The sequence below is a fragment of the Bacillus inaquosorum genome, assembly GCF_023238325.1.
GTDB classification, from domain to species: domain Bacteria; phylum Bacillota; class Bacilli; order Bacillales; family Bacillaceae; genus Bacillus; species Bacillus inaquosorum.
Window position 1 is genome coordinate 1,843,123 of sequence record NZ_CP096592.1, and the last position, 230,686, is coordinate 2,073,808.

A 230,686-nucleotide genomic window follows, 5' to 3' on the forward strand; every position below is an offset into this window, starting at 1 on the left:
TAGGTGAATAAACACAAGAAGATCCCGTTACGCAAATGTGTAGTGACTGGGGAAATGAAGCCTAAAAAGGAACTGATCCGAGTTGTACGTTCGAAAGAAGGCGAAATCTCAGTAGACCCGACCGGAAAAAAGAACGGGCGGGGTGCTTATTTAACGCTGGATAAAGAGTGCATCTTAGCAGCAAAAAAGAAAAACACTTTACAAAATCAATTTCAATCACAAATCGATGACCAGATTTTCGAAGAATTGCTGGAGCTGGCGGAAAAGGTGAAAAAATAAAATGTCTGGAATGGAATGGTTTCCCTTGCTGGGTCTGGCCAATCGAGCTCGTAAGGTCGTGTCAGGCGAGGACTTGGTAATTAAAGAAATCAGGAATGCGCGTGCAAAGCTTGTCCTGCTTACAGAGGATGCATCATCTAATACAGCAAAAAAAGTAACCGACAAGTGCAATTATTATAAAGTCCCTTATAAAAAAGTCGAGAGTCGCGCGGTTCTTGGACGCTCTATCGGTAAAGAAGCCCGTGTCGTTGTCGCCGTCACTGACCAAGGTTTTGCGAATAAGCTGATCAGCTTGCTCGATTAATATTTTTGGGGGTGAACGAATGGCTAAAATGAGAGTATACGAATATGCAAAAGCGTTAAATGTTTCAAGTAAGGAAATTTTGACCGCACTGAAAAACATGGATTTAGAAGTGAATAATCATATGGCCATGCTTGAAGAAAAGGCCATTAAACAGCTTGATGCCAAATATAAAAAAGGCGGCGCAAGCGCAGCCGCTAAATCTCAAAAGCCTGCAGAAACGAACAAAAACAAACAGCCGCAAGGGGTTAATCAGCAATCAGCTGGAAATCAACCAAATAAAATTCGAGACGGAAAGAAGAATGACGTGCAGAATAATCAATTTAACAAAAACAAGAAGAATAACAACAACAAAAAAAATAAACGTAACAACAACAATAAAAATCAATATCAGCAAAAGCCTGTAAAGCCGAAAAAAGAGCTTCCTGAGAAAATTACGTTCTCCGGTACTTTAACAGTCGGCGCACTGGCTGAAGAGCTTGGCAAAGAGCCTTCAGAAATCATTAAAAAGCTGATGCTTCTTGGTGTAATGGCAACCATCAACCAAGAGCTTGATAAAGATACAATTGAACTCATTGCATCAGAATATGGTGTTGAAACAGAAGAAGTCATTGTGCTTGAAGAAACAGAGCTGGAAAAATACGAAGAGCCTGATAATGAAGAGGATCTCGAAATTCGTCCTCCTGTCGTTACGATCATGGGTCACGTTGACCATGGGAAAACGACGCTTCTTGACAGCATCCGTAAAACGAAGGTTGTTGAAGGAGAAGCAGGCGGAATCACTCAGCATATCGGTGCTTACCAAATTGAAGAGAACGGCAAGAAAATTACGTTCTTGGATACTCCGGGTCACGCCGCATTTACAACAATGCGTGCACGCGGTGCAGAAGTAACTGATATTACAATTCTCGTTGTTGCTGCTGATGACGGTGTAATGCCGCAAACAGTAGAAGCGATTAACCATGCAAAAGCAGCTGAGGTTCCCATTATCGTTGCTGTGAATAAAATTGATAAAGAATCCGCAAATCCTGACCGTGTGATGCAAGAACTGACGGAATACGGGCTTGTCCCTGAAGCTTGGGGCGGAGAAACAATTTTTGTTCCGCTTTCCGCTTTAACTGGAAAAGGCATTGATGAACTCGTTGAAATGATTTTGCTTGTCAGTGAAGTAGAGGAACTGAAAGCGAACCCGAACCGCAAGGCAAAAGGAACGGTTATTGAAGCGGAACTTGATAAAGGCAGAGGATCAGTTGCGACATTGCTCGTACAGACTGGAACACTGCATGTCGGTGATCCGATCGTAGTCGGCAACACATTCGGCCGTGTCCGTGCAATGGTTAACGACATTGGACGCCGTGTGAAAACTGCCGGCCCGTCAACTCCGGTTGAAATTACCGGTTTGAATGATGTCCCTCAAGCGGGAGACCAATTCCTTGTCTTTAAAGATGAAAAAACAGCTCGTTCTGTCGGGGAAGCCCGTGCTTCGAAACAGCTTGAAGAGCAGCGCAGCGATAAAGCGAAGCTCAGTCTTGATGACTTATTCGAGCAAATTAAACAAGGTGATGTAAAAGACATCAACATCATCGTAAAAGCTGACGTTCAAGGATCTGCTGAAGCTTTAACGGCCGCACTTCAAAAAATTGAAGTAGAAGGCGTTAAAGTGAAAATCATCCATACAGGCGTTGGTGCGATTACTGAATCTGACATTATCTTGGCATCTGCTTCCAATGCAATTGTTATCGGGTTTAATGTGAGACCGGACGGAAATGCTAAGAGTACGGCTGAAGCTGAAAATGTAGATATTCGACTTCACCGTATCATTTACAAAGTAATCGACGAGATTGAAGCTGCCATGAAAGGTATGCTTGATCCTGAATATGAAGAAAAAGTAATTGGTCAAGTAGAAGTGCGCCAAACATTCAAAGTATCTAAAATCGGTACAATTGCAGGCGGATATGTTACTGAAGGAACCATTACGCGCGACAGCGGCCTCCGTTTAATTCGTGACGGCGTCGTCATCTTCGAAGGCGAAGTAGACGTTCTGAAACGCTTTAAAGACGATGTGAAAGAAGTTTCACAAGGCTATGAATGTGGTATTACAATTAAGAAATACAATGACATTCGTGAAGGTGACATCCTTGAAGCGTTTGTCATGCAAGAAATTGAAAGAACGTGATCGGATTTGCGGAGTGTGAATGCATCATTTATGACGCAGGATCGCTAAAAGAAAAGCGTGCCGTTCTGAAGCGGATCGTAACCAGGGTTCAAAATAAGTTCAATGTTTCGATTGCGGAGATTGGCTTTCAGGACACTTGGCAAAGAACCAGCTTTGGAATCGCCGCTGTTTCTTCCTCTCGCGTTCAAACAGAAAAAGAGCTGCAGCGCGTTTTGGCGTTTATCGATTCTTTTCCTGAAATTGAACGGACGATCACTAGAACAGAGTGGTTTTAACTTAGAGGTGATTGAATTGAGTATGAGAGCAAACCGTGTCGGCGAGCAAATGAAAAAAGAACTCGGTGATATTATCAGCCGGAAGCTGAAAGACCCGAGAATTGGTTTTCTGACAGTAACGGATGTACGTGTATCAGGTGATTTGCAAATTGCAAAGGTGTATATCTCGGTTCTCGGTGACCAGAAAAAACGGGAGGAAGCGCTGAAAGGGCTGGCTAAAGCGAAAGGATTTATCCGATCCGAAATTGGCAGCCGTATCAGACTTCGAAAAACGCCTGAAATTGAATTTGAGTTCGATGAATCAATCGATTACGGAAATCGTATCGAAACATTGATTCACGAAATACATTCAGAGAAACCATCTGAATAAAAATGGAGAGGATAGGCGTATATCGTCTGTCCTCTTTTCTGCGTTTTAAAGAGAAAAGCTCAAAAGAAGGAGTGAAAGGACAAATGGTTAACGGAGTTCTCCTTTTACATAAACCAGTTGGCATGACATCGCATGACTGTGTCATGAAGATCCGAAAACTGTTAAAAACAAAAAAAGTAGGGCATACGGGAACGCTCGATCCAGAAGTGTCAGGCGTGCTTCCGATTTGTGTGGGAAGGGCGACAAAAATTGTCGAATATTTAACTGAAAAGTCTAAAACGTATGATGCGGAAATAACACTTGGCTTTTCAACGACAACAGAGGATCAAACCGGAGAAACAGTTGAAACAAAGCCTGTCAGTCAAGATATTGATAAAGCCGATGTAGAAAAGGTGTTAAACAGTTTAAAGGGTAAACAGGAACAAATTCCTCCCATGTATTCCGCTGTAAAAGTAAACGGCAAAAAATTATACGAGTACGCAAGAGCAGGGATTGAAGTAGAACGTCCGAAACGCATGATTACCATTGAAGACATTGCCCTGACTACAGAGATTAAACATAACGGAGAAACCGCAAGCTTCCGATTTACAGTGACATGCTCCAAAGGGACCTATGTAAGGACGCTGGCGGTCATGATCGGAGAAAAGCTCGGATTTCCGGCTCATATGTCTCATTTAATCCGTACGGCATCCGGAGACTTTTCACTTGACGAATGCTTTACCTTTGAAGAACTGGAAGCACAGGTTCAGTCCGGAACCGTGGGAGAGCATACAGTTCCTATTGAACGTGCGCTCAATCATTTGCCGAAATGGATCATAAGTGATACATTAGCTAAGAAAGTAGAAAATGGGGCTTTGCTTGAGACGCCCGAGCAGTTTTCTGAAATGACAAGCGAAGACCGCATTGCCGTCTTTACTGAATCCGGAAGCTGTTTGGCGATCTATTTCCCCCATCCTGCAAAAAATGGGCTGTTAAAGCCGGCAAAAGTATTGCTGCAAAAAAGCGAACAATAGAAAAAAGGTGACCGTTCTGTGAAGACGATACATATTACACATCCTCATCATTTAATCAAAGAGGAGCAGGCAAAGTCTGTGATGGCGTTAGGGTATTTTGACGGCGTTCATCTTGGACACCAAAAGGTAATCGGCACAGCGAAGCAAATAGCTGAAGAAAAGGGCTTAGCATTAGCTGTGATGACCTTTCATCCTCATCCCTCTCATGTATTGGGCAGGGATCAGGAGCCAAAGGATCTGATTACGCCTCTGGAAGATAAAATAAACCAAATTGAACAATTAGGCACAGAGATTCTGTATGTCGTTAAATTTAATGAAGTATTTGCTTCTCTTTCTCCTAAGCAGTTTGCAGACCAGTATATTATCGGCCTTAATGTGCAGCACGCAGTGGCGGGCTTTGACTTTACGTACGGGAAATACGGCAAGGGAACAATGGAGACCATGCCGCATGATTTAGAAGGAAAAGCTGATTGCACAATGGTAGAAAAATTAACGGAGCAGGATAAAAAAATCAGTTCCTCGTATATCCGTACCGCGCTTCAAAACGGAGACGTTGAATTGGCGAATGTCTTGCTCGGACAGCCTTATTTTATTAAAGGAGTTGTCATTCACGGTGATAAAAGAGGGCGGACCATCGGGTTTCCGACAGCAAATGTCGGTTTAAATAACAGCTATATCGTTCCGCCGACGGGTGTATATGCCGTAAAAGCTGAAGTGAACGGCGAAGTCTACAATGGCGTTTGCAATATCGGCTATAAGCCGACGTTTTATGAAAAACGTCCGGAGCAGCCTTCAATTGAAGTCAATCTGTTTGATTTCGATCAGGAGGTATACGGAGCCGCTATAAAGATCGAATGGTATAAACGGATTCGGAGCGAGCGAAAATTCAATGGCATCAAAGAATTAACAGAGCAAATTGAGAAAGATAAGCAGGAAGCCATCCGTTATTTCAGCAATCTGCGGAAATAACATGCAATGCACACAAATTTTATTCTAAAATATTTGCATATAGGCCCGATTTTTAGTATGATAGTTTTCGTAGTCTTAAAACCATTGCTTGGCAATCCGAAGTCACCGACGGTTGCTAGGTAACTGGGGCTAAATATGATTTGGAGGTGAAACAGGATGGCAATTACTCAAGAGCGTAAAAACCAACTCATCAGCGAGTTCAAAACACACGAATCTGATACTGGATCTCCAGAAGTTCAGATCGCTATCCTAACTGACTCAATTAACAACTTGAACGAGCATTTACGTACTCACAAGAAAGACCACCACTCACGTCGCGGTCTTCTTAAAATGGTAGGTAAGCGTCGTAATCTTCTTACGTATCTACGTAATAAAGACGTAACTCGTTACCGTGAGTTAATTAACAAACTAGGCTTACGTCGATAATCGTAAAAAGCGGGAGGATTCCCGCTTTTTTATCGTATTAAAGCGAAATTTCTTATAACAAATCATTGAAATCCTTTTACATACTACTTTGACATTGATATGTTCAATTCATTTCGTTCATAATAGGAGTAATTGATTATTTCACACAACGAAGAGAGGAGTTCGTAATCGTATGGGACAAGAAAAACATGTCTTTACCATAGATTGGGCCGGAAGAACGCTTACAGTTGAAACCGGCCAGCTTGCCAAACAGGCAAACGGTGCTGTGATGATCCGCTACGGTGATACAGCAGTGCTTAGTACAGCAACCGCTTCAAAAGAACCAAAACCGCTTGATTTCTTCCCGCTTACTGTAAACTATGAGGAAAGATTATATGCGGTAGGAAAAATTCCGGGCGGATTTATTAAAAGAGAAGGACGCCCAAGTGAAAAAGCGGTTCTTGCCAGCCGTTTAATCGACCGTCCGATCCGTCCTTTGTTTGCAGATGGATTCCGTAATGAAGTTCAAGTCATCAGCATTGTCATGAGTGTTGACCAAGACTGCTCTTCTGAAATGGCTGCCATGTTCGGTTCATCTCTTGCTCTTTCTGTATCGGATATTCCGTTTGAAGGACCGATTGCAGGGGTAACTGTCGGACGCATTGATGATCAATTTATCATTAACCCGACAGTCGATCAGCTTGAGAAAAGCGACATCAATCTTGTCGTTGCCGGCACAAAAGATGCCATTAACATGGTAGAAGCGGGAGCGGACGAGGTTCCTGAGGAAACCATGCTTGAAGCCATTATGTTCGGCCATGAAGAGATTAAACGCCTGATTGCATTCCAAGAAGAAATTGTTGCAGAAGTCGGCAAAGAGAAATCAGAAATTACGCTCTATGAAGTTGATGAAGAGCTTAGTGAAAAAGTAAAAGCTTTAGCAGAAGACGATCTGCTGAAAGCCATCCAAGTTCATGAAAAGCATGCCCGCGAAGATGCCATTAATGAAGTGAAAAATGCAGTTGTGGCAAAATTCGAGGATGAAGAGCATGATGAAGACACAATCAAGCAAGTGAAGCAGATTTTATCCAAGATGGTGAAAAATGAAGTGCGCCGCCTGATTACTGAAGAAAAAGTAAGACCGGACGGCCGCGGTGTCGATCAAATCCGCCCGCTTTCTTCAGAGGTTGGCCTCTTGCCAAGAACGCACGGATCAGGTCTGTTTACAAGGGGACAAACTCAGGCTCTCAGCGTATGTACGTTAGGTGCTCTGGGAGATGTGCAAATCCTTGACGGCTTAGGTGTAGAAGAGTCGAAACGGTTTATGCATCACTACAACTTCCCGCAATTCAGCGTTGGGGAAACAGGACCGATGCGTGGACCGGGACGCCGTGAAATCGGACACGGAGCACTGGGTGAGCGTGCGCTTGAGCCAGTTATTCCGTCTGAAAAAGATTTCCCTTACACTGTCCGTCTTGTATCAGAAGTGCTTGAATCAAACGGCTCTACGTCTCAAGCAAGTATTTGCGCAAGCACACTTGCAATGATGGATGCCGGTGTACCGATTAAAGCTCCAGTTGCTGGTATCGCGATGGGTCTCGTCAAATCAGGCGAACATTACACTGTTCTGACTGACATTCAAGGCATGGAAGATGCGCTTGGAGACATGGACTTTAAAGTAGCTGGGACTGAAAAAGGCGTAACGGCGCTGCAAATGGACATTAAAATCGAAGGCCTTTCCAGAGAGATTCTTGAAGAAGCGCTACAGCAGGCGAAAAAAGGAAGAATGGAAATCCTTAACAGCATGCTTGCGACATTAAGCGAATCAAGAAAAGAGCTTTCTCGATATGCGCCTAAGATTTTAACAATGGCCATTAATCCTGATAAAATCCGCGATGTCATCGGGCCAAGCGGAAAACAAATCAATAAGATCATCGAAGAAACCGGTGTTAAAATTGATATTGAGCAGGACGGCACAATCTTTATTTCTTCAACAGATGAAAGCAGCAACCAAAAAGCGAAAAAAATCATCGAAGACCTTGTCAGAGAAGTTGAAGTTGGCCAGCTTTACTTAGGTAAAGTAAAACGAATCGAAAAATTCGGGGCTTTCGTTGAAATTTTCAGCGGAAAAGACGGTTTGGTGCACATTTCAGAGCTTGCGCTTGAACGCGTAGGAAAAGTTGAAGATGTTGTAAAAATCGGAGACGAAATTCTTGTCAAGGTCACTGAAATTGATAAACAAGGACGAGTCAACTTGTCTCGTAAAGCGGTGCTCCGTGAAGAGAAAGAAAAAGAAGAACAACAATCTTAAATGAAAACATAAAAGGAGCCTGGGAGACCCGGCTTCTTTATTTTGAAGCTTTTAAAGCGCAGGCGGGTTCTACCTTGTCCTTCTCCTTCATAATGTGAGGTGAGGGGGGACAGAACATGTACAAAAAATTTGTACCGTTTGCCGTTTTTCTATTTCTTTTTTTTGTCTCATTTGAGATGATGAAAAATCCGTACGCACTTGATTATATAGGGGCAATGAAAAAAGATACGGTAACTGTCACGGCGTCCAAAGACCCGTTATATGAAGAATTGCTTCAAAAAGCGCCAGAGTACGAAGTCAAGCCCCAGGATGCCAGAATAGATAAAGTGTGGAAAAGCATTCCCGGCTATAATGGATTGAAGGTCAATATTGAAAAATCATATAAAAAAATGAAAAAGCACGGCGAGTTTCGCGAAAACGATCTGGTATACAGCCAAGTAAAACCAAGCGTTCATCTTGAGTCTCTTCAGCCTGAGCCTATTTATAAAGGAAATCCTGATAAACCGATGGTGGCTTTTTTAATTAATGTGGCATGGGGAAATGAGTATTTGGAAAAAATGCTCCCTATTCTGCAAAAGCACCAAGTCAAGGCTACGTTCTTTTTAGAAGGCAATTGGGTGAGAAACAATGAACAGCTCGCTAAGAAGATTGCAGAAGACGGACATGAAATCGGAAATCATTCATACAATCATCCGGATATGAGCAAACTGACTACAGGAAGAATTTCCGAGCAGCTCGACAAGACAAATGAGCAAATAGAACAAACAATCGGCCATAAGGCGAAGTGGTTCGCTCCGCCGAGCGGAAGTTTCAGAAAAGCGGTTGTCGACATTGCAGCTGAGAAACAGATGGGAACAGTAATGTGGACAGTTGATACGATTGATTGGCAAAAACCGGCTCCTTCTGTACTCCAAACGAGAGTGTTAAGCAAGATACATAATGGTGCCATGATTTTAATGCATCCGACTGAACCCACGGCGGAAAGTCTTGAAGCGCTGATTACAAAGATAAAAGATAAAGGATATGCGCTTGGAACAGTCACTGAACTAATGGATGAAACCAGACTGTTGAAGTAACAGATGCAGGCAGCTTGTCTTTGAATAGGAGGAACAAATTTGATAAAACGATATACGTGTCAAAATGGTGTAAGAGTTGTGCTGGAAAATAACCCGACAGTCCGTTCTGTTGCGATCGGCGTGTGGATCGGCACAGGTTCACGGCACGAAACGCCGGAGATAAACGGGATTTCTCACTTTTTAGAGCACATGTTCTTTAAAGGGACGAGCACAAGATCTGCACGCGAGATAGCAGAATCTTTTGATCGTATTGGCGGTCAGGTCAATGCGTTTACCTCAAAGGAATATACCTGCTACTATGCAAAGGTGCTTGACGAGCATGCGAATTACGCGCTGGACGTATTAGCAGATATGTTCTTTCATTCAACATTTGATGAAAACGAGCTGAAAAAAGAAAAAAATGTAGTATATGAAGAAATTAAAATGTACGAAGATGCGCCGGACGACATTGTGCATGATTTACTGAGCAAAGCCACTTACGGCAATCATTCTTTAGGCTACCCAATTCTTGGCACGGAAGAAACGCTTGCTTCTTTCAATGGTGACTCTCTCAGACAATACATGCATGATTATTATACACCGGACAGAGTGGTGATTTCGGTAGCGGGCAATATATCTGACAGTTTTATCAAAGATGTAGAAAAATGGTTCGGGTCATACGAGGCGAAGGGCAAAGCGACAGGTCTTGAGAAACCCGAGTTCTACACGGAAAAACTGACAAGAAAAAAAGAAACAGAGCAGGCTCATTTGTGCCTTGGATTTAAAGGCCTTGAGGTTGGCCATGAACGCATTTATGATTTAATCGTCCTGAATAATGTGCTCGGAGGCAGTATGAGCAGCCGGCTGTTCCAAGATGTCCGCGAAGATAAAGGCCTCGCTTACTCTGTTTACAGCTATCACAGCTCTTATGAGGACAGCGGAATGCTTACCATTTATGGCGGAACCGGTGCAAATCAGCTTCAGCAGCTGTCAGAAACAATTCAAGAAACCCTTGCGACATTAAAACGTGACGGCATTACCTCGAAAGAGCTGGAAAACAGCAAAGAGCAAATGAAGGGAAGCTTGATGCTGAGCTTAGAGAGCACAAACAGCAAAATGAGCCGAAACGGGAAAAATGAACTGCTGCTCGGCAAACATAAAACATTAGATGAGATCATCAATGAATTAAACGCCGTGAACTTAGAGCGTGTCAACGGTCTTGCCAGACAATTGTTTACTGATGAATATGCATTGGCACTCATCAGCCCTTCCGGCAATATGCCGTCTTAAAAGGAAATGCCTGCCCTATAACGGAGCAGGCATTTTTTTATCCTTTTGAACATACATAGTACAAGGGGGTGACAGACATGCGGCTCAGTGAATTATCAGGAAAGGAAATTGTAGACATCAAAAGAGCTGAACGGCTGGGAGTGCTTGGCCAGACCGATTTAGAAATCAATGAACAGGATGGCCAGATTACAGCACTCCTCATTCCGACAGTTAAGTGGTTTGGTTTGAGAAAACACGGTCAAGACATTCGTGTCCCCTGGCATCATATTCAAAAGATCGGATCAGATATGATCATATTAGACGTACCTGAGGAAATGTCTCCTCGACAAGAGTAAATGAAAAAAGCCCAAAGTGACTGTGATGCGGGCTCTAAAGTAAACATGAAACATCGGCTCCGGCAGCCGATGTTTTTTTATATGAAAAAAGCGCATGTTTTAATTCACCGGTATTTCCTTTTGATCATAAGATGAAGGGGAGCTTAACAACTAGAGATCCAGTATATACAAAGAAGGTGAACGTTTAGAATGTTAACCGGATTGAAAATTGCAGTTATCGGCGGTGACGCAAGACAGCTCGAAATTATAAGAAAGCTCACTGAACAGCAGGCTGATATCTATCTTGTCGGTTTTGACCAATTGGATCATGGTTTTACCGGAGCAGTAAAATGCAATATTGATGAAATTCCTTTTCAGCAAATAGACAGCATCATTCTTCCAGTGTCTGCGACAACAGGAGAAGGTGTCGTATCGACTGTATTTTCGAATGAAGAGGTTGTGTTAAAACAAGAGCATCTCGACAAAACGCCTGCACACTGTGTCATTTTCTCAGGAATTTCTAACGCCTATTTAGAAAACATTGCAGCTCAAGCAAACAGAAAACTTGTTAAGCTGTTTGAGCGGGATGACATTGCGATATACAATTCTATTCCGACAGTAGAAGGAACGATCATGCTGGCTATTCAGCACACGGATTATACGATACACGGATCTAAGGTGGCCGTTCTAGGTCTGGGGCGCACCGGGATGACGATTGCCCGTACATTTGCCGCGCTCGGGGCGAATGTAAAAGTGGGGGCAAGAAGTTCAGCGCATCTGGCACGTATCACTGAAATGGGGCTCATTCCTTTTCACACCGATGAGCTGAAAGAGCATGTAAAAGATATAGATATTTGTATTAATACCATACCAAGTATGATTTTAAATCAAACGGTACTTTCTAGCATGACACCAAAAACCTTAATATTGGATCTGGCCTCACGTCCCGGGGGAACGGATTTTAAATATGCCGAAAAACAGGGGATTAAAGCACTTCTTGCCCCAGGTCTTCCAGGGATTGTCGCTCCTAAAACAGCCGGACAAATCCTCGCAAACGTCTTGAGCAAGCTTTTGGCTGAAATACAAGCTGAGGAGGGAAAATAAGCATGTCGTCATTAAAAGGAAAAAGAATCGGGTTTGGGCTGACCGGCTCGCATTGCACATATGAAGCGGTTTTTCCGCAAATTGAGGCGCTGGTCAACGAAGGTGCTGAAGTCCGTCCGGTTGTCACATTTAACGTGAAGTCCACAAATACCCGATTTGGAGAGGGAGCAGAATGGGTTAAAAAAATTGAAGACCTGACCGGATATGAGGCCATTGATTCGATTGTAAAGGCAGAGCCCCTTGGGCCGAAGCTGCCCCTTGACTGCATGGTCATTGCTCCTTTAACAGGCAATTCAATGAGCAAGTTGGCAAATGCCATGACGGACAGTCCGGTGCTGATGGCGGCAAAAGCGACAATCCGAAACAATCGGCCGGTCGTTCTTGGCATTTCCACAAATGATGCTCTCGGATTAAACGGAACAAATTTAATGAGGCTCATGTCAACAAAAAATATCTTTTTTATTCCATTCGGGCAAGACGATCCATTTAAAAAACCGAATTCAATGGTAGCCAAAATGGATCTGTTACCGCAAACCATTGAAAAGGCATTGGTGTATCAGCAGCTTCAGCCGGTTCTAGTTGAGAATTATCAGGGAAATGACTAAATTTACAGAAAATCTTTCCCAAACTAAAAAATTCGGTCATCACCCGCATATTCTATGGTAAAATAAAACGTAAAATCATAGTCAAATCAATTCAATGATGCTGATTGGCGGAAGGAGTTTTACAGATGGGAAGAGGTTTACACGTAGCTGTTGTCGGAGCGACAGGAGCTGTAGGACAACAAATGCTTAAAACACTTGAAGACAGAAACTTTGAAATGGACACACTTACATTGCTATCTTCAAAACGCTCTGCGGGGACAAAAGTCACGTTTAAAGGCCAAGAGCTGACTGTTCAGGAAGCTTCTCCTGAGAGCTTTGAAGGGGTAAATATTGCTTTGTTCAGCGCCGGCGGAAGCGTATCACAAGCATTGGCACCAGAAGCTGTAAAACGCGGCGCTATTGTTATAGATAATACGAGTGCATTCCGTATGGACGAAAATACACCGCTAGTTGTGCCTGAAGTGAATGAGGCAGACTTGCATGAACACAACGGCATTATTGCCAATCCTAACTGCTCTACAATCCAAATGGTGGCGGCTCTTGAACCGATCCGCAAAGCATACGGCTTAAATAAAGTCATCGTATCAACTTACCAGGCGGTATCAGGAGCGGGAAATGAAGCTGTAAAAGAGCTTTACAGCCAAACACAGGCGATTTTAAATCAAGAAGAAATTGAGCCTGCGATCATGCCTGTCAAAGGTGACAAAAAACATTATCAAATCGCCTTCAACGCGATTCCGCAAATTGATAAATTCCAAGATAACGGCTATACGTTTGAGGAAATGAAAATGATAAATGAAACGAAAAAAATCATGCACATGCCTGACCTTCAGGTAGCGGCTACATGTGTGAGACTCCCAATTCAAACTGGGCACTCAGAGTCCGTCTACATCGAGGTAGACCGTGATAACGCTACAGTTGAAGATATTAAAAGTCTATTAAAAGAAGCTCCGGGCGTGACACTTCAGGATGACCCAAGCCAGCAGCTTTATCCGATGCCTGCTGATGCCGTCGGCAAAAACGATGTGTTTGTAGGCCGCATCCGCAAAGACTTGGACAGAGCAAACGGTTTTCATTTATGGGTTGTTTCTGATAACCTATTAAAAGGCGCGGCATGGAACTCTGTTCAAATTGCAGAAAGCCTGAAAAAACTAAACCTCGTATAAAAGAGAGAATTTCCTAAAGACGAATAGAAGAGAGTAAGGCGCTATCAGCCTGCTCTCTTCTGTTACGTCCGAATAATTTGGAGTGAAAACAGTGAAGATAATTGTTCAAAAGTTCGGCGGAACATCTGTAAAAGATGATAAAGGCCGTAAACTGGCTTTAGGGCATATTAAAGAAGCAATCAGTGAAGGATATAAGGTTGTCGTTGTCGTTTCAGCGATGGGCCGGAAAGGAGACCCGTACGCAACAGATTCTTTGCTGGGGCTGCTTTACGGCGATCAATCAGCGATTTCTCCAAGAGAGCAGGATTTGCTTTTATCTTGCGGAGAGACCATTTCCTCTGTCGTCTTTACAAGCATGCTGCTTGATAACGGTGTGAAAGCAGCTGCGCTGACAGGGGCCCAGGCTGGCTTTTTAACAAATGATCAGCATACCAATGCGAAAATCGTTGAAATGAGACCGGAGCGTTTATTCAGTGTGCTTGCGAATCATGACGCTGTAGTCGTCGCAGGGTTCCAGGGTGCAACTGAAAAGGGTGATACAACAACGATCGGCAGAGGGGGCAGCGATACGTCAGCAGCCGCACTCGGAGCAGCGGTTGACGCGGAATACATCGATATTTTCACAGATGTTGAAGGTGTGATGACTGCTGACCCGAGAGTGGTGGAAAATGCGAAACCGCTCCCTGTCGTGACGTATACGGAAATTTGCAACCTGGCGTATCAAGGGGCGAAGGTCATTCATCCTCGGGCTGTGGAAATTGCGATGCAGGCCAAGGTTCCGATCCGCGTCCGTTCGACTTATTCGAAAGATAAAGGCACATTGGTGACATCACATCACTCTTCTAAAGTCGGAAGCGATGTTTTTGAAAGGCTGATTACGGGAATTGCCCATGTCAAAGATGTCACGCAGTTTAAAGTTCCTTCGAAAATTGGCCAGTATAACGTTCAGACTGAAGTGTTCAAGGCGATGGCGAATGCGGGAATCAGCGTCGATTTCTTTAACATTACACCTAGTGAAATCGTATATACGGTAGCCGGGAATAAAACAGAAACAGCTCAGCGTATTTTAATGGATATGGGCTATGATCCGATGGTAACGAGAAATTGCGCGAAGGTATCGGCGGTCGGAGCGGGTATTATGGGTGTTCCTGGTGTCACGTCCAAAATTGTTTCGGCTCTTTCAGAAAAAGAAATACCGATCCTTCAGTCGGCTGACAGCCATACGACGATATGGGTGCTTGTCCATGAAGCAGATATGGTACCTGCTGTAAACGCTTTGCATGAAGTGTTTGAACTTTCCAAGTAAATGTGATTGAATCATGATGAGGTGAAAAAAATGAATTTCGGAAATGTGTCTACAGCGATGATTACACCCTTTGACAATAAAGGGAACGTAGACTTTCAAAAACTGTCTACACTGATTGATTACTTGTTGAAAAACGGAACGGATTCTTTAGTAGTAGCGGGAACAACTGGAGAATCTCCAACCCTTTCAACTGAAGAAAAAATTGCGCTTTTTGAATATACGGTAAAAGAAGTGAACGGAAGGGTGCCGGTTATTGCGGGTACTGGAAGCAACAACACAAAAGATTCAATTAAGCTGACAAAAAAAGCTGAGGAAGCGGGCGTAGACGCGGTTATGCTCGTTACGCCGTATTACAATAAACCTTCTCAAGAAGGAATGTACCAGCATTTTAAAGCAATTGCGGCAGAAACGTCTCTTCCTGTTATGCTGTATAATGTGCCGGGCCGCACGGTAGCTTCTCTCGCTCCTGAAACGACGATCCGTTTGGCGGCAGACATCCCGAATGTGGTTGCGATTAAAGAAGCGAGCGGAGACCTAGAAGCGATTACAAAAATTGTTGCAGAAACGCCGGAAGACTTCTCTGTCTATTCAGGGGATGACGCCCTGACGCTTCCTATTCTCTCAGTCGGAGGAAGAGGAGTTGTGTCAGTTGCGAGCCATATTGTAGGCTCTGATATGCAGCAAATGATCAAAAATTATACGAATGGGCAAACAGCTAATGCGGCACTAATTCATCAGAAACTGCTGCCGATTATGAAGGAACTGTTTAAAGCGCCTAACCCGGCTCCTGTCAAAACAGCTCTTCAGCTGAAAGGCCTTGATGTCGGATCAGTGCGACTTCCTCTTATCCCGCTAAGCGAAGATGAACGGCTGAGCTTAAGCAGCACGATCAGCGAACTGTAAGAAAAATTTCATACAGTGAAACAAACGCGGTCATTCTCACATTCAGCTGAGTTTGACCGTTTCTTATACATATTGGTTTTCCCTAAACCTTCTGCTTTATCTTGTTTTCTAAATTTACTTTCAGTTATAATAGGAACAAGTGATGATGGACGGGTATGAGACTAGGAGGATATAGATTTTGAAAAAGAAAAATACAGAAAACGTTAGAATTATCGCCCTTGGCGGTGTCGGAGAAATTGGGAAGAACCTTTATGTCATCGAAATTGACTCAGACATATTTGTTGTTGATGCCGGCCTTATGCATCCAGAAAACGAAATGCTCGGTATTGATGTTGTGATTCCTGACATATCATATTTGATTGAACGGGCTGACCGCGTCAAGGCAATCTTTTTAACGCACGGGCACGATGAAAATATCGGCGGCGTTTTTTACTTATTAAACAAGCTGTCCGTTCCAGTATACGGAACAAAGCTGACGCTTGCACTGTTAAGAGAAAAATTAAAACAATACGGACATAACCGAAAAACTGATTTAAGAGAAATTCACTCCAAATCTGTCATTACATTTGAATCGACAAAAGTATCGTTCTTTAGAACGATTCACAGCATCCCTGATTCTGTAGGTGTAAGTTTTAAAACATCACTTGGATCTATTGTATGCACGGGAGACTTCAAATTTGACCAAACACCTGCACTTAATCAAACGTGCGACATTGGCGAGATCGCCAAGATCGGCAATAGCGGCGTGCTCGCACTGCTTTCTGACAGTGCAAATGCGGAACGTCCGGGTTATACCCCTTCGGAAGCAGCTGTCAGCGGCGAAATTTCGGACGCGCTGTATAATTCAGATAACCGGGTGATTATTGCTGTTTTTGCATCCAATATTAACCGGATTCAGCAAGTCATTCATGCTGCGGCTCAAAATGGCAGAAAGATTGCCGTAGCCGGAAAAAATCTTCAATCTGTCCTGCAACTGGCAAGAAAGCTCGGATATATTGAGGCCGATGATGAACTGTTTATTTCTGTGCAGGATGTCAAGAAATATCCGAAGCGCGAAGTGGCCATAATTACAGCCGGCAGCCAAGGTGAGCCGTTAGCTGCCCTGACAAGAATGGCAAACAAAGCTCACAAACAGCTGAACATTGAAGAAGGGGATACAGTTGTGATTGCGTCCACACCAATCCCTGGGCAGGAACTCATTTATTCTAAAACAGTAGATCTTCTCGCGAGAGCCGGTGCACAAGTCATCTTTGCCCAAAAGCGTGTCCATGTATCTGGCCATGGCTCACAAGAAGAGTTAAAGCTGATGATCAATCTGCTTAAACCAAAATATTTAATTCCTGTAAACGGCGAATACAGAATGCAAAAAGCTCATTCAAAAATCGCTGAAGAAATCGGCATGAAGCGCAGTGACATCTTCTTAATTGAAAAAGGAGACGTCGTTGAATTCCGCGGCCAAAACGTAAAAATTGGGGATAAAGTTCCGTACGGCAATATTTTGATTGATGGTTTAGGTGTCGGTGATATCGGCAATATCGTATTGCGAGACCGCCGCTTACTTTCACAGGACGGGATTTTAATCGTTGTCATTACACTTGATAAACAAAAGAAACATCTTGTATCAGGACCAGAAATTATCACGCGCGGTTTTGTTTATGTAAGAGAGTCTGAAGGCCTTATCGTACAGGCTACTGAGCTTGTCCGCTCTATCGTGACAGAAGCGACAGAAACATCAAATGTTGAATGGTCAACGCTGAAGCAGGCAATGCGGGATGCTTTGAACCAATTCCTATATGAAAAAACGAAACGTAAACCGATGATCATCCCAATTATTATGGAAGTATAATATCTGAATAAAGGCCGGAGCTGCTCCGGTCTTTATTTTTTTGCCTTTCAAGCCGGGATTGAATTGTGTATCTTTGTTCATAATACAAAGAGAAACTCGGAAAGGGTGAAAGTGAGATGGATCATCGTATGGAAAACACAGAAGAAGAGCGTTCTGAAAAAAATGATGCGAAAGACAGCATTATGAATAAAATACAGCAGCTTGGTGAAACGACGCTCCCGCAGCTGTCCCAAGATACAAATATTCATTGTCTGACCATTATTGGACAGATAGAAGGCCATGTTCAGCTTCCTCCGCAAAACAAAACAACAAAATATGAGCATGTCATCCCGCAAATTGTCGCAATTGAACAGAATCCCAAAATTGAAGGCCTGCTGATTATATTAAATACTGTCGGAGGAGATGTTGAAGCGGGTCTTGCGATAGCAGAAATGCTCGCATCTTTATCAAAACCGACCGTTTCTATCGTGCTTGGCGGCGGGCATTCTATCGGCGTTCCGATTGCAGTATCCTGTGATTACAGCTATATCGCTGAAACAGCAACAATGACGATTCATCCCGTTCGGCTGACCGGACTGGTCATCGGTGTGCCGCAAACGTTTGAATACCTGGATAAGATGCAAGAAAGAGTTGTGAAATTTGTGACAAGCCATTCCAATATAACCGAAGAGAAGTTTAAAGAGCTGATGTTTTCAAAAGGAAACTTAACACGAGACATCGGAACAAATGTAGTCGGGAAGGATGCAGTTGAATACGGGCTGATCGATCACACAGGCGGTGTTGGACAGGCGATCAATAAGCTGAATGAGCTCATTGAGGAAGCAAGGGCAGAAGAAGGACGGATGATTCAATGATTCTGTATACCGTGATGCCGCAGGAAATTGTGTTTGCGGAACAGAACCAGGAGACAAGCGTTCATGAGCAAATTGAGTATAAAGGTGTGCCGCTTCTTGTCGAGATGAAAGGCAATGAAGCGGAAGTCATTCAAATCATGAGCACAAATCCAATGCATTTTCTGCACCCAGACATTTCTCCGGGACAAAGGCTTAAATTAAACGTATAAGATCCACCCCTTTTTTAAGGGCAAAATATGCTATAATAGGGGAATCCTACAGAAAAAACGCAGCCTGTAAACGGCTGCTTTCTTCATTATGTAAGAACTTACATTTTTTAACGCAGTAAGGTGATGAGTGTGGCAAAGAAAAAACGAAAATCAAGAAAAAAACAGGCGAAACAGCTCAATATAAAATACGAACTCAACGGATTGCTGTGTATAGCCATTTCAATTATCGCGATTCTGCAGCTGGGGGTAGTCGGCCAAACCTTTATTTACTTGTTCCGCTTTTTTGCTGGAGAGTGGTTTATTTTATGTTTGTTAGGTTTATTGGTGTTAGGCGTCTCGCTGTTTTGGAAGAAAAAAACGCCAAGCCTATTAACGAGACGAAAGGCTGGGTTGTACTGCATCATCGCAAGCATATTGCTGCTTTCCCATGTGCAGCTGTTTAAAAATTTGACGCACAAAGGGTCTATTGAGTCCGCAAGCGTGGTGCGCAACACGTGGGAATTGTTTTTGATGGACATGAATGGCAGCTCCGCTTCACCTGATTTGGGCGGAGGGATGATCGGTGCGCTGCTGTTTGCGGCTTCACACTTTTTGTTTGCGTCGACTGGTTCTCAGATTATGGCGATTGTCATGATTTTGATCGGAATGATTCTAGTTACAGGTCGCTCTCTTCAAGAAACGCTGAAAAAGTGGATGAGCCCGATTGGCCGCTTTATAAAAGAACAATGGCTTGCATTTATTGATGATATGAAATCCGTCAAAACAAATATGAAGTCATCGAAAAAAACGAAGGCGCCTAGCAAAAAACAAAAGCCGGCCCGCAAAAAACAGCAAATGGAACCAGAGCCTTCTAATGAAGAGGAGGACCAGGAAACGGCATCGCCTCTTATTCATTCAGAGCCGATTATCTCAAGCTTTTCAGATCGTAATGAAGATGAAGAATCTCCAGTCTTAGAAAAGCGAGCTGAACCTGTATCAGAGCCGCTTCAGGACATCCAGACTGAGACAGGTGATCAGGAAACTGTTTCTGCTCCTCCTATGACCTTTACGGAGCTTGAAAATAAGGATTACGAGATGCCGTCACTGGATTTACTGGCTGATCCAAAGCATACCGGCCAGCAGGCTGATAAAAAGAATATTTATGAAAATGCAAGAAAGCTCGAACGCACCTTCCAAAGCTTTGGCGTAAAGGCGAAAGTTACACAGGTTCATCTCGGGCCGGCCGTAACCAAATATGAAGTGTATCCCGATGTCGGAGTGAAGGTTAGCAAAATTGTCAATTTAAGCGATGACTTAGCGCTTGCACTTGCTGCGAAGGATATCAGGATTGAGGCGCCTATACCAGGCAAATCAGCAATCGGAATTGAGGTTCCGAACGCAGAAGTGGCAATGGTATCACTGAAGGAAGTGCTCGAGTCTAAATTAAATGACAGACCGGATGCGAAACTGCTAATTGGACTCGGCCGTAATATTTCAGGTGAAGCTGTATTGGCTGAGTTAAACAAGATGCCCCATCTTTTGGTCGCAGGCGCAACCGGAAGCGGGAAAAGCGTTTGTGTCAACGGCATCATTACAAGCATTTTGATGCGTGCGAAACCGCATGAAGTGAAAATGATGATGATCGATCCTAAAATGGTAGAGCTGAATGTCTACAACGGGATTCCGCATTTGCTTGCTCCGGTCGTAACCGATCCGAAAAAAGCGTCACAGGCTTTGAAAAAAGTTGTCAATGAAATGGAGCGGCGGTACGAATTATTTTCTCATACAGGTACAAGAAATATTGAGGGATACAATGATTATATAAAACGCGCCAACAATGAAGAAGGAGCGAAACAGCCGGAGCTGCCGTATATCGTTGTGATTGTGGACGAGCTTGCCGATCTCATGATGGTCGCTTCATCTGATGTGGAAGATTCGATTACGAGATTGTCCCAAATGGCGCGGGCTGCCGGCATCCATCTCATTATTGCGACACAGCGGCCGTCGGTTGACGTTATCACAGGGGTCATCAAAGCGAATATTCCGTCACGAATCGCGTTCAGTGTTTCTTCACAGACGGATTCAAGGACGATTCTTGACATGGGTGGCGCTGAGAAGCTGCTCGGACGAGGCGATATGCTGTTTTTGCCTGTCGGGGCTAATAAACCCGTCCGGGTGCAGGGAGCATTTATGTCGGATGACGAAGTGGAGAAGGTCGTCGACCATGTGATTACGCAGCAGAAAGCGCAATACCAGGAAGAAATGATTCCTGAGGAGACAACGGAAACTCATTCCGAGGTTACCGATGAGCTTTATGATGAAGCTGTTGAATTAATCGTCGGCATGCAGACGGCATCTGTTTCAATGCTGCAAAGAAGATTCAGAATCGGTTATACGCGAGCGGCGCGCCTGATTGATGCAATGGAGGAAAGAGGCGTTGTTGGGCCGTATGAAGGCAGCAAACCTAGGGAAGTCTTATTATCAAAAGAGAAATATGATGAGCTCTCTTCTTAATGAAGGGAGTTCAGTTTTCTACAGTTGCCAATAATAACATTATGTAAACTAACAACCTTTCTATTTATTTTTTCGACAAAACATGATATAGTTGTCCCAATTGTTCAATAATTTTTATCGAAAGTGGTTTACGGAGGGGAAACATGTCTACAAAAGCTGATAATCGGCACTTGTATTTAAAAGTGATTGAACGAATTAAAGAGGATATCAAAAATGGCATCTACACTGAGAAGGAAAAGCTGCCTTCTGAATTTGAGCTTTCCAAAAAGCTGGGTGTCAGCAGAGCGACGCTAAGAGAAGCCTTGCGGATACTGGAAGAAGAGCATGTGATTATCAGAAGGCATGGTGTAGGCACTTTTGTCCATTCTAAGCCGTTATTTCTTTCGGGCATTGAACAGCTGAACAGTGTAACCAAGATGATAGAACAGGCAAATTTGACACCTGGCACGATTTTTCTATCATCGCAAGTGCTTATGCCGTCTGAAGATGATATCAAGAGATTTCATTTGGCAGAAGGGCAAGAACTTTTTTACCTCGAACGAGTCAGAACAGCTAACGGACAGCCGATTGTGTATTGTATAGACAAAATTCCGATGGATATTTTGCCGAATTCTTTTTCTCATCAGCAAGAATCTATGTTTGATTTGCTTGAGAAAAATTCAGGCTCCGTGATCAGCTATGCAGTGACTGATATTGAACCGATCGGCTATCATGATACGATTTCTCCAGTGCTGGAATGCGATCCGGAAACAGCTCTCCTGCTGTTAAAACAAACCCATTACGATCAGCACGATCAACCGGTGCTTTACTCATTAAATTATTTTAGAGCGGATAAATTCAGATTTCATGTTTTGCGTAAACGATTCTAAAACGGACGCCTGTGATGTGTCTGTTTTTTTATTTGTCTTTTTACATACTTTCACTCGGGTTAACGCAACATATAAGGGATGACAAGAAAGTGAATGGGTGAAAATGTTGAGAGAGAAAAATGGAATGAAAAATATTATTGCATTGTCCTCCGTACCGCTTGTGATGACACTCGGGAACTCCATGCTGATTCCCGTTCTGCCGATGATGGAGAAAAAGCTGTCGGTGACTTCATTTCAAGTGTCTTTAATCATTACTGTATATTCGGTCGTGGCAATTATTTGCATTCCGATTGCGGGGTATCTGTCAGATCGATTCGGGAGAAAAAAAATATTGCTGCCATGCCTCCTCATTGCAGGATTAGGAGGGGTGGTCGCTGCTTTTGCCTCCACCTATATGAAAAATCCTTACGCTATGATTTTGGCGGGCCGGGTTCTTCAAGGCATCGGTTCTGCAGGTGCAGCTCCTATCGTCATGCCGTTTATCGGCGATTTGTTTGAAGGAGACGATGAAAAGGTCAGCGCCGGTCTTGGCGATATTGAAACCGCCAACACATCTGGGAAGGTACTGAGTCCCATACTTGGCGCTTTACTGGCTTCCTGGTACTGGTTTGTACCGTTTTGGTTTATTCCGTTTTTCTGTTTAATCAGCTTTTTGCTCGTGTTGTTTCTGGTGTCTAAGCCTGAAGAAGATGAAGATGCACCAGCGGTTTCTGAGTTTGTCAAGAGTGTGCGGAAAATCTTTAAACAGGATGGGCGCTGGCTTTATACGGTCTTTATTATCGGGTGTGTGATTATGTTTTTGTTATTCGGCGTATTATTTTATTTGTCAGATACGCTGGAGAACAAGTATGCCATTGACGGAGTGGCTAAAGGCGGATTGCTGGCAATCCCACTTTTATTTCTGTCAACCAGTTCTTTTATAGCTGGCAAAAAGATCGGTAAAGATAAAGGTCGCATGAAATTTTGCGTTGTTACGGGAATGGTTATGTTAACCCTGTCGTTTATTGCTTTGTGGTGGAACCACAGTTTTTATTTTTTATTTGCCTTTTTAAGTTTTGGCGGGATTGGGATCGGAATGGCTCTCCCTGCTTTAGATGCACTGATAACCGAAGGCATTAAAAGTGAGCAATGCGGAACCATTTCCTCCTTTTACAATAGCATGCGCTTTATAGGAGTAGCTCTCGGTCCTCCTGTGTTTGCGGCGTTAATGTCTAATGCAAACTGGCTGATTTTCATTCTATCGGCGTTTTGCAGCATTGTTTCTTTATTTCTAGTGCTCTTTACTGTGGATGCTAAAAAAAGTGAAGAGGAAGAAAAAAACTTAGGGACGGTCTAGCCAACCGTCTTTTTTTGCTGTGAAGGCCGGATGCTGTCATTTAGCGGAAAGTCATTCTCTGTGTAAGGCTCAAACAGCAGCTTTTCAGAATGAAAAAGGATTAACCTATACAGCCTCTGTCTTGTCAGGCGGAGGTTATTGTTTCCTTATAAATCCTACAGTTGCTATAATTACATGAAAGAGTGTTTCTGCGTATGCTGAAAATTGGTCATAATACATACTAATAAGAAATGAACGAAGGAGGTTCCATATGTCATATGTAAATGAAGTCAAAACAAAGCACGGCGGTTTAACCGCACACATTGTAGAAACAGAAAAATTCAAAACCGTCTCGCTTATTTTTAAAATGCTTGCGCCGCTGACAAAGGACCAAGTCACAAAAAGAGCCCTGCTTCCGCATGTGCTTCTTCGCGGAACAAAAAACCATCCGAAAACAGCAGAATTGCGCTCTTATTTAGATGAACTGTACGGCACGTCCGTTTCGGCAGATCTTTCGAAAAAAGGAGAGCGGCACGTCATTACGCTCAGGCTTGAAATCCCGAATGAAAAATATTTAAAAGATCAAACGCCGCTTCTTGAAAAAGGACTGCAGCTTCTCGCAGAAATCGTCTTTTTACCTGCTCTAGAGGGAGGCGTATTTCAATCACAATATGTGGCTCAAGAAAAACGGACGCTCAAGCAAAGAATCCAAGCGGTCTATGATGATAAAATGCGCTACTCGAATTTAAGGCTGATACAGGAAATGTGCAAAAATGAGCCTTACGCGCTCCATGTCAATGGCGAAATCGACGATGTCGATGCCATTACGGCTGATCAATTGTATGAAACATACCAAAGCGCGATCCAAAAAGACCAGCTAGATCTTTATGTTGTTGGCGATGTGGACAGTAACCAAGTGCAAGCGTCAATTGACAAGTATTTTCAAACAGAAGAGCGCACCCTCGCAACGATTGAAAACAATCACGCTGAGCAAAAAGCCCAGCCTAAAGAAGTGATTGATGAAGAAGATGTCAAACAAGGAAAGCTGAACATAGGCTACCGCACCGGTATCACTTATACGGATCAGGATTATCCTGCCTTACAAGTGTTTAACGGACTGTTCGGCGGGTTCTCACATTCCAAGCTTTTCATCAATGTTCGGGAAAAAGCCAGTCTTGCTTACTACGCCGCTTCTCGAATAGAAAGTTTTAAAGGCTTGTTAATGGTGATGTCGGGCATTGAAGTGAAAAATTACGAACAGGCTGTTTCTATTATTGCTGAGCAATTTCAGGCAATGAAAAACGGCGACTTCAGTGAGCAGGACATCGCTCAGACAAAGGCCGTCATTCGAAATCAAGTGCTGGAAACCATTGATACTGCGTACGGTTTATCTGAATTTTTATATCAGCAGGCCGCTGCTCAGGTCGATATTCCAATCGAAGACTTTCTTGCCAATATCGAGCAGGTCACAAAAGAGGATATCATGAAAGCCGGCGAAAAGATTCAGCTTGATACGACTTATTTCTTAAAAGGGACGGAGGGTGCATCTTGATCAAACCAATCGAATATGAACAGCTTCAGGAGACGCTGTACCATGAAAAAATGCCAAACGGCCTTGACGTTTACGTTTTGCCGAAAAAAGGCTTCAACAAGACATATGCGGTCTTTACAACAAAGTACGGCTCTATAGATAACCGGTTTGTCCCTTTAGGTAAAAATGAGATGGTCCACGTGCCGGACGGCATCGCCCATTTTCTTGAGCACAAGCTATTTGAAAAAGCGGACGGAGACGTTTTTCAAGATTTCAGCAAACAGGGCGCTTCTGCTAATGCGTTTACGTCATTTACAAGAACGGCTTACCTTTTTTCAAGCACATCAAATGTTGAACGCAATTTAGAGACACTGATCGATTTTGTGCAGGACCCATATTTTACTGAAAAAACGGTTGAAAAAGAAAAAGGGATTATCGGGCAGGAGATTAACATGTATGACGACAACCCTGATTGGAGGCTTTACTTCGGGGTCATTGAAAACATGTACAAAGAACATCCTGTCAGAATTGACATAGCGGGAACAGTGGAAAGCATTTCACATATTACAAAAGACCTTCTTTATGAATGCTATGAAACGTTTTATCACCCGAGCAACATGCTCCTCTTCATTGTTGGCCCAGTAGATCCTGAAACGATCATTTCTCAGGTAAGAGAAAATCAGGAAAGAAAGCCGTATACTGATCAGCCCGAGATCAAACGGGAGGAAGTACAGGAGCAAGAAGCGGTTTTCCGAAAAGAAAAAGAGATCAAAATGAACGTGCAGGGACCGAAATGCCTTGTCGGGCTGAAATCAAAGAACCCTTTTAAATTAGGCAAAGAGCTGTTAAAGCATGAACTTTCAATGAACTTATTGCTTGAATCTCTTTTCGGCAAAAGCTCTGCCCAGTACGAAACACTTTATGAAAAAGGGTATATTGACGAAACGTTCAGCTTTGATTTTACTGCAGAATATGGGTTTGGTTTTGCGGCGATCGGAGGCGATACGCCGGAACCTGATCAATTGGCTGAAGACATTTCAAGCATGCTTCTGCGCGCCGGTGAACTGATTACTGCTGAAAAGATTGAACTTGCCAGAAAGAAAAAGATCGGTTCATTCTTAAAGGCGCTGAATTCACCTGAATACATTGCCAATCAATTTACCCGTTATGCTTTCTTGGATATGAGCCTGTTTGACGTCGTAACGGTACTCGAGCAAATTACCCTCGAGGATGTCCAGCAAGTAATACAAGAGGAAATTGCTGCAGACAGACTGACCGTCTGCAAGGTTGTTCCTAAATCATAAACAAAACATCCCTCCAGTGTGAGGGGTGTTTTTCTGCGGAAAGAAGGAAAGAGGATGAACAAAACAGCACTAATCACCGGAGCAAGCGGCGGCATTGGCAAAAGCATAAGTGAAACCCTTGCGGCAGATGGATATAATTTGCTGCTGCATTACAATACAAATCTAAACGCGGCAGCGGAGCTTGCTGAAAAACTAAGAGAGACGTTTGGCGTGCATGCTGAAATTTTACAAGCCGATCTGTCCGCGCCAGAAGGAGCAGATAAGCTGACAGGTTCAATTGTTCAGCCGATTGATGCGATTATTTTAAATAGCGGAAGAAGCCATTTTGGGCTGATTACGGATGTGGATAATGCAACGGTCCAGGAAATGGTTCAGCTCCATGTGGCGAGTCCTTATATGCTGACGAGAAACCTTCTTCCAGGCATGATCCGGATGAAATCAGGAGCAATTGTGGCTGTCAGCTCTATTTGGGGAGAGACTGGAGCATCTTGTGAAGTGCTGTACAGCATGGCAAAGGGAGCTCAGCACTCGTTTGTAAAAGGACTGGCTAAGGAGCTGGCGCCAAGCGGAATCAGAGTAAACGCCGTAGCGCCAGGCGCGGTTGATACAAATATGATGAATCAATTCACCCCGTCTGAAAAAGAAGAGATCGCTGATGAGATCCCGATCGGCCGGCTGGCCCGGCCGCAAGAAATTGCGGATGCAACAGCTTTTCTCCTGTCTGAAAAAGCGTCATATATCACTGGCCAAATTTTGTCGGTGAATGGCGGCTGGCACTGCTGATCCGAAAATATTCGGTGTATAGTTTCTTTTGCGAAGGACACAATAATCTTGTAACTTCACATGAAATGGAGGAAACAAGCATGTCAGTATTAGAAAACTGGGATAGCTGGAAAAACTTCCTTGGCGACCGTCTGAACTATGCGCAAGATCAAGGTATGAGCCAGGATACTATTACAGATCTTGCGACAGAAATCGGCAGCTACTTGGCTAATGAAGTGGAATCTAAGAACGAGCAGGAAAAAGTGCTGGCAGATCTTTGGAGCGTAGCATCAAAAGATGAACAGCACGCCATTGCCAATATGATGGTTAAGCTTGTTGAAAATAACAGCACTCACTAGGAAGAGAGGGGATTTTTCCTCTCTTTTTTATGTTTTCCTCATCACAGCAACATTCTTCTTTCTAATTAGAGAAAAATGCTTTATGATAAAGGAAGGTAAAATTTTGCCACAATGAAGGGGGTATATCATTTGGCAAAGCTCGAATGGTATTTTGAATATGAAATTCAAGTGAACCGCCCCGGACTGCTCGGGGATATTTCATCTCTTCTTGGGATGCTTTCTATTAACATCGTAACGATAAACGGCGTCGATCTTTCCAGAAGGGGAATGCTCCTCAGGTGCCGCCATATAGATCAAATTAAACGATTAGAATCAATCTTAAAAACGATGGAAACAATTAAAGTAACGAAGCTGAGAGAACCGAGGCTTCGCGACCGTCTTGCCGTACGCCACGGCCGCTACATTCAAAGGGATGCCGATGACAAGAAAACGTTCCGCTTTGAACGGGACGAGCTAGGCTTATTAGTCGATTTTATGGCCGAACTGTTCAAAAAAGAAGGCCATAAGTTAATCGGAATTCGTGGTATGCCGCGTGTCGGGAAAACTGAATCAATTGTGGCCTCCAGCGTGTGTGCAAGCAAAAGGTGGCTTTTTGTGTCATCAACCTTGCTGAAGCAGACGATAAGAAGTCAGCTGATTGCCGATGAATACAGCACTGAGAATGTCTTTATCGTTGACGGAATTGTGTCAACACGAAGAGGGTCAGAACGCCATCTCCAACTGGTCAGAGAAATTATGAGGCTGCCTGCAACAAAAGTGGTGGAACATCCAGACATATTCGTTCAAAATACAGAGTATACACTAGATGACTTTGATTATATTATTGAACTGAGAAATGACCCTGATGAGGTTATTACATATGAACATGCCGAGGAACCCCAAATGTTTGATCAATCCGGGTTTTCAAGCTTTGATTTTTAAAATTGGAAGGTGTTTGTTGTGACTGAACTAGGAATCCGGCTCAAAGAAGCCAGAGAGGAAAAAGCAATGTCATTGGATGATCTCCAAGCGGCAACAAAGATTCAAAAAAGGTATTTAACCGCCTTGGAGGAAGGAAACTATGACATTATTCCGGGGAAGTTTTATGTTCGGGCATTCATCAAGCAATATGCAGAAGCCGTCGGGCTAGATGCGGATCAGCTGTTTGAGGAACATAAAAAAGATATCCCGAATACGTATCATGACGATGTGTCTGAAAAGATCTCCGGCATGAATCTTCAAAAGGAAATGCCAAAGCCAGCATCTAAGGCGCTGGAGCTGCTGCCAACAATACTTGTGATTCTCGGCGTGATTGTCGTAATTGCGATTGTGTACGCGATCATTCAATTTGCGAATCATAAAAACAGCGATGATAACAATGCGGCATCTGAAAAATCAATTACGCAAAGTGAAAGCAAGTATGAAATCCCTAAAGATTCAACGCTAAAAGAGAATCAAAATAACAGCTCTGAAAAAGAGGCAGACACTAAAAAAGAAACAAAAGAAAATGAAGATAAAAAAGAAGAAAGTGACAGTGATAAACTGGAGATTAAAGCGGCTGGCACTGAAGGATCGTTAACGACTTATGAAGTGTCCGGCGCTGATAAAATCGAGCTTGAACTGAAGGCATCAGACAGCTCTTGGGTTCGAGTGCGCGATGAAAACAGCAGCTCGTTAAAAGAGGGAACGCTGAAAAAAGACGAAACCTATAAAAAAGACATAACTGATCAGAAACAAGTTGAAATCCGCACAGGATATGCACCTAATCTGAAAATAAAAATCAACGGTAAGGTTCTTTCATATGAACTTGATCCGAATGATGTGATGGCACAAACCATTAAGATTGTAAATAAAAAGGAAGAAAAGTCATCTTAATTACCAGATGACTTTTCTTCACGTCCGAGTATGAAACTGGAGGGGCTTTATGTTTAACTTACCAAATAAAATCACACTAGCTAGAATCGCATTAATCCCAATCTTCATGATTATCATGCTGGCGCCGTTTGACTGGGGCAGGCTCGAATTTGGAGACGAATCGATCCCGGTCGCACACTTGGCGGGCGCTATTTTATTTATTATTGCATCCACAACAGACTGGGTGGACGGGTATTATGCCCGAAAACTGAATCTCGTGACAAACTTCGGGAAATTTCTTGATCCGCTTGCGGATAAACTGCTTGTATCCGCAGCGTTAATTATCCTTGTTCAATTTGATCTTGCTCCAGCTTGGATGGTCATTGTGATTATCAGCCGGGAGTTTGCCGTGACAGGTTTAAGGCTTGTCTTAGCCGGAACAGGAGAAGTAGTAGCTGCTAATATGCTTGGTAAAATTAAAACCTGGGCACAAATCATTGCGGTTTCCGCATTGCTTCTTCATAATCTTCCATTTGAACTTGTGTCATTCCCGTTTGCTGACTTAGCGTTGTGGGTAGCTGTCTTCTTTACTGTCGTATCAGGCTGGGAATATTTCTCTAAAAACTGGGAAGCGCTAAAAACATCTAACTAAGAAAGAAGGACTTACGTCATGGAATTTCCAAAAAAAGCAGAAATTATTGCAGTCGGTTCAGAGCTGTTGCTTGGCCAGATCGCAAATACAAATGCTCAATTTATCAGTAAACAGCTCGCTGAGATCGGAGTTAACGTATTTTATCATACAGCAGTCGGAGATAATCCGGAGCGGCTGAAGCAAGTCATCCGCATTGCTGAAGAACGCTCTGACTTCATTATTTTTTCAGGAGGTCTCGGACCGACAAAAGATGATCTGACGAAAGAAACGATTGCAAACGCGCTGGGACGTCCGCTCGTATTAAATGATGAAGCGTTCCAATCCATTGAGGACTATTTCAAACGAACAAAACGCACGATGTCACCTAATAACCGCAAACAGGCGCTTGTGATCGAAGGATCTGACGTACTGGCGAATCACTTTGGAATGGCGCCGGGAATGCTCACAGAACATGAATCGCGCTTTTATATGCTTCTTCCTGGGCCGCCAAGCGAGTTGCGTCCAATGTTTGAAAATGAAGCAAAGCCTCTTCTGCTGAAAAAGATGGGCTCAAATGAAAAAATTGTTTCAACTGTTCTTCGCTTTTTCGGTATCGGCGAATCTCAGCTTGAAGCCGATTTGGAAGACATTATTGATGCACAAACGAACCCGACAATCGCTCCTTTGGCGGCTGACGGTGAGGTGACGCTGCGACTGACAGCCAAACATGCTGACGAAAAGGAAACAGAGCGTCTGTTAAAAGAAACAGAGGCTGTTATCTTAGAACGAGTCGGTGAATTTTTCTATGGCTACGATGATACTTCCCTTGTAAAAGAGCTTTCTAAAGCATGTAAGGAAAAAGGCATTACGATTTCCGCGGCGGAAAGCTTTACCGGCGGGCTGTTTTCTGAATGGCTGACGGATCTTAGCGGTGCTTCAAAATTATTTGCCGGCGGCGTCGTTTGCTATACAAACGACGTGAAGCAGAATGTGCTTGGCGTCAAGAAGGAAACATTAGATCGTTTTGGCGCGGTCAGCAAGGAGTGTGCATCAGAGCTGGCAAAGGGTGTTCAAAAACTCACTGGCAGCGACATCGGCATCAGCTTTACCGGTGTAGCAGGACCTGATACTCAAGAAGGGCATGAGCCTGGACATGTGTTTATTGGCATTTCAGCAAATGGAAAAGAAGAGGTTCACGAGTTTCACTTTGCGGGCTCCAGAACGGGAATCAGAAAACGAGGCGCTAAATACGGCTGCCATTTAATCTTGAAGCTTTTAGAGCAAAAATAATATTTTCAGCACATTATCCTCCTAAGAAAACATGATTTCTCTGATGCATTATGATATTTTGATAGAAATCACGCCAGCAAAAAATCCGAATATGCGTTCGCTTTTTTCTTGGCAAATCCCTTCAAACAGGGTATAGTATATGTAGTGGTAACATAAAGGAGGAAAAAATAGAATGAGTGATCGTCAGGCAGCCTTAGATATGGCTCTTAAACAAATAGAAAAACAGTTCGGTAAAGGTTCCATTATGAAACTGGGAGAAAAGACAGATACAAGAATTTCTACTGTCCCAAGCGGCTCCCTCGCTCTTGATACGGCACTGGGAATTGGCGGATATCCGCGCGGACGGATTATTGAAGTATACGGTCCTGAAAGCTCAGGTAAAACAACTGTTGCGCTCCATGCGATTGCTGAGGTTCAGCAGCAAGGCGGACAAGCCGCGTTTATCGATGCGGAGCATGCGTTAGATCCGGTATACGCGCAGAAGCTCGGAGTCAACATCGAAGAGCTCTTACTGTCTCAGCCTGACACAGGCGAGCAGGCGCTTGAAATTGCGGAAGCGCTGGTTCGAAGCGGTGCAGTTGACATTGTCGTAGTCGACTCTGTGGCAGCTCTCGTTCCGAAAGCGGAAATTGAAGGCGACATGGGAGATTCACATGTCGGTTTACAAGCACGCTTAATGTCTCAAGCGCTTCGTAAGCTTTCAGGAGCCATTAACAAATCGAAGACAATTGCGATTTTCATTAACCAAATTCGTGAAAAAGTCGGCGTTATGTTCGGAAACCCGGAAACAACTCCTGGCGGCCGTGCGCTGAAATTCTACTCTTCCGTGCGTCTCGAAGTGCGCCGTGCTGAACAGCTGAAACAAGGCAACGACGTAATGGGGAATAAAACGAAAATCAAAGTCGTAAAAAACAAGGTAGCTCCGCCGTTCCGTACAGCCGAGGTTGACATTATGTACGGAGAAGGCATCTCAAAAGAAGGCGAAATCATTGATCTTGGAACTGAACTTGATATCGTGCAAAAAAGCGGTTCATGGTACTCTTATGAAGAAGAGCGTCTTGGCCAAGGCCGTGAAAATGCAAAACAATTCCTGAAAGAAAATAAAGATATCATGCTGATGATCCAGGAGCAAATTCGTGAACATTACGGCTTGGATAATCACGGCGTAGTGCAGCAGCAAACTGAAGAGGCACAAGAAGAACTCGAATTTGAAGAATAAAAATATAATAAGTTTGAAATGATACAAAAGGCTGAGTGAAAAACTCAGCCTTTTTGTATTTTGCAAAAAAATGATAAAAATATTGCTTTTTTTGACAACTTTTTCAGTGCTTTATTCGTCTAACAAAACGTGTGCAAAATGGAATTTATTTTGGGAGGAAAAAATGAATGACAAGCCCAACCCGCAGGAGAACTGCAAAACGCAGACGGAGAAAACTAAATAAAAGAGGCAAACTTTTGCTTGGTCTTTTAGCAGTGATGATTTGCTTTACGATTTGGAATGCGCTTCATCGAAATAGTGAAGAAAACGAGCCATCTCAAGAAACTGCAGCAGTTTCAGATACCAGTCAGAAAAAAGAAGTCAAAAAGAAAACCGCCAAAAAAACAAAGGAAGAACAAATCAAAACAGTCGATCGTAATCAAAAAATAAGCAATTATTTAAATGAGATCGGTTTCAGCGGAACAGCCATGATTGTCAGAAATGGAGAAATTGTAACAAGTAAAGGTTTTGGTTATGCAGACCGTAAACATCACATTCAAAATAATCCATTGACATCTTTTTATATCGGTTCGTCACAAAAAGCGCTGATTGCAACCGCAATTTTGCAGCTTGAGGAAAAGGGGAAACTTCAGACAAGTGATCCGGTAAGCGCGTATTTACCTCATTTTCCTAACGGACAAACGATTACTTTGAAGAATCTGCTTACACATACATCGGGAATAAACGGACATATTGAAGGAAACGGCGCAATCACTCCGGAAGATTTAGTAAAAGACATAGAACGTCAGGGAATCAAACGCCAGCCGGGCGTATGGGACTATAAGGATTCCAACTATTCTGTTCTCGCTTATATTGTTGCTGAAGTGAGCGGCGAGTCCTATGAACAATACATAACGAATCATATTTTTAAACCGGCGGGAATGACGCATGCAGGCTTTTATAAAACATATAATAAAGAACCTTATCCTGCTGTCGGGTATAAGCTGAAGGGCGGCAGAGCGTTTACGCCGTATATGCCTGATTTATCCCAGCTGTATGGGGCCGGTGATATATATATGAGTGCTATAGATATGTACAAATTTGACCAAGCGCTGATAGACGGCAAACTGTACTCGCCAAAAAGCTATGAAAAGATGCTGACACCAGGGAGCAGCTCTACATACGGTATGGGATTTTATGTTGCTCCCGGAAGCTATTCAAACCATGGTGTCATGCCGGGCTTCAACATCTTGAACAGCTTTAGCAAATCTGGGCAAACGATTGTAGTTTTGTTCTCAAACATTCAAAATAACGCTAAACTCGGCCAAGTGAACAATAAAATATACCAGCTTTTGAATCAAGAATAATTCATGATCTTCTTTTGGAAGGGTTGCATTCGGCACGCTAAAAGGCATCTGGTCGCAATCGTTAAGATGGCAAGCTTGACAAGTATTTCCGACACATTTACAATGAAGTTGTAACATTTGTTTTTTTAACATGATTGTTAAACCATTTAAACTTGACAAGGGCGATGAAAATACTCATTCCCTGTGAAGGTTCTGTATGTTGAGAAAACTAGACAATGTACATGCCGACACTTATTTAAGCAACAACCAAGTTCATAGCAAGAGGAGGTGAAAGTATGACCCCAATTATGATGGTTCTCATCTCCATTTTGCTGATTCTACTCGGTTTAGTTGTTGGCTACTTTGTTCGTAAAACCATTGCCGAAGCGAAAATTGCGGGCGCACGCGGTGCAGCCGAGCAAATTCTTGAAGATGCAAAGCGTGATGCTGAAGCACTGAAAAAAGAAGCTCTGCTTGAAGCAAAGGATGAAATCCACAAACTTCGAATAGATGCTGAACAGGAAGTTCGTGAAAGACGAAATGAGCTTCAAAAACAAGAAAACCGTTTACTCCAAAAGGAGGAAAACCTTGATCGCAAACATGAGGGAATTGATAAACGGGAAGCGATGTTGGAGAAGAAAGATCATTCTCTGAATGAACGACAACAACATATTGAAGAGATGGAAAGCAAAGTGGATGAGATGATTCGTATGCAGCAGTCAGAGTTGGAACGAATTTCGAGTCTGACTCGTGATGAAGCAAAACAAATCATTCTTGAGCGGGTTGAAAACGAGCTTTCACATGACATCGCCATCATGACAAAAGAAACTGAAAACCGTGCGAAAGAAGAGGCGGATAAGAAAGCGAAAAACATTCTTTCACTCGCCTTACAGCGCTGCGCAGCGGACCACGTTGCCGAAACAACGGTATCAGTTGTCAATCTTCCAAATGATGAGATGAAAGGACGTATCATCGGACGGGAAGGGCGTAACATTCGTACGCTTGAAACGCTGACAGGTATTGACCTGATTATTGATGATACACCTGAAGCTGTCATTCTTTCCGGATTTGATCCGATCAGACGTGAGACAGCAAGGATTGCTCTTGATAAACTCGTTCAGGATGGCCGTATTCATCCGGCACGGATTGAAGAAATGGTTGAAAAATCTCGCCGCGAGGTCGATGACTATATTCGTGAGATGGGTGAGCAAACGACATTTGAGGTTGGCGTTCACGGCCTCCACCCAGATCTCATCAAGATCCTCGGCCGCTTAAAGTTCCGTACAAGCTACGGTCAAAATGTGCTCAAGCATTCCATGGAAGTCGCATTCTTGGCCGGTCTAATGGCATCGGAGCTTGGAGAAGACGCAAAGCTTGCTAAACGTGCGGGCCTTCTTCACGACATCGGAAAAGCAATTGACCATGAAGTAGAAGGAAGCCACGTTGAAATCGGGGTAGAGCTTGCGACCAAATATAAAGAGCACCCAGTCGTGATTAATAGTATTGCATCACACCACGGGGATGAAGAGCCGACTTCCATTATCGCTGTGCTGGTAGCTGCAGCAGATGCACTTTCCGCTGCAAGACCTGGCGCAAGAAGTGAGACGCTCGAGAATTATATTCGAAGACTTGAAAAGCTCGAAGAAATTTCTGAGTCCTACGAAGGTGTAGAAAAATCATTTGCGATTCAGGCTGGACGCGAAGTGCGCATTATGGTGAAGCCGGATTCAATTAATGATCTTGAAGCTCATCGACTGGCGCGAGATATCCGTAAGCGAATTGAGGACGAGCTCGATTATCCAGGTCATATTAAAGTGACGGTAATCAGAGAAACTCGAGCCGTAGAGTATGCAAAATAAAGTGATGCGCTAAGCATCACTTTATTTTTTTGACGGCCAAGGAATTTTCAAGAAGAAAGGATTTACAAAATGAGAATTTTATTTATCGGAGATGTTGTCGGTTCACCGGGCCGTGACATGGTCAAAGAATATGTACCAAAGCTAAAAACAAAATATAAGCCTCACTTTACCATTATTAATGGTGAAAATGCTGCACATGGAAAAGGCCTGACAGAAAAAATTTATCACAGCTTAATCCAAGCCGGTGCAGATGCAATCACAATGGGGAACCACACATGGGATAAAAAAGAAATTTTCGATTTTATAGATGACGTTCCGAACTTGGTTCGTCCCGCAAACTTTCCAGAGGGAACACCGGGAAAAGGGATAACCTATGTGAAAGCAAACGGCAAAGAGCTTGCCGTTATTAATTTACAGGGACGCACGTTTTTACCGCCGCTTGATGATCCGTTTTTAAAAGTGGATGAATTGATTGCCGAAGCTGCGAAAAGAACACCGTACATTTTTATCGACTTCCATGCTGAAGCGACAAGTGAGAAGCTCGCACTTGGCTGGTACACGGATGGACGGGCATCAGCTGTTGTTGGAACTCATACACACGTGCAAACAGCGGATAACCGCATTTTGCCGAAGGGTACAGCATATATTACTGATGTAGGAATGACTGGCCCATATGACGGTATACTGGGGATGGACAGAGAGACAATTATCAAGCGCTTCAAAACAAACCTTCCAGTGCGTTTTACTGTCGCTGAAGGAAAAACAACACTGAGCGGTGTTGTCATCGACATCGACGATCAAACGAAAAAAGCCGTTAAAATCGAACGTATTTTAATCAATGATGATCACATGTTCTTTGAATAATTGAACATATGGTTATTTTATAAAAATATTAAAAAGAAAAGCAGGAATATAGCAACTCCTTAGTGAATATAGTAAAAATGGAAGGTAGCCCGCTATTTTTGAAAAGCATTGTGGGGATGGCTTTTTGGATAGCAACATCTAATAATGATTGTTCTAATGAACACTCACTTATCCATTGTAAAACTAAGGGGGAGCAGAAATGGAAATCTTAAAAGTTTCAGCAAAATCGAGTCCAAATTCAGTGGCAGGTGCGCTTGCAGGTGTGTTAAGAGAGCGAGGGGCCGCCGAGATTCAAGCAATTGGAGCGGGTGCATTAAACCAAGCTGTAAAAGCTGTGGCGATTGCCAGGGGATTTGTGGCGCCTAGCGGCGTAGATTTGATTTGTATTCCGGCTTTTACTGATATTCAAATCGATGGTGAAGAAAGAACGGCGATTAAATTAATCGTGGAGCCTCGCTAAAAACAAATAAAGTATTCTCAACCTGTTTGCCTCATGCAAACAGGTTGTTTTTCATTTATTGTGATATTTTCTTCCGATAGTATTTTCGGCATATAAATGACGGGAATACAAAAGTCAGAAATGAACTAGAACGTTTCAGAAAAAAATTTCGCCCATTTTTCAAGACGGATACTTTTGTCTTTCTCAGAAAGACAGTGCTATTTACGCTTATTCCATATCATGGTACAATCCGAATGTAACAAGAATTTTTCAAGGAGGATTGTACATGCAGAGTGGAAAGATGAAAGCTCTAATGAAAAAGGACGGGGCGTTTGGTGCTGTGCTGACTGAAGTTCCCATTCCTGAGATCGATAAACATGAAGTCCTCATAAAAGTAAAAGCTGCTTCCATATGCGGCACGGATGTGCATATTTATAATTGGGATCAATGGGCACGTCAGAGAATCAAAACACCTTATGTTTTCGGCCATGAGTTCAGCGGCATTGTTGAAGCTGTAGGAGAGAATGTCGGCAGTGTAAAAGTGGGGGAGTATGTGTCTGCTGAAACGCATATTGTCTGCGGTGAATGTGTCCCTTGCGTAACCGGAAAATCTCATGTTTGTACCAATACTGCTATTATCGGGGTGGACACGGCAGGCTGTTTTGCGGAGTATGTAAAAGTCCCCGCTGATAACGTTTGGAAGAATCCCGCCGATATGGACCCAGCGATTGCTTCCATTCAAGAGCCTTTAGGAAATGCGGTGCATACAGTACTCGAGAGCCAGCCGGCAGGAGGGACGACTGCAGTCATTGGATGCGGACCGATTGGTCTTATGGCTGTTGCGGTTGCAAAAGCAGCAGGTGCTTCTCAGGTGATTGCGATTGATAAAAATGAATACAGGCTGGCGCTTGCCAAACAAATGGGAGCTGCACGTACTGTTTCTATTGAAAAAGAAGATCCGCTCAAAATTGTAAGCGCTTTAACGGATGGGGAAGGAGCGGATCTCGTTTGTGAAATGTCGGGCCATCCTTCAGCGATTGCCCAAGGTCTTGCGATGGCTGCGAATGGCGGAAGATTTCATATTCTCAGCTTGCCGGAACATCCAGTGACAATTGATTTGACGAATAAAGTGGTATTTAAAGGACTTACGATCCAAGGAATCACAGGAAGAAAAATGTTTTCGACATGGCGGCAGGTGTCTCAATTGCTCAGATCAAACGTGCTCGATCTTTCACCTGTCATTACCCATCAGTTTCCGTTAGAGGAGTTTGAGAAAGGATTCGAACTGATGAGAAGCGGCCAGTGCGGAAAAGTGATTTTAATTCCATAATAGGGGGATAAACATGACGAAGGAATTTGAGTTTTTAAAAGCAGAGCTTGATAGAATGAAAGAAAACCATACATGGCAAGAGATAAAACAGCTTGAATCAATGCAGGGACCTTCTGTCACAGTAAATCACAAAAACGTCATTCAGCTTTCTTCTAATAACTACCTCGGATTTACTTCACACCCAAGACTCATCAAAGCCGCGCAGGAGGCTGTTCAGCAATTTGGAGCCGGCACCGGATCAGTGAGAACGATTGCCGGTACACTTACAATGCATCAAGAGCTTGAGCAAAAGCTGGCAGCCTTTAAAAAAACGGAGGCGGCACTTGTATTCCAATCAGGCTTTACAACCAACCAAGGCGTACTTTCAAGTATTCTTTCAAAAGAAGATATTGTCATCTCAGATGAATTAAACCATGCCTCTATCATTGACGGAATCAGGCTGACAAAGGCGGATAAAAAGGTGTATCAGCATGTTGATATGAGTGATTTAGAGAGGGTGCTGAGAAAGTCAATGAATTATCGGATGCGTCTGATTGTGACAGACGGCGTATTTTCCATGGATGGCAACATAGCCCCTTTGCCTGATATTGTATCGCTCGCTGAGAAATATGACGCATTTGTGATGGTGGATGACGCCCATGCATCCGGAGTGCTTGGCGAAAACGGGAGGGGAACGGTGAACCACTTCGGTCTGGACGGCAGAGTCCATATTCAGGTCGGAACGCTAAGCAAGGCAATCGGAGTGCTCGGCGGCTACGCTGCCGGTTCAAAGGTGCTGATCGATTATTTGCGCCATAAAGGCCGTCCGTTTTTATTCAGCACGTCCCATCCGCCGGCTGTCACCGCAGCTTGTATGGAAGCGATTGATGTCTTGCTGGAGGAGCCGGAGCATATGGAGCGCTTATGGGAAAATACAGCCTATTTTAAATCAATGCTTATGAAAATGGGTTTGACTCTCACGCAGAGTGAAACGCCGATTCTTCCGATTTTAATAGGTGATGAAGGTGTTGCAAAGCAATTTTCTGATCAGCTCCTTTCGCGCGGCGTTTTTGCCCAAAGCATCGTTTTTCCGACTGTTGCAAAGGGGAAAGCCAGAATTCGCACGATTATTACTGCTGAGCATACCAAAGAAGAACTGAATGAGGCGCTTGACGTCATCAAAAAGACGGCTGAAGAACTCCAGCTATTGTAAGAGGAAGAGTATACTCTTCCTTTTTTTATTCCTTATTGATTATTATTCTCAATGAGTGTACAATGATAGGTTGCCAGTTGTGCAGAGCTTCAATAACCTTTATACTGGAGGGTGGAAGTTTGGTTTGAAAGGAGAAATCATGACATGAATGAAAAACAAAAATTAGAGAGCGGACAAGTTAATCCATCGGACAAAAAATCCGAGAAGGATTACAGCAAGTACTTTGAAGCTGTTTACATTCCGCCTTCCTTAAAAGATGCGAAAAAACGAGGCAAGGAAGCCGTTACTTATCATAATGACTTTAAAATTTCTGAACAATTTAAAGGGCTGGGAGACGGAAGGAAGTTCTATATCCGTACGTACGGCTGCCAAATGAATGAACACGATACAGAGGTTATGGCAGGGATTTTTATGGCGCTCGGTTACGAAGCGACAAACTCTGTTGACGATGCCAATGTCATTTTGTTAAATACATGCGCAATCCGCGAAAATGCCGAGAACAAGGTGTTTGGTGAGCTGGGGCATTTAAAAGCGCTGAAAAAAAATAATCCCGATCTGATTTTAGGCGTGTGCGGCTGTATGTCCCAAGAGGAATCAGTCGTGAACCGGATTTTGAAAAAACATCCGTTTGTCGATATGATTTTCGGAACGCATAACATCCATCGCCTGCCAGAGCTTTTGTCAGAAGCATACCTTTCAAAAGAAATGGTCATAGAAGTTTGGTCCAAGGAAGGGGACGTTATTGAAAACCTTCCGAAAGTCCGGAACGGAAAAATTAAGGGCTGGGTCAATATCATGTACGGCTGTGACAAATTCTGTACGTATTGCATTGTGCCTTACACACGCGGAAAAGAAAGAAGCCGCCGCCCTGAAGAGATCATTCAGGAAGTGAGAAGCCTCGCAAGCGAAGGCTACAAAGAAATTACACTATTAGGCCAAAACGTAAACGCGTACGGAAAAGACTTTGAAGATATGACGTACGGTCTCGGTGATTTGATGGATGAACTGAGAAAAATCGATATCCCGAGAATCCGTTTTACAACGAGTCATCCGCGTGACTTTGACGACCGCCTTATTGAAGTGCTGGCAAAAGGCGGCAACCTGCTTGATCACATTCATCTTCCGGTTCAATCAGGAAGCTCAGAGGTTCTGAAACTGATGGCCCGCAAATATGACAGAGAGCGTTATATGGAGCTCGTTCGAAAAATTAAGGAAGCAATGCCGAATGCATCTTTGACAACGGACATTATCGTCGGATTCCCGAACGAAACGGACGAACAGTTTGAAGAAACGCTTTCTCTTTACCGTGAAGTGGAGTTTGACAGCGCCTATACGTTCATTTACTCTCCGCGTGAGGGCACTCCGGCTGCCAAAATGAAAGATAATGTACCGATGCGCGTGAAAAAAGAACGTCTGCAGCGTCTGAACGCACTGGTGAATGAAATTTCTGCTAAAAAAATGAAGGAATACGAAGGCCAGGTTGTCGAAGTATTAGTTGAGGGTGAAAGCAAAAATAACCCTGATATTCTTGCCGGCTACACTGAAAAAAGCAAGCTTGTCAATTTCAAAGGGCCGAAGGAAGCAATCGGCAAAATCGTCCGCGTGAAAATCCAGCAAGCGAAAACATGGTCGCTTGACGGAGAAATGGTAGGAGAAGCAATCGAGGTGAAATAAGATGACGCTCTACTCAAAAAAAGACATTGTGCAGCAGGCACGAAACCTTGCAAAAATGATCTCTGAAACAGAAGAGGTTGATTTTTTCAAACGGGCTGAAGCGCAAATCAATGAGAATGACAAAGTGTCTGCAATCATTAATCAGATTAAAGCCCTGCAAAAGCAAGCTGTCAATCTGAAGCATTACGAAAAGCATGAAGCGCTCAAACAAGTAGAAGCAAAAATTGACGCGCTGCAAGAAGAGCTTGAAGAGATTCCTGTCATCCAGGAATTCAGAGACTCGCAGATGGAGGTAAATGACCTTCTGCAGCTCGTTGCACACACCATTTCCAACCAAGTCACAAATGAAATCATCACATCAACCGGAGGAAACCTTCTGAAAGGGGAAACCGGTTCAAAGGTGAAGCATTCAAATAACAGCTGTTCTTTCTAAACACGGTGCCTTTACAGGCCCGTGTTTTTTTAGACTTATGCGGCTAAAAATGAACTAAAAAATCTATGTACCAAATGTTCAAATTGTTTTTTGGGGTTCTCACCCGCGAAGAAACTTTATCGCACTTATAAGTAAAGTTTCTGGGCGCGCCTGCATACAATGGAACAGAAACTTTGTATTTTTATATTTTAATTATAAAAATGCACACTAGACAAATGCCCAGCATAAGATAACACGAAGAAGAACAAGGAGGCATGCCGGAATGTCTGAATACAGGGAAATTATTACGAAGGCGGTAGTAGCGAAAGGCAGAAAATTCACCCAATGCACCAATACCATCTCCCCTGAGAAAAAACCGAGCAGCATTTTGGGTGGTTGGATCATTAACCACAAGTATGACGCTGAAAAAATCGGGAAAACAGTAGAAATTGAAGGGTATTATGATATAAACGTATGGTACTCTTACGCGGACAACACAAAAACAGAGGTTGTCACAGAACGGGTGAAATACGTAGATGTCATTAAACTCAGATACAGAGACAACAATTACTTAGATGATGAGCATGAAGTGATTGCAAAAGTCCTTCAGCAGCCTAACTGTCTTGAAGTGACCATTTCACCGAATGGAAATAAAATTGTTGTGCAGGCAGAAAGGGAATTTTTGGCGGAAGTGGTGGGAGAAACAAAAGTTGTTGTTGAGGTTAATCCTGACTGGGAAGAAGAGGACGAAGAAGATTGGGAAGATGAGCTTGATGAAGAGCTGGAAGACATCAATCCTGAATTTTTAGTGGGAGATCCTGAAGAATAAAAAAGGGACTAGGGGAGGCAGTACCCCCAAGTCTCTTTTTTATATTGATATATCATTCTTTTATCACTTTTTGTTTATGTTATAATGAAGGCTGGAAAATAGAAACGTTGATACATAGTGAGGGATTAAACAATGGCCGGTTATACGCCTATGATACAGCAATATTTAAAAATAAAGGCAGAGCACCAGGATGCCTTTTTATTTTTTCGCCTTGGTGATTTTTACGAAATGTTTTTTGAGGACGCCAAAAAAGCGTCACAAGAGCTGGAAATTACATTAACGAGCAGAGATGGCGGTGCGGCTGAAAAAATACCGATGTGCGGTGTGCCGTATCATTCTGCTTCTGCGTATATTGAGCAACTTATTAAAAAAGGGTACAAAGTGGCGATCTGTGAACAGACGGAAGATCCGAAAGCCGCAAAGGGCGTCGTGAAACGGGAAGTGGTTCAGCTTATTACGCCCGGAACAGTAATGGACGGTAAAGGCATCCATGAATCAGAAAACAACTTTATCGCATCTGTTTCCGTCTGCTCGAACGGATACGGACTGGCGCTGTCTGATTTAACAACGGGAGAAAATTTGGCTGTCTTGATTGAACGGCTTGAAGACGTCATATCAGAAATTTATTCAGTCGGTGCACGGGAAATCGTCGTTTCAGGAAGCATGGATCCCGATAAGGTCGTACAGCTGAAAGAGCGGTGCGGTGCAACGATCTCAATTGAAGACGGAGAAACAGACGAACACGTAACGATCATTGAGCACTTAAATAATGAAGATGTAACAAAAACATTTTTGCGCTTATATACGTACCTGAAAAGAACCCAAAAGCGCAGTCTTGATCATCTTCAGCCCGTGCAGGTGTATGAGCTTGAGGAAGCGATGAAAATTGATTTGTACTCAAAGCGAAATCTGGAGCTCACTGAAACGATCCGTTCGAAAAATAAAAAAGGCTCTCTTTTGTGGCTGCTGGATGAAACGAAAACTGCCATGGGAGGCAGGCTGCTTAAACAGTGGATTGACCGGCCGCTCATCAGAGTCAATCAAATCGAAGAGCGCCAAGAAATGGTGGAAACATTGATATCCCATTTCTTTGAACGGGAAGATCTGCGTGAACGTTTAAAAGAAGTATATGACTTAGAACGCCTTGCAGGCCGTGTTGCATTCGGAAATGTCAATGCACGGGATTTAATTCAGCTGAAGGAATCGTTAAAGCAAGTGCCTGGTATCAAACAGCTGGTTGCTTCACTGGCTCATGACAAAGCTAAGGAACGTGCGGAACGGATTGATCCTTGCGGGGATGTGCTTGAATTGCTGGAAGAAGCGCTGTACGCTAACCCTCCTTTATCGTTAAAAGAAGGGAACCTGATTAAAGACGGATACAATCAAAAGCTCGATGAATACCGTGATGCAAGCAGAAACGGAAAGGACTGGATTGCCCGCCTGGAACAGCAGGAGCGTGAATACACAGGCATTCGCTCTTTAAAGGTCGGCTTCAATAAAGTTTTCGGTTATTATATTGAAGTGACAAAAGCGAATTTGCACTTGCTTGAGGAAGGGCGCTATGAGAGGAAGCAGACGTTAACGAATGCAGAGCGCTACATCACACCTGAATTAAAAGAAAAAGAAGCGCTCATTTTAGAAGCGGAAAATAACATCTGCGAACTGGAATACGAGCTGTTCACCGAACTGCGTGAGAAAGTGAAGCGGTATATTCCGCGTCTGCAGCAGCTTGCCAAACAGATGAGCGAGCTTGATGCACTTCAGTGCTTTGCGACAATCAGTGAAAATCGTCACTATACGAAACCGGAGTTCTCTGAAGATGAAGTCGAAGTGATTGAAGGCAGACACCCAGTTGTTGAAAAAGTCATGGATAGCCAGGAATATGTCCCGAACAATTGTATGATGGGCGATAACAGACAAATGCTTCTCATTACCGGTCCAAACATGTCAGGGAAAAGTACGTATATGAGACAAATCGCGCTCATTTCCATCATGGCGCAAATCGGCTGCTTTGTACCCGCGAAGAAAGCGGTGCTTCCGATTTTTGATCAAATCTTCACTCGAATCGGCGCTGCAGATGATTTGATTTCCGGACAAAGTACATTTATGGTGGAAATGCTTGAAGCCAAAAATGCAATTGTCAATGCGACGAAAAACAGCCTTATTCTGTTTGACGAAATCGGCCGGGGAACGTCCACTTATGACGGCATGGCGCTGGCACAAGCGATTATCGAATACGTTCACGATCATATCGGCGCCAAGACGCTGTTCAGCACACACTATCACGAGCTGACCGTTCTTGAGAACAAGCTGCATCAGCTGAAAAACGTTCATGTGCGTGCAGAGGAATATAATGGAACGGTTGTCTTTCTTCATCAAATAAAAGAAGGGGCAGCCGACAAAAGCTACGGTATCCATGTAGCCCAGCTTGCCGAGCTGCCGGAAGATCTCATTTCGCGCGCTCAAGATATTTTAAAAGAGCTTGAGCATTCAGGGAACAAACCGGAAGTGCCAGTGCAGAAGCAGAAGCCCGAGGTGAAAGAAGAGCCGGCACAGCTATCCTTTTTTGATGAAGCGGAAAAGCCTGCTGAAGCGCCGAAGCTTTCAAAAAAAGAAAAGCAAGTGCTTGATGCCTTCAAATCACTTAATATATTAGATATGACACCGCTTGAAGCGATGAATGAAATGTACAAGCTGCAAAAGAAATTACATTAAAACGGGGTGATGAATGTGGCAAAAGTCATCCAGCTGTCAGATGAGCTTTCAAATAAAATAGCGGCGGGCGAGGTTGTGGAACGGCCCGCCTCAGTCGTCAAAGAATTGGTGGAAAATGCGATCGACGCTGACAGCACAGTCATTGAAATCGATATTGAGGAAGCAGGTCTTGCATCCATTCGAGTGTTGGATAACGGCGAAGGAATGGAAAATGAAGATTGCAAGCGTGCTTTTCGACGCCACGCAACGAGTAAAATTAAAGATGAAAATGATTTATTCAGGGTGAGAACGCTTGGTTTTAGGGGAGAAGCACTGCCGAGTATCGCGTCAGTCTCTCATCTGGAGATTACGACAAGCACCGGTGAGGGAGCAGGGACGAAGCTCGTCCTCCAAGGAGGAAATGTCATTTCTGAATCACGTTCCTCAAGCAGAAAGGGAACTGAAATCGTCGTTTCTAACCTGTTTTTTAACACACCGGCCCGCTTGAAATATATGAAAACCGTTCATACAGAGCTTGGAAATATCACTGATGTAGTCAACCGTATTGCACTGGCGCATCCGGAGGTATCAATCCGCCTGCGCCATCATGGGAAAAACCTGCTTCAAACGAACGGAAACGGAGATGTGCGTCATGTCCTGGCAGCGATTTACGGAACGGCTGTCGCCAAAAAAATGCTTCCGCTGCATGTGAGCTCTTTGGATTTTGAAGTAAAGGGATATATCGCTCTCCCAGAGATTACACGGGCGTCGAGAAATTATATGTCGTCTGTGATCAATGGCCGTTACATTAAAAATTTCCCGCTCGTCAAAGCGGTCCATGAAGGATACCATACCCTTCTGCCCATTGGGCGTCATCCGATTACCTTTATAGAAATTACGATGGACCCGATTTTAGTCGATGTCAACGTGCACCCATCGAAGCTTGAGGTTCGTCTCAGCAAGGAAACAGAGCTACATGACTTAATTCGTGACGGAATTAAAGATGTATTTAAACAGCAGCAGCTGATTCCGAGTGCCCAGCTCCCGAAAAAATCGGCACCTGTCATCAAAAATGAGCAACAGTTCATAACCTTTGATGAAAAGCCTGCGGAAAGAAAAGTTCCGGAAAAAGCGCCTGCGCCATCTTATTCCCCAATGAAGCTCAGCTCAGTCGTGAAAGAGCCGGTTGATGCGGAGGAAGAATTGCCTCCTCTCCAATTTAATGCTCCTCCTATCGTTGATGAGGAACAAAGCATTGAGGTGCCTGATGTTTCAGAAGAACAGCCTGAAGCATTTGAGCAAGAATACCATCAAGAAGAACAGCCTGAGCCAACGTCTGAGCGGGTTCCGATTATGTACCCGATCGGCCAAATGCATGGGACTTATATATTGGCACAAAACGAAAACGGCCTGTATATTATCGACCAGCACGCCGCCCAAGAGCGTATTAAGTACGAATACTTCCGTGAAAAGGTGGGAGAGGTTGAACCTGAGGTGCAGGATATGATCGTGCCGCTGACGTTCCACTACTCCACGAACGAGGCATTGATTATTGAACAGCACAAACAAGAACTCGAAAGCGTCGGTGTTTTTTTAGAGTCATTCGGCTCAAACAGCTACATCGTCCGCTGCCACCCGGCCTGGTTTCCAAAGGGGGAAGAAGCTGAGCTGATTGAAGAAATCATTCAGCAGGTGCTCGACTCCAAACATATTGATATTAAAAAACTGCGCGAGGAAGCGGCGATTATGATGAGCTGCAAGGGCTCCATCAAAGCGAACCGCCACCTCAGAAATGACGAAATCAAAGCGCTTCTGGACGACCTCCGAAGCACATCAGATCCATTTACATGCCCGCACGGCCGGCCGATCATCATACACCATTCGACATATGAGATGGAAAAGATGTTCAAACGCGTGATGTAGCGGGGGTTGGCGGAGGGGAATACCCCCTTTGCCCATATTTTGCCCATACATTTTTCAAGCATTGAGATATTCTTCGAATTGATCAATGCTTTTTTTATTGTGTTTTTTCAGTGAAATGAATTTAAACATCTGCAGTTATCTTGACTGTAGTATGACCAAGTCGTTCACTTACATATTTAAGATCTGCACCACTTTCTAACAGCATGATTGCATGAGTATGCCTTAGACCATGTGGGGTTTTATGATGCAAATCTGTTTTATCTAGAACTGCGTCTATTACTTTATTAATTGCGTAAGGCCCAAAATCTTCCCCCTTTGGAGTTGTAATAAAGAAAGGGGAGTCATCATATTTTTCGCCGTACGTTTCCTTGTTATTTCTTGTCAGCCTTTATATTTTGTTAATTCGTTAACTAAAGTGACTAGGGGATGAAATCGTCAGGGCAGTCGTTCTTTGGTGGATACAGTGATGTTGCCAACACTTACGGTCAGGGTTTGTAAGGGGCCAATAGGACCGAATTGGAACCATCAGACATTACCTGTTTCAGTGATTTTCAAACAGGAACCGAATCAGTTGCTGGCTTGCTAGCTGAACCCGGCGTGTATAGAGTGGTCTCATGGGGTTCCCAATCGGGTGGACAGAATTTAAGGATTAGGCAACTGTTGTGCAAGCAGATTTGTCCGATATTTAGATTCATAAAGGGATTTTATGATTAAAAAATATAATTTCACTTTTTTGTGATTTAATATGATTATAAATTATAAAAGGGTGGTTTTCTTGGCTGTTTTAGTAGAAAAACTAGTTGATTTAGAATTGACTTTGCTTTATAGTACGTCGCTTAAGGAACTGAAGCAGTGAGGTATAATACTGACCAACAATGTTGTTGGGGAGCTTTGAGAATACGTGATCCGGAATGTATCTTCTACATCAAGAGGTTTTTAAAAGAGCAAAACATGAAGAATTACATACTATTCGTGACCAGTATCAACTCAGGGCTCCGCATATCGGATATTCTGCAGCTGAGAGAAAGAGACGCTAAACGATCTCATAGAGAAGAAAACGAAAAAGAAAAAAGAGAATCGATATGACGCCAGCCCTTCAAAGGGAATTTAAGGCCTATGTGGGGTTAGATGACATTGGCACGCATACATTGAGGAAAACATTCGGCTATCAATTTTACAAACAAAGGACGTTGCTATGCTGCAGGAGATATTTAATCACTCAGACCAACGGACAACCCTGCGATACATCGGAATCAATTAAGGCGCCATGAACAACGCTATGAAGAAATTTAAAATATAACCAGGCTCATCCAAAACAACAAGGATGAGTCTTTTCTTTAAATCTTAATAAAAAGGTATGGAATTCATTTATGAGATAACTTCAAAAAGAGAGGGTAAGTGATCGGCAAATATATAGTATTTGATTAATTGCTAAATCCTTATATAAAAAATGGTCTTAAGGAAAATGTTTGAAATAGCATAACTTGTACTATTTGTCCAAACAAAATTGTTAAAAGATTATACCTTATATGGAATAAAAATTATTGATATGAAGGAGTGAATAATTCGTGGAAAAGAGAAAGAAAAAGCGGCCGGATCAAGAGCAGGAACCTATTTTAATTAGTATTATCAACTTTAATGACTCTGCAATTTCTATTGATGGCAGTAATGCTGCTGAGTGTAATGATGACAGTGCAGTTGCCCAAGGTCATAGTAGTGCTTCAGATAACCCGATGGATAGTGCAGTTGCTCAAGATTACAGTAATGCATCTAGGGACCCTGAAGACAGTAATTTTGATCAATCTGTAAAAACCAAAAAGGATTAATATAAGGGAGGTTATTATATGTTTTTTGATGATAAATATAAAGATATAGATCATAAGGAAAAAGATAAAGAAAAAGATAAGGAAAAGTCAAAAAAATATCAAAAACAGAATCCGGTACTAATCTCGATTGGAGATTTTGCTGATACTGCAATCGCTATTAGAAATAGTAATGCAGCCGAGGATAACGACGGCAGTGCAATTGCCCAAGATTATAGTCAAGCTTCAGATAACCCAATGAAAAGCGCAGTTGCTCAAGGGCATAGTAATGCATCTCGTGATCCCGAAAATTCAGATTTTGATCAGACTGTTAAGCATAAAAAACGTAAAAAAGACACTGAATATAAGAAAGATGACGGTAAGCATAAAGGGAGTTCTAAAGTCTGGACTCCTAAACATTAGTTGAGTGCTATTTAAGGGGAATAGTGGCACCACCCTATCTACATTCTTAAACAGTAGTAGGGTGGTATCTTTTTATTAGAAAGAGGTGAAAGCACCATGTTTAATAGACCAGAAAGACATGTGGACAGGAATTTTAAAATCAATGATAGAGATTTATTAAATAAAGAAATAAAAAAGAAAATAGAAGAAGTATTAGAAGATACACCACTTCAAATAAACATTAATCTTTATTTAACGCAAGAACAAAATCCTGAACTTACAAGTATTAGCAATGTAAAGAGAGCAGCAATAGCTATGAAGGAAAGTAATGCAGCCGAGGATACGCGAGATAGTGCAATTGCTCAAGAAAAGAGTAACGCAGTTGATAAAACAATTAATTCAGGTGAAAAATACGTGAATAAACCTATTACCAAACAAAAAAGAAATAAAGTGAGTAAAGGATCAACTCCGTTCTATCCTAAATAGAGAAGGTGGTTATTCTTAAAATGGACAGTAACGGCCTATGATAGAAGCTTCATTGAAAACCACTTTATAGTGTTTCCCTAGAAATATTTAAGTAATAAGCAATAAATCAAATCGATACACGCTTTCCTAAAATCGGGAGAGCGTTTTTTATTGGGATTAATCACTTGCTAAACTGTGTACTTAGCATTTAGATTTTTTAACATTGTTTTTAATGACTCATCCAGAACTCTATGGTGAACGTTTTATTTTAATTTTTTTGAGTTCCATAAAAGATAACAGTGTGCAATTAATGTTAGGGTTTTAGCTTGAAAACAGATAGGGCAAGGGGTTGGCACAGTTCGACGAGTTGCACAGTATAAAACATATAGGGAATTGAGAAAAATAGGGTATTAAATGAAAAGGGGGTGTGGAACTTTGGAAATAGAGATAAGAAATGCTATCGAAATAGATAATAAACAATATAGTTTAAGTGATAATAAAATGGATCTATTTAAAAAAGTTATAGAGAATCTAGCCAATACAATTTTAAAGACAGATAAGTTAGAGAAAATAGTGTTTAGTGAATGCTATGAAGAAGATTTATTTGCAGTACTCAAGGTAAAAGGCAAGCCTCTCAGATATACAAATGATAGTATTGGAAAAGGTCGTGCGATGATGGTGAAGTATTTAGGAGCCGAGAAAATACAAAAAGCTACTATTGTTTATCACTCTGAAATTTTAACGGAGATGATATCTAATATTAGATCAATAGATAAAGATAATCCAAAAAACAATAGAGGTCTGAATGTCTTTTTTCATGAATTAGCTCACGTAAATGATCCAGTAAACTTTAGTGTTAATGATTTTAATGCTAAAGGAACAGATTTAGCAATAGTTCCACTAGCTCTTATGGTTTGGAAAGAATATTTTGCAAATCGAATAGCAAATGAAATGTAACTTGATCAAAATAATAAGCAGACTTTTTAATGGCGAAATGGGCAAGATCAAATAAATGACTTTGCCCATGTTTTATAAATAATCATGTTAATTCAATTCAATTATCGTAAATGTTTAGTCTGAGAAAACACTGAAATATCAGATTTTCATCAGGATTGGGTGTTATTTTGAAATCTAAAATAACATGACATATGAGATGGAAAAGATGTTCAAGTGTGATGTAGCGGGAGCATTTAGCATTGAGACATTCTTTTTCAAAGTTTTTTTGTACTCATTTGGAGTCATACATTAAGAATAGCTGTAACGTGTAAAACAATGTTTAGTGTTATACTTCGTAATGGGTTTATGGACATATCCCTTGCCACAATAAAATGTTGCAAATAATTCAAATAAATGTATATTTTAGGTAGGGAGGTGGGAACATGACATTCGGTCCAAATAGAATTATCCTTTTGGATGAGCTTGAGCATGAGATTGAAGGAATTATTTATGAATGCAGAATCTAAATCAAATCAACATTGTTTTGCTTCCTGTTTTTTATGAACAGGGAGTTTTTTGTGATGAGAAAGCAAAAAGATGTGAGCTGTTGTTTGAGTGTATCAGTTATGGAAATGTATTTTTGTTCTCTCATATTTCAATCTGGGTAAAAGTAAAAACCGCTTGAAATATCACAGGCTGTTTTTAACAGTTCCTTCATTAGGCTGTTCATCAAATGCAAGTTCAATGAAAGCCATCAATGCTGATATCACAAAAAGCAAGACATCTGGAATATATATAGACTGCATAAAGTAATCCGCAAAACAGATCGTTATGAAATTGCTGATAAAGTACAGGATAAAAGCAAAAAGTGCAGTCTTTTTCAATGAAAGTGATTTTGCCAGAATCATAGAGACAATCATTGTGAGTGGGTCTATGATCAAGCCTGCAGCAAAACAGACTAAAATAAATAAAACTAATGTTTGATTGGAATCGTATGTGATGCCCAGTATAGAGAATAACCCTTTCATCCCGAAGAAATACCCGCCGAAGATCACTGCTAGTGCAATGGCAATGATAAGAATGATAGATACAATTACGATTAATTTCGAGCTCAGCTTTACCTCTTTAAACTGCTCGTTCTGTTCTTTTTGGCTCAAGCACGACACTCCTTTCACATGCTTACTTACTCATTGTAATATGAATCTCCTAAGCTTATTTTAATGAAAACAGCAAGGGTGGAGATCCCAGTAGATCACCGGAAAACAGTATAACATATTTTGACAAAAACTTAAAAAGCCCTTTTCCAGCGGAAAGGACCTTCTTTTTCATCATGTTAACTTTTGAGATTTGACGAAGCTTTCTTTTTTTTCGGCCAAATAAAATAGCTGGCGGTAAAGAGAAAATCAATGCCTAAAATGACTGTCCATGTTTTAAGAATGCCGCTTAATGCCTCGGTTCGGGCAGAATCATTGATGAAATAGATCATCCCTGCTAATAGTCCCGCGCCAATAAGGAAAGCCAGCACATGTCTTATCCAGCTTTTTGCATAGTGCTTGGCGTAGTCCATTCCATAGCGTTTTAGCGGTTTGGATCCTTGTTTTGTCACATAATATTGAAATCTTTCGTCCGCCCATCGAATCATTTGCTTCCCATAGGCGATCGATATCCCGATGTAAACAGCAGCAATCCCGTGGGCAGCAGTCGCTGAGGCTCCGCGGTAAAGGTCCACACCAGTGGCCGCTAATAAGATCAAATCGATAACTGGAGTTAAGGCTAGGAATATCAGTCCTAATGTATGCTGTTTGAATAGGTAGCGTACAGCAAGCCCTAAAACAATCACAACCCAAAACGCAATTTCACAGAAGACAATCATCCATGCGATACCGTTCAATCCATTCCCCTCTTTTCAATACAGTTGTATTATTTAAACGATATTTTACCATCTTTATTTTTATAACACAACTGTATTATAAAAATTGCTCTCTTAGTTTTTTCTTGTTACAATAAAGCTATGCCAAAACAAATTGACCATGAGAAAAGAAGAAAACAAATTGCAGAAGCGACGTGGCGCGTGATTTTAGAACGGGGGATGGAAGGAGCCTCTGCCAGAAACATTGCAAAGGAAGCAGGATTGTCATTAGGTGCGCTGCGCCATTATTTTTCTACTCAAGATGAACTGCTTGTTTTTGCAATGAAACTTGTTCAGGAAAAGGCGACGGCCCGAATTAAGGACATTGCAATGAAGGATTTGCCCCCTAAGGAAAAAGTGTTGCATATTTTGCTTGAAATTGTCCCAACGAATGAAGAAACGATTAGAGAGATGGAGGTGTGGTTTGCCTTTACGGTTTACGCCAGACATAAAAAGGATATGTTTGATGCGAATCATGACGGGATTTACAGCGGCATGCGGAATCTGGTTGCCTATTTAGATGAATTTGATTTACTGAAGCAGAATGCTGATAAAGACATTGAAGCTGAGAGACTTTACGCGCTAATTGACGGCTTGGCTTTACATGCGATGCTTGACCCTGTGCGAGTGAATAAAGACCGCATCAAACGTGTCATTATGCAGCATGTAGACACAATTTGTGTAAACATGTGAGACAGAAGGGTGGATATTAAGAAAGTTGTAAAAAGAAATGGTTCAAATCAGTATAAAATACTAATTTTAGAATGCCATAAAAATATGTATCCTAAGCGGTATATCGTGAAATAGCTCTAAGCAAGGAGCGCCTTTGAATGAAAGCTCAAAGGCGCTAAGCTATATTATTTTGCTTCGAGTGACTGTCAGCTGTGCTGAACATCAATTGTGTATACTGCACGGTCTGTTACAACCTTCAATCCTTCGTTTTCTTGGTGAATATGAATATCACCTAATAAAGGAATCTCATAGGCATTTTGCGGAAGCGGTACGTCCCCATCCTCAGTATAAGTTGTTCCTTCGCCTTCTAAAACAAGTTCTTCTTTTGCAACATAGTCATCAGGATGATTCGTGCTTCTTATACCCACTTTTTGAAGGTGGAGAACAATCTGATCCAGATCTGAAACCTCTTCATCATGGGTCAATTCGCCTTTTCTAATATCAAGCGTCTGGCCGACTTTGGATTCCAGCCATTGAGATAGCTGTGTATTCGTGTATGCCATCAATATTCCTCCTTTTGATCTACACGATACTATTCCCAATTGCTGCATCTTTTACACGCATAAGAACCGCCTCACCCCTTATGTATGAAACAATTCGCTGTTCAGAGCCTTGATATAACGTACGGCAGAACGCTGGACGGCTTCGCCGGCATTTTCTCTGACAACTTTAGAAAAAGCGTTGTAAAGCCGGTTGAATTGAAGAGGTTTCATTTTGGCTGCTATTTCTTCAACTTTGGAGGCGGGAAGGGGAATGAGATTTGGATAGCTGTACATAAAGCTGACCCAGTTCCGATCCGCCGCAACCGTAATGATATCCCCGGTCAATAGACAGCCTTTCCCTTCATTGCCTTTGCTCCAATGGAGAACAGCACCGCCTTTAAAATGTCCGCCCAGGCGGTAGAGGTCCAGTCCCGGCTTCATCTTGAGAGTTTCACCTGACCAGAAATGAATGTGATTGCTCGGCCTTGCCACCCATTCATTGTCATCCTCATGGATATAGATCGGGGCCTGAAACGCTTCAGCCCACTCAACCTGAGCAGAGTAATAATGCGGATGAGACAAAGCGATGGCTTGGATACCGCCTAATTCGTTAATTTGGTTAATTGTCTTTTGGTCAAGATATGAAATGCAATCCCACAGCACATTGAAGCCCTTATGCTGGATAAGAAATGCTGTCTGTCCGATCGCAAACTCTGGTTCAGTTTTGATGCTGTAGAGATGTTTTTCTTCCTTTTTGAGGATGTTTTGAAGGTTTCCTTTTTCACGCATGTCTTCAAGGGTTGTCCAAGATTGTCCATCAGGATGAATATACTGCCTTTCTTCATCGCAAATCAGACATGAGTTAGGCGGATTTACAGTCTGCGCATGTTGTACACCGCATGTGTTGCAGATATAATATGGCATTTCTCCACTTCCTTCATCCATTTTCTATTATTTTATCCCATTATTATGAAAATTCAAAACATAAAACCGGCAACTCTGCTGAGAGAGATTTGCCGGCTTTATGATGCTGTCTATTGGCCGGGAACGGAATTTTCTGCGTTTACAGCGCCCGCTCCGTAAACATTCGGATCTTCACCTTTCCATTTGTCCGTGCCGTTTTTCAACAGCTCTTTCACTTCATCCGGTGTAAGGTCAGGATTTTGCTGAAGGATTAAAGCTGCAATTCCTGCACAGATGGGCGTTGCCATCGATGTTCCTGACATTGAAAAATACTGAGATCCTACACGGCTTGACTTTTGAAGCTTATCGATATAAGAATTCGGAGAGCGAAGGGAAATAATATTAACACCGGGCGCTAATATATCAGGCTTTTCTTTCCCGTATACTGTCGGCCCGCGGCTTGAGAAGGAAGCGACTGTATCATCATAGCTGCTTGCGGTATTGTTATCGTCAAGCGCACCTACTGTAATCACCTTTTCGCTCACGCCTGGGCTTGCAATCGTTTGTGGATCAGGCCCTGAGTTTCCGGCAGCGACACAGACGACAATCCCTGCGTTCCACGCCTCTTCAACCGCTCTGACTAACGGGTCTTCCAGTTCATTATCATATCGAAGCGCATCGCCCCCGAGCGACATACTGATAATATCAATCGCTTCATTCGGGTTGTCCTCATTGTATTGAATGCACCACTCTACACCTTCAATAATATCCGCTAACGTTCCTGAACCTTGCTTGTTTAACACCTTCACACCGATTAGGTTGGCTTCCGGTGCAGGTCCGCGGTATTGGCCGGAAGAGGACGCGCCGCTGCTTGCGACATCACCTGCACAGTGTGTGCCGTGACCATTATCATCATAAGGCTCGGTTTTTTGATTGACCATGTCCGCGAATCCAACAATCCTGCCTTCTAAATCAGGATGCGGGTAGATTCCTGTATCGACAACAGCGACGGTAACGCCTTTTCCTGTCAGGGTTTGCCCGTTTCTGACGACTTCCTTCGCGTGGCTTGCTTCGGTTGCCGTGTCTAGAAGCGCTTTGACTTCTCGGTTTAAATACACTTTGCGGATATCGCCGCATTCAGAAAGAAGAGAATGTAACGCTGAAGGAGTAACCTCCGCGCTGCAGCAATTGATTTTGTTGAAGCGGCTTTTTAGCTTGCTGCGTTTTTCTTTTTGCAGCAGCTGTCCAGCCGTTTGGAAGCCAGTCTCATGACAGCCTTCCTCAAATTCAATAATGACTGACATTTTTTTTCTGTTTTTCAATTTGGTTTCGAAAAATTGATGCAAGAAGCAAGGAGTCCATTTGAAGGGCTTGTAAAGCTGCAAGACGCTTTCCCGTAACGGCCAATCTAGCTTATGAGCATTTGCTCTCACCATTTGTACCATAGAGTACCCAAACATGTATTTTCCTCCTATTATAAGGTTCTCTGTATACTCTATGAACAGATGATAGGTTTGGTAAGTTTGTTTGTCCTTTATAAGAGGCAGACATGAGTTGGTTTTTATGAACCTTTCGAATCAGATACGAAAGATTCATAAGTCGTGGCAATCATTGGACATTGAAAAAGAACGTTTGTTCGTATTATAATGTTGTCATATTAAACAGGCAGGAAGGGTGCAGCTGGATGAATTTCTTCTTACATCGGTCTTTGGAAAGCCAAATGCCAATCAGCATTATATATATGAAGAAAGACGGAACGATAAGCAAAAGAACGATTATTGTAAGACAGAAAAGCAAAACGCAAATCAAAGCTTTTTGTTTTTCGAAACAACAGATCAGAACGTTTTTGTTAGACTCTATTCTCTCCTGTGACTTTGTGAGAACAAATAAGCAAAATTTCTATTTTGCAGGACGATAACAGGCTGTCCGTTTCTGTATACCGGGCAGCCCGTTAATTGGAAAAACCTTCCTTAAACCTCTATACATTTAATTACCAAGTGAGGTTGTTCCTACCTTTTTTGCCTTTCCTCTCAATCTTTTTTCACTCATATTTGAAATGAACCGCTATTAACTGTGACAATCAATTGATTTTTTGAAACCGGGAACTTTTTCACTGATGATATAGTGTATACAATGGTAAGATAAAACCTATTGGCTAAACCTCATATAATGAACCGTGCCATTCTTATGAAAGGAGTTAAACATGAGAAGATTTATACTAAATGTCATATTAGTCTTAGCCATTGTCTTATTCCTAAGATATGTTCATTACTCATTAGAACCTGAACCATCTGATCAGCCAGATACATATTCAAATTTCAGCAGCTTGGCAGAGAATGAGAGCCCAGCCGATTATGATATTTCTTATAATGAAAAAAAGGGAAGCAAAGTCTTAATTATGTCTCCGCACGGCGGAAGAATTGAAGGCGGAGTAAGCGAGCTTGTGCGGTATTTCAATAATGAATACTCTACATACCTGTTTGAAGGGCTGAAGTCACACGATAACCAAACGCTGCACATTACAAGCACCAACTTTGATGAGCCATTGGCTGCAAAGAAAATCAAGGAGCACCAATATGTTGTGGCTTTTCACGGATATAAAGGGGAGAACAAGAATACACTTGTTGGAGGCACAGACCGAAAGCGGGCGAAAATGATCGTAAGAGCCCTTGAGAGAAGAGGATTTTCAGCTGAGCTAGCGTCGTCTAAAAGCGGTCTCGCTGGATTGAGTGCCGAAAACATTAACAACCAAGGGGAAACAGGGCTGAGTATCCAGCTGGAAATCAGCCGCGAACAGAGAGAAGCATTTTTCGATGATTTTTATTATAAAAATAGGAAATACACAAAGAACAGTGAATTTTATGCTTATGTTCGTGCGATCAAAAGTGTCCTTGAAAAAGAGTATTCGTAACAAGCAGATCTGAAGACAAAATAAGAGAAGATCAGTAGACTGAAATAGGATCATAAAAGGAGGCAAAACATACGATGGCAGATCATCATTTTTATTTAAAAGCGAACTGGCCGGGAAACCGCAATGACGTCGGTACGATCGAAAGCGGAAACCTCATCACATCTATTTCTATTCCTAAAGAAATGGATGGACCGGGAGAGGGGACCAACCCAGATGAAATGCTTCTCGGGGCGGCAGCGACCTGTTACATAATTACACTTGCTGCAATGATGGAAAGAAGCGGACTGGAAAAAGAAGACTTGCAGATGGAGTCAGAAGGTATTGTCGACGTCACAAAAGGAGTCTTTACATACAAAAAGATCATTCACCGTCCCTCCGTCGTGCTCAAACATGATGCTTCACAAGAAGACATTGCATTGGCGCACAAGCTTTGTGAAAAGGCGGAGTCGTCATGCATGATTTCACGCGCAGTTCAAGGAAATGTCGAGCTGCAGCTTGAGGCCACTGTAAAACGGGCTGGTGAATAAAAAAACAGACGGTCACTCACAGGCCGTCTGTTTTTTTTATTTAGCAGGGGCTTTTGACTGATTTAACACGACGACGCCTGCAATGACAAGCGTGAGCCCGAACACTTCCTTTAAACTGATGGTTTCGCCAAAAAACAAAAATCCGACAATGGCTGTAAGCGCCGTTCCAACGCCCGACCATGTCGCATACGCACTTGATAAGTCAATTGTTTTTAAAGAAAAGCTTAGAAAGGTAAAAGCAGAAAGAAACCCGGCAATGATTCCGATAATGGGCCAGGCTTGTGTAAATCCTTCTGAAAGCTTCAGCATCGTGCTTCCGAAAACCTCAGATACAATGGCAAGAGCCAAATAAAGAAATCCTTTCATGATCATCACTCCTTACTGCCAGTTAAGTAACACAACCCCAGAAATTAATAAAAGGATTCCAATTAGTCCTTTCACGTTCAGTTCTTCCTTGAACCATTTCACTCCGATCACTGCCGTCAGCACCGTGCCCACACCGCTCCATGTCGCATATGAGAGACTCAGGGGAATATGGTTTAAGGTGAGCGACAGCATGTAAAAGGCGAGGGAATAGCCAATCACGACCAAGGCGCTTGGCTTCCATTTTTTGAAGCCGTCAGACACTTTCAGCATGGCCGCTCCTATCGATTCCGAGCATATGGCAATCGTGAGGAATATGTATCCTATTAACATTGTAAATTCTCCTCACTTCAAATATGTTTTTAGGTCATAAAAATCTCAGCTAGAAAAATATTAGTGTATGCCTAAGTATGAGTCAAGAGATTCATTTTCACTGACATAAAAAAGACCTCTTTTTTAAGAGGTCTGTTGTGTTTAATAGTAATAAGGATATGGAGGAAACGGATAATAGGGATATCCGCCATAGAAATAAGGATTAAATAAAGCGCTTCCTACAAGCCCGCCTACAAGGCCGCCGAAAAAAGGCCCCCCGTAAAATCCGAATGGACGGCCAAATCCAAACCCGTAGCCAAATCCAGGTCTTCCAAACCCAAAAGGTCTTCCAAATATTCTTGTATCTTCAGCAGTGAAATTCTGTATCTCGTTCATTTTTTCTTTCCTCCTGTAATAAATTGTAGATGATGCAGTGTATTCAGCCTACCCAGATTTGATTGGGCGTTTGATGAAAAAGAAGGGATGTGATCACATTGGGCCTGTATCCGTCTGACTGGTCAAAAGCGCCGCCTCACGCACATGCTTATCATGTCAAAACAACCAAAGAGCAGGGACATTATCATCTCATTGAAGGATTTACTCAGCCGGCTAATGGATCGAATACCGATCAGCATACACACTACTTTACTGGGATTACGTCTTTTGAAAGCGGTCATTTCCACCGGTATTACGGAATCTCGGGCCCTGCGATTCCCTTAGCAGACGGCACTCATTATCACGAAATCGAAGAAACGACGTATCTGGCCTATAATGAACCGATTGAGATCCGGTACGGAGGCGTTGTGTATGATCCGAAAGATGACGGAAGAAAAACGCATCGGCATGCCCTGAAAGGAAGGACGAGAGAAATCGTCGGCAATGAGCCGCTCGGCTGGTAGCAGGATGTTTACCGGTGCAAAAAAAGGGCAAAATGGATAGGTGGTTGTACATGATGAATGCTATAATGGGGGGAGATTTATAAAAGAGAGTGATACATATTGAATAATACGAAGCAGCCCGTTGTCATTTTAGTCGGACCGACGGCAGTGGGGAAAACAAATTTAAGTATTCAGCTAGCTAAATCCTTGAACGCGGAAATTATCAGCGGAGATTCGATGCAGGTTTATAAAGGGATGGATATTGGAACAGCTAAAATCACCGAACAGGAGATGGAGGGAGTGCCCCATCATCTGATTGACATTTTAGATCCCCAAGATTCCTTCTCAACCGCCGATTATCAAGGCTTAGTGAGAAACAAAATCAGCGAGATTGCCAAAAGAGGTAAGCTTCCGATGATTGTCGGCGGTACAGGGCTTTATATACAATCTGTGCTGTACGATTATACATTTACGGAAGAGGCAAACGACCCTGCGTTTCGACAAAGCATGCAAATAGCTGCGGAGCGGGAAGGCGCTGACTTTCTTCATGCCAAACTTGCTGCGGCAGATCCTGAGGCAGCAGCTGCGATTCATCCGAATAATACAAGAAGAGTCATTCGTGCGCTGGAAATTTTACACACGTCTGGAAAAACGATGTCTCAGCATTTGAAGGAGCAAAAACGAGAACTCTTGTACAATGCAGTGTTAATCGGACTGACAATGGACAGAGACACGCTTTACGCTAGAATTAATCAGCGGGTCGATATGATGATGGAGGCAGGTCTTCTTCCGGAAGTGAAACGCCTCTACGACCGGAATGTGAGAGACTGTCAGTCGATACAGGCGATAGGCTATAAGGAGCTATATGCATATTTTGACGGTTTTGTGACACTTTCTGATGCTGTCGATCAGCTAAAGCAGAACTCAAGACGGTATGCGAAACGCCAGCTGACGTGGTTCCGCAACAAAATGCAGGTTGCCTGGTTCGATATGACACCGCCCGTTGATATGGAGCTGAAAAAAAAGGAAATTTTCACACATATAGCAGGAAAACTCGAACTTTAATCGAAACTGTATGATATAGAGAATCAAGGAGGACGAAACATGAAACCGATTAATATTCAGGATCAGTTTTTGAATCAAATCCGGAAAGAAAATACGTATGTCACTGTTTTTTTGCTGAATGGCTTTCAGTTGCGTGGCCAAGTGAAAGGCTTTGATAACTTTACCGTATTGCTGGAATCGGAAGGGAAGCAGCAGCTTATATATAAACATGCGATCTCAACGTTTGCGCCGCAAAAAAACGTCCAGCTTGAACTCGAATAGATTACAAAAATACCATGTCAACGCATGGGGAGGCTGTCGGGGGAATCTCGGCAGCCATTTTTAAAATGAACCAAGTTGTTCTGTAAGCTGACCATGCCAAGGCACGGTCTTTTTTTATGAGATCAACATATGTAAGGCTATAACGAATATCATGTAAAAATCTGAATCTGGGAGTGACGCGATCTTGTTTGAAAGTGAAGCAGAACTGAGGCGAATCAGGATTGTGCTTGTGTGGATAGCTGTATTTTTGCTGTTCGGGGCGTGCGGGAACCAAGAAACCATCATTGAAACAGACAGCGGCAATTCAGATGATGATACGCCTCAGCCAACCTCGTTCCCGCTCGAGCATAATCATTTTGGCGTTTTGGAGGACGGCTATATCAAAATTTATGAGTATAATGAGTCCCGCAATGAGGTAAAGCTGAAGAAAGAATACGCGGATGATGAGCTTGAATAAAATTCACAAGCATCCGATTTTACAAAGAGGATGCTACCCGCTAAACTAAATACAGACACAGATCAAGCAGAGGGTGAAAAAATGAAGCATAAAGTGATCGTGAATCATTGGGAAGAAATTTGCGAAGATGATTCTTGCTATGAATATGGAACAAGCATCATTGTGAACGGAAAAGAATTAATCAGAGAAGCGTCAATTATCAGCGCTTTGAAGGCGGTTTTAGAAGAGATCGGTGCGGATGTTGAAATAGAAGAAACAGTAGAGAGCGAAAAATGCTGTGATAGCTTAAGAAAAAAAAATCTAGACTACTAAGCAGTTTTTTTTCATGTTATGATATACATCGGCTTAAAAACGACACCCCGAGTAGGACGAGAGATCACTCTCGTTCTGCTCTCTTTTTTGGGCCCTAATGAGTCTGCCCATTTGTCTGATTTGATCAAAATATGAATTTTTCATAAAAACAAATCTATATATTGTGTTTTTGCTAGAGGGTAGTATACTATATATAGTGTTAGTGATGAGAGATTCATATTTTTTGATAGGTCGTGATAAAACGTGGTACAAATCATATTTGATTCAAAAACAGGGAATGTTCAGCGGTTTGTGAACAAAATAGGCTTTCAGCAGATACGCAAGGTGGACGAAATTGACCACCTGGACACTCCGTTTGTTTTGGTCACCTACACGACAAACTTCGGTCAGGTACCGGCATCCACACAATCATTTCTCGAAAAATACGCCCATCTCTTATTAGGAGTCGCTGCGAGCGGCAATAAAGTATGGGGCGATAACTTTGCAAAAAGCGCCGATACCATTTCAAGACAATATCAGGTGCCGATCTTGCACAAATTTGAACTCAGCGGCACATCTAAAGACGTTGAATTGTTTACTCAGGAGGTAGAAAGAGTTGTCACAAAATCAAGTGCCAAAATGGATCCAGTTAAATAACGAAATTATGATCCAAAAAGATGGAAAATTCCAGTTTGATAAGGATAAAGAGGCTGTACATAGCTATTTTGTAGATTATATCAATCAAAACACAGTTTTCTTTCACGATTTAAAAGAGAAGCTGGATTATTTGATTGAAAACCAATACTACGAAGAGGAATTCTTAAGCCTTTATTCTTTTGAAGACATTAAAGCAGTGTTTAAGACAGCTTACGCTAAGAAGTTTCGTTTTCCTTCCTTCATGAGTGCGTTTAAATTCTATAATGACTATGCTTTGAAAACGAATGACAAGAAAAAAATCCTCGAGCGTTATGAGGACCGGATCTCAATTGTTGCGCTGTTCTTCGCAAACGGCGACACTGAGAAAGCAAAAGAATATGTGCGCCTGATGATCAATCAGGAATACCAGCCGAGCACACCGACATTTTTGAACGCCGGCAGAAAACGCCGCGGTGAACTGGTGAGCTGCTTCTTACTCGAAGTCAATGATTCATTAAACGATATTTCAAGAGCGATCGATATTTCCATGCAGCTTTCGAAACTGGGCGGCGGGGTTTCTCTTAACCTGTCCAAGCTTCGCGCGAAAGGTGAAGCCATTAAAGATGTTGAAAATGCCACAAAAGGTGTTGTAGGCGTCATGAAGCTTCTTGATAACGCGTTCCGTTACGCTGACCAAATGGGACAAAGACAGGGATCTGGCGCGGCGTACTTAAACATTTTCCACCGCGATATCAATGATTTTCTCGATACGAAAAAGATTTCTGCCGATGAAGATGTGCGCGTCAAAACGCTTTCTATCGGTGTTGTCATTCCGGATAAGTTCGTTGAGCTTGCGCGTGAGGACAAAGCGGCTTACGTATTTTATCCGCACACGATTTATAAAGAATACGGCCAGCACATGGATGAGATGGACATGAACGAAATGTACGACAAATTTGTCGACAACCCTCGGGTGAAAAAGGAAAAAATCAACCCGCGGAAATTGCTTGAAAAACTGGCGATGCTTCGTTCTGAATCAGGCTATCCATATATCATGTTCCAAGATAACGTGAATAAAGTGCATGCGAATAACCATATTTCCAAGGTGAAATTTTCTAACCTTTGCTCTGAAGTGCTGCAGGCATCTCAGGTTTCTTCATACACAGACTATGATGAAGAAGATGAAATCGGTTTGGATATTTCCTGCAACCTGGGTTCGCTTAACATTCTCAACGTCATGGAGCACAAATCAATCGAAAAGACAGTTAAGCTTGCAACAGACTCTTTAACACACGTGTCTGAAACGACTGATATCCGCAATGCGCCTGCTGTAAGACGGGCAAACAAAGCGATGAAATCAATCGGTCTCGGCGCTATGAACCTTCACGGCTACCTTGCGCAAAACGGCATTGCGTATGAAAGTCCGGAAGCGCGTGACTTTGCAAACACGTTCTTTATGATGGTGAACTTCTACTCCATCCAGCGTTCTGCGGAAATCGCGAAAGAGAAGGGTGAAACGTTTGATCAATATGAAGGATCAACCTACGCGACAGGTGAATACTTCGACAAATACGTTTCAACTGATTTCTCACCGAAATACGAAAAAATCGCCAACCTGTTTGAAGGCATGCATATCCCAACGAAAGAGGACTGGGAAAAGCTAAAAGCATTTGTGGCTGAACACGGCATGTATCACAGTTATAGATTATGCATTGCGCCGACAGGCTCTATCTCATACGTTCAATCAAGCACGGCGTCTGTTATGCCAATTATGGAACGGATTGAAGAAAGAACATACGGCAACTCAAAAACGTACTACCCAATGCCTGGGCTTGCATCTAATAACTGGTTCTTCTATAAAGAAGCCTACGATATGGACATGTTCAAGGTTGTAGATATGATCGCGACTATCCAGCAGCACATTGATCAGGGAATCAGCTTCACATTGTTCTTAAAAGACACAATGACGACTCGTGATTTAAACCGAATCGATCTGTATGCACATCACAGAGGAATTAAAACCATTTACTATGCAAGAACGAAAGATACTGGGCAAGACAGCTGCCTTTCTTGTGTTGTTTGATTAAAGGAGAGTTTATAGTGACAAAAATTTATGACGCAGCAAACTGGTCAAAGCATGAAGACGATTTTACCCAAATGTTCTATAACCAAAACGTGAAACAGTTCTGGCTTCCGGAAGAGATTGCTTTAAACGGCGATCTCCTCACTTGGAAGTACCTCGGAAAAAACGAGCAGGACACTTATATGAAGGTACTGGCTGGACTTACTCTTCTTGATACAGAGCAGGGGAATACGGGAATGCCAATCGTGGCTGAACACGTAGACGGTCATCAGCGGAAAGCGGTGCTGAACTTTATGGCAATGATGGAGAACGCTGTCCATGCGAAGTCGTACTCTAATATTTTCATGACCCTGGCACCGACTGAAACGATTAATGAAGTATTCGAATGGGTTAAACAAAATAAATATTTGCAGAAAAAAGCGCAAATCATCGTCGGACTTTACAAAGCCATTCAAAAAGATGACGAGATTTCTCTGTTCAAAGCGATGGTTGCTTCCGTCTATCTGGAAAGCTTCCTCTTCTACAGCGGTTTCTATTATCCGTTATATTTCTACGGACAAGGAAAACTGATGCAAAGCGGTGAAATCATCAACCTGATCCTTCGTGATGAAGCGATTCATGGCGTCTATGTGGGTCTCCTTGCTCAGGAAATCTATAATAAGCAGACAGAAGAGAAAAAAGCAGAGCTTCGCGAATTTGCGATCGACCTTCTGAATGAGTTATATGAAAATGAGCTTGAGTATACAGAAGACTTGTACGATCAAGTCGGACTCTCACACGATGTAAAGAAATTCATCCGCTATAATGCCAATAAAGCACTGATGAACCTTGGATTTGATCCATACTTTGAAGAGGAAGATATTAATCCGATCGTTTTAAACGGATTAAATACAAAAACAAAATCACATGACTTCTTCTCTATGAAGGGGAACGGTTATAAAAAAGCGACAGTTGAGCCGCTCAAAGACGATGACTTTTATTTTGGAGATGAAAAAGAGCAGATATAATATCTGCTCTTTTCGCTTGAAGGTTAAATAAGGAGGACGCAGTAACCATGGGAAAGATGGACGAAATGATTTTGGTCGCCCCGCGCGACGACGTGTTTAAGAAAGAGAGCTTAACCTTTCAGGGCGTGAACAGTGAAGATAGCAGAGTAGCAGAAATCATGGCTCAGATCGAAGCAGCCTATCGTGAAATGAGAAGGGGAGACGCAGAAGAAGATCCTCATTACAAGCAGCCGATTCCCTATGTCGTCATTAAACGCGAAGATGAAGTTTTCCTTTACGAGCGGCTGGCTGGCGGCGGAGAATCACGTTTGCACAATAAGCTTTCTCTCGGCTTTGGAGGCCATATGAACGCCATCGAAGGAGCAGCCTCATTTGCTGAAGTCTTAAAGCTGAACACAGATCGTGAGCTTGACGAAGAACTGCAAATACATGAAGAGGATAAACAGGCGATTGTCACACTTGGACTCATCAATGATGATGAAAACAGTGTCGGCAAAGTGCATATCGGTATTCTTTCTGCGCTTCAGCTGAAGCCTTGCTCAAAAGTGGAAGTAAAGGAGAAAGAACAAATTGCGGGTAAATGGATGAAAGTCTCAGAATTGAGACAGGACGACATCTATAACCGTCTGGAAACATGGTCACAATTTGTTGTTGATATTCTTGAATAAAAAAACCCGGTTTCTCGTGATGAGGAGCCGGGTTTTTTATGACACGCTCGTCCGCGTCTAGACTATGATTCTAGAATGACAATTGCGTCAAAGCCGGCATTCTCCGCTCTGGCAGCAAGAGCGTCTGCATTATCTTTGGACGAAAATGCGCCAATCTGCACTTTGTATAATCCGTCCTTTAAAACGACAATCATGTCAAAGCCTTTAGCTTCGGCACTGCTAGCGAGTGAGTCCGCATTCGCTTTTACTTTAAATGCGCCGATTTGAACCTTATATAACCCTGAGCTGGATGTTTTTTTAAGGTTAAAGGCTTGCTCCAGCCCGTTTGCATGGCCTCTCGCTAAGCTTTGAATAAAGCTGCTTGTTTTAAGCTTATTTGCATCAGCGACGGTATCAATGAATCCGTTCTCGGTCAATAGGGCAGGCATTGCCGACTCCCTTAGGACGTGGAAGTTTGCTGTTTTTTTGCCGCGGTCGGCAAAGTCGACAGCTTGTATCACTGCAGAGTGAACTGCAGATTGGTAAGTTGTTGTCGGAGCTCCTACACCCGGGTAAATATAGCTTTCAAAACCTGTGCCGCCCCCGGAATTAATGTGAATGGACAAAAAGAAATCTGCTCCCCAGTTATTTGCGGCATTTGTCCGGTCACTTAAGCTGACATATTGGTCGCTTGTCCGGCTCAGCAGCAAAGAAACTCCTTCATACTCATTTGTCAATATCGTACGTAAAGCTAAAGCGATTTGCAGGGTTAACGTTTTTTCTTGAAGGCCATTTCCTGTTGCACCTGGATCAGACCCGCCATGGCCAGGATCAATAAAAATCTTAACCATTCTTCATCACCTCATTACAGGATATGAAAAAACACGGCTTCTGCTTGTACGAGTATCATCTGTCTGAAAAATGAGGAAATAACCTTTACGCATGCGGAAATTATTTCTCGGGAAAGCGCACAATTCAACATGAAGCGACAGCAGATTCCATTCGAATAAAAAATATAGACATGTCATTTGTTTGTGGGTATTATGGGTTCGGCTTTATTTACACTGATTCCGTCTCGTTTTAAGTCTTTGCGTTCTAATTTTGGAGCAGGCGTTTGGAACGTAAATTTACAAGTGGGGCACTTTCATATGCTGAGAAAGGGACGAGTCGTTAAAGCATCTCTTTATAAATAGAAGAAAGAGAATGTGTCAGTATCTTAGGTGAATGAGGCCGGCAAATTAACTATGAATATATGCTGACAGGTGTGAGTGTCCCGTATTCTTGGATTGGATATGTTCAAAACCGAAAGCCGCACGCCAAACCTGGGTACGTTATGAAAAAAGAACACGGTATCGTCGGAGCTTCCGCTCGGGCTTCGTTAAGTGAAGTGTCGTAACAAGGTTATAGAAAGAATAAGGGATTTCATATCGATGCTTCCGGCTGATACTTGGGAAAATAATGATAAAGAGGTTGATACATCTAAAGGAATATCACCATATTCATAGCTCAGTGTTCTGACAAAATGATTAAAAACAAAATCTCTTGGTTTGTCCACCCCATGTCCGTGAATACAATAAGAAATAAAGTATTTCTCGGGAAAGCGCAAGATTCCTTATCGTTCCCGAAAAAAGCAATTGTTTCGACACATGATAGGCGTTTGTCACAAACGGCATCCGCTTGAATATCATATAGAGAGAACAGAGAGGTGAAAATGTTGGAGCGCGCTGTGACTTATAAAAACAACGGACAGATCAACATTATTCTGAACGGGCAAAAACAAGTGCTGACAAATGCTGAGGCTGAGGCGGAATATCAAGCCGCTTTGCAAAAAAACGAAGCGAAGCACGGCATTTTGAAGGAAATAGAAAAAGAGATGAGCGCACTGGTTGGGATGGAGGAAATGAAACGCAACATCAAGGAAATATACGCTTGGATTTTTGTGAACCAAAAACGTGCGGAGCAAGGCTTGAAGGTGGGGAAGCAAGCGCTGCATATGATGTTTAAAGGAAACCCGGGAACAGGAAAAACAACTGTTGCACGGCTGATCGGCAGGCTGTTCTTTGAAATGAATGTGCTGTCAAAAGGCCATCTGATAGAAGCAGAGCGGGCTGATCTGGTCGGGGAATATATCGGCCACACCGCCCAAAAGACGAGAGATTTAATCAAAAAGTCATTAGGCGGCATTTTGTTTATAGACGAAGCCTATTCGCTGGCAAGAGGCGGCGAAAAGGACTTTGGGAAAGAAGCGATCGACACACTCGTAAAGCATATGGAAGACAAACAGCATGAGTTTATTTTGATACTCGCCGGATATTCTCGGGAAATGGATCATTTTCTCTCATTAAATCCAGGTCTCCAATCAAGATTCCCCATTTCCATTGATTTTCCTGATTATTCTGTGACCCAGCTCATGGAGATTGCAAAACGCATGATCTCTGACAGGGAATACCAGCTCAGTCAAGAAGCGGAATGGAAATTAAAAGATTACTTAATGACAGTCAAAAGCACGACAAGTCCCATTAAATTCAGCAATGGCCGTTTTGTCAGAAATTTGATCGAAAAATCGATCAGAGCGCAAGCCATGAGGCTTTTAATGGGCGATCAATACTTAAAAAGCGACTTGATGACCATTAAAAGCCAAGATCTTTCCATTAAAGAAGAAGCGTCTGGCTCTGTATAGACCTCTCAGTTTTCGAGAGGTCTGTTTTTTGCTGTATATCTTGCTTTTCAAAGCAATCGATTTGTGGTATACACATGCAGGGTTTGGTATGATAATACTACTGCCCAATATGCAAAAGAAAGGAACATCCATTTGAACGAACAGGAAACAAGACAGGAAAAAGCTATTTTAGTCGGATGTCAGCTGCCGCATATCACGGATGAGCATTTTGAAAATTCTATGGAAGAGCTTGCATCTCTGACAAAAACAGCAGACGGAAAAGTATTGACCAGCGTCACACAAAAACGGAACAGGGCTGACGCCGCTACATATATAGGAAAAGGGAAGGTAGAAGAGCTGAAGGCACTGGTGGAAGAGCTTGAAGCTGATCTCCTTATCTTTAATGATGAGCTGTCTCCAAGTCAGCTGAAGTCGTTGGCAACAGCAATTGAAGTGAAGATGATTGACCGTACGCAATTGATATTAGATATTTTTGCAAAGCGGGCAAGAACGCGAGAAGGCAAACTTCAGATTGAACTGGCTCAGCTGCAATATGCACTTCCGCGTCTGACGGGGCAAGGGATCAATCTCTCCCGGCAAGGCGGAGGAATTGGGGCGAGAGGTCCCGGGGAAACGAAACTGGAAACCGACCGCCGCCATATCAGAAATCGCATTCATGAAATCAACACACAGCTTTCAACTGTCATTCGCCATAGAAGCCGATACCGTGAAAGAAGAAAGAAAAACGGTGTGCTTCAAATTGCGCTTGTCGGATATACAAACGCAGGGAAATCAACATGGTTCAACCGCCTGACAAGTGCTGACAGCTATGAAGAAGACCTCCTGTTTGCCACACTGGACCCGATGACCAGAAAAATGGTCCTGCCAAGCGGCTACAGCGTGCTTCTGTCAGATACAGTAGGATTTATTCAGGATCTTCCGACGACACTGATTGCTGCATTTCGGTCAACGCTTGAGGAAGTAAAGGAAGCGGATTTGATCCTTCATTTGATTGATTCTTCAAATGAGGATTACGTGGGACACGAAAAAACGGTGCTTCGTTTGCTTGAAGAGCTTGAAGCAGATGACATCCCGATGCTGACAGCTTACAATAAACGTGATCAAAAGCTGCCTGATTTTATACCGTCCGCCGGAAGGGATCACATTATGGTCAGTGCGAAATTTGAGGAAGACGCTGAAACGTTTAAAGAAGCGATTCAGCGCTATTTGCGCCAAGAGCTGTTAACATCTTTTGAAGCGCATGTGCCGGCAAGTGAAGGGAAGCTCCTTTCGAGAATCAAATCGGAAACAATGGTTGACCGCTTCTATTTTAATGAAGAAAATGAACGGTACGACATATCAGGCTATGTGCAAGAAGAGCAAAGTATCATCGGTGAATTAAAGAAGTATATGTAGGAAGGAAATTCAAAGACATGTTTGACACATTAACACACGGAGAATTATTGAAAAAAACGGCAATGGAAGTGGAATCAGACATTGCCGGCGTTCATAAACAAATAGAAGAAATCAGCGAGCGCAATGAATGGAGGGTGCTTCAAAGCTATAGAAAACACAAAGTAAGCGACACTCATTTCACGCCGTCTACAGGATACGGCTATGATGATATCGGAAGAGACACGCTTGAGAGCATTTATGCGGATGTGTTTGGCGGAGAAGCGGGGCTTGTAAGGCCGCAAATTATCTCAGGCACCCATGCCATCTCGATTGCTTTGTTCGGTGTGCTCAGACCGGGGGACGAGCTCCTTTATATAACGGGCAAGCCATATGATACGCTAGAAGAAATTGTAGGCGTCAGAGGCGGAGAAAACGCTGGATCATTAAAGGATTTTCAAATCGGCTACAATGCGGTTGATCTGACAGAAGACGGAAAAATAGACTATGATGCAGTCGCCGCAGCGATCAATCCGAAGACGAAAGTAATCGGCATTCAGCGCTCAAAAGGATATGCAAATCGTCCTTCTTTCTTAATTAGTGAAATAAAAGAAATGATCCGTTTTGTAAAAGAAATCAATGAAAACCTGATCGTCTTTGTGGACAACTGTTACGGAGAATTTGTGGAAGAGCTTGAGCCTTGCCATGTCGGAGCCGATCTGATGGCGGGATCTCTCATTAAAAATCCCGGCGGCGGTCTTGCGAAAACAGGAGGCTATCTCGTCGGAAAAGCGAAATGGATTGAAGCTTGCTCATACCGTATGACGTCACCTGGCATCGGCAGAGAAGCAGGAGCATCTCTTTACTCGCTCCAAGAAATGTATCAAGGCTTCTTTTTGGCGCCTCACGTTGTGTCTCAGAGTTTAAAAGGAGCGGTGTTTACAGCGAGATTCCTTGAAAAACTGGGCTTCACTTCAAACCCGAAATGGGATGCGAAAAGAACAGATTTGATACAATCCGTTGAGTTTTCTGACAGAGAAAAGATGATTGCCTTTTGCCAGGCGATTCAATTTGCATCGCCGATCAATGCCCACGTGACGCCTTATCCGGCCTACATGCCGGGATATGAAGATGATGTCATTATGGCAGCAGGCACATTTATTCAGGGAGCAAGCATCGAATTATCAGCAGATGGCCCTATCCGCCCGCCGTATGTAGCGTATGTTCAGGGAGGATTAACCTATTCGCATGTGAAGAATGCCATATGCAGTGCAGTGGATTCACTCATGGAAAAACAATTAATTTAAATTTTTTAAAAATTTCACTGAATTTCATGTTAAGAATCCTTACATCGTATTGACACAAAATATAACATCACCTATAATGAAACTAAGTTAAGAAAAGGAGGAAATTGAGATGAGTGATAATATTCGCCGCTCAATGCCTTTATTTCCAATAGGAATTGTCATGCAGTTAACTGAATTATCAGCAAGACAAATTCGATATTATGAGGAAAATGGACTAATATTTCCAGCTAGAAGCGAAGGAAATAGACGATTATTTTCATTTCATGATGTAGATAAACTGTTAGAAATCAAGCACCTGATAGAACAAGGTGTAAACATGGCAGGAATCAAACAGATTCTGGCGAAAGCAGAAGCCGAGCCGGAGCAAAAACAAAACGAGAAGACGAAAAAACCAATGAAACATGATCTGTCCGATGACGAGCTGAGACAACTCCTGAAAAACGAGCTCATGCAAGCCGGCCGTTTTCAAAGAGGGAATACATTCCGTCAAGGCGACATGTCCCGCTTCTTTCATTAATCCGTTAGCAACTGTTTTGCTATATACATTTACCTTTTAGAGGAGGAGTTTTACGAAATGGCAAAGTACACTAGAGAAGATATCGTAAAATTAGTAAAAGAAGAAAACGTCAAGTATATCCGTCTTCAATTTACTGACATTCTTGGAACGATCAAGAATGTTGAAATTCCTGTAAGCCAGCTTGGAAAAGCGCTTGATAATAAAGTCATGTTTGACGGTTCTTCTATTGAAGGATTCGTTCGCATCGAAGAGTCAGACATGTACCTGTATCCAGATCTAAATACATTTGTTATCTTCCCATGGACAGCTGAAAAAGGTAAAGTAGCACGTTTCATCTGTGATATCTACAATCCGGATGGCACACCTTTCGAAGGTGACCCGCGAAACAACTTAAAACGGATTTTGAAAGAAATGGAAGACCTAGGCTTCAGTGATTTCAACCTCGGGCCTGAGCCTGAATTCTTCTTATTCAAATTAGACGAAAAAGGCGAGCCGACGCTTGAACTAAACGACAAAGGCGGATATTTCGACTTGGCTCCAACTGACTTGGGAGAAAACTGCCGCCGCGATATCGTACTTGAGCTTGAAGAGATGGGCTTTGAAATCGAAGCGTCTCACCACGAAGTAGCGCCTGGCCAGCATGAAATCGACTTTAAATATGCTGGTGCAGTCCGCTCTTGTGACGACATCCAAACGTTTAAACTGGTTGTCAAAACAATTGCCCGCAAACACGGCCTGCATGCGACATTTATGCCAAAACCGTTGTTCGGTGTGAACGGTTCCGGTATGCACTGTAATCTATCACTCTTCAAAGATGGCGTTAACTCATTCTATGACGAAAACGCAGATCTTCAGTTAAGTGAAACAGCGAAACACTTCATTGCAGGTATCGTGAAGCACGCAACAAGCTTTACAGCAGTAACAAACCCGACAGTAAACTCTTACAAACGTCTTGTTCCTGGCTATGAAGCACCTTGCTACGTAGCATGGAGCGCGCAAAACAGAAGCCCGCTTATCCGTATCCCGGCTTCCCGCGGCATCAGCACACGTGTTGAAGTACGTAGCGTAGATCCAGCTGCTAACCCGTACCTTGCACTAAGCGTATTGCTTGCTGCAGGCTTAGACGGAATCAAAAACAAACTGGAAGCGCCAGCTCCAATCGACCGCAACATCTATGTGATGAGCAAAGAAGAGCGCATGGAAAACGGAATCGTTGACCTTCCAGCAACACTTGCGGAAGCGCTAGAAGAGTTCAAATCAAACGAAGTCATGGTCAAAGCGCTGGGCGAGCACCTATTCGAACACTTCATCGAAGCAAAAGAAATCGAATGGGATATGTTCCGCACACAAGTTCACCCTTGGGAACGCGAACAGTATATGTCTCAGTATTAATCTCTCAATCCCTTGGCACTATTGGTGTCAGGGGATTTTTTTATCTGTTTTCTATTTTAATAAATTGGTATAATCTTGTATCACCCACAAAACACCAGAAGTGTCACTCTGAAAAGGCATCATCACCAACGAATACAACTTTAGAAAGTAGGTACGGACATGAGTTAATCAAGAAGATTGCTTCTACAATGGCAAAATGATACTGAAAAGGAGTGAGATTCATGGGAGGATTTTATTTCTTTGGTGGTTTGATTTTAGCACTTCTACTAGGTGTTGGTTTATTATCTTTTGGTGCTTATACTCTTTGGAAACTCATAAAGATGCGCTAGGTTTGATGGAAGCTCCCTTTTGAATTAAATAGCTGTTTGCTGGATCTCACTTTTTGTAAGTTGGAAATTCATATGACTGAGTATCTGTACTGTTGGCTTTAGCTGACGATAGGGATGCTGATACGACTAACACAATACTAAAGTTGTTGCTTGTGCGAACCTACATCCAAAATTCCCAATAAAATAATGGTTTTATCCATAAAACAAAAGTTTGTAAATTAGGGAAAGAACATGATTAATGCAGGTTCTTTTTTATTCAATCATTAAAACATTCGAACAATTGTCGATATTTAACATGTGTAAAGATGGAAAGGGTGCTCTATGATTATAAAAAGCTCTGAAAGGATTGTGGTTATCGATGGTAAATGTAGACTCAAGTGATCTTATTTATGATCCGAAATTCTTAGCATTTTGCAGCTTGGCTACAGAAGGGTATGGAGGGAATAATCCAACTCCTTCATCCATTGGCTTTAGTGAATTCTGTGAGAAACTTGAGAAAAATGAGGTAGTTGAATCCGAGAATAAAAAAAGCTCACTTGACCTAAATAAGTCTTTAGATTATTGGAAATCTAGATTAAATGGTGGAGGTAGTCTTTCTGCAATGGATTCGCAGGTATTAGATATTATTAAAAAAGCTTACAACTTAGGCATGGTTAACAAAGATAACATGTTACTACGTAACGAAGCAATTAGTGCTTACAAGAACTCAATTTGAATATGAAAATAGCGCCCAACTATTAAGTTGGGTGCTTTTACTTATTGAAAGTTATTTTCTTGTAAATGCTTCTCATGTTCTCTGAAATTACTTTTTAAATAACAATTGCTATGACCGCAAGTTGAGTTGGTGCATAAAGAGGAAGGGTTGAATCCTTTCCTTTTTATATTATTGATAATAGCTAAAACAGTTTTTATGCCCTGTATCGTTGCATGTTGCCAGCTTCCCAAAGTTTAATAAAATGATATTCCCGCTTAAACACACCTCATCAAACAGTTGTATTTGTATAAGGAACTTTCCAAATAATCTGTTGATGAGAGTGTTTTTTCCTCTCCTTGAAAAATCCTTTTTTCTTTTCTGTTATTAATTTAATAATTACTATACTATTTTTCCGCTTGACTTTTTTACTGTAGCCTTTTAAAGTATGGAATGTTGCTTAGACTATGTTTAACGACTTTGATACTGAAAATTAGAGGTGGCTACTTAGATGAAACAAAATGGAAATCCTTGGGCGCTATTGCCGCTATTTTTATTTGTAGGCCTTTTTGTCGGCTCCGGTGTATTGACTGGAGATTTCTATAAATTGCCAATATTGATTGCGGCAATTATAGCATCGGCTTTCGCGCTTTCATTTAACCAGAAGCAATCGCTCAATCAGAAAATAGAATGGTTTGCTTCCGGTGCGGGTCATCCTGATATTATTATTATGGTTATCATTTTTATATTAGCAGGTGCTTTTGCTTCTGCAGCTGAGGCGATGGGAGCGGTACACTCAACCGTCAACCTTGCTTTGAGCATTATTCCGCAGCAGTTTATACTGCCAGGGCTTTTTATCATTGCTTGTTTTATTTCTGTTTCGATGGGAACATCAATGGGGACGATTGCGGCAGTTGCTCCAATTAGCGCCGGTTTGAGCGGAGAACTTGGCTTGTCCCCTGCAATCGCTATTGCAGCTGTTGTCGGCGGAGCTATGTTTGGAGATAATCTTTCTTTTATTTCGGACACCACCATCGCGGCAGTACGGTCACAAAAAACACAAATGATGGATAAATTTAAAACGAATTTTTTGATCGTTTTGCCTGCAGCTATCATAACTGTCATTTTATTATTTTTTATACCGACAGGACACGTAGGACATATCGGAGCTGAATCTTACAGCTGGTTTAAAGTGCTTCCTTATGTTGCCGTGTTAGTCTTTGCATTAATTGGTTTTAATGTGGTGGCTGTCATTTTTGGCGGATTGATCTTAACAGGAATTATAGGAGTTGCAAGCGGCAGCTTGACGTTTGAGTCTTATTTTAAAGCAATTACGGATGGAATTGCCGGAATGTCTGATCTTATCATCCTTTCAATGTTAATTGGCGGAATGGTCGGCGTAATGAAACAAAACGGAGGGATTGACTTTTTACTGGGATTCATTTCTAAAAGAATCCATTCGAAAAAAGGTGCTGAAGCTGGTATTGCCGGCTTGGTCAGCGTTACTAACCTAGCTACTGCCAATAATACGATTGCTATTATTACAGCCGGGCCGATTGCCAAAAATATCTCTGATGAATTTAAAATCGACAATAGAAAGTCGGCAAGTATCTTAGATATCTTTTCCTGCGTGATACAAGGATTAATTCCTTATGGCGCGCAGATGTTATCGGCCGGGAAGTTTGGAAATATTTCACCTGTCAGCATCTTGCATTACTCTTTCTATCCTGTTTTAATCGGGATCTGCGGCATCATAGCAATTGTATTTGGACTACCGAAATTCACAAGAAATACGAAATAAAGATAAAAAAGGTACCAAACGGTACCTTTTTCTTTTTTTAACCATAATTCGTAAAAACATATAGAAATGATGAAAAAGGAAGATAGAGAGTGTAATGAAAACAAGCTTTCATAATTTATTATGTTGAGGGCCTAGTGGGTGAATAACCTAAGTCCTCTCGACCGTATGAAAAATAACAAGGGTTTTGATACCCTTGTTATTTTTTGTGTCTTCGAATTTTTAGAGGTTTCTTTATTTGGAGACATGTAGATTGTTTTAAGTAAGGATCACTTGAGATATGGAATAGCATTACCAATATAGCATCGAACGATCGTTCTGATTTGCATTGAATAAAGGAGTGAGCCAAATTGCTTAGAGATCAAGGGACAATCAAATGGACATCAATGATGCTCCCAGAACACTTAACACAGCTTAAACAAGACTTACTTGATGTATCAAAAATTGAAGAGTGAACAACTAGCACAAATTAGTTGAAAATAATTTTTCATTTAGTCAGAGGAATTAAAAGAAATTTAATCTGATAAGTAACTAAAGTTATGATTTATACGGTTGAAGAAGTCTTAAAGTAACCTAGAATTTGTCTAAAAAGTCAAAATGAAAAATTCATATTAAGTTTAAATGGATAAATATGGGGTAATAGCCGAATGTACACAATTTTACATTTGGAGGAGGATAACCTTGAACTCTACAATCTGTAAGGTAGGTATTGTTGGAACATTGGTCATTGGTGGGCTGTTTTCACCTTTTGCGGCTGGGGCGGAAGCTAAAGAAGAAGCCAGAAAGAACCATACAAATACATTAAGTGTTAATCAACCAGTTAATGTACTTAAAACAGCCTCAGTATTTAACAGTCAAAACATTAAAGCAGCTGCTGATGACTGGGAATCAGCAGGAACTGAGTATGGAAGCACAAAGTTTGAAAAATATTCTTTAGCTGCAGTTGTTCAGACTCTAGGATTTGCATTAAACCTTCCTTCAGGTGGATGGTCGTCGTATTTAGCTGGATTAGCAAATATGATTATCTTAGGCGAGTATCCTGTTGTTTATTTTAAAGATCGTAAAGAGTTTAAAATGGCCGGGGCGACACTAATGACACGCCACAATGTTACAATTTATGAAGACAAAGATCGTAAGAAAAAAATTGGATCAGATAGCTTTATCATTACAGATACAGGTGGCCCAAAAGCTGCTGAGAAATAAGTTTAAACAAAAAATCCTCCCACAGTGGAGGATTATTATTACATATTAACTAAAGTGTAAGTCAATGAAACGATGAATAAAAAATACGAAATATAAGAAAGTGCTTTTGATGAACTTGTTCTATGTTTTTGGAATGTATAGATAAGTGCAAAACCCAAGAAGAAAACTGCTACAAACCAAGAAGTGTACTGTGGAAAGATGGCAACCAGCAATACCATGATTGTTGAAAAAATAAATGAAGAGTAATGAGTAACTTTATGATCATTATTCAAAGAAATCACCTCTACAAATTTTTACCCAATATAGTGTGTATTAAAACATTATACAAATAGGAGATTGGAAAAATGCCTAAAGAACAGATGAAGCAATTAATTACTTTAGAAACAAATTAAATTTATCAGACAAAGACATTACATACGGTTGATTAATTTTGAACTGCTTAGATACAATTTTTTGAGTTATATAAAGATGATCCTTATTTGTTTATTAGGGCTTTAAAAGAGGGATACGTGGTTAAACAACCAATCATTGTACGTTTCTTTAATGGAGAAGAACTGGCTATTGTACATAAAACAACCGGCAAGAGGTTCAATGTTAATGTAAATGAAGAAGCTGCCTGACGGCTTTACATTGCAAACAATGGCTATGTGGTTGTGGAGTGAGATTGTTGAATGCACACATTTATCAGTTAGAAGCTTATTTTAAGAAAGGATCAGCACTTCAGAAAATATAGTTTGAAAATCCAAATAACTCTGGAATGTCGTATATGTTCATATATTAAGAAAGAAAGCGTACCGGCAGCTAAAGTTAGGACGCTTTTTTTGTTATGGCATCTAATTAAAAAACAACAATTTCACACAGAATGGAGAGATTAAAGTGTCATCTATAAAAGACGTTACCCATGCTGACTCAGCATAACAAAAAGACTAAAAAAGAAAGCAATGCTTTAAAGGGAAGAAAAAAAGATCACCCAAGTTTAGCTTGAGGTGATCTCTTCATAATTATTAAGAAATGTCAGCTGTTTTATATTGAACAAAATTTTTGAACGGGAGAAAGATTAATTTCGAGAATGCAGCTATTCTACTTTGCGGGTATTAGATTCCAGTCCCCCTTATAGAAAACTTTTATCACTGGTGAACACTCACCTTTATGTAAGTACCTGAACTAAAAGTGCATACTTACATATTTACAGTCTGCACTTTATTATCAAGATATAAATAATAATTAAGGAGGACAAATCTTTGAAAACTCTTGTTATCGTAACACATCCCAGCATAGAAACATCCGTCATTAATAAGCGATGGATAGAAGAACTGAAAAAGTATCCGGAAAAGTATACTGTTCATGAATTGTCTAAGGTTTACCCTGATGGAAACATTGACGTGGAAAAAGAACAAAAATTAGTTGAATCACATGGTAATCTTGTTTTCCAGTTCCCTATATATTGGTTTAATTGTCCGCCTCTCCTAAAAAAATGGTTTGACGATGTTTTAGCTTATGGTTGGGCTTATGGTTCTAATGGAGGAGATAAATTAAAGAATCGTAGAGTTGCTTTAAGTGTATCTGCCGGAATCCAAAAAGAAGACTATAATGAAAATAGAAGATATCGGCATACACTTGAACAAATATTAGTTCCATTTGAAATGACATTCCTGTATTGCAATGCAGATTATCATTCATTTTTTGCGTTTTATGGTGCAGAAAGTGAGCCGGGTACAAGCAAAGTAGAAAAAAGCGCTCAGGATTATTTGAATTTTGTTGACAATCTGTAATAGGAAGATTTATTAAAGTTATAAAAAAGAAGTATTTTTGTTGAAGAGATACTTCTTTTGATTTAAACAGGATAGATATGACTACCGCTACACATTCTTTAGAGATGGCAAACGATTTTTCTCTCCCCATTCGCACATCATATTTAACAATGGAACGAGAGAAAGACCACGGTCAGATAATGAATATTCAACTTTTGGAGGTATTTGGGGAAATTCCTTGCGTAAGATAAGGCCCTCCGCCTCCAGCTCTTTTAACATGATGCTTAGCGTTTTAAAGGAAATGGTACCGATACTTCGCTTCAGCTCATTATGCCGCATAACCTTATTTTCAGATAGCCAATATATAATGATCATTTTATATTTACCACTTATTAATGACAACGTATATCCAAAGCCAGTGTCTTTTAGTTCAACGCCAGTCGGAACACAGGTTTTACGCACAAGTAACACTCTCCTTTAAGTAAGTATATGAAATAGGCATCCTTTACAGATTATTATGCAAACTTATTGCTAAGGATGTAAAGTAAAAGGTTGATACATATTAGTCATCTATAATATGTATCAACCTTTATTTTGCGATTTAGGTCTTGATAAGCGGGCGTTTGGATACTCCTTGTAATCATAAACGATTGAAGTGTCAATTGAAGTGTCATACCCATTTGTTTCATATTTCTCTTCCACAAAATCACCCACATAATTTATTCAACATATTCAAGAATACCAAATTCCGTTCGATATAGGGAGGGAAACAATGATTGGATTAGCTTATTTTTTTAATTATCTGGCTTGGAGTGGGATTGTTGACTGGCATTAAGTTTATTTTTGTTGACCAGGACTATGATGAAGAGTTTAAAGAACTGATGGATAAAGAAACATCAGTAGACATGGAAAGGAATTTGGCCAATCTGTTCTTCAAAAATAAGCTTAATGTATTAGCCTTCTTCATGTTAATCGGTCTGCTGCCATTAATAATTAGGATTACAAAATTATTTAAAAGAGGTTGATTTATGCCTTTACTTGATTACTTTATGTACTGCAGTTTGAAAACAAGGAATACTTCAAAGCATTCATGTTAGATGAGAGCGGTTATTTGACATCTAAAGACATTCACGGCGCTTCTAAAATGCAAACAATGTTAGAGGTCATTAAAGTTGCAAGTGAGCTTAAAACTAAGTGTAATGTGAGGTAAGGGAAATTCAAGTGGTGACACGGTAAGGGGTGTTCAGATGTATTGGATCTTGGATCGAATGGAAAGAGAATGATGAATTGAAAAACATAGTAGCTGAAGGGTTTGTAGAGTGGGCTGCTATACTTGAAGACCTATATCAAAAGCGGTTAGAGCATGTGAATGGAAGCGGCTTTGAAAAGGGGTGAAATGCCATTAAAAAGTTAGTTTTATTATCCAGCTTTTTCGGAATTGTGCTATCAACGATTGGGCAATTATTTGGAGTCCTAACAGATTTCTTTATCACAGGTATTGCACGGCTTATAGGGGTTTTAGCTGGTATCCTAGTATTACTTAGCTTGAAGTCAAGAAACATAGAAATGCAGGCATTTATAGTGAACTCAAGTACTGCGTTAGGAATAATGGATGCAGGAATTTTATATTTTCCGGCTGCGATTGTCAATGTTTTAATTGGATTCAAGCTAAACAAAAAGTTAAAAGAAGAAAACACCAAGGAGCAGATCTGAATAGACTGCTTTTTGTTTAGTGTGACCATGGAAAATTGTAGTATAATAGTAATAAAATAATTATTTTATTCAGAGTGAGGTTTATATGGATTTAAAATTTTACAGGCTTCTTAGAACAAATGAAGTCGAGTTTTTTCAGGTCATACAAAAAGAAACTTCAAACATCTATGGCTATATTTTAATTGTTGATTCAAAAAGAAAAGGAAAGTTGTGTGATAATCCAGTTTTAATTGGTATAGAGGATGAAAATGAATACGAGGGTTCCTCGAACTTTATTCAGGTCATTGCATTCACTGAAGAAAGATATCTTGAAGATTTTACAGCTGATATCTTTTCTTTTATAGATGGTTTGTTAAACATGAAACCAGATTGCCGCTTCTTTATTAAAGAACAGATATCTAAATCAAATTCTGAGTTGTTGGACTTTGATTTTCCTTTTGATATGACACCTATTGTGGATTTCATTACACCGTATGTACAAGAGGTAAGCAAAGACATCAATCTTAACAACATTAGCAACCGTGATTTTAATTACCTTTCACAAAAATAATTGACAAAAATTAAGATAAAAGATGACCAAATGGAACAGAGTTTTATTTCCTAGGAGTAGATAGGATATCCATTAAGCAGTAAAGAAAGCTTTACTGCTTAATGGATAAAAGGGCAAGCAGAGAAGGTAATGATTGATATAGTTGCTTATTTTCAGGGTTGGTACAGAACCACCAAAAACCATTTGATAATAATGGATAATATTAAGTGTTAAAAGTAACGAATAAAAATAATTCAGAACTGCTTGGCTTTACTTTATTTTGACAGGGGTCGAGTAAGATGGATAAGAAAAAGGATAAAATTCAAAGAAAATATAGAGAACAAATGAGGGAGAAGACAGAACGAGAAAAAGAAGATGGCAGTTCACATACTTTTGAGGTTGTTGTTGTACTAGCCATCATTATCTTGATGTTTTTCTTTAATTCGGTATTCAAGGCTTTTTAGATAAAAGAATCCTTTTAGAGTGAAAATTATAAAATTGACCTTCAGGATTTATGAAAGTTTTTCAAACCATTGCCGATAAAATGGCCCAATTCAGCCAAACCCATTCAACGTACTAATGCTCAAATAATTTTTTCTCATTAGTACAAATTCCAAATGGCTTAATGAGTTTTGGGTTATTCACCATAAGGAAGAATTTGAGGACTTAAGAAATTCCAAGAAGCAGTTGATTCTAAATGACCAAAAATTGGGGATATAAAAAATGAAATTGTATAATGAATTTATAAATATAGCTAAAACTCTTAATAAAGAGTTAGACATTATTCCATTATTATATGGCTCTTTAGGTCTTGAAAAGGTAACTGGGTTGGACTTTTCCCCAGAAGATATTGATATTCTTATTCCATTAATTTTTTTAGAGGAAAAGTGGGAAAAACTAAAAAAAATTATGGACCTGCAAGGATACAAAATGGTTGATTTACATGAGCATGAATTTAGGAAAACTAATACTAAAATAGGCATTGCTTACATAGAAGATTTAAAACCATTTGCAGATGTAGACTATAATAACCTAGAGATTTTTGAAGATTACGGAGCGAAATATCATTTGCTAACTATTTATGATTACCTCAAGGTTTATAATAAGTCTTTACTGGATGGCTATAGAAGAACAAAGAAGAACAATAAAGACCAAAGTAAAATTAACATATTGAATAAACTAATACAGAGTTAATTTCGTATTATGACTATCATGACAGTTGTATGTTTTATATCTGGAATTCTAACTAATTCAATTGCAACTTTAATTAGAGGATGATAGCAGAAGCGAAGCATTGCAATCACTTTGACAGCATTTTTGTCTTACATTTCTTATCAATGAAACACTAAGCAATATGGCAACTTAATATGCTCCTAATTACCCCCCTTTTATAAGGGGTTTTATTTATTACCAACATTTACATCGAACGGTCGTTCTGATTTATTTTGAATAAAGAACATTTGTTCTGTTGATGTTAGATCGATAAAGGAGTGAGCCAAATTGCTTAGAGATCAAGGGACAATCAAATGGACATTAATGATGCTCCCAGAACACTTAACACAGCTTAAACAAGACTTACTTGATGTATCAAAAATTGAAAAGCCATCCTTAGACGCTCAACAAATTGAAGAGATGGATATTCTTGTTTCTGAAGCATTTGAATTTAATAAAGAGCTGGTATTTAACAACGGGTTCGTTGAAAATGTCGCCGGCAGAGTACGTTACATTAACTTTGAGCAACAAAAGCTTCACGTTTAAGATCAGAACGACAATACAGTATATATCAACATGAATACCATCATAGGAGTTACATACAATGATTGATTACTCACAATTTCCACGTAAGAATATACTTTGTGTCGATATGAAATCCTTTTATGGCTTCTGTTTCGACTGTAACAATGGGGCTTAATCCCTTAACATGTTATCTTGCTGTTGTAGGGAATACGGAGACACAAGGAAGTGTGGTATTAGCTGCATCTCCTGCGCTTAAAAAAGATGTTGGAATCAAAACAGGGTCGAGACTATTTGAGATACTTGAAGATCCAAGAATACACATTGTAAATCCGTAAATGAAGCTTTTCATCAGTATTTGCAAGAAATAAGCAGACCTTAACGGGTCTGTTGAGCGAGATGACAAAGGAGTTTTCCTGCGTTTGCTCCGAAAAGCTGTTACATGTTATTGTAATGGAAGAAAGATGACATGAGGTGTGGATGTTGGTGAAATCAGTGGATCATCCCTCCTAAAATAAAAATTCCATTATTTTAGGAGGCTAAACATGAATTTTCAAAGAATTGAACTTGAGCAATGGCATAGAAAACCTTATTTTGAACATTACATGAAAGCGGGGAAATGTTCATACAGCATAACGGCTAACATCAATGTGACCGGGCTGCTGAACAAACTGCGAGACAAGAAAGTCAAGTTCTATCCTGCTTTTATTTATATGGTGTCGAGAATAGTGAACGCCCACCCTGAATTCAGAACGGCATTTCATGACGGGCAGTTGGGATGTTGGGAACAGATGAATCCGTGTTATACGATTTTTCATCAGGAGGATCAGACCTTTTCCGCCTTATGGTCGGAATATTCACATGATTTTCCACGGTTTTATCAAAACTATGTGAGGGACATCGAGAGGTTTGGAGACAAAAAAGGATTATGGGCAAAAGAGAATATTCCTGCCAACACGTTTTCCGTTTCCTCAATTCCATGGGTTGACTTTACGAGCTTTCATCTGAACCTGGCGAACAGCGACCATTTGCTCCCTATCATAACAAACGGGAAATTCTTTTCAGATGGAAAAGAGACATACTTGCCTGTAGCACTGCAATGTCATCATGCAGTATGTGATGGTTACCATGCAGGTGTTTTTATCAATGGATTGCAAAAACTGACTGATTCATGCAGGGAATGGCTTGTGCAGTGAAATCGTGTGATAAAAAAAGAGGCCTGATAAGGCCTCTTTCAGCTTGTTGACAAAGTCACAAAAAGTGGCTCCATCGACAAGCTTTTTTAATTCCTCTAAATCTGGATACATAACATTATCTTTAAGTACAGAAAAAGTTTGGAAAACTGTGCGTTTATCTATAGAGTCGATATATGAAGCTTTTAAATAATTAAACTCAGCAATCAAAACATCATCATTAAAGGCCCTAGCTTTTTCGATTCCTTTTTTGTAAAGAATCAAGGCTTTGTTAATATCCTTCATCTTGAAGTAAATCTGTGTCAATGTAAATAACGTGTGAGGGAGAAGGTCGCTTTTATCTTTTTCGTACCATCTTTGTCATACTCTTTCATCTTATAATAACAGTTCTCTAAATTATATAATGATGCACCAATTAGTTTCTGCTTGTTTATGGACTTCGAATCGTTTAAGGCTCTTTGAAGATGCGGAACTGCAACAAATGCACATTGTATACGGCGAACGGTGTAAGTTTTTTGGTCCTTATAAATGTTTAGGCTGCTTCAGCATAGTGATTGATACATGGGTTTGTTTCATGTGATAATAAACATCAGCTGGGTTGATCGGAAGAGTTTATTATGAGATTTGCAGGGGGAATCCAGAGGTCAAATAATGTGATATAACTATTCATTAGGGAAGTGTCTATTATAGAATAAAGTAAACTAACAAAAAGAACAGGAGACTAAAAAATGGAATTTTTCATTAGACAAGAACTCACTCATGAATATAATACGACTGAAGACATTGTTAAAAGAGCTTTTTTAAATGAAAAATATAGCGACAAGAAAGAGCACTTCCTTGTAAATAAGATTAGAAAATCAGATGCATTTATTCCTGAGCTTTCATTAGTTGCTTTAAATGGAAAAGAGATCGTCGGGCATATTCTTTTATCTAAAATAAAAATCGTGGATGGTGATAATGCTGTTGATTCCTTAGCGCTTGCTCCGGTTTCTGTTGCACCTGAGTATCAGAGAAAAGGAATCGGGAGTCAATTAATTCATGTTGCTTTAAAAAAAGCAAAAGAGCTTGGTTATCGTTCAGTCATTGTTTTAGGGCATAAAGATTATTATCCAAAGTTTGGTTTTAAGCCAGCTAGTTTATGGAATATCAAAGCCCCATTTGAGGTGCCTGATGAAGTATTTATGGCTTTAGAGTTATCAAAGGATTCTCTCGAAAATGTAAAAGGTGTCGTTCATTATTCAAAAGCTTTTTCAGTGTAAAATCTAGATGGTTGTTTAAAGAGGCTATCCCCGAAAATCTTACTGAGCGTCTTTTTGGTTTAAAGAATAAAAGAAAGCCGCAAGCTTTCAATTATCTTTCACAGGCAAAGTTGTCATGATCTCTGCCCATTTAAGGTTGGTAAGCAGGGTGGGAACTAGGCACTCCATTCGGGTTTCACTCAAAGCAATTTGTAAACGTTTCTGTTTTTCCAGTTAACGCTGCGGTAGAAGTATTACTCAATTTTTAAAGTTGCAGACATATAAGCTACTCTGGCCAATCCGTCTTTCAAAAGTGTTTCATGAACAGACTTGCCATCAACATAAACCTAAGCTAACAGCCTTCCATACTGATCTCTGCAATCACCTGTATCAAACTCTAATTGAAGCTTACCGCTTTTAACCAATTCTTTATTTCGTTTAGATGCATTTTCGTCACATGGTTACATAGGAGATCTGTTTTTTAGCTTTTTGAGTGTTTACAGTAAGTAGCGAACTGTATAAAAAAGGACCCAGCGTCATTAATTGATACGCGACATTTCTTAAATAGTTGAAAACTGAATATAAAAGAAGATAAAACCAATATTTATCTCAGATCAGGTTAAATTTTCTGAAAAAAACGTTGAAAAAGCCGACAGTATTTTATAATATTAACTCAAGTTAGTTTGTTTGATCAACAAACTAATGAGCCGGACTTTAATTGTCCATAAGATATGGTCCTTGCTATATATGGATGGAAGGGGGATAAGAGGATCAATTTAATGGAGCTAAACAATATAAAGAACGAAAGAATGAGGTTTTTATCCTTTGCCGGGTATAGAAAAATATGAATTTCCTGCTTGCTGATCACCATTTAGATGATGAAAATGCTCTGGGAAAGTAGATCACTATAATTTTTTTTCGCTCTTTTGAAAGCGCTTTATAAAACGTTTACTGCCCATAATTTCGAGAAATTATTATACCATTTCATACTGTTCCTTATTAAAGGATCGAAAAGGGGAGAAATCATGCTCAGTGAAAATGTAAAGAAGATTAGCATGGTTGAAAAAGTTGGATATGCGTCTGGAGATTTTGCGTGTAATTTAATTTATGCAACGGTGTCTACTTATCTTTTGTTCTTCTATACAGATGTATTTGGTTTATCGGCGTCAACAGCCGGTACGATGTTCTTAGTGGTTAGAATAATTGACGCTCTCGCCGATCCTTTTATTGGAACAATAGTAGACAGAACGAATAGCAGATTTGGACGCTTTAGACCGTATCTTTTATTCGGAACGTTTCCATTTGCAGTACTGGCAATACTTTGTTTTACAACCCCAGATTTTTCGGATATGGGGAAATTAATATATGCCTATATGACCTATGTTGGCTTGTCGCTTACATACACAGCGATAAACGTTCCGTATGGCGCGTTAACTTCTGCCATGACTAGAAATAATCAAGAAGTGGTTAGTATAACATCTGTTCGTATGTTATTTGCGAATCTTGGGGGACTTGTCGTTGCATTTTTTGTTCCTTTACTGGCTGCTTATTTAAGCGATACTTCCGGCAATGAATCTCTTGGCTGGCAGCTAACCATGGGTATTTTGGGAATAATAGGCGGATGCCTGTTAATCTTTTGTTTTAAAAGTACAAAAGAGCGTGTCGCTCTTCAAAAGTCTGAAGAGAAAATTAAATTATCGGATATATTTGAGCAGTTTCGTGTTAATCGTCCGCTTGTTGTATTGAGCATTTTCTTTATTATTATTTTTGGTGTGAATTCAATCAGCAATTCGGTTGGCATCTATTACGTGACGTATAACTTAGGAAGAGAGGATTTAGTGAAGTGGTACGGATTGATAGGAAGTTTGCCTGCTTTGGTTATTTTACCGTTTATTCCAAGGCTTCATCAATTATTGGGGAAGAAGAAATTACTTAACTATGCGTTATTACTGAATATTATCGGCCTCTTAGCTTTGCTGTTTGTTCCTTCAAGTCATATATACCTCATTCTCTTCTTTCGATTAATTGCTGCTGCTGGAAGTCTCACTGCCGGGGGATATATGTGGGCGCTCATCCCTGAAACAATAGAATATGGAGAATATAGGACTGGAAAAAGAATGGGCGGGCTCATATACGCTGTTATTGGATTTTTCTTTAAGTTTGGCATGGCCTTGGGAGGGATTGTACCAGGGCTGGTTCTAGATAAATTTGGATATATGGCAAATCAGGCACAAACTCCCGAGGCATTAACGGGAATTTTAATTACAGCAACCGTTATTCCCGCGATTCTGCTTGTTTTAGCCATGATCGATATTAATTTCTATAACTTAGATGAGAAAAAATATAAAAACATGGTTCGAGAATTAGAGAATAGAGACAAAGTTTATTTGGATCATATTGATGATTTCAAGGCTTGAAAAATGATGAGTCAAAAGAAAATAGCTGAGGGGGAGTTCCAAATGAAGATTATCAATCCAGTGCTTAAAGGATTCAATCCCGATCCAAGTATTTGCAGGGTAGGAGAGGACTATTATATCGCTGTATCTACATTTGAGTGGTTTCCAGGAGTCCAGATACACCATTCAAAGGATTTAGTAAATTGGCACTTAGTTGCACATCCATTACAGAGAGTTTCACAATTAGACATGAAAGGAAACCCTAATTCAGGCGGGGTTTGGGCGCCATGTTTAAGTTATAGCGACGGAAAGTTTTGGCTGGTCTATACGGATGTTAAGGTAGTAGACGGGGCGTGGAAAGATTGTCACAATTATTTAGTGACTTGTGAGACGATTCATGGCGACTGGGGGGAGCCGATTACATTAAATAGCTCGGGATTTGATGCCTCTTTATTCCATGATACAGATGGAAAAAAATATTTATTAAATATGTTATGGGATCAGCGTGTTGATCGGCACTCATTCGGAGGAATTGTCATACAGGAATATTCTGATAAGGAGCAAAAATTAATTGGTAAACCGAAAGTTATATTTAAAGGAACGGATAGAAAGCTGACTGAAGCTCCGCACCTTTATCATATCGGGAACTATTATTATTTATTAACCGCAGAAGGAGGAACACGGTTCGAACACGCTGCTACAATTGCCCGTTCTGCAAATATTGAGGGTCCATATGAAGTTCATCCCGATAATCCAATCTTAACGTCATGGCATGATCCAGAAAATCCGCTGCAAAAATGCGGGCATGCATCCATTGTTCAAACACATACAGGTGAGTGGTATTTAGCTCATTTAACGGGACGTCCTATTCATCCGGACGATGATTCAATTTTTCAGCAGAGAGGATATTGTCCTTTGGGGAGAGAAACAGCTATTCAAAAACTTTATTGGAAAGATGAATGGCCTTATGTAGCAGGCGGAAAAGAAGGGAGCTTGGATGTAGAAGCGCCTTCTATACCCGAAACAGCGTTTGAAGCAACGTACCCGGAAGTTGATGAATTCGAGGACTCAAAATTAAATATTAACTTTCAAACTTTAAGGATTCCGTTTACAAATGAATTAGGTTCATTGACTCAAGTGCCAAATCATTTACGATTATACGGCCATGAATCATTAACCTCGACATTTACTCAGGCATTTGTAGCCAGACGTTGGCAAAGTCTCCATTTTGAAGCGGAAACCGCTGTTGCATTTTATCCGGAAAATTTTCAACAAGCCGCTGGATTGGTGAACTATTACAATACAGAGAACTGGACGGCTCTTCAAATCACATATGATGAAGAACTTGGCCGTATTCTTGAATTAACAATATGTGATAACTTTTCTTTTTCACAGCCATTAAAAAATAAAATTGTTATTCCTCGGGAGGTTAAGTATGTATATTTAAAAGTAAATATTGAAAGAGAAAACTATACTTATTTCTATTCTTTTCACAAAGAAGATTGGCAAAAAATTGACATTTTATTAGAAACGAAAAAATTATCAGATGATTACATCCGTGGAGGAGGATTCTTCACAGGAGCCTTTGTAGGGATGCAATGCCAAGATACCAGCGGTAATCATATTCCGGCCGACTTTAGATATTTTCGTTATAAAGAAAAATAATATGCATATGAAAAAGGAGACTTCTATTTTAGAACTCCTTTTTCATAGTAGAAGACGCCCTGTACTCCTATTCAGCATTAAAGATGAGCGTCAAACATAAAGATTTGTGCATTTTTAATTATAAATTACATTGTAGCCATCTCCAGAAAATGGTCAATGACAATGGAGGACATCCCTAACGCTGGTGCGTTTTTTCCTAAGAAAGATGGTAATAATTCATAGCTGCTGCCTAATTGTGAATAAACCCTGGCTGACACTTCACTTTTAATTGAATTTAAAACCATAGGATGCGATTCAATTATGCTGTTTCTTAAAATAATGGCTTGTGGATTGAATGTATTTAGAATATTGGTAAGGCCTATTCCTAAATAGAATCCAAAATTCTGTAACGCATTTAAAGTTCCAATATCATTCAGATGGGCGAGTTCTATGATATCTTGAGTGGATACTTTTTTCTCTTTCGTCTGAAGAGATGTTAATAAAGCCTTCTCTGAAGCATACAATTCCCAGCAGCCTCGGTTTCCGCAACTGCATTTAGGGCCATTAAAGTCTATTGTCATATGTCCCATTTCTCCAGAGAATCCGCTTACCCCTCTATATAAATGATTGTTGATAATAATACCGATCCCTATCCCTGTATTGATACTTGCATAAATAATGTTATCGTGATTTTTTGCAGCACCGAATACTTTTTCTCCATATGCGCCGGCATTTGCCTCATTTTCAATAAAAACAGGCACATTGAACTTCTCTTGTATGAAAGGTTTTAAGTCAATATTTCTCCAGTTGGAGTTCGGAGTGAAAACAATTTTTTGATTTTCATCAATTAGCCCAGGCACGCATATCCCTATACCAATAAGACCGTACGGAGATTCTGGCATATGCGTAATAAAGTGATGAATCATGTCAATTAAAATGTCTTTCGTTATTTCTGGAGAATTGCATTCCAAATGGTGGTGTTGATCAAGCACAATTGACCCTTCAAGGTCTGTTAAAATGCCATTAATATAATCCACACCTACATCTATTCCCACAGAGTATCCCGCCTTTTTATTAAAAACAAGCATGACAGGTCTTCTTCCGCCACTTGATTGTCCCTGACCTATTTCAAATACAAGATTTTCTTTCATTAATGTGTTTACCTGTGATGAAACAGTTGATTTATTTAATCCAGTCTTTTCAGATAATTTTGCTCTTGAAATGGGTGAGTTCTTAAGTATTTCTTTTAATAATAACTTTTGATTTACTTTTTTGACAAAGGTTTGATCTGCGATATCCACTTCATCCACTCCATTTGTATAACCTTTAAATTAAGTTGAAATTTTTGTGTGTTCAATTTGACACATACTACATAGCGAATCTTACCTTTATTATATCGAATGTGTTCATAAAAAACTAAAAAAAATATTGAAAATACTGATGGGGTTATATAAGATGAAAATAAGTTAGTTTGTTCGGGCAACAAACTAATATGAAACTTACTTATAAATGTGCCTGAATTTGAATTATCATGTTTTGAATTTATTTTTAAGGGGGACATAACATGGCTCACTCTCATTCTAGTTCAGTTAACTTTTTTGGAAGCGTAAACAAAGTGGTTTACGAAGGGAAAAATTCCACTAATCCTTTAGCATTTAAATATTATAATTCTCAAGAAGTAATCGGCGGAAAAACAATGAAAGAGCATCTGCGATTTTCTATTGCTTATTGGCATACATTTACCGCTGATGGCACAGACGTTTTTGGAGCAGCTACGATGCAAAGACCTTGGGATCAGTATAAAGGCATGGATTTAGCGAAAGCGAGAGTAGAAGCAGCATTTGAGATGTTTGAAAAACTGGATGCACCATTTTTTGCTTTTCATGATCGGGATATTGCACCAGAAGGTAGTACGCTAAAAGAGACAAACCAAAATTTAGATATTATCGTAAGCCTGATGAAAGATTACATGAGAACTAGCAATGTTAAGCTATTATGGAATACTGCAAACATGTTTACGAATCCCCGTTTCGTCCATGGTGCCGCGACTTCTTGCAATGCAGATGTGTTTGCGTATGCTGCAGCACAAGTGAAAAAAGGATTAGAAACAGCAAAAGAGCTTGGCGCCGAGAATTATGTATTTTGGGGCGGCCGTGAAGGGTACGAAACATTGTTAAATACCGATTTGAAATTTGAACTTGATAATTTGGCCAGATTCATGCATATGGCAGTGGATTATGCGAAAGAAATCGGGTATACAGGGCAGTTTTTGATAGAACCAAAACCAAAAGAGCCGACCACGCATCAATATGATACAGATGCCGCAACAACCATTGCCTTTTTGAAGCAATATGGCTTAGATCATCATTTTAAATTAAATCTCGAAGCCAATCATGCCACATTAGCCGGGCATACATTCGAACATGAATTACGCATGGCAAGAGTACATGGACTTCTTGGCTCTGTTGACGCGAACCAAGGTGATCCTCTTTTAGGCTGGGACACCGATGAATTTCCGACAGATTTATATTCTGCGACATTAGCAATGTACGAAATCCTGCAAAATGGCGGCCTTGGAAGCGGCGGATTAAACTTTGACGCGAAGGTCAGAAGATCTTCTTTTGAGCCTGATGATCTAATATATTCACATATTGCAGGGATGGATGCATTTGCAAGAGGATTGAAAGTCGCCCACAAATTGGTCGAAGATCGTGTGTTTGAAGATGTGATTAAACATCGTTATCGCAGCTTTACTGAAGGGATTGGTCTCGAAATTGCAGAAGGAAGAGCCAATTTCAAGATGCTTGAGCAATATGCGCTCAACAATAAATCAATGAAAAACGAGTCTGGAAGACAGGAGCGATTAAAAGCGATATTGAACCAATACATTTTAGAAGTATAACAGGATAAGCTCCAGATCCTGCAATAGATACCAAGTTAACGATCTACCCGTCATGATGCCTTTACTTTTGCTTATTGTTATGACGGGTAATTTCTACAATTGGGATTTATTTAGAGTGAATGGTTTTTTAAAGGTTAAGGAGTGAAAAAATGAAGTATGTCATTGGAATAGATATTGGAACAAGTGCTGTTAAAACCATTTTAGTCAATCAAAACGGCAAGGTTTGTGCAGAAACGTCCAAAAGTTATCCGCTCATTCAAGAGAAGGCGGGATATAGTGAGCAAAATCCTGAAGACTGGGTGCAGCAAACAATTAATGCATTGGCTGAATTGGTTTCTAAATCCAACGTTCAAGCCAAGGATATTGACGGGATAAGCTATTCGGGACAAATGCATGGATTAGTACTGCTTGACAAAGATCGGCAGGTGTTACGCCATGCAATCCTTTGGAATGATACCAGAACGACGCTTCAATGTATCAGGATGACCGAGACATTTGGCGATCATCTGCTTGACATCACAAAAAACCGTGTTCTAGAAGGGTTTACATTACCTAAAATGTTATGGGTGAAGGAACATGAACCTGAACTTTTTAAAAAAATTGCTGTTTTTTTGCTTCCGAAAGACTATGTGAGATTCCGTATGACTGGTGTCATTCACACCGAATACTCCGATGCAGCAGGCACTTCACTTTTACATATGACCCGCAAGGAGTGGAGCGATGAGATTTGCAATCAATTTGGTATTTCTGCAGGTATTTGTCCTCCGCTGATTGAATCTCATGATTGTGTAGGATCGCTGCTTCCGAACGTTGCGGCGAAGACCGGGTTGTTAGAAAAAACAAAAGTGTACGCTGGGGGAGCAGATAATGCTTGCGGTGCTATTGGGGCCGGTATTCTTTCTTCTGGAAAAACATTATGCAGTATTGGGACGTCCGGGGTCATACTTTCCTACGAAGAAGGCAAAGAAAGAGACTTTAAAGGGAAAGTGCACTTTTTTAATCATGGAAAAGAAGATTCTTTTTATACGATGGGAGTCACACTCGCTGCAGGATACAGCTTAGACTGGTTTAAAAGAACGTTTGCACCAAACGAATCGTTTGAGCAATTATTGCAGGGGATAGAATCTATTCCGATAGGATCAAATGGACTGCTATTCACTCCTTATTTGGTTGGTGAAAGAACGCCGCATGCTGATTCTTCTATTCGGGGAAGCTTGATCGGAATGGATGGAGCCCACAAAAGAGAGCACTTTTTGAGGGCGATAATGGAAGGGATCACATTCTCTTTACATGAATCAATTGAGTTATTCCGCGAAGTAGGGAAATCAGTTCATACTGTTGTTTCTATTGGCGGGGGAGCTAAAAATGAAACGTGGCTGCAAATGCAAGCTGATATTTTCAATGCGAGGGTGATCAAGTTAGAAAATGAACAAGGTCCAGCCTTGGGGGCTGCGATGCTAGCTGCCTTTGGAAGTGGGTGGTTTGAATCCCTTGAAGAATGTGCAGAGAAGTTCATTCGTGAGGCTGCTGCATTTTATCCAAAGGAACAAAATGTTCAAAAATACAAAACACTATTCGATTTGTATAAAAAAATTTACACTCACACAAAGGATCTAAATACAGCTTTAAAGAGCTTTCGAAAAAACTAATGATAAATGACGTAAGAACAATTAACGGCTAATCATCATCAAAGCCCTTTGATGACTCACTACAGATTCATCATTGGGTTTATATATCTGGTAACCAAATTAAAAGCGGCATCAAAAAATCAGTTGCTCCATTCTATTTCCCATCAAAAACATAAAGCTATTACATGATAAACGAAACTTTTTAGTAGGTTAGCAGGAACAATAATATAACTGCCTTGTGAAAGGTGGTGAGTAAACAAAACATTACGGTACCTAAATACAATCTAATCAAACTGGAGGCATACCAAATGAAACAAAAAAGAATGAAGTTTTTGTTAGCAGTTTTATTTAGTCTAGCGCTGACATTACCTGCATGGTCCGCACAGGCGGCAACTACAATCACCTCAAATCAAACCGGCTCCCACGATGGCTATGACTATGAACTGTGGAAGGATCACGGGAACACCAGTATGACGCTCAATAGCGGCGGCGCGTTTAGTGCCCAGTGGAATAACATCGGGAATGCGTTATTTCGAAAAGGCAAGAAATTCGACTCTACCAAGACTCACTCACAACTTGGAAACATATCAATTCATTATAACGCAACCTTCAATCCAGGCGGAAATTCCTATCTGTGTGTGTATGGATGGACGAAGGACCCGCTCGTTGAATATTATATCGTCGATAATTGGGGCACCTATAGACCGACCGGAACGCCGAAGGGTAGTTTTACTGTTGATGGAGGCACATATGACATTTATGAAACGATTCGAATCAACCAGCCTTCTATTATAGGTATCGCAACCTTTAAACAGTATTGGAGTGTCCGCCAGACAAAACGAACGAGCGGAACTGTATCTGTCAGCGAACACTTCAAGAAGTGGGAAAGCTTAGGAATGCCAATGGGTAAGATGTATGAAACCGCGCTTACGGTAGAGGGATATCAAAGTAATGGCAGTGCTAATGTAACGACTAATGTACTGAGTATTGGAGGAAAAAGAAATTAATCCTTTTAAGTTTTGATTCGTGTTTCAGTCCGAATTCTTGATTTACGATAAAACCGAAAGTAAGTTTCATACAAAAATATCCCCTCACCTTAACGTGAAGGGTGCTTTTTTATTATCTAAATAGCTGTTTTTACGTTAGTCAACAAGATTCATGTTTAAAAAGCAGGATTAACTCTAACTATTAGGAATATACAGATCTCTGGCATTACTTACACAGCAGAAAATTTAACAGGCATAGTTGTCATGATCTCTGTCTGTTTTAGCTTGGTAAGCAGAATGGAAACTAGACAAGCCAGAGCTTTTTTTCTAATTCAATTTGCAAACGCTTCTGTTCCTCCAGTTGACGCTGCAGCATAAGAAGTTTTATTTTCATTTGCATTAGAAGTTTCACTCAATTCTTTAAAAGTTGCATTCTGCTTTGTTGTTGCTTATTCAACCCCAGGGTCTTTCTATTTCACACAGCCATTAAATCCTCTATTAGTCACATATCCATTCCTGCTCCAGATTGAACGTTTTTCTGATTTTGCCTCTTGCTCATCTAGTCTGAATTGGTCTATGTATTTGGTGTTTGGCTCATATACATATGCTACTCTGGCCAACCCTTCTTTCAATAATGTCTCTTGAACAGATTTGCCGTCAACATAAACGTAAGCTAACAGTCTTCCATACTTATCTCTTCGATCGCCTTTATCGAACTCGAGCTGCAGCTCACCGCTGTTGACCAATTCTTTATTTCGTTTTGACGCATCTTCACCGTACGGCTGAACACAAGAATTCGGTTTCTTCGTCTCAGGTGTATCAACGAGCAAGTAGCGAACTGTGTCTTTCTTTCCATTGTAAATAACCTTAATCGTATCTCCATCCACTGCTCTATCTAATGTAACATCCGCTAATTTCTTATGTTTTTTTGAATATGAAGTGCCAGCCTTTTGTTCTTGCTGTTTATCATCATTAGATGGAGTACCTTGAGAGACCTGTTCTTTTTCATTCGTTTTTGAATGGCTTTTTTCTGCGTGATTTGATCCACAGGCTGCCAAATTCATGGTTAAAACCAATGTGATAATACTCATTAAAACTTTCTTCATTTTGATTCCCTCTTTAGCAAGTAAGTTCTTGTATGCTTTTCTTTTAATCGGTTAACTTCATCATTATAACGATATGGACATTTTTTGTGAATGGATATACCCATAACTTCATGGGAGCTTCATACAATGAATTTACAAACGGTAAAATATGAACTTGCCAATAAAATAACCAAAACATATCCTCGAAAAGATAAAAACAAATAATTCTGAAAATTTTATTGACTTAAAACGCTTTTGGAATTATGATAATATCAGAAATGACAATAAAGTGACAAAAACATCACTACAACATAACAATTAAGGGTTTGTGTTTTTTTTTTGGTGAAAAGTGAAAGCGATTACAAATGCAGAGTCGGAAATCTAAGATAGACATGATTTTCAAACGATCTTATTTTTAGTTAAAACTCTATATCCTTGTTTCAATAGCCATACCGAAAGGAAATTATTAAGTATTCTTAATAAAGGCAGGGGAAATGGATATGAATGAACATCAAAATCGCAGATTGAAATTAATTATGATTTCAGCAACATTTGGAGGGCTTCTCTTTGGATATGACACCGGAGTTATAAATGGAGCTTTACCTTTTATGGCGAGATCAGATCAGCTTCATTTAACACCGGTTACAGAAGGGCTTGTGACAAGTATTCTTTTATTAGGTGCGGCGTTTGGAGCGTTGTTATGCGGCAGATTAGCTGATCGCTATGGCCGCCGGAAAATGATCCTTCATCTTTCTTTTTTATTCTTCCTGGCATCTCTCGGAACAGCATTAGCCCCTAATGTTTCAATCATGGCGATCTTTCGTTTTTTGCTCGGGCTGGCTGTTGGTGGAGCTTCAGCGATGGTTCCGGCCTTTTTGGCAGAAATGGCACCGCATGAGAAGAGAGGACGTATGGTAACCCAAAATGAGCTAATGATTGTCGGCGGGCAATTTTTAGCATATGTTTTTAATGCGATCCTTGGCGTTACAATGGCAAATACCGGACATGTTTGGAGATACATGCTTGCCCTTTGTGCCGTTCCGGCTATCATGTTATTTGCCAGTATGCTCAAGGTGCCAGAAAGCCCGAGATGGCTAACTTCCAAAGGGAAAAAAAGTGAGGCGCTGCGTGTTCTTAAAGAAATTCGAGAAGATAAGCGTGCAGAAGCTGAATTTAGAGAAATTCAAGCAGCGGTAGAAAAAGATACAGAACTAGAGAAGGCATCACTCAAGGACTTTTCTACACCATGGCTGCGCCGTCTTTTACTGATTGGAATCGGTGTTGCCATAGTGAATCAAATTACAGGTGTTAACTCGATTATGTATTATGGCACTCAAATCCTTAAAGAATCTGGTTTTGGTACAAAAGCGGCTTTAATCGCTAATATTGGGAATGGGCTGATATCAGTTATAGCAGTTATATTTGGGATTTGGCTGGTCGGAAAAGTGAGCCGGCGTCCAATATTATTGATTGGTTTGGCGGGAACGACTACAGCACTTTTATTCATTGCAATATTCTCAATATTGCTTGATGGATCTGCAGCACTCCCTTATGTTGTACTTTCTTTGACCGTTTTATTTCTTGCCTTTATGCAAGGGTGCGTAGGCCCTGTGACTTGGCTGGTCATTGCGGAAATATTCCCTCAAAGATTAAGAGGGCTTGGTTCTGGAATAAGTGTTTTTTTTCTGTGGATATTAAACTTTATGATCGGTTTTGCTTTTCCGATTTTGCTTAGCTCTGCAGGTTTGTCTTTTACATTCTTTATATTCGTCGCTTTGGGTGTATTGGCAATCGGTTTTGTGTACAAATGCATGCCGGAAACAAAGGGGCGTACACTTGAAGAACTAGAAGAGCATTTTCGTTCTCGACACGTTAAAGATACCCCTGAAAAGTCAGTTATTGAGGTGTAATTATTTATAATAAAATCATTGAACTGAAAGAGTACTCCCACTACGCAAGTACATAGCAAAGCAAATTATACAACCAATCGTTTTGCAAAAGACAGTCAGATTATTTTGGCTGTCTTTCTTGTGTTGTATAAATAAAAAATAAATGGAGTCGGCCGGTCTAAAAACTTTGCCTGACTCTTGTGATTATTGGATTAAAGTTCTACTCTATATAAACCGTTTATTTACAATGGTTTTCAGAGAAGTTAAACGTAGTGCTTGAATTGGTGGAGAACAGCAAAACCTTTCAATAATTATTTTTGATAGGGAAGTGATAAAATAATGAGAATGATTAAATTAGAAGAACTAATTAAAATTTGTAAAGTAAGTGAGTTATAAGAAAGAAGAGCGGTATCAAACGGCAGTCGATTCTTGTTACGCTAACCTAACAGTTGAGTATGATTTTAGAGAGGGGTGAATGATCCCGTTCGAAATCACTCATTATATGTGGAAAATGAGGGGAGAAACTTATTTTGTAACAGATGGGAGCTAGATGATCAGGAATTCTTCAAAGACAACTCAGTTGTTGAAGGGGCAGTCTTTGCGAATCACTTAAAAACCAATCAGTACTATACCATTTTCGTTGAATTGCAAGCATATCCATTTGGACAAGCGGTTGATCTAGTCCAGACATACGAAGAGTTTGTTGACAGTGATTGCGAACTTGTCCTATTGTTGGCAGATAGCAGCTATGTTTCGATATACTGTAAAGACAGAAATGTCATTGAAAAGCTTTTCATTAATGCTTTAAAGAACGACTTTGAAGAGGTTCAACTTATAACTGATGACAATGACACAAGCCAGGCCTTACGTATAATAATTCTATAATTAAAGGGAGTAATACATATGACAATGCAAATTAAAATCAAATATCTAGATGAAACACAAACAAGAATCAGCAAAATTGAGCAAGGAGATTGGATTGATCTTCGGGCTGCCGAAGATGTAACAATGAAAAAAGATGAATTTAAACTTGTCCCATTAGGTGTAGCAATGGAGTTGCCTGAGGGTTACGAAGCACATGTCGTTCCCCGTTCAAGTACATATAAGAATTTTGGCGTTATTCAAACAAACTCAATGGGGGTAATTGATGAGTCATACAAGGGAGACAACGATTTTTGGTTCTTTCCTGCTTACGCATTACGTGATACAGAAATTAAAAAGGGAGACCGTATCTGTCAATTTAGGATTATGAAAAAAATGCCGGCACTTGAATTAATTGAAGTTGAGCGTTTAGGGAATGAAGATAGAGGCGGGCACGGTTCTACGGGAACGAAGTAAATAATAAAACCTTGGCTGCCTTCATGTTGTGTAATTGACCTTATGGAGGTTACAGACAAGGTACATATTACCTTATGGATAGATCAAAAAATTACTCAATGTTTATTGAGGTATTACTTTTAAAGCGATAAGTTACTCTTTTATAAAACATGCTTAAAATGAAAAAGAGCCAATACCCTATCACAGTTCCTAAGGTGTTAAGAATTAAATCATCTACGTCAAAACTTCTGTAAACAGATCTTATATACACTGAAATCGAAAGCTGTGCTAGTTCAATAAACAAAGATATGAAAAATCCAGTTAGCAAAATTCTTTTTACGTTATTTAATTTCTTAAATAAAAGAGGAAACAACAAGCCAACTGGCAGGAATAATATTAGGTTTCCTCCAATTGATCTAATTACATAATATTGCAGTCCTTCATGATAAACATCTACAAAAAAGTAAAACGGGATAAAGTTATTTCCTGATACGAATGGGATATAAAAGTCGTATTTCATATCCTTAATTAAATCAGCATCTATTGGCATAGGGAATAATGTAACACTAATCAAGTTGAAAAAGTAAACCAATAAACAAAAGATAACGATATGTTTATGTATGGACAGCCGGCTTTTTTTGTAAAGGACTCGTCTTATGAGTCTATAAAATATAAAGCAAAAATAAAGAACCATTAAGTATGGCAAGAGAAAAGCTGAGTCGAGCATAAATACACCACAATTTCCTTTTTAACTCATTTTAACATAAATAGGGAAAAGGGAAGATTCAGATTTCAATAAAAGAATACTTTTATCTAGAATAAAAAGTAGGACAGGGCAAATAAAAACTACAAATGAAACTAATTTAAAGCCAAGTTAATGACATGTTTTCATAAATAAAAAAGCCCCGGTATGTCACCGAGGGAATAAATAGATGTTTAAGTGATTTAGTGATGTTTTTTATATGATTCGACAAAATCATAGTAATGATCATCGTCATCATAATACTTTTTTTCATAATGATAATCGTGATCATCATAATACTTTTTATCATGATCATGTTTTTTATCATGGTCATAATACTTTTTGTCGCAATCATAATGTTTTTTATCATGATCGTAATATTTTTTGTCACAATCATAATACTTCTTATCATGATCATAATACTTTTTGTAATACGTTTTTTTCCAAGTGTAATACTCTTCTTTATACTTTTTGTAATAACCCAATTAAAGCCCTCCTTTTATTCTAATCGAAATTAATATATGAAGTTTCAATGATATGGTATAGTCAAATGAAATAATAAAATAATAATTGTAAAAAGAGGCTGTTTAAAATACTTTCTGAAAACAAAAATAAAAAAGCCCCGGTATGTCACCGGGGGAATAAATAGATGTTTAAGTGATTTAGTGATGTTTTTTATATGATTTGACAAAATCATAGTAATGATCATCGTCATCATAAAACTTTTTTTCATAATGATAATCGTGATCATCATAATACTTTTTATCATGATCATGTTTTTTATCATGGTCATAATACTTTTTGTCGCAATCATAATGTTTTTTATCATGATCATAATATTTTTTGTCACAATCATAATGCTTCTTATCATGATCATAATACTTTTTGTAATACGTTTTTTTCCAAGTGTAATATTCTTCTTTATACTTTTTGTAATAACCCAATTAAAGCCCTCCTTTTATTCTAATCGAAATTAATATATGAAGTTTCAATGATATGGTATAGTCAAATGAAATAATAATTGTAAAAAGAGGCTGTTTAAAAACTTTCTGAAAACAAAATGGATAAATTACTTATTAAAATAAGAGCAGGAGAATGGATTCAATTACAATAAATTAGATGAAAGTGTATGGAGAAGAAGAGGGACTTTCGCTATTTGAAGAAAATGCTGAAGAATATTTGCTTGGTTAAAAGTCAGGAGCTCTATGATATTATTTCTGATGCTGCTTTGGAAGCTCAACAATCAGTAAAACCAGTCAAAACGATTTAAAGAGGGAATGATCTGTTACCAAATACAATAAAAGAAAGTGCAATGATCAAAGGAATGAAATTAGAGGGATTTGTTTTAAACAAAGCCCAATTTCACATGGACAAATGACAATTGATATTGAGGTAAATACAATGCATTAAGCCAAGGGGAGCGAATGGAGGAATTGTTTAGACAATATCCAATTTGGTACACACAGACACCTTACTATTTTAATTTTCATATGCCTCAATATCAAATCATCTCTTATAATCCTCAACGATGTTATCAACGGTGTATGTTTCAAACTGGCGGTAACTATGAGCTATGTGACAGACTATGTTATGAGGAAATACAGGTGTAAAAGAGGGGGCTAACTCCTCTTTAAGCACACAATGATTGGAATCACAATCTCATTTTATCTGCACATGCATAGTTTTTGCGATAAAATTGGTATCGTAAAATCATTTCTTGAAATGCCTAGAAACTGAAAAAGAAAGAAGGATATGAACAGTCATGACCCAATTTGATAAACAATACAATTCAATTATCAAGGATATTTTAAATAATGGAATCTCAGACGAAGAATTTAATGTAAGAACAAAGTGGGACTCTGATGGAACACCGGCTCACACACTAAGCATCATCAGTAAGCAAATGAGATTCGACAACTCAGAAGTTCCTATTTTAACGACAAAAAAAGTTGCCTGGAAAACAGCCATTAAAGAATTGCTCTGGATTTGGCAGCTTAAATCTAACGATGTTACTGAATTAAACAAAATGGGCGTACATATTTGGGATCAGTGGAAACAAGAAGATGGCAGCATCGGACATGCATATGGATTCCAGCTGGGCAAGAAAAACAGAAATCTAAATGGAGAAAAGGTAGATCAGGTTGATTATCTTCTGCATCAATTGAAGAACAACCCATCTTCACGGAGACACATTACAATGCTTTGGAATCCTGATGAATTAGACTCAATGGCCTTAACACCATGTGTATACGAGACGCAATGGTATGCTAAGCAAGGAAAACTCCACCTAGAGGTAAGAGCACGGAGCAATGATATGGCATTGGGAAATCCCTTCAATGTATTTCAGTACAATGTTTTGCAGCGCATGATTGCTCAAGTGACTGGTTATGCGCTTGGTGAATATATCTTTAACATTGGTGATTGCCATGTGTACACACGTCATATAGATAATTTGAAAATCCAAATGGAAAGAGAGCAGTTTGAAGCACCTGAATTATGGATCAATCCTGAAGTCAAAGATTTTTATGACTTTTCCATTGATGATTTCAAGTTAATCAACTATAAACATGGGGACAGGCTTTCATTTGAGGTAGCAGTTTAATGCTGCTTCTTTATTGTTCATTAAAAAGAAAACAAAATTAGAGCGCAATCGAAGCAAAGGGATTGTCAGAAAAGCGTTAGATGGTCTTGCGTACTAGAGAATGACGGATTCTTTGGTCTGAAAAAATTGAATGAACGATGAAAAGGCCGGTTGGATTTATAAGGTGTTAATTGCTGCAAATAATACCATAAGGCTCAAGAATATTGTAATGCAAAGAAAAGCCCATACAATAGCTGTAAAGGGATTGTCGAGTCCCATCCTTTCTTTCCAACTTATATTAGTGGAATGACTGGTTTTGTATTTTGCTAACTGGATACATAAGATCACATTCAAAAAAACTGAAATAACAAGAGCTACAACTAAATAAAGGTTCATTTTCATCAACATTTCTAGATTTCTTAAACATTTGAATAGCTAAAGTGTAAACCTAATATTAACATATACATATTTTACCTTAAAAGACCAAGATCGAAAATACGATTACTTTGTGCACTTTGAGGGTTGAAATGCAATACTTTTGGTCCTTGACTAAATGCAACCAAAAGAAGATATGAATCTACCCTTAACCATAATTAAAGGGGGCAGTTTCATATTTTTTAGCACGAAATTGTGTTCATGCCATTTCTAAGTGAACTTGGTCTGAAATTCGGCAGAATATGGTGAACAAGCACCATGTCAAATAATATTATACCAAGGGTTACAGTATTATACTGTAACCCTTGCTTCTCTATATTTCCATTAAAAATATTCTTAATATTTGAAAATAACCATTTAAATATATTTCTAGAAATTGTATACTTATATGGTACTAAATGAATACATAGAAAGGACTGTTGTCGATGAAAAAAGTTTTTTGTAAGTTAGCCATTAGTTCCATAGTTCTTTTTATCTTAGCTTTTCCTAATGGCAATGTATTAGCTGCTGAAAAAGGGGCAGACAAGCCTGTCTCAACTGAATCACAAGTGCATACCGTATTTGCAAACGAGTCAACTGGCTTAACAAGTAACTCAGGAGGCGGGGAGTTTACTGCGCAATTTGTGAACGATTTTCGTAATGTTAAGATGAATGTTAAAACATATAAAAGCTGGTCTAGCTTTAAAAGAGTTTCTGATAATATAGCAACGGGGAGTAAAGGGGGATCCATTACTGCAAACAAAACAGTTACTTTTACAACAACTGTAAGCGGATCTATTAGTGGTTTAGGAATCTCTACTGCAGGCTCTGTAGCTAGCTCTAAAGGATATACTCTAAATGTTGGAGCTAATAAAAGAGTTTATATGGCATATAGAGTTAGGTATAATGTAGAAGAAGGATACAACTGTCTTAAAGATATTGTTACCGGTAAATGTGTATCAAAGAAAAAATACGTAGTTAAAAAACCTATGTATGGAGAATATGCTCTAAAAAACTATTAATTTCATATAAAAAAAGATTAGCTTTTGAAGCTAATCTTTTTTATTAAGAAGAAAATACCCTAATTTTGAAACTAGATACAAAGTGAAAGCAATCATTAATGTTCTTGAAATAACAATTCCATGAATAGCCAGATCGTATCCAGCAGGTATCAACGCTTTTGTATTAAACATAAAATACATTGATACCAGAAGAGCAATAATAACTAAAATAATCCCAAAAAGACCTGTTTTTCCGTATTTCATACAAATTCCACCCTATATTAAAATATGATATAAATAAACAAAGGAGCTGAAGATTTCGATAATTCACTTTATAATAATCGAGGAATGACCCAACATTGCAACTCTGTTAGTGTAATTGTCAACCTAAGCTTCAAGGTACTTATTTTATTAAAAGAATAATTGAAAGCCCCACAAATGAGGGGCTTTTAATTTTATGTAGTTCAATAGTAATTGAATTAATCATACCAAAGTTATTTCAAAATTTCAACTTTTGTTTGTTACTCTTTTATAATCATGAAAAACTTAGAAAAGGAAAGTGCTTCTGTTCGTAAATCTCTACAGGATTTGGAATCCGAACGGAATTCTTTATGAGGATGGAAAATGATAAGAAAACCGCCTGGCAATGCCGGCGGTCTTTTGTTACTTTATTTATTAACAGAAATCGTAACGTTATTTCCTGAAACAGCAACCTTTGCGTAATCTTGTGTATCTACGACAGGTGTGACAGCTTTATTGTCGATTGTAATATTGTTAAAAGCTGTTGAAAAAGTTGCTTTGATGGCATTACGCTGACTTTCATAAGAAACAGCCGCAGTAGCAAGTGTTTTCCATTTTGAGATCGTGCCGATGTTGGTTCCTTGAATTTCCGTGATAATCCGTCCGGTATAACCGTCATTGTTCGTTCCCCATAGGGTCATACGTGTATTGCCGTTCAAATTTTTATAGATTGTCATTTGGACTGTGCTTCCAGGACGGAAGCCTTTATTGTATGTGAATTTGTCTTTTCCTTCGATGTATGTTTCTTCATTTTTGGACCCAACCTTCATGAGGGGCTTCCAGACGTTGTATTGTTTGCTGTACTGAAGCCCGATATCCGCCTCAGTTCCGCTTTTTGCGCTAAAGCCTGAATAAATGTAAGGCGTAGAGACCGAGTCATCATTTTTTACGGTGTCAGGCAGCTTAATTTTAGCTGTGAAAACTGCGCCAGAACTGTTCAGGTAGGCGCGGCCGCCGATCCCCTTAGGCAGCTGGGAGGCCGCTTTTGCGACTTGAGTGTCTGCCGCGGGCAAGCCTGGTATACCCGATGAAAGTGTTCCGAAAAGAACTGCTGTTCCTACTGCACCTGCAATCAATACTTTTTTCAACAAAATTCCCCCTTTTGATAGTGGTTTCGTCATTCATTATACCTTATTTTGGAACTTGATTTATGTACATAAATCAACAAAATATTTCATTTTATTCATAAATTTCATATTGGATTGTTTATGTAGAGAAACTGCTCCTACAATCTATCTGTTTTCAATCGTTTTAACCGATTTGAAACCTTCCTCAAAATAAAAGCACAAGTGTTTATAGAAACGATAATCAAGAGAACGATCGCCATCGTTTCCCAGCCGGTAAGGTAGGGGTGATCTTTTATAACTGCTTGTCCTTTCAAAATAATAAAAGTACAGAAACCGACTAAGAAAAGAAAACAAATGCTTAGGATCGCTAACGCTTTACGTGTATATGTTTTTATTTCCTCTTTAACGTACAGCAAAACGAAAACAAAGCAGCTAACATTGGCAATCATTCTTATCACATCAAAGCTTTTCATGACAATTGATATAAATAGACAAAGTAAAATGAGATAAAATACTTTATTTTTAGACAAACAATCTCTCCCTTTATGTATGACCCTCAAAGAGTTTACAAAATTTTCATTATAACTGCAATACTTGGAAGCGGGATAAATATACTTCTATATAAACTAATTAAACTATGTACTAAATATTCATTTTAAATTCAGATTCAGTCATTAAGGTCTACATAAAAAAAGGCGGGAAGCTTCAGATTATACGAACAATGGTCAAACAAAAAAACCCGGCATTTAGCCGGGGAAAAAGGAAAACGAGGAGATGTTAATGGAGTTTAGTAATGTTTCTTATGCTTCTTATACTCTACAACATAATCATAGTCTTTTTTGTCGTGATCATAATATTTCTTATCATGGTCATAATATTTTTTGTCATAATCACAGTCGTAATATTTTTTATCATGGTGGTCATAGTATTTTTTATCATATTCGTAATACTTCTTATAATACGTTTTTTTGACCGTATAATACTCTTCTTTATATTTTTTGTAATAACCCATATATACTCCTCCTTTATTGTTAATACGCTTTATTATATGGCGAATAGATTGTGCGGATTGGACAATTTAAATCATAAAGGGAAAAAAGGGCTGTCCAAATTCATAGAAAAAGAGGCAGGTGACACAGAAACAAATCAAAATAAAAAGGCCGATTTTTCATCGGCCAAATCATTTATCCTACATTTGTTTGTCATCTTTGTTTTCTGAATCACTTTTTCTTACATCCTGAGTCAGTCCGCTGGTCGCTTGTTTAAATTCTGATAAGGCTTTACCAGCAGCACGGCCAAGCGCCGGCAGTTTATCAGGACCAAATACTAAAAAGCCTACAAATAAAATAACGAGTATTTTTGTGAAGCTTAATTCCATGTTCTTTTCCTCCTGATTGAAGTTCAACCTTCTAAACAAATTATAAGAGATGGCGGTTTAAATGGAAATACGTTTATTTTGAACATTTTAAAAACCGCCAGCAGGCGTGTTGAGATAATATTCATAAAACGGCTGCTGCAGAATATAATGTCCAATGCCATTAACAAAAAGATGCGAGGAGGTGAGCTGGATCAAATGCTGTGTTGAGGCTATAGGGATCATATCGCTGCCATACGGGATGGCATATCAGGCACAAAGAAATGACTACGTATAGTACTGTGACTTGCTATGATTGAAATAGAGGAGAGATCTGGATGATGAAATACACTAAGGTAATTGGATTCCTGTCTGTTTTAGGGTTCGCTGCGGTTTTTCCATTAACGGCACAAGCAGAAAAAGCGGGAACCACTGGAGCTGGAGAGTGGGATAAGCTGGGGACTTACACATATACTTATTCAAGTCCGACAGTGTATTCGAGCGGAGGAGATTTTAGAGTATGTCTTTCAGGAAGCACTCCTTTTTCTGTTTCGCTGCACCTATATGAAGATGATGCCGGTGATAATCCTGATGATTATGTAGGGGCAAATTATTTTTCGCCCGGAGAATGTCATACCTTTAGCAGTATCGGGAAATTTGTAGATGGAAGCAATAACAAGGCGGAGTTCTTTGTTACCGATTACTCTGGTAAATCAAAAACCGTTACGTTTTATGATTGATGGACTTAGACTTTCGAAAACAAAAAAGAGAGATACTCTCTCTTTTTTATTCTTCGACAGCCTTACGAAGCCGTTCATTCACAATACCTGTCCAGCCTCCATCCATTTTATCGCGAATGATGGAGCTTTTCTCGTTTGCTTTGCCGATCACTTCATTTGGCTCCTTCCATCCGCTGTGAATAAGGGTAAACCTCGTCTTTTCTCCCAAGTCTTCTAATTGAAAGGTAACGACCCATCCGTCTGTATCCCATTTAAAAGAAAGTTCAGTGGGAACTTGAACAGTCAACACTCTACAAGGAGACGGTCCAAACGGTGATTGCAAGTGGAATACTTGTCCTTCTTTCAGCTGAAAGTCATTGGGCATAAACCACTTGGCGATGCCTTCTGAAGACGAGACTGTCTCCCAGACCTTCTGAATAGGTGCCTCCAGGGTAATGTTTTTCGTAATATCGGGTAATGTATTCTGATGATTTTGATCCATTTTGTTACCTCTTGACATATGATATTTTTTCATTTTAATCATATTATAACTAATAAGATCATGTCCATAGCTTGTATGATTTATGCTGCAGTCTGTTGATGAACATGATTGTTTGTGCAGTAGCAATGGTTATTTTTGAACCAGAAATCCTGTTCAGCCCAATCGTTCTGCGAGGATTTGATGCGTTCATCAGTTTTGTTTTATTAGCCAATGTATTGTTTTTCTGGAGGAAAAGCAAACGTATAGCATATGTTTCAGGAGTTTTAGCTGTCATTAATCTCATTATGGTTATATCTCTGGTTTAGAATCTAAAACAGGAGGTTTTTTATGCTTGGAAAAATCAAAGCAGCTATTGATAACAGCCCAGGAAAGCCGGCTAGAATTGTAGTCAGTAAAAAAACGTTTCAGCAATTAGAGGAAGAGATGCGCTTTGTTTACGTTTCAAAACCGAAAACGATAATGGGGATACCTGTGGAAGTTTCAGATCAGGCAGAAAGCTTCAAACTGGAATTTTAGTCTATTCCCGACTGCAAACAGGCTCATTTTGAGTCTTTTTTTTTAAAAGGTAAGGAGTGTCAGCATTTTTCCGTTTGTTCTGCATCATTTTCAAACAAGCACTTGCATACATGTTTCAGTTTTTTATACTTAAGTGGTTAGTATACTTTTTTAAAATGATGAGAACATGTGGAGGAAGAGATGCACGAACATAAGCGCAGCAGCTTTAAAACTCTGATAGAAATCTTAATTGTTTCAACAAGACTTGGGTTTACATCATTCGGAGGTCCCATTGCTCATCTGGGTTATTTCTATGAAGAATATATTCGCAAAAGAAAATGGCTGGATCAAAAAAGCTATGTTGATTTGGTTACTTTCTGCCAGTTCTTGCCTGGACCGGCGAGCAGCCAAGTCGGGATTGGGATTGGTGTTATGCGTGGCGGATTACTCGGCGGTGTCGTTTCATTTCTCGGCTTTACACTGCGCTGGCTTTCTATGTTTGACAGCTTTTATAGGGCGAGGTCCTTGGTTTTTGGCGGGGGACATGTTGTATTGCCGCTATTGGAACAGGAGTTTGTACCAGCTGGAATGGTCAGTAAAGAAGCATTTTTAGCAGGTTATGGTGCAGCCCAAGCTGTGCCGGGGCCGTTATTTACATTTGCCGCCTATCTTGGTGCGGTCATGGGCGGCTGGCAGGGAGGAACGTTAGCCGCCATTGCCATTTTCCTGCCTGCGTTTTTGCTTATTTTAGGTGCGTTGCCATATTGGGATACTTTGCGGAGGAATCCTAAACTAAAGGGAGCTCTTGCAGGAGTGAATGCAGCGGTAGTCGGAGTTTTAATTTCAGCTTTTTATTTTCCGATTTGGACAAGTGCGATTTTGAATCAGATTGATTTTGCGTTTGCGGCCGTATTGTTCAGTATGCTTGCTTATTGGAAGCTGCCTCCTTGGGTAGTTGTAGTCACCGGTGTGATTGGCGGCTTTCTTCTGAGCATTCTTTAACATTGATTTCTCTAAAGCGTGATGAAGACGTTCATCATGCTTTTTTTATTGTGAAAAAAGACGAACATAAATAATAGATGTATGGGAAAAATAATCTTATGAAAGAGAAGGGAATTGACAGATGGATAACATGGTATCAACACTTACTGACTGGACAGTATGGTTTCAAGCGTTAGTTGTATTTCTCGTTCCATATGCAATCTATAAAGTGTTTACTTGGATTCATACATAAGAAGGTGCAATCATGAGGTGGCGGAGCAATCAGTACAAAACACAGAAGCAGCATCAAGGATCAGATCATTCAAAAGCTGAAAAGCAGGACCATGATGTGTTAACCGGTAACTTTGAAGACGACATTGAGCTAGTAAAAAGAAAGATCGGACATAACGGAGACGTTCATATCCGGGAACTTGAGATCACTCATTTACATGTGAAATCGGCATTGATCTTTGTTGATGGATTGTCTGATCAGGATATGATTAATAAAGGACTATCAGCGTTAATCATGAATCATCATCAGGTAAGCGATGAAATTTCTCATTCCGGCAAAGACATTTTTACTCCGCAATCTATAAAGAATCAAATCGTATCAATCAGTGATGTTATAGAATCAGAGAAAATCAGTGATATCGTGCTGAATGTTTTCATGGGTTCAACAGCGCTTCTTATCGATGGAATGCCGCAGGCCTTTCTTCTGGGAACAGTAAAAAAACAAAATCGAAGTATCGAGGAGCCGCTTTCAGAAGCGCTTGTCAGAGGGCCGCGCACGGGCTTTACAGAGGAGTTGAGTACGAATACAGCTCTTTTAAGACAGCAAGGAAAAAATGATCAATTAACGTTGCAGAAATTTGAAGTAGGGACACGGCTAAAAAAGGATTTAATCATCGCTTATATGAATGACATTGCAGATCCAAAAGTGGTCGAGGAAGTAAAAAAAAGAGTGAGAGGGATTGAGATAGATCATTTGCCGGAATCAGGCTACGTTGAACAGTTAATTGAGGATAATTATTTGAGCCCCTTTCCGCAAGTGCAGAGTACAGAACGGCCTGATCGCGTTATAAGCGGATTAATGGAAGGCAGAGTAGCCATTCTGCTTGACGGTACGCCGTTTGCCTTGCTTGTTCCGGTCACTTTCAGCATGGTGCTTCAATCGCCTGAAGATTATTATGAACGGTGGTTCCCAAGCTCGCTCATCAGATTGCTGAGGTTCATTGCGGCAATCATAACGTTATTTGCGCCGGCTTTATATATATCATTTATTTCTTTTCATCCGGGGTTAATTCCGACCAAACTGGCAATTTCAATTTCCGGGACGCGTATGGGTGTTCCGTTCCCCTCCATCATTGAAGCTTTATTTATGGAAATTGCAATCGAAATCTTACGAGAAGCGGGGGTGCGTCTGCCAAAACCGATCGGACCTGCAATAGGCATAGTTGGCGGATTAATCATCGGAGAAGCAGCTGTGCAGGCAGGGATTGTCAGTCCAATTATGGTCATTGTCGTTGCGCTCACTGCAATTTCTTCATTTGCCATCCCGCATTACAGTACAGGCATAGCACTTCGGATGCTTCGCTTTGGCGCGATGTTTTGCGCTGCGGTGTTTGGATTATTTGGTGTCATTATGTATTATCTGCTTCTAAGCAGCCATGTCGTAAAGCTAAAGAGTTTTGGTGTCCCATACGCAAGTCCGGCAGTTCCTTATCATTTGAAAGATTGGAAAGACTTCGTCATCAGAATGCCTCTTTTAGTCATGAAGCGCCGGCCTAAAATGATGAATACAGATAATACAAAACGGGTGAAGTGACGAACTCGACAGGATGGTGATAAAGTCTCATGTTCAGCCCAACCAGTAAAATCACAACCGCTCAGGCAACGATTATCATCATTAATTATATGCTTGCCGCCGGAGTTCTTACACTCCCCCGGACAGTAACAGAACAAACGAAATCTCCTGATGGATGGATTTCAGTTTTATTAGGCGGGGGCATTGCGGTAATAGCCGGGATAATTATAGTTAAATTAAGCCAGCAGTATCCTAAGGAAACCTTTTATGAATACTCCGGACATATTGTAGGAAAATGGCTCGGCCGTTTGATCAGTATTGTTTTTATTACTTATTTTCTAGCACTCGGTGCATTTGAAGTCAGAGTCATGTCCGAAATTGTGGAGTTTTTTCTCCTTGAAGGGACACCGTTTTGGGCCATTATTATGACAGTTCTTTGGATTGGGCTTTATTCGATAACACAAGGGCTCGATCCAATTGCCCGGCTATTTGAAATGATCTTTCCGATTACGGTTATCATCTTTTTAACTGTAGCCCTCATGAGTATAGGTATATTTGAGATCAACAATTTACGCCCTGTATTAGGTAATGGAATAATGCCGGTCCTCAAAGGAGTTAAGACAACGACACTTTCATTTACGTGTTCAGAAATTATGCTCATTCTAGTAGCGTTTATGAAGAAGCCGAAGAATGCAGTAAAAGCGGTGTTCATGGGCACAGGGGTTGTAACGTGTTTTTATATGATTACCCTGATTATGGTCATCGGTGCACTGTCAGTTGATGGTGTTGTAACGAGAACATGGCCGGGACTTGACCTGATGAGAAGTTTTGAAATACCGGGTTTAATTTTTGAACGGTTTGAATCATTTTTGCTAGTCATTTGGATTATGCAGCTTTTTGCCACATTTATTATCACTTTTTATGCAGCATCTTTAGGAGTCTCGCAAGTTTTCAAAAAGAAACCCATTTCATGTATGTTTGGGCTGCTTCCTGTTATTTATATCCTCTCTTGCATGCCGAAAAATGAAAATGATGTGTTTATTTTGGGTGATATGGTCAGTCATACGGCTTTGTATATATTTGGCGCTTTGCCGATTTTGCTTTTAGTTATATCGAAATGGAGGAAAAGAGGTGAAAAGTAAAATAAAACATCCACTGCCCGCTATCGTCATATTATGTCTGCTGATGATTTGTGTAACAGGGTGCTGGAGCAGCCGGGAAATAGAAGAGCTGGGTCTCACATTCGCTATCGCAATTGATAAAGGGAAAGAAACAAACACTGAGAAAGAATTAAAAGAAGAAGGCGGGAGCTATCCGAAAAAAGACAACATTACGCTGACCTATCAATTTGTTAATGAAAAAGCGGCAGGTGCAGGGACAAGCAGTGGAGACGGTGGCGGGCAAGGGGCGCAGAAAGCGTATATTAATATTAGTGAAACAGGGGATTCGTTACAGCAGATTGGAAGCGAGATTGCGTTAAGAAGGGACCGTGAAGTGTTTAGCCCGCATTTAAAAGTTGTTGTCATGAGTGAAGATGTGCTGCGTACATATCCTATCGACAAAATGCTGGATCAATTTTTTCGTGATAATGAAATCAGGCTGAGCTGTCTTGTTTTATCTGCAAAAGGGGAGGCGAGGGAAGCCCTCCAGCTGAAAGAGAGCGGTGAAATTCCGGCATTTCGGCTGGTTGGATTAGGTGAAAATGAACATAAAGTTTCAAGAATTCTTCCCCCTGTGACACTCGCGAAACTAATTGGCAAACTTCATTCTGGCAGCAGCTTTTTACTGCAAAATGTGGTCGCGGCGAATGGAGCAATCAAGTATTCCGGAGCGGCGGTAATAAACGGGAAGTCTAAAAAAATGATTGGCACTTTAAATGAATATGAAACGGAGGGGATTACATGGATTGCCGGGGAAGGAAAAGGCGGAGTTGTCAAAAGTTATGATAAAAAGAGCCAACAGGTGATTGCGTACGATATCAATTATATAAAAAGCAAAATCAAGCCCATAGTAAAAGGAACAGATATTTCATTCCATGTCGATATTGAATCAGAAGGGGACTTGGTTGAAAACTGGAACACAAAAGAGACTTTGGACACCCAGTTTTTAGAACGTATTGAAACGAATACTGAAAACGAAGTAAAGAAAATAGTCGGTAATGTATTAAAAAAACTTCAGGATGATTATAAAGCAGATGTTGCGGGTTTTGATGAATCATTAAGACTTGAACATCCGGACTTATGGAAAAAGGTGAAAAATAATTGGGATGACACCTTCAGTAAGGCTACCATCACGTACAGCGTTAACGCCACAATTACTCATTATGGAACGGTTAAAACACAGCAATGAATCAAATAGGTGCTTAAAATCAGAAGAGAAGAAACATCTCTTCTTTTTCTATGCATTTTTCGGGATTGAAATATACTTTTTTTGGGAGGAAAGCATTTATAAAATGGTCAATATGCTAATATAGGAATTGCTTGAAATAGAAGGGAGGAGGGGCTGTGAGACAGAAACCGATTTATGTAGAAATCGAAATGAGATCTGATCTGGATAAGCTCTGGGAATATACACAAAACCCATCGCTGCATAAGGAATGGGACCTCCGGTTTTCAAATATCACATATTTGCATAAGCAGCCATACGAAAAGCAGAAGTTTCTTTACGAAACAAGGATAGGCTTTGGATTAAAGGTATCAGGTACAGGAGAAACAGTTGGTGTTATCAACGAAGGTTCATCTGAAAGAGTTTCCTCACTGGCTTTTGGCTCTGATCATCCATTATCTCTGATTCAGCACGGCAGCGGCTACTGGAAGTACATACAGCAAGATAACGGGAAAATTACTTTTTTAACACAGTACCAATATAAAACAGCCTACGGACTGCCGGGAAAATGGATCGATCGTTTATTATTTCGGCCGCTGCTTGGCTGGGCGACTGCATGGAGCTTTGATGCATTAAGGCTTTGGATCGAGCAAAATAAACATCCCAAACACACAATTCGATCTGCTATCGTCTATGTGATAATATGTCTGTTTTTCAGTCTGTTTTGGTTTTATCAAGGCTTTACAGGTTTTGAAACAAGCATTTTTGCAGGAACAGCGGAGATAGGTATGGGTATGTTATGGCTGATTCCTTTAAAAAGAAAATGGATCATTCATGCCGGCCAGGCTTGTATCTTTGCTGGATTCGCTTTTGTAGGTTCCGAGATATTATTATCGATGCTGTTGTGTGTGTGTTCTGCGGCAAGCGGTGTTCTTAGTCTTCAGCTCCCCAGTGCCTGGCACACAAAACGAAAAAGAAAGAAGTGACATTGTGAGTTCGATTTATGAAAAAACGATCATTAACTATCATTTGCTGCATCCCAAGCTGCAAAAACGCTATCAGTTAGACGAATCTCATACATTCAGCGGGACAGGAACGATGTCAGAGATAAGCGGAGGCTCTTTTCTGGTCAGAATGCTGTTAAAGCTGGGTGTTTTTTTCAGGTGCTTCTTTTCAGAAAGAGGCAAAGACATCCCTTTTACGATACAAAATAGAACTTGTCTTATGAATCGGGATCATATCGGGATAGAATGGAATCGTACATTTTACTTTAAAGGCAATAAACGTTTCTTTGACGCGATCATGGTATACGACGAAAAAGAAGATAGAATACTTGATTTCTTCGGCAAACCTCATCTTCTGCTGTCTGTTTTAGCGTTCGAGGCATCTCCTGATGGCTCTCTTACGATTACATCGGGAAAGCAATGGCTATTGCTATGCGGAAAAAGAATACCGCTGCCAAAATGGCTGACGGGTACATCAGTTGTTTGCGAAACGTTTGACGAAAGCAAGAATTGCTTCACCATTCAAGTGCATGTACAAAATACAATTCTCGGTATTCTTTTCTTTTATAAAGGAACGTTTCAGGAAGAAGAGAGAGAATCATGCTAAAACGAAATGGCATGATCAGTACGCTTTGCTTTATAGGATTTTTTGCAGCGGAAGCACCCCATATATCAGTGGCAGAGACACTTGTTTTGCTATCCATTCTTTATTTTGTACCGGGAATTTTTCCTTTTGTCTTTCATCAATCGCTGCTCCGGGCTGCTCAATCTCTAGAATCTGGGTTAATAAAGTACTATCCGGCAGCCGCTTTCTTTGCGGTACTGGCTCTTGTGACAGACATCGGAGGTTTCGCTCTGATCTGGTGGATGTACACAATTTTTCTTGCATTTTATGGAATCCTTCGCCTTTGGGAAACAAAGATACATAGAATTGAAGAGACATCAGTTTTGTTCGGGCTTATCTATTTGGCGGGCGGAGGGTTTTGGTTTTTTGCTTATGCTGCACATTTGAAGATAATGCAATTTGGCCCTCTCATCATTTTGCTGACTGCTGTCCACTTTCACTATTCAGCTTTTCTGATTCCAATCTTTAACGGCTTGCTCGGGAGGATCACCAGAAAAAAGCGGATGTTGTACAGGTGGATAACATGGGTAATTTTATTTTCGCCCCTTCTTATCGCGCTTGGCATCACATATTCAAAAACACTTGATGTCATTGCGGTTGGCATCTATATGGCGACCCTTTATCTTCACGCTTTTTTGGTGTTCACCACAGCTTTTCGCAGCAAGACGGGTAAAATTCTTATTCGGCTTTCTTCGGCCGTTTTAATGATAACGATCACTTTCTCGATGGTTTATTCATTTGGTGTATTTCGGCAAGAGGTTACACTGACCATCAATCAGATGATTTGGATTCACGGTTTTGTCAACGCGTTTGCTGTTATATTGCCCGCTCTCATTGGATGGAGAATAGAAGCTACGAAGCCTTTTGATGCAGACAGCGTAAAGACATTCAGCCGTATCTACGGAAAAAGAAGGATTGGAAAAGACTTTTTAGCTAACATTCAAGCTGAAAATAACGCTCAATACAGAGGACTTGTGGATGATATGGGAAGCCTTCGTTCAAAAGATTTTTCACCCGAAAATCTGGCGCCGTTCATTCTATCGTTTTATGAACAAACCATTGATTATGATGTAAAGGCAAAAGTGACGTGGAGCACATGGTTTCGGCCGTTTGCAATTGTTTACGAATGGTTCAGCAGAAGAACCGGCCAAATACATCTGTCGACGAACCCAGACTGGTATAGGATGTACAGCACGATAAAGGGTGTCAATTCGAAAAAAGACGGAAGAAACAAAGTGCGTGCCTGGATCAGAACAAATGAGAAAAACGAAACCATTTTTACCGCTCTATATTCAGTGTATCGTTCAAATGGAGAAGGGTATATGAACATCTCCCTCCCGCTTCCGTTCAGCAGCATGACAGGTATTTTAAAGCCTTATCATCATCAGGAGAAGCTGGTTTTGACGAGCAGGCGTAGAAAAAGCGGAGCTGGAGATGAGGGGATTTATCTGCAAACCAGAGCGGGAACTTGTCCGCTGCCTTTATCTGAAACCTTTCTGATAGAAGCTGCGCATGACAACAGATTAACCGCCATTCATCACATGTGGCTGTTTGGAATAAAATTTCTAACTGTTCATTACAGCATTACACATATTGCCCGCCCAAATGAAAGAACCTAACATAAAGAAGAGGCTTCGGCTGAAAGCTGTTTGACGATTCAATCAGCCACATTCCCATTCTGCGCATCTAGACGGGAAAGGAAGGATATTATGATGTTTTTTATCAGTAGTTTTCTGATTCTTTGGCTGGCTGCGGGATTTGCAGTGGGAATGAAACAACTGTATGTCGATCAGCTGTTTGATAAAGATGTGATCGAAAGGCTGGAAAAAGAGGCGGATGTTCATGGACGCGCTGACCGGTTTATCAAACACCGTGTCCTTTACATCGCAGCAGTGACATTAAGCGGGTTTATCGCTGTTTATCGTGAAGTGAAAACAATCCCGCAAAGGCGAAAAATAAGAAAAATTGAAAAAAACATCATGAAACTGAATAAAGCAAAGAAAAGAAGAATGAAAAGAAGGTAAAAACGCACAGGCCAAAGGGCAGGTGTGTTTTTTTCTGTTTGATATGGGAATTGGGAAAAAGGTGGTGCCAACTTACTTTTCATAAATTCAGAAATGAGAAGAACAGCGCCCGGGCTAATGGTATATAATATTGTGAATTTAACAAAAATTTAACAAGGAGGATGAGAGAATTCGTGCTAAAGCCTCAAAGAAACCGACATCCTGTTTATTTGGATTTAGAGGCGGAGTAGATGAAACCGGCCAAAGTATCCCTGCTCCGCCGTTTGCTCCATTCCTTGAAGCATGTTGATTGTAACATAGCCAAATGTTTTCCATCAACTCTTAAAATTGTAAAAATATTGTTTATTTTTGTGGTGTTCACTCCGATTTCTTCAATATATGCTGAAGATGTATATCAGAATTTTGAGGAATTAAAAAACAATGAAGATCCTTCTGATTACGGCATTGTTACGAAGGAAACCGGCAGCCCTGTCCTTGTTTTAGCCATTCATGGAGGAGGTATTGAAGGCGGGACAAGTGAAATAGCGAGAGAGCTCAGCAAAGAGTACTCGATGTATTTATTTGAAGGCTTGAAATCGTCAGGAAACTCAGTGCTGCATATTACGAGCACGCATTTTGATGAGCCACGGGCCCTGAAGATGACGGGAAGTCATGAATATATCATTTCATTGCACGGATATGCAGAAGAAGATCAGCAGATCGAAGTCGGCGGTACAGATCGCGTAAGAGCGGCAGATTTAGTTGAGAAGCTAAAAAATGCAGGTTTTCCTGCTGTATTGCTCAGTACGGACCATCCGCATGCAGGCATAAGTCCGAATAACATTGCAAACAAATCAAAAACAGGCCTGAGCATCCAGCTAGAAATGAGCACAGGTTTTAGAAAATCTTTGTTCGGCATTTTTTCCTTAGAAAGCAGATCTGTTACCCAAAATGAGAGGTTTTATGATTTTACAGAAGTGATATCCAGTTTTTTAAAAAGTAACTACTGAAAAATAGGAGGCGACAAGGCAGCCTCCTATTCCTCATGCTTCTCATTCGTAACGTCAGGAAACAGCTCATCTGCGGCTTCTGTTTGATATTGCAGAGTGTTATCCTTGGCTGTCAGTTCATTTCGAAAGGTTTCATCCAGCACATTTTCCAGCAAATACCGATGAAAAAAGTATTCAAAAACAGTAAGACAGGCAGCGGAAAGAAGAGCGGCTGCAAACGGTGGGAAATCGTTTCTTGTTTGAGTTAAAACAAAGACCCAAAGAATAACGAATGAAAGTCCAAAGTCAGCCAATGAAGCTGTAATATTGTTTGTTCTCGGAAGAACGATCATGTCACCGGAAAGGTATGATACAAAACCTAAGAAAAATGCAATAAACAGCACGCTTAAAAATGGCGCGTGATAGACTCTGTCCAAAATTACATATAAAAGGGCGAGAGTGAAAGCAATCTTTGAAGCAAGTGCAATGATATGTTTCATTTGACCACCTAAATTGTTATTTTTGAGGAAACTCCTAGCAAGTAAGGCCATGTTTGTTACAGTCATTATTTTGAACAAACCGATTTTGTTTACACTGGTATTTTTTTCTGGCTGTATGGAACTTTCTTGGTAAAAGAACGTACATATGGATGATCAGCTTTCGAGGAGGAATGATTTGTGGAGATAAAAGGAATCAATCACTTGTTATTTTCAGTTTCTCATCTGGATACATCGATTGATTTTTATCAAAATGTGTTTGGTGCCAAGCTGCTGGTAAAGGGGAGAACAACAGCATATTTTGATTTAAATGGCATCTGGCTTGCACTTAATGAAGAACCTGACATTCCGAGAAATGACATTAAGGCGTCTTATACCCATATTGCTTTTACCATTGAAGAGCGGGAGTTTGAGGAAATGTCAGCAAAATTAAAAAGGCTTCAAGCCAATATTCTGCCTGGCAGAGAACGAGATGAACGCGATCGAAAATCGATTTATTTTACCGACCCTGACGGCCACAAATTTGAATTTCATACCGGAACCCTTCAAGATAGGCTTCGTTATTATAAACAGGAAAAAACGCATATGGAATTTTATGATTAAAACACACTCGAGATATCACACAGAACATATACATAAATCTCATGTATGGTAAAAATATGGTGAAGGGGGGATGAAGTTGAAAATAAAAATCTTGGCCTTATCGGCAGTTTTGATGTGTTTTTTTTGCATTGGCAGTACCCATGCGACAGCTTTAGATTTTGAGCACAAAACAGACTTTATTTTAAATGACAGTACAAAATCTTTTGTTTTGGAAAATATTAGTGATGTTCCGGCGATCGACTATTTTTTAGGCTATCAGTTTACGATCTTGGGGGCCAATACTTGCTCAGTTGAGATTAGACTTCAGCGGCTGGGGCTTACGGGGGATTATACTACGCTGAGCACGAAGCAATTCAGCGGCAGCTGGTTAGATTTTAGAGCTCAGGATAAGGTTTCTATTGACCCATTTCATCGATACCGTATATTTGCCGAAGAGCATTCAGAATACTGCACAAGTGTTCGGGTAAAGGGCAGTTATGGTATAGAATATTTTCATTTTGATTAAAGCTCACGACGATTAAGGAAGTGAGCTGTTTTTTAGTATATGTTGAACTAACTAAACTATGTACTAAATTTTCATAAAATTCAGTTGTCGCGCTCCTTAAATGAACATAAAGCCTTATCATTCCACGACCTCAGAAAATGAAACGTTTTTAAGAAGATAACGTCTAATGTTTTAAACAGACAACATTCATAAAAGTTTCCTAAAGGAAAGAAAATTTCTTGACTTCAACAATCTTTTGGTGGATAATTATGGTGTAAACATGATGTTCTTTTTCCTCCTATTCAGGCTCGCACCTAAAAGTTAGGGCGGGCCTGCTTTTTTTGAACAATAAACCCCCTCTCCATAAAGGAAGAGGGGGTTGTTTTATGCTTCTGATAGATCAATAGATTAATGGACGGTTCTGAACACGCCAATCACTTTCCCTAGAATGCTGACATTCTGCAAGATGATAGGTTCCATCGTTGGGTTTTCAGGCTGTAAGCGAATGTGAGTATCCTCTTTATAGAAACGTTTTACCGTAGCTTCATCATCTTCTGTCATCGCAACTACAATTTCCCCGTTGTTCGCTGTGTTTTGCTGTTTAACGATGACATAATCCTTATCGAGAATACCAGCGTCAATCATACTGTCTCCCATAATCTCCAGCATAAACACATGCTCGTCAGGGGGAACCATTCGGTCTGGAAGCGGAAAATATTCTTCAATATTTTCTACTGCTGTAATAGGAGATCCCGCCGTGACTTTCCCGATGACCGGCACATTAACGACCTGGCTTTGCGGAATGTCTACTTCTTCATCAAGAATTTCTATAGCTCTTGGTTTTGTCGGATCCCGTCTGATCAGCCCTTTTGTTTCCAAACGGGCCAAGTGACCGTGGACAGTTGAACTGGAAGCAAGCCCGACAGCCTCTCCGATCTCTCTCACGGAAGGCGGATATCCTTTTGATTTAACCTCTGCTTTAATAAAACGGAGGATATCAAGTTGCCTTTTTGATAGCTTCGTCATTTTTTGCACCTCAAAACGTCGATTTTAAGAAGATTATAGCATGATTTTCCTTACAGTACAAACATAGGTTCGAAAAAACAATTGACAGAAACGTGTGTTCGTATATACTGAAATTATAAAAAGGCGAACAAACATTCCTGTTGGAGGTTATGATCATGAGTAAAGAATCTATTATTTTTGTCGGTCTGTTCACAGTGATTTTGAGCGCGGTTATCCTTTTGCTGTCATATACAAGCAGCGGCCAGGAGCTTAATCAGTATGTTAAAATAGAAGTTCAGCAAGGCGATACATTATGGTCAATTGCTGATCAGGTAGCAGATAAAAAAAAGATAAACAAAAGTGAATTTATTGAATGGGTAGCTGATAACAATCATCTTCAGACGTCTGATATCCAGCCGGGAGATGAATTGGTGATTCCGTTGAAAAAGAAGCATCAGGATGCATATGAATTGGCAACTGTAAGATAGAGAGGATAGATAGAAAAAATGAAAGCACTCATTTATGCCCGCGTAAGTACAAATAAAGAACAGCAGGAGACTTCATTAAAGCGGCAGGAGGAGGAGCTTACAGCGATTGCAGCCGAGAACGGCCTGGAAGTCGTCAAAGTGATTTCTGAAAAAGCCAGCGGATATGAAATGGACCGGGACGGTGTATTTGAGCTGCTTGATGAGATCAAGAATTCGGGAATTGATGTTATTTTGGTTCAGGATGAGACTAGGCTTGGACGGGGAAATGCAAAAATCGCACTGCTTCATTGTATCTACAGAGAAGGTGTGAAAGTCTATACAACAGCTCACAGAGGTGAACTGGAGTTATCGGAGGCTGACTCGATGGTGCTGGAGATCGTCAGCATTGTGGAAGAGTACCAGCGGAAAATTCACAACATGAAAATCAAGCGGGGAATGAAGCGTGCAGTAAAAAACGGGTTTAAACCGCAAAAAAACCTGAAAAACCAACATGAAAACAGCGGAAAAGAAAGAATAGAGGTACCAATCTCAGAGATCGTCCGCCTAAGAGCGAATAAACTGACGTTCGCAGAAATCGCGGCTACGCTAAGAGGGTTTGGCTATGATGTGTCTAAAGCGACCGTCCACCGGCGGTTTCAGGAATACATAGAGAATGAAGAGACAGCCGAGTGAATCAGTTGTAAAACTCTTTTTGATCTAGTACTATATAGACAAAATGCAATAAAGGAGTTTAACATGATTTCAAACGCAAAAATTGCAAGAATTAATGAACTTGCTGCCAAAGCCAAAGCTGGCGTTATTACAGAAGAAGAAAAAGCCGAACAGCAAAAGCTCCGTCAAGAGTACCTGAAAGGGTTTCGCTCTTCTATGAAAAACACTTTAAAAAGTGTGAAAATCATTGACCCAGAAGGCAATGATGTTACACCAGAAAAACTAAAAAGAGAACAAAGAAATAACAAACTTCACTAATATAAGAGGAATACGGAAATATCGTATTCCTCTTTTGTATATACTATAAGCAAAACTTTTATGTGACAAAATTCAACAAGTTTCTCTCAAATTTAAGCTGAAACAGTTGAGAAAAAGTCGTCAGACATTTATGATGTAAGGGTACAACACATAAGGAAGGGGATTTTTATGGATACAATTGAAAAGAAATCAGTTGCTACCATTCGCACACTGTCAATAGACGCTATTGAAAAAGCAAATTCTGGTCACCCAGGGATGCCAATGGGGACCGCTCCAATGGCATACACACTGTGGACAAAATTTATGAACGTAAGTCCGGCAAACCCTGGCTGGTTTAACCGTGACCGTTTTGTTTTATCTGCTGGACACGGATCAGCACTTTTATACAGCATGCTTCATTTAAGCGGGTTTGATCTTAGCATCGAAGATCTTAAGGGATTCCGCCAATGGGGCAGCAAAACACCTGGACACCCGGAATTTGGACATACTGCCGGTGTTGATGCAACAACAGGTCCGCTTGGCCAAGGAATTGCCATGGCGGTCGGAATGGCTATTGCTGAACGCCATTTAGCGGAAACTTACAACCGTGATTCATTTAACGTAGTCGATCATTATACATACAGTATTTGCGGTGATGGTGATTTAATGGAAGGTATTTCTTCTGAAGCCGCTTCACTCGCAGGCCATCTTCAGCTTGGCCGTCTGATCGTATTATACGATTCTAATGACATCTCTCTCGATGGAGATCTTGACCGTTCATTCTCTGAAAACGTGAAACAGCGTTTTGAGGCCATGAATTGGGAAGTTCTTTATGTTGAGGATGGAAACAACATTGAAGAATTAACAGCGGCTATTGAAAAAGCACGCCAAAATGAAAAGAAACCTACATTAATTGAAGTGAAAACGACAATCGGTTTTGGTTCACCTAACCGTGCCGGCACATCCGGTGTTCACGGTGCGCCGCTTGGTAAAGAGGAAAGCAAGTTAACAAAAGAAGCTTACGCGTGGACGTATGAAGAGGATTTCTACGTTCCGTCAGAAGTATATGAGCATTTCGCTGCAGCGGTTAAAGAATCAGGCGAGAAAAAAGAACAGGAATGGAATGCCCAATTCGCTAAATATAAAGAAGTTTATCCTGAACTTGCTGAACAGCTTGAGCTGGCAATCAAAGGAGAGCTTCCGAAGGACTGGGATCAAGAGGTTCCTGTTTATGAAAAAGGAAGCAGCCTGGCATCCCGTGCATCTTCCGGTGAAGTTCTCAACGGACTTGCGAAAAAAATTCCTTTCTTTGTCGGAGGTTCTGCTGACCTAGCGGGATCAAACAAAACGACAATTAAAAATGCCGGTGATTTTACAGCGGTTGATTACTCAGGCAAAAACTTCTGGTTTGGTGTTCGTGAATTTGCGATGGGTGCAGCCTTAAATGGCATGGCGCTTCATGGCGGACTTCGTGTATTCGGCGGAACTTTCTTTGTCTTCTCTGATTACTTGCGTCCAGCGATTCGCCTTGCAGCATTAATGGGTCTTCCTGTCACATATGTCTTCACACATGACAGTATTGCGGTAGGTGAAGACGGCCCGACGCACGAGCCTGTTGAACAGCTTGCTTCACTCCGTGCGATGCCTAATCTTTCCTTGATCCGTCCTGCAGACGGCAATGAGACAGCGGCAGCATGGAAGCTTGCAGTGCAAAGCACTGATCAGCCAACAGCGCTGGTATTGACACGCCAAAACCTTCCTACGATCGACCAAACAGCTGAAGAAGCGTTGGCGGGAGTAGAAAAAGGTGCATATGTCGTATCTAAATCTAAAAACGAAACACCTGACGCTCTTCTCATCGCTTCAGGCTCTGAAGTAGGTCTTGCGATTGAAGCGCAGGCTGAACTGGCAAAAGAGAATATCGATGTTTCTGTTGTCAGCATGCCTTCAATGGACCGTTTCGAGAAACAATCTGATGAATACAAAAACACTGTCCTCCCTGCAGATGTGAAAAAACGCCTTGCGATTGAAATGGGTGCATCATTTGGCTGGGGCAAATACACAGGGCTTGAAGGAGATGTGCTTGGCATAGACCGATTCGGTGCATCTGCTCCTGGCGAAACCATCATCAACGAATACGGCTTCTCAGTTCCAAACGTAGTGAATCGAGTTAAAGCATTACTTAATAAGTAAGCCTTTCAAAGAGGATGAGTCAAATCATCCTCTTTTTCTTGTTTATCCGACAAAAATAGTATTGGCTGTTTAACAGTAATAGACAATTCTTTCTTTTCTTCTTTTGTATAATAGAGAGCAAATGAAATGCTGCCGCAAAAGGGGATGAAAAGATGGAACGTCACTACTATACGTACCTGATAAAAGAGGAATTTGCCAATCACTATTTCGGGCGGGAATCGGTTATGTTTGAGCTGTTTCAAGACTATCATTGGACAAGCCTGACAAAGCAGCAGTATGAAATGACAGAGAAACAGATTCAATATATTACACAGCCAATCCCGATTTTACATATGCATCAGCGGTTAAAAATGAATTTAAACAATGCGGATTACAGGCAGCTGGATTATATTTATAGATTAGCTTTGCCGAAAGCCAAAGGCCATGCGACGTTTATGATGAAGGAGCACATGATAGAAATTGTAGCTTCGGGGGATTACGAGGCAGAAACGATTTTCTTTGAAGTGTTGAGAAAAGTAAGCCCTTGCTTTCTAGCAATGGATTTCAATTCGAAGCGTTATGGATGGCTAAATCCGGTGAAAGAAAGAAATTTTGTCTAAAACCGAAGAAAAAGAGATGTAAATGTTGTATAATAGCTTTTGGTTTAGTACACTTTAAACTAGACAACATGAAGGAGGAAATAAAATGACTTTATGGGTTGGCATCCTAGTGGGCGTTGTTGCATTGCTCATAGGTGTTGCACTCGGGTTTTTTATTGCTCGTAAATATATGATGAGCTACCTTAAAAAGAATCCGCCTATTAATGAACAAATGTTACGCATGATGATGATGCAAATGGGAATGAAACCTTCTCAAAAGAAAATCAATCAAATGATGAAAGCCATGAATAATCAAACGAAATAATACGTAAAGATTATGATATAGAGAAACATGGTTATAAAATAAAAAACCCTTATACGGGTTTTTTATTTTGCAATCAATCATCACCCGCTACTGCTCGAAGGCGCTGCTTTTGATATTGTATGAGAAGATGGTCAAGCTCCTGACTGAGCTCTATCGTAGTATGAGATGTCATTCCGTTCGCCATGACAATTTGCAGCAGCTCTGCTCTTTTTTTTTCGATTTCATTTAATAGATGCTCTCTAATCACAGGGATGTATCCTTTCATACATTAGATCTTCAAAGTGAATGTTTATATTATATCCATATTTATACTAATTTTCAAATGAGAAGGAGTACAATATCTCAATGTCAAATTAAATTATATAAGTTTTTTCTAAAAATAGAAATCCTTCAAGTGAAAGTGTTAAAAAAATGAAATGATTTTGTCATAACTTGAAGGAATGTCAAATCATGAGGGGATGATGACATGGGAGACGTGAATTATTTTTTGACATTTGGAGCGGGATTTCTATCCTTTATTTCACCTTGCTGCCTGCCGCTTTACCCAGCTTTCTTGTCATATATTACAGGGGTCAGCATGGATGATGTGAAAACAGAAAAACTGCTGCTGCAGAAAAGAAGCTTGTTTCATACTTTGTGTTTTTTGCTTGGCTTTTCTGTCATTTTTATCGCTTTAGGCTATGGAACATCTTTTATTGGCAGCCTATTTAGGGATTATCACGATGCGATTCGGCAAATTGGCGCGTTGCTTATTATTTTGTTCGGTTTCATTACGCTTGGCGTGTTCCGGCCAGAGGCGATCATGAAAGAACGCAGAATCCATTTTAAGCACAAACCAAGCGGGTTTTTAGGTTCCGTCTTAATCGGAATGGCATTTGCGGCGGGATGGACGCCCTGTACCGGTCCGATATTAGCGGCTGTTATCACACTTGCAAGCACAAATCCAGGCTCAGCGGTGCCGTACATGATGTTATATGTACTCGGTTTTGCTGTTCCGTTTCTTTTATTGTCTTTTTTTATCACAAAGCTGAAGTGGATAAGAAAGAACCAGCTTTTAATCATGAAAGCAGGCGGCGTTTTGATGATTGTGATTGGCGTGCTGTTATTCTTTGATTGGATGAGCCTGATTATTATTTTGCTGTCTGATCTGTTTGGAGGATTTACTGGTTTTTGACGTTAAATTACTTTCGTACTACTACTAATCCTTTTGTTTTTGGTACAATAAGACTATTATCTGTGGAAATCGATTTTTGGAGGGGAATATGACAAGAGTTTTAGTTGTAGACGACGCCAAGTTCATGAGGGTGAAAATCAGAGAGATCTTGGAAGAGGCAAATTATATAATCGCAGGCGAAGCGGCGGACGGAGAGCAAGCAGCTGACCTGTATAAAAAACTGCGGCCGGACATTGTGACAATGGATATTACAATGCCAGTGAAAAACGGTATTAAGGCTCTTCGTGATATCTTAACCTTTGATCCTAAGGCGAAGGTCATCATGTGCACTGCCATGCGCCAGCAAAGAATTGTATCTGAAGCGATTGAGCTGGGAGCAAAGGACTTTATTGTTAAGCCGTTCGAGGAAACAAAAGTGTTAGAAGCTGTTAGCCGTGTTATGGGACATTAAAGTCATTTCTTTTCAAAATGGTTTTTTTTATTGTTTTGGAGTATAGTATATAGTATCAACACTCCGAGAAACAAAGGAATGATAAGTATGATGATTATAGTTTCATCGATTATTGCTGTGTTAATGGCTGTAGCTGTAATGGTGGTCAGAATTAAGTCCTCTGACAAGCCCGTTTCACCGAAAAAAATCATTCTTCCGCCGATTTTTATGAGTACGGGAGCGTTAATGTTTTTATTTCCGGTATTTTGGGTAACTGGTGCAGAGTTTTTAGAAGCGATCACTTTAGGCGTGATTTTCTCTATTTTTCTCATCAAAACTTCTAAGTTTGAAATTAAAAATAATGAAATTTACATGAAACGCTCTAAAGCATTTGTATTTATATTAGTCGGTCTTTTAGTGATCAGAATCGTGATGAAATCGATCTTAAGCACATCGATTGACTACGGCGCACTGAGCGGAATGTTTTGGATTCTGGCTTTCGGTATGATTGTACCGTGGAGAATCGCCATGTATTTATCATACCGAAAACTTCATAACGAGCTGCAGTCAGCTAATATTCAAATGAATTAAAAAACCTTTCCTCCTGTCAGGAAAGGTTTTTTATTTAAGAAGGGCTTGATAAGGTTCGAGATCGATTTTTTTGTCTCGCAGATGCCTTTTTAAGAAGGTATGGTCTCTTTTAGGAGTTGCGAGAATATACCCTCTGATCATCAGTTGCTGATCAATCTTTGATACCTTTTCTTTTAATGCAAGCTCACCGATTTTACCTGCGATTTTGGCTTTTGCTGCATCTCTGAACAGCTCCGGAACCGGAGATACCAATTCATTCAGAAATTGTTTGTTTTCATCGCTCCACAAGTGCCTGCTGTTTTTGATATAGTAATCCTGCCAATCAAGCTCTGACCTGCCGTCTTCTTTTGGTAAACGCTTTAGAAATTTTCGAAACATAAAAAAACCGCCGATTGATAATAAGACAACCATCATGATCACCCAAAACAGAATAAACCACAAAAACCAGCCTTCCAGCATCAATCATTCCCCCTTATTCTAACCATATTGTATACGAAGAGAGATTAGAAGAACACAGTAAAAAAAGAATAGAAAAAAGTGATAGACGTCTAGTCAAAAGAGATAGTAGATCATATTCTATTGTATAGTGAATCTGCTATTTGGCCATGGGAGAGTCACTAGAGGGTATTTGACGATAAATGGACGGAAAAAAAGTCACTTTCATAATAGGGGATGAAAGTGACTTTTTATGTTAGCTGAGAGGAAATTGAAGAGAAAAAGAAGAACCATCTTCTGTTTCTTTATTGACGGCAACTGTGAGTATTTGATTTTCACATTCGGTTTGAATGGTTTTGTCATTTAAATAAAAAGGAAGCATCATTTGTTTTTCAATAGTCTGTCCTGACGATTTGACCGTTAAGATGAAATCGCATCCAGACAGGGTAACCGTTACTTGTGTCGGCTTTAAAAAAGTCAGATCCGCTTCAATAATATACTGCTGACTTGTTTCATATAAATCAATAGGCAATGTTTCGTCGTACCAGGCGAAGGGGTCTTCAAAAAATTGCCGAAGCCATTCATCCATACCATCGAAATCATTAGCATCATTACGTTTTGAATGGGTCATGGAAGCATTCCTCCACATATCAACCTTGCTTTACATCATATGCGGAGGATCGGAAATGGGTGAACGCATAAAAAAACAGACACTAAGGTCTGCTTTTCTTACATATCATGGCTTGAGTTGTGCTTCTGTCTTGTGTGGTTTCGGTTCTTCACTTTTTTGCTTCCGCTGAGAGGCTCCGGCTGACCCGGATTGTGCCCTTTAGGGGCGTTTTTATGCATATCTTTACTTGTATTTTTATTGGTCATAAAATAGAACCTCCTTAAAAGAGTCCGGTGTTATTGATTGGTTTTTCTTTTTTTATTATTTTGGCGTTCAGCTTCAGTCAGTACAAGCTGGTCGTTTTCGACGTAGCCTGCGCCTTTGCCTTGGCTTTTCGCGTCATTCATTCCGTTAATTACGTGATTCGCTTTTCTTTTGACCATCATTATCACCTCAATCATAATATGGCTCCTTTTGTTGCGTTATATGAGAGAGCATAAACAGTAATAATTACCGGTACATTTGTCCGATAAGCCGAACTTATTGTATTTAATAAAAACATTGATATTTACTTATGTATGATTTTGTTTTAATATGAAATTGTGAGAAAATTGTGATGGAATTTACGTTCATCTGAGAATGATCTGATCTGAAGGGGGATTTTGGAGAATGGCAAACGAGCAAAAAACTGCAGCAAAAGACGTTTTCCAAGCGAGAAAAACGTTTACTACAAATGGGAAAACATATCATTACTACTCTTTAAAAGCGTTAGAAGATTCAGGTATCGGGAAGGTTTCGAAGCTTCCTTATTCCATCAAAGTTCTTTTAGAATCAGTATTACGTCAAGTTGACGGATTCGTCATCAAAAAAGAACACGTGGAAAATTTGGCAAAATGGGGAACTGCCGAATTAAAGGAAATCGACGTTCCGTTCAAACCGTCTCGTGTTATTTTACAAGACTTCACAGGGGTTCCGGCAGTAGTAGACCTTGCTTCACTGCGTAAAGCGATGGCAGCTGTCGGTGGAGATCCAGATAAAATTAACCCTGAAATTCCTGTTGATCTCGTTATCGACCACTCTGTACAGGTTGATAAAGCGGGAACAGAAGATGCGTTAGCTATTAATATGGACTTGGAATTCGAAAGAAATGCAGAGCGCTACAAATTTTTAAGCTGGGCAAAGAAAGCGTTTAATAACTATCAGGCAGTGCCGCCTGCAACAGGTATCGTGCACCAGGTAAACCTAGAGTTCCTGGCAAGTGTCGTCCATGCCATTGAAGAAGACGGCGAGCTTGTAACGTATCCTGATACGCTTGTCGGAACAGACTCACATACTACAATGATTAACGGTATCGGCGTTCTCGGCTGGGGTGTCGGCGGAATTGAAGCTGAAGCGGGAATGCTTGGACAGCCTTCTTACTTCCCAGTTCCTGAGGTAATCGGCGCGAAACTTGTCGGCAAGCTTCCAAACGGAACAACAGCTACTGACTTGGCGTTAAAAGTGACACAGGTGCTGCGTCAAAAAGGCGTTGTCGGCAAGTTTGTTGAATTCTTCGGACCGGGAATTGCTGAACTGCCGCTTGCGGATCGTGCAACAATTGCGAACATGGCTCCGGAATACGGCGCTACATGCGGTTTCTTCCCAGTAGATGAAGAAGCGCTCAACTACTTGCGTCTGACAGGCCGTGATCCTGAACATATTGATGTTGTTGAAGCATACTGCAGAAGTAATGGCTTGTTCTACACTCCTGATGCTGAAGACCCTCAATTTACTGATGTGGTTGAAATTGACCTGTCTCAAATTGAAGCAAACTTATCAGGTCCAAAGCGTCCTCAGGATTTAATCCCGCTTTCTGCTATGCAGGAAACATTTAAAAAGCATTTGGTCAGCCCTGCTGGTAACCAAGGATTCGGTTTAAATGCTGAAGAAGAAGATAAAGAAATTAAATTTAAACTCCTTAACGGCGAAGAAACAGTTATGAAAACGGGTGCAATCGCCATTGCTGCGATTACAAGCTGTACGAATACATCAAACCCGTACGTTCTGATCGGCGCCGGACTAGTAGCGAAAAAAGCGGTTGAATTAGGGCTTAAGGTGCCTAATTACGTGAAAACGTCACTTGCACCGGGTTCTAAAGTTGTTACAGGATATCTTGTGAATTCAGGCCTTCTTCCATACATGAAAGAGCTTGGTTTTAACCTCGTTGGGTACGGATGTACAACATGTATCGGAAACTCAGGTCCGCTTTCACCAGAAATTGAAGAAGCAGTTGCGAAAAATGATCTTCTGATTACGTCTGTCCTTTCCGGAAACCGTAACTTTGAAGGGCGTATTCACCCGCTTGTTAAAGGCAACTATCTTGCTTCACCGCCGCTTGTTGTGGCATATGCGCTGGCTGGAACGGTAAACATTAACCTGAAAACCGATCCGATCGGTGTGGGCAAAGATGGTCAAAACGTATACTTTAACGACATTTGGCCGTCAATGGACGAAATTAATTCACTTGTTAAGCAAACTGTTACGCCTGAGCTCTTCCGCAAAGAGTATGAAACGGTATTTGACGATAACAAGCGCTGGAACGAGATAGAAACAACAGATGAAGCATTATATAAATGGGATAGCGAGTCAACTTACATTCAGAACCCGCCATTCTTCGAAGAAATGTCTGTTGAACCAGGAAAGGTTGAGCCATTAAAAGGCCTGCGTGTTGTCGGTAAATTCGGCGATTCAGTCACAACCGACCACATTTCTCCTGCAGGGGCAATCGGAAAAGACACGCCTGCCGGTAAGTACTTGCAAGAGAAAGGTGTTTCTCCTCGTGACTTTAACTCCTACGGTTCCCGCCGCGGTAACCATGAAGTCATGATGAGAGGAACATTTGCAAACATCCGCATCAAAAACCAAATTGCGCCGGGTACAGAAGGCGGATTTACAACGTACTGGCCGACTGGTGAAGTAACATCGATCTATGATGCGTGCATGAGATACAAAGAAGATAAAACCGGTCTTGTCGTATTAGCTGGAAAAGATTATGGTATGGGTTCTTCACGCGACTGGGCTGCAAAAGGAACAAACCTTCTTGGCATCAGAACGGTAATTGCTGAGAGCTTTGAAAGAATTCACAGAAGCAACCTTGTATTCATGGGTGTGCTGCCGCTTCAATTTAAACAAGGTGAAAATGCGGAAACACTCGGCTTAACTGGTAAAGAAGTCATCGAGGTAGATGTTGATGAAAGCGTACGCCCTCGTGATATCGTTACAGTAAGAGCAATTGATGAAGACGGAAATGTAAAAACATTTGAAGCACTTGTCCGCTTTGATAGTGAAGTTGAAATTGATTACTACCGCCATGGCGGTATCCTGCAAATGGTGCTTCGCGATAAAATGAAGCAATCCTGATGAATCAATAGGAAGAGAAGGCATTAAGCTTTCTCTTCTTTTTATGACAAAGTGTGCTGCGGAGGTGCCATATGCTGAAAAAATGGCTCGCAGGGATCCTGCTTATCGTGCTTGCCGGTTATATGGGATGGAATTTGTATCAAACATACAGCAAAAAAGAAGTGGGGATTGAAGAGGGACAGCAAGCACCTGATTTTTCTTTGAAAACGCTATCAGGAGAGAGAAGTTCCTTACAGGACACAAAAGGCAAAAAAGTGCTGCTCAATTTCTGGGCAACTTGGTGTAAACCGTGCCGTCAAGAAATGCCAGCGATGGAACAGCTGCAAAAAGAGCACGCTGACGAACTTGCGGTTGTTGCGGTTAATTTCACTTCAGCTGAGAAAAGCGAAAAACAGGTTCAGGCGTTTGCTGATACCTATGACTTAACGTTTCCCATCCTGATTGATAAAAAAGGGATTAATGCTGACTATAATGTGATGTCATACCCAACGACGTATATCTTAGATGAAAAAGGCGTCATACAAGACATACACATTGGCACCATGACAAAAAAAGAAATGGAACAAAAACTGGATCTTGATTAGATTCAGTTTTTTTATGTTCAGATATGCTTACAAGTTTTCAGAATTGGAAAAAATAAAAGAATATGCGGAGGTGAGAAGAGTGAAGAAGATGAGAAAGCGTTCTTTTCATGAGCTCGTCATGGAAAACAAAAAAGAGCTGATGACCAATACAGAGTATTTAAATCAGCTTGAGGAAAAGCTTGAACAGCGATTTAAGCAAAAATAACCTTTAATTTGTATTCATGTTTACCCCTCCTTTTGAGAATCCTATCTGTTGAGGAGGGATAAACATGGGAAACAACAAGAAAAACGGTCAGCCTCAATATGCTCCAAGCCACTTGGGTACAAAGCCTGTAAAATATAAAGCCAATAAAGGGGAAAAAATGCATGATACTTCCGGGCAGCAGCCTATCATCATGCAGACAAAAGGCGAGTAACGCCGAACCGAGTTTATTTCTAGGAGGTACATCCGAATGACGAATAACCAAAATCAATATCAGCAGCAGCCAAAACCTGATGATCGTTCTGATAATGTAGAAAAATTGCAGGATATGGTTCAAAACACAATTGAAAACATAGAAGAAGCAGAAGAATCAATGGAGTTTGCTTCGGGAGAAGATAAGCAGCGGATCAAAGAAAAAAATGCAAGACGCGAACAGAGCATCGAAGCTTTTCGCAATGAAATTCAAGACGAGTCCGCAGCGAGAGAAAACGGATACCGCTCTTAAAAACCAGGGAAACCTGGTTTTTTTCTTTCTGATTTGATTATGGTAAAATGGGGCTAAATTGACGTTAAGGGAGCAGAGTAATCTTGCATGTATCAAAAAAAGAAATAGAAGTGCGTTATGCAGAAACTGATCAAATGGGGATTGTTTATCACGCAAATTATCTTGTGTGGATGGAGCTCGGCAGAACGGCCCTCATTAAGGACTTAGGCTTTTTATACAGTGATATGGAAAAGAAAGGCGTTCTTTCTCCAGTCGTTGATATCAATATTTCCTATAAAAAGCCGCTTCATTACGGAGAAACCGCGGTTGTGCACACATGGATAGAGGAATACAACGGCTTTAAAACCATTTATGGTTATCACATTTATAATCCGGCCGGTGAGCTTTCTATCGAAGCCACCTCATCTCATATTTGTGTGGATAAAGAAAGCTTTAAGCCTATTCAGTTCCGCAAAGCTTTCCCAGATTGGCACGCAGCATATGAAAAGGCCAAAAAATAGGGAAGTGAACGAGATATGGCGTTTGGTGTAAAACGTGAGGAACTCAACCGGTGGAAACACGCCGTGAAAAGAGGAGAAATCGCATTTTTAACACATTATTGGCTGGATGACCGGTTTCCAGAAGCAAAGACCGTGACTAAAGCCGGCTGTGCAGATATTGATAAGCTGATTCAATGGGGAGCGGCGTACGGTTTAAAAAAAGAATGGATACATAGAAAAAGTGAATTTCCTCACTTTGATCTGCTGGGTGAGACACAAAAATATATTTTGGAACAAGAAAACCTGACCGATCATCTTACACGATTTCATTTGTAAAAAAAAGAACGCACATTATGTGCGTTCTTTTTTATTGGTATTCAAAAACCGGTTCACCAGCGTCCTCTGAATAGCTGACTAGAAGGTCGTGGTTATCGAAGTACCATAGATCACTTTCTTCAATAAAGAACGTAATGCCGCCGGCTTCTGCAGTGGCTCCAGCCTCTTGTGGGGCATCTTTTGCCACTCCGAGGGAAAATCCCTTTTGAACGTTGCTGCAGCCGCCGTAGCGGACGAAAAAGCGAACTTGGTCTCCGCTTTCTAAATCGAGCTCTTCCTTATACCAGTTCAGTGCGTCTTCGTTAATTGTCATATTCATAACAGAACACCCCTTTGTTCTTCATTTGAATTTTCTCTATTATAAACGTATTAGGCTATTCTGTGTCAAAAGAGAAGGTTTATAACCATTTTACTTTAGGTTCTGTTTTATTGATAATTCGTTTAATGTTCGCCCGGTGTCTGTATATCACAAAAATAGTGAGCAGGGTAACGACAATCAATAAATACTTATCATGGACAAAGAGACTATATATAACAGTATAGATCCCTGTTAACATCGATGACAGAGAAACAAATTTAGTCAAGTATAAAAAGATAAAGAATACCGCAACCATCGTGATAAATAACAGAGGTGCGTAAAATAGCAAAACGCCTCCGGACGTTGCCACGGCTTTGCCGCCTTTAAATTTAGCGAAGATGGGAAACACATGGCCTAAAACTGCAAAGACTCCTGCTAGAAGCGGGTGAATATCAACATGCATGAGAAATGGCAATGCAGTTGCCAGCGTCCCTTTCAAAATATCTCCGGCTATCACGATCGAACCCGCTTTTACGCCCAGCGTACGGAATGCATTGGTAGCGCCTAAGTTGCCGCTTCCGTGCTCCCGAATATCAATTCCCTTGGCAAGCTTGCCCACAATTAAGCCAGATGGAATGCTGCCTATCAAGTAGGCCAAAATAATCAATAAAGCAATTAACATCTACATTTCTCCTTTTTCAAAGTCCCTTCTTTCTATTTTAACATGAGATATCATAATCTGATGATAAGTTTTTTAAAGTTTGCTTGCAAATTCAATCAAACATGCATCATATTTTGATTTCTTACATTTTGATCATGTAAAATAGATGAAAAAGGAGTGGTACATGATGCAAAACCCTTCCAAAGCGGAAATTAAAGAGATTCTTGAAAGAAGCAAGCGAATTGCGGTAGTGGGGCTTTCAGACCGGCCGGATAGAACGTCGCATATGGTTTCAAAAGCGATGCAGGATGCGGGCTATGAAATCATTCCCGTCAACCCTACAATTGATGAGGCACTTGGTGTCAAAGCCGTTTCATCTTTAAAAGAGATTGACGGTCCAATTGACATCGTCAATGTATTCCGGCGCTCAGAACAGCTGCCAGGCGTGGCGGAAGAGTTTTTGGAGACAGATGCCCCAGTATTTTGGGCACAGCAAGGGCTGGTAAACGAAGAAGCTTACCAGATGCTAAAGGAAAAAAACAGAACGGTTATCATGGATCTGTGCATAAAAGTGGCGCACGCTGTAACAAAATAGGTGCAGAACTGCAAAAATCCTTGTGAATTCAAGGATTTTTGCTTTTTAATTTTAAGATATTGTTTGCGTATTACGGTGAAACAGATACAATAAAGCTTGAACAGCTTTTTTTGAATACCTTGTCTAGCTGGGTTTCGGCCGTTCGATTTGCGAAGGTCTGCTGCTTTATATATAATAAACAAACATACGTTCTCGTAGTGTAAAAACAGCACTAGCCGATGTTTTGCGAACTGATTCGTTAGCTCTATGTTGCGATTGCGAACATATTGGTTATAATGGGGAGTCCAAGGCAGTACCGGCTCGAGGCAAGGTTTTAACAAATACTTTATACAATTGATGCGTAACACTGAAAAAGAGAAAGACAATGTTAGTTTTTGAAAGGGGTTTGTACGTTTGGCTAGAAAACAGCAATTTGATTACAACGAAGATGCCATACAGGTGCTCGAAGGCCTTGAGGCCGTCAGGAAAAGGCCGGGTATGTATATTGGTTCTACTGACGCGCGTGGCTTGCACCACTTGGTTTATGAAATTGTAGATAACTCTGTCGACGAGGTGCTTGCCGGCCATGGAGATCACATAATCGTCAAAATACATAAAGACAACAGTATTTCTGTCCAGGATAGAGGCCGCGGCATGCCGACCGGAATGCATAAGCTCGGCAAACCAACCCCTGAAGTGATTTTAACGGTGCTTCATGCCGGAGGAAAGTTCGGCCAAGGCGGCTATAAGACAAGCGGAGGGCTGCACGGAGTTGGTGCATCAGTCGTGAATGCTTTATCTGAATGGCTGACGGTTACGATTGAGCGGGACGGTTTCGTCTATCAGCAGCGATTTGAAAATGGAGGAAAACCGGTTACATCTCTTGAAAAGATCGGCAAAACAAAAAAGACAGGAACGCTTACGCACTTTAAGCCAGATCCAACGATGTTCAGCGCAACAACTTATAATTTTGAAACGCTTTCTGAGCGCTTAAGAGAATCTGCGTTTTTGTTAAAAGGATTAAAAATTGAGCTGATTGACGAGCGCAATGACCAACATGAGGTCTTTTATTATGAGAACGGCATAGAAGCGTTTGTCGCTTACTTAAATGAGGAAAAAGACGTCTTGTCTGAAGTGGTCTCGTTTGAGGGAGAGCATCATTCAATAGAAGTAGACTTTGCGTTCCAGTTTAACGACGGCTATTCTGAAAACATTTTATCGTTTGTTAACAACGTCAGAACAAAAGACGGCGGGACTCATGAATCAGGTGCAAAAACAGCGATGACACGTGCTTTTAATGAATATGCGAGAAAAGTGGCTTTGCTGAAAGAAAAGGATAAGAACCTTGAAGGCACTGATATAAGGGAAGGGCTTTCAGCCATTATTTCTGTCCGCATTCCTGAGGAGCTTCTTCAATTTGAGGGACAAACAAAAGGAAAGCTCGGTACTAGTGAAGCGAGATCAGCGGTTGATGCGATTGTTTCAGAGCAGCTTGCTTACTTTTTAGAGGAAAATCGGGACACCGCAACGCTTCTTGTCAAAAAAGCAATCAAGGCGAGCCAGGCGCGCGAAGCGGCACGCAAAGCCCGTGAAGAGGCAAGAAGCGGCAAAAAACGAAAAAAATCAGAAGCGACATTAAGCGGAAAGCTGACGCCTGCGGGTTCGAGAAACCCAGCAAAGAATGAATTGTATCTCGTTGAGGGTGATTCAGCAGGCGGGTCAGCTAAGCAGGGAAGAGACCGCAGATTCCAAGCGGTTCTGCCTTTACGCGGTAAAGTCATTAATACGGAAAAAGCTAAGCTTGCTGATATCTTTAAAAATGAAGAGATCAATACGATCATTCATGCGATCGGCGGGGGTGTCGGAGCGGATTTCTCAATCGATGACATCAACTATGACAAAATCATCATTATGACAGATGCCGATACCGACGGCGCTCATATTCAAGTGCTGCTTCTCACCTTTTTCTATCGCTATATGAAGCCGCTCATTGAGCATGGCAAGGTGTTCATTGCACTGCCTCCTTTATATAAGGTCAGCAAAGGAAGCGGGAAAAAGGAAATCATTGAATACGCATGGTCTGATGAAGAGATGGATGATGTCCTGAAAAAAGTCGGAAAAGGATATACCATTCAGCGATACAAGGGTCTTGGAGAGATGAACGCAGACCAGCTGTGGGAAACGACAATGAATCCGGAGTCCCGCACGCTTGTAAGAGTCAAAATCGACGATGCGGCACGTGTAGAGAGACGTGTGACGACGTTAATGGGAGACAAAGTAGAGCCGCGCAGAAAGTGGATTGAGAAAAACGTCGCTTTCGGCTTAGATGAAGAAAGCAATATTTTAGAAAATGAAAACTTATCGGTCGCTGAGGAGGTTTAATGATTGTCACAGCCAGAATTATTTCATGATTTACCATTAGAAGAGGTCATCGGCGACCGTTTTGGACGCTACAGTAAATATATTATTCAAGACAGGGCGCTTCCTGATGCAAGAGACGGCTTAAAGCCGGTACAGCGCAGAATTCTGTATGCGATGCATACAGATGGAAACACGTTTGATAAAAACTTCAGAAAAGCAGCCAAAACGGTCGGTAACGTTATCGGTAACTATCATCCGCACGGTGACAGTTCGGTTTATGAAGCAATGGTGCGGATGAGCCAGGATTGGAAAGTGCGAAATGTGTTAATCGAAATGCACGGGAACAACGGAAGCATCGACGGAGATCCCCCGGCAGCCATGCGTTATACAGAGGCACGACTATCTCCGATTGCATCTGAGCTTCTTCGGGATATTGACAAAAATACGGTTGAATTTGTGCCGAACTTCGATGATACAAGCAAGGAGCCTGTTGTACTCCCGGCGATGTTTCCTAACCTATTGGTCAACGGATCTACCGGGATTTCTGCAGGATACGCGACCGACATTCCCCCTCATCATCTGGGAGAAGTCATTGATGCTGTCATTAAGCGTATTCAAATGCCATCTTGCTCTGTTGATGAACTCATGGAAGTCATTAAAGGGCCTGATTTTCCGACAGGCGGTATTATTCAAGGCGTTGACGGGATAAGAAAAGCATACGAAACCGGAAAAGGAAAAATCATTATCCGCGGAAAAGCTGAAATTGAATCCATCAGAGGCGGACGAGAACAAATTGTCATTACGGAAATTCCATTTGAAGTAAACAAAGCAAATCTTGTGAAAAAAATGGACGAGTACCGCCTTGATAAAAAGGTTGAGGGCATCTCAGAGGTTCGCGATGAAACGGATCGGACAGGGCTGAGAGTGGTCATTGAACTGAAGAAAGAAGCGGATGCCAAAGGCATTTTGAATTTCTTATATAAAAATACCGATTTGCAGATCACATATAACTTTAATATGGTGGCCATTCATAACCGCCGTCCGATGCTGATGAGCCTGCCGTCTATTTTGGATGCATATATCGGCCACCAGAAGGAAGTCGTCACAAACCGGTCTGTCTACGAGCTTCAAAAAGCAAAAGACAGACATCACATCGTAGAAGGTCTCATGAAAGCTTTGTCCATTTTGGATGAAGTCATTGCAACGATCCGTTCTTCAAGCGATAAACGTGACGCTAAAAACAACTTGATAGCGAAATATAATTTTACAGAGCCTCAGGCTGAAGCCATCGTGTCATTGCAGCTATATCGTTTAACTAATACAGATATCACAGCGCTGAAGGAAGAGGCAGAAGAGCTCGGCAAAAAAATCGAAGAGCTCGAATCCATTCTGAGCAATGATAAAAAGCTGTTAAAAGTGATCACAAACAGCTTGAAAGCACTGAAAAAGAAATATGCAGACACGAGACGCTCTGTGATTGAAGAAAAAATTGAGGAAATTAAAATTAACCTTGAAGTCATGGTAGCGTCTGAGGACGTATATGTGACCGTTACGAAGGATGGTTACCTAAAACGGACGAGTCAGCGCTCATTTGCCGCTTCCAACGGTCAAGATTTCGGAATGAAAGATACGGACAGGATGCTGCATCAGTTTGAAATGAATACGACGGATGTGCTGCTGCTCTTTACGAACAAAGGAAGCTACATCTATTGTCCGGTTCACCAGCTGCCTGATATCAGATGGAAGGACATGGGCCAGCATTTTTCAAATATGATCACCATTGACCGTGATGAAACGATTGTAAAGGCCATACCGATAAAAGAATTTGACCCGTCGGCGTATCTATTGTTCTTCACGAAACACGGCATGGTGAAAAAGACAGAACTCACCCATTATAAAGCACAGCGTTATTCTAAAGCGCTTGTGGCCTTAAATCTCAAGGGTGAAGACGAACTGATTGATGTACATGTGACAAATGGGGAAAGCCAGATCTTTATGGCCACTCACCTAGGGTACGGCCTATGGTTTGGAGAAGACGAAGTAAATGTAGTCGGCGCACGTGCGGCAGGTGTCAAAGGGATTAACCTAAAAGAAGATGACTTTGTTGTCTCCGGAGAGATCCTTCAAGAATCCGATTCAATTGTATTGTTCACTCAGCGGGGAGCGGTGAAACGCATGAGCCTTTCTGAGTTTGAAAAAACATCCCGCGCAAAACGCGGTGTCGTAATGCTAAGGGAACTGAAGAAGAACCCTCACCGAGTCGCAGCATTGTTTGCTTGCAGTCTTCATCAGCGATTTATGGCGGAAACAGAAAAAGGTGACAGAAAAGAACTCCTGGCAAAAGACTTCCGGACTAACGACAGATACAGCAATGGCTCTTTCTTTATTGATGAAGAGGAGTCAGGCAAGGTCACGGCTGTCTGGCGCCTTCATACAGAACAATAATAAAAAACCCGCTCACATTATGCGAGCGGGTTTCGTTTGTTTTTTTATCAGCTTTCATGGCTGGAGAAAAGATCTGTCATGGCATGAATGACTTCGATTCCTTGCCATACAAATAAATTCAGCGCTGTGAAAGAAAATAAGCCTAAAATCACCATTCTTAAGATAAACAACATGTTTAACAGCCTCCTCATATTTTCGTTATATAATCGGGTGATGTTGAACATGAAGTTTGCCGAAATAAGACGATTGATAAAATTTGGCCAGTATAAAGCTTTTTTTCCGCTGGCGCCTGCGGGAGTAACCCGTATTTTTGCTTTCAGCGGTTATAAGCAGAACAGCCATTGCCCATAAAGCAGTCAGCGCAAATGCTCCTGTGATGGATTTCTTTTCATCATCTGCATTTTGCCCTACTTTCATCTCATGCATTTCCTGCTGGTCGGCTACAGCTTTATAATGATGGCCAATATCAAAGGCATGGGGAATTGAGAACAAATGAAAACTGGCAATCGCCAAGAACAAGATGGACGCTTTCAGTATCGTTACCTTTTTCAAATGATCTTCCCCTCCTTTAATATTACTGAATATTTTTATAATAATACCCCAATCCATTCCAAAAGTAAACCTGATTTATTAAATTTAAAAATAAATTTCACTTTGTTAAGTATATATCTTTTTGCTTATTTTTGAAAGAGAAATTTCTTTTATTAGTGTATGTATACCCGGTCTAAGATGTGAATAAAAACGCATTTTAGATGATATGTTTGTTGTTTAGGATTTATGACTTTATGTATCAAAGGAAACAGAAAGTGCCAGGAGAGAAATTCTAATATTTTAAAAGAGAACTCTTTTTAAAATACAAGCTTATAAGAAATATTTCTATTCATAGGAAAATAATAGAGAGAGACCGAAGGCGTGAACTTCAATCTAGAACAATAATCTTCACGAAAAAACTTCCTAATTCGACATATTGTGATATAATAAGACTCGTTATGTTAAATAATCTAACATCAAATTTGAATTCACCATGAATTGATGAAAACGGGAGGTAAATATGGGGTCATTTTTCAACAGTTTAATTAATATTCCAAGTGATTTCATCTGGAATTACCTATTTTATATTTTAATAGGGCTTGGATTGTTTTTTACCATACGTTTTGGTTTTATCCAATTCCGTTACTTTATTGAAATGTTCAGAATAGTAGGGGAGAAACCAGAAGGAAATAAAGGTGTCTCATCTATGCAGGCATTCTTTATTTCGGCCGCATCCCGAGTCGGCACAGGGAATTTGACTGGTGTAGCCTTAGCAATTGCGACAGGCGGACCGGGCGCTGTATTTTGGATGTGGGTTGTAGCTGCTGTAGGGATGGCTTCAAGTTTTGTTGAGAGTACGTTAGCGCAGCTTTATAAAGTGAAGGACGGAGATAACTTCCGCGGTGGACCAGCCTACTATATCCAAAAGGGTCTTGGGGTCAGATGGCTTGGCGTTGTTTTTGCTGTCTTAATTACGGTCTCATTCGGTTTAATCTTTAACGCTGTTCAAACGAATACAATTGCAGGGGCGTTGGATGGCGCATTCCATGTAAACAAAATAGTTGTAGCCATCGTTCTGGCAGCTTTAACTGCGTTTATCATTTTTGGCGGTTTGAAACGTGTTGTAGCTGTATCACAGCTAATTGTGCCGGTTATGGCAGGCATTTATATCCTCATTGCTTTGTTTGTCGTTATTACCAATATAACGGCATTCCCTGGCATTATCGCAACAATTGTTAAAAATGCTTTCGGTATTGAGCAAATCGTCGGCGGCGGATTAGGAGGCATCATCGTTATCGGTGCTCAGCGCGGACTTTTCTCGAACGAAGCAGGAATGGGAAGCGCTCCGAACGCGGCTGCGACGGCTCATGTATCGCATCCGGCAAAGCAAGGCTTTATTCAAACATTAGGCGTATTTTTCGATACATTTATCGTATGTACGTCCACAGCGTTCATTATTTTGCTGTATAGTGTAACACCAAAAGGTGATGGTATCCAAGTAACGCAGGCTGCCCTTAATCATCATATTGGAGGCTGGGCGCCTAGCTTCATCGCAGTCGCAATGTTCTTGTTTGCATTCAGTTCAGTTGTCGGGAACTATTATTATGGCGAGACAAACATTGAATTTATTAAAACAAGCAAAACATGGCTGAATATTTACCGTATCGCTGTTATTGCGATGGTTGTCTATGGATCTTTATCAGGCTTCCAAATCGTTTGGGATATGGCGGACCTCTTTATGGGTATCATGGCGCTGATTAATTTAATTGTTATTGCGCTGCTGTCAAACGTTGCTTATAAAGTGTATAAAGATTACGCGAAACAGCGTAAGCAAGGATTAGATCCTGTATTCAAAGCGAAAAACATCCCGGGTCTGAAAAACGCTGAAACTTGGGAAGATGAGAAACAAGAAGCATAAGAACACGGCTGCATTCAATATATTGAATGCAGCTTTTTATTTGTCCAAAAGAAGCGGAATGTTTTGATTTCATAAAAAAATAACGTGTAAAGTCCTGGTTAAACACTTTTATCTTTGGTTCCGCATGTGTCAGCTGTATCTGAGATAAGACAAAAAGAGCAAATAGACAGGCTTTTAAGCCGTCTAAAAACAAGAAATTAGGTTGATAGACAATCGTGAGAAAGATTTTTACAATGAGTCCGTGCTAAAAAGCGAAAGGGAGGGAGAGCGGTGAGTTACTAGGCATATTTTATATAATTTAAAGGAGGAGAAAATATTATATATGAAACGTTCAGTCTCTATCTTAATCGTATGTTTATACATTGCATTATTAGCAATCGGCGGTTTGGCGGCTCCAGAAGCATCTGCAGCAGAGGCAAAAACGCCAGTATCCATAAATGGCCAGCTTAGCATAAAAGGTACACAGCTATTCAATCAAGACGGCAAAGCGGTACAGCTGAAGGGGATCAGTTCACACGGATTGCAATGGTATGGCGATTTCGTCAATAAAGACAGCTTAAAATGGCTGAGAGACGATTGGGGCATTACGGTTTTCCGTGCGGCAATGTATACGGCAGACGGCGGTTATATTGATAATCCGTCTGTGAAAAACAAAGTGAAAGAAGCGGTTGAAGCGGCAAAAGAGCTTGGGGTATATGTCATCATTGACTGGCATATCTTAAATGACGGCAATCCAAATCAAAATAAAGAGAAGGCAAAAGAATTTTTCGAGGAAATGTCGAGCCTTTATGGAAACACGCCAAACGTCATTTATGAAATTGCGAACGAACCAAACGGCGATGTGAACTGGAAGCGTGATATTAAACCGTATGCGGAAGAAGTGATTTCCGTTATCCGTAAACATGATCCCGACAACCTCATCATCGTCGGAACCGGTACATGGAGCCAGGATGTGAATGATGCTGCCGATGATCAGCTAAAGGATGCAAATGTCATGTACGCGCTTCATTTTTATGCCGGCACACATGGCCAGTTTTTACGGGATAAAGCAAACTATGCCCTCAGCAAAGGAGCGCCTATTTTTGTGACGGAATGGGGGACAAGTGATGCTTCCGGAAATGGCGGAGTATTTCTTGACCAGTCGCGGGAATGGCTGAATTATCTCAATAGCAAGAATATCAGCTGGGTGAACTGGAATCTTTCTGATAAGCAGGAATCGTCTTCAGCTTTAAAGCCGGGAGCATCTAAAACAGGCGGCTGGCCGTTGACCGATTTATCCGCTTCAGGAACATTCGTAAGAGAAAACATTCTCGGCACCAAAGATTCGACAAAGGACAGTCCTGAAACGCCAACACAAGATAAACCGACACAGAAAAACAGTATCTCTGTGCAATACAGAGCAGGTGATGGAAGTGTGAACGGCAACCAAATCCGCCCGCAGATTCACATTACAAATAATGGCAACGCCACGGTTGATTTAAAAGATGTCACTGTCCGTTACTGGTATAACGCGAATAACAAAGGCCAGAACTATGACTGTGACTACGCGCAGATCGGATGCAGCAATGTGACACACAAGTTTGTGATGTTACATAAACCTAAGCAAGGCGCAGATGCCTATCTGGAACTAGGTTTTAAAAACGGAACGCTGTCACCGGGAGCAAGCACCGGGGACGTTCAGCTTCGTCTTCATAATGATGACTGGAGCAATTATGCACAAAGCGGGGATTATTCCTTTTTCCAATCCAATACGTTTAAAACAACGAAAAAAATCACATTATATAAGCACGGAAAACTGATTTGGGGAACAGAACCCAAATAGTTATGCGTTTGACGGACATCAGCAATAATGATGTCCGTTTTCATCATCTTATACAGCAAATAAGGAGGTTTACATTGTGGATGAAACATTGAAACAGTATATGGTGCTGTTCAAAGAAATGAATGATGTGATCAATGGTCCGGACTATCCAGGTAAGGAAAAAGACATCCAAAATCAAAAAGAACAGATCGATGTTTACGAAAAACAGCTGCAGCAAGGTTTTTCTACAGATTATGACTACGATGTGTTTGCGGACTCGGTTATCAAATGTGCATATGGCGATATGACGCTGGAAGATTTAGAAGCGGTTTATTATGGATTGACTACGCCATTTTTTTGATTAGAGATTCAACTGTGAAATTTCATTTTCTGTCTCACTAACTTAAGTATACTTTGATATTGAGACAGGAATTCATTTATTTTGTTTACTTCCTAGAATATATATTATGTAAACTAAAAAAGCTAGAGATATAAGCTTTGCTGTTGTACATCCTTCTTCTCCCCCTAATTTATATCTCCTTGACAAGCTGATGCCTTCCGCATTTAAAATGGCAATAAGCATGCAGCTTCAAAACGATGAAAGCCCTATCAGAAAATCGCAAATTCAGACTTTCTATAGAAAAATGAGTTACGTGCCTTAGGTACCCTTAACGATTTGCGACAAATGTTGTCACGCTTTGAGCTGGAAGATGGGCCCAAAAATGATTGCCCGTTACGTTGAGATTCGTTCCAGGTTGTAGATTGCTGCTGCTGCTCGTGATCCATCTAGACACCTGAGAAGCAGATCCATTCTGCAAAACAAAGTTTTGGTTTACTCCTGTGCTGCTTTTGTTAATGGCAACAATAACGACCTTGTTGTCACCTTTATAGGCTGACACGTAAACGTTCGCATTAGGATTTTTCGTTGCATCAATCCTTACATAGCCGGGACGCACAAACTTCGAGAAATGAGCCATATTGTAACCACGTTTGCTGATCGTACCATCTTCTTTCATAGGACCATATGATCTTCGGATATACCACCAGACATAAGCTTGAAAATCTCCCTCTACCATTGAATTGTGAATATGATGTGAAACATCCAACGCCTCGGGCCATCGATCCGCCGAGTTGTTATCACTGTTCGGATAGTATACTTCCGTCATCCAAAGGTCCTTCCCCGCTCCTTTTTGTTTGAAAAGAGGATAAGGGAAATGACTGATCTGAGTGCCGTACAGGTGGGTTCCGAGAATATCCATATTGGCAAGAGCCTGCGGATCGTTCAAAATCGGGTCCGACAAATCCTTCAAGTATTGAAATGACTCAGGCGCAATGACGCGGGCATTGATCGAGCCGGCGTTTTCTCTCATAAAGCGAAGTATTTCTTGCGGCGTCCACCACGTCCACTCGTGAGCGTAATCAGGCTCATTTTGGACCGAAATCGTGTAAAGATTCACACCATTATTCTTCATGAAGGTAACAAAATCGTTAAGATGCTGCGCATATGCGGCGTATTTATCGTATTTCAGCCGTTTAGCCGATGTATCACCATTACGGTTAAAGGTCTCAACCATATCACTTGGAGGATTCCAGGGAGAAGCAAAAACGATTGCTCCATGTTTGATCGCACTCTTTGCAGTCTCCACTTCTCTGTACCAATTATTTCTATTTTCATCTACATGAATTCTTAAGATTGAAAAGCCTAACTGATTCTGTCCATTGCCAAAAGCAGTTTCTCTTTGAGCTGCTGTCAAATCCCCAATCCAAGCCGGGTGGTTCATTCCTCCAAATCCGCGAATCACTTGTTTTTCTGCAGATACATTAACTGTTACATCACTTGCTGCCAAAACTTCAGTAGCGCATGGACCGGTTAACATTACTGACAGCATAGTGAAACATACCAATAATACACAAATTGGTTTTTTTACGCATGATATCATTTTTTCCTCTCCTTCATATGTCTTTTACGGTATTGGAAAAATACGTTATGGCGAATATCCTATTCAAAATATGTTTTGCAATTGTAGTACTGGTGGCAGCATACGCAGACTTCCCAGATAAGCAACTCAATAATAAAGCAAGAACCCATAAACATACGCTACACTTTTTACGCATAACTTAACATCCTCCTTTTTCCTTAAAATGGAGGAGTTTCTTTTTAACATTTGATGACTGGTCAAGAAGAACACATAAAATGATTATTTCTAGAGTAAACCGTAGCAAACACATGAGTATTACTCTCACTTTTTTAATAAAAAAATGCCGCTGACTGCCAGCAGCGGCATTTTGCACTAGATCACTTACATTTTGTTAAATTTTGTGTCTCCTGCAAACGATCCCATTGACAGTTGTTCATCAAGAACAAGTCCTTGATGATGCCGTTCTTCAATTCTTTTGATAATAGATTGAATTGTATCCACATTTTCTTCGATATTATGAGGTTCAAAGATCGTCACATGGTCTCCTTTTAATTTGTACTCAAGGTAATGCTGTGCAGTTGATTGCGTCCATCCTCTATCAGTCAAATCGCCACACACCAAATGATGTATGTTGGCGTTGACGGCGCCGGAATTGATCAGTTCATTGTGATACGCAAGGTAGCTTCTGATTTTATCCTTAATCGAAGGAATGGTTAATAATTCTCTATAATAATTCGGAATGATATCCAGATTCAGATGGATGATCTCTTCAGTTTCCTCTTCCGATAAATAAGTCACAGAAACGGCTATTTTAGAATCCAGCATCATAATGTCTGATACGACGCGTCCACGCTTCTCCAAGGCTTTAGCAACCTCAAAAGCCAAATTAGAGCCCGAAGAATAACCAAGCAAAACATAAGGCCCTTTTTCTTGAATGCCTATTATGCTTTCTGCATACTGGTCAACGATCTCTTTCTCATAAGACGGCTCTTCCAAGAAATCAGCGGCATAGACGGTGCAGCTGCCATCAAGTCTTTTTGCCATTTCATTATAAACCAGCCCATACCCGATTAAAGGCGGGAAACAGAACACAGGGATTGAACCGTTCTGATTCATCTTGACGAATACGTTATCCGTCTTGGACCCGAACACCGCTGCTTGAATGGCGCGTGCCATTGCTTCAATGGTCGGAAAATCGTATACGGCTTGATAATGCATTTTGATTCCCATACTGGCGTTAATTTGATGAATAACTTGCAAAACTTTGAGCGAATGGCCGCCAACGTCAAAGAAATTATCTTTAACCCCCGGGTCACTGAGAGCTAAAATGTTCTTCCATATCTCGGCCAGCTGCTTTTCAATTAACGTTTCGGGTGCTGCGTATTCGGTTCCGGTGAGCCTATTTCCCTTAGGAGCCGGCAAAGCTTTCCTGTCGATTTTTCCATTAGCGGTTATCGGTATCTTCTCTACTTGTACAAAATAAGCTGGAATCATATACGCGGGCAGTTTGTTCAGCAAATGCCGCTTCAGCTGCGACGTATTGAATGATTCGTCTCCTGTCAAGTAGGCGCACAGCTGCTTGGAGCCCTCTTCTTCAATCGCGATGACGACCGCTTCTTTGACAGATTCCAGTTGCAATAAAGCTGTCTCGATCTCGCCGAGTTCAATCCGGTAACCCCGGATTTTCACCTGATGATCAATTCTTCCCAAATACTCGATATTGCCGTCAGGCAGCCATCGGGCGACATCTCCCGTTTTGTACATTTTTTCGCCTGGGGCAAATGGGTGTTCAACAAATTTCTCTGCCGTTAATTCCGGGCGGTTCAAATATCCTCTAGCCAGCCCCTCTCCTGCAACATAGAGCTCTCCCGGTATGCCCATTACCTGAATGCGTTGATATTCGTCCAAAATATACGCTTGCAGGGTAGGAATAGGTTGTCCGATGTTGCTTCTGCCCTCGCCGATTTCTCGTTCCGTGATTTCTTTATATGTGACATGAACGGTGGTTTCCGTGATGCCGTACATATTGATTAATTGCGTTAAAGGATATTTAATCTTCCAGTCTTTCAAGAAGGATGGATTTAACGCCTCTCCGCCAAATATGATTTTTCGGATGTTTAAATTGGATTCGGAATATGCTCTCTCCTCCTGCATCAGTTGGTAGAAATAACTTGGCGTTTGATTTAAAATTGTCACTGCTTCCGACTTTAACAATTGCAAATACCTTTCGGGGTTTTTTGCTGTTTGTTTCGGAACAATCACTAATTTGCCCCCATGCAGCAGCGCTCCGTACATTTCCCACACTGAAAAATCAAAGCAGAAGGAATGGAACAAAGTCCATGTGTCCGATGCGTTAAAATCAAAAAGGTTTTTGTTATTAAATAATAGACGGACCACATTTTTATGTTCAATGAGCGTTCCTTTCGGATTCCCCGTTGTTCCTGATGTATAGATGACGTAGGCCAATTGATTTGGCGCTGTCCTTAGATTGAGATTGGATGCTTCGACGTCGTATGATGACGGATCGTCAAGGAAGACAGCATGACTTTGATAAGCGGTACATTTTAGAAGATGATTTTGCAATAATAATATAGAGACGTTAGAATCTTCAAGCATATAATGGATGCGTTCTTCCGGATATTCCGGATCGACCGGTACATAAACTCCTCCCGCTTTCAAAATAGCGAGGATGCCTAACACCATCTCCGGTGAACGTTCCGCCATAATGCCAACAAGCTGCTCAGCCTGAAGTCCTTTGGCGACCAAGGTTCGGGCCAACTGATTAGCGCGTTCATTTAATGCCCGATACGTCAGCTTCTGATCTTCAAAAACAATCGCCACTTGCTCCGGCGTTCGCTCCGCTTGTTCCTCAAACAATTGATGAATCGTCTTTTTCTTTGGATACTCGGCCGCCGTATCGTTAAACTTGTCTATCAGGAGCGATCGTTCATCCGCTGTTACTATATCCAGTTCTTGGACGCGAGTTTCCTGATCGTCCGCCATTTGCTTAATGATTTGCATGAAGTGCGCCTGCATCCGTTCGACACATGCTTGATCATAAACATCACGATTGTATACAAAACGAATTTCAATTTCTCCGGCCGGCATAACTATAAAAGTAAAATCGTAATGGGTATGTTCTTCCATATGAAAATCGATAATGTCTAATGCTTTGTCATCCTGCTTCATATGTTCTATTTGTTTCTCGACCGGGTAATTCTCAAAAACCATAATATGATTGATCAACTGCTGCTTTTGCTCAGTTTGAGCCTGAATTTCATACAACGGAAATGTATCGTATGCTTGAGAAGCCAGTGCCCGCTCCTGGTTCATTTTCAATACTTGTGCAGCTGTCATTTCAGGTTGCGTATGAATACGTACGGGAATGGTATTGATAAATAAACCGACCATAGTTTCAATTCCCGGGATTTCTGCCGGCCGGCCGGATACGACAGTGCCGAAAACGACATCCTGACTCCCGTTATATCTTTGCAGCAATAAGCCCCATGCGGTTTGTATCCATGTATTGAGCGTGACTTGATGGTGGCTTGCGGCCCGTTTGATCTCGTCTGTGAGCTGCTTTCCTAAACGAAACGCATGCTCTCCTTTTTCGTATCCTTTCGGCTGGTTGGAGGATTGTTCTTGTAACAAAACAGTTTGCCCTTCATAGCCTTCCAAATAATTACGCCAATAGACTTCTGCCTGCTTGTGATCTTTTTTATCCAGCCATTCGATATATCGGCTGTATGGAGTGACGGCTCCCCGCTTCGGCTGCCTCCGCTCAAGAATCGAATAGTAGGTTTCAAACACTTCTTTCGTAACAAGAGGCAAACACCAGCCATCCATTAAAATATGATGAAAGCTCCATATCAACCGCGCTTGGTCTACATCTGTCCTCAGGATCGATACGCGCATTAAAGCATCTCGGGTGAGATTGAATCCTCGCGCCTTATCTCTTCTCGCAAAATCGGCAATAAACTCGCTGCGTTGATGACTGTTCATGCTCCGAATATCTTCAACGACCGTTTCAATCGGCTTTTGCCGGAATACAATCTGCAAAGGCTGATCTTTCCATTCTGTATAAAAAAGAGTTCGAAGAATGTCATATCTTTCGGCCAGCTGCGCCAAGCTCATCCTAAATGCCTCGATATCCAAGAAACCTTTCAGATCAAAAGCGGCTTGTTCAAAGTAAGCTTCGGAAGCCGAATCGATCAAGCTATGGAACAACATTCCTTTCTGCATAGGGGTTAATGGGTATATATTTTCAATATCACCAAGGTGATGTGTTTGTTGCACAAATTGATCTAGTTCACCGATCTTTATATCTTTTAATGAAATATCGCTTGGCGTCAGGTGAATTTGATCTTGAGCATCACAATGTTCGATGACTTGCTGCAAACTGCTTTTTAAGAGATCGGCACAGGCTTCCATTGTTTCTCTTTGATATTGTTTACTGCAATAACTGATTGCCAACGACAATTGACCGTTTGAAATCATGCCATTGATATCAAGTGCATAGGTTATGGGGCGCTTGTCACTGACTGTTTTCCCGCTTGAGTAAGGAGATACCTCCATCCTGCCGTTTCGGAAATCTTGATCAAATTGACCCAAATAATTGAAACTGATTTCCGGCTGTCCGGTAAATTCGGAAGCCTTCGGGTGATCGGACAAATACTTAATCAGGCCGTAACCTATTCCTTTTTGGGGGATCTTACGCAAATTTTCTTTCACTGTTTTAATCCGCTGCGAGATATCCTGGTCTGCCTTAATTTGGAGCGAAACCGGGTATAGGCTTGTGAACCATCCCACCGTACGTGAAATATCAAGGTCTTGAAAAATAGATTCTCTGCCGTGTCCTTCCAGATGAATGAGAATGTCTTCATAACCGGTCCAACGATGAATAGCCGTTCCAAGTCCGGTCAGCAATAAATCGTTAATGTCAGTCGTATAGGCCCGGTTAGATTTTTTTAATAAAGATTCGGTTTCTTCCGCCGTCCATTGGACGATGATCGTTTCCCGGTCTTCGATCAGACCGGTCTCCTGTTCTTTGTCCTTTGGCAATGTATGTTGCGGGTTATGTTTCTGCCCGAACCAGTATTGATTTTCTGCTTCGAATTCCTGACTTTCTGCATAACGTTTCAATTGTTCAGCCCATAAAAGGTATGAGTCTGTCTTCTTCGGAAGCCGGATCGCTTCGCCGTTTTGAAGCTGCTCATAAGCTGCTGCAATATCCTCAAGTAAAATCCTCCACGATACGCCATCGACGACCAAATGATGAATCGCAATCAGCAAATGATCTCCATCCTGACATTGAAACAATCCCAGTTTCATGAGCGGACCTTCGGCTAAATGGATGGATTGCTGAATGTCATTGGAGATCGTTTCAATCGTTTGGGCAGGGTTGTTTTCTTCAAGTAAGGAGAACACTTCAAGGCTGAATAAATCTCCTTCATCGATCCCCCGGTTTCGGGCTTGGTATCCATGTTCTGTCGGAACATAAACCATACGTAAAGCATCGTGATGCTCAGCAATCTTCTTCATGACTTTGCGAAGCTTCGATTCATCCAATTTCTCTTTCCAACAAAGCATGATGGATTGGTTATAATGATGCAAATCCTGATATTGCTGGGCGAAAAACCAATGCTGAATCGGTGTCAGAAGCGACCGGCCTTTAATTTCTCCTTGTTCAGCGATTCGGATGACCGGCTCTGCAAAAGGAACAACCCCAGCGATCGTCGGATGCTTGAACAAGTGTTTGATGTCAAGCTTATACCCTGATTGATATAAGCTTGATGTCACTTGAATCGACTTAATTGAATCTCCCCCCAGCTCAAAGAAATGATCGTCGATTCCGACGCGTTCTGCGCCTAATACCGACTCCCACACTCCGGCTAGGATTTTTTCCAGTTCTGTCCGAGGAGCTGTATAGGTATTGCCCGTGAGATTTCCTGTTGGAACAGGCAGTGCCTGACGATCTATTTTTCCGTTGGAAGTAAGCGGCATCGCTTTCAGCTGTACGAAATAAGCAGGTATCATATAGTCCGGAAGCTGCCGAGACAGATGTTCCCGGATCTCACCTGCGGTTAATGAATGCTGTGCCGTATAATAGGCGCACAAAGATGTTTCCCCGTTGGTTTCTTGTGCAATAACGAGGGCTTCTTGAATCGGCGGTATATGAAAAAATGCGGCTTCGACTTCACCGATTTCAATGCGGTAACCGCGGATTTTCACCTGATGGTCGATCCTTCCGAGGTATTCGATATTACCGTCCGGCAGCCGCCTGGCCAAGTCTCCCGTTCGGTACATTTTCCCCTCCGGTACAAAGGGATGCCGCAGAAACCTTTCCGCCGTTAATTCCGGCCGGTTCAAATAACCTCTGGCAATGCCGTCCCCGCTGATATAAATTTCTCCCGGGACGCCGATTGGCACCGGCTTCATGCTCTTATCCAGTACATAAATGTTCATATTGTCCGCAGCGGTTCCGATCGGCACTGATTCCCGTCTGTCGTTTTGCGGATCAAAGGAATGAATCATACAGCCGACGACTGTCTCTGTAGGGCCGTATTCGTTAAAGATTTCGATTCTGCCGCCGAATTGTCCGCTGATATTTTGGACGAGACGCGTGCTTAAATTGTCGCCGCCAACAATTAATTTCCGAATGGTGCACTCAGGAGAGATGTTCATTTCTTTTAATAACTGCAAATGAGCCGGGGTTAATTTGATAATATCCACCCTCGGATCCTGCACAATGGAATAAAGCAAGGCCGCCCTGTTTTCTCCTCCGTAGACAATAATGGCATTGCCGGTAATAAGCGGAGTAAAAACAGACGTTACCGTCAGATCAAAAGCGATGGACGAGTATAGCGGAAAGTTGGTTTTTTCTCCTTTGACATATACCCTGCGGGCCCACCAAATATAATTGGTTAAGCCTTGATGCTCAATTGCCACACCTTTAGGCTTGCCTGTGGAACCCGACGTATAGATGACATAGGCCAAATCCTTCATACTGCTGATCGGTTCAAGGTCAGAGCCGTCTTCGTGGTAAGAACTTTCCTCATCGATGAAAACCATTGTGCCCGTAAGTTCCAATTGCTTTCGGAGATGGCTCTGCGTCAAGACGATATCAGCTTGGGAGTCATCTACTATATACTGTATGCGATGCTTCGGATAATCCGGATCAATTGGCACATAGGCACCGCCCGCTTTTAATACGGCCAGTATTCCAACTACCACCTCAATGTTATGATCGCTGATGATGGCTGCGAGCCGATCCGTCCGCATGCCCTTGGCTCTCAACGTTCGGGCTAATTGATTGGCACGTTCATTAAGCTGACGATACGTGAATTGTTTTTCTCCGCAAATAATGGCTGCTTGATCGGGTGTTCGTTTCATCTGTTCTTCGAATAACTGATAGATCGTCTTATCTCGCGGATATTCAGTTTTCGTATGATGATAGTCAACTAGAAATGTATTTGTCTCCGCTTCAGACAAAATATTTACTTCACCGAGAGTGAGGTCCGGCTGAAATAACATGATAGAAAATAGACGGTTTAAATGCCCGATTACCTGCATCATATACTGACGGTCATAGGCTTGTTCATTAAAAAATAACTTTACATCAATCGAGTCTTCCTCCATAGCAAACTGAAATAAGGCATCTGAAGCAGCCGTTTCTATGAAACGCTCAGAATGAATTTGCTCTAATGAAACAACCGTATGGATGATCGGCAAATGATTTGTATTGTAGTTCAGTCGCAGCTGTCCGGCCATTTTATCAAAGGGAACGTCCTGATATAGGATCGCTTCGTCCAGCGTATGTTTCAGTTCATGGAATATAGATTTAAACGTACTGTCGGCATTTATATTTTGTTTGATTAACATGAGTTGATCTAAACGAAGATCTTCATCAGTTTCGTCTTCAAAGGTTGGAACCCCTGTAATTACACCCTCTTCCCCCGTGTATTTGTACAATAAGGACTCAATTCCGATCAGGAGTACCAGATAGACGGCCATTGGCGTTTGATTCGTCATGGTCAGGATGCGCCGTGATACATCTGAACTCAATGAACTGTGAATACAGTCAGATGCACTCGATACATCACGCTTTAATGTTGAGTCGGACACTTGAAACGAAGGGAATGCACTGGGGCGGTCTTCCGCGTGAAACATACGGCCCCAGAACAACTCCTGTTGTTTGAATTCTGACATTCATATCCCTCCAGTTGGTTTCATTCCTGTTTTGAAGGCGGCTTGCGGCAGCCGCGGCATTCGTGCCGGGACAGCCGCGCCGGCCATTATTAGAAATCCAATTCGATTGTGCTTGCGAGGTGTTTACTTTTGTTTACTTTTCCGCTTAATTGAATTTCTCTTAAAGGAATGGATGGATTTCGTAAAATCGCCGAGAGGATCATGACGTAATCCTTGGCCAATACAGCAATGGTTTTCTTTTTAAATAGCTTCGTGCAGTAATCAAAGCTGCCTTGTATCTCATCCTGGTCTATTACAAAGGTCAGCTGTAAATCAAACTTGGCAGCCGTATTTGTTTGTTCATAAGGTCTGACGGAGAGAGAGTCTACCTCAATATCCGTTTGTTCCGTATTTTGCATGACAAACATCGTATCGAACAATGGATTGCGGCTTAAGTCCCGTTTCACACCCAGTCTTTCAACTAATTCTTCAAAAGGATACTCTTGATTTTCATAAGCCTTCAGCATTGTTTCTTTTATTTCCGTTATATAATCCATAAATGTCTTTTCCGCCATCGGAGCGGTACGGATGGCTAATGTATTTACAAACATTCCGATGATATGTTGCAAATCTTCATGTATTCTCCCCGCAATAGGTGTACCGACGACGATATCATCCTGGCCGCTATATTTAGCCAGCAGTATGGAATAGGCCGAAAACAAAATCATATAAGCGGTCGATTCGGTCAATTCTTCCAGCTGCTTTACACCTTGGATGACAGTCTTATCGAGCACAAAATTGTGCCGCTTCCCATCGAAGCTTCTCACCGGCGGCCTCGCAAAATCTTTCGGCAGCTCGAATGACGGAAGCTCCTCATGAAATACACCCAGCCAATACTCTTCCTGCCTCTTGATTCGTTCTCTTTGCTCTTTTTGCAGCTTCCATTCAGTGAAGTCTTTGTATTGAATACGGAGCGGAGCTAACTCTCTGCCGTCATACAATTGAATCAGTTCTTCGACAAAAATATTCATGGAGGCGCCGTCCGTAATGATATGGTGCATGTCAAACATAAAAATATGCCGGTCTTGTTCCAACTCGATGAGTCCAGCCCGAAGTAATGGAGCCTGGCTGAGATCGAATGGCCGCACGAAGGCGCGGAAAAGTTCCTCAACCTCGTCAGGTGCTGCCTTATACCTTTCCATAGAGAACTCCATTTGCGGTTTGATCACCTGCACCAGTTCTCCGCGGATCATGTCAAATCCGGTGCGCAGCGACTCATGACGCTGGATCAGTCTTTGGAAAGCGGTTTTTAAGCGATTCATATCGATTTTTCCTTCTAATGCAAGGATTCCCGGCATATTGTAGCTAAGTTCGCCGCCTTCGATTTGTGTTGACAGGTAAACCATCTTCTGCACGGAGGATACAGGATAGACATCTTTTTCTTTGGCAGCCGGAATATAATCCGGTCCGCAGGCTTCAGCTTCAGCAATGGCCTTTGCCATTTCTTCAACTTTCGGATATTGAAATACTTCTCTTAATGAAATGCTTTTATTGAATTGCTTATGGATTTTGGCAACGAGCGTCATTCCCCGTAACGAGTGGCCGCCCAGATCAAAAAAGTTATCTTTCACGCCTATTTCTTTTACCTTCAAAACGTCTTGCCAGATGCATACCAGCTTCTCTTCCATACTCGTCCGCGGAGCGACGTAGTCAGTCCCGGTTTGCAAACCGACTTCAGGAATCGGTAATGCTCTTCGATTTACTTTTCCATTGGAGGTTAACGGCAGTTTCTCCAGCTGGATGAAGTATGAAGGAATCATGTAGCCCGGTATTTGATCAGCAAGTTTTTCTTTTAGCTGACTGATCGGCAATGATTGCTCCGCTGTAAAATAGGCATACAAATCGTTTTGTCCATCTGCATTTTCTTTTGACAGGACAACGGCTTCCTGAACATGCTCGATGTTTAGCAGAGCGGCTTCCACCTCGCCGAGCTCAATCCGGTAACCGCGGATTTTGACCTGATGGTCCATCCTTCCCGCATATTCAATGTTTCCGTCGGGAAGGTAACGGGCCAGATCACCTGTTTTATACATTCGTTGTTTCGTGTCATATGGGTGCGGAACAAATGTTTCGAGCGTCAAAGACTCCCTGTTATGATAACCTCTGGCTAAGCTGACCCCGGAAATACAAAGCTCACCGACGATCCCGACAGGCTGAAGCGTTCCGGCCTCATTTAAAATGAAAATCTCCGTATTTGAAATCGGTTTGCCGATCGGCTGAAGCTCCTGATCAATATCCGGATCAACGGTATACATGGTCACGACATGCGTTTCCGACGGACCGTAATGATTATGAAGAGTGACATGGTGGTGCGCCAGCATGTCACGCAGTATACTTGTTGCGATGAGCTGTTCTCCCGCAGCGATAATGTGATCCACGCACTCGGCAAACGGTTCGAAATAGTGTTTCTCCGAGCCAAGGAGCTTAAGGAACGCGGTCGGAAGAAATGCTGTTTGTACCCTGTGCGTTCTGACAAAATCATTGAACTGACGTATTTCCCGTTTTGCCTCATTGCTGATGATAAAGAGTGTCCCTCCGCTTGAAAGCGCGGAGAAAATTTCTTGATAGCAGACATCAAAGCTCATTGCAGCAAATTGCAGCACTCTGTCAAAACGCAGCTGCGTATGATCTCGTTCATATGCGAACAGATTCGTCATCGTTTTATGTTCTAATTGAACCCCTTTTGGCTTCCCTGTTGTACCAGATGTGTAAATGACGTACATTAAGTCATTTTCCGAATAGGAAAGTTGAAGATTATCTGTCCCGCCTTGATATAGTAACGGATTGTCAAGCAGAAGAACTTCCCCTTCAAAGAGCGGCGGAATGGCATGACCTGCACTAGTCAAAAGCACACCGGCGCCGCTGTCTTTCATCAAAAAAGCCCGCCGTTCATCAGGAAGTTCCGGATCGATAGGAAGAAATGCTCCGCCGGCCTTTAATATGGCTAAAATGCCGATCATCATATTTGCTGAGCGATCCGTGAGAACGGCAACCACCTGATCTGTGCCTACACCCTTATCTTGAAGGACGCGCGCCAGCTGATTGGAACGTTCGTTCAGCTGACGATAAGTCAGAGTCTGATTTTCAAACAGGACGGCTTCATGGTCTGGGTTAAGCTCAGCCTGCTGCTCAAAAAGTTGATGAATCGTTGGCGGAATACGTTTTTCTGCGGTTGCAGTATCGTTAAAGAGTTTCTGAATTTCACTCTTCTCTTCTTGGGTTATCATATCCAAATCAGCCAGCTCGGCCTCAGGTTGTTTGATAATCGAATCAATCAGCTGCACAAAATGCCCCATCATACGTTCGATCGTTTCCGGTTTAAACAGAGCCGTCAAGTATTCCATCGTGAAATGAATACCCGAGTCTTCTTCCACAGCCGTTAAGGTTATATCAAATTTAGCCATCGTATGTTCGCTTGGGTATGGTTTGAAAGTTATGTCATTTATATCTAACTGTTCCTGCTCCGTGTTTTGAAGCACAAACATGGTGTCAAACAACGGATTACGGCTCAAATCTCTGGCAATATCCAGTTGATCAACCAGCGCTTCAAAAGGGTAATCTTGATGCTCGTAAGCTTTCAAAGCATTCTCCCTCACCTCGGACAGATACTGAGTGAACGTCTTCCCTTTTTCAGGGTGATTTCTCATCGCCAGTGTATTTACAAACATTCCGATAATGGGTTCCAAATCCGCATGCGGTCTCCCCGCAATAGGGCTGCCGACAATAATGTCTTCCTGGCCGCTGTATTTTGAAAGCAATAAGGTATAAGACGCAAGGAGCACCATATATAAAGTAGATTCGGTTTGGGATGCGAGCTGCTTTAATCCTTCGCTTTTTTGCTTATCAAGCGTGAAATGCATCGTAGCTCCCGCAAAATCCCGTGCCGACGGCCGTTTATAATCGGTAGGTATATGAAGGACAGGAACGTCGCCGCTGTACAGCTCTAACCAATAGGCTTCTTGGTTTTGGATCTGTTTTAACCGCGCTTCTCCGGTCTGCCATACTGCGTAGTCCTTGTACTGGATGCGCAGGGGCGGTAATGTCTCTCCTTCATAAATCCGAATAAATTCTTTAATCAATACGCTCATAGATGTTCCGTCAGAAATAATGTGATGCATATCAAACAGCAGAATTCCGCGGTCAGGTTGAAGTTCAATCAGCCCCACACGAAGCAGCGGCGGCTTCTCCAGATGAAACGGGCGAATAAATTGGCGGATATAAAGGCCTGCATCATTTTCTTCTGCCTGATACCACTCTACTTCAAACTCTGCGTGATCCAAGACATACTGAACAGGTTCTCCGCCGGCCATTTTAAAACCGGTGCGCAAAGATTCATGACGTTGAATCAGTGCGAGGAAGGCTTGCTGCAGCTTATCACGATCAAGCTTGCCTTCGACAGCCATCAGACCCAGCATGTTGTAACTGAGTTCTCCGCCTTCCAGATGATTGAGAATGTACAATCGTTTTTGCGCCGAAGATACCGGATAATATGGTCTTTTCTCAATTGCAGGAATCCCGGCATACCCGGTTTGCTCCATCGTCGTGATTTCCCGCGCGAGCTGTTCAATGGTTGGGAAACGGAACACGTTTCGCAAAGGAATTTGGACATGCAATTGCTTTTGTATCTTTGCAATGAGCGCCGTTGCCCGCAGGGAGTGTCCGCCGATATCAAAAAAGTTATCTCGGATCCCCACCTGCTCTAACCCGAGAACATCCTGCCAAATTGCTGCCAGATGGATTTCTGCCGAAGTCTGCGGCGGCACGTATTCTATGCCACTGTCCCTCTTTTTGACCGGAACCGGTAATAACTGACGGTTCAGCTTCCCGTTTGGCGTCAGCGGCATCTTATCCAGCTGCACAAAATGAGCCGGTATCATATATCCCGGTAAATGCCGGGCCAGACTTTCGCGAAGTTCACTGATCTGTATTGGCTTATCCGCAGTATAGTATCCGCACAGGAAATATTCTCCATCCGCATCTCTAAGGGCAATTGCGGCGGCTTCTTGAATATCAGGAATGTTCAGTATTACCGATTCGATTTCACCGAGTTCAATCCGAAAACCGTGAATTTTCACCTGATGATCAATCCGGCCGATAAATTCAATATTTCCATCCGGCATAAGGCGGGCCAGATCACCGGTTCTATACATTCGGTCCGTCGGGACAAACGGATCGGCAGCAAATTTTTCATCCGTTAGTTCCGGCAGGTTCAAGTAGCCCCGCCCGACACCGTCCCCTGCAATATACAGCTCGCCTTGAACGCCCACAGGCTGCAACCGCTTTTTTGAATCAAGAATGTACATGCGGTTGCTGCCTAACGGCTTGCCTATAGGAACATGAATTTGACTGCGTACCCAAGCATCGGCAGAACATTCTATGTTGAACAGGGACGCGTCTACGCAAGTTTCTGTAGGCCCATATACATTGGTGATCGAAGGCGCAGCGCCATAATCGCCGAATAATCGCATGAGCTTATTTACCGTTGTTTTGGAAAGAGCCTCTCCTCCGATTAAAAGGTGCCGAAGCGGGACTTCCTGCAAATCACCTGCAGCTATCAAGAGCTTTAAGTGGGCAGGTGTTCCGTCGGTTATGTCAATGCAATTCTGCCGATAGTAACGGCATAATGCTGAACCGTCTGACACGACCTCTTTGGGAGCAATAAACAGGGTATGTCCTAACAACAAGGAAGCATACATTTGCTGAACAGAAGCATCAAAATAATATGGAGCAAGCATGGCTACATTCAGCTCCGCATCATAGGCAGAATAAACTTGGCGGCGAAGTCCTTCAATCAGGTGAATGACCTGGCGATGTTCAATTAACGCGCCTTTAGGCTTGCCCGTCGTACCGGAAGTATAAATGGCATAGGCCAGTTGACTCGACTGATAAGAGAGCGCAAGGCCGTTGTCTTTTTCGTGATAGGCATGTTCCTCTATGAGATCGATACATGTCCCTGGGAAGCCGATGTTATTCTGCAGCTTCTCACGATAAAGCAATACGCTGATGCCCGAATCACTTAAAATATAACGGATGCGTTCAGGCGGAGAATCAGGATCTATCGGCAAATATGCTCCGCCCGCTTTTAAAATCCCTAAAATGCCTACAATCATTTCCAGAGAGCGTTCAGTCATAATGCCGACAAGCTGATCCGCCTGCACTCCTTTTGCCTGCAAGGTTCGCGCTAGCTGATTGGATCGCCGGTTCAGTTCTCCGTAGGTTAATTGTTTACCCTCGAATACAACCGCCGCATGGTCAGGTGTACGATGCGCTTGTTCCTCGAACAACTCATGAATCGTTTGTTCACGTGGGTAATCCATCTCGTCAGATTGAATACGACTGAGCAGATGTTCTTTTTCTTGCTGAGTCAGAAGCTCCAATTCTTCTATTTTGACAGACGGTTGCTGCAATACTTGCTGCATGAGCTGTTCAAAATGCCCGCGGAGCCGCTCCACTTCTGATTTTTCATATTCGTTTTCATTAAAACCGAAATGGATGGCAAGCTTTTCGCCAGGAATGACAACCACATTCAAATCATAGTGGGAGTGTTCTTGCATATGAAAATTCATGATGTCCAGTCCCGCATCATGATGGCCTGCCTGTTCAACTTGTTGTCCTATCGGATAGTTTTCAAAGATCATGATATGGTCAATCAGGTTTTGCTTTTGTTCCGTTTTTGTCTGAATTTCATATAAAGGATAGGTATCGAATGCTTGGGAAGTCAATGCCTTTTGTTGAACCATTTGCATCGCTTCAGCAAAAGAGCTGTCCTCATCACAGCGGATGCGAACCGGAATGGTATTGATGAACATTCCGATCATCTGTTCCACACCGGGGATTTCCGCCGGCCTTCCCGACACGACACTGCCAAATACAACGTCCCCGGACCCGCTGTATTTCTGTAATAAAACCCCCCACAATGTTTGGATCAACGAATTTAATGTCACTTGATGCTGATTTGCGATCTGCTGTAATTGTTTTGTCTGTTCGTGATCGAATTGGCAGATCACATTGGCATAAGCGTATTCTTTTTGTTCATGCTGCGGTGTTTTATGAAGAAGCTTGGTTTCACCTTTATACCCTTCAAGATACTCGCTCCAGTACCGTTTGGCCGCTCCCTGATCTTGGCGGTCAAGCCACTCGATATAGTCGCTGTAAGGAGCTGCAGATGGTGGTTCTGTTTCCCTGCCTTCTTGCAAGGCGTTATAATGCTCAAACACTTCCTTCGTGATAAGAGACAGGCACCAGCCGTCCATAACAATATGATGGAAGCTCCAAATCAAATGATATTTGCGGTCTTCTATACGGAAAATCGCTATGCGCATCAGCGGACCCCGAGCCAAGTCAAATCCTTTTGCCTTGTCCTCTCTTTGATAGGCAGCGATTTTATCCTCACGCCGGTGCTCCTCTATGTCACGCAAATCTGCAAAATAAATTTGCGGTTTTTGTGTTTTATAGACGATTTGTAAAGGAGTATTGTTCAAGCCGCTGTAAAAACGGGTTCTGAGCACGGCGTATTTTTCAAATAATCGTTCCAAGCTTGCTTTAAACCAATCAATCTTTAACTCTCCCTGCAAATCAAACGATGCTTGTTCAAAATAAGATCTTGTGGCCTCATCCAGCAAGCTATGGAAGAGCATTCCTTTCTGCATCGGAGTGAGCGGATACACGTTTTCGATCTCACCTGAATGCGGCAGTTGAATGAGGAGCTGGTCCAATTCATCAATGGTCATGCCTTTTAACAAAATATCGCTTGGTGTCAGTTCCGATTGTTCTTTATGAACGCAATGCGTAATGATTGTCCGCAGGCGGCTTTGAATCGTTTCCGATAGCCGCTTGATCGTTTCTCTTGCGTACTGTTTGCTGCTATAACTGATCGCAATCCTCAGCCGGCCCTCGGTTATCATTCCGTTTATATTCAATATATACGGTCTGGCTTGATTCCCGCTTGAGTCTGAACCGCAGGAGTAGGAGGATAATTGAATCGCATGCTGCTGCAAATCTTGGTCAAACTGCCCCAGGTAGTTAAAACTAATCTCCGGATTCAGTTTTGATGGCATTGACCCGCTTAAGTACCTTGCTATTCCATATCCGATCCCTTTATGCGGAATTTGGCGCAGTCCTTCTTTGGTCGTCTTGATATAATCAGAGATTTCTTTGCCTGGCTGCGCGTGAAGCACAACCGGATACAGACTTGTGAACCATCCAACCGTACGGGAGATATCCATATCTTGAATCGTCTGTTCTCTTCCGTGTCCCTCTAAATGTATCGGAATCTGTTCAAGTCCTGACCAATGCGATATGGAAAGACCCAGAGAGGTTAAAAGCAAATCGTTTATTTGAGTGTTATAAGCGCGATTCGCTTGTTTTAATAACAGCTCCGTTTCTTCTATAGTCCATTCCACGGTTTCCGTTTGACTGTCCTTTGAGGTCGTATGTGTTTCATGAAAATCCTTAGGCAGCGGTTTCACATCGGTTTGTTCGATCTCTGTCCAATATTCCTGTTCTTGTTTTATGGTTTCACTTTGCGCATATTCTGAAAGCCTCTTGGCCCATAATTGGAAAGAGTCTGTTTTTTGCGGCAGTTGAATCACTTGCCCGTTCTCAGCTTGTTTGTAACCATTAGCAATATCATCCAATAAAATGCGCCATGAAACCCCGTCTACAATCAAATGATGGATGGCAATCAGCAAGTGATCTCCATCTGCACATTGAAACAATCCGGCCTTCATTAACGGCCCGTCACCTAAACGCATACAGCCTTGTATCTCATTAGCCTTGGCTTCAATTGTCTGCCCCGGGTCGGATTCTGCTTTCAGATTCAGGACTTCAAGGTGGTACAGCCCGCTTTGAGCAATCTCTGCAATCTTTGCCTCGTATCCCTTTTCCGTCTGCTGGAACGTCATGCGGAGCGCATCATGATGTTCTGCAAGCTTTTGCAGGGTTTGACGAAGCGGCGTTTCCCGAAAACCTTCCGGTGCATACAGCATGACGGCTTGATTATAATAATGCGGTTCTATCGTTATGTGATCAAAGAACCAATGCTGAATAGGAGTCAGGCTGACTTTTCCTTTGACTTCACCTTGATCGGCTATACGCAGATTCTGCTTGATATGCGGACTCAAATCGGCAATCGTTGCATATTGAAACAAGTCTTTGATTTCCATTTTGTATCCGCTCTGTTTTAATCTTGATGACACTTGGATTGATTTAATAGAATCTCCGCCAAGGTCAAAGAAATTATCCAGAATACTGACGTTCTCTGCACCTAATACAGCTTCCCAGGCGGAAACTAATATTTCTTCCACTTTTGTTCGGGGAGCCTTATACTCTGCTCTGTCCTGCAGCCCGAAATCCGGAGCCGGCAGCCCTTTTCTGTTTATTTTTCCGTTGGAGGTTAAAGGCATTTCATCCAGCTCGATAAAATAGGCCGGAACCATATAACTTGCCAGAGTATGAGACAATTGTTTCCGGAGCCGGGAAACCGTTATTTGCCCGCCGCTCACGTAATATGCACACAATTGTTTAAACCCGTGGATATCTTCTCTAGCTGTAACAACAGCTTCCTTGATCGCTTCTTCTTGATACAGTGCCGCCTCGATCTCGCCTAATTCGATACGGTAGCCTCTGATTTTCACTTGTTCATCCATTCTGCCCGCATATTCAATGTTTCCGTCAGCCAGCCACTTCGCCAAATCTCCGGTCTTATACATCTTGGCTCCGGGTTCAAACGGATCATCGACAAATTTCTCTGCCGTCAATTCCGGCCGGTTCAAATATCCTCTTGCCACACCGGCGCCGCTGATATAGATTTCTCCTGGGACACCGACCGGCGCGGGTTTCATATTCTCATCCAGCACATAAATGCTCATGTTTGCTGCAGCCGTTCCAATCGGTACCGATTCCCGCCTGTCCTTCACGGCATCGTAACGGTAAATCATGCAGCCGACAACGGTTTCCGTCGGTCCGTACTCATTGCATATTTCAATTCGGCCTTCAAACTGTTTATGAATACTTTGGGCTAACTGGGTGCTTAGATTCTCCCCGCCCACAATCATTCTTCGGACAGCCGTTTTATCGGCGATATTCATTTCTTTCAAAACCTGTAAATGGGCCGGCGTCAATTTAATGATATCCACCCTCGGGTCCTGCACAATCGATGCAAGCAGTGCTGTTTTGTCCTCTCCGTCATAGACGATGATCGTATTGCCTGTGACAAGCGGTGTGAAAATAGAAGTCACCGTTAGATCAAAAGAGATTGACGAATACAACGGGAAGTTGGTTTTCTCGCCTTTTAGATAAACCTCTTTCGCCCACCAAATATAATTGGTCAAGCCTCGGTGCTCGATTAATACGCCTTTTGGCCGGCCTGTGGAACCTGACGTATAAATGACATATGCCAAATGGGTAGCATCACTTATCGGTGCAAGGTCAGAGTCATTTTGGTGATACGAGCTTTCATCATCCAGTAAAACCGTGACGCCTTCATAGACAAGCTGTTCCCTGACATCTCGCTGCATCAAAACGATTCCGGCTTGAGAGTCATCCAGCATATACCGGATGCGGTCTTGCGGATATTCCGGATCTATAGGGACGTAGGCTCCGCCTGATTTTAAAACGGCAAGGATCCCGACTACTGATTCGATACTGTTTCTGCTGATGACAGCCACAGGATGATCCGCCTGTACGCCCTTCGCTCTTAACGTTCGCGCCAGTTGGTTTGCCCGCTTATTGAGCTCTCCGTACGTGAGCTCCCTGTCCTTATCGATGACGGCCGCTTGATCGGGCGTACGCTGCGATTGTTTTTCAAATAATTGATAAACCGACGTCTTCGGAAATGGTGCAGCCGTGTCGTTAAGAGTATGAAGAAGGGTTCTTTTTTCGTCTTCCGTTAACAATTCCACTTGCTCCACCTGGATATCCGCATCTGTCATGACTTGATGCAAGATTTGCATGAAATGTTCCCGAATCCGCTCTATACTTGAGCGTTCATACACACTGGCATTGTATTCAAAATAGATGTTCATCGCTTCGCCCGGTACAACGGTCAAATGAAAATCATAGTTGGTCTGTTCTTCCATTTGCACGTTGGAAATTGTGATGGATGATCCGTTTTGCCGGCCTATGCTTTCCATATACTGATCTACAGGATAATTTTCGAAAATCATTAAATGTGTAATTAAATCTTGCTTTTGCGTTGTACGTGCTTGAATATCGTATAGCGGGTACGTCTCAAATTTTTGAGACGCTACTGCTTTTTCCTGCGCTTCTTTCATAAGTTCGGTAAACGTTGTCCCGGCTTCACATCGGATCCGGACGGGAATGGTGTTAATGAATAAGCCAATCATGGTTTCCACGTTTGGAATTCCAGCCGGTCTTCCGGATACAACACTTCCAAAAACAACATCTCGGCTTCGGTTATATTTCTGCAGCAAAACCGCCCATGCCGTCTGCAGCAGCGTGTTCAGCGTGACATGGTGTTTGCCGGCCGTCTGCTTCATTTTCAAAGTGAGGTCGGTGCTTATTTCACATGTCACTTTCTCCGGAATGTATCGCTCATCTTCCGCCGCATGGTGATCCTTAGGGAGGATGGTTTGCTCTTCATATCCCTCCAAATATTGATCCCAATAACGCATGGCCTCTTCTGCATCTTGCCGGCCGAGCCATTCAATGTATTGACTGTACGGAGTAATCGACGGTTGTTCAGGCTGCTTTTGCTGAAGCAAGGCAAAGTAATGCTCGAATATTTCTTTTGTAATCAGCGGCAGGCACCAGCCGTCCATCAAAATATGGTGAAAACTCCATATAAAACGGTATGTCGCGTCATCCGTACGAAGAATGAGTAACCGCATTAACGCGCCTCTTTCTAAGTCAAACCCCTGTAACTTATCTCTTCTGGCATATTCCTGAATCATCTCTTCTTTTTGTGATTCCTTCATCTCACGTAAGTCAATGAATTCAAAACCGATCTTTTTCGTTCTGAATATGATTTGCAGCGGCTGATCTTTCCAGCCGCTGTAAAAATTCGTGCGGAAAATATCATATTTTTGTGATAAGCCATCCAAGCTTTTCGAAAATGAGTCAATATCCAGATCTCCATGCAGATCAAACATCGTTTGCTGAAAATAGGCACCTGAACTCGGGTCAAACAAGCTGTGAAACAGCATACCCTTCTGCATCGGTGTTAATGGATAAATATTTTCTGCTTCGCCCCATTCACGCGTCTGCTCCAAGAGCTGTTCCAGTTCGTCTATTGTGATATCTTTTAACAGAATGTCACTTGGCGTCAGGGTAGTCTGCTGCCGGCTTACGCAATGCGCAATGACTTCTTGCAGACTTTCTTTCAAATTTCGTGCAAATTGCGCCATAGTCGATCTTTCGTATTGTTTGTTGCTGTAGCTCAGTGTTATCGATAATTTCCCTTCAGCAATCATGCCGTTCAAATCAAGCACGGCCGTTCTCTCTTGGTTTTCATTCATCGATAACCCTGTGGAAAAAGGCGATATGCGTAAAGCTTGATGCTCCAGGTCTTGGTCAAATTGCCCCAAGTAATTAAACGATATTTCCGGATTCAGCTGCAGACTGGCGGCTTCCGGACGCCCGGATACATATTTGATGATGCTGTAATGCATTCCTTTATCAGGAATACGGCGCAGTCCTTCTTTGACGATCTTAATCCGCTGCGACAGATCTTTTCCGGCTTCCATCCTCAGTACGACAGGGTACTGGCTTGTAAACCATCCTATCGTCCGGGAAATATCCACATCCGGAATAATCGGTTCTCTCCCGTGGCCTTCCAAATTCACGAGAATGTCTTCTATGCCAGTCCACCTGTGAACGGCGAGTCCTAATGAAGTCAGCAGTAGATCATTGATCTCCGTGTTGTAGGCGCGATTCGCTTGTTTTAATAATTGCTCTGTTTCCTCTTTTGTCCATTGAATCGTCACTTCTTCGCTGTCTCTTAATAACGAACCTTTGCCGATGTTGTCCTTGGGCAATGGCTGCGGTTTCATGCTTGACAGCTCAGTCCAATAAGCAATCTCCTGTTCCATGTCGGTTTCCGCCGCATACTTGGACAATTGATCCGCCCAGAATGGAAATGAATCTGTTTTTTGCGGGAGGCGGATCGTTTGTCCGCGCTCTGCCTGCTCATAACCGCTTGCAAAATCCTCAAGTAAAATTCGCCAGGATACTCCGTCAATCGTCAAGTGGTGAATTGCAATCAGCAAATGATCTCCGTCCGGACATTGGAACAAACCAAGCTTCATCAAAGGCCCTTTTTCTAATACCATGCTGCTTTGAATCTCATTCGCTTTATCGGCAATTGCTTGAGCCGGATCTGTTTCCTCTTTATAATTCATCACTTCCAGATGGTATAATTCACTTTCATCCGTGCCTGTAATTCGCGGAGCATATCCATTCGGCTTTTTTTCAAAAATCATCCTCAAGGCATCATGATGCGAGGCGATGCGTTCCATCGTCCGGCGAAGCGAAGCCTCTTTAAAGCCTTCCGCCGAATATAACATGACGGCCTGATTGTAATGGTGTGCATTCGGCATTTTTTGTTCAAAAAACCAATGCTGAATCGGGGTCAGACTTGTCCTGCCGTTCACTTCCTCTTGATCAGCCATTCTGCCGAGCGGCACTACAAACTGACTTAGTTCAGCAATCACGGGGTATTTAAACAGATGCTTCATATCCACCTTGTAACCGGCCTGATACAATCTCGAAGACACCTGAATTGATTTAATCGAATCTCCGCCAAAATCAAAGAAATTATCCAGAATTCCTATACGCTCTGCCCCTAATACTTCTTGCCAGATGGACGCCAGCAGTTCTTCTGTTGAGTTTCGCGGGGCTATGTATTCGTTATCCGTCCGCGTTTTTTCTTCGGCAGCAGGCAAAGCTTTCAAATCAATTTTCCCATTGGAAGTGAGCGGTATGTGTTCCAAATGGATAAAATAGGAGGGAATCATATAATCCGGCAGTTTACGAGACAAATCGTCTCTGAACTGCGCAACGGACAAAGAAGGATCGCCGACATAATAGGCATACAATTGCTTGGCTCCGTCTTCGGCTTCCCGCGCAACGACTGCAGCTTCACGAACTTTTTCAAGATTGCACAAGGCTGCCTCTATCTCGCCGATCTCGATACGGTAGCCACGAATTTTCACTTGAAGATCGATTCGCCCTAAATATTCGATTCTTCCATCTGGCAGCCATCTGGCGAGGTCACCCGTTTTATACATCTTTTGACCAGGGAGGAGCAAATGCTGAACAAACTTTTCTTCCGTTAATTCAGGCTGATTGAGGTAGCCGCGGGCCACGCCGGCTCCTCCGACATACAGCTCTCCGGGTACGCCGATCGGCTGGATTTGATGGTGCGCTCCTAAAATATAGGCTTGGTGGTTGGCCACCGGTTTGCCGATTGTGATCTGTTCATCAGCGGACTGGACAGGGTGAAATGTAGATACCACGCTATTTTCTGTCGGTCCGTATTCATTATTGATTCGAATGTGAGGCTGCAGAGAATATAGCTTCTCAACTGTATCTAGTTCCAGCTGCTCACCGCCTACAACAACATGCTGAACATGAATGAAGTCCTCTGCATTCATCTGTTCGATCATCGTTTTCAGAAGACGGGGAGAAGTTGAAAAATGTGTAATCCTCTCTTGTTTCATGGCATTTTGAATGGCGAAAAGGTCTTTATTCTCTTCATTCGGCAAAAGATGCAAGGTTGCACCCGAGATTAGCGGGCCGAAGAAATTTAAAATGAATGCATCAAAAACATAGGGATACAAGACAAGCACTCGATCCTTGGCAGAATGCTTGAAAAACGCCTTTTTCCACTGGAGCGAGTTCACAATGCCGCCGTGTTCAACCATGACTCCTTTCGGCTTTCCTGTTGTGCCCGAGGTGTAAATGACGTAGGCTAAATGGTTGTGTTCCGCTATGGGTGATAACAATGAGCAATCGGCATGGTAAGATGCTTCATCATTCAGATCGATCGTCGGTCCGTCAAAGGTGAGGCTGTTTTTCAAATGACGCTGAACAAGGAGAACATCTGTATTCGCATCATGAAGCAAATATTGAAGCCGCTCTTTTGGATATTCAGGGTCCAGGGGCACATAAGCGCCCCCCGCCTTCCAAATGGCTATAATAGACACGATCATCTCTAATGAACGATCAGCCAGAATGGCGACTAACGTATCGGCTTGAACTCCGCAGTTACGCAATGTTCTTGCCAAACGGCAGGCCTGTTCATTCAATTCCCTGTATGTCAAATGGCAGTTTTTGAACTTGACGGCTGCATGATCAGGCGTTCTTTCTGCTTGTTCTTCAAATAACTGATAGACGGTTCTGCTCCCGGAATAATTTGCGCCGGTGTCATTAAAATCAAATAATAGTTTCTGTTTTTCCGCTTCGGGTATGACCTCTGCCGTATGGATCGCAGCTTGAGGCTGAAATAAGATCACAGACAGCAGTTGATCCAAATGAGATACAATTTGATCCATATAGCGCTCATTGTACAGATTGCCATTATAAAAAAGCTTCAAATGAATCCCGTTGTTCTCCAAATCAAAGTGAAACAGCGTATCGGTTGCAGCATCTTCTTTAAATCGCAAGGAATGAATTTCGTTAAGTGAAACGACGGTATGAATCAACGGCATACGCTCATCATTGTATTGCACGTTCAGATGCTGAACCATTTTTCGAAACGGCAGGTTTTGATTTTTCAGCGAATCATTAACGGCTTCTTTCAGTTGCTCGAATACGGTTTTAAACGTACTCTGGCTTGAAAGCGTATTTTTCAAAAGGACAATGGTGTTAACGGCTGACTGGCTGCTTTTTTGCTTCGATACCGTTGGAATGCCAAGAATCAGCCGCGTTCGATCCGTATATTTATACAACAAGCATTCAATACCTGCCAATAAAATCAAATAGGCTGCCATTTCAGAATGATTAGACATTGTGATTATTCTTTGGGATACTTCCGGAGATAAGGAACGGCAGATGCATTTTTCCTGATAGCCGGTACGGGCCAATGGCGCCTTATCTACTGCTTTAAAGTAAGGGAATGCGCTTAGACTGTCATCTTCATCAAACAGGTTATCCCAGTACGTTTCCTGATTTTTAAATACCGACATTGGAGCACCTCATTTTGTATAATTTAAACAAATAAATATATGCTTTTCCCTAAAAGTTCAATTGAATAGAATCAAGCATGTTCTCTTCTTCCTCATAGCTGCCGCTCAATCCGATATGTTCGATTAGAATGCTTGGTTGTTCTAAAATCGCGGATAGAATGTGTAAGTAGTCGTTTGATAAAGCCTCGATTCTGCTTTTCTTAAACAGTTTTTTCGAATATTCAAACAGACCGTGATAGTTGTCTTGGTCCGCCTGAATCGACAAGGTCAAATCGAATTTGGCAACCGGATGATGAAACTGATACGGCTTGAGCTGAAGGGAATCGAGTGTCAATTCAGCGTGATCGAGATTTTGCAGCACAAACATCGTATCGAACAAAGGATTGCGGCTTGGATCTTTCGAAAGATGTAAATGCTGAATCAATTCTTCTAACGGGTAGTCTTGATTTTTATAGGCATTCAGCATGTTTTCCTTTACTTCGTTTAAGTAGGCATCAAATGTTTTACGGCCCGCCGGCTGATTGCGGATGACTAACGTATTGACGAACATTCCCACGACCGACTCCACATCCAAATGATTCCGCCCGGCAGATGGCGTTCCTACGACAATATCCTCTTGTCCGCTGTATTTGGATAAAAGAATCGTATAGGCTGCCAATAAAATCATATACAGTGTTGCTCCTGTGTTTTCTTCCATTTGGCTTAAGCCTTGTTTCAAGTGTTCCGGTATAACAAATTCAAAGGATTCGCCTTCGTAATCACGTACGGCAGGCCGCTCGTAATCCGCAGGTATGTCCAGTACAGGAATGTCATCACGAAACTGATCCAGCCAGTACGCTTCCTGACTCTTGATATTCCGTTTCTGAATATCTGATTGCTGCCAAACTGCATAGTCTTTATATTGAACAGAAAGCGGATCGGGTTCGTTCCCCTCGTAGAGCCGGCTTAAATCTTTCATCAGAATGTTGACGGATACGCCGTCAGAAATGATATGATGCATATCAACCACAAGCACATGCCGCGCAGGTTCTAGTTCAATCAGTGCGGCCCGCATCAGCGGCGGTTTGGCTAAATCAAACGCTTGGATGAAATCAAGCACACGATCGTCCGCTTCTTCTTCGCTTGCTTGAATTCGTTCTATTGTAAATTCGACGTTCTGATGAATACGCTGTGCCGGTTCGCCTTCATATAATTCAAAGCTGGTCCGCAAAGCTTCATGACGCTCGATTAATTTTTGGAAAGCGGCGTTTAACCGGTCAGGATCAATCGTCCCTTCCACTCTCATGGCACCCGTCATATTGTAAGTCAGCTCGCCGCCCTCTGCGTGACTTAACAAATACATTCGCCTTTGAGCTGAAGAAACTGGATAATAGGACATTTCCTTTGCGGCCGGGATCGGTGTATATCGATTTTTGTTCATGTGTAACGCCTTGTCAGCCAATTGTTCAATGGTAGGAAACTTGAATATGTCTTTTAGCGTCAGGTTTACATCCAGCTCTTTATGAATTCTGGCGGCTAAGGCCGCCGCGCGAATGGAATTTCCTCCAAGATCAAAGAAATTATGTTTGATCCCCGCACGGCTTATTCCGAGCACTTCCTGCCATAAATCTGTCAGTTTGGACTCCACCTCATTGCCCGGCGGAACATATTCAGCTGTCTGTTGCAGACTTGCTTCGGGTGCGGGCAGTGCTTTACGGTTTATTTTCCCGTTGGACGTTAATGGCATATGCTCAAGATGGACAAAATAGGACGGAACCATGTAGTCCGGGAGCTCCGATGACAATTGTTCCCTAAGCTGCCCAGCCGCTATAGGTTTGTCGCTTACGTAATACGCGCACAATTGTATTAAGCCGTCTTCTGCTTCTTCGGCTGTAACAACGGCTTTTTGCACCGCTTCTACGTTATGCATCGCTGCTTCGATTTCACCAAGTTCGATTCGGTGTCCCCTGATTTTGACTTGTTCATCAATGCGTCCCACATATACAAGATTTCCATCCCTCAATCGCTTAGCCAAGTCCCCTGATTTGTACATCTTCGCTCCCGGGATATACGGGTTATCAACGAACTTCTCTGCCGTTAAATCTGGGCGATTCCAATACCCTCTGGCAACACCGGGTCCGCTGATATACATTTCACCGATTACCCCGATCGGAACCAGGTTTCTGCTTGCATCCATCACATAAATGTCCGTGTTGGCAGCCGCAGTGCCGATCGGTACAGATTCCCGGTTGTCCCGTTTTGGGTCGTAACGGTAAATCATACATCCGACGACAGTTTCCGTCGGCCCGTATTCATTGAAAATGTCCAGCCGGCCTTTAAACTGCTCGCTGACACTTTTGGCCAGACGGGTGCTTAAATTTTCTCCGCCCACAATCATTTTCCGTATTGTGGTGCCGCCTGCTATATTCATCTCCTTGATTACATGCAAATGTGCCGGGGTCAATTTGATTATGTCGATTCTTGAGTCCTGCATAATCGCAGAAAGCACAGCGCTTTTGTCTTCTCCGTCGTAGACAATGATGGTATTTCCCGTCACCAGCGGTGTAAATATCGAAGTCACCGTCAGGTCAAAAGAAATAGAGGAGTATAATGGGAAGTTGGTTTTCTCTCCTGTCACATAAACTTCTTTCGCCCACCAAATATAATTGGCCAGCCCCTGGTGCTCAATGAGTACACCTTTCGGATTTCCAGTGGAACCCGACGTATAGATCATGTAGGCCAAATCATGCGCATTGCTGAATAATTCAAGATTTGAGCGGTCTTCATGATAAGAGTTTTCCTCATCCAAAAGCACAACTTCACCATCATAAGGTAATCGATCTTGCAGGTTGTGGTGTGTCAACACAATCTTCGCTTTTGAATCCCTCAGCATATAATGGATCCGGTCCTCCGGATACTCAGGGTCAATGGGCACGTATGCGCCGCCGGATTTCAGCACAGCCAAAATTCCAACAACCAGCTCGATACAATGCGGAGAGAGGATGGCAACGAATTGATCCGCTTGTATGCCTTTTCTCCGTAACGTTCGCGCCAATTGGTTTGCCCGTTCATTGAGCTGTCTGTACGTATACCGCTCATTGCCAAAAATAACGGCTTCATGATCAGGCCGCTGTTCCGCCTGAATTTCAAACCATCGAGAAACCGTTTCGTTATGCGGATACGACGTCTTTGTGTCATTCAACTCCGTCAGCAATTGATACCGTTCGGTTTCAGACAGCATAGGAACGGAAGACAACGTCATCTCCGGCTGCTTAACAAGGCTGTGTAAAATGCTGATATAGTGTTTTGTGATCTGTTCAATAGTTTCTTGTTCAAACTGTCCCGATTTAAAATCAAAATGCATCTCTATCTGTTGCCCGGCATCTTCGACCGTCAGCATCAAATCATATAAAGAGACTCCGGGGTTTCGCTCTTTCACCTTAAATGTACATTCATTGTGCGTTATTTCATGAAATTCAATATTTTGAAACACAAACATCGTGTTAAACAGTGATTTTCCTGTTGTTTCCCGCTGTACATTTAATTTTTCAACCAGCCGGTCGAATGGATAGTCTTGGTTTTCGAAAGCGTCAAGCGTCTGCCGCTTTACTTCTTCCAGATAATCCGTAAACTTTCTATTGGCGTGCGGCTTCGTCCGGATTCCGATGGTTTGAATGAAAATTCCGATGATATTTTCGACATCCGGATGATTTCTTCCTGAAGCAGGCGTGCCTACGACAATGTCTTCTTGTCCTGTATATTTATGAAGCAGCACTTTGTAGGCGGCCAGAACCACCGTATAAAGGGTCGTTCCCGCCTTTTGCGCCAGATCTTGCAGCGAACGGATTACATTCGGCTGCAGAGAGCACGTCACGCGCTGCCCCTCGGAAGACCGTACCGCCGCTTTTGAACCATCTGTCGGCAGTTGAAGAACCGGGATTTCTTCTTGAAATTGTTCCAGCCAATATGTCTCCTGCTGCTTCATGGCATCCTCATTCAGCCATTGGTTCTGCCATTCTGAGAAATCTTTATATTCAAATTCAATGTCCGGTAATGGTTTCCGATGATATAACGCCAGCAATTCATTTGTAAGGATGTTGATGGAATAACCGTCCGAAATGATATGATGCATATCAATGAGCAGCTCGGCCTGCCCGCTATCAATCTTGATCAGCTCCGCGCGGACCAAAGGAGCTTGTTCCAAGCGGAACGGTTTTACGAACCGGTCTGCATAGTCATCAAATTCGTCCCGGCTCATTGTCCGAACATGAACGTTAACATCAACTTCGTTTTCAAGTTTCTGGACAATTTCGCCGTCTGAGATTTCAAAATACGTGCGAAACGCTTCATGCCGCTGCATGACATGCTGAAGAGAAGAAATCAGGGCCTGCTCATCGTACTGCCCTATAATTGATATTTGGCCGAACATATTTTGAGCCAATTGATCCGGTTCCATTTGGTGAAGGAAATATACTCTTTGCTGCGCCGGTGATGTCGGATAATGCGCTTTTTTCTCAGCAGCCTTCATCGGGAGGTACATGACTTTCTTTTCATTCTCAATGAAACGTGCTAATTCCTTAACAGTCTGGTGATTGAAAAATTGTCCGATGGAAACTTTTTGATGAAATGTCTTCTGAACTTTGGAAAGCATCAGCGTCGCTTGGAGTGAGTTTCCTCCCAGAGCCAGGAAGCGATCTGATCTTCCAACCCGCTCAAGGCCGAAAAGTTCCTCCCAAATCTGCGCCAGCTGTCGCTCCGTTTCATTTACCGGCGCCTCGTAGGCGTCAGCAAAGTTTGCCGTTTTGCTTACAATTGAAGAGACCCGCTGCTGGTGATCGGTATACAGTTCTTGTAAATCTTGCTGTTCTTCATCGGAAAACATCATCAGGGCATCAAGAGGGACAGAATCCTCCTCAACCATTTTTTGCAGCAATTTCGTAAAGCCCGCTCCCCACTTTTTCATGATTTCCGGACTGATGACGTTCGTTTTAAAGTCGAAATCAAGAACATATTCTTCATTCGCGTCTGTTATGTTAAGAAATAAATCGTACAGCATGCGTTTCACCGGGTATGCAATGGGCTCCGCCTCCGCCTTTCCGAAATGCAGCTTTCGAAAAGGCCTGTCCAAATTAAAGATAATACGCATATCCGGCACTTGATCGTGCGGAAGCTGTCTGGCTACCAGTGTCATCGGAACAGCTTGATGCTGCATGGCGTGATTCACGTTTTCTTTCATATTGCCAAGATAACCGGATAAAGTGCTTTCTGAAGAAGACGTGTTCTTCACAGGAATCATATTGACGCAATTTCCAATCAGAGCATGATGTTTCATATGCGATTGACCTGCTGCAGGAATCCCGATCACAAGACCCGTCTGTTTGGTCAGCTGGTGCAGAAAAAGATGAAATGCGCCCAGCATCGTCACAAATACACTATTTTTCATCCGAATGCTTAATGATTTTAAAGCCTCGCTTAAAGGCCGTCCAAGCCTGATGGTACATCTGTCTCCCTCATATCCGTTCGGATAACGGGTAGAAGCGACGCTCGGGAGGACTGCCTGCTGTATCGGTTCAGAGAAATGATGCCGCCAATAACGGACGCCTTCTTCATAATGGCCGCTATCAATCTGTGCCTGCTGCCAGTCTAAGTATTGACGAAACGAAGGAGCAGCCTCTTTTGGCGGAAACGGTTTTCCTTGTACAATTGCTGTATAGTTGCTCGCCAGCTCTTGAACAAAAACAGCGATTGACCATCCATCGGCAATGACATGATGGAACGTGAGCACAATCAGATGTTCATCTTGAGTCGATGTAAGCACATGGATTCTAAACAAGGGCTTTTGTTCATGAAAATGAAATGGCCGCTTGACATCTTCTGTCAGCCAATTCTGCATTTCCAACTCCCGTTGCTCATCCGGGTGACCGGTAAAATCAATGACAGGAATGTCTATATTTATCCGTTCCTGCACCTGCTGTACCTCGTCATCCACATGAATCACCGTACGTAAAGCCTCGTGGCGGTCGATGATATGCTGCACGGCTTGTTTTAACTGCGTATGCTGCAGTTCACCCTCCACTTTTAGCATAATGGACTGGTTTAAAGCTGCAGAAGCTCCATTCCCATAATGGGATGCCATAACCAATTGTTTTTGTTCAGGTGAAAGCTCGTACGTCCCGGATTTTTTATGGCTGCCGTCGTTAGGGGAATCCGGGCCTTCCGGGATAAATCCGCCTCGGCGAAGATCCTTCACCGTGTCTTTAACGGCTTGAATGATATGTTCAATATCATCTGCGCTATGCGCAGCAGACAAGAAGCAGTTGCGTCCTTCCCATACATAGACCCCTTTATAATTGAGATGGTAAAAGAACAAGTCGTTATCAAGCGATGAGACAAAACGGAATAAAGAACCGAATTGAACCATACGGATAGGCACTTGCGATTGTTCAAAGTAGCGATTTAACTGATCGACCAGGGAGGTAGTGTTTTGATTTAGCTGCTCATACAGGTGTTCTCCCTCGGTTTGTAAATGGTGAAGCACGGCTAATGACATTCTCATGGTAAGCGGGTGAGTATTGAAGGTGCCGGCCACAAACGTGCGTTTCGCCTCATCCTGTGGATAGGAGTCGTCCCCATACTGCCAGGTTCCCCCGTCGATCGCATTCATGAACTCAGCTTTTCCGGCAACTATCCCTAACGGCTGTCCGCCGCCGATGATTTTTCCGTAGGTCACCAAATCGGCTTGAATGCCGAACCATTCCTGCGCGCCGCCGAGACCGATCCGAAATCCGGTAATAATTTCATCCATAATCAGGGCTGTCCCGGATTGCTGCGTGATTGCCCGCAGTTCTTTCAAAAATGCTCCCGGCTGCAAATCCGGCCTGCGGCTTTGTACAGGTTCCACCAATACGGCTGCCAATTCATCTCCAAGACTGCGAATCACATCGAGCGAATCTGGATTGTTGTAATGCAAAATAATCAAATCATCCATAAAGCTCTGCAGTATGCCCGGAGCAAGCGGATTCGCAGATGCAGCTCCGCCTTTTGTACTGGCAACCCCTAATACGCCGTCAAACGTACCGTGATAAGAGCCTGAGAACGCCACAACTTTCTTTCTTCCTGTTGCCGCCCTTGCCAAACGAAGGGCAACCATGACGGCTTCTGTTCCGGAATTATAGAAAGCGACCCTTTCTACCCCGGTACATGTGCGGATTCGATCGGCAACTTCACCGGCGACATCCGACATCGGACCGAGCGGAGGCAATGATGAACGGATTGAATCATCGATAACCTGTGTAATAAAGGGCGGATGATGCCCGAAAAGATTAACCCCAAATCCCATGGTGATATCGATATATTCGTTTCCATCAATATCCCACATCTTGGAACCGTCAGAACGTTGGGCAATAATCGGGTACACGATTTCCTTCCAGTATGAACGGAAACTGGACAAGTTGCGGTTGTTTGCATGAGCAAATCGGGTTTTGTCCGTATATTGTTTGGAACCTTTCGTTTTATCTGCGTATTTCCCGATGAAATCTTCTAAATATCGTCTTTGCTGTGCGGTATAGTGTCCCTGTTCATACAGGTTCTGGGGCTGAAAAGGAACATAGGGTTTCGCTTCTTGAGCCAATTTCTTTTCTGCAGTGACGGTCGGCGTCCCTTGCTTGACAGAAGGAATTGATTTTTCTAGCGCTTTAGCGTAGTCTTTCACATCGGAATGATGTCCGCTGTTTCTCAGCAAATTAAAGCTATTTAATTGAGCCTGCAAGGTATTCTGAATTAATTGATTCTGAGAAGCGATTATTTTTTCGAGCATGTGCTCTTGATGCTCTTCTCTGTGACCAGATTCAGGCTGTGTTTCTGAAATGACCAGTTTTTCCTCCGCCGGAACATTCTCTTGAGCCGGTGCGGATGCAAAGGACGATGGAGCGGTATCAGCCAAGTAATCTATGACACTTTGAAGGTTGTTCATCGTATCGAAAAAACGATCCATCGGGATGTCTACACCAAATTCGTCAGCGATGGCTTTTTTGACCTGTGACAGCATGATGGAATCCATTCCGAGCCCGATAAAATGCGCATTCAAATCGAGTTCATCCGCTCTGATTCCCGAAGCATTGCCGATTACAGTTTTCAGAAAGGATTCAATATGCGCCTTCGTTTGATTGATATTCATTGCCGCTTCTCCTCTCTCTCCGTCCTCGTTTAAGCGCAAATGGTCAGCTTCAGCCCAGCAGCGGTTTCGTTCAAACGGATATAAGGGCAATGGCGTTTTTTGTACAGTTTCACCGGCATAAAGCGCGCGCCAATCTATAACGGCTCCTTGCACAAATAATTCGGCGGCGCGATTCAGCCATGTGATTCGTTCATCATGCGTACGCATACACTGCTCAATCAGATCAGCAGCTTGTTTATTCAGCTCTTCTTTATGAGCAGGCAGCATTTCCTTCAAGTTCTTATAACCAATGTGTACCCCGGGAAGATGGCTGTCTCCTTGAACCACGGAGGTCAGCTTGTCACATAATTCTTGCTTACTGAATACAACCATGGCCATACCATGATCCAAATGAGCCCTTCCTGTACTGGCTGTATAGCAAATGGACTTCAATGAAGCTTGGCTGCCATCCGATACATATTGCCGATACTGCTGTGCGAGTTCATAGAGTGAATTTTCAGTATGAGCGGATAAAACAAATAGGTGCGGCTCATTTTCGTCCGCGAGTGCTTCCTCACTTTGAGAAATATATTCTTCCAACACCACATGAGCATTCGTTCCGCTAAAACCGAACGAGCTGACTCCGCCCCGCAGCGGCTCATCCCCGGATGTGAACTCCGCAACTTCCTGATTTACATAAAACGGTGAAGAGTGAAAATGGATGAACGGATTGGGTTCATTAAAGTGGGCTAACGGCGGGTTTTTCTTTTGATTCAGCATGAGGACAGATTTGATCAGCCCAACGACGCCTGCCGCTTCAAACAAATGACCGATGTTCGATTTAACAGAACCAATCGCACAAAATTGTTTTTTTGCCGTATACTTTTCAAATGCTTTACAAAGCCCGTTAAATTCAACCGGATCTCCAAGCTTGGTTCCGGTGCCATGCGCTTCGATGAATGACAGCGTTTCAGGAGCAATGCCCGCGTCTTTCCAGGCCGTTTCAATGACCTCAGTCTGAGCTGCCGGGTTCGGTGCAGTAATCCCGGCGGTTGTTCCGTCTTGATTCATCGCGCTCCCTTTGATCACGCCGTAAATATGGTCTCCGTCGCGAACCGCATCCTGCAAAGGTTTTAATAGGACTGCCGCCGCGCCTTCACCTGAGCCAGTGCCGTCTGAATCTTTGCTGAACGTTTTCGTGTATCCGTCCGAAGATTCCATATCAAGTCCGATACGCATCGGCAAGAGCGATGTCCGGATACCTCCGGCAATAGCCATTACACACTCGCCAGAATTTAAAGATTTGCACGCCATATGAACGGCAGCAAGCGATGAAGAACAAGCTGTATCCACTGTGACCGCCGGCCCTTTTAGATTTAAGAAATAAGCGATTCGGCTGGCTAACACTGAAGGAAGATTGCCTACAATATATTGATGAAGTTCCTCCGGATAATTGGCAGAAAGGAGGCGTTCATAATCGTAGCCCACCTTCGAGTACCCTGCATATACCCCGACCCGACTCCCGTTCATGCTGTTTCCGGCATAGCCCGCATCTTCCATCGCATGCCATGCAGACTGCAAAAACAGTCTTTGATTTGGATCCATAAACTGAGCCGTTTTAGGAGCTAAACCGAAGAACGAATAATCAAAGCGGTCGATTTCATCTAAATAGCCACCTTTAACAAACTGATTCTCATTGAATTCACTTTGGATGGACTTTAAATAATCCGCCGCATCTTTCAGCCGAGATGCAGGGTATTCTCGAATGCTGTGCTCCCCTTTTTCAAGCAGATTCCAAAAATCGCTTTTAGTCGATGCTCCCGGGACATTGAGCGACATTCCGATAATGGCAATGTCTTTCGGCGACATTTGGCTTCGCTTCTCTGTCACATCATGCTTGATTTCAGCATGGTTTTCAGACAGAAATGCTGCTAAATCAGTGATGGAAGGATACGTAAAGAGGTCGGAAACGGCAAGCTCGCGCCCAAATTTCTGTTCTATGCACTCAGCAATCTGCGATAACTGTAATGAATTTGCTCCCATATCAAAATAACTATCAGTGAGGTGAACCTTTCTTCCATCGAGAACTTCGGAAAAGATAGACAGCAATTCCGTTTCTATCTCATGAATCGGCGTCTGTCCGGATTTTTCAGGGCTGCTCTCCAAAAATTCATTGATGGCGGCAGACTCTATCGAAAAATTCCCTGCCTCATACTGTCTGGCCAGTTCATATCGCTTAACCTTTCCGCTGGTTGTTTTTGGAAGCTTCCGGATTGGAAGGACTTCTTTTATGTTCCAGCCGCCCCGCTTGTACAAATACTTTTTAATCTCTTTGACAAGCGGTGCAAATTTTTCAGGTGATTTTTTGAAAACAACAAAGAGCACGATTTCTCCGCTTCGCGTCTTTTGATCATATACACCGCAGGCGGCAACCCTTCCTAAGTCAACCTCTTCCATTTCAATCGCGACCCGTTCAATATCGTGAGGGTAGATATTTTTTCCGTTCACGAAAATAATGTCCTTTTCTCTTCCGGTTACGACTAAGTTACCACTTTCACTAATGAACCCAAGGTCTCCTGTTTTTACCCAGCCGTCAGAAGTCAGCGCTCTGTCCGTACTTTCGGGGTTGTTATAATACCCTTGCGTCACATTGTCTCCTTTGATCTGGATATGGCCGATGATTCCGTCTTCTGCTCTTTCATTTTCTCCGTTGGAGATTCGAATCTGACAATAGTCAATAGGCTGTCCCACTTCGACGAATGAAGCGCAATTTTGATCTTCTTTGCTGACTTTTACAGCTCTTTCGCCGAGGTTTAAATGATCGCGATGCAAATAAACGGGGACGAATTCTTCGCCTGTTTTAGAGAACGTTGCGCCGACTGAAGCTTCCGCTAAACCGTAAACATTTAAAATGGCGGATCTTTTCATATTGAATGTTGCGCATCTTTTTAAAAATTCGTCACATAGCTCCGGCAATATCGGTTCTGCACCGTTTGCGATGACTCTGATATGGGATAAATCCCAGTCTGGTTCGTTTTTCAGAAATTTAAGGAAGTAGTTGTATCCGAAATTAGGAGAGGATAGAATGCTGGTTTTATGTTCATGAGCTTTTTTCATCCAAAGGATAGGTCTGCGAATAAATAATTCTGTAGGCATTAGATTTTGATTGATTCCGACTAAGAAGGGAACAAGGTGGCAGGCGATGAGCCCCATATCATGCGTTAAAGGCATCCAAGATAAGAAAGAGTCTTTCGAATCAATGGACAGAGCATTCCGAATGGCACACGTGTTATGTATTAAGTTGTGATGCGTTAACATGACTCCTTTTGGATGTCCTGTCGATCCTGAAGAAAATTGGATAAAGGCCAGTTCATCCGCATCAGGTTCATATATAGAAGCGGGGTAATCGTAGGTTTGATCTTGAATAATGTCAGATTTCTCGTTTAATTGATGATGAAAATCTTGTAAATCGTGTTCTGCGGCGTATTTCTTTATTTTATCCAATACTTTCTCAGAGGCAATCAGATACGGATGATTTAATATATTCCAAATGCGCCAGACCTTCAGCTTATGGTCATCATCTTCTCCGATACTGACCGGTACCGGGATCATTCCTCCTAATAAACAAGCCCAAAAAGCAACGACAAATGATTTGTTTTCTTGGATTTGAAATACAATTTCCTGCTTCGGCTGAATGCCGATATGCTGTAAATAACCAAGAAACCCCTGTGCCTCATCAAACAATTGGCGGTAAGAGACAACTGTCTCTTTTTTATCGGATTCGATAAAACGGATCCCGCGATCAGAGATATTGCTTCTTTCCCGAATGACATCGACTAAGGTTTGGAATTGACTGGTATACATAGGTCCCCTCCTGGGCGCTTTATTTTAAAATCCGTAATTGTTCCCAAGCCGGAAGCTGTTTAGCCTCGCAAATTAATTTGCACAAATGGATCGAATGTTCGAGTTCTTGTTCTGAAAGCTCATCTTCATGTATTTCCATTCTCTTTTTCAGCTCTTGGATTTCCGTAAATAATGGCGTCGTCATGTTGGAATAAGCCAATGAATCCTTATTGTAATTTCGCGCAATGGTGGATTGAATCATCATTTTATTCAGTTGTTTTTTGCGTAAATGGACAATATTTTTATTTCTTTCCTCTGAATTGGAAAGTAGATGAAGATCAGATGTCTGCCCTAAAGAATAAGGTGCAATATGATTCGTTATTTTTCTCAGCAGACTGGCTAAGACATTCTTTGGGCCCATTTCGATGACTTCCGTCACTCCGTGTAAAAGCAAGTAATGCATCGATTCTGTCCATCTTACCGGCATCGTCATGTGCTGCTTGAGATGTTCGTTGATCGAATTTCCGCTGCTGTAAGGGTGCGTCGTGACATTCGAAATGATCGGCCATGCGGCATCCCGGAAGGAATACAGATGTAATACAGTCTGGAATTGTTCGGATGCTGATCGTATCATCGAACTGTGAAAAGGCGCACTGACATTCAAATAAGTATATTTTGCCCCCTTTTCCTCCGCTATCCTGATGACACGTTCCACAGCTTGCCGATGTCCGGAAATCACATGCTGCTGGTCTGAATTCATGCAGGCGACACCTGCGGGAAATTCTTCCGTCGACACTTTCGAACATATTTCTTGCAATGTTTGAAGAGGGAGCTGAGTCACGGCGGCCATCGCCCCCTGCTGCTGAGGATCCGCATTTTGCATAAGAATTCCCCGCTGCCTTACAAGTGTAACGGCATCATGAAATGAAAGAGCGCCAGCACAGACAAGCGCAGAGTATTCGCCTAAACTATGACCTGCAAGAAAGCGAGGCTTAACCCCTATCTCCTGCATATACACTTGAAAAGCAATCACACTGACGGTTAAAATAGCGGGCTGCGCATTCATTGTCTTTGTCAATTCATTTATATCACCGTTAAAACATAGTTTTTTTACATCCAAGGAGATCGCATCGCTCGCTTCTTCAAATAATCTCTTTGCGAGCACAAAATCATTCCAAAAACTTTTGCCCATTCCTACAAATTGAGATCCTTGTCCAGGAAATAAAAAGGCAAGATTGTTCATGAGCTCCCTCCGATCACATTGAACAGAGATACAATATTATACAAAATATCCCTTTATCTAACATCCTAGCATGATTATAATAAATGTGTATAGAATACTTTTGTAGGAGTTATTGTTCGGTTTTACAAAGGGCCTGGATTACATTTGTTCATTAAATATAAAATGGGGCTGACACCGAAAAATCAGTCTTTAAGAGAGATGACAGGAGTCGGAATGGAAGGCTGTTACCGACTCTTCTTCACTTAGGCCGCGCTCTCGATGTTCATATGTTTTAGGTCTATCGACATAATTGTGTCAGAAATTCCATATTTTTTGTTTTTTTATAAAAATTAATCTGTATATCTGTGAAGGATTGTAAACTGATGGCGCTTGTTTATAGATGTTGCACAAGAAATGGATCTTGATGAGGAAACTCTGCGAGGATGAAATACGACGCAGAACATATGAATGATCCTGCTTGGATACTGATTGATCGCAGTAAATCGGTCCATTACATTGCTGAATGCGATCTGCATCATCATAAGAGGAATATATCATTAGAAACAAATTGTTTTGGGTTCAGTCTTGCTGTAGGCTGATAGGGAATCAAGGCGCGGAACTTTTCAATCTATTGAATTCCGGCTGCTTCTTCTGCTGATTTCTGTTTCCATTGTTCTCTTCTTTGTAAGACATTTCGTTAGCATTCCGCAAACCCCTTTCGAAACCCGTCATATTTTGTCATCCATATGTGAACAAGGTATTCAGGCACAAAAAACAGCCGTTCAGAGCGGCTGTTTTTTTCAAGAGTATAAGAACTATTGAACGGTATATACGCCGTCAATGACTACGGCTTGACCTGTGACGCCTTTTGCATTGTTTGCCCTTTTTCTACCGTAGCTGTTTGATGTACGGCAATCGTTAAAGGGCGGATCGTTTTGATCGGTTCATTAATGTTTTCAACCCTGAATCTGCATAAAATCAGGTGTCCGAGAAGCCTTTATGTAATAAGCCATTCACCGCTTCCTGTAAACCGTTGTAAGTGATGAGCTGTTCTCCGCCGGAAATGTGTTTTCCGTCTTGTTCATGGGAACGTCCTGGGAAGTTTCATTCTGACACTGTAATATGTTTTTTTCTGCATCACGTTCTTTCTCACCTGAAAATTAGTGTTAACTAAATAACGTTAACACTTAGGTTCCTAGCAAAATGCGACAACCTAAACTATCAAAATGGTAACTTAATGAATCTGCAAGGCCTCATTACTTTTTCATTTTTTGTTCATATTTTATTAATTGTTTATTCAACACTGTCCGCTAAAGTAATCCATATCAACAAATAAGAAAGCCATCCGCATCTTTTATGAAGGGAGGTCAAAGCCGGGTGCCGTTATGCTGAAAGAAAAAATAAAGACATTAGGCCGTTTTTGCACCGTGGGCGTCGGCAATACGCTGATAGATTTTGGTGTCTTCTTTCTTCTCACCGCTTGTCATGTCCCTTATCTGCCGGCGCAGATCTGCTCCTATTCGGCAGGTATCATCAACAGCTATGTGTGGAACCGGAGTTGGACGTTTCGTGTTAAACGTAAGGCCGGCGGGAAAGAGATCGTGCGCTTTCTCATGATTAATATTGCCGCGTCTGGGATTACCTTTTTGCTGCTTTATTTGTTTCAAAAAGGCGGCTGTTCGCTTTTGGTGAGTAAGCTCGCCGCCACTATCGGCGGAATGATGGTGAATTTTATCGGAAACCGAATCTGGGTATTTGGAGATTCGCTGAAAAACATACAGGATCAGGAGTGAAGATGAATGAGAAAAAAAGTGAGAAAAGCGGTCATTCCCGCAGCGGGTTTAGGAACGAGATTTCTGCCGGCGACAAAGGCGCAGCCGAAAGAAATGCTCCCGATCGTCGACAAACCAGCAATCCAATACATTGTAGAAGAGGCCGCAGAGTCAGGAATTGAAGATATACTGATTATTACAGGGAGAAACAAACGCTCGATTGAAGATCATTTTGACCGGTCGGCGGAATTGGAATTCAATTTGCGGGAAAAAGGCAAGACGGAGACGCTTAAGGAAATGCAGCAGATTGCCGATTTGGCCAACATTCATTACATCCGCCAGAAAGAACCGCTCGGATTAGGCCATGCGGTGCTGTGTGCGGAGCATTTTATCGGAGATGAGCCTTTCGCCGTTCTCTTAGGCGATGATATTATGGTGTCTGAAAAACCGGCTCTTCGGCAATTAATGGATGTATACGATGCTTATGGCACAGAGGTTGTCGGAGTACAGTCAGTTCTCCCTGAGGATGTCAGCAAATATGGTATTATAAATACATCAGGCTCTCAAGGGCATGTGTATGAAGTGAAAGATTTAGTTGAAAAGCCTTCTCCTGAAGAAGCGCCTTCGGAAATCGCCGTGATGGGACGTTACGTGCTGAATTCTTTGATCTTCCCCGTTTTGAAGTCAATTGGCAGAGGCGCGGGCAACGAAATTCAGCTCACAGATGCGCTTCGTGAGGTTTGCTGTAAGCAGCCTATCCATGCCCGGCTGCTAGAAGGAAATCGATATGACATTGGCGATAAGCTGGGCTGTTTTAAAGCGAGCACTGAAATCGGCTTAATGCGCCCCGAAATGAGATCTCAGCTTTTGGCTTATTTAGAAGATGTGATCAAACGGGAAACGAAAGAAATGCTGCGATAAAAAAATTGTAACCATCTTGCTCGTCAATCAGTCATATAATAGTGAAAAAGATTAGGACAGGTTGTGAAGAATGTGGGCAGTTTGATAAGCGAAATTTTAACATGGCTGACGAATATGGGATATGCGGGCATTGCAATTGGCTTAATGATTGAGATCATCCCGAGTGAAATTGTATTGGCCTATGGCGGCTATATGGTATCGGAAGGCACGATTGGATTTATTGGCGCCATTATTGCGGGTGTTATCGGGGGCACCATTGCCCAGATCTTTATTTATTGGATCGGACGCTATGGCGGCAGACCGTTTTTGGACAAATACGGGAAGTACTTATTGATTAAAAAGCATCATATTGACATGTCAGAAAACTGGTTTCAAAAGTACGGAACGGGTGTTGTCTTCTCGGCACGTTTTATACCAGTTGTCAGACATGCGATATCCATTCCCGCAGGCATTGCCAAAATGCCGTTTCTCAAATTTGTGGTACTGACTGTACTTGCTATCATACCGTGGTCTATCCTCTTTGTTTATTTAGGCATCCAGCTTGGAAGTCAGTGGGATGATGTTGAGAACATTGCAGGTACTTATACAACGCCGATAATGATACTGACGATTGTCGTTATCGCCCTTTATTTTGTGATTAAAAAACGTGCAGCCATATTTAAACGATAGCTAGCGGATATGCATAGGGATGATTGATTCTCCCCTATGCATATTTTTTTATCTGCGATGCTGGTTTGCCAGCTTCAAATGCTCCGCTAAAAATGCGACAAATACTTCATCACGCACGAGTGATGCGGCATAATTTCTTTTAATAAACCATTCTGCTTCTTCAAATGCTGCGAATGTTCTATCCTGTGTTTCCCCGTTAATTTGGATATTCCACTCGTTGTTTAAAGGGAACAGAAAAAATCTCATTTGTGCGCGATTTTCGTATAGTGATCCGTTCGCTGATCCCTTTAGATTATAGATATTACGGAAAGCATCAGGCCGGACAGGATCAATCCGGAATGCTTCAGCAACAAACAAATCATATACTTCGTCGGTTATCGAACAGCCTGATGCCTTTGCATGCCCTCCTCCTCCGTATCGGCCGGCGATTTCTGAAACATCGACGTAATCATGAATGGTGCGCAGGCTGACCCGTTTTGACCCCATGCTTAAAATCGCAATGTAATCGAGATGCGGATTTTCTTTTCCGAGCCTGTTTCCAAGCTCTGAATGGTACGATTCTGCGTGAACGATGCCCACACAGTGTTCATGAACAAAGGTTTGCACCATTTCCCTTTTCTTTCTCCGTAGATAGCGCTCGATTTTTGCGTCTTCTAAATCAAGCAGTTTTTCTTCAAAATCATCAAAGAAAAATTCATCATGCGCAGAAAGACGCTGAATCATTTTTTCTTCAAATTCATCAATTGACAGCAAAAAGAAAAGGTCATTAAGCCGCTTCGCCTGTTTTTGATCGTACCGCTCCCACTCCCATGTATCATATTGGCGGACGAGCTCTGTGAATTGATCTAAGGCATTTGTCGGTTTCATGAAACCATTTTCAACGAGATAGCCATATAAAAGCGATGTGGCCGATGAAAGCCGTCCATCATCGTATTCCACTTGAACAAATCCCCATTCATGCTCATTTAAATGAAGGGCTGTTTTATGGTGGTCAATCAGCTTCACTTTTCCGCCCGCATGAACATACTCATTCAATCTCTCTTCGTTTTCTTCGTTGACGGCGAGATCGGTAATGAATAACGCGTCTTGTCTGTTGCTCTCTTTCGCTTTTTCTAAAAAGTACTGGACTTGAGCGTTTAAGCCGTTGACAGAGTTATACCGGACCTCAACATCTTTTCCGAATGCCAATTTTGCTACGATTCCGCACCCTACTCCGTCCAAGTCGTTATGTGAATATAAATGATACATAATGTAGGCCCCTTTTTATGATGAACTGACAATTGCCGCTAGAGGTGCGGCAGCCTTTATTTACTATTCTAAAAAACATAGCATTTTATGCAATGTTGATTAGTTTACATAATGTAATTATTGTAAATATATAAAAGGAGCGCTTTTTTACGCTCCTGAGTCATTGCTTTTATACCGGATACACCGGATGCTTTCGATTTGTAAATGTCATTTCCTTTGTCATGTATGCCTTCAGCCGTTTGTCCAGCTCATCCCGCAGCGAATTGGCTGGGATCACGGCATCGATGATCATCTCTGAAGCCAGGCGGTATATATTAATGTCCTCTTTATATTCCTCCCGTTTGCTGCTGATAAATTGGGCCCTCTCTTCTATCGGCAGCTCGGCGATTTTTTTAGCATAGACGGCATTTACAGCTGCTTCAGGACCCATGACGGCGATTTGAGCGGTTGGGAGCGCTAAGCAGCAATCTGGTTCAAAGGCCGGCCCAGCCATTGCGTACAACCCCGCACCGTACGCTTTTCGGACAATGACAGAGAGCTTAGGGACGGTTGCCTCCGACATCGCTGAAATCATTTTTGCCCCGTGCCTGATAATACCCGCTTGTTCTACCTTTGTGCCGATCATAAAGCCGGGGATATCTGCTAAGAACAGCAATGGGATATGAAACGCGTCACATAAGGTAATAAACTTAGCCGCTTTGTCTGCGGAATCGTGGAATAAGACGCCTCCTTTTACCTTTGGCTGATTTGCAATAATACCGACAGGCTGTCCTTGGATTCGTGCGAGGCCCGTTATTAATTCTGGTGCAAATAAAGCTTTGATTTCAAAAAATGAGCCTTCATCAATGACCCGCTCAATCAGCTCATGCATATCAAAAGGTGCATTTTGGTTTTGCGGAATGACGTCGGCAAGCGGGATGTCGAAGTGTTTTGGCGGGCGTTTCTTTTGCATGGGCGCTTTTTCTTGATAATTTGCCGGAAAGTACGATAAATAAGCCCGTGCCAGACGTATGGCTTCTTCTTCAGTTTTTGCAAGAATATCTCCGCAGCCTGAGATTGAGCAATGCATACGGGCGCCTCCCATTTCTTCGAGGGACACTTTTTCGCCAATGACCATTTCTGCCATCCGCGGCGAGCCTAAATACATGGAGGCGTTACCATCTACCATGACGACAATGTCACAGAAGGCTGGAATATAAGCGCCTCCTGCCGCAGACGGGCCGAAAAGCAAGCAGATTTGCGGAATGCGTCCCGATAATTTGACTTGATTGTAAAAAATTCTTCCTGCACCGCGTCTCCCTGGAAAGACATTGATTTGGTCGGTGATTCTGGCACCCGCTGAATCGACTAAATAGATGAGCGGACAGTTTAATTTTTCGGCTGTTTCTTGAATGCGAATGATTTTTTCAACGGTTTTCGCCCCCCATGACCCTGCTTTAACCGTTGAGTCATTTGCCATCACACAGACGGTTTGGCCGCTGATTTTGCCGATGGCGGTTACGACTCCGTCAGCGGGAAGCCCGTCTGACATGCATTCCGCAAAAAAAGCGTCTTCAAGCTCAATGTCATCGTCAAACAAAAGAGCAAGCCGCTCTCTGACAAAGAGCTTGCCCTTTTCTTGGTTGCTCTTATGATACTTTTCCGCCCCACCTTTTCGTATCCGTTCAGCCCGTTCTGTTCGTTCCTTTTCATAATCCATGAGCATTGCCTCCCTTTTATATTCCCTTGTATACGGCCCGTCTTTTTTCTTGAAACGCCTGAAGCCCTTCTCTCCTGTCTTTTGTCGGAATGGTATGTTCATATGCTTTTTGTTCAATCGCCAGACCTGTAGCAAGATCTGTCTCCAACCCTTTATTGATTGCGAATTTAGCCTGACGGACAGCGATCGGCCCGTTAGCAGAAATGGCTGCGGCCAGTTCTGCTGCTTTTGGCATGAGGTCACAAGAAGCCGTGACATGCTCTACAAGGCCTATCTCTTTTGCTTTGTGTGCAGCTACACGTGTGCCTGTATAAATTAATTCTTTTGCTTTTCCTCTGCCAATCAGACGCGGCAGTCTTTGGGTTCCTCCGGCGCCTGGGATAATGGCTAACCCTGTTTCTGGAAGACCCAGCACAGCAGATTCAGCTGCGATTCGAAGGTCGCATGCCAATGCCAATTCAAGCCCGCCGCCTAATGCGCTTCCGTTTATCGCAGCTATGACCGGCTGCGGCAAGGATTCAAGTAAAGCCGCGGTTCTTTGAATGAGAGATACACTTTCCAGAACCTGATCTTCTTTCAGTTTTATCCGTTCTTTCAGATCTGCCCCCGCGCAAAACGCTTTTTCACCGGTGCCTGTGAGGATAACGCAGCGGATGTTTGAGTTGAATTCAATTTCCTGAAGAATCAATTGCAGTCTTCTAAGCATTTCCGCTGAAAGAGCATTTGCCGCCTGAGGCCTGTTTAAGGTGATCACGGCAATGTGATCATTTTGGACAGTAAAAAGAATAGATTCTCCCATTGTTTTTGTCCTCTCTTTAATCAAGATGATTTAAATACCTGTAAATTTCGGCTCGGCAGCTGTTTGCCCATTTTCTCTTCTATCCATTTGGCTGCGGATAGCAGTTTATCCAGCTTTATATTGGTTTTGATATCCATCTGTTCAAGCATGTACACGATATCCTCAGTTGCGGCGTTTCCTGACGAACCTGGAGCATATGGGCAGCCACCAAGCCCGCCTGCCGAGCCGTCGAACACAGTGATGCCCATTTGGAGAGCTGTGACCATGTTGGCCAGCGCCGTTCCTCTCGTATCATGAAAATGCAGGGCAATTTGATTGGCCGGAAATCGTGCCAAAAGAGCTTCAAGCACGGTTTCAACTTGAGCGGGATTTGCCGCTCCGATCGTATCTCCAAGCGACAGTTCAGAAATCCCGAATTCAAATAGGGCTTCAGAAAGGCGAATGACTTGTTCAATGGGGACATTTTTTTCGTACGGACAGCCGAAAACGGTTGAGAGGTAGGCTCTTGTTGTGAGGTTTGCTTTTTTTGCGTCATCGTTTACTTGTTTAAGAATTTGAAGAGTTTCAGAAGTGGATTTATTGATGTTTTTTCTATTGTGCGTCTCGCTTGCAGACATAAAGACACAAGCTTCGTCAATGCCTCCTTCAAGCGCATTCTCCAGCCCCTTCTGATTCGGGACAAGTGCCGCGTACGTTACCCCTTTTACACGGTCGATGCCTTTTGCCACGTCGATAGCATCTCGAAGTGCCGGAATCCATTTTGGGTGAACGAAGGATGTGATTTCGATATACGAAAGCCCTGTCTGGGAAAGCTGGTTGATCCAAGCAATTTTATCTTCTGTTGCGATCCATTCGGGCTCGTTTTGTAAGCCGTCACGCGGGCCGACTTCTTTGATCTTCACTTTTTTAGGATATGACATGGTCTTCCTCCAGTTTATTGAGTGGAATCGCTCAGTTCGAGCAGCACGTCTCCTTCATTCACGAAATCGCCCTCATTTTTTTTGACTTCTTTTACGGTTCCGCTTCTGTCTGCAACGATCGGAATTTCCATTTTCATTGATTCCAAAATGGCAACTTCCTGGCCTTTTTCAATTTGGTCGCCAGCTTTGACGTGCACTTTCCACAGGTTTCCCGCCATTTGTATCTTAACTGTCATGACAACTGCCTCCTTTATAGGTGTTGTTTCAAAAAGTCAGTCGTGACATCCCCTTCTTTAAATGCTTTTGATGAAGCAGCCTGTATGAGAAGCGGGAGATTTGTTTTGATTCCCTCTATCCGGTAGTCACGGAGCGCTGTCTCCAGTTTTTCAATTGCCTCCGCTCTGTTTTGGCCTTTGACAATCATTTTGGCGATCATCGGGTCATAAAAAGGAGTGACGGTGCTGTCTTTTGCTACTGCACACTCGTGTCTGACTCCTTTTTGGTCAGGGAGTGAAAATGCAGTGATTGTACCCGGTGACGGATAGAAGGTCTTGGGATCTTCCGCATATATTCGGACCTCTATCGCATGCCCGTTTCGTTTGATGTCTTCCTGTGAGAATGTGAGTGTATGGCCCGCAGCAATCCGCAGCTGCTGCTCAACTAAGTCCAGGCCTGTTATTTCTTCAGTCACGGGGTGTTCAACCTGCAATCTCGTATTCATTTCGAGGAAGTAAAAGTTTTGGTTCGGGTCAACTAAAAATTCGATGGTGCCCGCGTTTGTATAGCTGATCGCTTTTGCTGCTTTTACGGCCGTTTGCCCGATCTTCATTCTCAATTCATCGTCTAAAAATGATGACGGCGCTTCTTCAATGACCTTTTGATGCCGCCTTTGTACAGAGCAATCGCGTTCAAACAGGTGTACTGTATGGCCGTGCTGATCGGCCAAAAGCTGAACTTCGATGTGGCGGGCATGTTCAATCACTTTCTCTATATACATCGATCCGTCACCGAAAAAATCTGCTGCGCGCTTTTTGTTCCCCTCGTACGCCTTTATTAATGCTTCCTCGTTTTGAACAAGCTGCATTCCGATGCCTCCTCCGCCCGCTGAAGCTTTCAGCATGACAGGGTATCCGATTTGATTTGCAGCGTGACAGGCTGCCTGTACGTCTCCGAGGGATTCAGAAACACCGGGAACGACAGGGACACCTGCGGCCTCCATTGCTTTTCGTGCTTCAATTTTGCTGCCCATTTTTGCAATGATATCGGGTGAAGGTCCGATAAACACGATGTTTTCTTGCTTACAGCGTTCTGCGAATCGGCTGTTTTCTGATAATAACCCGTAGCCGGGATGGATGGCGTCGGCGTTTGCTTTTTTCGCCGTCTCTATGATTCTCTCTATATTTAAATAGCTTTCACTGACTCTTGATTCCCCAATTAAATAGGACTCTGTGGCTGCCTTTGTATGGAGCGCGTCTCGGTCTGCTTCAGAAAAAACCGCAGCCGTTTTGATGCCGAGACGGCTGCACGTTCGGATAATTCTCATTGCAATTTCTCCGCGGTTGGCGATCAGTACTTTTGTAAACATGACTTCACCTCATTGACATGATGATAAGCGGTACATTTCAATCGTTTTTTCACGCAGTTTATATTTTTGAATTTTGCCTGAAGCTGTCATCGGATAGTCGTCTGTAAAAATAACATAACGCGGAATTTTGTGGCGGGCGATTTTCCCTTTGCAATAGGCTTTAAGCTCTTCAGGTGAAACGCTTTTTCCATCTTTCAGTTTAATCCAGGCTGCGGCCTCCTCCCCGAATTTGGCGTCAGGCACACCAACGACCTGTACATCTAAAATAGCAGGATGCCGGTATAGGAATTCTTCGATTTCCCGCGGATAAATGTTCTCGCCGCCTCTAATGAGCATGTCTTTTAATCTTCCGGTGATGCGGCAGTACCCGTCTTCATCCATGACAGCAAGATCACCGGTGAATAGCCATCCGTCGGGATTGATTGCTTTTCTAGTCGCTTCTTCGTCTTTATAATAGCCTTTCATGACGTGGTAGCCGCGGGTGCATAGCTCTCCTTGCACGCCTCTTTGAACTTCTTGACATGTCCCGGGTTCTACGATTTTCACTTCTGCATGAGGCAGGGCGCGGCCGGTTGTTTCGACTCTTCTTATGAAGGAATCATTTGTCCTCGTTTGCGTAATGACCGGTGAGGCTTCAGTTTGACCATAGGCGATTGTAATGTCTTTCATGCTCATCTTTTCAATGACAGCTTTCATCACTTCACTCGGACAGGGAGAACCGGCCATGATGCCTGTTCGGAGCGTCGATAAATCATATGCTTCAAAATCCGGATGATGCAGCTCTGCGATAAACATGGTCGGCACGCCGTGGAGCGCTGTACATTTCTCTTTTTCTACCGTTTTAAGGACGGTAACCGGATCAAATTCTTGTACAGGTATCATGGCTGAACCGACGGACACACACGCCAAAACCCCGAGCACGCATCCGAAGCAGTGAAAAAACGGAACCGGGATGCACATGCGGTCTTGAGAGGTTAATGCCATACATTCAGCGATATTGGCAGCGTTATTGATGACATTAAAATGGGTCAGCATCACTCCTTTAGGAAATCCAGTCGTTCCTGATGTGTATTGCATATTAATCACATCGTCTTTTTCAAGGCTGTTCATTCTTGCTTCCAGCTCAGCATCCGTCACTGTTTTCGCCAATATCTCTGTATCGTCCCAATGATACATGCCAGGCAAACGTTTTTCACCAATATAAATAAGCGTTTTTAAAAAGGGATAACGTTCTGAGTTCAGCTGGCCGGGCTTTGCTTCCTGCGACTCTGGAATTAGGCTGTTCACGATATCTGTGTAAGAAGTGCCCCGGTAAGAATCCATGACAATAAGCGCCGCAGCATCTGATTGCTTCAGCAAGTAATCGAGCTCGTGTGCTTGATAATTGGTATTGACGGTAACGAGCACGGCTCCGATTTTCGCGGTGGCGAACTGAACGGCAAGCCATTCGGGGATATTCGAAGCCCATATGGCTACGTGGTCTCCTTTCCCAATACCCATCCGCATAAGTCCTTTAGCGGTTTGACGGCACAGACTGTTAAATTGGGCGTACGTATAGCGGATATTTCTGTCTGGATAAACAACCGCTTCTTGATCGGGATAGGTTTCAGCGATTTGTTCCAGCAGTCTGCCGATTGTGGAATGGATGAGTTCAGCCATGCAATGTTCCTCCTTTCTAAGTAATCGAAAGCGTTTACATTTTATTTTAAAAGCTGTCTGGCGATCACGATACGCTGAATTTCAGATGTACCTTCACCGATTTCCATTAATTTTGCGTCCCGCAGCATCCGTTCTACCCCATATTCTTTCATGTAGCCTGAACCTCCATGGATTTGAATGGCTTGATTGCAAGCCCTTGTCGCCATTTCAGATGCAAACAGCTTGGCATACGCCGCTTCTTTTGTGAATGGGCGGTGATGGTCTTTCAGCCAAGCAGCTTTTAACACCATTTGCCGGGCCAGATCAATTTCCATCGCCATGTCGGCAAGCTTAAATTGAATCGCCTGAAAGGAAGAAATCGGCTGTCCGAACTGCTTTCGTTCTTTCGCGTATGCCAATGATGCTTCAAGTGCCGCTTGGGCGATGCCGACTGCAAGAGCAGCGATGGAGATCCGTCCGCCGTCCAGCGTATATAGAAACTGCTTAAAACCTTTTGTTGGATCGCCGAGTAAGTTGCCCGCAGGCACTCTGACATCCTCAAGCAAAATTTCCGCTGTATTTGAACCCCGGACGCCCATTTTATCGTACGGGCTCGTAATCGTAAGTCCGGGTGTGTCAGTTGGCACGATCAATGCGGAGATGATGTTTTTTCCGTCTTTGTTTTTGCCTGTTACTGCGGTCACAATCACCGTACGTGCGTAGCTTGCATTCGTGATCCAGCATTTTTCGCCGTTGATCACATACTCGTCACCATTTGTAACCGCTTTTGTTTGAGTGCCTCCTGCATCTGAGCCGGCATTTGGTTCCGTCAGGCCGAATGATCCGAGGGCATTGCCCGAAGCCAGCGGAGTCAAATGCGCCCGTTTTTGTTCTTCTGTTCCAAAGTAATAAAGAGGGCTTGCGCCGAGCGAGACCGCAGCAGCATAGCTTAATCCAGTACTGCCGCAGGCTTTGCCGATTTCTTCAACAGCTAAGGCATATGAAACCGTATCTCCGCCTGACCCGCCGTAATCTTCTGGAAATGGGATGCCCATCAGCCCGAGTTCACCCATTTTTTTAAATGTTTGGATCGGGAACTCGCCCGTTTGATCTACATGTTCAGCGTGAGGAGCAATCTCCTTTTTCGCAAAATCCTTTACCATTTCACGCACCATTTGCTGTTCTTTTGTCAGCTCAAAATTCACATGGGTTCCTCCTTCACATCTTTGTAACATCCTATTAGGCGAGTTCTGTAATCATTCCCTGACAAAAGAAGTCTGAAAATTAAAACTGAATCATTTTTTATATGAAAACATCAACGGGATGAGCAAATACATGGCATAGGCGCATACCATCCATATGGCAAATGCAATGACTTGCCCCTTTGATAGTGCCGGGAAGATGATGGGATGATTCCAAAGGGAAAACGTGTCAATCAATAACCCGACCGCTGATCCCCATATGCCAAGCTTGATGACAGCGTACTGTGATTGATCGAGTTTTTGATAGAGAAAGAACACAAGGCATAAAACGAGAGCGGTGCCCGCTTCCAGGAGAAGAAAGTTCAGCAAAAAGGGTTCTTCGGCCGGATCAGTTAAAACAGCGTCTCCGAACAGGACAAAAAATAGTGTAGCACCTAACCAGACCAGAAATGAAAATGTAAGGACAAGACGTAATTTTTGAGTAAACATATTTGGTCTCCTTTTGTGTTACGTCATTTTTTCAGTCAGCTTCACCAGCATCAATTCGAGCTCCTGATAAACATTTTCTGATAGAAAATCATCGGAAACGAGAGACTGTATGGCAAGGCCGTCAATCAAAGCATTCAGCATTATTCCCCAGGCTGTTAAGGAAACGCCATCAATTGGAGATTCGCCCCACAATTGAGTGAGCTCTTTTGTCAGATATTGATTTTCCGATTGTAGCAGATGACTTAGCTGCTCTTTGATTTGTTCATTTTGAAAGCTTGATACGATCAGCGTTAAAAATAACCGATGATAATCTGCATTTTCCTTCGTTCGAAATTTTGCTGACAGCAATGCCTCTCTCATCTTTTCGATTGACGGGAGCCGACTGTTCTTTACGTTCGCCCATGAGCTGCCGCATACGTGGCGAACCACCTCCAGCATGAGGTTTTCTTTCGTTCGGAAATGATAATAAACCGTGCCTTGGCTGACATTTGCTTGTTCCGCAACTGATTTTAACGTCAGTTTTTCTAACCCGTTTTCTGAGATGCATTTCTTGGCTGATTCAATGAGTGTTTCTTTGGAAATGACATTTGGTTTTGCCATGACGCTCCTCCTTATGAGTTAGTTAGTTGAATAACTAACTTTTAAATTCACTATAATATGGAATACATGAGATTTCAATACTGCTAATGCTGAAAACTTTCTTTTTTGGAAAAGTTTTATATGTATTCGTTCTTAAGAATGCCGTATATTTCTAAATCGACAACTCCTTTTCCTGACCAATAGGAAGCTTGTCTGACTAATCCTTCTTTCATAAAATTGTTTTTTAAGAGGATTTTTTTTGAAGCCTCATTTGCAGGCATGACTTCAGCTTGAATTCTATTTACATTGGCTTTCTCAAATAAAAAGGAGATCACCGTGCTGACGGATTCCGTTGCAATGCCTTTCCCCCAGTATTCTTCAGCCAAGTAGTAGCCAATCGTTACCATGTTTACTTTTTGGTTAAAATCCATCGCTTCAATGACTCCCACCAACGTATTCTCTTGCTTCCTCAGAAAAATCCCCCACTTGATTCTGCTTTTTTTGTTGTAATCCCTATCAAAATGGCCGATCATTTTATGTACCGTTTTTATGTTATGTTTAGGGATGATGCCGCAGTATTCAAATACTCTGACATTATCATAGATCGAAAATACGTCCTGCACGTGCTCCTCTTCGATTTTACTTAATATTAAATTCTCAGATTCCAATACTGGGAAATGTCCAAAAACTGCTTCCATATTCATGTGAGTTTCTCCCTCGCTTTTTTTCTTTAACAAATTCAGCGGCTCATCTTAAGTATCCTGTCTCCAAAATAACTTTTTTAAAAAAAAGACGACTTAGAAAGCCGTCCTACTCATTTCTTATTTTGTCTTTCGTTTGGAAGCCTTGCTTTCGTTATGAAGCCGGTCTGCTGAAGTGACATAATACGTATACTTCGTGTTTGGATCTGCCGTGTCATCTAAGAAGGTTTGCTGCTCATTTGTCTTTCTCGCGGTTGCCAGCAATGTTTTGTTCTTTTCCCCTTCGGCTCTGTATATCACATAATAGGCTGTTTCTTTCGTTTTGTGATTTGATGGGTGATCTTTCATGTGCAGAAGGTTGCCGTTTTTGTTTTCGGTCACTTTCGTAAGCTTTGGATTTTTTGGGGCTGTGCTGTCAAGCCAAGGCATTTGCGGAACCAATGCCGGCTGGCTGTAAAGCTCGGTGATAAGCCTATCTTTGATGCCAAGCGGATTTTTGTTGAGGTCTTTGAGGCTGAAATGCATACTTCCTTTTACAAGATCAAGCTGACGGTTCAAGGTGATTTGTCTTACATACTCCTCGGGGTCGGACCATGGCGGATCAAAGTTATTATTGATTTTATAAGCTGCCTGGCCAATATATAAATGAACAGGCCTATTTTTGACTTCATTGCTCCACCAATCAGCCAGTACGTCGTAAGCTGCTGCATTGAAGCCGATGCTCCAATAGATTTGCGGAGCAATATAATCGATGTCGCCTTCTTGGATCCAATGTCTCGTATCTGCATAAAGGTCGTCATAGTTCCTGACGCCTGCTTTGGTATTCGATCCGGTTGGGTCATCTGCCGCGTTTCTCCATACACCAAAGGGACTGATGCCGAATTTGACATATGGCTTTGCAGCTTTAATTGTTTGGTTGATTTGTTTGACAAGCTGGTTCACATTATCCCGCCGCCAGTCATCAATATTGGAAAAAGTGCCTTTTCCGTATTGTTCATACTGTGTTTGATCAGGAAATTCCTGTCCCGCTATTTTATAAGGGTAAAAATAATCATCCATATGAACGGCGTCGATATCATACTGTTTTACCACTTCTTCAATACCTTTGACGATAAAATCTCTCGCTTCAGGAATGCCCGGATGATAATAAAGCTGGTTTCCATAAGCGGCAACCCAGTCTGGATGCTGTCTTGCCGGGTGATCCTCAGACAATTTATTGAGGTCCGTATGATTCATTGTAATGCGGTAAGGATTAAACCATGCGTGAAATTCTAAATTTCGTTTATGGGTTTCTTCAATCATAAATGCAAGCGGATCATAGCCCGGGTCTTTCCCTTGGACACCGGTTAAGTATTCAGACCAAGGTCCGTAAGCGGACGGATAAAAGGCATCTGCCGTCGGTTTAATCTGAACAATAACGGCATTCATCCCCATTTTTTGTACATCGTCCAGCAGTTTGATATACTCCTGCTTTTGCTCTTCCACCGATAAACCTTTTTTTGACGGCCAATCAATGTTCAATACGGAAGCAATCCATACGGCTCTCAGTTCCCTGTCAGGCTGCGCATTGGCCATAAACGGAACGGAGATGACAAACGTTCCGATGATCAAGCTGACAAGGAAACGGACAATCGACTTTTGACAAACCTTCATTCTGTTTCTTCTCCCCCATTACATCACTTTCACTATTCGCTATTACGGTATTCCCGGGCTGTAAAAGGGTGCTTAATCGGATTGAAGAAATCAGGATTTATGTCTATATCACCAGATAAACGAAAAAAGTCCTGAAGCATTTTGTTCCGCTGCTTTAGGACTTTTTATCATTTATCATGGTTTGCAGGCTCTTTAACACATCAATGAGTTTTACGCCGACACCGACAGCTGTTTCAAGAATCGCCTGTGCTCCTGCGATGGCTAAAATAAAGATGACTGGAACTGCAATACGAGGCAAAAAGAGATATCCCAGTCCAATCAAGATTGCACACCAAACGCCGGCACACCAGTAGCAGTTCAGCATGTATCCAAAGTTAGATGCCGGCACGCTTTTTTCGTTCACATGCCCGTTTTGATCAACGATCCTTTTCTTTTTCATAAATGGTTTCCGGATAAATTCCGTGATTTTGTCGAATACAATCAAATGTGTCAGCCTGTAACTGGCAAGAATCAGCATGATAAAAGTAAGCCAAGAAAGATGGTCCATGAGAAGCCTCCAAAAAAAGAGATGATGTTATCATTCCCAAGTGTCTTCTATCCATTCTTGATACAAAAAAGAAAGACGGACAGAGAATGGCCTCTGTCCGCTAGTCCGCTTTATCGTTTGTGCAGTATTGCTTGATTTGAAGTGATCTTGTCTAAAATGTCAAGGATGATGTCAGCGTTCTTTTCAGCATATGCGCCTTCCAGCATATCTTTGTGAGCGCCAAAACCAGTATATTCGCTGTAGTTTCCGTAGGCAGCGCCTTTCCATTTCATTAAGCCTGTATGCCCGCTGGTTTCAGTTTGGACTCCAGCTTCGATGAAATGAATGTTTGCTTTGATGTGTCCTTTATTCAGCAACTGCGCCCAATATTCCTGATAGTTTCTTTTTTTCTTCATCACCTTTTCTCTGACTGCTTCAGGCAGGTATGCTGCAGATTCGTCATTGCCGGTATCCATAGACAAAGGCTGTTCTTTTAAATAAGCGTCCACGATAATGAAGTCACTGACTTCCAATCCTCTGCGTTCCATAGCCTGTGCCACTTCAAAAGCCAGGTTTCCGCCTGCAGAGTAGCCTAATAAAACATATGGGCCATCAGGCTGTATGTCCGTCATGCAATTGACATATTGTTCAATGCGGTTGTCATGTTCAATAAAGTGAAATCCGTATACAGCTGCCTTGTCATTCAGCAATAAAGCAAGTTCTTTGAAATAAACGCCAAAGCCTGATATCGGCGGGAAGCAAAAAAGATTTTGCGCACCGTGCTGATTCAGTTTGATCACATGCTGTTCATCTGCCGCTGTCAGCTGTTTGGAATAAAGTTTTTCGGCAAGCTGAGCAATTGTCGGATGTTCGAACAAGAAATCAATCGGTATGTCAATTTGCTGCTGGTGCTTGAGTGTGTGTATGACCTGCAGCGCTTTTAGTGAATGTCCGCCAAGAGCAAAGAAGTCATCATCAATACTGATTGTGTTGACACCGAGGACATTCTTCCAAATGTTCGCCAATTCTTCTTCAACCAAGTTTCTTGGCAATGTGATGTCCTGTCGTTTGTCATACTTATTTTCTGGAATAGGCAGCGCGCTGCGGTCTATTTTTCCGTTTCCGGTAAGCGGCATCCGCTCCACACGCACCCAGTTCTGCGGGATCATATAGTCTGGGAGCACACGCGCCAAATCGGCGCGGATATCCGTTTCTGTTCGTTTGTCATCACCGACGTAATGAGTGTACAGCTGCGCCTCTCCATCTTTTTCTCTCAATGTCACTGCCGCTTCCTGAACGCCTTCCATTTCTAAAAGGCGAGCTTCAATTTCGGCGGGCTCAATTCGTTTTCCACGGATCTTAATCTGCCTGTCAATCCTGCTGATGTATTCTAAGTTTCCATCAGGCAGCCAGCGCGCCAAATCACCAGTACGATATATTCTTTCTCCAGACAAGAAAGGATGGGGAGAAAAAACTGCTTTTGTCAGGTCATCTCTGTTCAAATAGCCTTTTGCGACCCCGTCGCCGCCGACACAAAGCTCGCCGGGAACGCCTATTGGTAAAAGACGCCCTTTTGCATCTAAGATGAAAGCGGTGCTATTGCTGATTGGTTTTCCGATCGGAATCGGCCCTGCATAGTCTCTTTTCATCTCAAAAAAGGTTGAAAATGTCGTATTTTCCGTAGGCCCGTAAATATTGTGAAGTGCCAGATCTGGACAGGCGTGTCTGACAGCATTCATAAGGGCAGGCGAGAGGGCCTCTCCGCCGACATATAACGTATGGAGCCCGCGGAACATGTCTGCTTGAACCTGAGCCAGCTGATTAAAAAGAGCCGTTGTTAAAAATAGCACTGTGATGTCATTTTCAAGCAAATACGTCCCAAACCGATCAGGTGACAGCATTGTCGATTTATCAATGATATGAAGGCTTGCACCATGTAAAAGCGCCCCGAACATTTCAAAGGTGACGGCGTCAAAGCTGATAGATCCAGTCAGAATAAATCGATCATCAACGGACGCAGACGTATAATTGCTATTGCTGACAAGGGACACGACATTGCGATTCGTGATCATGACGCCTTTCGGCCGGCCTGTTGATCCTGAGGTATACATGATGTATGCAAGATCATCCGGGCTGGAGCCAATATTGATAGGGATATGGTTTTCTTCCATCAATGTCTGTGCATCTGAAGTAATACATGTTCCTGAGAACGCAGCGTTTTGCTCCAGCCCCTTTTGAACAATCAGCATTTTTGCCTGCGTTTCCTCGAGCATAAAGCTGACCCGTTCAGGCGGAAGCTCAGCATCAAGCGGGAGGTATACTCCCCCTGCTTTTAAAACAGCAAGCACACTGATAATAAATTCAGGAGAATGAGCAGCCAATATTCCGGCTGTCTCGTTTTTCCGAAACCCATTTTGGTATAACTCTCTGGCAAGTGCATTAGAGCGTTTATCAAGCTCTTCATACGAAAAAGACATATTATCATACACAAGTGCGGTATGGTCTGGCGTCTCTTCTGCTTGTTCATGAAATAAATCTATGATTGTATGATTCTTTGGATACTCTGTTTTTGTATTGTTGAACTGTGTGACAATCTGCTCTTTTTCTGTTACATCAAGAAAAGAAAAATCTGCAATGGGAATATCAGGGTGCTGTGCCGCTGTGCTTAGTGCTTGTGTCAATTGCCTCTTGATACAGCTGATCCATGCAGCATCGTAAACAAACGCATTATAGCTGAACTTAATAACAAGTTCTTCCCCGGGAGCAACGACAAGGTTAAAGTTATATCCTGATTGCTCGGATACCTTAACTTGATCGATTTGCAATGGTGAATCGGCGCGATCAGCTGAATCGGCGATTTTCTGCTGTAACGGATAGTTTTCAAATACAATAATGTGATCAATCAGTTCCTGTTTTAAAGCGGTATTTGCCTGGATATCAAATAAAGGCTGGCAGGTGAACGGCTCAGCTTCCAGCATTTCTTTCTGGCAGCGTCTGAGCAGCTCTTGAAACGTTTCGTCTTGATGTGTTTTAATCCGAACCGGAATGGTATTGATAAACAACCCTATCATTTGCTCCACTCCCGGAATTTCTGAGGGTCTGCCTGATACAACTGCGCCAAATACAACGTCGTCTGTGCGGTTATATTGCTGCAGCATCACGCCCCAGACTGCCTGAATAAGGGTGGCAAGCGTGACGCCGTGTTGTTTGGCAGTCTCTTTCAGCTTGTCTGTCAGTGGTTTATTTAATGAAAATATCAAATCTTCACGATGATAACCTTCTTTTTTTTCTTCATCAAACACACGAGGCAGAGGTGATGGGGTACTGTAGTTTTTTAAATAGGAATCCCAGTACTCCGCAGCTGTTTCTTTGTCTCGGTTTGTCAGCCAGGAAATATAGGTGCTGTAAGGACGGACAGGGTCCAAAGAAAGTGGTTTTCCTGCATGGATAGATTGATAAATTTGCATAAATTCCTGCAGAACGATGCCGAGGCACCAGCCGTCCATTAAAATGTGATGGTGACTCCAGAGACAGACATGCTCATCTTCAGCTGTTTTGAATAGAGAAATCCGCATCAGCATGTCTTTTTGTAAATCAAAGCCTTTCTGCTTGTCCTTCTCCTTAAAACAATCAATAAACTCATTTTGGTCGTTTATTTGCAGATGGGAAATGTCTTCGCTGTACAAATGGAATTCGCGTTCTGTCATTACGACTTGCCGAGGTCCCGACAAATGCGGGACGTGCGGCAAAAATACGGTTCTGAAAATATCATGGCGGTCGATGATGGCTTGAATACTGCGCTGAAACCAGTCATAGATTAGGCTTCCTTTGATGGTGAAGAGCGACTGCTCAACATACGCCCCCTCCTCTTTACGAAGGAAGGAATGAAACAGCATTCCCTCCTGCATATGACTCAGAGGATAAATGTTCTTGATTTTTTTGATGTTATCCATAGTGTCTGCACCTTTCTTCACGGATTCATTAGTGAAAACTGAGCATATCAGCAATCTCTTGCAGCGCGTCCTCGGTCAGTTCTTGATCATCAAAATCGCTAATCGTCTTTTCTGTTTCTCTTTTGTTCTGGCAGTGTTCGATCAGCTGTAATAAAAATTGACGGCAATACTCGCTAAGCTGTTCCATCGTTTTGCGCTGAAAGCGGGTATTGTCATAAGTCATGCTGACAGCCATTTTTCCTTCTGCGGCGATTGCGCTGATATCCAGCGACTGTTCACGATTCCATGTTGCGCTGATATCATCCCCGGCACCCAGCGGAGAGAAAGAGAAGGCGTCCTCCTCAGGTCCTTCAGCTGTGCTGCCGCTTTCAAACTGACCAAGATAATTGAAGCTGATTTCTGGCGAACCTGTGAAATCGATGTCTTTTTTATCAGGCGGAGTCAAATATTTGATGACACCGTAGCCGAACCCTTTGTCCGGTACGCGTCTCAGTGTATCTTTTGTTGTTTTTAGTACATGAACCATGTATTCTTCCGGATCAGGAAGGTCTGAGTTCAGTTTAACCAATAATGGATAAATGGCGGTAAACCATCCAACCGTACGGCTCACATCTATTCCGTCTAATACATCCTCTCGCCCGTGGCTCTCTAATGATAGTTTGAAGGCGGATTGATTGGTCCAATGGCGCAGCGCAAGAATAACAGAAGCAAGCAGCATATCCTGAGTATCTGTGTTATATGCGCTGTTGGCATCTTTTAAAAGCGCAGCTGTCTCTTTATCGCTTAATGTAAACGAAATCGTGGAACGTTTACTCTCGTTTGCTATGGTTCCGTCGATATGATCAAAAGGCAGTGCTTCTGTTTCATATTCTTCGGTTTCACGCCAATACTTGAACTGTTTCATAAGCTGCTGGTTTCCCGCATAGTCAGAGAGCCTTTTTGTGTACGCTTTGAATGAGCTTGTTTTAGGCGGCAGCTGGATATCTTCCCCGCCTGCAGCTTGGCGATAGCCTAAAGCCAAATCCTCAAGCAGAACTCGCCACGAGATGCCGTCAACGACGAAGTGATGAGCAGATAAAAATAAGAAATCACCGTCAGTTGTGCGGAAAAGACCGGCTTGCAGCAGCGGGCCATTCTTCAAATCCATTTTCTGCTGAATATCACGTACATGGCGTTTGATAAGAGGCTCATACGACCTATTCCCGTCAGTGCAGTCTGGGTTTTGTAAATCAACAATGTGAAGGCCATACAGCACATCGTCCGAATGACTGAGCGACCGATTATATTGACTCCACTTTCCTTGTTCATTCTGTGTAAACACCATCCGCAGCGCATCATGATGACACGTTATTGCTTTTAAAGTTTTGCGAAGTGCGTCTTCTTGTACAGAGGTGCTTCGATGCAGCATAACGGACTGATTAAAATGGTGTTTTTCTTTTATATCTTGAGAAAGAAACCATTTTTGAACAGGCGACCATTGTACGTCTCCCTCAATCGGAGCTTGGCTGGAACTTGTATCTGAATCCCGGATATAAGCTGCCAATTCTTGAATGGTCGGATGGCTGAACAAATCTTTCACTGCCATCTGCTTTCCTATCCGGTGAAGCTGTGCGGAAACCTGTAACGCTTTGATCGAATCTCCTCCAAGCTCAAAGAATGAATCAGCTGTTCCGATTTTTTCTGCCCCCAGTACTTCCTTCCATATATCCGCCAGTATTTGTTCCATCTTGCTGGCAGGTGTGCGGAATGGACGTTCAGTTGCACCCTTGAATACAGGTTTTGGAAGTGCTCTGCGATCCAGTTTACCGTTTGGTGACAATGGAAGTGAGCCCAGTTTTTCAATAAACGCAGGAATCATGAATACCGGCAGCTTGTTTTGTAATTCTAAGTGTATCGTATCTGTGCTCAATTCTGGTTCGGTCACAACATAAGCACTTAATTCAGTTTGTCCTGATGCTGTTACATGAGCGAGTACGGTGGCGTCTTTTACACCGTTTATACAACGGATGACCGATTCAATTTCTTTCGTTTCTACACGATAGCCTCTGATTTTGACTTGTTCATCAATTCTTCCCAGATACTCGAGTGTTCCGTCGGCCATCCATCTGGCGGCGTCTCCTGTTCGGTACATTCGCATTTCAGGTTTGTATGGGTTCTGGATGAATGCTCTCTCTGTCAGCTCCGGAAGGTTGATATACCCTCTTGCAAGCCCCGTTCCCGCTATACAAAGCTCTCCCGCAACACCAATTGGCTGAAGGTGATGATTGCCATTTAAAATAAGCACTTGGGTCCCGTCAATCGGCTGGCCGATGCTTACGTATTTCTGCTTTTCCATATGTCTCATGACGGTAGTGGCCACACTGTTTTCTGTCGGTCCATATTCGTTGGCGAGTTCGGTGTGCGGACATATGGCCAGGCTACGGTTTATCAATTCGCGGTCAGCTGCTTCTCCCGCCAGAGTGACGATTCTAAGCGTCTTTACATCTTCCGGCTGCAATACATCCAAAAGCGCTCGATATAAAACAGGCACAATAATCATATGTGTAATCCGGTGATGAGACAGCTGATGCTTGATGGCCAGAATGTCCTTCGCTTCCTCTTCCTTAAGCAGAACTGCTTTTGCACCTGACAAAAGCGGTGTGAACATACTTGTTAAAAAGCCGTCAAATGAGAAAGAAAAGAGCTGCAGGATGGCGTCTGTCTCGTTGAAAGCATAAGCGTTTCGCCGCCACTGAAGAGTGTTGGCAATGCCTTTATGCTCGACCATCACCCCTTTTGGACGGCCCGTCGTCCCTGACGTATAAATGATATAAGCCAAATGATGAGCAGACGATACTTGCGGCAGCGGTGATTTGTCGTATGCCTCCGCGCTCTCTATCGTCAAGATTTCTCCTTCAAAATCAGCAAGCGCCCCCCAATCCGCTTCATTTATTGTAATAAGCAGTTTCGTTCCGCTGTCGCTGAGGATATAGCGTTTCCGTTCCGCCGGGTATTCCGGATCAATGGGAACGTAACAGCCTCCTGCTTTCCAAACACCAAGTACGGCCGCTATCATGCTGAACGAACGAGGCATCATGATGCCTACTGGTATGTCCGGTTTAACACCTCGGCGGCGCAATGTACGTGCGATTCCATTGGACCACTCGTCCAACTCTTGATAAGTCAGTGTTTTGTCTCTACTGACAAGTGCAAGGGCTTTTGGTGTTCGTGCAGCTTGCTGCTCAAACAAACGGTCAATTGTTTGTTCTCCGTAATAATTCGCTTGCCCGGTGTTAAAATCATTGAGCAGCTGGTTCCGCTCTTTTTGGGTCAGGATGTCGATATGGTTGAGTGTCACCTCAGGGTTTTTAACGATGATGTTAAGTACATTAGTCAAATGCGATGCCCAGCGTTCTATAGTTGTTTTTTCAAACAGTGCGGTTGAATATTCAAAATGGAAATGAATGTTCCCGTCACCCTCAGATGCTTGTAATGTCAAATCGAATTTAGAAACGAGATGAGAAACTTGTGACGGCTTCATTTGCAAATCATGCAGATGCAATGGCTGGTGATCATTATTTTGAACGACTAACATGGCATCAAACAGCGGGTTTCTGCTCATATCCCTCGTCACCCCGAGCTTATCGACGAGCTCTTCGAACGGATAATCCTGATGCTCATACGCTTCCAATGCTGTCTCGCGCACTTCCTGCAAATACTCCACAAACGGCTTCCCGCCCTCCGGGCGTGTCCGCAGCGCCAGCGTGTTCACAAACATGCCGAGTATCGGCTCAAGATCCTTGTGCGGCCGGCCGGCGATTGGCGAGCCGACGATGATATCTTCCTGTCCGCTTAAGCGTGACAAGAACGCTGTGTAGGCCGCAAGGAGCACCATGTACAGTGTGCTTCCGTTTTCCCGTGCCAGCTTATGAAGGCCTGATGCGGCCTCTTGATCAAGCGTAAATGAGACCTTGTCACCTGCGAAGCTCCGCACCGGCGGGCGGGTATGATCAGCCGGGAGATCTAGGACCGGCAGCTCGCCCTCGAGCTGCTTCAGCCAGTACGCCTCCTGCGTCTGGTACACGTCTCCTTTTTTAAATCCTTCCTGCCATACGGCGTAGTCTTTATATTGAATGTGAAGCGCCGGGATGGTCCGGTTGTTGTAAAGCTCCCCGAATTCCCGAATCAGAATATTGACGGAAACACCGTCTGAAATAATGTGATGCATATCAACCAGCAACAGGTGCCGCTCATCTGATACCTTTACGATTTGGGCACGGAACAGCGGCGCTTGGCTGAGATCAAAGGACTCGATAAACGCGGCTGCGGCTTCCTGTTCGGTTTGTTCGCCGAGGACTGCTGTCTGTAATGTAAACGGCACCTCGTCATGGATGCGCTGCACCGGCTCGCCGCTTTCGTCCTGTTCGAAGGATGTCCGAAGCGACTCGTGGCGCTTGATTAGCTCTTTAAAAGCCCTGTCCAGCCTTTCGGGGTCCAGCTTCCCTTCCAGCTCTAACACAGCCGGCATATTGTAGGCTGTCCCTCCGTCCTCCAGCTGCTGAAGGACATAGATCCTTTTTTGGGCGGAGGAAACCGGATAGGCCTCGCGCTTTTCAGCCGGCTTCATCGCTTCATATGGACTGTCCGTTCCTTCACGGATAACGGAAGCCAGTCCTTCTACAGTCGGATGGGCAAACACATCTTTCAGCGGCACCTGTACATCGAATTCTTTGGCGATCCGGGACACAAGCGCGGTTGCTTTTAAGGAATGTCCTCCGCGGTCGAAAAAGTTGTCGTGAATCCCGACAAGACCATTTTTCAGCACGTCCTCCCACAGCTGGGCAAGCTTCATCTCTGTCACATTTCTCGGCGCCGTGTAGGTCTCCGCATCTGCAGCTCCGCCAGGAGCTGGCAGGGCGTTTCGGTCCAGCTTTCCGCTTGGCGTAACCGGCCACCGTTCCATCTCTATCATATGAGCTGGGATCATGTAGCTCGGCAGCAGTCTTTCAAGCTGCGTCCGCACTTCGTTTCTTCTTAGTCCTTCTGTATAGGCGCATAATTCCGGCTCGCCGCTGTCTGTCCGTACGGTAACGGCTGCCTCTCTGACGCCTTCAATGCTTCTAAGCGCTGCTTCAATTTCTCCAGGCTCGATACGGTAGCCCCTGATTTTGACTTGATCATCCAAACGGCCGAGGAATTCAACATGTCCGTCAGGAAGCCAGCGCGCCAAATCCCCGGTTTTGTACATGCGTTCACCCGGGTAAAACGGGTCCTCTAGAAAACGCTCCTTCGTTAAGGCTGGCCGATTTAAATAGCCTCTGGCAACACCCGCTCCGGCAATGTACAGTTCTCCTATACATCCAGCAGGCAGCATCCGCTGCTTCTGATTGAGGATATACAATCTGACATGATGAACAGATTTTCCAATTGGAACGCGTTCAAGCTTTTCATGCAGCGGACAATCAAAGAACGCAGCTTCTACAGTTGCCTCCGTTGGTCCGTAAGAATTGGTTAATGCAACACCTGGAAGTAACTCGCAAAAACGGGAGACGAGATGGGTCCCCAGCTGTTCTCCCCCGGAAAACACCCGTTTGAGTCCGTTTATTTTAATCGGTACAGGGCGATATTTTATATGTTCTAAAAATGCATGAAGCATAGATGGCACAAAATGCATAGCTGTGATCTCTTGTTCTTCTACAGCCTTCGCGATCACTTCAGGTTCTTTTTCCCCTCCCTGAGGAAGCAGATAAACGGAAGCACCGGCATAAGGCCACCAAAACAGCTCCCATATTGAAGCGTCAAATGAGTAAGATGTTTTATGCATAATCACATCTGATTGCTTCAGCCGATAGCGGGACTGAAGGGAATTCAAAAAATTCACCGCAGCTCGATGTTCAACTTCCACACCCTTAGGCCTGCCGGTAGAGCCGGATGTATAGATGACATAGGCTAAAGATTTAGGGAGAACGTCCACATTCGGATTGGACAAACGATGTTTATTTGCCTGATTGAGGTAGACAATCTCTCCTGCAAATGCCGGAACATGCAGGCTGGAAGACTGAAGCAGGAGAATGTCTGTACCGCTGTCCTCCAGCAGAAAGCTGATTCGTTCTTCCGGGTAATCCGGGTCAATAGGAAGATAAGCGCCGCCAGCTTTAAGAATGCCATAAATGCCAATCAGCATTTCAGGCGAACGCTTTCCTATAATGGCAACAGTCGTTTCAGATTTTACTCCTCGTCCGATCAGCTCCCAGGCGATACGGTTAGCCTGTTCGTTCAACTCTTTATAGGTCATCGCTCCATGTTCAAAGATAACGGCCGGCTGATCAGGCGTTTTTGCTGCCTGCTGTTCAAGTGCATAGTGGAGAGTTTGATTCATCGGATAGCCCGTCTCCTGAAACGGATGGCATGATTCAATGAAAGCTCTCTCTTCTTCTTTTGTTAAGAGTGGAATATCGTCCAATTCTGTTTCAGGGCTGACAGCTGTATGTTCCACAAGCGTGGTGAAAAGGCCGGCCCACCTTTGGATGGTTTCTTTCTCAAACAAAGCTGTACTGTATTCAAACTGACAGAAAAGCTCGGAATCGTGTTCTGTAACATACAGAGAAATATCAAATTTCGATATTGGATGCTGCAAATCGTTCCATCGAAGCTGTACATCTTTCATTTTCAGCTTTTGCTGTTCCATATTCTGAAGGACTAGCGTTGTGTCAAACAATGGATTTCGGCTCATTTCTCGCTGCACACCGAGTTTATCCACAAGCTCTTCAAACGGGTAATCCTGATGCTCATACGCTTCTAATGCTGTCTGTCTGACTTCTTTCAGAAACTCTTCAAATGTCATATTACCGGCCGGGCGTGTGCGGAGAGCCAATGTATTGACGAACATCCCAAGAACAGCTTCAAGGTCGGCATGGGGCCGTCCGGCGATAGGTGAACCAATTACGATATCATCCTGACCGCTTAACCGCGACAAAAAGGCTGAATACAAAGCAAGAAGCGTCATATAAAGCGTGCTTCTGTTTTTATTGGCAAGCCGCTTTATGCGGGTCGTGATCTCTTTATCCAATTGAAAGGTTACTTTTCCGCCTGTAAAGTGCCGTTCTGCCGGGCGGCGTTTATCTGTCGGAAGCTCTAGTGCAGGGAGGTCCCCGCTAAACTGCTGCAGCCAGTAAGTCTCCTGCTTTTGGTACGAGTCTCCCTTTTTAAATTGCTGCTGCCAAACGGCGTAATCTTTATACTGGATCCGCAATGGCTTAAGCTGGCGGTTTGCATAAAGATCGGTGAATTCTCGGATTAGGAGCTGAACGGATACGCCATCTGAAATGATATGATGCATGTCAACCAGCAATACATGCTTCTCGTTCGTCACTTTTATAAGGCCCGCTCTAAATAATGGCGCCTGGCTGAGATCAAAGGGGCGGATAAACCCCTCGATAGCGGTCTCTGTACTTAATGTAAACGGCACTTCGGTGTGGATACGCTGAACAGGCTCGCCATCTGCCCCGGATACAAAGGAAGTTCGAAGAGGCTCATGCCGGCTGATCAGTTCTTTACATACAGCAGACAGTTTAGCGACATCCAGTGCCCCTTCCAGTTCTAAGACCGCAGGCATATTGTAGGCGACACCCTCATCAAGCTGCTGAAGCACATATATCCGTTTTTGTGCCGAAGATACAGGATATGTCTTCCTTTCTACTGCCGGCTCAATTGCTGCATACGGATTTTCCTCTGCATCTTGAATGATTAAAGCCAATCTTTCTACAGTCGGATGGGCAAAGATGTCCTTAAGCGGAACTTGTACATGAAATTCCTTTGCGATCCGTGACATCAGTACTGTTGCTTTTAGAGAGTGGCCTCCATGGTCAAAAAAGTTGTCTTGGATGCCTATATGACCATTCTTCAGCACATCTTCAAATATTTGTGAAAGCTTTGCCTCTATCAGATTACGAGGGGCAGCATATGGATTTCCGCTGATTGAAGCATCTGGCGCTGGAAGCGCTGCTTGATCTACTTTTCCGTTTGGGGTAAGAGGTATGCTGTCAACCCATATCCATTTCGCCGGAATCATGTATTCTGGTAGCTCACTAGCCATATAGCTGCGTAAATCTATTGCATTCAGCTTTTGTACACTGCAATAGTAAGCGCATAATTCATGTTCTCCGTTTTGATCTTGTCTGATGAGAATGGCAGCCTCTTTAATGTCCGGATGATTCATTAACGTGACTTCGATTTCTTGCGGCTCGATTCGATAACCTCTGATTTTCACTTGCTTGTCTGCCCGTCCTATATATTCGATGTTGCCGTCTCCAAGCCGTCTGGCCAAATCACCTGTACGGTACATGATCGCACCAGGCCTGAATGGGTCAGATGAAAATTTGTCGCGTGTCAGTTTATCGTGATTGACATATCCTCTGGCAACACTTGCGCCGGAAATATAGAGTTCACCTGGTACACCGCATGGCTGTAGCTGTTTTTGGTGATTCAAAATATATAGATCAGTACAGCCTATCGGTTTACCGATTGGCGGAAACTCAGGAATAGGGTCTCCCGGATGAATGGTGTACGTAGATACCACATGAGTTTCTGAAGGTCCGTAATGATTGTGCAGGTGTATGCCGCGTTCACGTAACACGTCTTGGAAAATGTCTGAAATAATTAATTGTTCCCCAGCTGTAATCAAGTGTTTGACGCCATAAGGAAACGAGTTCGCAAGTTGCCGCTCGCTGAAAATCATTTTGATAAAAGCCGTTGGGAGAAACACAATATTCGTCTGATGCTTGTTTATAAATGCAAACAGCTGAGGCATATCTCTTTTTATGGCTTCTGGCACGATGTGCAGGGTGCCGCCTTTCAGAAGCGCAGAAAATATTTCTTGATAACAGACGTCAAAGGCAGGTGTCGCAAATTGCAGAACATCTGCTTCAAAGTCAATCCCAGAGTGAGCAAATTCGAACTTCAGCAAGTTAGCCATGTTTCGATGTTCAAATTGAACGCCCTTTGGTTTACCTGTTGTACCTGATGTATAAATCATATACAGCAGATCGTCCGCATTGTTAACTGACTTTATGTTACTGCCGTCTTCTGTGCTTTCAATATCTTCTGCATGAGTGATAAGGTAATTGTTATCAAGCGATGCGGAAAGATGAGCTTGTGAAACAACATGCGAACAGCCGCAGTCATTTAGAATATAACGGATTCTGTCAGCCGGGTAATGCGGATCAATTGGAACTATGGCGCCGCCTGCTTTCAAGATACCAAGAACCCCGGTGATCAATGCCGCAGAGCGTTCCATCATGATCGCAACAGGCTCCTGCCTCGCAACACCCTTCATTCGCAAATGCCGCGCCAATCTGTTAGCCGATTTATTCAGTTCTTTGTATGTTAACGTGCAGGCTTGATCAATTACTGCATGAGCATCTGGGGTCTTTTCCGCTTGTTTTTCAAACATCGCATGGATGGTTTCGTAAACTGGCGTTCGATCCGCGATTTCCCCAATCAGCTGCCGCTTTTCAGTATCTGTCATGATCTCGATTTCTTCAGGCGGAAGATTCGGATTATTTAAGATTTGTGATACAGCATTCAGAAGATGCTCCTTGACAGAAAGCACAAAAGACCGATCATGCTGCTCCGCATCATAGCTCATTTTGATATGGATTTCTTCCCCTGGCGCCACCATAAGATAAAAGCTGTAGTTGGTTTCATCTGCCACAGTGAAGTTATGAATCTGAAAAAGATCAGAAGCATGTTCCTGCTTGTTCAGCATCTGAATCTCTTGCTGAACCGGATAGTTTTCAAATACGAGAATATGATCAATCAGCCCTTGTTTAACAGCTGAACGGGCTTGAATCTCATATAAAGGGTGGTAGCTGTATGCTTCAGCGGCAAGACGGTCTTTTTGCATATCTTTTATGAGCTGTATAAATGGTGTTTTTGCCCCCTGCACCCGAATCGGTATCGTGTTAATGAAAAGACCTACCATATGTTCAATGCCTTCGATTTCTGCGGGTCTTCCTGAAATGACAGAACCGAATACCGCGTCATCGTTATTATTATATTTTTGAAGCAGAATACCCCAAATGGTATGGAAAATCGTACTGAGTGTTACTTCTTCTCTTGCCGCAAGCTCCGAAAGCCTGCTGCTTTCTTCCTTAGAGAATGAAAACGTAACGTGTTCCTGCCTGCTTCTCCCCTTTGTTTTTTTCTGCTTCGGGAGCATGGTTTGCTGTTCATGGCCGGAAAGATAATGTTCCCAATATGAAACTGCCTGCTCTTTGTCTTGCTCCATCAGCCATTTGATATAGCTTCCGTATGGCTGGACCGGCTCCAATGATATAGGGGTGGCATTTACATAAGATGCGTAAATATGGAGAAACTCCTTTAGCACAATGCTGAGGCACCATCCGTCCATCATGATGTGATGAAAGGTCCAAATACAAGTGTACTGACTCTCACCTGTTTGAATCAGAGCGATGCGCATGAGCATATCCTTTTGCAAGTGAAACCCTTGGACGCGGTCTTTTTCTTTCAATTGTTCGATAAACTGTGCTTGCTTCTCTTCGTTTAAATGAGTAATGTCTTTTTCCTGTACGATGATGTTCCGTTCTCTCAGGACAACCTGCTGGGGAGAGGAAACATTTTGGCTGATAAAAATCGTTCTGAAAATATCGTGTCTTGCTACAAGAGCGTTGATGCTGTTTTGAAAAAACTGTGAGTTGACTTTTCCTTCTATTGTAAAAGAAGCTTGCTCAACATATGCCTGTGAATCTTTTTGCAGGAGGGAATGGAAAAGCATCCCTTCCTGCATGTAAGACAGCGGATAAATATCCTGAATTGAATTCGCTTTTGTCATGTTCATGTCTCCCTGTCCGATTTTCTACAATTCTTCCACCAAGCTGGATATGCTGTCCAAATCCTCTGCCGTTAATGATTGACTGCTAAAATCGCTCAGTGTCTTTTCTGCTTTCTGTTTACCGGCGCAATGTTTCATAATGTCCCGCAAAAAGTGTTCAATCCTGTTGATAAGCTGTTCCATTGTGTTTCTATGAAAGAGGGCTGGCGGATAACTAAGATTGAAATGGAGCTTTTTGTCTGCTGCCATTGCACTCATCTCGATGATTTGCTCACGCTTCCATGTATGAGTGATATCCTTTCCGCTCCCAAGACTTGATGGGCGGAAGCTGTCCTGTCTTTCGATGTCGTTGAACTGGCCCAAATAGTTAAAGCTGATGTCAGGTGTTTTTGAAAACGTAATGCTTTTGTTTTCAGGGTGTGTAAGGTATTTCAGCATACCGTAACCTACCCCTTTGTTTGGTATCCGGCCCAGTGTATCTTTAACGGTTTTTACTGCGGTTCCGAGCTCATCCCTATGATTTTCAAAGCTTATGAGTGCCGGGTACATGGATGTAAACCAGCCGACCGTTCGGCTGATATCTAACTCTGGCAGAATGTGTTCTCTCCCGTGTCCTTCCATAGCGATACGGAGCTTGCTTCCGCCTGTCCATTCACAAATCGCCAAGGATGCTGCGGTTAACAGAATATCTTGTGTATCTGTACCATAGGCATGATTGACGTTTTGCAGCAAAACGGCAGTGTCTGCTTCAGAGAGTGAAAAGCGTATCGAATCCCTTCTGCTGAAGTCGGTCTTCTCATGAAGCGGCATTTCATATGGCAGTTCCGCAGCTTGCTGTTCTTCCACACTTCGCCAATACACCTCTTCACGAATCAGCCTGCTGCTTTGGGCATATTCCTGTATCCGTCTTGCGTATTCCTGATAGGAATCAGTTTTAGGCGGAAGCTGGATCACTTGGCCTGAAGATGCTTGTTGGTACCCTGCTGACAAATCCTCCAGCAAAATCCGCCATGCCACACCGTCAACGACAAGATGATGGATCGCAAGGAACAAGTAATCTCCTGTCAGTGTTTTAAACCACGCGGCATGTAACAATGGTCCTTCCTGCAAATTGATGCTTTGCTGAAGATCTGCAACTTCTTGTTTGATTTGCGTTTCCCAACCGCTTTCGGACTGTGAAAGATCAGATATTCTTAAACTGTACAGCTGTGATTCCTGAATGCCTTGGTTGATTTGAATCCATCGCCCGTCATCGTTACGATAAACCATCCGAAGCGCATCATGATGCTCCGCCAGTTTTTTTAAGGCTGCTCTAAGGGCGTCTTCAGACAAACGGTCAGAATGGAAAAGCATGACAGACTGATTAAAATGGTGTCGTTCTTCAATATCTTGTGAAAGAAACCATTGCTGAACAGGCGTCCAAGGAACATCTCCCTGAATGGGGCCTTGTTCTATGATTCTCTCTGTCTTACAGATAAATGGTGATAAGTCTTTTATCTTTGGATGCCGGAATAAATCACTTACCTGCAAGCTTAGCCCATGGCGCCCAAGGCGTGCAGAAACTTGAAGCGCTTTGATTGAATCTCCGCCCAATTCAAAAAACGAATCCTCTATTCCGATCCTCTGGATGCCGAGAACCTCCTGCCAGATCAAGGCCAGCTGTTCTTCAAGATCATCGCGTGGCGGGACGTACGTTTGTTTAGATGCGAAATCTGGTTCAGGAAGTGCTTTCCGGTTCAATTTGCCGTTTGATGTGAGCGGAAGAGTCTCCATTTCAATGATGTACGCCGGGATCATATAATTTGGCAGTGAACGCGCGAGAAGAGAACGCACTTGTTCAGCATTCGTGCCTGCATTTACGCTGATGTAGCCAAACAGCTCTTTGCTCCCTGTCTGGCCTGTACGTGCCAACACAGCGGCTTCTTTGACCCCGTCTATTTGGCGAAGTGCTGATTCGATCTCACCCATCTCCACCCGATAGCCTCTGACTTTTACTTGATCATCTATACGGCCAACGTACTCAATTGTGCCATCGGGAAGCCAACGCGCCAGGTCACCTGTGCGGTACAGTCGATCGCCAGGCGCAAATGGATTTGGGACAAATTTCTCTTTTGTTAAATCAGGACGGCCTAAATAGCCTCTGGCGACGCCATCACCACCGACACAAAGTTCACCGACAGTTCCGACCGGCTGCAGCATTCCCCATTTATTTAAGATATAAGCAGTGGAATTACCAACCGGCCGCCCGATCGGAATGGAAAGTTCATATGTTTTTTGAATGTGGAAGCATGTCGAAAAAGTTGTATTTTCGGTTGGTCCATATCCGTTCCATATCGATACTTCAGGGCAGACATTTCTGATTCGATTGACGTGGCTTGCGGACAAGGCTTCCCCGCCTATAATCAGATGATTCAGCTGTGAAAAGGTTGTCTCATTTTGCTCTGTCAAATGATTGAATAGAGAAGATGTCAACCACATCGTTGTGATCCCATGATGTTCTATGTATCTCTGAAGCTGATAGGAATCGAGAAATACTTCTTTATCGGACAGGTGCAAAACTGCCCCATTTAGCAGCGGTCCAAATATTTCAAATGTCACAACATCAAAACCGATTGATGATGTCATGAGAAGACGGTCTGCAGGTGTAAATGTAATATAATTGCTGTTTTTAACAAGACGAATGACACTTCGCTGCTCAATCATGACACCCTTTGGTTTACCGGTTGATCCAGAGGTATAAATGATATATGCAAGTGAATGTGGCCCTGCTGACGATTCAATGTTCTTTGTTTCTCCGTGCTTTTGAATGTCTTCGATTATGAATTGTTCACATGCAATGTCTAATTGCCGTTTTTCTGCTTTTTCAGATCGAAGGAGTAATGTTGCCCCGCTGTCTGACAGCATATAAGCTATTCGTTCAACAGGCAGATCAGGTGCGATTGGCAGGTAGGCTCCTCCGGCTTTCAGAATACCCAGCATTCCCGCTATGAGTTCTGGCGTTCGTCCTGTCAACAAGGCTACAACACAATCAGGCCCTACTCCCTTTCTCTGTAGAACTGAAGCAATTTGATTTGCCCGGCTGTTCAGATCCGCGTAAGTTAATTCTTGTGTATCGCTGACAATTGCAATGGCATTAGGTGTTTGTTCAGCCTGCATTTCAAAGAGCCTGCTGATGGTTTCATTTCTTGGATAATCTATTTTTGTATTATTGAGCTCATGGATAAGGTAATGGGTCTCATCCTCATTTAGTATATTTATTGTTCCGAGAGCGGCTTTGTTGTCTTGGGTGATGGAGAGTAACATATTGATGAAGTATTGAAGCCACTTTTCTATCGTTTTTTTCTTATATAAGTCCGTACTAAATTCCATTTGGAACGTCAGCAAACCGCAGGGCTGTTCGTGAGCATACAGAGTTAAATCAAATTTGGACGTTTGATGCCCGTTGTTTGCTGCAGGTTTGAGATGCAGTTCTTCAAGCTGAATCGATTCCTGATCCATATTTTGAAGAACAAACATCACGTCAAACAGCGGATTCCGGCTCATATCCCGCGTCAATTCAAGCTTGTCGACAAGCTCTTCGAACGGATAATCCTGATGCTCAAAGGCTCCCAATGCAGTCTCGCGCACTTCCTGCAAATACTCCACAAACGGCTTCCCGCCCTCCGGGCGTGTCCGCAGCGCCAGCGTGTTCACAAACATGCCGAGTATCGGCTCAAGATCCTTGTGCGGCCGGCCGGCAATTGGCGATCCGACGATGATATCTTCCTGTCCACTTAAGCGTGACAAGAACGCTGTGTAAGCCGCTAGAAGCACCATGTACAGTGTGCTTCCGTTTTCCCGTGCCAGCTTATGAAGGCCTGATGCGGCCTCTTGATCAAGCGTAAATGAGACCTTGTCACCCGCGAAGCTCCGCACCGGCGGGCGGGTATGATCAGCCGGGAGATCCAGCACCGGCAGCTCGCCCTCGAGCTGCTTCAGCCAGTACGCCTCCTGCGTCTGGTACACGTCTCCTTTTTTAAATCCTTCCTGCCATACGGCGTAGTCTTTATATTGAATGTGAAGCGCCGGGATGGTCCGGTTGTTGTAAAGCTCCCCGAATTCCCGAATCAGAATATTGACGGAAACACCGTCTGAAATAATGTGATGCATATCAACCAGCAACAGGTGCCGCTCATCTGATACCTTTACGATTTGGGCACGGAACAGCGGCGCTTGGCTGAGATCAAAGGACTCGATAAACGCGGCTGCGGCTTCCTGTTCGGTTTGTTCGCCGAGGACTGCTGTCTGTAATGTAAACGGCACCTCGTCATGGATGCGCTGCACCGGCTCGCCGCTTTCGTCCTGTTCGAAGGATGTCCGAAGCGACTCGTGGCGCTCGATCAGCTCTTTGAAAGCCCTGTCCAGCCTTTCGGGGTCAAGCTTCCCTTCCAGCTCTAACACAGCCGGCATATTGTAGCCTGTCCCTCCGTCCTCCAGCTGCTGAAGGACATAGATCCGTTTTTGGGCGGAGGAAACCGGATAGGCCTCACGCTGTTCCGCCGGTTTCATCGCTTCATATGGACTGTCCGTTCCTTCACGGATAACGGAAGCCAGTCCTTCTACAGTCGGATGGGCAAACACATCTTTCAGCGGCACCTGTACATCGAATTCTTTGGCAATCCGTGAAACAAGCGCCGTTGCTTTTAAGGAATGTCCTCCGCGGTCGAAAAAGTTGTCGTGAATCCCGACAGGACCATTTTTCAGCACGTCCTCCCACAGCTGGGCAAGCTTCATCTCTGTCACATTGCTCGGCGCCGTGTAGGTCTCCGCATCTGCAGCTCCGCCAGGAGCTGGCAGGGCGTTTCGGTCCAGCTTTCCGCTTGGCGTAACAGGCCACCGTTCCATCTCTATCATATGAGCTGGGATCATGTAGCTCGGCAGCAGTCTTTCAAGCTGCGTCCTCACTTCGTTTCTTCTTAGTCCTTCTGTATAGGCGCATAATTCCGGCTCGCCGCTGTCTGTCCGAACGGTAACGGCTGCCTCTCTGACGCCTTCAATGCTTCTAAGCGCTGCTTCAATTTCTCCAGGCTCGATACGGTAGCCCCTGATTTTGACTTGATCATCCAAACGGCCGAGGAATTCAACATGTCCGTCAGGAAGCCAGCGCGCCACATCCCCAGTTTTATACATTCGTTCCCCCGGGTAAAACGGGTCCTCAAGAAAACGCTCCTCCGTTAAGGCCGGCCGATTCAAATAGCCTCTGGCCACACCCGCTCCGGCTATGTACAGTTCGCCGGCGACACCGCAAGGCTGTACGGCTAAATGCGCATCTAAAACATACAAACGCGCACCGGGTACGGGCTTCCCGATCGGAATCCGCAAGCGATCCCTGTCTCGCTCTGGGTCCAACACGTAAAATGCCGCGTCAACCGTCGCTTCTGTCGGCCCATAGCCATGAATCAGCGATACCTGCGGCAATAAAGAAGCAAAACGGGCTGCCACATGGGGCGCAAGCGGTTCACCTCCGGCGAATACACGCTTCAGGCTTGTCCCATCACCGAGCGCTTTCATTTCCGCTTGATCGAGAAAGCTGTTCAGCATAGCCGGAATAAAATGAGCCGTTGTCACTTTTTCCTGATGAATGGCTTTTACAATCAATGCCGGGTCTTTCTCCCAGCCGGGCGGAAGCAGATAAGCCGAAGCGCCGGAAAGGGACCACCAAAACAGCTGCCACACAGACGCATCAAAGGAAAAAGAGGTTTTCACCATGACAATGTCATCTTCCTGAAGCGGAAACTGACGCTGCATGCCAGTCAGAAAGGAAACAGCCTGGCGGTGCTCAACCGCTACCCCTTTTGGCTGCCCGGTGGAGCCCGACGTATAGATGACATAGGCGAGAGAGCCGCTGTCAGCAGGAGCAAATACATCGTTTTCTGCTTCTTCGCTCGCAAGAGATGCCATGTCCACTTCAAGCATCTCTCCGGAAAAGCTCGGTGCGGAACATCCCGGCTGTGCCAGCAAGAGCGCGGCCCCGCTGTCTTTCAGCATGTAGCTCAGCCGCTCCTTTGGATATGCAGGATCAAGCGGCAAATACGCCCCGCCTGCCTTCAATACAGCAAGTACCGCTATCAGCATTTCAGGTGACCGTTCAAACAGGACACCGACGATGCTTTCCTTCGTGACGCCTCGTGCCGCAAGGTGCACGGCCAGACGGCCGGCATACATGTCAAGCTCAGCATACGTCAGCGAACCGCCGGAAAAGCGGATGGCCGGCCGTTCCGGTGTGACAGCCGCCTGTCGTTCAAACAGACCGTGCAGGGTTGGGGCTTCAGGCGAAACAGATACTGCCCCGTTGTTTTGAGAAACGATTTTCCGTGTTTTGTTCTCATCTAGCAATGTCATCTTTGACACGGGAAGAGATGGATCAGAGATGACATCAGAGACCATGTGCTGTAAATAATCTTTTATCTCGGACATCATGCTTGGTTGATAGGCGCCGGTATGAAAATGAATCCGAACGTACAACGTACGGCCTGGGATCACTTTGACACTGCAGCTATAATTGGTCACCTCTTCCATCTCAAAATCCTTCACGGAGAAATCAAATGATCCAGCCTGATTCAGCCCTTCAATCTCTTGCTGGGTGGGTGTATTTTCAAAGACGATAATATGATCAATCAGCTCTTGTTTAAGAGCACTCTGCGCCTGAATGTCATATAAAGGGAAGTAACTATATGCTTCTGCCTCAGTCATGTCCTTTTGCATCCTGCTGACTAGGTCAGAAAAAGAAAGAGAATCACTTTGGACTCGAATAGGAATGGTATTGATAAAAAGTCCGACCATGTTTTCCACATCTCTTAGCTCAGAAGGTCTGCCTGATATAACGGATCCGAACACAGCATCGCCGCAGCGATTGAACTTTTGGAGCATAATCCCCCATAAAGCTTGGAAAACAGTGTTTAGTGTCGCTCCAGAAGCTGCTGCGATTTTCTGTAATTCGGAGGTTTCTTTTTCAGAAATGGTGAACGTGATCTGCTCTAATGTCCCATCCGGTATTTGATCTGTTCTTTTCGGCAGAGGCGTAGCTTTTTCGAAATGCTGAAGCCTCTTTTTCCAATACTCAGCCGCTTCTTCTCGGTCTTGCTGCATCAGCCATTTAATATACGTCCCGTACGGCTGTACGGGAGGCAAATCAGGAAGCCCACCTTTTCCCAACTCTTGATAAATGTAGAGAAAATCCTTAATAACGATGCCTAAACACCAGCCATCCATTAAAATATGATGGTGGCTCCAGATACAGACATAGCGATCTGGCGCCCATTTTAAAATAGATATTCTCATCAGTACATCTGTTTGGAGATCGAATCCCCTGGATTTATCCTGCTCTTTGAATGCCTCGGTACAATGTTCTTTATCTCTTTCGTTGAGGTGAGAAATATCTTCAAAATGAACATGGCAATGACGATGCTTGAGTACGACTTGACGGGGTTTGGCTACATTTTTATAGATGAACGCCGTTCGGAAGATTTCGTATCTTTCAAAAACAGCATCCATACTTTTCTGGAAACGCTCCAAGTCAAGCTGTCCATGGATCGTAAAAGAAGCCTGTTCAAAATAAGCTCTTGACTGTTCATCATACAGTGAATGAAAAAGCATCCCTTCCTGCATAAAAGACAAAGGGTATATATCCTGTATTTCGGGTTGCTGCGGCATCAGTGTGAATCTCCTCTCCCTATAGTTTGTTGACGGCACCCATAATCTCACTCAATTCATCAAGTGTTAAATCTTCATCAGTGAAATCAGATGCGCTCCATTCTCGGTTTTCTTTGCCCGTACAATGCTCAATGATATTTTCCAGAGTCTGTTTAAAATGCCCGGCAAATGTTTGGATTGTTTTTTTCTCTAATTGAAGCCTGTTATAGATCATGTGCATGTTCAGGCATCCCGAAGAAACGGCGCCGCTGATATCTAGTGCATAAGGCCGCACCCATTCCGGGCTGATCTCATTCCCTGGCTTGATGTCAGAAACCTCAAAGGCTTTTGATTGAATATCCTGATCAAATTGACCTAAATAATTAAAGCTGATGTCCGGGCTGCCTTTCTCAGAGCCCCATTTTTTGTTGGTATATTTCAGCACACCGTAGCCTGCGCCCTTATGCGGTATACGGTGCAGCATATCTTTTGTCTGTTTAATGAGGTGGCCCAGCCGCTCATCTTTGTTCTTATGATCAGAATGGCTCATATCAAGCCATACAGGATAAATCGAGGTGAACCAGCCGACTGTTCTGCTAATGTCAATATCCTCAAGGTATGATTCCCTTCCATGGCCCTCCATGCTGATTTTAAACTGGTCATAGCCTGTCCATTGCTGCAAAGCAAGACCTAAAGCTGTCAGAAGGATATCATTCATCTCCGTGCTGTATGCTTTATGTACAGCCGTTAACAACAATTCGGTGTGATGGCGGGACAGCTCAAAATCAATCACTTCTGTATATTTGAATGTGTTAGGCGCAGCGTCATTGTCTTTAGGAATAGGCTGAATGTGACGGTTCTCACGCTTATCCCAATACGCTGCTTCGCGCTGCATCTGGCGGCTTTTAGAGTAGTCAGCTATTCTTTGTGAATACGTTAAATATGAATCTGTTTTTTGCGGCAGTTTAATAGTTTCTCCTGAGACTGCCTGTTTGTAAGCTGTTGAAAAATCCTCGAACAAAATGCGCCACGAAACCGCATCAACAACTAAGTGATGAATCGTCAGAAACAAATGGTCACCATTCTCGGTCCTGAACAATCCAGCGTGAAGCAAGGGGCCGGTTTCCAAACGCATATGCTCCTGCATCTGGCTGGCTGCTTCCTTAATCCTGTTATGCGCTTCTGTTAAGTTATCCTTTATATCAAACAGTTCAAGAGCATATAGCTCCTTATCTGGCAAATCTATTCCTCTGTTTATCTGAACCGGCCTGCCATTTTCATACCGGCATACGATTCTGAGTGCGTCATGATGAATCACCAGGCTTTTCAGCACCTTTCTAAGTGCAATCTCGTCAAATCTTTCAGTCCGGTAGAGCATAACGGACTGGTTAAAATGATTGATTTCCAGAGATTGCGAGAAAAACCATTGCTGGATAGGTGTCCAAGTGATCTCGCCTTCGACCGGACCTTGGTCAATGACGTTTACGGCTTTTCGAACCCGAGCGGACAGTTCGCCAAGAGTCTGATGTTCAAACATCTCACGTACTGTCGTTTCAAAGCCGCGCTGCTTCAGTCTGGCACAAACTTGCAGTGCTTTAATAGAATCTCCGCCAAGCTCAAAGAAATTGGCACTCACGCCCAGCTCCTCCACATCAAGAAGCTCCTCCCAAATTTCAGCCATCACCTTTTCAATCTCATTTCTAGGGCTGATATCATCAGCAATATAATCGTGTTTATCAGGTTCCGGCAGGGCTTTCTGATCAAGTTTTCCATTAACAGTCAGCGGGATGCTGTCAATCTGTATCAAACGGGCGGGCAGCATAAAGTCAGGCAGCATGGTTTTTAGAGAAGTCCGGATTTCTGATGCATTCGCGGCCTGTTGATCTTTTGTCACCATGTAAGCATATACAGCTGCTTGCCCTTGCTCATCTGTTCTTGTGATGACAGCCGCCTCTTTAACAATTGGAAGCTGAAGAAGCGCCGCCTGGATTTCGCCCAACTCAATACGGTGCCCTCTGACTTTAACCTGATCATCAGTACGCCCTAAGTATTCCAGCTCGCCATTTGACAGGCGTTTAGCAAGATCTCCTGTTCGGTATAATCTATCCCCCGGAAGATAAGGATTAGGCACAAAACGGTCAGCGGTCAGCTCATCTCTGTTGAGATATCCCCGTGCCACACCTTCACCGCCTATATACATCTCCCCTGGAACTCCGATCGGCTGCAGATTCATATGAGCATCCATCACATAAGCCTGCAGAGTTGAAAGCGGCCGTCCGATATTGCTTTTATTTTTTGCAATGTCTGCTGCAGACAATTTTTTGAATGTTACATGTACCGTCGTTTCTGTAATACCATACATATTGATCAGATCAGTATCAGGATATTTTTTATTCCAGCTTTGAAGCATGCCGGGCTGTAAAGCTTCGCCGCCAAAAATCACGTATCGGATGTTTAATCGATCCGTATGGTTTTGATCTTCATGCATCAGGCCGTAAAAAGCTGTCGGGGTCTGATTGAGTACAGTGACGCGTTCTTTTTTTAACAATAATCGGAATGCATGGGGATCACGGGCTGTTTCTTTAGAGACCACGACTAGTGTACTTCCGTTTAATAACGCACCGAACATTTCCCATACAGAGAAATCAAAGCAATATGAATGAAAGAACGTCCAGACGTCTTCATGGCCAAATTTAAAAGGCAGGTTTTGATGCTTTAAAAGACTGATCACATTGCGGTGCTCGACAATGACGCCCTTTGGCTGGCCAGTCGTTCCGGATGTGTATATCACGTAAGCCGGCTGATCTGCTAGGGTTTGAATTTTTAAATCAGCCGGAATTGAATCATTTTCAACTTCATTGATATACAAAATAGGCCCGTTGTAGTCTGCAGGTTTGTTTTGGCCGCGCTCTGTCAGCAACATTTCTGCCCCGCTGTCATTGAGCATAAAACTGATACGTTCCTGAGGATATTCAGGATCAATCGGCAAGTAGGCCCCTCCAGCTTTTAAAATCGATAAAATGCCAATGATCATATCAGGTGACCGATCGAGCATCAGACCTACGATATCGCCAGTTCTGACCCCTTGTTTGATCAGCATAGCAGCTGTCCGCTCAGCTTTTTCATTCAGGTCTCGATAAGTAAGCTGAGAGTGACCGTACACCACTGCGAGATGCTCCGGATGTTCAGCGGCTTTTTTTTCAAATAAGCTTACAATGTTTTCATTTCTCAGATAAGCGGCATACTGTCCCATTTTTTCAAGGAGCAAATTGCGCTCTGCAGCAGGAAGCAATTGCATTTCCGAAATTCTCATCTTGGTATCAGCCGTTACACCTTTCACCAGTTCAATAAAATGGGATGCCCATCGCGCAATGGTCTCTTCTTCAAAAAGAGCGGTGCTGTATTCAAACCGGCAGTGAATCCCGCCCGAATGCTCCTCAGCGTGTAATGTCAAATCGAATTTAGATATATCGTGTTTTGGAGTGACAGACGAAATTGATAGACCAGGCACTTCGAACTGGAAATCCTCACTGCTTTGAAGCACGAGCATCGCATCGAACAGCGGGTTGCGATTTACCTCTCGATGTGTATCGAGCTTATCTGCCAGCTCCTCAAAAGGATAATCCTGATGCTCGTAAGCCGTCAGAGCCAGGTGGCGAATATCCTGCAAATACGAGCTGAACGTTTTGTGGCCCTCGGGCTGGCTGCGCATCGCTAAAGTATTTACGAACATCCCGATGACGCGCTCCAGATCGGCGTGCGGTCTTCCGGCAGCAGGCGAGCCGACGACAATATCCTCTTGCCCGCTTAGCTTGGATAGCAAAATAGAATAGACAGCCAGAAGAATCATATACAACGTTGTTCCCGTTTCAACCATTAAACGGTGCAGCTCATCTGCCGTGTCTTTATCAATGTTTACTTCGATTGTTCCGCCGCTGAAATCAGGGAGACGCGGTCTTGTTTTATCAAGCGGTAATTCTAATACTGGAAGACTCCCGCCAAGCTGATCGAGCCAGTAGGCCTCCTGTTTTTTGTATAGCTCTTTCGGGTACTTTTCTTGCTGCCAAACAGCAAAATCCTTATAATGCAGGTTTAAAGCTGGCAACTCTTTTTCGCAATACAAGTCAGTAAATTCTTGGACAAGAGTGCTCATCGAGACACCGTCGGCAATAATATGGTGCATATCGAGCAGCAAAAAGCCGCGATTATTGCCCATTGTAATGACACATGCTCTAAAAAGCGGACCGGACGATAGATCAAACGGTTTGATAAAAGATTCGATTGCGGACTCAAGCATTTGTTCTGATTCCATTTCAAGCTCTTTCAGATCAAAAGCCATCTCTGGATAAATGATCTGTACGGGCTCTCCTCTGTCAAGCACAAAAACAGTCCGTAATGCTTCATGTCGATTCACAAGTTCTGTGAGAACGCTTCTCAACCGCTGGCGATCCAGATTTCCGCGTAATTCAAGTACAGCGGGCATGTTATAGCCTGTGCTGTCATCTGCCAGCTGATGAAGAGCATATAATCGTTTTTGCGAGAAAGACAGCGGATAGACTTCTCTTTGACCCGCAGGCTCAATCTGTGTAAAAACATGTTCTTTTAAGCTCATCAATTTGACTGCCATGCTTTCAACCGTCGGATAAGAAAACACCTCACTGAGCGGAAGCTCGACATTTAGCTTTTTATGTATTCTTGATACCAGTGCGGCCGCTTTTAAGGACTGTCCGCCTAATTGAAAGAAATCATCACGAATGCCGATTTGCTGTTTATTCAGCACATCTCCCCAAATATGTGCGAGATCAGCCTCGATTAAAGTTCGGGGCGGCATATATGTGAGGCTCGTATTGTTTTCTGGTTCAGGAAGTGCTGACCGGTCAAGCTTCCCGCTGGATGTTAATGGCATCCGGCTGATATTGGTAATAGTTGCGGGAATCATATAGGGCGGCAATGTCCCGGCTAGATGCCGATACAAATTCGGGAGATTGTTTCCCTTTTCCGGAACGATATAAGCAACAAGCTCTTTTTCCTCAGCAGAAACATCACGGGCCAGTACTGCTGCTTCCTTCACTCCTGGCGCCTGTCGAAGAACCGTTTCAATTTCTTTCAGTTCAATGCGGTAACCCCTAATTTTCACTTGATCATCAAAACGCCCTATATATTCAATCGTTCCATCCGGCAAAAAGCGGCCTGCATCACCTGTTCGGTATAAACGCTCCCCTTCAAGGAACGGATGATCGGAGAATGCTTTCTCTGTCAGCTCTGGCTGTTTGTAGTATCCTCTGGCAAGCCCCGTGCCGGAAATACACAGTTCACCCGCCGCGCCGATCGGCTGCATTTGATTTCCGTGTAAAACAAATACTTTTGTGTTCGCAATCGGGTGTCCGATCGTGATCCTCTCTTTTTCGTTCAGTTGACGCAATATTGTTGTTGCCACACTATTTTCTGTGGGCCCGTATTCATTTGCCAATTCTGCAGAAGGACAAATCTTTTCGCTCATCTCAAGCAGGTCAGGCGTGACCGCTTCACCAGCGAATGTCACAATACGAAGACTTTTTGCATCGTCAGCAGTCATCACTTCCAATAACACCCGGTACAGGGAAGGAACAATGATCATGTGACTGACCTTATAACGGGCTATTTTTCGTTTAAGGGCTAGCACATACTTCGCTTCGTCATCCGTTGTCAGCAATACGCACGCACCGGATATAAGCGGGGTAAACAAGCTCGTCACACAACCGTCAAACACATATGAAAACAAATGGAGGGATATATCCTGTTCGGCCATGCCATACTCTTCCCGTCTCCATTGCAATGTATTGGCAATGCCTTGATGATTAACTAGAACACCTTTAGGGCGCCCTGTCGTTCCCGACGTATAGATCAAATAGGCGAGATCACCAAGCGGCACATCTGGAGCTGCTGTTTGGTGACTTTCTGTATGTTCTATCGTTATCATATTTCCTTTATAGTGCGGCGGGATGAATGACATAAGGTTTTCTTCTATCAGCAATTGAGCTGCTTGACTGTCCTTCAGCAGAAAAGAAAGACGTTCTTCTGGGAAATTTGGATCAAGCGGCATATAAGCGCCGCCTGCTTTCCAAATCCCAAGTAGAGCTGCAGGCATTTCCATTGACCGGTTCATCATCACAGCCACGATATCTCCAGATCCAACGCCTTTTTCTATCAGGGCGTGCGCAATCTGATTGGCTCTTATATTTAATTGGCGATAGGTCCAGCAATCGTCTCCCATTTTTAATGCAGCAGCTTCAGGTGTTTTGCGGGCTTGTTCCTCGAACAATTGGGATATCGTTTTGTTCACATAAGGACGCTCAGTTTCGTTAAACAATTGGATAACCTGTTGCTCCTCCGGCGGGACGATATTGATGTCACTGACGGCAATATCGGGATGTGCCAAAATGCAATCTAGAGCTTGTTTTAGATGCCACTGAATCCTCAGCATCTCCTCCCGTTCATAAACGGCTGCGTTGTAGCTGAATTTGATATAAAATGATTCTCCCGGAACAATAACGATATTAAAGTCGTAATTGGTTTGTTCGGACATTGAAATGTCACCAAGCTTCAGTGCATTTTCCTCGTTTTCACTCTCAATGCTTAACGCCTGATCAAGCTGTACAGGATAATTTTCAAAGACAAAAATATGATCGATCAACCCTTGCTTCAATAGACTATGGTTTTGAATTTCATAAAGCGGATAATACCCATGCTGTTCAGATGCTAAAATATCCTCCTGCACGGCTTTGGCCAGCGAAGAAAACGTCATGCTCTCCGCAGATCGAATTCGCACTGGGATAGTATTAATAAACAAGCCGACCATTGATTCAATACCGTCAATCGCTGACGGGCGTCCCGAAATGACGGAGCCAAAAACTGCGTCATCTGTGGCATTATATCGATGGAGGAGCACGCCCCACATACTCATAAACAACGTGTTTAATGTCACTCCCCAATTTTGGGCGGCCTCAGTCAGTTTCTCAACCATTTCCGGTGCTAAAGAAAAGCTGATCTGGTCGGCTTTATAATCCCCGTCCACCGGGCGGGGATTTATCCGGGGGATAGATGCAGTATTGCCGTACTCCTTCAAATATTCGCTCCAGTAAGCAGCAGTCTCTTCTTGATCTTGTTCTCCGAGCCATTCAATATAGCGGCTGTACGGTACCGTGCTGCCAAGCCGTACAGGTGAGTTATTTTTGAGCGAATCATACATGCTGAAAAACTCTTTAAGAATAATGCCTAGACACCAGCCATCCATGATGATATGGTGATGTGTCCAGACACATGTATATTGGCTGTTGCCTCTATCAAAAAGGGCAAGACGCATTAACGGATCTTTTTGCAAATTAAATCCTTTTTCCCGATCCTTGGTCATAAAAGCATCGATCAGAGCCTGCTGTTCATGATCGGCCAGGTGAGAAAAATCTTCTCTATACACTGTCAATTCCCGGTTTGACAGGACTACCTGCTGCGGACCTGTAAGATCTTGGACTTCTTTAATAAAAATCGTTCTGAAAATATCATACCGGGAAACAAGAAGGTTTAAGCTCTTTTGAAACGAGTCGATGCATAGATTCCCTGTGATCGTAAACGAGGTCTGTTCGACATAGGCTTTTGAGCTGACATCCATCAGTGAATGAAACAGCATTCCTTCCTGCATGTGCGATAACGGATAAATATCTTG

180 protein-coding genes and 13 pseudogenes (1 of these 193 cut by a window edge) are annotated in these 230,686 nt (G+C 42.5%); 132 read left to right on the top strand and 61 right to left on the bottom strand.

What is annotated here, in order from left to right; translation table 11 throughout:
• The first annotated feature begins 3 nt into the window (after positions 1-3).
• From rulR to mutL, 43 genes are all read left to right on the top strand, one after another.
• Positions 4-279 (top strand): glucose-induced regulator RulR, encoded by a 276-nt coding sequence (rulR, locus tag M1M80_RS09130; RefSeq protein ID WP_010334283.1) that lies wholly within the window; start codon positions 4-6, stop codon positions 277-279.
• 1 nt (position 280) lies between these two features.
• The gene (locus tag M1M80_RS09135; protein WP_003220946.1) at positions 281-583 is read left to right on the top strand and encodes a YlxQ family RNA-binding protein; all 303 of its coding nucleotides are present in this window, start codon (positions 281-283) and stop codon (positions 581-583) included.
• Positions 584-602: 19 nt separating this feature from the next.
• Positions 603-2,756 carry a translation initiation factor IF-2 gene (infB, locus tag M1M80_RS09140; RefSeq protein ID WP_060398639.1) on the top strand — a complete coding sequence of 718 codons (2,154 nt, stop codon included), beginning with the start codon at positions 603-605 and terminating at the stop codon, positions 2,754-2,756.
• Complete coding sequence (locus M1M80_RS09145) at positions 2,753-3,031, top strand: DUF503 domain-containing protein (protein ID WP_060398640.1); 279 nt, start codon at positions 2,753-2,755, stop codon at positions 3,029-3,031. Before infB ends, M1M80_RS09145 begins: the two co-directional genes overlap by 4 nt.
• A gap of 16 nt (positions 3,032-3,047) precedes the next feature.
• Positions 3,048-3,401, top strand: a complete 354-nt coding sequence (gene rbfA, locus M1M80_RS09150) for a 30S ribosome-binding factor RbfA (protein WP_060398641.1) — start codon at positions 3,048-3,050, stop codon at positions 3,399-3,401.
• Between the two features lie 83 nt (positions 3,402-3,484).
• Positions 3,485-4,414 carry a tRNA pseudouridine(55) synthase TruB gene (gene truB / locus M1M80_RS09155; RefSeq protein ID WP_060398642.1) on the top strand — a complete coding sequence of 310 codons (930 nt, stop codon included), beginning with the start codon at positions 3,485-3,487 and terminating at the stop codon, positions 4,412-4,414.
• 18 nt (positions 4,415-4,432) lie between these two features.
• Entirely contained in the window at positions 4,433-5,383 is a 951-nt protein-coding gene (gene ribF / locus M1M80_RS09160; protein WP_060398643.1) for a bifunctional riboflavin kinase/FAD synthetase, read from the top strand.
• A 156-nt stretch (positions 5,384-5,539) separates the two neighbouring features.
• Entirely contained in the window at positions 5,540-5,809 is a 270-nt protein-coding gene (rpsO, locus tag M1M80_RS09165; protein ID WP_003154182.1) for a 30S ribosomal protein S15, read from the top strand.
• A gap of 172 nt (positions 5,810-5,981) precedes the next feature.
• Positions 5,982-8,099 (top strand): polyribonucleotide nucleotidyltransferase, encoded by a 2,118-nt coding sequence (gene pnp / locus M1M80_RS09170; protein ID WP_060398644.1) that lies wholly within the window; start codon positions 5,982-5,984, stop codon positions 8,097-8,099.
• Between the two features lie 116 nt (positions 8,100-8,215).
• The gene (locus tag M1M80_RS09175; protein WP_060398645.1) at positions 8,216-9,175 is read left to right on the top strand and encodes a polysaccharide deacetylase family protein; all 960 of its coding nucleotides are present in this window, start codon (positions 8,216-8,218) and stop codon (positions 9,173-9,175) included.
• 39 nt (positions 9,176-9,214) lie between these two features.
• Positions 9,215-10,444 (top strand): M16 family metallopeptidase, encoded by a 1,230-nt coding sequence (locus M1M80_RS09180; RefSeq protein WP_060398646.1) that lies wholly within the window; start codon positions 9,215-9,217, stop codon positions 10,442-10,444.
• A gap of 77 nt (positions 10,445-10,521) precedes the next feature.
• Positions 10,522-10,779, top strand: coding sequence for a YlmC/YmxH family sporulation protein (locus tag M1M80_RS09185; RefSeq protein WP_003238478.1), 258 nt, complete (start codon positions 10,522-10,524; stop codon positions 10,777-10,779).
• Between the two features lie 189 nt (positions 10,780-10,968).
• Positions 10,969-11,862, top strand: a complete 894-nt coding sequence (gene dpaA / locus M1M80_RS09190; RefSeq protein ID WP_003238474.1) for a dipicolinic acid synthetase subunit A — start codon at positions 10,969-10,971, stop codon at positions 11,860-11,862.
• A gap of 2 nt (positions 11,863-11,864) precedes the next feature.
• Complete coding sequence (gene dpaB, locus M1M80_RS09195) at positions 11,865-12,467, top strand: dipicolinate synthase subunit B (protein WP_003238472.1); 603 nt, start codon at positions 11,865-11,867, stop codon at positions 12,465-12,467.
• A 125-nt stretch (positions 12,468-12,592) separates the two neighbouring features.
• A complete protein-coding gene (asd, locus tag M1M80_RS09200; protein WP_003238470.1) occupies positions 12,593-13,633 on the top strand; it encodes an aspartate-semialdehyde dehydrogenase in 1,041 nt (346 codons plus the stop codon).
• A 91-nt stretch (positions 13,634-13,724) separates the two neighbouring features.
• Positions 13,725-14,939 (top strand): aspartate kinase, encoded by a 1,215-nt coding sequence (dapG, locus tag M1M80_RS09205; RefSeq protein WP_003238469.1) that lies wholly within the window; start codon positions 13,725-13,727, stop codon positions 14,937-14,939.
• Between the two features lie 30 nt (positions 14,940-14,969).
• Positions 14,970-15,842 carry a 4-hydroxy-tetrahydrodipicolinate synthase gene (gene dapA / locus M1M80_RS09210; RefSeq protein ID WP_003238467.1) on the top strand — a complete coding sequence of 291 codons (873 nt, stop codon included), beginning with the start codon at positions 14,970-14,972 and terminating at the stop codon, positions 15,840-15,842.
• Positions 15,843-16,020: 178 nt separating this feature from the next.
• The gene (gene rnjB / locus M1M80_RS09215) at positions 16,021-17,688 is read left to right on the top strand and encodes a ribonuclease J2 (RefSeq protein WP_019258427.1); all 1,668 of its coding nucleotides are present in this window, start codon (positions 16,021-16,023) and stop codon (positions 17,686-17,688) included.
• Between the two features lie 116 nt (positions 17,689-17,804).
• A complete protein-coding gene (tepA, locus tag M1M80_RS09220) occupies positions 17,805-18,542 on the top strand; it encodes a translocation-enhancing protein TepA (protein WP_003238463.1) in 738 nt (245 codons plus the stop codon).
• Positions 18,539-18,751, top strand: a complete 213-nt coding sequence (locus tag M1M80_RS09225) for a YlzJ-like family protein (RefSeq protein ID WP_003238462.1) — start codon at positions 18,539-18,541, stop codon at positions 18,749-18,751. The genes tepA and M1M80_RS09225 overlap by 4 nt, the downstream gene beginning before the upstream one ends.
• A 129-nt stretch (positions 18,752-18,880) precedes the next feature.
• A complete protein-coding gene (gene spoIIIE / locus M1M80_RS09230; protein ID WP_060398647.1) occupies positions 18,881-21,244 on the top strand; it encodes a DNA translocase SpoIIIE in 2,364 nt (787 codons plus the stop codon).
• A gap of 143 nt (positions 21,245-21,387) precedes the next feature.
• Entirely contained in the window at positions 21,388-22,113 is a 726-nt protein-coding gene (locus M1M80_RS09235) for a GntR family transcriptional regulator (protein WP_003238458.1), read from the top strand.
• Positions 22,114-22,237: 124 nt separating this feature from the next.
• Positions 22,238-23,449: a bacillibactin exporter BcbE gene (gene bcbE, locus M1M80_RS09240; RefSeq protein ID WP_080010808.1), complete on the top strand. Its 1,212-nt coding sequence runs from the start codon at positions 22,238-22,240 to the stop codon at positions 23,447-23,449.
• Between the two features lie 250 nt (positions 23,450-23,699).
• On the top strand, positions 23,700-24,980 hold the full coding sequence (gene yfmF / locus M1M80_RS09245) for an EF-P 5-aminopentanol modification-associated protein YfmF (protein ID WP_060398648.1): 1,281 nt from the start codon (positions 23,700-23,702) through the stop codon (positions 24,978-24,980).
• Positions 24,977-26,263, top strand: coding sequence for an EF-P 5-aminopentanol modification-associated protein YfmH (gene yfmH / locus M1M80_RS09250; protein ID WP_003238452.1), 1,287 nt, complete (start codon positions 24,977-24,979; stop codon positions 26,261-26,263). The genes yfmF and yfmH overlap by 4 nt, the downstream gene beginning before the upstream one ends.
• Positions 26,264-26,317: 54 nt before the next feature.
• On the top strand, positions 26,318-27,046 hold the full coding sequence (gene ymfI / locus M1M80_RS09255) for an elongation factor P 5-aminopentanone reductase (RefSeq protein ID WP_060398649.1): 729 nt from the start codon (positions 26,318-26,320) through the stop codon (positions 27,044-27,046).
• 80 nt (positions 27,047-27,126) lie between these two features.
• Positions 27,127-27,384, top strand: a complete 258-nt coding sequence (locus tag M1M80_RS09260) for a DUF3243 domain-containing protein (RefSeq protein ID WP_003238448.1) — start codon at positions 27,127-27,129, stop codon at positions 27,382-27,384.
• A gap of 129 nt (positions 27,385-27,513) precedes the next feature.
• Positions 27,514-28,305, top strand: a complete 792-nt coding sequence (locus tag M1M80_RS09265; RefSeq protein WP_003220998.1) for a DUF3388 domain-containing protein — start codon at positions 27,514-27,516, stop codon at positions 28,303-28,305.
• Between the two features lie 18 nt (positions 28,306-28,323).
• Positions 28,324-29,238, top strand: coding sequence for a cell shape determination protein RodZ (gene rodZ, locus M1M80_RS09270; protein WP_003238446.1), 915 nt, complete (start codon positions 28,324-28,326; stop codon positions 29,236-29,238).
• 49 nt (positions 29,239-29,287) lie between these two features.
• Positions 29,288-29,869 carry a CDP-diacylglycerol--glycerol-3-phosphate 3-phosphatidyltransferase gene (pgsA, locus tag M1M80_RS09275; protein WP_003238444.1) on the top strand — a complete coding sequence of 194 codons (582 nt, stop codon included), beginning with the start codon at positions 29,288-29,290 and terminating at the stop codon, positions 29,867-29,869.
• 18 nt (positions 29,870-29,887) lie between these two features.
• Complete coding sequence (locus tag M1M80_RS09280; protein WP_003238442.1) at positions 29,888-31,138, top strand: competence/damage-inducible protein A; 1,251 nt, start codon at positions 29,888-29,890, stop codon at positions 31,136-31,138.
• 172 nt (positions 31,139-31,310) lie between these two features.
• Positions 31,311-32,357 carry a recombinase RecA gene (gene recA, locus M1M80_RS09285; protein ID WP_060398650.1) on the top strand — a complete coding sequence of 349 codons (1,047 nt, stop codon included), beginning with the start codon at positions 31,311-31,313 and terminating at the stop codon, positions 32,355-32,357.
• A 167-nt stretch (positions 32,358-32,524) separates the two neighbouring features.
• On the top strand, positions 32,525-33,703 hold the full coding sequence (locus M1M80_RS09290; protein ID WP_060398651.1) for a serine hydrolase domain-containing protein: 1,179 nt from the start codon (positions 32,525-32,527) through the stop codon (positions 33,701-33,703).
• 275 nt (positions 33,704-33,978) lie between these two features.
• Positions 33,979-35,541: a ribonuclease Y gene (gene rny, locus M1M80_RS09295; RefSeq protein ID WP_003221010.1), complete on the top strand. Its 1,563-nt coding sequence runs from the start codon at positions 33,979-33,981 to the stop codon at positions 35,539-35,541.
• A gap of 69 nt (positions 35,542-35,610) precedes the next feature.
• Entirely contained in the window at positions 35,611-36,405 is a 795-nt protein-coding gene (ymdB, locus tag M1M80_RS09300) for a 2',3'-cyclic-nucleotide 2'-phosphodiesterase (protein WP_003238436.1), read from the top strand.
• A gap of 199 nt (positions 36,406-36,604) precedes the next feature.
• Positions 36,605-36,865 carry a stage V sporulation protein SpoVS gene (gene spoVS / locus M1M80_RS09305; RefSeq protein ID WP_003154135.1) on the top strand — a complete coding sequence of 87 codons (261 nt, stop codon included), beginning with the start codon at positions 36,605-36,607 and terminating at the stop codon, positions 36,863-36,865.
• Between the two features lie 265 nt (positions 36,866-37,130).
• On the top strand, positions 37,131-38,174 hold the full coding sequence (gene tdh / locus M1M80_RS09310; protein WP_060398652.1) for an L-threonine 3-dehydrogenase: 1,044 nt from the start codon (positions 37,131-37,133) through the stop codon (positions 38,172-38,174).
• 13 nt (positions 38,175-38,187) lie between these two features.
• Complete coding sequence (locus tag M1M80_RS09315) at positions 38,188-39,366, top strand: glycine C-acetyltransferase (RefSeq protein ID WP_060398653.1); 1,179 nt, start codon at positions 38,188-38,190, stop codon at positions 39,364-39,366.
• Positions 39,367-39,510: 144 nt separating this feature from the next.
• Positions 39,511-41,040: a tRNA (N6-isopentenyl adenosine(37)-C2)-methylthiotransferase MiaB gene (gene miaB, locus M1M80_RS09320; protein WP_060398654.1), complete on the top strand. Its 1,530-nt coding sequence runs from the start codon at positions 39,511-39,513 to the stop codon at positions 41,038-41,040.
• A gap of 1 nt (position 41,041) precedes the next feature.
• Positions 41,042-41,473 (top strand): regulatory iron-sulfur-containing complex subunit RicA, encoded by a 432-nt coding sequence (gene ricA / locus M1M80_RS09325; RefSeq protein ID WP_003238428.1) that lies wholly within the window; start codon positions 41,042-41,044, stop codon positions 41,471-41,473.
• A gap of 262 nt (positions 41,474-41,735) precedes the next feature.
• Positions 41,736-42,281: an outer spore coat protein CotE gene (gene cotE / locus M1M80_RS09330; protein WP_003221022.1), complete on the top strand. Its 546-nt coding sequence runs from the start codon at positions 41,736-41,738 to the stop codon at positions 42,279-42,281.
• Between the two features lie 132 nt (positions 42,282-42,413).
• The gene (gene mutS, locus M1M80_RS09335) at positions 42,414-44,996 is read left to right on the top strand and encodes a DNA mismatch repair protein MutS (protein WP_060398655.1); all 2,583 of its coding nucleotides are present in this window, start codon (positions 42,414-42,416) and stop codon (positions 44,994-44,996) included.
• A 15-nt stretch (positions 44,997-45,011) separates the two neighbouring features.
• Positions 45,012-46,898 (top strand): DNA mismatch repair endonuclease MutL, encoded by a 1,887-nt coding sequence (mutL, locus tag M1M80_RS09340; RefSeq protein ID WP_060398656.1) that lies wholly within the window; start codon positions 45,012-45,014, stop codon positions 46,896-46,898.
• Positions 46,899-47,019: 121 nt separating this feature from the next.
• On the opposite strand, the gene M1M80_RS09345 is transcribed toward mutL, so the two are convergent.
• Positions 47,020-47,283 carry a tyrosine-type recombinase/integrase gene (locus M1M80_RS09345; protein WP_080429008.1) on the bottom strand — a complete coding sequence of 88 codons (264 nt, stop codon included), beginning with the start codon at positions 47,281-47,283 and terminating at the stop codon, positions 47,020-47,022.
• A 506-nt stretch (positions 47,284-47,789) separates the two neighbouring features.
• On the opposite strand from M1M80_RS09345, the pseudogene M1M80_RS09350 reads away from it, so the two are divergent.
• From M1M80_RS09350 to M1M80_RS09370, 5 genes and pseudogenes are all read left to right on the top strand, one after another.
• Positions 47,790-48,159, top strand: a pseudogene (locus M1M80_RS09350) (tyrosine-type recombinase/integrase).
• 307 nt (positions 48,160-48,466) lie between these two features.
• A complete protein-coding gene (locus M1M80_RS09355; RefSeq protein WP_060398657.1) occupies positions 48,467-48,724 on the top strand; it encodes a hypothetical protein in 258 nt (85 codons plus the stop codon).
• An 18-nt stretch (positions 48,725-48,742) separates the two neighbouring features.
• Positions 48,743-49,123 (top strand): hypothetical protein, encoded by a 381-nt coding sequence (locus M1M80_RS09360; RefSeq protein WP_060398658.1) that lies wholly within the window; start codon positions 48,743-48,745, stop codon positions 49,121-49,123.
• Between the two features lie 96 nt (positions 49,124-49,219).
• Complete coding sequence (locus M1M80_RS09365; RefSeq protein ID WP_003238415.1) at positions 49,220-49,588, top strand: hypothetical protein; 369 nt, start codon at positions 49,220-49,222, stop codon at positions 49,586-49,588.
• Between the two features lie 414 nt (positions 49,589-50,002).
• Positions 50,003-50,524: a hypothetical protein gene (locus tag M1M80_RS09370; protein ID WP_248596964.1), complete on the top strand. Its 522-nt coding sequence runs from the start codon at positions 50,003-50,005 to the stop codon at positions 50,522-50,524.
• Positions 50,525-51,192: 668 nt separating this feature from the next.
• Here M1M80_RS09370 and M1M80_RS09375 read toward each other — a convergent pair.
• The gene (locus M1M80_RS09375; RefSeq protein WP_060398659.1) at positions 51,193-51,660 is read right to left on the bottom strand and encodes a regulatory YrvL family protein; all 468 of its coding nucleotides are present in this window, start codon (positions 51,658-51,660) and stop codon (positions 51,193-51,195) included.
• Positions 51,661-51,836: 176 nt separating this feature from the next.
• The gene (locus tag M1M80_RS09380; RefSeq protein WP_060398660.1) at positions 51,837-52,394 is read right to left on the bottom strand and encodes a hypothetical protein; all 558 of its coding nucleotides are present in this window, start codon (positions 52,392-52,394) and stop codon (positions 51,837-51,839) included.
• A 120-nt stretch (positions 52,395-52,514) separates the two neighbouring features.
• Here M1M80_RS09380 and M1M80_RS09385 point away from each other — a divergent pair, with 120 nt between their 5' ends.
• A complete protein-coding gene (locus M1M80_RS09385) occupies positions 52,515-53,105 on the top strand; it encodes a TetR/AcrR family transcriptional regulator (RefSeq protein WP_060398661.1) in 591 nt (196 codons plus the stop codon).
• 185 nt (positions 53,106-53,290) lie between these two features.
• Here the strand turns inward: M1M80_RS09385 and ymzB are convergent, their stop codons facing one another.
• The 3 genes from ymzB to aprX form a co-directional block, all read right to left on the bottom strand.
• Positions 53,291-53,647 (bottom strand): protein YmzB, encoded by a 357-nt coding sequence (gene ymzB, locus M1M80_RS09390; RefSeq protein WP_019258463.1) that lies wholly within the window; start codon positions 53,645-53,647, stop codon positions 53,291-53,293.
• 78 nt (positions 53,648-53,725) lie between these two features.
• Positions 53,726-54,550, bottom strand: a complete 825-nt coding sequence (locus M1M80_RS09395) for an MBL fold metallo-hydrolase (protein ID WP_060398662.1) — start codon at positions 54,548-54,550, stop codon at positions 53,726-53,728.
• A gap of 110 nt (positions 54,551-54,660) precedes the next feature.
• On the bottom strand, positions 54,661-55,989 hold the full coding sequence (gene aprX, locus M1M80_RS09400; protein WP_060398663.1) for a serine protease AprX: 1,329 nt from the start codon (positions 55,987-55,989) through the stop codon (positions 54,661-54,663).
• Positions 55,990-56,213: 224 nt separating this feature from the next.
• On the opposite strand from aprX, the gene M1M80_RS09405 reads away from it, so the two are divergent.
• The 3 genes from M1M80_RS09405 (at position 56,214) to M1M80_RS09415 (ending at position 57,967) form a co-directional block, all read left to right on the top strand.
• On the top strand, positions 56,214-56,447 hold the full coding sequence (locus tag M1M80_RS09405) for a hypothetical protein (protein WP_003238371.1): 234 nt from the start codon (positions 56,214-56,216) through the stop codon (positions 56,445-56,447).
• Between the two features lie 285 nt (positions 56,448-56,732).
• Complete coding sequence (locus tag M1M80_RS09410) at positions 56,733-57,440, top strand: poly-gamma-glutamate hydrolase family protein (protein ID WP_003238370.1); 708 nt, start codon at positions 56,733-56,735, stop codon at positions 57,438-57,440.
• A gap of 74 nt (positions 57,441-57,514) precedes the next feature.
• Complete coding sequence (locus tag M1M80_RS09415; protein WP_019258467.1) at positions 57,515-57,967, top strand: OsmC family protein; 453 nt, start codon at positions 57,515-57,517, stop codon at positions 57,965-57,967.
• Positions 57,968-58,003: 36 nt separating this feature from the next.
• Here M1M80_RS09415 and ebrB read toward each other — a convergent pair whose 3' ends face one another.
• The 3 genes from ebrB to M1M80_RS09430 form a co-directional block, all read right to left on the bottom strand.
• Positions 58,004-58,333: a multidrug efflux SMR transporter subunit EbrB gene (gene ebrB / locus M1M80_RS09420; RefSeq protein ID WP_060398664.1), complete on the bottom strand. Its 330-nt coding sequence runs from the start codon at positions 58,331-58,333 to the stop codon at positions 58,004-58,006.
• A 12-nt stretch (positions 58,334-58,345) separates the two neighbouring features.
• A complete protein-coding gene (gene ebrA / locus M1M80_RS09425; protein ID WP_019258469.1) occupies positions 58,346-58,663 on the bottom strand; it encodes a multidrug efflux SMR transporter subunit EbrA in 318 nt (105 codons plus the stop codon).
• Between the two features lie 141 nt (positions 58,664-58,804).
• Positions 58,805-59,038 carry a hypothetical protein gene (locus M1M80_RS09430; RefSeq protein WP_060398665.1) on the bottom strand — a complete coding sequence of 78 codons (234 nt, stop codon included), beginning with the start codon at positions 59,036-59,038 and terminating at the stop codon, positions 58,805-58,807.
• Positions 59,039-59,127: 89 nt separating this feature from the next.
• Here M1M80_RS09430 and M1M80_RS09435 point away from each other — a divergent pair, with 89 nt between their 5' ends.
• The 9 genes from M1M80_RS09435 to M1M80_RS09475 all read left to right on the top strand — a co-directional run bounded on the left by M1M80_RS09435 (position 59,128) and on the right by M1M80_RS09475 (position 65,988).
• A complete protein-coding gene (locus M1M80_RS09435; protein WP_080010801.1) occupies positions 59,128-59,541 on the top strand; it encodes a YmaF family protein in 414 nt (137 codons plus the stop codon).
• 99 nt (positions 59,542-59,640) lie between these two features.
• The gene (miaA, locus tag M1M80_RS09440; RefSeq protein WP_060398666.1) at positions 59,641-60,585 is read left to right on the top strand and encodes a tRNA (adenosine(37)-N6)-dimethylallyltransferase MiaA; all 945 of its coding nucleotides are present in this window, start codon (positions 59,641-59,643) and stop codon (positions 60,583-60,585) included.
• 39 nt (positions 60,586-60,624) lie between these two features.
• The gene (gene hfq / locus M1M80_RS09445) at positions 60,625-60,846 is read left to right on the top strand and encodes an RNA chaperone Hfq (RefSeq protein ID WP_003221097.1); all 222 of its coding nucleotides are present in this window, start codon (positions 60,625-60,627) and stop codon (positions 60,844-60,846) included.
• A gap of 184 nt (positions 60,847-61,030) precedes the next feature.
• Positions 61,031-61,303 (top strand): YmzC family protein, encoded by a 273-nt coding sequence (locus M1M80_RS09450; protein WP_019258471.1) that lies wholly within the window; start codon positions 61,031-61,033, stop codon positions 61,301-61,303.
• A gap of 81 nt (positions 61,304-61,384) precedes the next feature.
• Positions 61,385-61,615 (top strand): hypothetical protein, encoded by a 231-nt coding sequence (locus M1M80_RS09455; protein WP_003238362.1) that lies wholly within the window; start codon positions 61,385-61,387, stop codon positions 61,613-61,615.
• 243 nt (positions 61,616-61,858) lie between these two features.
• Positions 61,859-62,251, top strand: a complete 393-nt coding sequence (nrdI, locus tag M1M80_RS09460; protein WP_003221104.1) for a class Ib ribonucleoside-diphosphate reductase assembly flavoprotein NrdI — start codon at positions 61,859-61,861, stop codon at positions 62,249-62,251.
• Positions 62,211-64,313, top strand: coding sequence for a class 1b ribonucleoside-diphosphate reductase subunit alpha (gene nrdE / locus M1M80_RS09465; protein WP_003238357.1), 2,103 nt, complete (start codon positions 62,211-62,213; stop codon positions 64,311-64,313). Before nrdI ends, nrdE begins: the two co-directional genes overlap by 41 nt.
• Before the next feature lie 17 nt (positions 64,314-64,330).
• The gene (gene nrdF, locus M1M80_RS09470; RefSeq protein WP_014113879.1) at positions 64,331-65,320 is read left to right on the top strand and encodes a class 1b ribonucleoside-diphosphate reductase subunit beta; all 990 of its coding nucleotides are present in this window, start codon (positions 64,331-64,333) and stop codon (positions 65,318-65,320) included.
• A 47-nt stretch (positions 65,321-65,367) separates the two neighbouring features.
• A complete protein-coding gene (locus tag M1M80_RS09475) occupies positions 65,368-65,988 on the top strand; it encodes a hypothetical protein (protein WP_060398667.1) in 621 nt (206 codons plus the stop codon).
• Between the two features lie 62 nt (positions 65,989-66,050).
• Here M1M80_RS09475 and cwlC read toward each other — a convergent pair whose 3' ends face one another.
• The gene (gene cwlC / locus M1M80_RS09480) at positions 66,051-66,818 is read right to left on the bottom strand and encodes a sporulation-specific N-acetylmuramoyl-L-alanine amidase (protein WP_060398668.1); all 768 of its coding nucleotides are present in this window, start codon (positions 66,816-66,818) and stop codon (positions 66,051-66,053) included.
• An 860-nt stretch (positions 66,819-67,678) separates the two neighbouring features.
• Here cwlC and spoVK point away from each other — a divergent pair.
• The 9 genes and pseudogenes from spoVK (at position 67,679) to M1M80_RS09525 (ending at position 77,255) form a co-directional block, all read left to right on the top strand.
• A complete protein-coding gene (spoVK, locus tag M1M80_RS09485) occupies positions 67,679-68,647 on the top strand; it encodes a stage V sporulation protein K (RefSeq protein ID WP_060398669.1) in 969 nt (322 codons plus the stop codon).
• Positions 68,648-68,779: 132 nt separating this feature from the next.
• Positions 68,780-70,042, top strand: a complete 1,263-nt coding sequence (gene hflX / locus M1M80_RS09490) for a GTPase HflX (RefSeq protein WP_060398670.1) — start codon at positions 68,780-68,782, stop codon at positions 70,040-70,042.
• A 17-nt stretch (positions 70,043-70,059) separates the two neighbouring features.
• Positions 70,060-71,325 carry a methionine gamma-lyase family protein gene (locus M1M80_RS09495; RefSeq protein ID WP_003238343.1) on the top strand — a complete coding sequence of 422 codons (1,266 nt, stop codon included), beginning with the start codon at positions 70,060-70,062 and terminating at the stop codon, positions 71,323-71,325.
• A gap of 109 nt (positions 71,326-71,434) precedes the next feature.
• Positions 71,435-71,842, top strand: a complete 408-nt coding sequence (glnR, locus tag M1M80_RS09500; protein ID WP_003238341.1) for a transcriptional repressor GlnR — start codon at positions 71,435-71,437, stop codon at positions 71,840-71,842.
• A gap of 57 nt (positions 71,843-71,899) precedes the next feature.
• Entirely contained in the window at positions 71,900-73,234 is a 1,335-nt protein-coding gene (gene glnA / locus M1M80_RS09505; protein ID WP_003238339.1) for a type I glutamate--ammonia ligase, read from the top strand.
• Between the two features lie 687 nt (positions 73,235-73,921).
• Positions 73,922-74,278, top strand: coding sequence for a hypothetical protein (locus tag M1M80_RS09510; RefSeq protein ID WP_060398671.1), 357 nt, complete (start codon positions 73,922-73,924; stop codon positions 74,276-74,278).
• A gap of 487 nt (positions 74,279-74,765) precedes the next feature.
• The gene (locus tag M1M80_RS09515; RefSeq protein WP_060398672.1) at positions 74,766-76,055 is read left to right on the top strand and encodes a Na+/H+ antiporter NhaC family protein; all 1,290 of its coding nucleotides are present in this window, start codon (positions 74,766-74,768) and stop codon (positions 76,053-76,055) included.
• 347 nt (positions 76,056-76,402) lie between these two features.
• Positions 76,403-76,504: pseudogene (locus M1M80_RS09520) on the top strand (YolD-like family protein); the annotation flags it as partial.
• Positions 76,505-76,733: 229 nt separating this feature from the next.
• Entirely contained in the window at positions 76,734-77,255 is a 522-nt protein-coding gene (locus tag M1M80_RS09525; protein ID WP_060398673.1) for a hypothetical protein, read from the top strand.
• A 38-nt stretch (positions 77,256-77,293) separates the two neighbouring features.
• On the opposite strand, the gene M1M80_RS09530 is transcribed toward M1M80_RS09525, so the two are convergent.
• The gene (locus M1M80_RS09530; protein ID WP_080429009.1) at positions 77,294-77,527 is read right to left on the bottom strand and encodes a hypothetical protein; all 234 of its coding nucleotides are present in this window, start codon (positions 77,525-77,527) and stop codon (positions 77,294-77,296) included.
• Positions 77,528-77,622: 95 nt separating this feature from the next.
• Between M1M80_RS09530 and M1M80_RS09535 the strand changes: the two are divergent.
• Together M1M80_RS09535 and M1M80_RS09540 are read left to right on the top strand one after the other, a co-directional pair.
• Positions 77,623-77,960 (top strand): annotated as a pseudogene (locus M1M80_RS09535) (hypothetical protein).
• Between the two features lie 536 nt (positions 77,961-78,496).
• Complete coding sequence (locus tag M1M80_RS09540; RefSeq protein ID WP_060398674.1) at positions 78,497-79,027, top strand: NAD(P)H-dependent oxidoreductase; 531 nt, start codon at positions 78,497-78,499, stop codon at positions 79,025-79,027.
• Positions 79,028-79,114: 87 nt separating this feature from the next.
• Here the strand turns inward: M1M80_RS09540 and M1M80_RS09545 are convergent, their stop codons facing one another.
• Both M1M80_RS09545 and M1M80_RS09550 read right to left on the bottom strand, forming a co-directional pair.
• Positions 79,115-79,468 carry a winged helix-turn-helix transcriptional regulator gene (locus tag M1M80_RS09545; protein WP_060398675.1) on the bottom strand — a complete coding sequence of 118 codons (354 nt, stop codon included), beginning with the start codon at positions 79,466-79,468 and terminating at the stop codon, positions 79,115-79,117.
• A 144-nt stretch (positions 79,469-79,612) separates the two neighbouring features.
• Positions 79,613-79,708: pseudogene (locus M1M80_RS09550) on the bottom strand (hypothetical protein); the annotation flags it as partial.
• 70 nt (positions 79,709-79,778) lie between these two features.
• Between M1M80_RS09550 and M1M80_RS09555 the strand changes: the two are divergent.
• From M1M80_RS09555 to catA, 10 genes and pseudogenes are all read left to right on the top strand, one after another.
• Positions 79,779-80,031, top strand: a pseudogene (locus M1M80_RS09555) (hypothetical protein).
• A gap of 3 nt (positions 80,032-80,034) precedes the next feature.
• A pseudogene (locus tag M1M80_RS09560) lies at positions 80,035-80,242 on the top strand (hypothetical protein).
• A gap of 15 nt (positions 80,243-80,257) precedes the next feature.
• Positions 80,258-80,391, top strand: a pseudogene (locus tag M1M80_RS09565) (hypothetical protein).
• Positions 80,392-80,407: 16 nt separating this feature from the next.
• A complete protein-coding gene (locus M1M80_RS09570; protein WP_060398676.1) occupies positions 80,408-80,719 on the top strand; it encodes a hypothetical protein in 312 nt (103 codons plus the stop codon).
• Positions 80,720-80,804: 85 nt separating this feature from the next.
• Positions 80,805-81,269: a hypothetical protein gene (locus M1M80_RS09575; RefSeq protein WP_060398677.1), complete on the top strand. Its 465-nt coding sequence runs from the start codon at positions 80,805-80,807 to the stop codon at positions 81,267-81,269.
• A 278-nt stretch (positions 81,270-81,547) separates the two neighbouring features.
• On the top strand, positions 81,548-81,712 hold the full coding sequence (locus M1M80_RS09580) for a hypothetical protein (RefSeq protein WP_060398678.1): 165 nt from the start codon (positions 81,548-81,550) through the stop codon (positions 81,710-81,712).
• Between the two features lie 259 nt (positions 81,713-81,971).
• A complete protein-coding gene (locus M1M80_RS09585) occupies positions 81,972-82,442 on the top strand; it encodes a hypothetical protein (protein ID WP_060398679.1) in 471 nt (156 codons plus the stop codon).
• Positions 82,443-82,787: 345 nt separating this feature from the next.
• Positions 82,788-83,072: pseudogene (locus tag M1M80_RS09590) on the top strand (YolD-like family protein).
• Positions 83,065-83,317, top strand: a pseudogene (locus tag M1M80_RS09595) (Y-family DNA polymerase); the annotation flags it as partial. The pseudogenes M1M80_RS09590 and M1M80_RS09595, both read left to right, overlap by 8 nt.
• Positions 83,318-83,527: 210 nt before the next feature.
• Positions 83,528-84,178 carry a type A chloramphenicol O-acetyltransferase gene (gene catA / locus M1M80_RS09600; RefSeq protein ID WP_060398681.1) on the top strand — a complete coding sequence of 217 codons (651 nt, stop codon included), beginning with the start codon at positions 83,528-83,530 and terminating at the stop codon, positions 84,176-84,178.
• Here catA and M1M80_RS09605 read toward each other — a convergent pair.
• On the bottom strand, positions 84,152-84,460 hold the full coding sequence (locus M1M80_RS09605) for a hypothetical protein (RefSeq protein WP_248596965.1): 309 nt from the start codon (positions 84,458-84,460) through the stop codon (positions 84,152-84,154). The two genes, catA and M1M80_RS09605, sit on opposite strands and share 27 nt — an antisense overlap.
• A 443-nt stretch (positions 84,461-84,903) precedes the next feature.
• Between M1M80_RS09605 and M1M80_RS09610 the strand changes: the two genes are divergently transcribed.
• The gene (locus M1M80_RS09610) at positions 84,904-85,434 is read left to right on the top strand and encodes a GNAT family N-acetyltransferase (protein ID WP_060398682.1); all 531 of its coding nucleotides are present in this window, start codon (positions 84,904-84,906) and stop codon (positions 85,432-85,434) included.
• A 257-nt stretch (positions 85,435-85,691) separates the two neighbouring features.
• Here M1M80_RS09610 and M1M80_RS21675 read toward each other — a convergent pair.
• A pseudogene (locus tag M1M80_RS21675) lies at positions 85,692-85,896 on the bottom strand (thermonuclease family protein); the annotation flags it as partial.
• 542 nt (positions 85,897-86,438) lie between these two features.
• Between M1M80_RS21675 and M1M80_RS09620 the strand changes: the two are divergent.
• Together M1M80_RS09620 and xynB are read left to right on the top strand one after the other, a co-directional pair.
• The gene (locus tag M1M80_RS09620; protein ID WP_060398683.1) at positions 86,439-87,830 is read left to right on the top strand and encodes an MFS transporter; all 1,392 of its coding nucleotides are present in this window, start codon (positions 86,439-86,441) and stop codon (positions 87,828-87,830) included.
• A gap of 42 nt (positions 87,831-87,872) precedes the next feature.
• Positions 87,873-89,474 (top strand): xylan 1,4-beta-xylosidase, encoded by a 1,602-nt coding sequence (xynB, locus tag M1M80_RS09625; protein WP_060398684.1) that lies wholly within the window; start codon positions 87,873-87,875, stop codon positions 89,472-89,474.
• 125 nt (positions 89,475-89,599) lie between these two features.
• Here xynB and xylR read toward each other — a convergent pair whose 3' ends face one another.
• A complete protein-coding gene (xylR, locus tag M1M80_RS09630; protein WP_060398685.1) occupies positions 89,600-90,754 on the bottom strand; it encodes a transcriptional repressor XylR in 1,155 nt (384 codons plus the stop codon).
• A 263-nt stretch (positions 90,755-91,017) separates the two neighbouring features.
• Between xylR and xylA the strand changes: the two genes are divergently transcribed.
• The 3 genes from xylA to M1M80_RS09645 all read left to right on the top strand — a co-directional run bounded on the left by xylA (position 91,018) and on the right by M1M80_RS09645 (position 94,990).
• Positions 91,018-92,355, top strand: a complete 1,338-nt coding sequence (gene xylA / locus M1M80_RS09635; protein WP_003238266.1) for a xylose isomerase — start codon at positions 91,018-91,020, stop codon at positions 92,353-92,355.
• A gap of 149 nt (positions 92,356-92,504) precedes the next feature.
• Positions 92,505-94,004, top strand: coding sequence for a xylulokinase (gene xylB / locus M1M80_RS09640; RefSeq protein WP_060398686.1), 1,500 nt, complete (start codon positions 92,505-92,507; stop codon positions 94,002-94,004).
• Positions 94,005-94,291: 287 nt separating this feature from the next.
• Entirely contained in the window at positions 94,292-94,990 is a 699-nt protein-coding gene (locus tag M1M80_RS09645) for a glycoside hydrolase family 11 protein (RefSeq protein WP_060398687.1), read from the top strand.
• 449 nt (positions 94,991-95,439) lie between these two features.
• Here the strand turns inward: M1M80_RS09645 and M1M80_RS09650 are convergent, their stop codons facing one another.
• Positions 95,440-96,075: a thermonuclease family protein gene (locus M1M80_RS09650; RefSeq protein WP_060398688.1), complete on the bottom strand. Its 636-nt coding sequence runs from the start codon at positions 96,073-96,075 to the stop codon at positions 95,440-95,442.
• A 473-nt stretch (positions 96,076-96,548) separates the two neighbouring features.
• Here M1M80_RS09650 and M1M80_RS09655 point away from each other — a divergent pair, with 473 nt between their 5' ends.
• The 3 genes and pseudogenes from M1M80_RS09655 (at position 96,549) to dutA (ending at position 99,281) form a co-directional block, all read left to right on the top strand.
• A complete protein-coding gene (locus M1M80_RS09655; RefSeq protein WP_060398689.1) occupies positions 96,549-97,964 on the top strand; it encodes a sugar porter family MFS transporter in 1,416 nt (471 codons plus the stop codon).
• 460 nt (positions 97,965-98,424) lie between these two features.
• A pseudogene (locus M1M80_RS09660) lies at positions 98,425-98,828 on the top strand (DUF2691 family protein); the annotation flags it as partial.
• Between the two features lie 18 nt (positions 98,829-98,846).
• Positions 98,847-99,281 (top strand): dUTP diphosphatase DutA, encoded by a 435-nt coding sequence (dutA, locus tag M1M80_RS09665; RefSeq protein ID WP_003238248.1) that lies wholly within the window; start codon positions 98,847-98,849, stop codon positions 99,279-99,281.
• A gap of 91 nt (positions 99,282-99,372) precedes the next feature.
• Here the strand turns inward: dutA and M1M80_RS09670 are convergent, their stop codons facing one another.
• The 3 genes from M1M80_RS09670 to cotU form a co-directional block, all read right to left on the bottom strand.
• The gene (locus M1M80_RS09670) at positions 99,373-99,987 is read right to left on the bottom strand and encodes a VanZ family protein (protein WP_060398690.1); all 615 of its coding nucleotides are present in this window, start codon (positions 99,985-99,987) and stop codon (positions 99,373-99,375) included.
• Positions 99,988-100,205: 218 nt separating this feature from the next.
• Positions 100,206-100,487, bottom strand: coding sequence for a spore coat protein CotU (locus M1M80_RS09675; RefSeq protein ID WP_104010180.1), 282 nt, complete (start codon positions 100,485-100,487; stop codon positions 100,206-100,208).
• A 177-nt stretch (positions 100,488-100,664) separates the two neighbouring features.
• Positions 100,665-100,946, bottom strand: a complete 282-nt coding sequence (gene cotU, locus M1M80_RS09680) for a spore coat protein CotU (RefSeq protein ID WP_084995832.1) — start codon at positions 100,944-100,946, stop codon at positions 100,665-100,667.
• Positions 100,947-101,764: 818 nt separating this feature from the next.
• Here cotU and M1M80_RS09685 point away from each other — a divergent pair.
• Entirely contained in the window at positions 101,765-102,604 is an 840-nt protein-coding gene (locus M1M80_RS09685) for a thymidylate synthase (protein WP_060398692.1), read from the top strand.
• Positions 102,605-103,443: 839 nt separating this feature from the next.
• Entirely contained in the window at positions 103,444-104,019 is a 576-nt protein-coding gene (locus M1M80_RS09690; RefSeq protein WP_060398693.1) for a hypothetical protein, read from the top strand.
• Positions 104,020-104,049: 30 nt separating this feature from the next.
• On the opposite strand, the gene M1M80_RS09695 is transcribed toward M1M80_RS09690, so the two are convergent.
• The 5 genes from M1M80_RS09695 to tatAC form a co-directional block, all read right to left on the bottom strand.
• Positions 104,050-104,262 carry a hypothetical protein gene (locus M1M80_RS09695; RefSeq protein WP_003238233.1) on the bottom strand — a complete coding sequence of 71 codons (213 nt, stop codon included), beginning with the start codon at positions 104,260-104,262 and terminating at the stop codon, positions 104,050-104,052.
• A 404-nt stretch (positions 104,263-104,666) separates the two neighbouring features.
• Positions 104,667-105,389 (bottom strand): YrpD family protein, encoded by a 723-nt coding sequence (locus M1M80_RS09700; protein ID WP_119913869.1) that lies wholly within the window; start codon positions 105,387-105,389, stop codon positions 104,667-104,669.
• A 134-nt stretch (positions 105,390-105,523) separates the two neighbouring features.
• The gene (locus M1M80_RS09705) at positions 105,524-105,895 is read right to left on the bottom strand and encodes a YoqO family protein (RefSeq protein ID WP_060398695.1); all 372 of its coding nucleotides are present in this window, start codon (positions 105,893-105,895) and stop codon (positions 105,524-105,526) included.
• A 257-nt stretch (positions 105,896-106,152) separates the two neighbouring features.
• Positions 106,153-106,377: a hypothetical protein gene (locus tag M1M80_RS09710; RefSeq protein WP_003238229.1), complete on the bottom strand. Its 225-nt coding sequence runs from the start codon at positions 106,375-106,377 to the stop codon at positions 106,153-106,155.
• A gap of 177 nt (positions 106,378-106,554) precedes the next feature.
• Entirely contained in the window at positions 106,555-106,743 is a 189-nt protein-coding gene (gene tatAC / locus M1M80_RS09715) for a twin-arginine translocase TatAC (protein WP_003238227.1), read from the bottom strand.
• 317 nt (positions 106,744-107,060) lie between these two features.
• Between tatAC and M1M80_RS09725 the strand changes: the two genes are divergently transcribed.
• Entirely contained in the window at positions 107,061-107,459 is a 399-nt protein-coding gene (locus M1M80_RS09725; protein WP_060400025.1) for a hypothetical protein, read from the top strand.
• 46 nt (positions 107,460-107,505) lie between these two features.
• Here the strand turns inward: M1M80_RS09725 and M1M80_RS09730 are convergent, their stop codons facing one another.
• Positions 107,506-107,940 carry an SRPBCC family protein gene (locus tag M1M80_RS09730; RefSeq protein WP_060398696.1) on the bottom strand — a complete coding sequence of 145 codons (435 nt, stop codon included), beginning with the start codon at positions 107,938-107,940 and terminating at the stop codon, positions 107,506-107,508.
• A gap of 98 nt (positions 107,941-108,038) precedes the next feature.
• Here M1M80_RS09730 and M1M80_RS21615 point away from each other — a divergent pair, with 98 nt between their 5' ends.
• The 11 genes from M1M80_RS21615 to M1M80_RS09780 all read left to right on the top strand — a co-directional run bounded on the left by M1M80_RS21615 (position 108,039) and on the right by M1M80_RS09780 (position 118,187).
• On the top strand, positions 108,039-108,245 hold the full coding sequence (locus tag M1M80_RS21615) for a hypothetical protein (protein ID WP_080429012.1): 207 nt from the start codon (positions 108,039-108,041) through the stop codon (positions 108,243-108,245).
• A 22-nt stretch (positions 108,246-108,267) separates the two neighbouring features.
• Positions 108,268-108,456, top strand: coding sequence for a hypothetical protein (locus M1M80_RS09735; RefSeq protein WP_060398698.1), 189 nt, complete (start codon positions 108,268-108,270; stop codon positions 108,454-108,456).
• Positions 108,457-108,636: 180 nt separating this feature from the next.
• Complete coding sequence (chrA, locus tag M1M80_RS09740; protein WP_060398699.1) at positions 108,637-109,437, top strand: chromate efflux transporter; 801 nt, start codon at positions 108,637-108,639, stop codon at positions 109,435-109,437.
• A gap of 241 nt (positions 109,438-109,678) precedes the next feature.
• A complete protein-coding gene (locus M1M80_RS09745; protein WP_080429013.1) occupies positions 109,679-111,241 on the top strand; it encodes a spore germination protein in 1,563 nt (520 codons plus the stop codon).
• A gap of 29 nt (positions 111,242-111,270) precedes the next feature.
• Entirely contained in the window at positions 111,271-112,362 is a 1,092-nt protein-coding gene (locus tag M1M80_RS09750) for a spore germination protein (RefSeq protein ID WP_060398701.1), read from the top strand.
• The gene (locus M1M80_RS09755; RefSeq protein ID WP_060398702.1) at positions 112,352-113,569 is read left to right on the top strand and encodes a Ger(x)C family spore germination protein; all 1,218 of its coding nucleotides are present in this window, start codon (positions 112,352-112,354) and stop codon (positions 113,567-113,569) included. The genes M1M80_RS09750 and M1M80_RS09755 overlap by 11 nt, the downstream gene beginning before the upstream one ends.
• Positions 113,570-113,724: 155 nt before the next feature.
• Positions 113,725-114,531 (top strand): hypothetical protein, encoded by an 807-nt coding sequence (locus tag M1M80_RS09760; protein ID WP_060398703.1) that lies wholly within the window; start codon positions 113,725-113,727, stop codon positions 114,529-114,531.
• Positions 114,532-114,535: 4 nt separating this feature from the next.
• Positions 114,536-115,156, top strand: coding sequence for a DUF4166 domain-containing protein (locus M1M80_RS09765; RefSeq protein ID WP_060398704.1), 621 nt, complete (start codon positions 114,536-114,538; stop codon positions 115,154-115,156).
• The gene (locus M1M80_RS09770) at positions 115,150-116,793 is read left to right on the top strand and encodes a YndJ family protein (protein WP_060398705.1); all 1,644 of its coding nucleotides are present in this window, start codon (positions 115,150-115,152) and stop codon (positions 116,791-116,793) included. Before M1M80_RS09765 ends, M1M80_RS09770 begins: the two co-directional genes overlap by 7 nt.
• A 90-nt stretch (positions 116,794-116,883) precedes the next feature.
• On the top strand, positions 116,884-117,198 hold the full coding sequence (locus M1M80_RS09775; RefSeq protein ID WP_029316837.1) for a hypothetical protein: 315 nt from the start codon (positions 116,884-116,886) through the stop codon (positions 117,196-117,198).
• A gap of 230 nt (positions 117,199-117,428) precedes the next feature.
• Positions 117,429-118,187, top strand: a complete 759-nt coding sequence (locus tag M1M80_RS09780; RefSeq protein ID WP_060398706.1) for a poly-gamma-glutamate hydrolase family protein — start codon at positions 117,429-117,431, stop codon at positions 118,185-118,187.
• A gap of 26 nt (positions 118,188-118,213) precedes the next feature.
• Here the strand turns inward: M1M80_RS09780 and M1M80_RS09785 are convergent, their stop codons facing one another.
• Positions 118,214-118,666, bottom strand: a complete 453-nt coding sequence (locus M1M80_RS09785) for a YndM family protein (protein WP_060398707.1) — start codon at positions 118,664-118,666, stop codon at positions 118,214-118,216.
• A 177-nt stretch (positions 118,667-118,843) separates the two neighbouring features.
• Between M1M80_RS09785 and fosM the strand changes: the two genes are divergently transcribed.
• Together fosM and M1M80_RS09795 are read left to right on the top strand one after the other, a co-directional pair.
• Entirely contained in the window at positions 118,844-119,266 is a 423-nt protein-coding gene (gene fosM, locus M1M80_RS09790; protein WP_060398708.1) for a FosM family fosfomycin resistance protein, read from the top strand.
• A gap of 70 nt (positions 119,267-119,336) precedes the next feature.
• The gene (locus M1M80_RS09795; RefSeq protein WP_248596966.1) at positions 119,337-119,771 is read left to right on the top strand and encodes a hypothetical protein; all 435 of its coding nucleotides are present in this window, start codon (positions 119,337-119,339) and stop codon (positions 119,769-119,771) included.
• Between the two features lie 387 nt (positions 119,772-120,158).
• Here M1M80_RS09795 and lexA read toward each other — a convergent pair whose 3' ends face one another.
• Positions 120,159-120,776, bottom strand: coding sequence for a transcriptional repressor LexA (lexA, locus tag M1M80_RS09800; RefSeq protein ID WP_003238209.1), 618 nt, complete (start codon positions 120,774-120,776; stop codon positions 120,159-120,161).
• Between the two features lie 149 nt (positions 120,777-120,925).
• On the opposite strand from lexA, the gene yneA reads away from it, so the two are divergent.
• From yneA to M1M80_RS09830, 6 genes are all read left to right on the top strand, one after another.
• The gene (gene yneA / locus M1M80_RS09805) at positions 120,926-121,243 is read left to right on the top strand and encodes a cell division suppressor protein YneA (RefSeq protein WP_080010814.1); all 318 of its coding nucleotides are present in this window, start codon (positions 120,926-120,928) and stop codon (positions 121,241-121,243) included.
• A gap of 18 nt (positions 121,244-121,261) precedes the next feature.
• On the top strand, positions 121,262-121,915 hold the full coding sequence (locus M1M80_RS09810) for a YneB family resolvase-like protein (protein ID WP_003238203.1): 654 nt from the start codon (positions 121,262-121,264) through the stop codon (positions 121,913-121,915).
• A gap of 63 nt (positions 121,916-121,978) precedes the next feature.
• Positions 121,979-122,212, top strand: coding sequence for a DUF896 domain-containing protein (locus tag M1M80_RS09815; RefSeq protein ID WP_003231595.1), 234 nt, complete (start codon positions 121,979-121,981; stop codon positions 122,210-122,212).
• Between the two features lie 168 nt (positions 122,213-122,380).
• A complete protein-coding gene (gene tkt, locus M1M80_RS09820; protein ID WP_003238201.1) occupies positions 122,381-124,384 on the top strand; it encodes a transketolase in 2,004 nt (667 codons plus the stop codon).
• 152 nt (positions 124,385-124,536) lie between these two features.
• Positions 124,537-124,983 (top strand): sporulation inhibitor of replication protein SirA, encoded by a 447-nt coding sequence (gene sirA / locus M1M80_RS09825; RefSeq protein ID WP_003238200.1) that lies wholly within the window; start codon positions 124,537-124,539, stop codon positions 124,981-124,983.
• Between the two features lie 85 nt (positions 124,984-125,068).
• A complete protein-coding gene (locus M1M80_RS09830; protein WP_003221221.1) occupies positions 125,069-125,287 on the top strand; it encodes a YneF family protein in 219 nt (72 codons plus the stop codon).
• A 73-nt stretch (positions 125,288-125,360) separates the two neighbouring features.
• Here the strand turns inward: M1M80_RS09830 and ynzD are convergent, their stop codons facing one another.
• The gene (ynzD, locus tag M1M80_RS09835; RefSeq protein ID WP_080429100.1) at positions 125,361-125,534 is read right to left on the bottom strand and encodes an aspartyl-phosphate phosphatase YnzD; all 174 of its coding nucleotides are present in this window, start codon (positions 125,532-125,534) and stop codon (positions 125,361-125,363) included.
• A 219-nt stretch (positions 125,535-125,753) separates the two neighbouring features.
• Here ynzD and ccdA point away from each other — a divergent pair, with 219 nt between their 5' ends.
• The 3 genes from ccdA (at position 125,754) to M1M80_RS09850 (ending at position 127,482) form a co-directional block, all read left to right on the top strand.
• Positions 125,754-126,461 (top strand): cytochrome c-type biogenesis protein CcdA, encoded by a 708-nt coding sequence (ccdA, locus tag M1M80_RS09840; RefSeq protein ID WP_003238193.1) that lies wholly within the window; start codon positions 125,754-125,756, stop codon positions 126,459-126,461.
• A gap of 88 nt (positions 126,462-126,549) precedes the next feature.
• Positions 126,550-126,912, top strand: coding sequence for a response regulator (locus M1M80_RS09845; RefSeq protein ID WP_003238192.1), 363 nt, complete (start codon positions 126,550-126,552; stop codon positions 126,910-126,912).
• Positions 126,913-126,990: 78 nt separating this feature from the next.
• Positions 126,991-127,482 carry a CcdC family protein gene (locus tag M1M80_RS09850; RefSeq protein WP_080010815.1) on the top strand — a complete coding sequence of 164 codons (492 nt, stop codon included), beginning with the start codon at positions 126,991-126,993 and terminating at the stop codon, positions 127,480-127,482.
• A 30-nt stretch (positions 127,483-127,512) separates the two neighbouring features.
• Here M1M80_RS09850 and yneK read toward each other — a convergent pair whose 3' ends face one another.
• The 4 genes from yneK to sspO form a co-directional block, all read right to left on the bottom strand.
• Positions 127,513-127,941, bottom strand: coding sequence for a DynA interaction protein YneK (yneK, locus tag M1M80_RS09855; protein WP_003238189.1), 429 nt, complete (start codon positions 127,939-127,941; stop codon positions 127,513-127,515).
• A 232-nt stretch (positions 127,942-128,173) separates the two neighbouring features.
• Positions 128,174-128,566: an outer spore coat protein CotM gene (gene cotM, locus M1M80_RS09860; RefSeq protein ID WP_080429015.1), complete on the bottom strand. Its 393-nt coding sequence runs from the start codon at positions 128,564-128,566 to the stop codon at positions 128,174-128,176.
• Positions 128,567-128,646: 80 nt separating this feature from the next.
• Positions 128,647-128,793: a small acid-soluble spore protein P gene (locus tag M1M80_RS09865; protein ID WP_003221237.1), complete on the bottom strand. Its 147-nt coding sequence runs from the start codon at positions 128,791-128,793 to the stop codon at positions 128,647-128,649.
• A 30-nt stretch (positions 128,794-128,823) separates the two neighbouring features.
• Positions 128,824-128,970 carry an acid-soluble spore protein SspO gene (gene sspO / locus M1M80_RS09870; protein ID WP_003221239.1) on the bottom strand — a complete coding sequence of 49 codons (147 nt, stop codon included), beginning with the start codon at positions 128,968-128,970 and terminating at the stop codon, positions 128,824-128,826.
• Positions 128,971-129,196: 226 nt separating this feature from the next.
• On the opposite strand from sspO, the gene acnA reads away from it, so the two are divergent.
• The 7 genes from acnA (at position 129,197) to M1M80_RS09905 (ending at position 134,032) form a co-directional block, all read left to right on the top strand.
• Complete coding sequence (gene acnA / locus M1M80_RS09875; RefSeq protein WP_019258526.1) at positions 129,197-131,926, top strand: aconitate hydratase AcnA; 2,730 nt, start codon at positions 129,197-129,199, stop codon at positions 131,924-131,926.
• Between the two features lie 71 nt (positions 131,927-131,997).
• A complete protein-coding gene (locus tag M1M80_RS09880; RefSeq protein WP_060398712.1) occupies positions 131,998-132,510 on the top strand; it encodes a redoxin domain-containing protein in 513 nt (170 codons plus the stop codon).
• Positions 132,511-132,589: 79 nt separating this feature from the next.
• Entirely contained in the window at positions 132,590-132,715 is a 126-nt protein-coding gene (locus M1M80_RS09885) for an FbpB family small basic protein (RefSeq protein ID WP_003244964.1), read from the top strand.
• A 64-nt stretch (positions 132,716-132,779) separates the two neighbouring features.
• Entirely contained in the window at positions 132,780-132,926 is a 147-nt protein-coding gene (gene sspN / locus M1M80_RS09890) for an acid-soluble spore protein SspN (protein WP_003221249.1), read from the top strand.
• 36 nt (positions 132,927-132,962) lie between these two features.
• Positions 132,963-133,217, top strand: coding sequence for a small acid-soluble spore protein Tlp (gene tlp / locus M1M80_RS09895; protein ID WP_003238183.1), 255 nt, complete (start codon positions 132,963-132,965; stop codon positions 133,215-133,217).
• 83 nt (positions 133,218-133,300) lie between these two features.
• On the top strand, positions 133,301-133,717 hold the full coding sequence (locus M1M80_RS09900; protein ID WP_060398713.1) for a YbgC/FadM family acyl-CoA thioesterase: 417 nt from the start codon (positions 133,301-133,303) through the stop codon (positions 133,715-133,717).
• 15 nt (positions 133,718-133,732) lie between these two features.
• On the top strand, positions 133,733-134,032 hold the full coding sequence (locus M1M80_RS09905) for a hypothetical protein (RefSeq protein WP_060398714.1): 300 nt from the start codon (positions 133,733-133,735) through the stop codon (positions 134,030-134,032).
• A gap of 31 nt (positions 134,033-134,063) precedes the next feature.
• Here the strand turns inward: M1M80_RS09905 and M1M80_RS09910 are convergent, their stop codons facing one another.
• Both M1M80_RS09910 and plsY read right to left on the bottom strand, forming a co-directional pair.
• The gene (locus M1M80_RS09910) at positions 134,064-134,351 is read right to left on the bottom strand and encodes a HesB/YadR/YfhF family protein (protein ID WP_003238180.1); all 288 of its coding nucleotides are present in this window, start codon (positions 134,349-134,351) and stop codon (positions 134,064-134,066) included.
• Positions 134,352-134,430: 79 nt separating this feature from the next.
• The gene (gene plsY, locus M1M80_RS09915; RefSeq protein ID WP_003238179.1) at positions 134,431-135,012 is read right to left on the bottom strand and encodes a glycerol-3-phosphate 1-O-acyltransferase PlsY; all 582 of its coding nucleotides are present in this window, start codon (positions 135,010-135,012) and stop codon (positions 134,431-134,433) included.
• 166 nt (positions 135,013-135,178) lie between these two features.
• Here plsY and M1M80_RS09920 point away from each other — a divergent pair, with 166 nt between their 5' ends.
• From M1M80_RS09920 to parC, 3 genes are all read left to right on the top strand, one after another.
• Positions 135,179-135,586, top strand: a complete 408-nt coding sequence (locus tag M1M80_RS09920; protein ID WP_060398715.1) for a CoA-binding protein — start codon at positions 135,179-135,181, stop codon at positions 135,584-135,586.
• A gap of 393 nt (positions 135,587-135,979) precedes the next feature.
• Entirely contained in the window at positions 135,980-137,947 is a 1,968-nt protein-coding gene (gene parE / locus M1M80_RS09925) for a DNA topoisomerase IV subunit B (protein ID WP_019258532.1), read from the top strand.
• Positions 137,948-137,950: 3 nt separating this feature from the next.
• Positions 137,951-140,371 carry a DNA topoisomerase IV subunit A gene (parC, locus tag M1M80_RS09930; protein WP_060398716.1) on the top strand — a complete coding sequence of 807 codons (2,421 nt, stop codon included), beginning with the start codon at positions 137,951-137,953 and terminating at the stop codon, positions 140,369-140,371.
• Positions 140,372-140,418: 47 nt separating this feature from the next.
• Here parC and M1M80_RS21540 read toward each other — a convergent pair whose 3' ends face one another.
• Positions 140,419-140,544: a hypothetical protein gene (locus M1M80_RS21540; protein WP_003238174.1), complete on the bottom strand. Its 126-nt coding sequence runs from the start codon at positions 140,542-140,544 to the stop codon at positions 140,419-140,421.
• Positions 140,545-140,569: 25 nt separating this feature from the next.
• The gene (locus M1M80_RS09935; RefSeq protein ID WP_019258534.1) at positions 140,570-140,923 is read right to left on the bottom strand and encodes a hypothetical protein; all 354 of its coding nucleotides are present in this window, start codon (positions 140,921-140,923) and stop codon (positions 140,570-140,572) included.
• Between the two features lie 499 nt (positions 140,924-141,422).
• Between M1M80_RS09935 and M1M80_RS09940 the strand changes: the two genes are divergently transcribed.
• From M1M80_RS09940 to M1M80_RS09950, 3 genes are all read left to right on the top strand, one after another.
• Positions 141,423-142,820, top strand: a complete 1,398-nt coding sequence (locus M1M80_RS09940; protein ID WP_003238169.1) for an alanine/glycine:cation symporter family protein — start codon at positions 141,423-141,425, stop codon at positions 142,818-142,820.
• Between the two features lie 322 nt (positions 142,821-143,142).
• Entirely contained in the window at positions 143,143-144,642 is a 1,500-nt protein-coding gene (locus M1M80_RS09945; protein ID WP_060398717.1) for a cellulase family glycosylhydrolase, read from the top strand.
• A gap of 76 nt (positions 144,643-144,718) precedes the next feature.
• Positions 144,719-144,982, top strand: a complete 264-nt coding sequence (locus M1M80_RS09950; RefSeq protein WP_060398718.1) for a YnfE family protein — start codon at positions 144,719-144,721, stop codon at positions 144,980-144,982.
• Positions 144,983-145,289: 307 nt separating this feature from the next.
• On the opposite strand, the gene xynC is transcribed toward M1M80_RS09950, so the two are convergent.
• The 7 genes and pseudogenes from xynC to M1M80_RS09985 form a co-directional block, all read right to left on the bottom strand.
• Positions 145,290-146,561: a glucuronoarabinoxylan endo-1,4-beta-xylanase XynC gene (gene xynC / locus M1M80_RS09955; RefSeq protein ID WP_060398719.1), complete on the bottom strand. Its 1,272-nt coding sequence runs from the start codon at positions 146,559-146,561 to the stop codon at positions 145,290-145,292.
• 61 nt (positions 146,562-146,622) lie between these two features.
• Positions 146,623-146,736 (bottom strand): annotated as a pseudogene (locus tag M1M80_RS09960) (hypothetical protein); the annotation flags it as partial.
• 185 nt (positions 146,737-146,921) lie between these two features.
• Positions 146,922-154,748 (bottom strand): non-ribosomal peptide synthetase, encoded by a 7,827-nt coding sequence (locus M1M80_RS09965; RefSeq protein ID WP_060398720.1) that lies wholly within the window; start codon positions 154,746-154,748, stop codon positions 146,922-146,924.
• 89 nt (positions 154,749-154,837) lie between these two features.
• Positions 154,838-170,932 carry a non-ribosomal peptide synthetase gene (locus tag M1M80_RS09970; protein ID WP_060398721.1) on the bottom strand — a complete coding sequence of 5,365 codons (16,095 nt, stop codon included), beginning with the start codon at positions 170,930-170,932 and terminating at the stop codon, positions 154,838-154,840.
• 49 nt (positions 170,933-170,981) lie between these two features.
• Positions 170,982-182,930: a non-ribosomal peptide synthetase/type I polyketide synthase gene (locus M1M80_RS09975; RefSeq protein ID WP_060398722.1), complete on the bottom strand. Its 11,949-nt coding sequence runs from the start codon at positions 182,928-182,930 to the stop codon at positions 170,982-170,984.
• Between the two features lie 19 nt (positions 182,931-182,949).
• Positions 182,950-184,152, bottom strand: a complete 1,203-nt coding sequence (fabD, locus tag M1M80_RS09980) for an ACP S-malonyltransferase (protein ID WP_060398723.1) — start codon at positions 184,150-184,152, stop codon at positions 182,950-182,952.
• Positions 184,153-184,996: 844 nt separating this feature from the next.
• A pseudogene (locus M1M80_RS09985) lies at positions 184,997-185,269 on the bottom strand (6-carboxyhexanoate--CoA ligase); the annotation flags it as partial.
• 247 nt (positions 185,270-185,516) lie between these two features.
• On the opposite strand from M1M80_RS09985, the gene M1M80_RS09990 reads away from it, so the two are divergent.
• The 3 genes from M1M80_RS09990 (at position 185,517) to uptA (ending at position 187,493) form a co-directional block, all read left to right on the top strand.
• On the top strand, positions 185,517-185,924 hold the full coding sequence (locus M1M80_RS09990; protein ID WP_003238141.1) for a GtrA family protein: 408 nt from the start codon (positions 185,517-185,519) through the stop codon (positions 185,922-185,924).
• Between the two features lie 6 nt (positions 185,925-185,930).
• On the top strand, positions 185,931-186,824 hold the full coding sequence (gene galU / locus M1M80_RS09995) for a UTP--glucose-1-phosphate uridylyltransferase GalU (RefSeq protein ID WP_060398724.1): 894 nt from the start codon (positions 185,931-185,933) through the stop codon (positions 186,822-186,824).
• Between the two features lie 72 nt (positions 186,825-186,896).
• A complete protein-coding gene (uptA, locus tag M1M80_RS10000; RefSeq protein ID WP_060398725.1) occupies positions 186,897-187,493 on the top strand; it encodes an undecaprenyl phosphate transporter UptA in 597 nt (198 codons plus the stop codon).
• A gap of 48 nt (positions 187,494-187,541) precedes the next feature.
• Here the strand turns inward: uptA and nrnB are convergent, their stop codons facing one another.
• From nrnB to M1M80_RS10085, 17 genes are all read right to left on the bottom strand, one after another.
• Positions 187,542-188,741: an oligoribonuclease NrnB gene (gene nrnB, locus M1M80_RS10005; RefSeq protein ID WP_060398726.1), complete on the bottom strand. Its 1,200-nt coding sequence runs from the start codon at positions 188,739-188,741 to the stop codon at positions 187,542-187,544.
• Between the two features lie 169 nt (positions 188,742-188,910).
• Positions 188,911-190,446, bottom strand: coding sequence for an acyl-CoA carboxylase subunit beta (locus tag M1M80_RS10010; RefSeq protein WP_080429017.1), 1,536 nt, complete (start codon positions 190,444-190,446; stop codon positions 188,911-188,913).
• A gap of 10 nt (positions 190,447-190,456) precedes the next feature.
• Positions 190,457-191,239, bottom strand: a complete 783-nt coding sequence (locus tag M1M80_RS10015; protein WP_060398728.1) for an enoyl-CoA hydratase — start codon at positions 191,237-191,239, stop codon at positions 190,457-190,459.
• A 20-nt stretch (positions 191,240-191,259) separates the two neighbouring features.
• Entirely contained in the window at positions 191,260-192,159 is a 900-nt protein-coding gene (ldeG, locus tag M1M80_RS10020; RefSeq protein WP_060398729.1) for a hydroxymethylglutaryl-CoA lyase, read from the bottom strand.
• Between the two features lie 14 nt (positions 192,160-192,173).
• The gene (locus tag M1M80_RS10025) at positions 192,174-192,395 is read right to left on the bottom strand and encodes an acetyl-CoA carboxylase biotin carboxyl carrier protein subunit (protein ID WP_003238128.1); all 222 of its coding nucleotides are present in this window, start codon (positions 192,393-192,395) and stop codon (positions 192,174-192,176) included.
• A 14-nt stretch (positions 192,396-192,409) separates the two neighbouring features.
• The gene (locus tag M1M80_RS10030) at positions 192,410-193,744 is read right to left on the bottom strand and encodes an acetyl-CoA carboxylase biotin carboxylase subunit (protein WP_060398730.1); all 1,335 of its coding nucleotides are present in this window, start codon (positions 193,742-193,744) and stop codon (positions 192,410-192,412) included.
• Between the two features lie 9 nt (positions 193,745-193,753).
• On the bottom strand, positions 193,754-195,403 hold the full coding sequence (locus M1M80_RS10035; protein ID WP_060398731.1) for an AMP-binding protein: 1,650 nt from the start codon (positions 195,401-195,403) through the stop codon (positions 193,754-193,756).
• Between the two features lie 41 nt (positions 195,404-195,444).
• On the bottom strand, positions 195,445-196,587 hold the full coding sequence (locus M1M80_RS10040) for an acyl-CoA dehydrogenase family protein (protein ID WP_060398732.1): 1,143 nt from the start codon (positions 196,585-196,587) through the stop codon (positions 195,445-195,447).
• Positions 196,588-196,677: 90 nt separating this feature from the next.
• Positions 196,678-196,998, bottom strand: coding sequence for a DUF5367 family protein (locus tag M1M80_RS10045; protein ID WP_080429101.1), 321 nt, complete (start codon positions 196,996-196,998; stop codon positions 196,678-196,680).
• A gap of 93 nt (positions 196,999-197,091) precedes the next feature.
• Positions 197,092-197,673 carry a TetR/AcrR family transcriptional regulator gene (locus M1M80_RS10050; protein WP_060398734.1) on the bottom strand — a complete coding sequence of 194 codons (582 nt, stop codon included), beginning with the start codon at positions 197,671-197,673 and terminating at the stop codon, positions 197,092-197,094.
• 116 nt (positions 197,674-197,789) lie between these two features.
• A complete protein-coding gene (locus M1M80_RS10055) occupies positions 197,790-198,356 on the bottom strand; it encodes a GNAT family N-acetyltransferase (RefSeq protein WP_060398735.1) in 567 nt (188 codons plus the stop codon).
• Positions 198,357-198,473: 117 nt separating this feature from the next.
• Positions 198,474-200,006 (bottom strand): glycoside hydrolase family 10-like protein, encoded by a 1,533-nt coding sequence (locus tag M1M80_RS10060; RefSeq protein WP_060398736.1) that lies wholly within the window; start codon positions 200,004-200,006, stop codon positions 198,474-198,476.
• 154 nt (positions 200,007-200,160) lie between these two features.
• Positions 200,161-200,553, bottom strand: a complete 393-nt coding sequence (locus M1M80_RS10065; RefSeq protein WP_003238112.1) for a DUF1360 domain-containing protein — start codon at positions 200,551-200,553, stop codon at positions 200,161-200,163.
• A gap of 110 nt (positions 200,554-200,663) precedes the next feature.
• Positions 200,664-204,506 (bottom strand): non-ribosomal peptide synthetase, encoded by a 3,843-nt coding sequence (locus tag M1M80_RS10070; RefSeq protein ID WP_080429018.1) that lies wholly within the window; start codon positions 204,504-204,506, stop codon positions 200,664-200,666.
• A 7-nt stretch (positions 204,507-204,513) separates the two neighbouring features.
• Positions 204,514-215,316 (bottom strand): non-ribosomal peptide synthetase, encoded by a 10,803-nt coding sequence (locus M1M80_RS10075; RefSeq protein ID WP_178938632.1) that lies wholly within the window; start codon positions 215,314-215,316, stop codon positions 204,514-204,516.
• Between the two features lie 24 nt (positions 215,317-215,340).
• Positions 215,341-223,008 carry a non-ribosomal peptide synthetase gene (locus M1M80_RS10080; protein WP_178938631.1) on the bottom strand — a complete coding sequence of 2,556 codons (7,668 nt, stop codon included), beginning with the start codon at positions 223,006-223,008 and terminating at the stop codon, positions 215,341-215,343.
• A 19-nt stretch (positions 223,009-223,027) separates the two neighbouring features.
• A protein-coding gene (locus M1M80_RS10085; protein WP_060398945.1) for a non-ribosomal peptide synthetase crosses the window boundary here: on the bottom strand, positions 223,028-230,686 show its 3' portion. Its footprint extends 21 nt past the window's final position; only the last 7,659 of its 7,680 coding nucleotides appear in the window; the start codon falls outside the window, past its right edge; it ends in the stop codon at positions 223,028-223,030.

What these genes read in the sequence shown, in the direction of transcription:
- glnR (WP_003238341.1), top strand. Translation starts at nt 71,435, where the DNA reads ATGAGTGATAATATTCGCCGCTCAATGCCTTTATTTCCAATAGGAATT.
- M1M80_RS21615 (WP_080429012.1), top strand. Translation starts at nt 108,039, where the DNA reads ATGAACATGATTGTTTGTGCAGTAGCAATGGTTATTTTTGAACCAGAA.
- M1M80_RS09260 (WP_003238448.1), top strand. Translation starts at nt 27,127, where the DNA reads ATGTCAGTATTAGAAAACTGGGATAGCTGGAAAAACTTCCTTGGCGAC.
- M1M80_RS09710 (WP_003238229.1), bottom strand. Translation starts at nt 106,377, where the DNA reads ATGGGTTATTACAAAAAATATAAAGAAGAGTATTATACGGTCAAAAAA.
- M1M80_RS09235 (WP_003238458.1), top strand. Translation starts at nt 21,388, where the DNA reads ATGTCTACAAAAGCTGATAATCGGCACTTGTATTTAAAAGTGATTGAA.
- rny (WP_003221010.1), top strand. Translation starts at nt 33,979, where the DNA reads ATGACCCCAATTATGATGGTTCTCATCTCCATTTTGCTGATTCTACTC.
- M1M80_RS09945 (WP_060398717.1), top strand. Translation starts at nt 143,143, where the DNA reads ATGAAACGTTCAGTCTCTATCTTAATCGTATGTTTATACATTGCATTA.
- tkt (WP_003238201.1), top strand. Translation starts at nt 122,381, where the DNA reads ATGGATACAATTGAAAAGAAATCAGTTGCTACCATTCGCACACTGTCA.
- M1M80_RS09650 (WP_060398688.1), bottom strand. Translation starts at nt 96,075, where the DNA reads ATGAAGAAAGTTTTAATGAGTATTATCACATTGGTTTTAACCATGAAT.
- dpaA (WP_003238474.1), top strand. Translation starts at nt 10,969, where the DNA reads ATGTTAACCGGATTGAAAATTGCAGTTATCGGCGGTGACGCAAGACAG.
- catA (WP_060398681.1), top strand. Translation starts at nt 83,528, where the DNA reads ATGAATTTTCAAAGAATTGAACTTGAGCAATGGCATAGAAAACCTTAT.
- M1M80_RS09990 (WP_003238141.1), top strand. Translation starts at nt 185,517, where the DNA reads ATGCTGAAAGAAAAAATAAAGACATTAGGCCGTTTTTGCACCGTGGGC.
- infB (WP_060398639.1), top strand. Translation starts at nt 603, where the DNA reads ATGGCTAAAATGAGAGTATACGAATATGCAAAAGCGTTAAATGTTTCA.
- M1M80_RS09225 (WP_003238462.1), top strand. Translation starts at nt 18,539, where the DNA reads ATGATTCTGTATACCGTGATGCCGCAGGAAATTGTGTTTGCGGAACAG.
- xynB (WP_060398684.1), top strand. Translation starts at nt 87,873, where the DNA reads ATGAAGATTATCAATCCAGTGCTTAAAGGATTCAATCCCGATCCAAGT.
- dapA (WP_003238467.1), top strand. Translation starts at nt 14,970, where the DNA reads ATGAATTTCGGAAATGTGTCTACAGCGATGATTACACCCTTTGACAAT.
- aprX (WP_060398663.1), bottom strand. Translation starts at nt 55,989, where the DNA reads ATGTTTGGGTACTCTATGGTACAAATGGTGAGAGCAAATGCTCATAAG.
- M1M80_RS09580 (WP_060398678.1), top strand. Translation starts at nt 81,548, where the DNA reads ATGGATAAGAAAAAGGATAAAATTCAAAGAAAATATAGAGAACAAATG.
- M1M80_RS09750 (WP_060398701.1), top strand. Translation starts at nt 111,271, where the DNA reads ATGTTCAGCCCAACCAGTAAAATCACAACCGCTCAGGCAACGATTATC.
- M1M80_RS09410 (WP_003238370.1), top strand. Translation starts at nt 56,733, where the DNA reads ATGAGAAGATTTATACTAAATGTCATATTAGTCTTAGCCATTGTCTTA.
- hfq (WP_003221097.1), top strand. Translation starts at nt 60,625, where the DNA reads ATGAAACCGATTAATATTCAGGATCAGTTTTTGAATCAAATCCGGAAA.
- M1M80_RS09610 (WP_060398682.1), top strand. Translation starts at nt 84,904, where the DNA reads ATGGAATTTTTCATTAGACAAGAACTCACTCATGAATATAATACGACT.
- M1M80_RS09845 (WP_003238192.1), top strand. Translation starts at nt 126,550, where the DNA reads ATGACAAGAGTTTTAGTTGTAGACGACGCCAAGTTCATGAGGGTGAAA.
- yfmF (WP_060398648.1), top strand. Translation starts at nt 23,700, where the DNA reads ATGTCATATGTAAATGAAGTCAAAACAAAGCACGGCGGTTTAACCGCA.
- M1M80_RS09975 (WP_060398722.1), bottom strand. Translation starts at nt 182,930, where the DNA reads ATGTATACCAGTCAATTCCAAACCTTAGTCGATGTCATTCGGGAAAGA.
- M1M80_RS09175 (WP_060398645.1), top strand. Translation starts at nt 8,216, where the DNA reads ATGTACAAAAAATTTGTACCGTTTGCCGTTTTTCTATTTCTTTTTTTT.
- M1M80_RS10055 (WP_060398735.1), bottom strand. Translation starts at nt 198,356, where the DNA reads ATGAATATGGAAGCAGTTTTTGGACATTTCCCAGTATTGGAATCTGAG.
- M1M80_RS10065 (WP_003238112.1), bottom strand. Translation starts at nt 200,553, where the DNA reads ATGGACCATCTTTCTTGGCTTACTTTTATCATGCTGATTCTTGCCAGT.
- mutS (WP_060398655.1), top strand. Translation starts at nt 42,414, where the DNA reads ATGGCCGGTTATACGCCTATGATACAGCAATATTTAAAAATAAAGGCA.
- ymdB (WP_003238436.1), top strand. Translation starts at nt 35,611, where the DNA reads ATGAGAATTTTATTTATCGGAGATGTTGTCGGTTCACCGGGCCGTGAC.
- xylB (WP_060398686.1), top strand. Translation starts at nt 92,505, where the DNA reads ATGAAGTATGTCATTGGAATAGATATTGGAACAAGTGCTGTTAAAACC.
- M1M80_RS09695 (WP_003238233.1), bottom strand. Translation starts at nt 104,262, where the DNA reads ATGAAATACGGAAAAACAGGTCTTTTTGGGATTATTTTAGTTATTATT.
- M1M80_RS09920 (WP_060398715.1), top strand. Translation starts at nt 135,179, where the DNA reads ATGCAAAACCCTTCCAAAGCGGAAATTAAAGAGATTCTTGAAAGAAGC.
- asd (WP_003238470.1), top strand. Translation starts at nt 12,593, where the DNA reads ATGGGAAGAGGTTTACACGTAGCTGTTGTCGGAGCGACAGGAGCTGTA.
- M1M80_RS09585 (WP_060398679.1), top strand. Translation starts at nt 81,972, where the DNA reads ATGAAATTGTATAATGAATTTATAAATATAGCTAAAACTCTTAATAAA.
- pgsA (WP_003238444.1), top strand. Translation starts at nt 29,288, where the DNA reads ATGTTTAACTTACCAAATAAAATCACACTAGCTAGAATCGCATTAATC.
- M1M80_RS09515 (WP_060398672.1), top strand. Translation starts at nt 74,766, where the DNA reads ATGAAACAAAATGGAAATCCTTGGGCGCTATTGCCGCTATTTTTATTT.
- M1M80_RS09185 (WP_003238478.1), top strand. Translation starts at nt 10,522, where the DNA reads ATGCGGCTCAGTGAATTATCAGGAAAGGAAATTGTAGACATCAAAAGA.
- yneK (WP_003238189.1), bottom strand. Translation starts at nt 127,941, where the DNA reads ATGCTGGAAGGCTGGTTTTTGTGGTTTATTCTGTTTTGGGTGATCATG.
- miaB (WP_060398654.1), top strand. Translation starts at nt 39,511, where the DNA reads ATGAATGAAAAACAAAAATTAGAGAGCGGACAAGTTAATCCATCGGAC.
- nrnB (WP_060398726.1), bottom strand. Translation starts at nt 188,741, where the DNA reads ATGTATCATTTATATTCACATAACGACTTGGACGGAGTAGGGTGCGGA.
- yneA (WP_080010814.1), top strand. Translation starts at nt 120,926, where the DNA reads ATGATCATGAGTAAAGAATCTATTATTTTTGTCGGTCTGTTCACAGTG.
- M1M80_RS09735 (WP_060398698.1), top strand. Translation starts at nt 108,268, where the DNA reads ATGCTTGGAAAAATCAAAGCAGCTATTGATAACAGCCCAGGAAAGCCG.
- M1M80_RS10035 (WP_060398731.1), bottom strand. Translation starts at nt 195,403, where the DNA reads ATGGCTGAACTCATCCATTCCACAATCGGCAGACTGCTGGAACAAATC.
- ebrB (WP_060398664.1), bottom strand. Translation starts at nt 58,333, where the DNA reads ATGAAAGGATTTCTTTATTTGGCTCTTGCCATTGTATCTGAGGTTTTC.
- M1M80_RS09780 (WP_060398706.1), top strand. Translation starts at nt 117,429, where the DNA reads ATGAAACCGGCCAAAGTATCCCTGCTCCGCCGTTTGCTCCATTCCTTG.
- spoVK (WP_060398669.1), top strand. Translation starts at nt 67,679, where the DNA reads ATGTTGGAGCGCGCTGTGACTTATAAAAACAACGGACAGATCAACATT.
- M1M80_RS09965 (WP_060398720.1), bottom strand. Translation starts at nt 154,748, where the DNA reads ATGTCAGAATTCAAACAACAGGAGTTGTTCTGGGGCCGTATGTTTCAC.
- M1M80_RS09365 (WP_003238415.1), top strand. Translation starts at nt 49,220, where the DNA reads ATGTTTAATAGACCAGAAAGACATGTGGACAGGAATTTTAAAATCAAT.
- M1M80_RS09620 (WP_060398683.1), top strand. Translation starts at nt 86,439, where the DNA reads ATGCTCAGTGAAAATGTAAAGAAGATTAGCATGGTTGAAAAAGTTGGA.
- M1M80_RS09475 (WP_060398667.1), top strand. Translation starts at nt 65,368, where the DNA reads ATGGGAAAGATGGACGAAATGATTTTGGTCGCCCCGCGCGACGACGTG.
- tdh (WP_060398652.1), top strand. Translation starts at nt 37,131, where the DNA reads ATGCAGAGTGGAAAGATGAAAGCTCTAATGAAAAAGGACGGGGCGTTT.
- M1M80_RS09815 (WP_003231595.1), top strand. Translation starts at nt 121,979, where the DNA reads ATGATTTCAAACGCAAAAATTGCAAGAATTAATGAACTTGCTGCCAAA.
- sspO (WP_003221239.1), bottom strand. Translation starts at nt 128,970, where the DNA reads ATGGTCAAAAGAAAAGCGAATCACGTAATTAACGGAATGAATGACGCG.
- M1M80_RS09685 (WP_060398692.1), top strand. Translation starts at nt 101,765, where the DNA reads ATGACCCAATTTGATAAACAATACAATTCAATTATCAAGGATATTTTA.
- M1M80_RS09360 (WP_060398658.1), top strand. Translation starts at nt 48,743, where the DNA reads ATGTTTTTTGATGATAAATATAAAGATATAGATCATAAGGAAAAAGAT.
- M1M80_RS09315 (WP_060398653.1), top strand. Translation starts at nt 38,188, where the DNA reads ATGACGAAGGAATTTGAGTTTTTAAAAGCAGAGCTTGATAGAATGAAA.
- ymzB (WP_019258463.1), bottom strand. Translation starts at nt 53,647, where the DNA reads ATGGCATACACGAATACACAGCTATCTCAATGGCTGGAATCCAAAGTC.
- ccdA (WP_003238193.1), top strand. Translation starts at nt 125,754, where the DNA reads ATGGGAGACGTGAATTATTTTTTGACATTTGGAGCGGGATTTCTATCC.
- M1M80_RS09725 (WP_060400025.1), top strand. Translation starts at nt 107,061, where the DNA reads ATGAAATACACTAAGGTAATTGGATTCCTGTCTGTTTTAGGGTTCGCT.
- fabD (WP_060398723.1), bottom strand. Translation starts at nt 184,152, where the DNA reads ATGAACAATCTTGCCTTTTTATTTCCTGGACAAGGATCTCAATTTGTA.
- sspN (WP_003221249.1), top strand. Translation starts at nt 132,780, where the DNA reads ATGGGAAACAACAAGAAAAACGGTCAGCCTCAATATGCTCCAAGCCAC.
- M1M80_RS09830 (WP_003221221.1), top strand. Translation starts at nt 125,069, where the DNA reads ATGACTTTATGGGTTGGCATCCTAGTGGGCGTTGTTGCATTGCTCATA.
- glnA (WP_003238339.1), top strand. Translation starts at nt 71,900, where the DNA reads ATGGCAAAGTACACTAGAGAAGATATCGTAAAATTAGTAAAAGAAGAA.
- M1M80_RS10030 (WP_060398730.1), bottom strand. Translation starts at nt 193,744, where the DNA reads ATGTTTACAAAAGTACTGATCGCCAACCGCGGAGAAATTGCAATGAGA.
- ricA (WP_003238428.1), top strand. Translation starts at nt 41,042, where the DNA reads ATGACGCTCTACTCAAAAAAAGACATTGTGCAGCAGGCACGAAACCTT.
- M1M80_RS09775 (WP_029316837.1), top strand. Translation starts at nt 116,884, where the DNA reads ATGATGTTTTTTATCAGTAGTTTTCTGATTCTTTGGCTGGCTGCGGGA.
- M1M80_RS10075 (WP_178938632.1), bottom strand. Translation starts at nt 215,316, where the DNA reads ATGACAAAAGCGAATTCAATTCAGGATATTTATCCGCTGTCTTACATG.
- M1M80_RS09455 (WP_003238362.1), top strand. Translation starts at nt 61,385, where the DNA reads ATGAAGCATAAAGTGATCGTGAATCATTGGGAAGAAATTTGCGAAGAT.
- M1M80_RS09415 (WP_019258467.1), top strand. Translation starts at nt 57,515, where the DNA reads ATGGCAGATCATCATTTTTATTTAAAAGCGAACTGGCCGGGAAACCGC.
- M1M80_RS09135 (WP_003220946.1), top strand. Translation starts at nt 281, where the DNA reads ATGTCTGGAATGGAATGGTTTCCCTTGCTGGGTCTGGCCAATCGAGCT.
- dutA (WP_003238248.1), top strand. Translation starts at nt 98,847, where the DNA reads ATGACAATGCAAATTAAAATCAAATATCTAGATGAAACACAAACAAGA.
- M1M80_RS09385 (WP_060398661.1), top strand. Translation starts at nt 52,515, where the DNA reads ATGCCAAAACAAATTGACCATGAGAAAAGAAGAAAACAAATTGCAGAA.
- M1M80_RS09290 (WP_060398651.1), top strand. Translation starts at nt 32,525, where the DNA reads ATGACAAGCCCAACCCGCAGGAGAACTGCAAAACGCAGACGGAGAAAA.
- M1M80_RS09605 (WP_248596965.1), bottom strand. Translation starts at nt 84,460, where the DNA reads ATGAAGGATATTAACAAAGCCTTGATTCTTTACAAAAAAGGAATCGAA.
- M1M80_RS09575 (WP_060398677.1), top strand. Translation starts at nt 80,805, where the DNA reads ATGGATTTAAAATTTTACAGGCTTCTTAGAACAAATGAAGTCGAGTTT.
- dpaB (WP_003238472.1), top strand. Translation starts at nt 11,865, where the DNA reads ATGTCGTCATTAAAAGGAAAAAGAATCGGGTTTGGGCTGACCGGCTCG.
- ebrA (WP_019258469.1), bottom strand. Translation starts at nt 58,663, where the DNA reads ATGTTAATAGGATACATATTCCTCACGATTGCCATATGCTCGGAATCG.
- xylA (WP_003238266.1), top strand. Translation starts at nt 91,018, where the DNA reads ATGGCTCACTCTCATTCTAGTTCAGTTAACTTTTTTGGAAGCGTAAAC.
- chrA (WP_060398699.1), top strand. Translation starts at nt 108,637, where the DNA reads ATGCACGAACATAAGCGCAGCAGCTTTAAAACTCTGATAGAAATCTTA.
- ymfI (WP_060398649.1), top strand. Translation starts at nt 26,318, where the DNA reads ATGAACAAAACAGCACTAATCACCGGAGCAAGCGGCGGCATTGGCAAA.
- pnp (WP_060398644.1), top strand. Translation starts at nt 5,982, where the DNA reads ATGGGACAAGAAAAACATGTCTTTACCATAGATTGGGCCGGAAGAACG.
- cotE (WP_003221022.1), top strand. Translation starts at nt 41,736, where the DNA reads ATGTCTGAATACAGGGAAATTATTACGAAGGCGGTAGTAGCGAAAGGC.
- xynC (WP_060398719.1), bottom strand. Translation starts at nt 146,561, where the DNA reads ATGATATCATGCGTAAAAAAACCAATTTGTGTATTATTGGTATGTTTC.
- M1M80_RS09940 (WP_003238169.1), top strand. Translation starts at nt 141,423, where the DNA reads ATGGGGTCATTTTTCAACAGTTTAATTAATATTCCAAGTGATTTCATC.
- sirA (WP_003238200.1), top strand. Translation starts at nt 124,537, where the DNA reads ATGGAACGTCACTACTATACGTACCTGATAAAAGAGGAATTTGCCAAT.
- M1M80_RS09770 (WP_060398705.1), top strand. Translation starts at nt 115,150, where the DNA reads ATGCTAAAACGAAATGGCATGATCAGTACGCTTTGCTTTATAGGATTT.
- M1M80_RS10050 (WP_060398734.1), bottom strand. Translation starts at nt 197,673, where the DNA reads ATGGCAAAACCAAATGTCATTTCCAAAGAAACACTCATTGAATCAGCC.
- rpsO (WP_003154182.1), top strand. Translation starts at nt 5,540, where the DNA reads ATGGCAATTACTCAAGAGCGTAAAAACCAACTCATCAGCGAGTTCAAA.
- M1M80_RS09910 (WP_003238180.1), bottom strand. Translation starts at nt 134,351, where the DNA reads ATGAATATGACAATTAACGAAGACGCACTGAACTGGTATAAGGAAGAG.
- galU (WP_060398724.1), top strand. Translation starts at nt 185,931, where the DNA reads ATGAGAAAAAAAGTGAGAAAAGCGGTCATTCCCGCAGCGGGTTTAGGA.
- M1M80_RS09905 (WP_060398714.1), top strand. Translation starts at nt 133,733, where the DNA reads ATGGCGTTTGGTGTAAAACGTGAGGAACTCAACCGGTGGAAACACGCC.
- M1M80_RS09670 (WP_060398690.1), bottom strand. Translation starts at nt 99,987, where the DNA reads ATGCTCGACTCAGCTTTTCTCTTGCCATACTTAATGGTTCTTTATTTT.
- M1M80_RS10080 (WP_178938631.1), bottom strand. Translation starts at nt 223,008, where the DNA reads ATGCCGCAGCAACCCGAAATACAGGATATATACCCTTTGTCTTTTATG.
- ldeG (WP_060398729.1), bottom strand. Translation starts at nt 192,159, where the DNA reads ATGTCATATCCTAAAAAAGTGAAGATCAAAGAAGTCGGCCCGCGTGAC.
- cotM (WP_080429015.1), bottom strand. Translation starts at nt 128,566, where the DNA reads ATGTGGAGGAATGCTTCCATGACCCATTCAAAACGTAATGATGCTAAT.
- spoVS (WP_003154135.1), top strand. Translation starts at nt 36,605, where the DNA reads ATGGAAATCTTAAAAGTTTCAGCAAAATCGAGTCCAAATTCAGTGGCA.
- cwlC (WP_060398668.1), bottom strand. Translation starts at nt 66,818, where the DNA reads ATGGTTAAGATTTTTATTGATCCTGGCCATGGCGGGTCTGATCCAGGT.
- M1M80_RS09405 (WP_003238371.1), top strand. Translation starts at nt 56,214, where the DNA reads ATGAATTTCTTCTTACATCGGTCTTTGGAAAGCCAAATGCCAATCAGC.
- M1M80_RS09865 (WP_003221237.1), bottom strand. Translation starts at nt 128,793, where the DNA reads ATGACCAATAAAAATACAAGTAAAGATATGCATAAAAACGCCCCTAAA.
- M1M80_RS09395 (WP_060398662.1), bottom strand. Translation starts at nt 54,550, where the DNA reads ATGCCATATTATATCTGCAACACATGCGGTGTACAACATGCGCAGACT.
- M1M80_RS09850 (WP_080010815.1), top strand. Translation starts at nt 126,991, where the DNA reads ATGATAAGTATGATGATTATAGTTTCATCGATTATTGCTGTGTTAATG.
- M1M80_RS09430 (WP_060398665.1), bottom strand. Translation starts at nt 59,038, where the DNA reads ATGAACGAGATACAGAATTTCACTGCTGAAGATACAAGAATATTTGGA.
- M1M80_RS09970 (WP_060398721.1), bottom strand. Translation starts at nt 170,932, where the DNA reads ATGTCGGTATTTAAAAATCAGGAAACGTACTGGGATAACCTGTTTGAT.
- truB (WP_060398642.1), top strand. Translation starts at nt 3,485, where the DNA reads ATGGTTAACGGAGTTCTCCTTTTACATAAACCAGTTGGCATGACATCG.
- M1M80_RS10025 (WP_003238128.1), bottom strand. Translation starts at nt 192,395, where the DNA reads ATGACAGTTAAGATACAAATGGCGGGAAACCTGTGGAAAGTGCACGTC.
- M1M80_RS09810 (WP_003238203.1), top strand. Translation starts at nt 121,262, where the DNA reads ATGAAAGCACTCATTTATGCCCGCGTAAGTACAAATAAAGAACAGCAG.
- M1M80_RS10015 (WP_060398728.1), bottom strand. Translation starts at nt 191,239, where the DNA reads ATGGGAGAATCTATTCTTTTTACTGTCCAAAATGATCACATTGCCGTG.
- tatAC (WP_003238227.1), bottom strand. Translation starts at nt 106,743, where the DNA reads ATGGAATTAAGCTTCACAAAAATACTCGTTATTTTATTTGTAGGCTTT.
- M1M80_RS21540 (WP_003238174.1), bottom strand. Translation starts at nt 140,544, where the DNA reads ATGTTGTTTATCTTAAGAATGGTGATTTTAGGCTTATTTTCTTTCACA.
- M1M80_RS09795 (WP_248596966.1), top strand. Translation starts at nt 119,337, where the DNA reads ATGAAGTTGAAAATAAAAATCTTGGCCTTATCGGCAGTTTTGATGTGT.
- M1M80_RS09495 (WP_003238343.1), top strand. Translation starts at nt 70,060, where the DNA reads ATGTTTGACACATTAACACACGGAGAATTATTGAAAAAAACGGCAATG.
- lexA (WP_003238209.1), bottom strand. Translation starts at nt 120,776, where the DNA reads ATGACGAAGCTATCAAAAAGGCAACTTGATATCCTCCGTTTTATTAAA.
- recA (WP_060398650.1), top strand. Translation starts at nt 31,311, where the DNA reads ATGAGTGATCGTCAGGCAGCCTTAGATATGGCTCTTAAACAAATAGAA.
- M1M80_RS10060 (WP_060398736.1), bottom strand. Translation starts at nt 200,006, where the DNA reads ATGAAGGTTTGTCAAAAGTCGATTGTCCGTTTCCTTGTCAGCTTGATC.
- M1M80_RS09655 (WP_060398689.1), top strand. Translation starts at nt 96,549, where the DNA reads ATGGATATGAATGAACATCAAAATCGCAGATTGAAATTAATTATGATT.
- tepA (WP_003238463.1), top strand. Translation starts at nt 17,805, where the DNA reads ATGGATCATCGTATGGAAAACACAGAAGAAGAGCGTTCTGAAAAAAAT.
- M1M80_RS09785 (WP_060398707.1), bottom strand. Translation starts at nt 118,666, where the DNA reads ATGAAACATATCATTGCACTTGCTTCAAAGATTGCTTTCACTCTCGCC.
- bcbE (WP_080010808.1), top strand. Translation starts at nt 22,238, where the DNA reads ATGAAAAATATTATTGCATTGTCCTCCGTACCGCTTGTGATGACACTC.
- M1M80_RS09510 (WP_060398671.1), top strand. Translation starts at nt 73,922, where the DNA reads ATGGTAAATGTAGACTCAAGTGATCTTATTTATGATCCGAAATTCTTA.
- M1M80_RS09690 (WP_060398693.1), top strand. Translation starts at nt 103,444, where the DNA reads ATGAAAAAAGTTTTTTGTAAGTTAGCCATTAGTTCCATAGTTCTTTTT.
- M1M80_RS10010 (WP_080429017.1), bottom strand. Translation starts at nt 190,446, where the DNA reads ATGCTCATGGATTATGAAAAGGAACGAACAGAACGGGCTGAACGGATA.
- M1M80_RS09280 (WP_003238442.1), top strand. Translation starts at nt 29,888, where the DNA reads ATGGAATTTCCAAAAAAAGCAGAAATTATTGCAGTCGGTTCAGAGCTG.
- M1M80_RS09880 (WP_060398712.1), top strand. Translation starts at nt 131,998, where the DNA reads ATGCTGAAAAAATGGCTCGCAGGGATCCTGCTTATCGTGCTTGCCGGT.
- plsY (WP_003238179.1), bottom strand. Translation starts at nt 135,012, where the DNA reads ATGTTAATTGCTTTATTGATTATTTTGGCCTACTTGATAGGCAGCATT.
- M1M80_RS09730 (WP_060398696.1), bottom strand. Translation starts at nt 107,940, where the DNA reads ATGGATCAAAATCATCAGAATACATTACCCGATATTACGAAAAACATT.
- acnA (WP_019258526.1), top strand. Translation starts at nt 129,197, where the DNA reads ATGGCAAACGAGCAAAAAACTGCAGCAAAAGACGTTTTCCAAGCGAGA.
- tlp (WP_003238183.1), top strand. Translation starts at nt 132,963, where the DNA reads ATGACGAATAACCAAAATCAATATCAGCAGCAGCCAAAACCTGATGAT.
- M1M80_RS09645 (WP_060398687.1), top strand. Translation starts at nt 94,292, where the DNA reads ATGAAACAAAAAAGAATGAAGTTTTTGTTAGCAGTTTTATTTAGTCTA.